Source organism: Streptomyces sp. NPDC058092 (assembly GCF_042884935.1).
GTDB lineage: Bacteria > Actinomycetota > Actinomycetes > Streptomycetales > Streptomycetaceae > Streptomyces.
The window spans coordinates 106961-337646 of record NZ_JBHVSY010000002.1 but is presented as its reverse complement, the minus strand read 5'-3'; the positions used below and the strand labels follow the sequence as shown (position 1 = coordinate 337646).

At 69.2% G+C, this 230686-nt stretch carries 199 protein-coding genes, 7 tRNA genes, 3 pseudogenes and 1 riboswitch; of the genes and pseudogenes, 99 read left to right on the top strand and 110 right to left on the bottom strand.

The features are described from left to right. The first annotated feature begins 382 nt into the window (after positions 1-382). The 4 genes from ACFVV1_RS05250 to ACFVV1_RS05235 all read left to right on the top strand — a co-directional run bounded on the left by ACFVV1_RS05250 (position 383) and on the right by ACFVV1_RS05235 (position 5957). Complete coding sequence (locus tag ACFVV1_RS05250; RefSeq protein WP_389984692.1) at positions 383-511, top strand: hypothetical protein; 129 nt, start codon at positions 383-385, stop codon at positions 509-511. Between the two features lie 101 nt (positions 512-612). Then, positions 613-1911 carry a M18 family aminopeptidase gene (locus ACFVV1_RS05245; protein WP_389984690.1) on the top strand — a complete coding sequence of 433 codons (1299 nt, stop codon included), beginning with the start codon at positions 613-615 and terminating at the stop codon, positions 1909-1911. Positions 1912-2030: 119 nt separating this feature from the next. Further along, a complete protein-coding gene (locus tag ACFVV1_RS05240) occupies positions 2031-5042 on the top strand; it encodes a BTAD domain-containing putative transcriptional regulator (RefSeq protein ID WP_389984687.1) in 3012 nt (1003 codons plus the stop codon). Between the two features lie 171 nt (positions 5043-5213). Beyond that, complete coding sequence (locus ACFVV1_RS05235) at positions 5214-5957, top strand: DUF4232 domain-containing protein (RefSeq protein WP_389984684.1); 744 nt, start codon at positions 5214-5216, stop codon at positions 5955-5957. Between the two features lie 108 nt (positions 5958-6065). Here the strand turns inward: ACFVV1_RS05235 and ACFVV1_RS05230 are convergent, their stop codons facing one another. After that, positions 6066-7892 (bottom strand): NHL domain-containing thioredoxin family protein, encoded by a 1827-nt coding sequence (locus ACFVV1_RS05230; protein ID WP_389984681.1) that lies wholly within the window; start codon positions 7890-7892, stop codon positions 6066-6068. Positions 7893-7974: 82 nt separating this feature from the next. Between ACFVV1_RS05230 and ACFVV1_RS05225 the strand changes: the two genes are divergently transcribed. Next, positions 7975-8466 carry an LURP-one-related/scramblase family protein gene (locus tag ACFVV1_RS05225; RefSeq protein WP_389984678.1) on the top strand — a complete coding sequence of 164 codons (492 nt, stop codon included), beginning with the start codon at positions 7975-7977 and terminating at the stop codon, positions 8464-8466. Positions 8467-8593: 127 nt separating this feature from the next. Here the strand turns inward: ACFVV1_RS05225 and ACFVV1_RS05220 are convergent, their stop codons facing one another. Continuing rightward, positions 8594-9394, bottom strand: coding sequence for a carbon-nitrogen family hydrolase (locus tag ACFVV1_RS05220; protein WP_389984674.1), 801 nt, complete (start codon positions 9392-9394; stop codon positions 8594-8596). 170 nt (positions 9395-9564) lie between these two features. Between ACFVV1_RS05220 and ACFVV1_RS05215 the strand changes: the two genes are divergently transcribed. Beyond that, entirely contained in the window at positions 9565-10389 is an 825-nt protein-coding gene (locus ACFVV1_RS05215) for a maleylpyruvate isomerase family mycothiol-dependent enzyme (RefSeq protein ID WP_389984671.1), read from the top strand. Positions 10390-10471: 82 nt separating this feature from the next. On the opposite strand, the gene ACFVV1_RS05210 is transcribed toward ACFVV1_RS05215, so the two are convergent. Both ACFVV1_RS05210 and ACFVV1_RS05205 read right to left on the bottom strand, forming a co-directional pair. Next, positions 10472-11782, bottom strand: coding sequence for a nitrate/nitrite transporter (locus ACFVV1_RS05210; protein ID WP_389984668.1), 1311 nt, complete (start codon positions 11780-11782; stop codon positions 10472-10474). Continuing rightward, on the bottom strand, positions 11779-12474 hold the full coding sequence (locus tag ACFVV1_RS05205; protein ID WP_389984665.1) for a GntR family transcriptional regulator: 696 nt from the start codon (positions 12472-12474) through the stop codon (positions 11779-11781). The genes ACFVV1_RS05210 and ACFVV1_RS05205 overlap by 4 nt, the downstream gene beginning before the upstream one ends. Positions 12475-12803: 329 nt before the next feature. Between ACFVV1_RS05205 and ACFVV1_RS05200 the strand changes: the two genes are divergently transcribed. Beyond that, the gene (locus tag ACFVV1_RS05200) at positions 12804-13703 is read left to right on the top strand and encodes a D-alanyl-D-alanine carboxypeptidase family protein (protein ID WP_389984662.1); all 900 of its coding nucleotides are present in this window, start codon (positions 12804-12806) and stop codon (positions 13701-13703) included. Positions 13704-13770: 67 nt separating this feature from the next. On the opposite strand, the gene ACFVV1_RS05195 is transcribed toward ACFVV1_RS05200, so the two are convergent. The 3 genes from ACFVV1_RS05195 to ACFVV1_RS05185 all read right to left on the bottom strand — a co-directional run bounded on the left by ACFVV1_RS05195 (position 13771) and on the right by ACFVV1_RS05185 (position 15439). Next, the gene (locus ACFVV1_RS05195) at positions 13771-14205 is read right to left on the bottom strand and encodes a VOC family protein (RefSeq protein WP_389984659.1); all 435 of its coding nucleotides are present in this window, start codon (positions 14203-14205) and stop codon (positions 13771-13773) included. Positions 14206-14363: 158 nt separating this feature from the next. Continuing rightward, on the bottom strand, positions 14364-14552 hold the full coding sequence (locus ACFVV1_RS05190; protein WP_389984656.1) for a DUF397 domain-containing protein: 189 nt from the start codon (positions 14550-14552) through the stop codon (positions 14364-14366). A 5-nt stretch (positions 14553-14557) separates the two neighbouring features. Then, positions 14558-15439: a helix-turn-helix domain-containing protein gene (locus ACFVV1_RS05185; RefSeq protein ID WP_389984653.1), complete on the bottom strand. Its 882-nt coding sequence runs from the start codon at positions 15437-15439 to the stop codon at positions 14558-14560. A 240-nt stretch (positions 15440-15679) separates the two neighbouring features. On the opposite strand from ACFVV1_RS05185, the gene ACFVV1_RS05180 reads away from it, so the two are divergent. After that, positions 15680-16171, top strand: coding sequence for an ATP-binding protein (locus tag ACFVV1_RS05180; protein ID WP_389984651.1), 492 nt, complete (start codon positions 15680-15682; stop codon positions 16169-16171). On the opposite strand, the gene ACFVV1_RS05175 is transcribed toward ACFVV1_RS05180, so the two are convergent. Genes ACFVV1_RS05175 through pdhA (ACFVV1_RS05165) form a run of 3 tightly spaced genes read right to left on the bottom strand, consistent with a single transcriptional unit; the run spans position 16158 to position 19733 of the window. Next, positions 16158-17555 (bottom strand): dihydrolipoamide acetyltransferase family protein, encoded by a 1398-nt coding sequence (locus ACFVV1_RS05175; protein ID WP_389984648.1) that lies wholly within the window; start codon positions 17553-17555, stop codon positions 16158-16160. The two genes, ACFVV1_RS05180 and ACFVV1_RS05175, sit on opposite strands and share 14 nt — an antisense overlap. 10 nt (positions 17556-17565) lie before the next feature. Further along, entirely contained in the window at positions 17566-18546 is a 981-nt protein-coding gene (locus tag ACFVV1_RS05170; RefSeq protein ID WP_389984645.1) for an alpha-ketoacid dehydrogenase subunit beta, read from the bottom strand. A gap of 2 nt (positions 18547-18548) precedes the next feature. Further along, entirely contained in the window at positions 18549-19733 is a 1185-nt protein-coding gene (pdhA, locus tag ACFVV1_RS05165; protein ID WP_389984642.1) for a pyruvate dehydrogenase (acetyl-transferring) E1 component subunit alpha, read from the bottom strand. 340 nt (positions 19734-20073) lie between these two features. Here pdhA (ACFVV1_RS05165) and ACFVV1_RS05160 point away from each other — a divergent pair, with 340 nt between their 5' ends. The 3 genes from ACFVV1_RS05160 (at position 20074) to ACFVV1_RS05150 (ending at position 22543) form a co-directional block, all read left to right on the top strand. Continuing rightward, positions 20074-20733, top strand: a complete 660-nt coding sequence (locus ACFVV1_RS05160; protein ID WP_389985153.1) for a response regulator — start codon at positions 20074-20076, stop codon at positions 20731-20733. A gap of 261 nt (positions 20734-20994) precedes the next feature. Then, positions 20995-21429 carry a pyridoxamine 5'-phosphate oxidase family protein gene (locus ACFVV1_RS05155; RefSeq protein ID WP_389984639.1) on the top strand — a complete coding sequence of 145 codons (435 nt, stop codon included), beginning with the start codon at positions 20995-20997 and terminating at the stop codon, positions 21427-21429. Between the two features lie 121 nt (positions 21430-21550). After that, positions 21551-22543 (top strand): phosphotransferase, encoded by a 993-nt coding sequence (locus ACFVV1_RS05150; RefSeq protein WP_389985150.1) that lies wholly within the window; start codon positions 21551-21553, stop codon positions 22541-22543. Positions 22544-22588: 45 nt separating this feature from the next. Here the strand turns inward: ACFVV1_RS05150 and ACFVV1_RS05145 are convergent, their stop codons facing one another. Then, entirely contained in the window at positions 22589-24235 is a 1647-nt protein-coding gene (locus ACFVV1_RS05145; protein WP_389984636.1) for a protein kinase, read from the bottom strand. Between the two features lie 295 nt (positions 24236-24530). On the opposite strand from ACFVV1_RS05145, the gene ACFVV1_RS05140 reads away from it, so the two are divergent. The 6 genes from ACFVV1_RS05140 (at position 24531) to ACFVV1_RS05115 (ending at position 32267) form a co-directional block, all read left to right on the top strand. Beyond that, positions 24531-26195 (top strand): protein kinase, encoded by a 1665-nt coding sequence (locus tag ACFVV1_RS05140; RefSeq protein WP_389984633.1) that lies wholly within the window; start codon positions 24531-24533, stop codon positions 26193-26195. A 145-nt stretch (positions 26196-26340) separates the two neighbouring features. After that, positions 26341-27102 (top strand): hypothetical protein, encoded by a 762-nt coding sequence (locus tag ACFVV1_RS05135; RefSeq protein WP_389984630.1) that lies wholly within the window; start codon positions 26341-26343, stop codon positions 27100-27102. Positions 27103-27186: 84 nt separating this feature from the next. Next, complete coding sequence (locus ACFVV1_RS05130; protein ID WP_389984627.1) at positions 27187-27801, top strand: PadR family transcriptional regulator; 615 nt, start codon at positions 27187-27189, stop codon at positions 27799-27801. A gap of 172 nt (positions 27802-27973) precedes the next feature. Continuing rightward, complete coding sequence (locus ACFVV1_RS05125) at positions 27974-28753, top strand: ABC transporter ATP-binding protein (RefSeq protein WP_389984624.1); 780 nt, start codon at positions 27974-27976, stop codon at positions 28751-28753. Continuing rightward, entirely contained in the window at positions 28750-31596 is a 2847-nt protein-coding gene (locus ACFVV1_RS05120) for an FtsX-like permease family protein (RefSeq protein WP_389984621.1), read from the top strand. The genes ACFVV1_RS05125 and ACFVV1_RS05120 overlap by 4 nt, the downstream gene beginning before the upstream one ends. A gap of 119 nt (positions 31597-31715) precedes the next feature. After that, on the top strand, positions 31716-32267 hold the full coding sequence (locus ACFVV1_RS05115) for a bacterial proteasome activator family protein (RefSeq protein WP_389984618.1): 552 nt from the start codon (positions 31716-31718) through the stop codon (positions 32265-32267). Between the two features lie 217 nt (positions 32268-32484). Here ACFVV1_RS05115 and ACFVV1_RS05110 read toward each other — a convergent pair whose 3' ends face one another. From ACFVV1_RS05110 to pdhA (ACFVV1_RS05080), 7 genes are all read right to left on the bottom strand, one after another. Beyond that, positions 32485-33471, bottom strand: a complete 987-nt coding sequence (locus tag ACFVV1_RS05110; RefSeq protein ID WP_389984615.1) for an NAD(P)H-quinone oxidoreductase — start codon at positions 33469-33471, stop codon at positions 32485-32487. 280 nt (positions 33472-33751) lie between these two features. Next, positions 33752-34888, bottom strand: a complete 1137-nt coding sequence (locus tag ACFVV1_RS05105; RefSeq protein WP_389984612.1) for a potassium channel family protein — start codon at positions 34886-34888, stop codon at positions 33752-33754. Then, on the bottom strand, positions 34846-36606 hold the full coding sequence (locus tag ACFVV1_RS05100) for a molybdopterin molybdotransferase MoeA (protein WP_389985147.1): 1761 nt from the start codon (positions 36604-36606) through the stop codon (positions 34846-34848). Before ACFVV1_RS05100 ends, ACFVV1_RS05105 begins: the two co-directional genes overlap by 43 nt. 167 nt (positions 36607-36773) lie before the next feature. Beyond that, the gene (locus ACFVV1_RS05095) at positions 36774-37619 is read right to left on the bottom strand and encodes an NTP transferase domain-containing protein (protein ID WP_389984609.1); all 846 of its coding nucleotides are present in this window, start codon (positions 37617-37619) and stop codon (positions 36774-36776) included. A 97-nt stretch (positions 37620-37716) separates the two neighbouring features. Next, positions 37717-39288, bottom strand: coding sequence for a dihydrolipoamide acetyltransferase family protein (locus ACFVV1_RS05090; RefSeq protein WP_389984606.1), 1572 nt, complete (start codon positions 39286-39288; stop codon positions 37717-37719). Next, positions 39288-40319, bottom strand: coding sequence for an alpha-ketoacid dehydrogenase subunit beta (locus tag ACFVV1_RS05085; RefSeq protein WP_389984603.1), 1032 nt, complete (start codon positions 40317-40319; stop codon positions 39288-39290). The genes ACFVV1_RS05090 and ACFVV1_RS05085 overlap by 1 nt, the downstream gene beginning before the upstream one ends. Continuing rightward, on the bottom strand, positions 40316-41479 hold the full coding sequence (gene pdhA, locus ACFVV1_RS05080) for a pyruvate dehydrogenase (acetyl-transferring) E1 component subunit alpha (RefSeq protein ID WP_389984600.1): 1164 nt from the start codon (positions 41477-41479) through the stop codon (positions 40316-40318). Before pdhA (ACFVV1_RS05080) ends, ACFVV1_RS05085 begins: the two co-directional genes overlap by 4 nt. Before the next feature lie 263 nt (positions 41480-41742). On the opposite strand from pdhA (ACFVV1_RS05080), the gene ACFVV1_RS05075 reads away from it, so the two are divergent. Continuing rightward, positions 41743-42249, top strand: coding sequence for an Lrp/AsnC family transcriptional regulator (locus tag ACFVV1_RS05075; protein ID WP_389985144.1), 507 nt, complete (start codon positions 41743-41745; stop codon positions 42247-42249). A gap of 145 nt (positions 42250-42394) precedes the next feature. On the opposite strand, the gene ACFVV1_RS05070 is transcribed toward ACFVV1_RS05075, so the two are convergent. After that, positions 42395-42988, bottom strand: coding sequence for a TetR/AcrR family transcriptional regulator (locus ACFVV1_RS05070; protein ID WP_389984597.1), 594 nt, complete (start codon positions 42986-42988; stop codon positions 42395-42397). A gap of 123 nt (positions 42989-43111) precedes the next feature. On the opposite strand from ACFVV1_RS05070, the gene paaN reads away from it, so the two are divergent. After that, positions 43112-44812 (top strand): phenylacetic acid degradation protein PaaN, encoded by a 1701-nt coding sequence (gene paaN, locus ACFVV1_RS05065; protein ID WP_389984594.1) that lies wholly within the window; start codon positions 43112-43114, stop codon positions 44810-44812. 250 nt (positions 44813-45062) lie between these two features. Here the strand turns inward: paaN and ACFVV1_RS05060 are convergent, their stop codons facing one another. From ACFVV1_RS05060 to ACFVV1_RS05050, 3 genes are all read right to left on the bottom strand, one after another. Then, complete coding sequence (locus ACFVV1_RS05060; protein WP_389985141.1) at positions 45063-45692, bottom strand: TrmH family RNA methyltransferase; 630 nt, start codon at positions 45690-45692, stop codon at positions 45063-45065. A gap of 140 nt (positions 45693-45832) precedes the next feature. Continuing rightward, a complete protein-coding gene (locus ACFVV1_RS05055; RefSeq protein WP_389984591.1) occupies positions 45833-47122 on the bottom strand; it encodes an HTTM domain-containing protein in 1290 nt (429 codons plus the stop codon). Further along, entirely contained in the window at positions 47119-47880 is a 762-nt protein-coding gene (locus ACFVV1_RS05050) for a DUF5819 family protein (RefSeq protein WP_389984588.1), read from the bottom strand. Before ACFVV1_RS05050 ends, ACFVV1_RS05055 begins: the two co-directional genes overlap by 4 nt. A 119-nt stretch (positions 47881-47999) precedes the next feature. Here ACFVV1_RS05050 and paaA point away from each other — a divergent pair, with 119 nt between their 5' ends. The 6 genes from paaA to ACFVV1_RS05020 all read left to right on the top strand — a co-directional run bounded on the left by paaA (position 48000) and on the right by ACFVV1_RS05020 (position 52992). Then, the gene (gene paaA, locus ACFVV1_RS05045; RefSeq protein ID WP_389984586.1) at positions 48000-49016 is read left to right on the top strand and encodes a 1,2-phenylacetyl-CoA epoxidase subunit PaaA; all 1017 of its coding nucleotides are present in this window, start codon (positions 48000-48002) and stop codon (positions 49014-49016) included. Further along, complete coding sequence (gene paaB / locus ACFVV1_RS05040) at positions 49013-49303, top strand: 1,2-phenylacetyl-CoA epoxidase subunit PaaB (RefSeq protein WP_093548044.1); 291 nt, start codon at positions 49013-49015, stop codon at positions 49301-49303. The genes paaA and paaB overlap by 4 nt, the downstream gene beginning before the upstream one ends. Next, positions 49300-50001 carry a 1,2-phenylacetyl-CoA epoxidase subunit PaaC gene (gene paaC, locus ACFVV1_RS05035; RefSeq protein WP_389984583.1) on the top strand — a complete coding sequence of 234 codons (702 nt, stop codon included), beginning with the start codon at positions 49300-49302 and terminating at the stop codon, positions 49999-50001. The genes paaB and paaC overlap by 4 nt, the downstream gene beginning before the upstream one ends. Then, positions 49995-50501: a 1,2-phenylacetyl-CoA epoxidase subunit PaaD gene (gene paaD, locus ACFVV1_RS05030; RefSeq protein WP_389984580.1), complete on the top strand. Its 507-nt coding sequence runs from the start codon at positions 49995-49997 to the stop codon at positions 50499-50501. The genes paaC and paaD overlap by 7 nt, the downstream gene beginning before the upstream one ends. Beyond that, positions 50502-51560, top strand: a complete 1059-nt coding sequence (locus ACFVV1_RS05025) for a 2Fe-2S iron-sulfur cluster-binding protein (protein ID WP_389984577.1) — start codon at positions 50502-50504, stop codon at positions 51558-51560. A 196-nt stretch (positions 51561-51756) separates the two neighbouring features. Next, positions 51757-52992, top strand: coding sequence for an acyl-CoA dehydrogenase family protein (locus ACFVV1_RS05020; RefSeq protein WP_389984574.1), 1236 nt, complete (start codon positions 51757-51759; stop codon positions 52990-52992). 92 nt (positions 52993-53084) lie between these two features. On the opposite strand, the gene ACFVV1_RS05015 is transcribed toward ACFVV1_RS05020, so the two are convergent. The 4 genes from ACFVV1_RS05015 to ACFVV1_RS05000 all read right to left on the bottom strand — a co-directional run bounded on the left by ACFVV1_RS05015 (position 53085) and on the right by ACFVV1_RS05000 (position 57295). Further along, on the bottom strand, positions 53085-53429 hold the full coding sequence (locus tag ACFVV1_RS05015; protein WP_389984571.1) for a rhodanese-like domain-containing protein: 345 nt from the start codon (positions 53427-53429) through the stop codon (positions 53085-53087). Between the two features lie 46 nt (positions 53430-53475). Further along, positions 53476-54471, bottom strand: coding sequence for a hypothetical protein (locus tag ACFVV1_RS05010; protein ID WP_389984568.1), 996 nt, complete (start codon positions 54469-54471; stop codon positions 53476-53478). Between the two features lie 58 nt (positions 54472-54529). Beyond that, entirely contained in the window at positions 54530-55990 is a 1461-nt protein-coding gene (locus ACFVV1_RS05005; RefSeq protein WP_389984566.1) for a DUF2252 domain-containing protein, read from the bottom strand. Between the two features lie 162 nt (positions 55991-56152). Further along, positions 56153-57295, bottom strand: coding sequence for a hypothetical protein (locus ACFVV1_RS05000; RefSeq protein ID WP_389984563.1), 1143 nt, complete (start codon positions 57293-57295; stop codon positions 56153-56155). A gap of 90 nt (positions 57296-57385) precedes the next feature. Here ACFVV1_RS05000 and ACFVV1_RS04995 point away from each other — a divergent pair, with 90 nt between their 5' ends. Beyond that, positions 57386-57850 (top strand): MarR family winged helix-turn-helix transcriptional regulator, encoded by a 465-nt coding sequence (locus ACFVV1_RS04995; RefSeq protein WP_389984560.1) that lies wholly within the window; start codon positions 57386-57388, stop codon positions 57848-57850. A gap of 200 nt (positions 57851-58050) precedes the next feature. Here ACFVV1_RS04995 and ACFVV1_RS04990 read toward each other — a convergent pair whose 3' ends face one another. The 3 genes from ACFVV1_RS04990 to ACFVV1_RS04980 form a co-directional block, all read right to left on the bottom strand. Next, on the bottom strand, positions 58051-58710 hold the full coding sequence (locus ACFVV1_RS04990; protein WP_389984557.1) for a response regulator: 660 nt from the start codon (positions 58708-58710) through the stop codon (positions 58051-58053). 27 nt (positions 58711-58737) lie between these two features. Continuing rightward, positions 58738-60459, bottom strand: coding sequence for a sensor histidine kinase (locus ACFVV1_RS04985; protein WP_389984554.1), 1722 nt, complete (start codon positions 60457-60459; stop codon positions 58738-58740). A gap of 276 nt (positions 60460-60735) precedes the next feature. Continuing rightward, a tRNA-Leu gene (locus ACFVV1_RS04980) sits at positions 60736-60818 on the bottom strand. A 317-nt stretch (positions 60819-61135) separates the two neighbouring features. On the opposite strand from ACFVV1_RS04980, the gene ACFVV1_RS04975 reads away from it, so the two are divergent. The 7 genes from ACFVV1_RS04975 to ACFVV1_RS04945 all read left to right on the top strand — a co-directional run bounded on the left by ACFVV1_RS04975 (position 61136) and on the right by ACFVV1_RS04945 (position 70462). After that, entirely contained in the window at positions 61136-62008 is an 873-nt protein-coding gene (locus ACFVV1_RS04975) for an FhaA domain-containing protein (protein WP_389984551.1), read from the top strand. Between the two features lie 10 nt (positions 62009-62018). Beyond that, complete coding sequence (locus ACFVV1_RS04970; RefSeq protein ID WP_093895021.1) at positions 62019-62534, top strand: FHA domain-containing protein; 516 nt, start codon at positions 62019-62021, stop codon at positions 62532-62534. A 129-nt stretch (positions 62535-62663) separates the two neighbouring features. Further along, positions 62664-64160, top strand: coding sequence for a Stp1/IreP family PP2C-type Ser/Thr phosphatase (locus ACFVV1_RS04965; protein ID WP_389984547.1), 1497 nt, complete (start codon positions 62664-62666; stop codon positions 64158-64160). Between the two features lie 23 nt (positions 64161-64183). After that, on the top strand, positions 64184-65593 hold the full coding sequence (locus tag ACFVV1_RS04960) for an FtsW/RodA/SpoVE family cell cycle protein (RefSeq protein WP_389984544.1): 1410 nt from the start codon (positions 64184-64186) through the stop codon (positions 65591-65593). Continuing rightward, complete coding sequence (locus tag ACFVV1_RS04955) at positions 65590-67047, top strand: peptidoglycan D,D-transpeptidase FtsI family protein (RefSeq protein WP_389984541.1); 1458 nt, start codon at positions 65590-65592, stop codon at positions 67045-67047. The genes ACFVV1_RS04960 and ACFVV1_RS04955 overlap by 4 nt, the downstream gene beginning before the upstream one ends. 167 nt (positions 67048-67214) lie before the next feature. After that, a complete protein-coding gene (gene pknB, locus ACFVV1_RS04950; protein WP_389984538.1) occupies positions 67215-69191 on the top strand; it encodes a Stk1 family PASTA domain-containing Ser/Thr kinase in 1977 nt (658 codons plus the stop codon). 311 nt (positions 69192-69502) lie between these two features. Continuing rightward, on the top strand, positions 69503-70462 hold the full coding sequence (locus ACFVV1_RS04945) for a restriction endonuclease (protein WP_389985138.1): 960 nt from the start codon (positions 69503-69505) through the stop codon (positions 70460-70462). 76 nt (positions 70463-70538) lie between these two features. Here the strand turns inward: ACFVV1_RS04945 and ACFVV1_RS04940 are convergent, their stop codons facing one another. The 6 genes from ACFVV1_RS04940 to ACFVV1_RS04915 are packed head-to-tail and all read right to left on the bottom strand — an operon-like array spanning position 70539 to position 75052. Continuing rightward, positions 70539-71267, bottom strand: a complete 729-nt coding sequence (locus ACFVV1_RS04940; protein ID WP_389984535.1) for a class E sortase — start codon at positions 71265-71267, stop codon at positions 70539-70541. Between the two features lie 27 nt (positions 71268-71294). After that, positions 71295-72671 carry a class E sortase gene (locus ACFVV1_RS04935; RefSeq protein WP_389984532.1) on the bottom strand — a complete coding sequence of 459 codons (1377 nt, stop codon included), beginning with the start codon at positions 72669-72671 and terminating at the stop codon, positions 71295-71297. Continuing rightward, a complete protein-coding gene (locus ACFVV1_RS04930) occupies positions 72668-73306 on the bottom strand; it encodes an aminodeoxychorismate/anthranilate synthase component II (RefSeq protein ID WP_389984529.1) in 639 nt (212 codons plus the stop codon). The genes ACFVV1_RS04935 and ACFVV1_RS04930 overlap by 4 nt, the downstream gene beginning before the upstream one ends. Beyond that, positions 73303-73485, bottom strand: a complete 183-nt coding sequence (locus ACFVV1_RS04925) for a hypothetical protein (RefSeq protein WP_266747294.1) — start codon at positions 73483-73485, stop codon at positions 73303-73305. Before ACFVV1_RS04925 ends, ACFVV1_RS04930 begins: the two co-directional genes overlap by 4 nt. A 56-nt stretch (positions 73486-73541) precedes the next feature. Beyond that, positions 73542-74258, bottom strand: a complete 717-nt coding sequence (locus ACFVV1_RS04920; RefSeq protein ID WP_389984526.1) for a class E sortase — start codon at positions 74256-74258, stop codon at positions 73542-73544. Positions 74259-74284: 26 nt separating this feature from the next. After that, entirely contained in the window at positions 74285-75052 is a 768-nt protein-coding gene (locus tag ACFVV1_RS04915) for a DUF881 domain-containing protein (protein ID WP_389984523.1), read from the bottom strand. A gap of 141 nt (positions 75053-75193) precedes the next feature. On the opposite strand from ACFVV1_RS04915, the gene crgA reads away from it, so the two are divergent. After that, on the top strand, positions 75194-75448 hold the full coding sequence (crgA, locus tag ACFVV1_RS04910; protein ID WP_265543105.1) for a cell division protein CrgA: 255 nt from the start codon (positions 75194-75196) through the stop codon (positions 75446-75448). A gap of 321 nt (positions 75449-75769) precedes the next feature. Here crgA and ACFVV1_RS04905 read toward each other — a convergent pair whose 3' ends face one another. Beyond that, positions 75770-76669, bottom strand: coding sequence for a rhomboid family intramembrane serine protease (locus tag ACFVV1_RS04905; protein WP_389984520.1), 900 nt, complete (start codon positions 76667-76669; stop codon positions 75770-75772). A 154-nt stretch (positions 76670-76823) separates the two neighbouring features. Continuing rightward, complete coding sequence (locus tag ACFVV1_RS04900) at positions 76824-77351, bottom strand: peptidylprolyl isomerase (protein ID WP_389984517.1); 528 nt, start codon at positions 77349-77351, stop codon at positions 76824-76826. Between the two features lie 480 nt (positions 77352-77831). Here ACFVV1_RS04900 and ACFVV1_RS04895 point away from each other — a divergent pair, with 480 nt between their 5' ends. Next, positions 77832-78575, top strand: a complete 744-nt coding sequence (locus ACFVV1_RS04895; protein ID WP_389985135.1) for a DUF5324 family protein — start codon at positions 77832-77834, stop codon at positions 78573-78575. Between the two features lie 173 nt (positions 78576-78748). On the opposite strand, the gene ACFVV1_RS04890 is transcribed toward ACFVV1_RS04895, so the two are convergent. Further along, positions 78749-79519: an IclR family transcriptional regulator gene (locus ACFVV1_RS04890; RefSeq protein ID WP_389984514.1), complete on the bottom strand. Its 771-nt coding sequence runs from the start codon at positions 79517-79519 to the stop codon at positions 78749-78751. A 138-nt stretch (positions 79520-79657) separates the two neighbouring features. Here ACFVV1_RS04890 and hutH point away from each other — a divergent pair, with 138 nt between their 5' ends. After that, the gene (gene hutH / locus ACFVV1_RS04885; RefSeq protein WP_389984511.1) at positions 79658-81193 is read left to right on the top strand and encodes a histidine ammonia-lyase; all 1536 of its coding nucleotides are present in this window, start codon (positions 79658-79660) and stop codon (positions 81191-81193) included. A 123-nt stretch (positions 81194-81316) separates the two neighbouring features. Here the strand turns inward: hutH and ACFVV1_RS04880 are convergent, their stop codons facing one another. Continuing rightward, the gene (locus ACFVV1_RS04880) at positions 81317-81799 is read right to left on the bottom strand and encodes an arginase family protein (RefSeq protein ID WP_389985132.1); all 483 of its coding nucleotides are present in this window, start codon (positions 81797-81799) and stop codon (positions 81317-81319) included. On the opposite strand from ACFVV1_RS04880, the gene ACFVV1_RS04875 reads away from it, so the two are divergent. Both ACFVV1_RS04875 and ACFVV1_RS04870 read left to right on the top strand, forming a co-directional pair. Then, a complete protein-coding gene (locus ACFVV1_RS04875) occupies positions 81707-81910 on the top strand; it encodes a hypothetical protein (protein ID WP_389985182.1) in 204 nt (67 codons plus the stop codon). The genes ACFVV1_RS04880 and ACFVV1_RS04875 overlap by 93 nt on opposite strands. Then, positions 81907-82275, top strand: a complete 369-nt coding sequence (locus ACFVV1_RS04870) for a hypothetical protein (RefSeq protein ID WP_389984508.1) — start codon at positions 81907-81909, stop codon at positions 82273-82275. Before ACFVV1_RS04875 ends, ACFVV1_RS04870 begins: the two co-directional genes overlap by 4 nt. Here the strand turns inward: ACFVV1_RS04870 and ACFVV1_RS04865 are convergent. The 3 genes from ACFVV1_RS04865 to ACFVV1_RS04855 all read right to left on the bottom strand — a co-directional run bounded on the left by ACFVV1_RS04865 (position 82226) and on the right by ACFVV1_RS04855 (position 85044). Further along, complete coding sequence (locus ACFVV1_RS04865) at positions 82226-83167, bottom strand: tellurite resistance/C4-dicarboxylate transporter family protein (protein ID WP_389984505.1); 942 nt, start codon at positions 83165-83167, stop codon at positions 82226-82228. The genes ACFVV1_RS04870 and ACFVV1_RS04865 overlap by 50 nt on opposite strands. Before the next feature lie 117 nt (positions 83168-83284). Continuing rightward, the gene (locus ACFVV1_RS04860; protein ID WP_389984502.1) at positions 83285-83968 is read right to left on the bottom strand and encodes an ABC transporter ATP-binding protein; all 684 of its coding nucleotides are present in this window, start codon (positions 83966-83968) and stop codon (positions 83285-83287) included. Beyond that, positions 83965-85044, bottom strand: coding sequence for an ABC transporter permease (locus tag ACFVV1_RS04855; protein WP_389984500.1), 1080 nt, complete (start codon positions 85042-85044; stop codon positions 83965-83967). The genes ACFVV1_RS04860 and ACFVV1_RS04855 overlap by 4 nt, the downstream gene beginning before the upstream one ends. Before the next feature lie 194 nt (positions 85045-85238). On the opposite strand from ACFVV1_RS04855, the gene ACFVV1_RS04850 reads away from it, so the two are divergent. Together ACFVV1_RS04850 and ACFVV1_RS04845 are read left to right on the top strand one after the other, a co-directional pair. Next, positions 85239-86447 (top strand): sensor histidine kinase, encoded by a 1209-nt coding sequence (locus ACFVV1_RS04850; RefSeq protein ID WP_389984497.1) that lies wholly within the window; start codon positions 85239-85241, stop codon positions 86445-86447. Continuing rightward, on the top strand, positions 86444-87079 hold the full coding sequence (locus tag ACFVV1_RS04845; RefSeq protein ID WP_389984494.1) for a response regulator: 636 nt from the start codon (positions 86444-86446) through the stop codon (positions 87077-87079). The genes ACFVV1_RS04850 and ACFVV1_RS04845 overlap by 4 nt, the downstream gene beginning before the upstream one ends. Positions 87080-87311: 232 nt before the next feature. Here the strand turns inward: ACFVV1_RS04845 and ACFVV1_RS04840 are convergent. Beyond that, a tRNA-Ala gene (locus ACFVV1_RS04840) sits at positions 87312-87384 on the bottom strand. Positions 87385-87556: 172 nt separating this feature from the next. On the opposite strand from ACFVV1_RS04840, the gene ACFVV1_RS04835 reads away from it, so the two are divergent. Both ACFVV1_RS04835 and ACFVV1_RS04830 read left to right on the top strand, forming a co-directional pair. Next, positions 87557-88105: a helix-turn-helix domain-containing protein gene (locus ACFVV1_RS04835; RefSeq protein ID WP_389984492.1), complete on the top strand. Its 549-nt coding sequence runs from the start codon at positions 87557-87559 to the stop codon at positions 88103-88105. Between the two features lie 79 nt (positions 88106-88184). Then, entirely contained in the window at positions 88185-89513 is a 1329-nt protein-coding gene (locus ACFVV1_RS04830) for a serine/threonine-protein kinase (RefSeq protein ID WP_389984489.1), read from the top strand. Positions 89514-89566: 53 nt separating this feature from the next. Here the strand turns inward: ACFVV1_RS04830 and ACFVV1_RS04825 are convergent, their stop codons facing one another. From ACFVV1_RS04825 to ACFVV1_RS04815, 3 genes are all read right to left on the bottom strand, one after another. Beyond that, positions 89567-90991: a hypothetical protein gene (locus ACFVV1_RS04825; RefSeq protein WP_389984486.1), complete on the bottom strand. Its 1425-nt coding sequence runs from the start codon at positions 90989-90991 to the stop codon at positions 89567-89569. After that, positions 90991-92910: a VWA domain-containing protein gene (locus ACFVV1_RS04820; protein WP_389984483.1), complete on the bottom strand. Its 1920-nt coding sequence runs from the start codon at positions 92908-92910 to the stop codon at positions 90991-90993. The genes ACFVV1_RS04825 and ACFVV1_RS04820 overlap by 1 nt, the downstream gene beginning before the upstream one ends. A gap of 150 nt (positions 92911-93060) precedes the next feature. After that, positions 93061-93195 carry a DLW-39 family protein gene (locus ACFVV1_RS04815; protein ID WP_003958712.1) on the bottom strand — a complete coding sequence of 45 codons (135 nt, stop codon included), beginning with the start codon at positions 93193-93195 and terminating at the stop codon, positions 93061-93063. A 307-nt stretch (positions 93196-93502) separates the two neighbouring features. On the opposite strand from ACFVV1_RS04815, the gene ACFVV1_RS04810 reads away from it, so the two are divergent. Continuing rightward, positions 93503-93874 carry a DUF6344 domain-containing protein gene (locus tag ACFVV1_RS04810; protein WP_389984480.1) on the top strand — a complete coding sequence of 124 codons (372 nt, stop codon included), beginning with the start codon at positions 93503-93505 and terminating at the stop codon, positions 93872-93874. A 276-nt stretch (positions 93875-94150) separates the two neighbouring features. Here the strand turns inward: ACFVV1_RS04810 and ACFVV1_RS04805 are convergent. From ACFVV1_RS04805 to dnaA, 9 genes are all read right to left on the bottom strand, one after another. Further along, positions 94151-94224, bottom strand: a tRNA-Ile gene (locus ACFVV1_RS04805). A 70-nt stretch (positions 94225-94294) separates the two neighbouring features. Next, complete coding sequence (locus tag ACFVV1_RS04800; protein ID WP_389984477.1) at positions 94295-94903, bottom strand: DUF3566 domain-containing protein; 609 nt, start codon at positions 94901-94903, stop codon at positions 94295-94297. Between the two features lie 93 nt (positions 94904-94996). Continuing rightward, positions 94997-97621: a DNA gyrase subunit A gene (gene gyrA, locus ACFVV1_RS04795; protein ID WP_389984474.1), complete on the bottom strand. Its 2625-nt coding sequence runs from the start codon at positions 97619-97621 to the stop codon at positions 94997-94999. A 46-nt stretch (positions 97622-97667) separates the two neighbouring features. Then, positions 97668-99773 (bottom strand): DNA topoisomerase (ATP-hydrolyzing) subunit B, encoded by a 2106-nt coding sequence (gyrB, locus tag ACFVV1_RS04790; protein WP_389984471.1) that lies wholly within the window; start codon positions 99771-99773, stop codon positions 97668-97670. Between the two features lie 403 nt (positions 99774-100176). After that, on the bottom strand, positions 100177-100767 hold the full coding sequence (locus tag ACFVV1_RS04785; protein WP_389984468.1) for a DUF721 domain-containing protein: 591 nt from the start codon (positions 100765-100767) through the stop codon (positions 100177-100179). Beyond that, entirely contained in the window at positions 100764-101894 is a 1131-nt protein-coding gene (recF, locus tag ACFVV1_RS04780) for a DNA replication/repair protein RecF (RefSeq protein WP_389984465.1), read from the bottom strand. Before recF ends, ACFVV1_RS04785 begins: the two co-directional genes overlap by 4 nt. Positions 101895-102013: 119 nt before the next feature. Beyond that, entirely contained in the window at positions 102014-102892 is an 879-nt protein-coding gene (gene gnd, locus ACFVV1_RS04775) for a phosphogluconate dehydrogenase (NAD(+)-dependent, decarboxylating) (protein WP_093895043.1), read from the bottom strand. A gap of 131 nt (positions 102893-103023) precedes the next feature. Then, a complete protein-coding gene (gene dnaN, locus ACFVV1_RS04770) occupies positions 103024-104154 on the bottom strand; it encodes a DNA polymerase III subunit beta (RefSeq protein ID WP_389984462.1) in 1131 nt (376 codons plus the stop codon). Positions 104155-105159: 1005 nt separating this feature from the next. Next, on the bottom strand, positions 105160-106968 hold the full coding sequence (gene dnaA / locus ACFVV1_RS04765; RefSeq protein ID WP_389984459.1) for a chromosomal replication initiator protein DnaA: 1809 nt from the start codon (positions 106966-106968) through the stop codon (positions 105160-105162). 381 nt (positions 106969-107349) lie between these two features. On the opposite strand from dnaA, the gene rpmH reads away from it, so the two are divergent. From rpmH to ACFVV1_RS04720, 9 genes are all read left to right on the top strand, one after another. After that, entirely contained in the window at positions 107350-107487 is a 138-nt protein-coding gene (gene rpmH, locus ACFVV1_RS04760) for a 50S ribosomal protein L34 (protein ID WP_030930485.1), read from the top strand. A gap of 18 nt (positions 107488-107505) precedes the next feature. After that, positions 107506-107877, top strand: coding sequence for a ribonuclease P protein component (gene rnpA / locus ACFVV1_RS04755; protein WP_266747316.1), 372 nt, complete (start codon positions 107506-107508; stop codon positions 107875-107877). Continuing rightward, the gene (yidD, locus tag ACFVV1_RS04750; RefSeq protein WP_389984455.1) at positions 107874-108233 is read left to right on the top strand and encodes a membrane protein insertion efficiency factor YidD; all 360 of its coding nucleotides are present in this window, start codon (positions 107874-107876) and stop codon (positions 108231-108233) included. Before rnpA ends, yidD begins: the two co-directional genes overlap by 4 nt. A gap of 3 nt (positions 108234-108236) precedes the next feature. Continuing rightward, positions 108237-109499, top strand: coding sequence for a membrane protein insertase YidC (gene yidC, locus ACFVV1_RS04745; protein WP_389984452.1), 1263 nt, complete (start codon positions 108237-108239; stop codon positions 109497-109499). Between the two features lie 14 nt (positions 109500-109513). Then, on the top strand, positions 109514-110023 hold the full coding sequence (locus ACFVV1_RS04740; RefSeq protein WP_114245516.1) for a R3H domain-containing nucleic acid-binding protein: 510 nt from the start codon (positions 109514-109516) through the stop codon (positions 110021-110023). Positions 110024-110132: 109 nt separating this feature from the next. Continuing rightward, positions 110133-110849 carry a 16S rRNA (guanine(527)-N(7))-methyltransferase RsmG gene (gene rsmG / locus ACFVV1_RS04735; RefSeq protein ID WP_389984448.1) on the top strand — a complete coding sequence of 239 codons (717 nt, stop codon included), beginning with the start codon at positions 110133-110135 and terminating at the stop codon, positions 110847-110849. Between the two features lie 293 nt (positions 110850-111142). Further along, positions 111143-112219: a ParA family protein gene (locus ACFVV1_RS04730; protein ID WP_383752465.1), complete on the top strand. Its 1077-nt coding sequence runs from the start codon at positions 111143-111145 to the stop codon at positions 112217-112219. Further along, entirely contained in the window at positions 112216-113316 is a 1101-nt protein-coding gene (locus ACFVV1_RS04725; protein ID WP_389984446.1) for a ParB/RepB/Spo0J family partition protein, read from the top strand. Before ACFVV1_RS04730 ends, ACFVV1_RS04725 begins: the two co-directional genes overlap by 4 nt. A gap of 305 nt (positions 113317-113621) precedes the next feature. After that, entirely contained in the window at positions 113622-114239 is a 618-nt protein-coding gene (locus tag ACFVV1_RS04720) for a GNAT family N-acetyltransferase (RefSeq protein ID WP_389984443.1), read from the top strand. A gap of 78 nt (positions 114240-114317) precedes the next feature. Here ACFVV1_RS04720 and trxA read toward each other — a convergent pair whose 3' ends face one another. The 7 genes from trxA to ACFVV1_RS04685 form a co-directional block, all read right to left on the bottom strand. Next, on the bottom strand, positions 114318-114650 hold the full coding sequence (trxA, locus tag ACFVV1_RS04715; RefSeq protein WP_389984440.1) for a thioredoxin: 333 nt from the start codon (positions 114648-114650) through the stop codon (positions 114318-114320). 47 nt (positions 114651-114697) lie between these two features. Continuing rightward, positions 114698-115660 (bottom strand): thioredoxin-disulfide reductase, encoded by a 963-nt coding sequence (gene trxB / locus ACFVV1_RS04710; protein ID WP_389984437.1) that lies wholly within the window; start codon positions 115658-115660, stop codon positions 114698-114700. 134 nt (positions 115661-115794) lie between these two features. Beyond that, on the bottom strand, positions 115795-116751 hold the full coding sequence (locus tag ACFVV1_RS04705) for a hypothetical protein (protein ID WP_389984434.1): 957 nt from the start codon (positions 116749-116751) through the stop codon (positions 115795-115797). Beyond that, positions 116748-117452 (bottom strand): RNA polymerase sigma factor SigM, encoded by a 705-nt coding sequence (gene sigM / locus ACFVV1_RS04700; RefSeq protein WP_389984431.1) that lies wholly within the window; start codon positions 117450-117452, stop codon positions 116748-116750. Before sigM ends, ACFVV1_RS04705 begins: the two co-directional genes overlap by 4 nt. 154 nt (positions 117453-117606) lie before the next feature. Beyond that, positions 117607-119325: a serine/threonine protein kinase gene (locus ACFVV1_RS04695; RefSeq protein ID WP_389984429.1), complete on the bottom strand. Its 1719-nt coding sequence runs from the start codon at positions 119323-119325 to the stop codon at positions 117607-117609. 126 nt (positions 119326-119451) lie between these two features. Beyond that, positions 119452-121617 carry a murein biosynthesis integral membrane protein MurJ gene (gene murJ / locus ACFVV1_RS04690; RefSeq protein WP_389984425.1) on the bottom strand — a complete coding sequence of 722 codons (2166 nt, stop codon included), beginning with the start codon at positions 121615-121617 and terminating at the stop codon, positions 119452-119454. A gap of 49 nt (positions 121618-121666) precedes the next feature. After that, positions 121667-123964: a DUF6049 family protein gene (locus tag ACFVV1_RS04685; protein ID WP_389984422.1), complete on the bottom strand. Its 2298-nt coding sequence runs from the start codon at positions 123962-123964 to the stop codon at positions 121667-121669. A gap of 183 nt (positions 123965-124147) precedes the next feature. Between ACFVV1_RS04685 and ACFVV1_RS04680 the strand changes: the two genes are divergently transcribed. Next, a complete protein-coding gene (locus ACFVV1_RS04680) occupies positions 124148-125590 on the top strand; it encodes a CCA tRNA nucleotidyltransferase (RefSeq protein WP_389984419.1) in 1443 nt (480 codons plus the stop codon). 127 nt (positions 125591-125717) lie between these two features. Here the strand turns inward: ACFVV1_RS04680 and ACFVV1_RS04675 are convergent, their stop codons facing one another. The 3 genes from ACFVV1_RS04675 to ACFVV1_RS04665 form a co-directional block, all read right to left on the bottom strand. Continuing rightward, positions 125718-126995 carry an MFS transporter gene (locus ACFVV1_RS04675; protein ID WP_389984416.1) on the bottom strand — a complete coding sequence of 426 codons (1278 nt, stop codon included), beginning with the start codon at positions 126993-126995 and terminating at the stop codon, positions 125718-125720. A 124-nt stretch (positions 126996-127119) separates the two neighbouring features. Then, positions 127120-128202 (bottom strand): inositol-3-phosphate synthase, encoded by a 1083-nt coding sequence (locus ACFVV1_RS04670; RefSeq protein WP_389984413.1) that lies wholly within the window; start codon positions 128200-128202, stop codon positions 127120-127122. A gap of 61 nt (positions 128203-128263) precedes the next feature. Further along, on the bottom strand, positions 128264-128971 hold the full coding sequence (locus ACFVV1_RS04665; RefSeq protein WP_389984410.1) for a helix-turn-helix transcriptional regulator: 708 nt from the start codon (positions 128969-128971) through the stop codon (positions 128264-128266). 389 nt (positions 128972-129360) lie between these two features. Between ACFVV1_RS04665 and ACFVV1_RS04660 the strand changes: the two genes are divergently transcribed. Continuing rightward, a complete protein-coding gene (locus tag ACFVV1_RS04660; RefSeq protein ID WP_389984407.1) occupies positions 129361-132072 on the top strand; it encodes a transglycosylase domain-containing protein in 2712 nt (903 codons plus the stop codon). A gap of 111 nt (positions 132073-132183) precedes the next feature. After that, positions 132184-133677 (top strand): glycosyltransferase family 87 protein, encoded by a 1494-nt coding sequence (locus ACFVV1_RS04655; protein WP_389984404.1) that lies wholly within the window; start codon positions 132184-132186, stop codon positions 133675-133677. A gap of 51 nt (positions 133678-133728) precedes the next feature. On the opposite strand, the gene ACFVV1_RS04650 is transcribed toward ACFVV1_RS04655, so the two are convergent. From ACFVV1_RS04650 to ACFVV1_RS04640, 3 genes are all read right to left on the bottom strand, one after another. Further along, positions 133729-134760: an alanine racemase gene (locus tag ACFVV1_RS04650; protein ID WP_389984401.1), complete on the bottom strand. Its 1032-nt coding sequence runs from the start codon at positions 134758-134760 to the stop codon at positions 133729-133731. A gap of 105 nt (positions 134761-134865) precedes the next feature. Beyond that, positions 134866-135984: a lipid II:glycine glycyltransferase FemX gene (locus tag ACFVV1_RS04645; protein WP_384446684.1), complete on the bottom strand. Its 1119-nt coding sequence runs from the start codon at positions 135982-135984 to the stop codon at positions 134866-134868. Positions 135985-136191: 207 nt separating this feature from the next. Continuing rightward, positions 136192-136512, bottom strand: a complete 321-nt coding sequence (locus ACFVV1_RS04640; protein ID WP_389984398.1) for a hypothetical protein — start codon at positions 136510-136512, stop codon at positions 136192-136194. Positions 136513-136788: 276 nt separating this feature from the next. Here ACFVV1_RS04640 and rpsF point away from each other — a divergent pair, with 276 nt between their 5' ends. The 4 genes from rpsF (at position 136789) to rplI (ending at position 138510) form a co-directional block, all read left to right on the top strand. Then, on the top strand, positions 136789-137079 hold the full coding sequence (rpsF, locus tag ACFVV1_RS04635; protein ID WP_015609864.1) for a 30S ribosomal protein S6: 291 nt from the start codon (positions 136789-136791) through the stop codon (positions 137077-137079). Positions 137080-137153: 74 nt separating this feature from the next. Continuing rightward, the gene (locus tag ACFVV1_RS04630; protein ID WP_389984395.1) at positions 137154-137765 is read left to right on the top strand and encodes a single-stranded DNA-binding protein; all 612 of its coding nucleotides are present in this window, start codon (positions 137154-137156) and stop codon (positions 137763-137765) included. Between the two features lie 43 nt (positions 137766-137808). Continuing rightward, positions 137809-138045 carry a 30S ribosomal protein S18 gene (gene rpsR, locus ACFVV1_RS04625; RefSeq protein WP_003967857.1) on the top strand — a complete coding sequence of 79 codons (237 nt, stop codon included), beginning with the start codon at positions 137809-137811 and terminating at the stop codon, positions 138043-138045. An 18-nt stretch (positions 138046-138063) separates the two neighbouring features. Continuing rightward, positions 138064-138510, top strand: coding sequence for a 50S ribosomal protein L9 (rplI, locus tag ACFVV1_RS04620; RefSeq protein ID WP_389984393.1), 447 nt, complete (start codon positions 138064-138066; stop codon positions 138508-138510). Between the two features lie 90 nt (positions 138511-138600). Here rplI and ACFVV1_RS04615 read toward each other — a convergent pair whose 3' ends face one another. Continuing rightward, positions 138601-139938, bottom strand: a complete 1338-nt coding sequence (locus ACFVV1_RS04615; RefSeq protein WP_389984390.1) for an MATE family efflux transporter — start codon at positions 139936-139938, stop codon at positions 138601-138603. A gap of 477 nt (positions 139939-140415) precedes the next feature. Here ACFVV1_RS04615 and dnaB point away from each other — a divergent pair, with 477 nt between their 5' ends. The 3 genes from dnaB (at position 140416) to ACFVV1_RS04600 (ending at position 143825) form a co-directional block, all read left to right on the top strand. After that, on the top strand, positions 140416-141876 hold the full coding sequence (dnaB, locus tag ACFVV1_RS04610; RefSeq protein ID WP_389985128.1) for a replicative DNA helicase: 1461 nt from the start codon (positions 140416-140418) through the stop codon (positions 141874-141876). 323 nt (positions 141877-142199) lie between these two features. Further along, a complete protein-coding gene (locus ACFVV1_RS04605; RefSeq protein ID WP_389984387.1) occupies positions 142200-143033 on the top strand; it encodes a PIG-L family deacetylase in 834 nt (277 codons plus the stop codon). A gap of 471 nt (positions 143034-143504) precedes the next feature. Beyond that, the gene (locus ACFVV1_RS04600; RefSeq protein WP_389984384.1) at positions 143505-143825 is read left to right on the top strand and encodes a LysR family transcriptional regulator; all 321 of its coding nucleotides are present in this window, start codon (positions 143505-143507) and stop codon (positions 143823-143825) included. A gap of 73 nt (positions 143826-143898) precedes the next feature. Here ACFVV1_RS04600 and ACFVV1_RS04595 read toward each other — a convergent pair whose 3' ends face one another. Together ACFVV1_RS04595 and ACFVV1_RS04590 are read right to left on the bottom strand one after the other, a co-directional pair. Further along, on the bottom strand, positions 143899-144861 hold the full coding sequence (locus ACFVV1_RS04595; RefSeq protein WP_389984381.1) for a threonine/serine dehydratase: 963 nt from the start codon (positions 144859-144861) through the stop codon (positions 143899-143901). Positions 144862-145567: 706 nt separating this feature from the next. After that, positions 145568-146167: a TetR/AcrR family transcriptional regulator gene (locus tag ACFVV1_RS04590; protein WP_389984378.1), complete on the bottom strand. Its 600-nt coding sequence runs from the start codon at positions 146165-146167 to the stop codon at positions 145568-145570. Positions 146168-146290: 123 nt separating this feature from the next. Here ACFVV1_RS04590 and ACFVV1_RS04585 point away from each other — a divergent pair, with 123 nt between their 5' ends. Both ACFVV1_RS04585 and ACFVV1_RS04580 read left to right on the top strand, forming a co-directional pair. Beyond that, positions 146291-146875 carry a dihydrofolate reductase family protein gene (locus ACFVV1_RS04585; RefSeq protein ID WP_389984376.1) on the top strand — a complete coding sequence of 195 codons (585 nt, stop codon included), beginning with the start codon at positions 146291-146293 and terminating at the stop codon, positions 146873-146875. A gap of 98 nt (positions 146876-146973) precedes the next feature. Then, complete coding sequence (locus ACFVV1_RS04580; RefSeq protein WP_389984373.1) at positions 146974-148356, top strand: serine hydrolase domain-containing protein; 1383 nt, start codon at positions 146974-146976, stop codon at positions 148354-148356. A gap of 88 nt (positions 148357-148444) precedes the next feature. Here ACFVV1_RS04580 and ACFVV1_RS04575 read toward each other — a convergent pair whose 3' ends face one another. The 3 genes from ACFVV1_RS04575 to ACFVV1_RS04565 form a co-directional block, all read right to left on the bottom strand. Next, the gene (locus ACFVV1_RS04575) at positions 148445-149608 is read right to left on the bottom strand and encodes a winged helix DNA-binding domain-containing protein (RefSeq protein ID WP_389984370.1); all 1164 of its coding nucleotides are present in this window, start codon (positions 149606-149608) and stop codon (positions 148445-148447) included. A gap of 27 nt (positions 149609-149635) precedes the next feature. Then, a complete protein-coding gene (locus ACFVV1_RS04570; RefSeq protein WP_389984367.1) occupies positions 149636-150088 on the bottom strand; it encodes a GNAT family N-acetyltransferase in 453 nt (150 codons plus the stop codon). Positions 150089-150175: 87 nt separating this feature from the next. Continuing rightward, positions 150176-150643 carry a MarR family winged helix-turn-helix transcriptional regulator gene (locus ACFVV1_RS04565; protein WP_389984364.1) on the bottom strand — a complete coding sequence of 156 codons (468 nt, stop codon included), beginning with the start codon at positions 150641-150643 and terminating at the stop codon, positions 150176-150178. A 140-nt stretch (positions 150644-150783) separates the two neighbouring features. Between ACFVV1_RS04565 and ACFVV1_RS04560 the strand changes: the two genes are divergently transcribed. Then, a complete protein-coding gene (locus tag ACFVV1_RS04560; RefSeq protein ID WP_389984361.1) occupies positions 150784-151995 on the top strand; it encodes an MFS transporter in 1212 nt (403 codons plus the stop codon). 149 nt (positions 151996-152144) lie between these two features. On the opposite strand, the gene ACFVV1_RS04555 is transcribed toward ACFVV1_RS04560, so the two are convergent. From ACFVV1_RS04555 to ACFVV1_RS04535, 5 genes are all read right to left on the bottom strand, one after another. After that, complete coding sequence (locus ACFVV1_RS04555) at positions 152145-153014, bottom strand: GNAT family N-acetyltransferase (RefSeq protein WP_389984358.1); 870 nt, start codon at positions 153012-153014, stop codon at positions 152145-152147. A gap of 459 nt (positions 153015-153473) precedes the next feature. Continuing rightward, positions 153474-153953 (bottom strand): NUDIX domain-containing protein, encoded by a 480-nt coding sequence (locus tag ACFVV1_RS04550; protein ID WP_266747346.1) that lies wholly within the window; start codon positions 153951-153953, stop codon positions 153474-153476. A gap of 63 nt (positions 153954-154016) precedes the next feature. Next, the gene (locus tag ACFVV1_RS04545) at positions 154017-154913 is read right to left on the bottom strand and encodes a LysR family transcriptional regulator (RefSeq protein ID WP_389984354.1); all 897 of its coding nucleotides are present in this window, start codon (positions 154911-154913) and stop codon (positions 154017-154019) included. A gap of 195 nt (positions 154914-155108) precedes the next feature. After that, on the bottom strand, positions 155109-156239 hold the full coding sequence (locus tag ACFVV1_RS04540) for a cystathionine gamma-lyase (protein WP_389984351.1): 1131 nt from the start codon (positions 156237-156239) through the stop codon (positions 155109-155111). Positions 156240-156305: 66 nt separating this feature from the next. After that, complete coding sequence (locus tag ACFVV1_RS04535; protein WP_266747349.1) at positions 156306-156683, bottom strand: phage holin family protein; 378 nt, start codon at positions 156681-156683, stop codon at positions 156306-156308. A 68-nt stretch (positions 156684-156751) separates the two neighbouring features. On the opposite strand from ACFVV1_RS04535, the gene ACFVV1_RS04530 reads away from it, so the two are divergent. The 4 genes from ACFVV1_RS04530 (at position 156752) to ACFVV1_RS04515 (ending at position 158999) form a co-directional block, all read left to right on the top strand. After that, positions 156752-157069 (top strand): cupin domain-containing protein, encoded by a 318-nt coding sequence (locus ACFVV1_RS04530; protein WP_114245560.1) that lies wholly within the window; start codon positions 156752-156754, stop codon positions 157067-157069. Positions 157070-157233: 164 nt separating this feature from the next. Continuing rightward, positions 157234-157446: a DUF5326 family protein gene (locus ACFVV1_RS04525; RefSeq protein WP_389984348.1), complete on the top strand. Its 213-nt coding sequence runs from the start codon at positions 157234-157236 to the stop codon at positions 157444-157446. A gap of 243 nt (positions 157447-157689) precedes the next feature. Then, on the top strand, positions 157690-158460 hold the full coding sequence (locus tag ACFVV1_RS04520) for an IclR family transcriptional regulator (protein WP_389984345.1): 771 nt from the start codon (positions 157690-157692) through the stop codon (positions 158458-158460). 101 nt (positions 158461-158561) lie between these two features. Beyond that, positions 158562-158999: an SsgA family sporulation/cell division regulator gene (locus ACFVV1_RS04515; protein ID WP_266747352.1), complete on the top strand. Its 438-nt coding sequence runs from the start codon at positions 158562-158564 to the stop codon at positions 158997-158999. Positions 159000-159080: 81 nt separating this feature from the next. Here the strand turns inward: ACFVV1_RS04515 and ACFVV1_RS04510 are convergent, their stop codons facing one another. Beyond that, positions 159081-160403 carry a YibE/F family protein gene (locus tag ACFVV1_RS04510; protein ID WP_389984342.1) on the bottom strand — a complete coding sequence of 441 codons (1323 nt, stop codon included), beginning with the start codon at positions 160401-160403 and terminating at the stop codon, positions 159081-159083. Positions 160404-160473: 70 nt separating this feature from the next. Beyond that, positions 160474-160607: riboswitch (TPP riboswitch) on the top strand. On the opposite strand from ACFVV1_RS04510, the gene thiC reads away from it, so the two are divergent. Together thiC and ACFVV1_RS04500 are read left to right on the top strand one after the other, a co-directional pair. Continuing rightward, positions 160600-162414 (top strand): phosphomethylpyrimidine synthase ThiC, encoded by a 1815-nt coding sequence (thiC, locus tag ACFVV1_RS04505; protein ID WP_389984339.1) that lies wholly within the window; start codon positions 160600-160602, stop codon positions 162412-162414. Its footprint overlaps the riboswitch before it by 8 nt. A gap of 144 nt (positions 162415-162558) precedes the next feature. Continuing rightward, the gene (locus ACFVV1_RS04500; RefSeq protein ID WP_389984336.1) at positions 162559-163146 is read left to right on the top strand and encodes a GNAT family N-acetyltransferase; all 588 of its coding nucleotides are present in this window, start codon (positions 162559-162561) and stop codon (positions 163144-163146) included. 74 nt (positions 163147-163220) lie between these two features. On the opposite strand, the gene ACFVV1_RS04495 is transcribed toward ACFVV1_RS04500, so the two are convergent. The 3 genes from ACFVV1_RS04495 to ACFVV1_RS04485 form a co-directional block, all read right to left on the bottom strand. After that, positions 163221-164045, bottom strand: coding sequence for a hypothetical protein (locus ACFVV1_RS04495; protein ID WP_389984333.1), 825 nt, complete (start codon positions 164043-164045; stop codon positions 163221-163223). Positions 164046-164226: 181 nt separating this feature from the next. Continuing rightward, complete coding sequence (locus tag ACFVV1_RS04490; RefSeq protein WP_389985125.1) at positions 164227-165300, bottom strand: metallophosphoesterase; 1074 nt, start codon at positions 165298-165300, stop codon at positions 164227-164229. Positions 165301-165458: 158 nt separating this feature from the next. Continuing rightward, positions 165459-166571 carry a LacI family DNA-binding transcriptional regulator gene (locus ACFVV1_RS04485; RefSeq protein WP_389984330.1) on the bottom strand — a complete coding sequence of 371 codons (1113 nt, stop codon included), beginning with the start codon at positions 166569-166571 and terminating at the stop codon, positions 165459-165461. A 405-nt stretch (positions 166572-166976) separates the two neighbouring features. Between ACFVV1_RS04485 and hisC the strand changes: the two genes are divergently transcribed. The 5 genes from hisC to ACFVV1_RS04460 all read left to right on the top strand — a co-directional run bounded on the left by hisC (position 166977) and on the right by ACFVV1_RS04460 (position 176336). Next, entirely contained in the window at positions 166977-168056 is a 1080-nt protein-coding gene (hisC, locus tag ACFVV1_RS04480; protein ID WP_389984327.1) for a histidinol-phosphate transaminase, read from the top strand. A gap of 305 nt (positions 168057-168361) precedes the next feature. Next, complete coding sequence (locus tag ACFVV1_RS04475) at positions 168362-169873, top strand: cytochrome ubiquinol oxidase subunit I (protein WP_389984324.1); 1512 nt, start codon at positions 168362-168364, stop codon at positions 169871-169873. Positions 169874-169891: 18 nt separating this feature from the next. Then, complete coding sequence (gene cydB / locus ACFVV1_RS04470) at positions 169892-170893, top strand: cytochrome d ubiquinol oxidase subunit II (protein WP_389984321.1); 1002 nt, start codon at positions 169892-169894, stop codon at positions 170891-170893. Positions 170894-171008: 115 nt separating this feature from the next. Continuing rightward, entirely contained in the window at positions 171009-174524 is a 3516-nt protein-coding gene (gene cydD, locus ACFVV1_RS04465; RefSeq protein WP_389984318.1) for a thiol reductant ABC exporter subunit CydD, read from the top strand. 105 nt (positions 174525-174629) lie between these two features. Next, positions 174630-176336 carry a GAF domain-containing sensor histidine kinase gene (locus ACFVV1_RS04460; RefSeq protein ID WP_389984315.1) on the top strand — a complete coding sequence of 569 codons (1707 nt, stop codon included), beginning with the start codon at positions 174630-174632 and terminating at the stop codon, positions 176334-176336. Positions 176337-176430: 94 nt separating this feature from the next. On the opposite strand, the gene ACFVV1_RS04455 is transcribed toward ACFVV1_RS04460, so the two are convergent. Both ACFVV1_RS04455 and ACFVV1_RS04450 read right to left on the bottom strand, forming a co-directional pair. Continuing rightward, positions 176431-177297: a Cof-type HAD-IIB family hydrolase gene (locus tag ACFVV1_RS04455; protein ID WP_389984312.1), complete on the bottom strand. Its 867-nt coding sequence runs from the start codon at positions 177295-177297 to the stop codon at positions 176431-176433. Between the two features lie 166 nt (positions 177298-177463). Beyond that, complete coding sequence (locus tag ACFVV1_RS04450; RefSeq protein WP_389984309.1) at positions 177464-178363, bottom strand: LLM class flavin-dependent oxidoreductase; 900 nt, start codon at positions 178361-178363, stop codon at positions 177464-177466. Positions 178364-178466: 103 nt separating this feature from the next. Between ACFVV1_RS04450 and ACFVV1_RS04445 the strand changes: the two genes are divergently transcribed. Both ACFVV1_RS04445 and ACFVV1_RS04440 read left to right on the top strand, forming a co-directional pair. Beyond that, the gene (locus ACFVV1_RS04445) at positions 178467-178778 is read left to right on the top strand and encodes a hypothetical protein (RefSeq protein ID WP_389984306.1); all 312 of its coding nucleotides are present in this window, start codon (positions 178467-178469) and stop codon (positions 178776-178778) included. Positions 178779-178830: 52 nt separating this feature from the next. Next, complete coding sequence (locus ACFVV1_RS04440) at positions 178831-180033, top strand: hypothetical protein (RefSeq protein ID WP_389984303.1); 1203 nt, start codon at positions 178831-178833, stop codon at positions 180031-180033. A 37-nt stretch (positions 180034-180070) separates the two neighbouring features. Here the strand turns inward: ACFVV1_RS04440 and ACFVV1_RS04435 are convergent. The 5 genes and pseudogenes from ACFVV1_RS04435 to ACFVV1_RS04415 all read right to left on the bottom strand — a co-directional run. Continuing rightward, a pseudogene (locus ACFVV1_RS04435) lies at positions 180071-180307 on the bottom strand (LLM class flavin-dependent oxidoreductase); the annotation flags it as partial. A gap of 94 nt (positions 180308-180401) precedes the next feature. Next, positions 180402-180944 (bottom strand): RNA 2'-phosphotransferase, encoded by a 543-nt coding sequence (locus tag ACFVV1_RS04430; protein WP_389984300.1) that lies wholly within the window; start codon positions 180942-180944, stop codon positions 180402-180404. A 165-nt stretch (positions 180945-181109) separates the two neighbouring features. After that, positions 181110-182084 carry a MerR family transcriptional regulator gene (locus ACFVV1_RS04425; protein WP_389984297.1) on the bottom strand — a complete coding sequence of 325 codons (975 nt, stop codon included), beginning with the start codon at positions 182082-182084 and terminating at the stop codon, positions 181110-181112. Beyond that, positions 182081-183853 (bottom strand): SDR family oxidoreductase, encoded by a 1773-nt coding sequence (locus ACFVV1_RS04420; protein ID WP_389984294.1) that lies wholly within the window; start codon positions 183851-183853, stop codon positions 182081-182083. Before ACFVV1_RS04420 ends, ACFVV1_RS04425 begins: the two co-directional genes overlap by 4 nt. After that, the gene (locus ACFVV1_RS04415) at positions 183850-184701 is read right to left on the bottom strand and encodes a M24 family metallopeptidase (protein ID WP_389984291.1); all 852 of its coding nucleotides are present in this window, start codon (positions 184699-184701) and stop codon (positions 183850-183852) included. Before ACFVV1_RS04415 ends, ACFVV1_RS04420 begins: the two co-directional genes overlap by 4 nt. A gap of 229 nt (positions 184702-184930) precedes the next feature. On the opposite strand from ACFVV1_RS04415, the gene ACFVV1_RS04410 reads away from it, so the two are divergent. The 6 genes from ACFVV1_RS04410 (at position 184931) to ACFVV1_RS04385 (ending at position 190030) form a co-directional block, all read left to right on the top strand. Next, positions 184931-186016 carry an ABC transporter ATP-binding protein gene (locus tag ACFVV1_RS04410; RefSeq protein ID WP_389984288.1) on the top strand — a complete coding sequence of 362 codons (1086 nt, stop codon included), beginning with the start codon at positions 184931-184933 and terminating at the stop codon, positions 186014-186016. Further along, positions 186016-186924, top strand: coding sequence for an ABC transporter permease (locus ACFVV1_RS04405; protein ID WP_389984285.1), 909 nt, complete (start codon positions 186016-186018; stop codon positions 186922-186924). The genes ACFVV1_RS04410 and ACFVV1_RS04405 overlap by 1 nt, the downstream gene beginning before the upstream one ends. Next, complete coding sequence (locus tag ACFVV1_RS04400; RefSeq protein WP_389984282.1) at positions 186921-187832, top strand: ABC transporter ATP-binding protein; 912 nt, start codon at positions 186921-186923, stop codon at positions 187830-187832. Before ACFVV1_RS04405 ends, ACFVV1_RS04400 begins: the two co-directional genes overlap by 4 nt. Before the next feature lie 30 nt (positions 187833-187862). After that, a complete protein-coding gene (locus ACFVV1_RS04395; protein ID WP_389984279.1) occupies positions 187863-188582 on the top strand; it encodes an ABC transporter permease in 720 nt (239 codons plus the stop codon). 351 nt (positions 188583-188933) lie between these two features. After that, entirely contained in the window at positions 188934-189632 is a 699-nt protein-coding gene (locus ACFVV1_RS04390) for a hypothetical protein (RefSeq protein WP_389985122.1), read from the top strand. A 310-nt stretch (positions 189633-189942) separates the two neighbouring features. Beyond that, positions 189943-190030 (top strand) — tRNA-Ser (locus tag ACFVV1_RS04385). A 123-nt stretch (positions 190031-190153) separates the two neighbouring features. Here the strand turns inward: ACFVV1_RS04385 and ACFVV1_RS04380 are convergent. The 9 genes from ACFVV1_RS04380 to ACFVV1_RS04340 all read right to left on the bottom strand — a co-directional run bounded on the left by ACFVV1_RS04380 (position 190154) and on the right by ACFVV1_RS04340 (position 200192). Next, positions 190154-190951 (bottom strand): HAD family hydrolase, encoded by a 798-nt coding sequence (locus tag ACFVV1_RS04380; RefSeq protein ID WP_389984276.1) that lies wholly within the window; start codon positions 190949-190951, stop codon positions 190154-190156. Continuing rightward, a complete protein-coding gene (gene serS, locus ACFVV1_RS04375; RefSeq protein ID WP_389984274.1) occupies positions 190948-192237 on the bottom strand; it encodes a serine--tRNA ligase in 1290 nt (429 codons plus the stop codon). The genes ACFVV1_RS04380 and serS overlap by 4 nt, the downstream gene beginning before the upstream one ends. Before the next feature lie 690 nt (positions 192238-192927). Further along, entirely contained in the window at positions 192928-193863 is a 936-nt protein-coding gene (gene pheA / locus ACFVV1_RS04370) for a prephenate dehydratase (RefSeq protein ID WP_389984272.1), read from the bottom strand. A gap of 27 nt (positions 193864-193890) precedes the next feature. Then, positions 193891-195135, bottom strand: a complete 1245-nt coding sequence (gene efeB / locus ACFVV1_RS04365) for an iron uptake transporter deferrochelatase/peroxidase subunit (protein ID WP_389985119.1) — start codon at positions 195133-195135, stop codon at positions 193891-193893. A gap of 191 nt (positions 195136-195326) precedes the next feature. After that, positions 195327-197270, bottom strand: coding sequence for a copper resistance CopC/CopD family protein (locus ACFVV1_RS04360; protein ID WP_389984270.1), 1944 nt, complete (start codon positions 197268-197270; stop codon positions 195327-195329). Positions 197271-197284: 14 nt separating this feature from the next. Further along, on the bottom strand, positions 197285-197734 hold the full coding sequence (locus ACFVV1_RS04355; protein ID WP_389984267.1) for a copper chaperone PCu(A)C: 450 nt from the start codon (positions 197732-197734) through the stop codon (positions 197285-197287). Then, complete coding sequence (locus tag ACFVV1_RS04350) at positions 197731-198387, bottom strand: SCO family protein (protein WP_389984264.1); 657 nt, start codon at positions 198385-198387, stop codon at positions 197731-197733. The genes ACFVV1_RS04355 and ACFVV1_RS04350 overlap by 4 nt, the downstream gene beginning before the upstream one ends. A gap of 63 nt (positions 198388-198450) precedes the next feature. Next, positions 198451-199179: a YcnI family protein gene (locus ACFVV1_RS04345; protein ID WP_389984261.1), complete on the bottom strand. Its 729-nt coding sequence runs from the start codon at positions 199177-199179 to the stop codon at positions 198451-198453. A gap of 209 nt (positions 199180-199388) precedes the next feature. Further along, complete coding sequence (locus tag ACFVV1_RS04340) at positions 199389-200192, bottom strand: hypothetical protein (protein ID WP_389984258.1); 804 nt, start codon at positions 200190-200192, stop codon at positions 199389-199391. A 259-nt stretch (positions 200193-200451) separates the two neighbouring features. Between ACFVV1_RS04340 and ACFVV1_RS04335 the strand changes: the two genes are divergently transcribed. After that, the gene (locus tag ACFVV1_RS04335) at positions 200452-200979 is read left to right on the top strand and encodes an ATP-binding protein (RefSeq protein ID WP_389984255.1); all 528 of its coding nucleotides are present in this window, start codon (positions 200452-200454) and stop codon (positions 200977-200979) included. A 66-nt stretch (positions 200980-201045) separates the two neighbouring features. Here ACFVV1_RS04335 and ACFVV1_RS04330 read toward each other — a convergent pair whose 3' ends face one another. Together ACFVV1_RS04330 and ACFVV1_RS04325 are read right to left on the bottom strand one after the other, a co-directional pair. Beyond that, a complete protein-coding gene (locus ACFVV1_RS04330) occupies positions 201046-202509 on the bottom strand; it encodes an aminopeptidase P family protein (RefSeq protein ID WP_389984252.1) in 1464 nt (487 codons plus the stop codon). Between the two features lie 140 nt (positions 202510-202649). Then, entirely contained in the window at positions 202650-203978 is a 1329-nt protein-coding gene (locus ACFVV1_RS04325) for a PP2C family protein-serine/threonine phosphatase (RefSeq protein ID WP_389984249.1), read from the bottom strand. A gap of 663 nt (positions 203979-204641) precedes the next feature. Between ACFVV1_RS04325 and ACFVV1_RS04320 the strand changes: the two genes are divergently transcribed. Beyond that, positions 204642-205370 carry a bifunctional DNA primase/polymerase gene (locus ACFVV1_RS04320; RefSeq protein WP_389984246.1) on the top strand — a complete coding sequence of 243 codons (729 nt, stop codon included), beginning with the start codon at positions 204642-204644 and terminating at the stop codon, positions 205368-205370. 758 nt (positions 205371-206128) lie between these two features. Here ACFVV1_RS04320 and ACFVV1_RS04315 read toward each other — a convergent pair. The 3 genes from ACFVV1_RS04315 to ACFVV1_RS04305 all read right to left on the bottom strand — a co-directional run bounded on the left by ACFVV1_RS04315 (position 206129) and on the right by ACFVV1_RS04305 (position 208865). After that, a complete protein-coding gene (locus ACFVV1_RS04315) occupies positions 206129-207094 on the bottom strand; it encodes a DUF5926 family protein (RefSeq protein WP_389984243.1) in 966 nt (321 codons plus the stop codon). A gap of 278 nt (positions 207095-207372) precedes the next feature. Then, positions 207373-207978, bottom strand: coding sequence for an ATP-binding protein (locus ACFVV1_RS04310; RefSeq protein ID WP_389984240.1), 606 nt, complete (start codon positions 207976-207978; stop codon positions 207373-207375). Between the two features lie 53 nt (positions 207979-208031). Then, positions 208032-208865, bottom strand: a complete 834-nt coding sequence (locus ACFVV1_RS04305; protein ID WP_389984237.1) for a glycerophosphodiester phosphodiesterase — start codon at positions 208863-208865, stop codon at positions 208032-208034. A 219-nt stretch (positions 208866-209084) separates the two neighbouring features. Between ACFVV1_RS04305 and ACFVV1_RS04300 the strand changes: the two genes are divergently transcribed. Continuing rightward, positions 209085-210617 (top strand): trypsin-like peptidase domain-containing protein, encoded by a 1533-nt coding sequence (locus ACFVV1_RS04300; RefSeq protein WP_389984234.1) that lies wholly within the window; start codon positions 209085-209087, stop codon positions 210615-210617. 50 nt (positions 210618-210667) lie between these two features. Next, positions 210668-210754 (top strand) — tRNA-Ser (locus tag ACFVV1_RS04295). 66 nt (positions 210755-210820) lie between these two features. Here the strand turns inward: ACFVV1_RS04295 and ACFVV1_RS04290 are convergent. Next, positions 210821-211741: a bifunctional DNA primase/polymerase gene (locus ACFVV1_RS04290; RefSeq protein ID WP_389984231.1), complete on the bottom strand. Its 921-nt coding sequence runs from the start codon at positions 211739-211741 to the stop codon at positions 210821-210823. A 327-nt stretch (positions 211742-212068) separates the two neighbouring features. Between ACFVV1_RS04290 and ACFVV1_RS04285 the strand changes: the two genes are divergently transcribed. The 8 genes from ACFVV1_RS04285 (at position 212069) to ACFVV1_RS04250 (ending at position 220090) form a co-directional block, all read left to right on the top strand. Continuing rightward, a complete protein-coding gene (locus ACFVV1_RS04285; protein WP_389984228.1) occupies positions 212069-212380 on the top strand; it encodes a hypothetical protein in 312 nt (103 codons plus the stop codon). A 235-nt stretch (positions 212381-212615) separates the two neighbouring features. Beyond that, entirely contained in the window at positions 212616-213791 is a 1176-nt protein-coding gene (locus ACFVV1_RS04280) for an acyl-CoA dehydrogenase family protein (protein ID WP_389984225.1), read from the top strand. Then, positions 213788-214747, top strand: a complete 960-nt coding sequence (locus ACFVV1_RS04275) for a bifunctional MaoC family dehydratase N-terminal/OB-fold nucleic acid binding domain-containing protein (protein ID WP_389984222.1) — start codon at positions 213788-213790, stop codon at positions 214745-214747. The genes ACFVV1_RS04280 and ACFVV1_RS04275 overlap by 4 nt, the downstream gene beginning before the upstream one ends. Before the next feature lies 1 nt (position 214748). Further along, the gene (locus ACFVV1_RS04270) at positions 214749-215876 is read left to right on the top strand and encodes an acyl-CoA dehydrogenase family protein (protein WP_389984219.1); all 1128 of its coding nucleotides are present in this window, start codon (positions 214749-214751) and stop codon (positions 215874-215876) included. Beyond that, positions 215873-216292: a MaoC family dehydratase gene (locus ACFVV1_RS04265; protein ID WP_389984216.1), complete on the top strand. Its 420-nt coding sequence runs from the start codon at positions 215873-215875 to the stop codon at positions 216290-216292. Before ACFVV1_RS04270 ends, ACFVV1_RS04265 begins: the two co-directional genes overlap by 4 nt. Beyond that, positions 216289-217455, top strand: a complete 1167-nt coding sequence (locus ACFVV1_RS04260) for a lipid-transfer protein (protein WP_389984213.1) — start codon at positions 216289-216291, stop codon at positions 217453-217455. The genes ACFVV1_RS04265 and ACFVV1_RS04260 overlap by 4 nt, the downstream gene beginning before the upstream one ends. A 196-nt stretch (positions 217456-217651) precedes the next feature. Next, positions 217652-218296, top strand: coding sequence for a SigE family RNA polymerase sigma factor (locus ACFVV1_RS04255; RefSeq protein WP_389985116.1), 645 nt, complete (start codon positions 217652-217654; stop codon positions 218294-218296). A gap of 144 nt (positions 218297-218440) precedes the next feature. Continuing rightward, complete coding sequence (locus ACFVV1_RS04250) at positions 218441-220090, top strand: long-chain fatty acid--CoA ligase (RefSeq protein ID WP_389984210.1); 1650 nt, start codon at positions 218441-218443, stop codon at positions 220088-220090. Positions 220091-220175: 85 nt separating this feature from the next. On the opposite strand, the gene ACFVV1_RS04245 is transcribed toward ACFVV1_RS04250, so the two are convergent. Together ACFVV1_RS04245 and ACFVV1_RS04240 are read right to left on the bottom strand one after the other, a co-directional pair. Continuing rightward, complete coding sequence (locus ACFVV1_RS04245; RefSeq protein ID WP_389984208.1) at positions 220176-224213, bottom strand: PAS domain-containing protein; 4038 nt, start codon at positions 224211-224213, stop codon at positions 220176-220178. Between the two features lie 181 nt (positions 224214-224394). Then, positions 224395-224853: an SSI family serine proteinase inhibitor gene (locus ACFVV1_RS04240; RefSeq protein ID WP_389984205.1), complete on the bottom strand. Its 459-nt coding sequence runs from the start codon at positions 224851-224853 to the stop codon at positions 224395-224397. Between the two features lie 198 nt (positions 224854-225051). Between ACFVV1_RS04240 and ACFVV1_RS04235 the strand changes: the two genes are divergently transcribed. Together ACFVV1_RS04235 and ACFVV1_RS04230 are read left to right on the top strand one after the other, a co-directional pair. Beyond that, a tRNA-Ser gene (locus ACFVV1_RS04235) sits at positions 225052-225142 on the top strand. Positions 225143-225348: 206 nt separating this feature from the next. Beyond that, a tRNA-Arg gene (locus tag ACFVV1_RS04230) sits at positions 225349-225421 on the top strand. 80 nt (positions 225422-225501) lie between these two features. Here ACFVV1_RS04230 and ACFVV1_RS04225 read toward each other — a convergent pair. The 3 genes and pseudogenes from ACFVV1_RS04225 to ACFVV1_RS04215 form a co-directional block, all read right to left on the bottom strand. After that, positions 225502-226782, bottom strand: coding sequence for a tyrosine-type recombinase/integrase (locus ACFVV1_RS04225; RefSeq protein ID WP_389984202.1), 1281 nt, complete (start codon positions 226780-226782; stop codon positions 225502-225504). Beyond that, positions 226782-226979 carry a helix-turn-helix domain-containing protein gene (locus ACFVV1_RS04220; RefSeq protein ID WP_389984200.1) on the bottom strand — a complete coding sequence of 66 codons (198 nt, stop codon included), beginning with the start codon at positions 226977-226979 and terminating at the stop codon, positions 226782-226784. The genes ACFVV1_RS04225 and ACFVV1_RS04220 overlap by 1 nt, the downstream gene beginning before the upstream one ends. Before the next feature lie 428 nt (positions 226980-227407). Further along, positions 227408-227980, bottom strand: a pseudogene (locus tag ACFVV1_RS04215) (ATP-binding protein); the annotation flags it as partial. Between the two features lie 2132 nt (positions 227981-230112). On the opposite strand from ACFVV1_RS04215, the pseudogene ACFVV1_RS04210 reads away from it, so the two are divergent. Further along, positions 230113-230686 (top strand): annotated as a pseudogene (locus ACFVV1_RS04210) (hypothetical protein); the annotation flags it as partial.

Sequence of the window (230686 nt, the reverse complement as noted above, 5' to 3'; positions counted from 1 at the left end):
GCCATCGTCGTAGCCATTACCTCCTTGTCCGACGTACTCGTGGATGACCGGAACCGCTACCACAGCCTGCGCTGGGATCGGGGCAGCCTTTGCCAGCGCTGGGCTGACACCGCCGAAGAGGGCGCCGGTCGCCAGCGCGGCGACTATGGTGGCGCAGGCCGCTCGCCTGCGTTGCTTGGCGCATTTGCTAGACATTTCAACTTCCGCTCCCTTCAACATTCCTGCTCCCTTTCAATGCTACGGCGGAGGGGTGTCGGTATCGCGAGGGGCTGGCCATGGCGTGTGAGCCCATCGGCGCCACGTCCATGGCGACAACTAACTAGGCTCCGCCCCGCAGGGAACCGTCAACACGCACCGCCGCCCGAAATGCTTTCGGGCGGCGGTGCTGTCGTATCAGCCGGGTACGCCGAGTGCACGGCCGGGCCCGTCCACCGGTGTCCACCACGACCGGCTGAAGCTCTCCGCCCCGTACGACATCGACATCGACCTGACCGCCATCGACCAGCTGTAGGCCCGGCCTCCCCGCACGCGCCCCGGCCTCGCGGACACCCCGCGGTACCGCCCGCGGACGACGGTGAAACCTGCCCGTCCGGCCTCGTTACAGTGAAGAACATGAGTTCCTCCCTCCGCTTCGACCGCGGTCACACCGACGACCTGATGGCCTTCCTGATGGCCTCCCCCTCCCCGTACCACGCCGTGGCCACCGCGGCCGAGCGGCTGGAGAAGGCCGGATTCCGCCAGGTCGAGGAGACCGCCGTCTGGGACGGCACCTGCGGCGGGAAGTACGTCCTGCGCGGCGGTGCGATCGTCGCCTGGTACGTGCCGGAGGGCGCCGCGGCGCACACCCCGTACCGGATCGTCGGAGCGCACACCGACTCGCCGAATCTTCGGGTCAAGCCGCTGCCCGACACCGGGGCGTACGGCTGGCGGCAGGTCGCCGTGGAGATCTACGGCGGGACGCTCCTCAACACCTGGCTCGACCGTGACCTCGGCCTCGCCGGCCGCATCTCGCTGCGCGACGGCACGCACCGGCTGGTGAACATCGACCGGCCGCTCCTGCGCGTACCGCAGCTGGCCGTGCATCTGGACCGGTCGGCCAACCCCGACGGGCTGAAGCTCGACCGGCAGAAGCACATGCAGCCGATCTGGGGGCTCGGGGACGTCGAGGAGGGCGACCTGATCCGGTTCGTCGCCGAGGAGGCGGGCGTCGACGCCGCGGACGTGACCGGCTGGGACCTGATGCCGCACCCCGTCGAGCCGCCCGCCTACCTGGGCCGGGACCGCGAGCTGCTGGCCGGGCCCCGGATGGACAACCTGCTCTCCGTGCACGCGGCGACCGTCGCGCTCGCCGCCGTCGCCGGGCAGCCGGACTCCGAGCTTCCGTACATCCCGGTCATGGCCGCCTTCGACCACGAGGAGAACGGCTCCCAGTCCGACACCGGCGCCGACGGACCGCTGCTCGGCACGGTCCTGGAGCGTTCCGTCTTCGCCCGCGGCGGTACGTACGAGGACCGCGCCCGGGCCTTCGCCGGGACCGTCTGTCTCTCCTCCGACACCGGCCACGCGATCCACCCCAACTACGCCGAGCGCCACGACCCGACCCACCACCCGGTGGTCAACGGCGGACCGATCCTCAAGGTCAACGTCAACATGCGGTACGCGACCGACGGCAGCGGCCGGGCCGTGTTCGCGGCGGCGTGCCGGAAGGCGGACGTGCCGTGGCAGACGTTCGTCTCCAACAACTCGATGCCGTGCGGCACCACGATCGGCCCGATCACCGCCGCCCGGCACGGCATTCAGACCGTGGACATCGGCGTCGCGATCCTGTCGATGCACAGCGCCCGTGAACTGTGCGGCGCGGACGACCCGTACCTGCTGGCCAACGCGGTGGCGGCGTTCCTGACGGGCTGAGCGCTCCGGCAGCACCGGCCGGGCGGCAACCCTTCGCCGGCTCCACGGCACCCCCGATATCCTGGGTCATTGCCCGTGCCCCCACCACGGGTGCACCTCGCCCGGAAGGGAACCCGTACGTGGAGTTCCGGCTGCTCGGCACCGTCTCCGTCGACACCCGGACCGGGCCGCTGCCGCTCGGCCCGGCCAAACGCCGCAGCCTGCTGGCCGCGTTGCTGCTGTCCGCCAACACACCCGTATCCGTCGGCCGGTTGACGGACTCCCTGTGGGACGACGAGCCGCCGCTGCATGCCCGCAGCGTCATCCAGGGGCATGTGTCGCGGCTGCGCGCCCTCCTGGTGGGCGCGGACGCGGAGGCGTACGGGGTGGAGCTGATCACACTCGGCGACGCGTATGTGCTGCGGATGCCGGAGACCCTGCTGGACTCGCAACGGTTCGAGGAGCTGCTGGTCCTGGCGCGGGAGCAGCGCAGCCCCGCCGACGCCGTGCTGATGCTCAAGGAGGCCCTGTCCCTGTGGCAGGGCCCGGCGCTCACCGGCGCGTTCGCCGGCCCGCCGCTCCAGGCCGCCGCGCACTCCCTGGAGGAGTCACGGCTGGCCGCGGTCGAGCAACTGGCGTGCGCCTATGCGGCGCTGGGGGAGCACAGCCGGGCGGCGTCGGTGCTGCGGGCGGAAGCGGTCGCCCATCCGATGCGGGAGTCGCTGGCGGCGGCGCTGATGACGGCGCTGTACCGGGCGGGGCGTCAGTCGGAGGCACTGGACTGGTTCCACCGCACGCGGCGGCTGCTCGCCGATGAGCTGGGGATCGACCCGGGACACGAACTCGCCGACGCGTACGCGCTGATCCTGCGCGGCGAGCCCGGCCCGGACGAGCACGCCGAACCAGCCGACCGCTCGGGGGACTTGAGCAGCGGTACGGGGGGAAGAGGGGCCGGGGCAGGATCCGGCGCCCGGCCGGAAGCCGGGGCGGGAGCCGGTACGGAAGCCGGGGCCGGGGCCGGAGCCGGTGCCGGTACGAAAGCCGGGGCCGGAGCCGGTGCCGGTACGAAAGCCGGGGCCGGGGCCGGAGCCGGTGCCGGTACGAAAGCCGGGGCCGGGGCCGGAGCCGGGGCCGGAGCCCGTACGAAAGCCGGAGCCGGAGCCCGTACGGACAGCACGCCCGGCCCGCCGCCTTCACCCCGTCCCCTGGCTCCGCCGCCGCTCTTCGGTGAGCCGCACCCCACCGATCTGCTGCCCCGCGCACCCCGCGGCTTCCACGGCCGGGGCCCCGAACTGGCCGCGCTCACCCGGGCCGCGGCGGGCGAGGCACCCGTCTGTCTGGTCACCGGACCGGCCGGCGTGGGAAAGACCGCGCTGGCCCTGCAGTGGGCTCACCGCAACCCCGCCGCCTTCCCGGACGGACGGCTCTTCGCCGATCTGCGCGGGTTCAGCGACACCGGAGAGCCCGCGCTCATCGAGGTCCTGCGCGAGTTCCTGCTGGCGCTCGGCGTCGCACCGCGCCGCGTCCCGGAGTCCGTGCCCGCCGCGGCCGCGCTCTTCCGGTCCCTGACCGACCGGCGCCGGCTGCTCGTCGTCCTCGACAACGCCCGCGACTCCGCCACCGTCAGGCCCCTGCTGCCGGGCGGCACCGACTGCATCACGCTGGTCACCAGCCGGCACCGGCTGGAGGGTCTCATCGCCTCGGACGCGGCCCGCCCCGTCCCGCTCGACGTACTCGAACCGCAGGACGGCACGGCCCTGCTGGCCGGTGTGCTCGGCGAGGAACGGGTCCTCGCCGAACCCGTGGCCGCCCGCCGGCTCGCCGGGCTCTGCGGAGGACTGCCGCTCGCCCTGCGCGTCACCGCGGCCCGGCTGGCGGGACGTCCGCAGCGGACGCTGGCCGGACTGGCCGACGAACTGGCCGACGAACGCAGCCGGCTGACGTACCTCGACGTGGACGACACCGGTGTCTCGGCCGCGCTGCGGCTGACCGTGCAGCAGCTTCCGCCGGACGCCGTCCACCAGTTCACCCGGCTCGGCCACCACCCCGGCAGCCACTTCGACCCGCACACCGCCGCCGCACTCGCCGACACGGACCCGGTCACCGCCGCCACGGCGCTGGAACGGCTCGCCACCGCCCACCTCGTCACCGAGACGGCACCCGGTCGCTGGGTGCTGCACGATCTGGTCCGCCTCTACGCCCGCGGCCTGGACCCCGCGTCCGGACCCGAGGCCCTCGTCGGCGTCCTCGACCACTACATAGCCACCGCGCTCGCCGCCGCCGACACGGCCGAACCCGGCGGTGAGCCCTGCTTCGTCCTGCCGGACGGCTACCACCGCCGCGCCGCCGTCAGGGACTTCACCGACCGGGCGGCGGCGATGAGCTGGCTGGCCGCCGAACGCGACGATCTGGCCCTGGCCGCCATCGCGGCCCGGACCGCCGGACTCGACGACCGGGCCTGGCGGATCATCCTGCTGCAGTGGCCGCAGGTGGTGTGGCGGGTCCGGGACGGCTGGGCCCCGCTGCTGGAACTGGCACTGGACTCCGCCCGCACCGAGAACGATCCGTACGCCGAGTCGCGGGTGCTCAATCTGCTGGGCTGGGTGCTGACCGAGGAGGGCAGGAACGCCGAGGCCATCGCCCTGCTGGAGCGCTCGCCCGCCCTCGCCCGGCAGGCCGGAGACCGGCTCGGCGAGGCGACCGCGCTGATCAACCTGGCCATCGTCCAGGCCGAACAGGGCGGGCTCGACATGGCGCTGGAGGGCTGCGAACGGGCCGTCGGCCTGGCCCGCGAGGAATCCGACGCGCACACCGAGATGCTCGCCCTGCAGCACCTCGCCCGGATGCAGCTCACCGACAACCGCCCGCAGGACGCCCTCCACTCCGCCCGGACGGCGCTCGGCCTCGGGCCCGAGCACGAGGAGGCAGCACGCCGGGTGCTGCTGCTGACCGTCAGCGGCGAGGCCCGGCTGGCACTCGGCGAGGAGGACGACGGCATCCGGCTGCTGGACCTGGCGGCCGGGGAGGCGGAAGCCGCCGGTTACGACGAGGGCGCGGTCCGGGCCCTCGATGCGCTGCTGCGCGTCACGGCACGGATGGAGTACCGCAAACGGCACGAAGAGGCGGTCCGACGGCTCACCGACGACGGCTGAGCCGCACGCCCGAGCAGTGACGTGAAAGCGCCGGTCCCGGACGTCAGCGGGACGTCAGCGGGACGCCAGCAGAACATGAGCGGCGCACCCCAGACTCATACATGTCAGCAGGTCAGGGGCGCTCGCCAATGACCAGGCGTCCGCCGCACCGTCACACTCGGGGGAAATTCCATGAGTACGCTCCGCAACCGCACCACCGTCCTCGCCGCCGCGACCACCGCAGTGCTCGCCCTGGCCCTCACCGCCTGCGGTGGGGACGACTCCGGTACGAAGTCCGCCGGCCCGGCGAGCGACGCCGCAGCGGCTGCCGCCTCGACGGACGCCACCGACGCGACGACCACGGGCACCGCGAAGACCGGCGGTGCCGGGCAGAACACCGGAGCCACGAAGACGGGCACCTCGAAGACCGGCACGTCCAACGGCAGTGCCAGGACGGGCGGCGACACCAGCGACAGCTACGCCTACAAGCACCCGTGCAAGAGCGGGGACCTGTCGGTGCGCGTGTACCCCCGCGAGGGCTCGGCCACCCAGCAGGTGATCGAGGTCAACAACGTCGGCGCGAACTCCTGCGGCCTGAGCTACTTCCCGCGGGTCAGCCTGGGCGCCGCGAAGGCCTCGGACCACAGCTCCGACATCCGGCCGACCGTTCCCGGCGGCCTGGGCGGCGCACCCGCGTACCCGGTCAAGCCCAAGACGGCCGCCATCGCCGTGATCGACCTCAACCCGAGCGGTGCGAACGGCCTGACCTGGATCGACGAGATGAACGTGCTCGCCGACGGCGACCACATGCCCAACGCGGAGACGCAGAACTTCGAGCTCGGCCCCGATGTGAAGGTGCGCGACCCGAAGCTCGGCCTGTACCGGAGCACGGTCGCCGAAGCGGTGAGCTCCATGAAGCAGGCGGGCACCTCCTGACCCGCTGAGCCGGGCCGTACGACGAGCCCCGCGGGACGCGGCCCCTACCCCGCCGCACACACCACACCCGGCACAGAAGGCCCTCCGTGTCCGGGGCTCCGCGCGCCGTCAGGCCTGCTCGTCCATCCCTGCCAGCACCAGCGGCAGCCGGGGCGTTCCCTCCGTGGTCACACGGACGGGGACGCCCCAGTCCTGTTGGTGGACATGGCAGGCCGGGTACTCGTTCGCCGGGTCGTCGTCACAGGACGCCGCCATCGCGGACACATGCAGGACGCCCTCGGTGACGCCGTCGGCCAGCACCAGGTCGCGGAAGAGATCGGTGCCCGGACCTGAGCCCTCCGCCAGCAGCTCGGGCGGGGTCGCCGAGACCAGCAGCCGGGTCGAGGGACCGTACCGGGTGTCCAGCTTCTGCCCGGCGGGGGCCTGGAAGACCACATCGAGCCGGAGCGTGCCCGGGGTGATCTCGGTGGCCGCGCGCTGCGTGTGGTGTGCCTGGCCGGCGACGCGTACGGCCTCCTCCGGGAGCCGCAGCCGGGTCAGCCGGTGCCGGGCGGACTCGACGACGACGAGATCGCCTTCCACCAGCACGGCGTCGCTGGGCTCGCGCAGATCCGTGGCCAGAGTGGTGACCTCACCGCTCGCGGGGTCGTAGCGCCGCAGCGCGTGGTTGTACGTGTCGCACACGGCGACGGACCCATCGGGCAGCGCGGTCACGCCCAGCGGATGCTGGAACAGGGCCTGATCCGCGGCACCGTCGCGATGTCCGAAGTCGAAGAGGCCGGTGCCGACGGCCGTACGGACGACGAAGCCGATGCCGTCCCGCTCGACGTACCGCAGGGCGGACGTCTCCGAGTCGGCGACCCACAGCCGCTCCCCGTCGGCCGACGAGGCGAGGCCGGACGGCTGGGCGAACCAGGCCTCGTCGGCCGGCCCGTCGACCAGGCCCTCATTGGTCGTGCCCGCGGCGACCCGCACGGTCCCCGTCGCGGGGTCGTACGTCCACAGCTGGTGCACGCCCGCCATGGCGATCCACAGCCGGTCCGCGAACCACGCGACGTCCCACGGGGAGGACAGGTCGACCTCGCGGGCCGGGCCCGTCGTCGGTGAGCCCTGCCACCACTGACGGCCGGTGCCGGCGAGGGTCGTCGTCACCCCGCTGGTGAGGTCGAGGGCGCGAAGGGCGTGGTTGACGGTGTCGGCGACCGCGATCCGGCCGTCGGGCAGCACGGCGAGCCCCTGGGGCTCGGAGAACCGGACCTCGTCGGGCCCGCCGTCGGTGAACCCCCTGTCCCCTGTTCCGACGTGACGGCGAACCGTTTCACCGTCACGTTCGATCTCGACCAGGCGGTGCCGGGTGGTGTCGGAGACGAGGAAGCCGCCGTCCGGCAGGAGCAGGGCCTTGCCGGGGAACCGCAGATGCGTGGCGACCGGCTCGGGCGCGACGTACGGGCCGTCGCCGCGGCGCAGCGTGCCCTTAGCCCCGTGCTCGGCCTCCAGCTCCTCGACCAGCTTCTCGATGGCGTGCGCATGGCCCTCGCCCGCGTGCTGGGCGACGATGTAGCCCTCCGGGTCGATGACGACGAGCGTGGGCCAGGCGCGTACGGCGTACTGCTTCCAGGTCGCCAGCTCCGGGTCGTCGAGGACCGGGTGGTGGACCTCGTACCGCTCGACGGCGTCGACGACTGCCTGGTGCTCGGCCTCGTGGACGAACTTCGGCGAGTGCACACCGATGATCACGACGGTGTCGCGGTGCTTCTCCTCCAGTTCACGCAGCTCATCGAGAACATGGAGACAGTTCACACAGCAGAAGGTCCAAAAATCCAGGATAACAACGCGTCCTCGCAGGTCAGCGAGGGTGTACTGCTGGTCGCCTGTGTTGAGCCAGCCGCCCTTGCCGATCAGCTCGGGGGCCCGGACGCGCGCACGTGTTGCCATGTGAACAGTCAACAGCACCATGGCCCGCACACATTCCGGAGGGTCCACGTATTCCGGGCGGTCCTGGGGGAACCTGGGAGCCATGAGATTCCTGGTGCGTGAACGGCTCTTCGCTGTCGGCGACGACTACTGGATCGAGGACGCGGACGGTCGCAAGGTCTTCCTCGTCGACGGCAAGGCCATGCGGGTGCGTGACACCTTCGAGCTGAAGGACGCGCAGGGCCGGATTCTGGTCGAGATCCGGCAGAAGCTGCTCAGCCTGCGCGACACGATGCTCATCGAGCGGGACGGCGAGCAGCTCGCCGAGGTCAAGCGCAAGCGGCTGTCGCTGCTGCGCAACCACTACCGGGTCACGCTGGTGGACGGTACCGAGCTCGATGTCAGCGGCAAGATCCTGGACCGCGAGTTCGCCATCGACTACGACGGGGAGCTGCTGGCCCAGATCTCGCGGCGGTGGCTGACCGTCCGGGACACGTACGGCATCGACGTCGTACGGGAGGACGCCGACGTGGCACTGCTCATCGCCGTATCGGTGTGCGTCATCGTGCTCGCCGACAAGGAGCACGAGGACTGACGAGCTCGAAAATCAAGCCCGTCGAGGGGGTCCCCCATGCTCTTGAGGCTACGGGGGAGATTGAGAACAAAACGACCAGCGGGTGGGTCCGGCGGTGACATCGAACCCGGTTTCACGTGAAACGTGACTACTCGCCCGTCTCGGGCGGGGCCAGTCCCAGCCGCCGGTCCTTGAGCGCCGGGAACTGCTCGCGCGTGGCGGCGACCTTCGCCGGGTCGAACTCCACGCCCAGCACCTCCTCGTCGGCGCCCGCCTCCGCGAGCACCTCGCCCCACGGGTCGACGACGATGCTGTGTCCGGCCTGCTGGATTCCGGCGTGGGTGCCCGCGGTGCCGACGGCCAGGACGTACGACTGGTTCTCGACGGCGCGGGCGCGGGCCAGCAGCGTCCAGTGGGCGCGGCGGCGCTCGGGCCAGCCCGCCGCGACGATCAGCGTCTCGGCACCCGCGTCGACCAGGCCGCGGAACATTTCCGGGAAGCGCAGGTCGTAACAGGTGGCGAGGCCCAGGGTGGTCTGCGGCAGGGCGACCGTGACGAGGTCCTCGCCGGCGCCCATCATGACCGCCTCGCCCGTGTCGAAGCCGAAGCGGTGGACCTTGCGGTACGCGGCGGCCCGCTCGCCCTCGGGCGTGAAGACGAGCGCGGTGTTGTAGAGGGTGCCGTCGGCCGCGCGCTCGACGAAGGAGCCCGCGTGCAGCCAGACCCCGGCGTCGGCCGCGGCCTTGGCCATGATGTCGTGGGTGGGCCCCTGGAGCGGTTCGGCCTCGTCGGCGAAGGAGGTGTACGCGAAGGCGCCGACCGGCCAGAGCTCCGGTAGAACCACCAGATCCGCACCGCGCTGGTCCGCGATCAGCGAAGCCGCCCGCCGCCTACGGGAATTGACCGATTCGTCCGGGTCTACTGCGATCTGGATGAGGGAGGCGCGCACACTACCACCGTCCTGGCATTCGAGCCGTCAACACGGGCCTACGATCGTCACACGAAAGCACTGCCGGGGTGCCTGCTCGCAGCGTAACTTAGCGATCGAACCTCCCACGCAGTCCGCCGCCCGCACCCAGCACTCCAGCCCATGCACCGCAGAACCGCACGAGGGGTCCCGTGACCGTCCATTCCAGCCTTCAGACCTACGCCGATGCCTGGACCCACTCCATCGAGTCGATAGCCGAGCTGGTGAAGCCGCTCGCCGAGGGAGAGTGGAACAGCCGTACACCGTGCCCCAACTGGTCGGTGCGTGACATCGTCTCGCACATCATCGGCATGGAGAGCGAGCAGCTCGGCGACCCGCGTCCGATCCACACGCTGCCGCGCGATCTCTTCCACGTGCAGAGCGACTTCGCTCGCTACATGGAGATGCAGGTCGATGTGCGGCGTCACCACACCGCGCCGGAGATGACCTCCGAGCTGGAGTACACGATCATTCGCCGCGCACGTCAGCTGCGCAACGAGACCCGTGCCCCCGAGACCATGGTCCGGGCGCCGCTGGGCGCCGAGCAGACCCTCGAACTCGCGCTGCGGATGCGGGCCTTCGACGTCTGGGTGCATGAGCAGGACCTGCGGACGACGCTGCGGCAGCCCGGCAATCTGGACTCCCCCGGCGCCTCCGTCGTCCGGGACACCCTGCTCGCCGCGCTGCCGAAGGTGGTCGCCAAGGACGCGGGCGCGCCGGCCAATTCGGCGGTCGTGCTCGATGTGCACGGGCCGATGGAGTTCCTGCGCACGGTCAGGGTCGACGCGGAGGGCCGCGGTTCGGTGGACGGTTCGCCGTCGCTCGGTCCCGCGGTGACGCTGGCGATGGACTGGGAGACGTACTTCCGCCTCGCCTGCGGGCGGGTGCGCGCGAGCGCGGTCGCGGACCGGATCAAGACCGAGGGCGACCAGGATCTGGCGGCGGCGATCCTGCAGAACTTCGCCGTGACGCCGTAGCGCCCCGGCGCCGTGCCACCGTGGGTCGGCGGCGCCCGTCGTGCGAGGACGGGCGCGCCGCCGATCCGGCGCGACAGGCGCGTCACGCGGGTACGTGCACGGCCTCCACGCGGCTGATCACATGGTGGTCCCGCTCGCGGTGCGTGGCCCGGGAGTGCAGCCGCAGAATCTGTACGACGCCGAGTGCCTCCAGTACGAAGACCGAGGCGAAAGCGATCCGGTAGTTGTCCCCGGTCGCGTCCAGCAGCACGCCGACGGCGAACAGCGTGGTCATCGAGGCGATGAAGCCGCCCATGTTGACGATGCCCGACGCGGTGCCCTGGCGCTCCGGCGGGTTGGCGGGCCGTGCGAAGTCGAAGCCGATCATCGAGGCGGGACCGCAGGCGCCGAGCACCACGCACAGGACGATCAGCAGCCACATCGGCGCGTGGTCGCCCGGGTAGAAGATGGTCGACGCCCAGAGCAGTGCCGTCACCGTGGCCGTCCCGAGGGCCAGCGGCGCGCGGGCTGCGTGGTGGCGGGCGATGATCTGCCCGTAGACCAGCCCGAACGCCATGTTGGAGAGCACCACCAGGGTGAGCAGCTCGCCGGCGGTGGACCGGCTCAGCCCCTGCGCCTCCACCAGGAACGGCAGCCCCCACAGCAGCAGGAACACCATGGCCGGGAACTGCGTGGTGAAGTGCACCCACATACCGAGCCGGGTGCCGGGCTCCCGCCAGGCGGCGGCGATCTGCTTGCGCACGTAGGCGGCACCCGCGTGCTCGGCGGGCAGCGGTTCGTGGCCCTCGGGGTGGTCCTTCAGGAACAGCAGGAGAAGCACGAGGACGATCACCCCGGCGACGGAGCTGCCGACGAAGGTGGTGGTCCAGCCGAATCCGTGCAGGGCCCGCGCGATGAAGAGCGTCGAGACGAGGTTGCCCGCCATCCCGAAGAGCGCGGCGACCTGCCCGATCAGCGGACCGCGCCGCGCCGGGAACCAGCGGGCGCCGAGCCGCAGCACACTGATGAACGTCATCGCGTCGCCGCAGCCGAGCAGCGCCCTGGACGCCAGCGCCATGCCGTACGAGGGGGAGAGCGCGAAGCCCAGCTGCCCCAGGGTGAACAGGACGGCCCCGAGGGTGAGGACCTTCTTGGTGCCGATCCGGTCGACCATCAGGCCGACGGGTATCTGCATGCCCGCGTAGACGAGCAGCTGGAGGATGGAGAACGTGGAGAGCGCGGAGGCGCCGACGTGGAACCGGTCGGCGGCGTCGAGTCCGGCGACACCCAGGCTGGTGCGGAAGATGATGGCGACGAAGTAGACGGCGACGCCGATGCCCCAGACCCACGCGGCACGCCGGCCGCCGGGCGGATCGCCGGGCAGGGACAGGGTGGGTGCGGCGGCGGAACTCACCGGTCCTCACCCCTGACGAGCACCTTGACCCGGCTGACATGGCGCCGCACGACCTGCGCGGCACCGTCCGCGTCACCGGACCTGATGGCCTCCAGCAGCTCACCGTGCTCGGTGATGTTCGCGGCGATCCTCCCCGGGTGCGCCTCCATCACGGCGACGCCCATCCTCAACTGCCGGTCGCGCAGCTGGTCGTAGAGGCGCGAGAGGATGTCGTTGCCCGCGTTGCGCACGATCTCGGCGTGGAAGCAGCGGTCCTTCACGGACACGGCGGCCAGATCCCCTGCCTCCGCCAACTTCCGCTGTTCATCGAGAAGTTCTTCGAGCCGCCCGATCAACTGCGCGGAGGCGGGCACGGCCTTGCGGGCCGCGAACTCCTCGACCAGCAGCCGGGTCTCCACCACGTCCGCGATCTCCTGGGCGGAGACGGCGAGCACGAGAGCCCCCTTCTTCGGATACAGCTTGATCAGCCCCTCGACCTCCAGCCGCAGCAGCGCCTCGCGCACGGGCGTGCGGGAGACTCCGACGGCCTCCGCGAGATCACCTTCGGTGAGGAGAGTGCCGCCCTCGTAGCGACGGTCCAGGACGGCTTCCTTGATATGGGCGTAGACGCGCTCGGCAGCGGGGGGCTGCTTGACGGAAGACTTCTCGGCGGACTTCACACGGGGCTTCACGGCTGGGGGTGCGGCAGGCATGTACACAGCATAGATACAAGATGCGTACATGATGACACTCGTCCAAAATCCGGACAGGTGAAACCTCGGCCGAACGCGACGGCAGCGACCGGCGGAGCGGGACGGACACCCGACGCACAGCGTGACGCAATCGACATCAACGATGCGCAAGCACGCCTGCCTCCGCTCCGGTGGCGCCGCACCGGACGGCGCGCCGCTCTATGCCCTGAACCACCCGTAGCCCCGGAATTGCCCGAGGAATCAGCACATCCTTCCCCGGGTCTCATGAGTCTCATCACCGAGCGGCACCCTCATGTGGCCGCATTCCAGGGGCATTTGGAGCGTTCAAGTTGAAAATCGGCATCAAGGGCATAAACCGCGTTTCGGCCGCTGCCACCGTGGCCCTCACCGCGGGTGCTGTCATAGCTGGCAGCGCGTTCGCCTCCACGGCGCAGGCCGCCACGCTGCCCACTCCCACGATCACCGCCAAGGGCGGTTACGTGATGAACAACGGCACCGCGAAGACCCTGTACTCCAAGGCCGCGGACACCCGTCGCTCCACCGGTTCCACCACCAAGATCATGACTGCCAAGGTCGTCCTGGCACAGACGAATCTCAACCTGGATTCCAAGGTCACGATCCAGAAGGCGTACAGCGACTACATCGTCTCCAAGGGCGCCTCGTCGGCCCACCTGATCGTGGGCGACAAGGTCACGGTCCGCCAGCTGCTGTACGGCCTGATGCTGCCGTCCGGCTGTGACGCCGCGTACGCGCTGGCCGACAAGTTCGGCTCCGGCACCACCCGGGCGGCCCGCGTGAAGTCGTTCATCGGCAAGATGAACGCCCAGGCCAAGTCGCTCGGAATGACGAACACCCACTTCGACTCGTTCGACGGCATAGGGAACGGCTCGAACTACTCGACGCCGCGCGATCTGACGAAGCTCGCGAGCAACGCGATGAAGAGTTCCACGTTCCGCACGGTCGTGAAGACCAAGTCGACCAAGCAGACGGTCACCACGAAGAGTGGCGGCTACCGCTACATGTCGTGGTCCAACACCAACACGATGCTCAGCAGCTACAGCGGCGCGATCGGCGTGAAGACCGGTTCCGGCCCGACGGCCAAGTACTGCCTGGTCTTCGCCGCGACCCGCAACGGCAAGACGGTCATCGGCACGGTGCTCACCTCCACCAGCGCGACCACCCGCACCGCGGACATGAAGAAGATCATGGACTACTCCTTCAAGAAGTAGCCCGTCCGGCAACGCACGCAAAGAGGGGGCCCGCACGCGGGCCCCCTCTCGCTGTACCGGAGGATGCTCAGTCGAGACAGAACTCGTTGCCCTCGACGTCCTGCATATTGATGCACGACTCGTTGTTCTCGTCGGCATACAGCACCTTCACGCACACCGCGCCGAGCGCCACCAGCCGATCGCGTTCGGCCTCAAGCACGGCCAGCCGCTCCGCACCCACGAGCCCGGTGCCGGCCCTCACATCGACGTGCACCCTGTTCTTGGCGACCTTGCCTTCGGGAACGCGCTGGAAGTACATGCGCGGGCCCTCACCCGTGGGATCGGAGCACGCGAACCACGCACCCCGCTCCTCGGGCGGCAGCGAGTCGTTGTAGGCGTCCCAGGAGTCAAACCCCTCCGGCGGCAGCGGTGCGACGTACCCCAGCACCTCGCACCAGAAACGGGCGACACGCTCGGGGTCCGCACAGTCGAAAGTGATCTGGATCTTCTTGACCGATGCCATCGGGTCACCCTAGCAGCGGACCTCCGCAGCTCAATTCCCGGCGAATATCCGGACATTGACCAGCGGAATTCCTTTGCGAACCGCTGCCGTGCCGTGCGGTCCCAGGGGGCGAGCCGATGTCGATTCCTCCGCTCCGAGGAGTTGCTCGCCGATCCGGGTCAGTCCGACCCGACCAGCCCCACCCGGAAGGCGTCCCAGGCGGCGGGGCCGAGGACGATGACGGGGCCGTCGGGCCGCTTGGAGTCGCGGACGGCTACGGTGCGGGGGATGTTGCGGGCAACCTCGACGCACTCCTGGCCCGCGTTGCCGCCGCTGTAGCTGGACTTGACGAACTTGTACCCGGGCACGCGGTTTACAGCTCCCTGAGGATGGCGTTGATGAGTCTGACCGAGGTGTGTTGCGCAAGCCCCAGACGTGAGATGCGGTCGAAAAGGCTGCCGTGGCGCTCGGCATCAGTATCGCTCTCCAGCCAGAGAGTGGTCGAGGTCGTATCCATGTGAACCACGTCGAGCGCTCCCGGTTCAGCGAAGGACACGATGGTGAAGGCGCTTGTCATGCCGGGGTGAGCACCTGCGATGTACGGCATCACCTGAAGCTTCACGTTCGGCTGCCGCGCCACATCCAGCAGCCTGCCGAGCTGTTCCCTCATCACCTCGCGTCCGCCAACCAACTGACGCAGGGCGCCTTCGTGCACCACCACCCGCAGCTCAAGCGGTCGGTCGCCGCTCAACCGCGCCTGCCGCGCCATCCGGGACTCGACGAAGGGTTCAATCTCGTCGGGGTCCTCCCAGGACCCGTTTCCCACAGCGAGCGCTCTGGCGTAGTCCGGGGTCTGCAACAGTCCGGGCACGATGGCGACTTGCCAGGTGCGAAGACTGGTGGCGATGTCCTCCAGAGCCACGTACTCGGCCATGGACTGAAGTCCCGGGTACTGATTCCACCAACCACTTGCCTTGCGACGTTCGCGGTCAGTCTTGGCGAGTGCCAGCAACCTGTCGATGAAATCGGCGTCAACCTCGCCGTACAGGTGGCACAAGGCCCTGATGTCGGGGTCCCGTATCGGTACGAGGCCCCGCTCGATCTTCGCAACCTTGGCAACCGACGCCGTCAGCGCCTGCGCAGCGTGCGATTGCCGTAGGGAGCGCCCCTCGCGCATGCGCAACAACTCCCCGCCGAGACGGCGCCCGAGCACAGTCGAAACCGTCCGGCCCCGATCAGGGCTGTTACCTGCCACGTCGCATCCCTCCGCCGAGTCGCCCAAGTCTCGGACTCATTCTCCTCGAACACCAACTAGGGCAGAGAAATTTCTGCCCGAACTTATTGCTGCGTACGCAATCACACCGCTACCGTCGGTGTTCCACCGCTCGCACAGCGGAGCCGACACCGGCGGAAGTGCACCGCCCTGCCCCGCGCCGAAACCGGCGCCCCGCAGGCGCGGCATCGCCACCGCCCCCTCACCGAGAGGTACGCGCCCATGACCGCAGCCGAACAGATCTCCGTCCCCGAGCCCGTCCTCCGCGAGGACCGGCTCGACTTCACCCCGACCGCCCGCAGCGTCTCGCTCTCCCGGCGCCGTACCGCGCGGCTCGTTCGGGAGTGGGGCCATCCGGGCCTGGCCGGCGACGCGGCGTTGCTGGTCAGCGAGTTGGCGACCAACGCGCTGCTGCACGGAGCCGTGCGGGGGCGACTCTTCCGGGTGCAGCTCACCCTCACCGCGACCGCGCTCCGGATCTCGGTCAGCGACCCGCGCGGCGAACGGCTACCGGACCCGCGCGAGGCGACCGCCGAGGAGTGCTACGGCCGGGGCCTCCTGATCGTCGCGCGGATCGCGGACCACTGGGGCGTCGAGCCGCGCACCGTCGGCAAGACCGTGTTCGCCGAACTCGCCCTGCGGCAGAGGCCGGGCATGCCGATGGGCCCGCGCGAACTTCGCGCGGGCCCATCTCGTACAGCTACGCCCAGGTGATCAGCCGCTTCGGCTGTTCCAGGATCGCGGCAACGTCCGCCAGGACCTTGGAGCCGAGTTCGCCGTCGATCAGGCGGTGATCGAACGACAGGGCCAGGGTGGTGACCTGACGGGGCTTCACCTTCCCCTTGTGGACCCAGGGCTGGAGCTTGATCGCGCCGACCGCGAGAATCGCGGACTCGCCCGGGTTCAGGATCGGCGTACCCGTGTCGACGCCGAAGACGCCGACGTTGGTGATCGTCACCGTGCCGCCCGCCATGGCCGCCGGGGACGTCCTGCCCTCACGCGCCGTGGAGACCAGCTCGCCCAGCGCCGCGGCGAGCTCCGGCAGGGTCATGTCGTGCGCGTCCTTGATGTTCGGCACGATCAGACCGCGCGGGGTGGCGGCGGCGATGCCCAGGTTCACATAGTGCTTCTGGACGATCTCCTGGTTCGCCTCGTCCCAGGCGGCGTTGACGCCCGGGTTCCGTTTGATCGCGACCAGGAGCGCCTTGGCGATGATCAGGAGCGGGTTGACCCGCACCCCCGCCATCTCCTTGTCCTCCTTGAGCTCCGCCACCAGCTTCATCGTGCGCGTCACGTCGACGGTCACGAACTCGGTGACATGCGGGGCCGTGAAGGCGCTGCCGACCATCGCCTGGGCGATGGCCTTCCGTACGCCCTTGACCGGGATACGGGTCTCCCGCGCGCCCGCGACCGGTGCCTCGGGGGCCGGGGCGCCCTGCACCGGTGCGGGGATGACGGGGGCCTGCGCCTGGGCCGGTACGGGCGTGGCCGCCGCGTGCACGTCGTCGCGGGTGATGATCCCGCCCTCGCCGGTCGGGACGACCGTCGCCAGGTCGATGCCCAGGTCCTTGGCCAGCTTGCGCACCGGCGGCTTGGCGAGCGGCCTGCTCTCCCGGACAGCCACGGCGCCGTGGCCGTTCAACTCGCCCTGGATCGCGGCCGCCGCGGCGGGCGCCGGCGCCGCGGCGCCCTTGCGGGCGCGCCGCTTCGTGGAGGTCTCGGCGACGCCGTACCCCACGAGGACGGGCTGACGGCCCTTGGGAGCCTCGGGCTCCGGTTCCGGCTGCGCGGCCGGCTCGGGCGCCGGGGCCGCGTCACCGGTGCCCGGGGCCACGTCCACCGCGATGATCACCTGGCCGACGTCGACGGTCGTGCCCTCGGGGAAGCGCAGCTCGTGCACCACCCCGTCGTACGGAATCGGCAGCTCCACGGCCGCCTTCGCCGTCTCGACCTCGCACACGACCTGACCGTCGGTGACGGTGTCGCCGGGCTGGACGTACCACTTGAGGATCTCGGCCTCGGTCAGTCCCTCGCCCACGTCGGGCATCTTGAACTCACGGAAGCGAGCAGCGTTGGAAGTGTCGGTCATCGTTGTCACGCCCCAGTCCTCAGTACGCCAGCGAGCGGTCGACGGCGTCGAGCACACGGTCGAGACCCGGCAGGTACTCGTCCTCCAGCCGCGCCGGCGGGTACGGGGCGTGGTAGCCGCCGACCCTCAGCACCGGTGCCTCCAGGTGGTAGAAGCAGCGCTCGGTGATCCGGGCGGCGATCTCGGCGCCGGAGCCGTAGAACACCGGCGCCTCGTGGACCACGACGAGCCGGCCGGTCTTCTCGACCGAGTTCTGGATGGCGTCGAAGTCGATCGGGGACATCGAGCGCAGGTCCAGGACCTCGATCGACTTGCCCTCCTCCTGGGCGGCCGCGGCCGCTTCCAGACAGACCTTCACCATCGGGCCGTACGCGACGAGCGTCAGGTCGGAGCCCGTACGCGCCACCGAGGCCCGGTGCAGCGGACCGGGGATGGAGTCGGTCTCGACCTCGCCCTTGTCCCAGTAGCGGCGCTTCGGCTCGAAGAAGATGATCGGGTCGTCGCTCTGGACGGCCTGCTGCATCATCCAGTAGGCGTCGCTCGCGTTCGAGGGCGAGACCACCTTCAGGCCCGCGACGTGCGCGAACAGGGCCTCGGGGGACTCGCTGTGGTGCTCGACGGCGCCGATGCCGCCACCGTACGGAATCCGCACGACGACCGGCAGCTTGATCTTGCCGAGCGCGCGGGCGTGCATCTTGGCGAGCTGCGTGACGATCTGGTCGTACGCGGGGAAGACGAAGCCGTCGAACTGGATCTCCACGATGGGCCGGTAGCCGCGCAGGGCCAGGCCGATCGCCGTACCGACGATGCCGGACTCGGCGAGCGGGGTGTCGATGACCCGGTCCTCGCCGAAGTCCTTCTGGAGTCCGTCGGTGATCCGGAAGACCCCGCCCAGCTTGCCGACGTCCTCACCCATGATGAGGACCTTGGGGTCGGTGTCGAGGGCCTTGCGCAGCGACTCGTTGAGAGCCTTCGCAATGGACATCTTTTCCATGGCCATGGCTAGTTGCCCTCCTCGGCGAACGATGCCTGGTAGGCGGCGAACTGGGCGCGCTCCTCGTCGACGAGCGGGTTCCCGTCGGCGTAGGCGTGGTCGAAGATCGCGATCGGGTCGGGATCGGGCATCGCCCGTACCGCCTCGCGCACCCGCTTGCCGAGCGCTTCGCTCTCCTCGTCCAGCGCGGTGAAGAACGCCTCGTCGGCGGCGCCCTCCTTCTCCAGGTACGCGCGCAGCCGCAGGATCGGGTCCTTGGCCTCCCAGGAGGCGCGCTCCTCGTCCGCCCGGTACTTCGTCGGGTCGTCGGAGGTGGTGTGCGCGCCCATCCGGTAGGTGAACGCCTCGACGAGCGTGGGCCCCTCCCCCCGGCGGGCCCGCTCCAGCGCCGACCTGGTGACGGCCAGGCAGGCGAGTACGTCGTTGCCGTCGACCCGGACTCCGGGGAAGCCGAAGCCCTGTGCGCGCTGGTAGAGCGGGACGCGGGTCTGCTTCTCGGTCGGCTCGGAGATCGCCCACTGGTTGTTCTGGCAGAAGAAGACGACCGGGGCGTTGTAGACCGCGGAGAAGGTGAACGCCTCGGCGACGTCGCCCTGACTGGAGGCGCCGTCCCCGAAGTACGCGATCACGGCCGAGTCCGCGCCGTCCTTGGCGACGCCCATGGCGTAGCCGGTGGCGTGCAGGGTCTGCGAGCCGATGACGATCGTGTACAGGTGGAAGTTGTTGCTGTTCGGGTCCCAGCCGCCGTGGTTCACACCGCGGAACATCCCGAGCAGATTGGTCGGGTCGACGCCCCGGCACCAGGCGACACCGTGCTCGCGGTACGTCGGGAAGACGTAGTCGTCGTCGCGCAGGGCCCGGCCGGAGCCGATCTGGGCGGCCTCCTGTCCGAGCAGCGAGGCCCACAGGCCCAGCTCGCCCTGGCGCTGCAGGGCGGTGGCCTCGGCGTCGAAGCGGCGGGTCAGGACCATGTCCCGGTACAGACCGCGCAGTTCTTCGGCGGTCAGGTCGATCCCGTAGTCCGGATGCTCCACCCGCTCGCCCTCGGGCGTCAGCAGCTGTACGAGCTCGGGCTCGGAACTCTGTGGCGTCTTGGCGGACGTCCTGGCGGACGTCCTAGCGGGCGTTTTCACGGCGCTGGTCCGCTTACTGCTGCGTCGCGGTTTGCTCGCGGCAGTGCTCTCCACGGTCACGTGCGTGCTCCTCCGTCGGTCCGGCCCCCGGGGTCTGCCGGGAAGCCAGTGCGGCTCGCCTGTGTCCGTACCCGTGCACGGGGTGGGTGCCGCTCGGTCCGGGAACAGGCGTGACAGGTGCCCCGGCGAGCGCCCTGCCAAAAGCACGTTACCCAGTACGCCGCATAACTGCGAAACCCTATCTGACCTGCGATTTTGCTTGGATTTCCAAGTAAATCGAAAAAGTCGGGAACTCTCGCTGGTCACAGCACTGGGAACAGCCTTGCAGGCCGCCGGAACAACGGCACGTTATCCCGCCGTTCGGCGGCAGGGAAGAGGTGAGTGTGTGAGACTGCGTTTTGTGCGCGAACAAGGAAAAATCACTGTTTTTCTGCTGGACGACCACGAAGTCGTCCGGCGTGGAGTCCATGAATTGCTCTCGGTCGAGGACGACATCGAGGTCGTCGGCGAGGCCGGCACGGCGGCGGACGCGCTGGTCCGCATCCCCGCGACCCGGCCCGATGTGGCGGTGCTCGACGTACGGCTGCCGGACGGGAGCGGGGTGGAGGTCTGCCGGGAGATCCGTTCCCAGGACGAGAGCATCAAATGCCTGATGCTGACCTCGTACGCCGATGACGAGGCGCTGTTCGACGCGATCATGGCGGGCGCCTCGGGGTATGTGCTGAAGGCGATCCGCGGCAACGAACTGCTGAGCGCGGTACGGGATGTGGCGGCCGGGAAGTCGCTGCTGGACCCGGTCGCGACCGCCCGGGTGCTGGAGCGGCTGCGCGAGGGAAAGAAGAGCCGGGGCGACGACAAGCTCGACAGTCTCACCGATCAGGAGCGCAAGATCCTCGATCTGATCGGGGAGGGGCTGACGAACCGGGCGATCGGCGAGCGGCTGCACCTCGCCGAGAAGACGATCAAGAATTATGTCTCCAGCCTGCTCTCCAAGCTGGGCATGGAACGGCGCTCGCAGGCCGCCGCGTACGTGGCCAGGCTGCAGGCCGAGAAGGGCTGAACGGCGGGACGGCGGGAGGCGGCGGGATACTGCCCGACGCGGCCGGTCGGGGGCTGAACGGCGGGACGGCCTGATCCGGCCGGCACGGACTGTCCGGCGCGCGCCAAAACGGCCCGGACGCGGGCCGGCACCGTACGCCGGAAGAACCGGGACGCGCACGGAGCGGCCGTGGTCCTCGGTGATCTCCGGGACTTTGGTCCCGGACCACCTGGGGCTGCGGCCTCTTTTTTACGGTCTCCCCGGTGGCGGAGAGTGGAGGGCATGTCCTCCGAGGAACTCCACGCGATCGATCTGCTCGGCCGCGTCCCGTACGGCCGACTGGCGACGAGCATGCGAGCCCTCCCCATACTGGCGATCGCCCGCCACATCGTGGTCGACGGCCGCGTCGTCCTGCGGATGCACAGCGGCCTCGGCTACCACGAGGCCTGCGACGGCACGGTCGTGGCGTACGGGGCGGACAACTTCAACACCACACCCTCGGGTGACGCCGGTGAGCTGTGGTCCGTGCAGTTCACCGGCCCCGCCGAGATCGTGCACCCGACCCCCGAGCAGCGGGAGCGCTTCGGCGCCGCCCCCGCCCGGATGAACGGGGAGCCCTTCTCCCCGGCCTACCTCGGGGTCGACCCGCACTTCGTCTCCGTGCACACTCTGGGCCTCCCACGCAAGTCAGCCGAGCCGCAACGCAGCGTGATCTAACATCTGGTGAGTGCCGCGCTCATCTGTAACCCTTCCGTCTGCTCCGCCGGTCGGCGAGGTGCTGTGCTCCTCCGCGCCCCGTTCAGCAGTGCCCCGTCCGCCCGTTCCTCCGGTGGACGAGGTGCTGCGCCGCTACCCGGATGCCGGTGAGCCCCTCACCTGCAAGCCCGTCACCCAGGGCCTCCTCAACCACGGCTACCGCGTCTCCACCACCCGCGGCCACTACTTCCTCAAGCACCACCTCGACGACTCCACCGGCGACCGCGCCACGATCGTCCGCCAGCACCGCGCCACCCAGCGGCTCCAGTCACTCGGCGTGCCCGTCGCCCCGCCCGTGGAGGACACCGAGGGCGACACGGTGGCGGAGATCGGCGGCCGGTGCTACGCCCTGCACCCCTGGGTCGACGGGCTGCACCGGGCCGGCGCCCAGCTCACCGCCGCCCAGTCGCAGCGGCTCGGGGCGCTGCTCGGAGCCGTGCACACCGGACTCGAACAGGTCATGGGGGCGGGCACGGGGCTCGCGGGGCGGTCCGGCGGGTACCGGAGCCCCGACCCCGCCGACACGTTCGCGCTGATCGACGACCTGCTGGCGGCCGCGCGCGGGCGCCGCCCCCGGGACTCCTTCGACGAGCTGGCCGAACACCGTCTCCTGGAGCGGCGGACCCTGCTGGAACAGCACGCCGACCGCAGGCCGCCCACCCCCGACATCCCGGCCACCGGGTGGGTGCACGGCGATTTCCACCCGCTGAACGTCCTCTACCGGGGCACGGACCCGGTCGCGATCCTCGACTGGGACCGGCTGGGGGTCCAGCCCCGCGCGGAGGAGGCGGTGCGGGCCGCGGCGATCTTCTTCGTGCAGCCGGCCGGGAAACTGGAACTGGAGAAGGTACGGGCGTACGCGGGGGCCTACCGGCGGGCGGCCGGGGCGGGTGCGGCGGAACTGGCCGCGGCGGTGCACCGCGTGTGGTGGGAGCGGCTCAACGACTTCTGGATACTGCGCTGGCGGTACTGCCTGCACGACCGAAGGGCCGACCCGCAGTTCCCTGCGGTGTCGGCCCTGGCGGTCTGGTGGACTCGCGAGTACGAGGCGGTGTGCGAGGCGTTCACGGGGTGAGACCTCGCGCGTTCACGGGGGGATCTCGCCGTGAACGCCGCGGGGTCACCCGGTGGTGCCCTTCACCGTGCCGGTGTTGCCGGCCGTGCCCGCGGTGGTCCCGGTGGTGTCGCCGGTGCCCCCGCCGGGCGTCCCGGCGCCGCCGTCCGCCGTACCCGTACCGCCGTCCGCCGTACCCGTGCCACCGTCGGCCGTGCCCGTGCCGCCGTCGGCCGTACCCGTACCGCCGTCGGCTGTCCCGGTGCCGCCGTCGGCCGTGCCCGTGCCGCCGTCGCCCGTGCCACCCGTATTCGGCGCGGACGGTTCCGTCGACGGAGGCTCGGACGACTGGCTCGGGGTGACCGGCGGGGAGTAGGACTTCTTCGGCGGCGGCGAGTCCTGCTGGTTGCTGGTGGAGTTCTCCGGCAGTTGGCTCTGCTCGCTCTGCTGGTCGCTCGGCTCGGGCGAACTCTCCGGCGAGGACGGTGAACTGGAGGTCTTCGGGGGCGTCTTCTCGGGCTTCGTGCCGCTGCCGTTCGCGCTGACGGCGATGGCGACACCGGCCCCGATCGCGATCAGCGCGAGCACGACGAACAGCCACAGCTTGCCGCGGCCGCCCCCGCCCCTGTTTCCGCCTTCGTAGCCCCCGTCGTCGGGGTTCATCGGCGGCAGGATCGGGCCCTGCGAGGTTTCCCCGTGCTGCGGGTGACCCATCGCCATCGTGCCGCCGGTGATACCCATCGCCGGGGTGTGTCCGCCCTCGTGCATCGCGACCGGGCCGGTGTTCCACGTACCCGTGTGGCTACCCTGCACCTGGAGCATCTGCAGGCCGTACTGGATGAGGCCGCGCATCTCCTCGGCGCTCTGGAACCGGTCGTCCGGGTCCTTCGCGAGCGAGCGCATGACCAGCCCGTCCAGCTCCGGCGGCACCGCGTGCAACACCTCGGACGGCGGGACCGGAATGTCCTGCACATGCTGATATACGACAGAGAGCGGCGTCTCGCCCGTGAACGGGGGCCGCAGCGCCAGGAGTTCGTACAGCAGGCAGCCGGTGGCGTAGAGGTCGGAGCGGTGGTCGACGGCCTTGCCCAGCGCCTGCTCGGGTGAGAGGTACTGCGGCGTGCCCATGACCATGCCGGTCTGCGTCATCGTCGACTGCGCGCCGTGCAGCGCACGGGCGATGCCGAAGTCCATCACCTTGACCGCGCCCGAGTTCGTGATGATCACGTTGGCGGGCTTGATGTCACGGTGCACGATGCCGTGCTGGTGCGAGTAAGCGAGGGCTTCCAGCACGCCCGAGACGATGATCAGGGCCTGCTCGGGTGGCGGGGCCTCGGCTTGGAGGAGCAGATCGCGGATGGTGCGGCCCTCGACGAGCTCCATCACGATGTAGGGGACGGTCTGGCCGCCCACCACGTCCTCGCCGGAGTCGTACACGGCGACGATGGCATGGTGGTTGAGGCCCGCGACCGACTGCGCCTCGCGCGTGAACCGGGCCTTGGAGACCGGGTCCTCCGCGAGATCGGAACGCAGGAGCTTCACCGCGACCGTACGTCCCAGTCTGACGTCCTCGGCCGCGAAGACCTCCGCCATGCCGCCCCGGCCGAGCCGGTGGGTCATCCGGTAACGGCCGTCACCGACGACGCCGCCGATGCCCCAGGAGTCGGTGCCATCCGAAACTCCGCCGCCGTTTGCTTCGGAATCGGGTGCCATCAGTCCTCGCCGTCGTATCTGTCCGCGCGTCCGCGGGTTCTCACGGTGTCTAGCTGCATTGCCACGTCACGCTACAGCCTTTGCCGGACACACCGTTTCCGAGAGGGACCGGTCATCCAACCGCCCGGCGCGCCGCCCGCGCAAATTCGATGCGGATCCTGTAACGCTTCCGAGACGCTTCTTGTGCGTAGGGTCACGGAACGGGCACCCGGCTTGACGTGTCGTACCCCTCGGGCAGACTTGGCGCGTAAATAGGGATCATCGCGTCAGTCGCGCGCCGAGGGGGAAGCAAGTCATGAGCCAGGACGGCGCACACGGCGCTCAGGGGCGCTACGCGGGCGGTTCGGTCGCCGGCGGCCGATACCAGCTTCGCGACCTGCTCGGCGAAGGCGGGATGGCGTCCGTATACCTGGCGTACGACTCCGCTCTGGACCGCCAGGTCGCGATCAAGACGCTCCACACGGAGCTGGGCCGCGAGCAGTCGTTCCGCGAGCGGTTCCGGCGCGAGGCACAGGCCGTTGCCAAACTGCAGCACACCAACATCGTCTCGGTCTTCGACACCGGTGAGGACGAGCTCGGCGGCGCGCTGATGCCGTACATCGTCATGGAGTACGTGGAGGGGCAGCCGCTCGGCTCCGTACTCCAGGCGGACATCCAGAACTACGGGGCGATGCCGGCCGACAAGGCGCTCAAGGTGACGGCCGATGTGCTGGCCGCGCTGGACACCAGCCACGAGATGGGCCTGGTCCACCGTGACATCAAGCCCGGCAATGTGATGGTGACCAAGCGCGGTGTCGTGAAGGTCATGGACTTCGGTATCGCCCGCGCCATGCAGTCGGGCGTCACCTCGATGACGCAGACCGGCATGGTCGTCGGCACCCCGCAGTACCTCTCCCCCGAGCAGGCCCTGGGCCGCGGGGTGGACGCGCGCTCCGACCTGTACTCGGTCGGCATCATGCTGTTCCAGCTACTGACCGGGCGCATCCCGTTCGACGCGGACTCGCCGCTCGCCATCGCGTACGCGCACGTCCAGGAGGAGCCGGTCGCGCCCTCCACCATCAACCGGTCGATCACCCCGGCGATGGACGCGCTCGTCGCCCGCGCGCTGAAGAAGAACCCGAACGAGCGCTTCCCCAGCGCCGCGGCGATGCAGGACGAGATCGCGCGCGTGCTGAGCGCGAGCGGGCAGACGGGTGCTCCGGTGATCGTCGCGGGCGGTGGCGCCCCGGCGAACAGCGGTTCGGGCGTCGGCTCGGCGGTCTTCCCGCCGGTCGACCAGTCCACTCCGGCGCCGCAGAACGTCCAGACGCCGTACCAGCCGGGCCCGTACCCGTCGGGGCCGTACGGTGCACCGACCCCGGCGCCCACCCCGGCCCCGTCGTACGGCTATCCGCAGTCTGCTCCGGCGTACCAGAGCCAGGCGCCGATGGCCCCCGTGTCCCCGATGGCCCCCGTGTCCCCGATGCAGCAGCAGACCCCGCCGCCGTACACGATCGCGCCGCAGACGCAGGGCGGCTCCGGCGGGGGCGACGCCAGGCGGAACATGCCGGTGATTGTCGGCTCGATCGTCGTCGCGCTGGTCGCGATAGGCGGGCTGATCACGGTGCTCGCGCTGAAGAACGACCCGGGTACGGAGGGGGCCTCCCCGAACGAGTCGTCGGCATCGAGCGAGCACAAGGATCCGGAACGGAACCGGACGATGAAGACCGATGCCTGCACGGACGCCATGGAGGACGACGACGACCCGAACAAGGTCGACGCACCGAGCTTCCTCTACAAGGACATCCTGTCCGCGAAGGCGTGCGCGGACGCGGCGGGCTGGACGATCAAGGAGATCAAGGTGCCGGGGAACGCCTACGCGGAGGACCAGGTCATCGACCAGTTCCCGACCTCCGGAACCGCCGTGCCCAAGAGGGGCGCCCACTTCGAACTCCGCATCGCGACGGGCGACCCGGCCTGAGCGGACGCGGTACGCGCTCACGCGGCAGTGGCGGGGCGCGGGCGACGTCCTGAGGACGCCACATATCCGAGATGCCGGACATATCGTCACATGTGACGCTGACCCCATGGCTCAAGGACTTCTCCCATCACGGTCCACGAGGTGCGTGGTCTGCCTCATATTCTCGGCGGGCGCGGCATTGGGGGCCGCGACAGGCCAGGCGCACGCGGACCGGCGCACCCCCGGTGGGGCGCCGGGGGCGGTCAGCGGCTCGGCGACACCTCCCGCGCAGGCCTCCGCCGCATCTTCCGCCCACCCCTCCACCGGCCCCGGTGACCCGGGTGCCCAACCGTCGGGCAAGGGGTCGACCACCCCTTCGGCCGAACCCTCGGCCATACCGACGACCACCCCCTCGGGCGGCGGCTCGGCCGCCCCCGCGCCCCCGGCGCCTCCGCTGCCCTCTTCCCCGGCATCCGGCTCCCCTTCGGTCTCCCCCTCCGGCCCGCCGTCCTCCACCGCTGCGGACCCGAAGTCGCCGCCCCGCGAAGCGCAGACCCCGCTCGCCGGGCGCGAGGCCGGTGAGGGGCGGCTGCGGCCCGGGCGGCCGCTCGCACCCGCGGACAGCTCTTCCGGCGAGCCCGACGGGCCCGACGACCCCGTCCAGCCCGACGCGCCCGACGCGCCCGACGCGCCCGACGCGCCCGACACGTCCGACGCGCCCGACACGTGGCCCACGGCGACCGATCCGGGGCTTGTCCCCGCCGCGATACCCGCGGCGAGCACGTCCCCCGAGCCCGGCCGACTCGCGCCGCAGGCCCTCGACAGGCCGGCCGTACAGCGCGTGAAGCAGGTGTCCCTGGGCGCGGGAATCACGCTGATAGGACTGGGGCTGGGCTTCCTCGCGTTCCGTATGCGCCGCTCGGCCTGAGACGGCCCCACGGGCCCGCAATCAGCGCGCAGGCACGCCGGGCGTGACTTGCACCGAGCAACATACTGGGTATACATACTCAGTATGTCGATTCGTCACGGGCTACTGGCCCTGCTCGAACGGGGGCCCCGATACGGCTCCCGGCTCCGCACCGAATTCGAGTCGCGCACCGGCTCCACCTGGCCGCTCAATGTCGGCCAGGTGTACACGACGCTGAGCCGACTGGAGCGCGACGGCCTGGTCGTCCAGGACGACGAGGACGACCAGGGGCACGCCCTCTACGCCATCACCGACGACGGCCGCACCGAGCTGCGCAACTGGTTCGAGACGCCCGTCGACCGCAGCAATCCGCCCCGTGACGAGCTGGCCATCAAGCTCGCCATGGCGGTCGGCGCGCCCGGTGTGGACATCCGGGCCGTCTTCCAGTCCCAGCGCCGCCACACCCTGAAGGCGATGCAGGACTACACCCGCCTCAAGGCGCAGGCCCTCGCCGATGTCCCGGCCAACCGCGACGAAGTCGCCTGGCTGCTCGTACTGGAACAGCTGATCTTCCAGTCGGAGGCGGAGGCCCGCTGGCTGGACCACTGCGAGTCCCGGCTGGTCCGCCTCGCCGAGGCCGCCGCCACGGAGCCGGAACCCGAGGTACGTACGACCGGCCGCGCCCCTGCCCATATCGCCCGTCCACGCAGCCGACGCTGACCACCAACCACTCCCGTACACCCGGCACATACCCGGCGCATACCCGGACCATCCGGCACCCGGCACCCGGCACAAGCTCCGGACCGCCCGCGTACGCACCCGGTGCCGGCCACGGACCGCTTCCGGGTCCGCCACCGGCCCACAGACCTGTTCCAAGGGGGAACCACCCACCATGTCCTCGCGCGCCCCGTCCCGATCCGCGTCCTCGTCCGATTCGCCGCTGTCGGTCGACGCACCGGTGCTCGAACTCCGAGCGCTCACCCGCACCCACGGCACCGGCATCGCCGAGGTGCACGCCCTGCGTGGCATCGACCTCTCCGTGCACACCGGTGAACTCGTCGCCGTGATGGGCCCCTCCGGCTCCGGCAAGTCCACCCTGCTGACCATCGCGGGCGGCCTCGACACCGCGACCAGCGGCCAGGTCATCATCGAGGGCCAGGACATCGCCGGCCTCGGCCGCAAGGGCGTCGCCGCCCTGCGCCGTCGCAGCGTCGGCTATGTCTTCCAGGACTACAACCTGATCCCGGCGCTCACCGCCGCCGAGAACATCGCCCTGCCGCGCGAGCTCGACGGGGTCTCCGTGCGCAAGGCCCGCAAGGAGGCGCGGGCGGCGCTGGAGGAGTTGAAGCTCCTGGAGATCGCCGACCGTTTCCCGGACGAGATGTCCGGCGGCCAGCAGCAGCGCGTCGCGATCGCCCGTGCGCTGGTGGGGGACCGGCGCCTCGTGCTCGCCGACGAACCGACCGGGGCACTCGACTCCGAGACCGGTGAGGCCGTGCTCGCGCTGCTGCGCAGCCGCTGTGACCGGGGCGCGGCCGGTGTGATGGTGACGCACGAGCCGCGGTACGCCGCCTGGGCGGACCGGGTCGTGTTCCTCCGGGACGGTTCGATCATCGACCAGGCGCTCACCGCCGACGCCGACTCGCTGCTGGCCGCCGAGGGCGCCAAGTGAGCGTCTTCACGGGCTGGCGCGCCTCCCTCCGCATAGCCAGGCGCGACGCGATGCGCGCCAAGGGCCGCAGCGCACTGGTGGTCGCGATGATCGCGATACCGGTACTCGGCGTCACGGCCCTCGATGTGACGTACCGCAGCATGACGCCGACCGTCGCCGAGCAGCTGACCAGCAAAATGGGCTCCGCCGACGCGTTGTTCAGCGACGAGATGATGGGGCCCATCGAGCAGCTCCCCGATGGGGCGGTGAGCAACATCTACATGGGCGTCGACGACGCACCGCCCGTGGAGAACCGCGACCCGGTCGACATCAGGACGACGTTCCCCAAGGGTTCGCGGGCGATCAGCATCCAGTCCGTCCCGGCGAGTGTCACCACCCGGTACGGCGTCACGAACACCGACATCGTCGAGATCCGGACGTCGGACACGATGGCCCGCGGCAAGATCGACCTCGTGCGCGGCGCCTACCCGCACGGCAAGGGCGAGATGGCCGCCACCGAGCCGTTCCTGAAGGCGACCGGACTGCACGTCGGCTCGACCACCACCGTGCGCAACTCCGGCCGGACGTACACCATCACCGGCGCGGTCGAGCTGCCCAGCGAGCTGAAGACCGAGGCGCTCTACGCCGACCCCGGTGCGGTCATCGCTCCGTGGAAGGCCGAGGCCGACCACGACAAGAAGGTGCTTCCGCCGAACGCCGGGTCCATGGACTGGCTGGTCAAAGGCCCCGCAGGGGTCGGCGTGACCTGGCCGCACATCATGGAGGCCAATAAGTCGGGCGTGCTCGTCACGTCCCGGCAGGTCGCCCTCGACCCGCCGCCGGACTCCGAGGTCCCGCTGACTGCCAGAAACCCCGGCAGCTTCGACATCGGCTCCGAGAGATTCAGCGCGGCACTCGTCACCGTGATCGCCATGGCGGTCCTGGAGATCGTGCTGCTCGCCGGGCCGGCCTTCGCGGTCGGTGCGCGCCGTTCCCGCCGCCAGCTCGGCCTTCTCGGCACCTGCGGCGGAGACAGGCGCCACATCAGGGCCGTGGTGCTCGGGGGCGGTCTGGTGCTCGGTGGCATCGGAGCGGTGGCGGGTGTCGCGGTCGGCCTCGGGCTCACCGCGGCCCTCCAGCCCGTGATCGAGAACTGGGCCGGACACCGGTTCGGCTCTCTCTCGATGCCGCCGCTGGAGTTGCTGCTCATCGCCGCGATCGGCCTGATCACCGGCCTGCTGGCGGCGTTCGCCCCGGCGATCGTGGCGAGCCGGCAGTCCGTACTGGAGTCGCTGACCGGCCGGCGCGGCGCCCGCCGCTCCTCCCGGGTGCTGCCCGTCCTGGGCGCCTGCGTGCTGGCGCTCGGTGGCGCGATCGCCCTCTACGGCGGCACCAGCGGGAATTCGACACTGGTCGCCGGCGGATCGATTGTCGCCGAGCTCGGTCTGCTCGGGTGCATCCCGGTGATCGTCGGCTTCCTCGGGCGGCTCGGCAGGAGGCTGCCTCTCTCGCCCCGGATGGCGCTGCGCGACGCGGCCCGCAACCGTGGTCGTACCGCTCCCGCCGTCGCCGCGGTGATGGCGGCCGTCGCAGGTTCGGTGGCCATCGCCACGTACATGTCCAGCCATTCGGCCGAGTACGAGTACAACTACATCCCCTCGCTCACCCAGGGGACCATCGTCGTCTCGTCCTCCGGCGAGGAGTCGGCCGAGCGGCTCCCGCTGGCACGGACGGCCGTGGAGCGGAACATGGCCGTCACCAGCGGACACGCGGACTTCCGACGGGTCTGGGCAGGCAGCGACTGCAACAACTACGAGGAGAACCAATGCGGCTCGCTGGAACTGGTCAAGCCCACCGGCAAGGCCCACAGCTGCCCGCTCACCCGCAAGGGAGCCAAGGAGCTTGCCGCACGGCTCTCCGCCGACGAGCACAGGAAGCTGATGCGGTCCCCCGCCTGCCTCACCGACCTGATGGCGTCGGGTCTTTTCGACACCGGTGAGAGCAACATCGTCGTCGCGGACGCGGGCCTGCTCGACACGTATGTGAAGCTCGACGACCCCGCGGCGGCGAAGGCGCTGGCCGCGGGCACTCCGGTGCTGCTCAACCCGGTGTACGCGGAGAACGGCGAGGTCACTGTCAAGGCGGTCCACCAGTACAGCGAGAAGGACAAGAAGTACGGGCAGCCGCACCCGGGCAAGGCACGGACCACCGTGGACAAGCTGAAGGTGTACGTGGCCCCCGAGAAGTACGCCGCCACGCCCGGAATCCGCATGATCCTTCCGGAGAAGACCGCGGAACGGCTGGGCCTGCACACCAGGGCGTCCGGGAGCGTGTATGCCGTCGCCCATGCGCCGACAGCCGCCGAGGACCAGCGGGTTTCCGGTGCCATCGAGCAGGCCGGCGGCGGCATCTGGGTGCAGGCCGATTACGGCCCCGGCCTGGGGGAGGACACCATCCTGCTGATCCTGACCCTGTTCGCCGGCCTGGTGACCCTGGGCGCGGCCGCGATCACTACGGGCCTGGCCAAGGCGGACGCGGAAGCCGACCTCAACACCCTCAGCGCGGTAGGTGCGCCTCCGAGCGTGCGGCGGAAGCTGTCCGGCTTCCAGTGCGTGGTGGTGGCCCTCACGGGTGTGGTGCTCGGCACGCTGGCAGGCCTGGTGCCCGCGGTGGCGCTGCGCCTCATCGACCTGCGGGAAGCACTGAAGTTGATGCGGCTCGATCCCACACAGTCGGCGTACACGCCGATCGTGCTGCCCTGGGCGACCATCGGTCTGCTCGTCGTGGGCATTCCGCTGCTGGCCGGGGTGCTCGCTGCGGCGTTCACGCGGTCGCGCCTGACGCTGGCACGGCGAGCCGGATGATCACGCGTCCGGCGCGGTCAGTGGCCTGACCGGCTGATTTGGTGCCCCCGTAAACGGTGGATCAACCGTTTACGGGGGCACCACCGTGTTGTACAGCAGGTGTGCGAGACAATGGCGCCATGGAGATGCCGAGGAATGAACGGTCGCAGGAGCACCCCCAAGTCCTCGTGGTGGGGCAGGACGGCATGGCGATCGGCGGCGGCGGTGGCACTGACGACGAGTCGCGTGAGGTCCCGGTGACGGAGATGGTCGAGCAGCCCGCGAAAGTCATGCGCATCGGCAGCATGATCAAGCAGCTCCTGGAGGAGGTCAGGGCTGCTCCACTCGACGAGGCGAGCCGGGTCAGGCTCAAGGAGATCCACGCGAGCTCCGTGAAAGAGCTGGAGGACGGCCTCGCGCCGGAGTTGGTGGAGGAGCTGGAGCGGCTCTCCCTGCCGTTCACCGAGGAGTCGGTGCCCTCCGAGGCGGAACTCCGGATCGCGCAGGCCCAGTTGGTGGGCTGGCTGGAGGGCCTCTTCCACGGCATCCAGACGGCGCTGTTCGCCCAGCAGATGGCGGCGCGGGCCCAGTTGGAGCAGATGCGCCGCGCCCTTCCGTCGGGAAGCGGACACGAGGACGAGGACGGCAGCGGGGATCAGCACGGGGCCATCCGGTCCGGGCCGTATCTGTAGTCGGTACGCCGCTCTGGTCCGCACGCCACTCTCGCCCGTACGCCACTCTGGTCCGTACGCCACTCTGGTCCGTACGCCACTCTGGTCCGCACGCCACTCTGGTCCGCACGTTTCGATGACGTAGCAACGCCAAGGCCCGGCACGCATGGTCGACGACCTGTGTGCCGGGCCCCGTTGTGTGCGGTGCGTGCCCGGTGGCGAGGGCAGGGGCGGAGGGTCAGCCCGCGGGTGTCCGCAGAAGCACCTTTCCGATGTGAGCGCTGGACTCCAGCACCCGGTGGGCCTCGGCGGCGTCGGGCATCGGCAGCGTGCGGTCCACGACCGGCCGTACGACACCGTCGGCGATCAGCGGCCAGACGTGCTCGCGCACGGCGGCGACGATGGCGGCCTTCTCGGCGAGCGGACGGCCGCGCAGTGAGGTCGCGGTGATGGCGGCCCGCTTGTGCAGGAGGGCGTTCAGATTCAGCTCGCCCTTGACGCCGCCCTGGAGGCCGATGATGGCAAGCCGGCCGTTGACGGCGAGTGCCTTCACGTTCCGGTCCAGGTACTTCGCACCGACGATGTCGAGAATGACATCCGCACCGGCCCCGTCCGTCGCCTTGCGCAACTCCTCGACGAAGTCCTGCTCCCGGTAGTCGATCAGGATGTCGGCCCCGAGCTCCGCACAGCGCGCGAGCTTCTCCGGTCCGCCCGCGGTCACCGCGACCGTTGCGCCCACGGCCTTGGCGAGCTGGATAGCCATCGTGCCGATGCCACTGGATCCGCCGTGCACCAACAGCGTCTCGCCGGGGCGCAGATGGGCCACCATGAACACGTTCGACCAGACCGTGGCCGTCACCTCGGGCAGTGCCGCCGACAGCGTCAGGTCGACTCCGTCCGGTACGGGCAGCAGTTGTCCGGCGGGTACGGCGACCTTCTCCGCGTAACCGCCACCAGCGAGCAGCGCACACACCTCGTCGCCGACCGACCAGCCGCTGACGCCGGGCCCGATCGCCGAGATGCGGCCCGCGCACTCCAGGCCCGGGTACGGGGAAGCACCGGGCGGCGGGTTGTAGAACCCCTGCCGCTGCAGCACATCGGCGCGATTGACCGCGCTGGACACGACATCGACGAGGACCTCGCCCTCGCCGGCTACCGGATCGGGCACCTCGGCCCATACGAGCGCCTCGGGGCCACCGGGTTCGGGGATCGTGATCGCATACATGGCGGCGAGGCTACTCCGTGGCGCGGGACGCACGGAGCCGTGGCGCGGGACGGGCAACCACGCGGCGCCGGGAGGCGGCGTCGCAACGCCGGCAGACGACTCCGCAACGCCGGCAGACGACTCCATGACGCGACGGGCCGTACGGGCGGGCCTACGCGGTGGGAGCGGGCCGGGGCGGTGCGGCGGGCCTACGCAGTGGGAGCGGGCCGGGCGGTGCGGTGCCCACCACCGGCCCGAGGGTGACGCCCGATAGCGAGTACGGCGTCCGCGCGATGCCCGGCTACGAGCGCGGCACGCCTGGTGCCGGGTGGCTCAGCGGCGGTTCGTTCGAGGCCCGCACGATGGTGATCAAACGGTCCGTCAGCTGCAGGGGACTGGCCGCCGGATCGTCGTATCCGAGCAGCCGATGCCCCCGCAACACGCTGACGACGAGATCCTCGGTCTCCCGGACGCTCTTGCCCACCTCGGCCTTTATCACCGGCCGTTCGACGAGGTCGAGACCGCTGCCCTGCTGGATCAGGTCCTCCATCACCGTACCCGCGCTGGGACTGAGGACGGAGAGGCCGAGCAGCCGGCCCGCCGCGCTGGCGCTGGTGATCACCGCGTCGGCGCCGGACTGCCTGAGCAGCGGGGCGTTCTCCTCCTCACGCACCGCGGCGACGATCTTCGCGCCGCGGTTGAGCTGCCGCGCCGTCAACGCCACCAGCACCGCCGTGTCGTCGCGCTGGGTGGCGATGATGATCTGACGCGCCTTCTGAAGCTCGGCACGCAGCAGAACCTCGCTGCGCGTCGCATCGCCGACCACACCCACGAACCCTTCGGCGTTGGCGATCTCGATCACCTTGCTCGCCGGATCGACGATGACGATCTGTTCTTTGCTCAGGCCGGTGGCGCGCAGGGTCTGGATGGCCGAACGGCCCTTCGTGCCGAAGCCGACGACGACGGTGTGGTCACGCAAGTTGGCTCTCCAACGCTTCAGCCGAAAGTCCTCCCGGGTCCGTTCCGTAAGGACCTCAAGAGTGGTACCGACCAGGATGATCAGGAACAGCACCCGCAACGGTGTCACGAGCATCACATTGGTGAGCCGGGCGGCGTCCCCGTACGGGGTGATGTCTCCGTATCCGGTGGTGGAGAGGGTGACCGTCGCGTAGTACACCGCGTCCAGCAGGTCGACCTTGCCATCGGCGGCATCGTGATATCCCCCGCGGTCGAGCCAGACGATCAGCACAGTTGCGGCAAGCACCAGCAACGCCATCATCAGCCGCTTGGCGACCTGCCGCGCCGGCCCCTCGGTGACCCTGCGCGGGAGCTCCACCCGCGTGGGCGCGACATGCTCGTCGGCACGCCTGGCCATCGCATCGTGGCCGGGAAGTTTCACGTGAAACACCCTTCCGTCCACGGCGTCGCCGAGGCCCACGGTAGGTCGAGGATCTCCACCTCGGTGCCGGACCGTACCCCGCCCGGAGGTACGACGGCCAGTCCGTCGGCCGCGGCAATTCCCCGGAGCATCGCCGGACCGTTGTAATGCAGCGGTACGACGTACTCGGCACCGCTGCCGGTTCCCGCGTTGCCGAGACTACGGGCACGGTCGTCGGTGCCGCCCGCGCGATGGACGACGGGTACCAGACGGGTGTCGTGCGGGTGCCCGTGCACCTCGTCGCGCACCACGACCCGGTACGGCGCCTCCGGCGCATGGCCGGCCAGCCCGCGGAGCAACGGCTCGGCAAGTGTGAGAAGCCCGGAGACGGCGGCCAGCGGATTACCCGGCAGCCCGACGAGATACGGGCCCGCATCCGGTCCCTCCGCCCTGAGCCTGGCCAGCAGCATCGGGTGGCCGGGGCGGACGGCGACGCCGTCGACCAGCAGCTCGGCCCCGATCTCGGCAAGGACCGGGTGGACGTGGTCGACAGGGCCCGAGGCCGTACCGCCGGTGGTGATGATCAGATCTGCGTCGGAGGCGGTGAGGGCGCTCCGGAGGGCCGCGGCGTCGTCGCCGAGGCGCTGCGGGGCGGAGACCTCGACGCCCAGGGCGCGCAGCCAGGGACCGATCATCGGGCCGAGCGCGTCACGGATCAGCCCGTCGTGCGGCAGCCCACTGGTCAGGAGTTCGTCACCGAGGACGAGGACATCGACGCGGGGGCGGGGGACGGTGCCCAGCTCGTCGTACCCTGCGGCGGCAGCCAGGCCGAGAACTGCGGGCGTCACCAGGGCCCCGGCGGGCAGGAGCTGATCGCCGGAACGGCATTCCTGGCCTCGGGGCCTGATGTCCTGTCCTGGATGTACCTGGTGCGTCGCGTGGAGCAGCCCCGTGGACTCGTCCACGCGAGCGTGCTCGCTGCGGATCACCGCGTTGGCGTCCGCCGGAATGCGTGCGCCGGTGGCGATCCGTACGGCATCGCCGTCGGGGAGCGCGGCGGGGGCGCGGTGCCCGGCGAGGATGCCCAGATGTTGGCTCGGCCGTGGGCTGGGGCGTGGGCTGGTGTCGCCTTCCTCGCTTTCGCTTCCTTCGACCTCGCGGATGGTCCATGGACCCGGTCCGGTGACGACCCAGCCGTCCATGGCAGAGGTGTCGAAGGACGGCAGATCGGTGAGTGCGACGAGCGGTTCGGCAAGTACGTGTCCGAGGGCCTGGTCGAAGGGAAGCCGCCGGGAACGGACGGGAACGTCACGGCCCGACCGCGCGGCGAGCGCGCGCGCCTCCCGCCAGGAGTACGCCCGGCTGTGCCGGTCACGCCCGTGCGGCCGGACGGCGCCCTGGTCCGGCTGCGGGGGCGGAAACGGAGCCAGGGACTGGGAGGGGAATACGGACGCGCGCTCTTCCGTGGAGCGGGGCCGGCCCGCGGAGTTCGACGACTCCGAGGAACAGGAATCCGTGGAGTGGGGTCGATCCGCAGAGTGAGGCCGATCCGCAGAACCGAGCCGGTCCACGGACTGAGACAGGTCCACAGAACCGAGCCGGTCCACGGACTGAGGAAGGTTCACGAAGCCGAGCCGGTCCGCAGGCCGCGGCTGATCCACAGAGTGAGGCCGACGTGACGGTTGGGGCTCACCTGACGACCGGCGCCCAACCAGCGCGAGGGCCTGTTCAACGGCCCGGTCCTCCTCGGCGGCTCGCAGTTCCTCCTGGGTCGGCACCCGCTCGCCCGACGCCGGACTGTCACGCGCCGAGTCCCCGCCGGCCTCCGAGGGCCCCGCGCCCACCGAGGGCTCCACGGCCGCCGAGGACCCTGCGTCCACCGGCGCAACGCCCATCGACGCGGCATCGGCCGCCGGGGGCGGGTCGGACCTGTCGTTGCGGGCCGTCATCGGGTCTCGTTCTCGTCCGCCCACCGGAGGGCCAGCGCGGCGGCCTTGCGGGCTGCCTCGGCCACCGCCTGGCCGTCGCCGTCGCTGCTCGCCTTCGCCGCCGCGTACCCGACAAGGAACGTCGTCAGGGGCGCGGCGGGACGGGCGACGCCGTGGGCGGCGTCACGGGCGAGATCGAGCAGGACGTCGGTGTCGACGTCGAGTTCGATGCCCAGTTCGTTCTTGACTGCGGTGATCCATTCGTCCAGCACGGTCCCATGCTCTCTGATACGGGCCCGGGCCGACGCAATGTCCTCCCAGGTGTCGCAGTCGAAGGAGGCGAGGGGGCCGGCCTCCACCCGGGCAAGGTCGAGCTCGTTCGTCAGCAACCGCAGGGGAAGCCCGGACAGACCGCCGTGCTCGGTGGCGATCAGGGCGAGTTCGCGGCGCAGCGGTTCGCCACGGTAGACGGCGACGAGAGGCTGATCGCGACCGTCCGGGTCTGCGCACAGGGCCCCGTCCCGCTGACCGTCACGGGCGGCGGCCAACAGCCCTCCGACGGTGCTCTCCCCGAGGAACGGCAGATCGGCGGAGAGTACGAGAACCCATTCCGCGCCGGTACACCTGACGCCGGCGTCGAGCGCGGCCAACGGGCCGCCGCCCTGCGGTTCTTCCCGCGTCCAGGTCACGGCGCGCGCGGTGGGCCGCCGCCCGCCCACCACCACGGTGGTCGAGGCGTCGGCGCAGGCCGCGAGCACCCGGTCGAGCAGCGCACGGCCACCGACCCGGATCCCGGGCTTGTCGGCACCGCCGAGCCGCTTGGCGGCCCCTCCGGCAAGGACGATGGCGTCATACGCGGTCATGCTCCGAGTATGCGGGGCACGGCCCCCGTTGATCCTCCCAGGTCCGCGATCCAGCAGATCTGCCAGGGAAGAAACGGGAGCCCGCAGCCGAATCCGCCTACAACGTGCGCAGGAGCACCGCCGGTTGTTCCACGCAGTCGGCCACGTAGCGCAGGAATCCGCCCGCCGTACCGCCGTCGCAGACCCGGTGGTCGAAGGTCAGCGAGAGCTGGACGACCTGGCGCACAGCCAGCTCACCTTCGTGCACCCACGGTTTGGGCACGATCCGGCCGACGCCCAGCATCGCCGCCTCCGGGTGGTTGATGATCGGGGTCGAACCGTCGACCCCGAACACCCCGTAGTTGTTCAGCGTGAACGTGCCGCCGGTCAGCTCTGCCGGGGTCAGCCTCCCCGTCCGGGCCGCCTCGGTCAGCCGGGCGATCTCGGCCGCGATCGACTCCGCGTTCCGGGCCTGTGCATCCCGCACGACGGGGACGACGAGGCCCCGCTCGGTCTGCGCCGCGAACCCGAGATGGACCTCCGGCAGCCGCACTATCTCCCGCGCTTCCGGATCCACCGTGGCGTTGAGCTCGGGGAACCGGGCCAGCGCGGCAGTGCAGATACGCGCCAGCAGGGCGAGCACCGACACCTTGGGACCGGCGACCGTACCACCGGCGCTGTTCATCGCGGATCTGGCTGCCATCAGCTCGGTGGCATCGGCGTCGACCCAGCACGTCGCATCGGGGATCTCTCGCCGACTGCGCGCCAGCTTGTCGGCGACCGCGCCCCGTACACCGCGCAACGGAATGCGCTCCACGGCCGGACCCGTGGCCCTCCGCGCCGTCGACGGCCGCACCGGCGGCAGCGACGTCGATACCGAAAGCGGCCCCTGTCCGTGCTCGGGCACCGAACCCGACTCCGACACCGGCACCGGCACCGGCGCCGACACGGACACCGAGACCGCGTCCGGCGAAGGAGCCGCCGCCCCCTCTGCCAGCGCCCTGATCGCGGACTCGACATCGGCACGCATGATCAACCCGTCCGGCCCGGAGCCCGCCAGCTGCCGCAGATCGAGGTCGTGCTGCCGCGCCAGCTTCCGTACCAGCGGGGAGACAACGGCCACCGGCCCCTTCGCCGCGTCCGGAACAGAAGCAGCTGCCGCAGCCGCAGCCGTAGCGGTCACGTGTGCGGCAGCATGCGCCGCCACCGCCTCGGGCCGGACCCGTCGACGGCGTGCCGCCGGCGCACCCGTCCCGTACCCGACCAACACATTGCCGGACGACTCCACCTCACCGGCCCCGTCTCTGGCCTGAGCCCCGGAGCCGGAACCCGCCCCGCCCGAACCGGCCCCGGACCCCACGGCCGACACCACCGCCCCAGTCCCCGCACCCGCGCCTTCCCCTGCCCCCGAGCCCACCAATCCCGCAGACCCCAAGCCCCCCTCGGACCCCACAGCCACCGTCAACAACGGTGACCCGACCGGAAGTTCCATGCCCTCCTCGCCGAACCGCGCGGTCACCACGCCCCCGTAAGGGCACGGCACCTCCACCATCGCCTTGGCCGTCTCGACCTCGACGACCGGCTGGTCGATGGCGACGACATCGCCGACCTCCACCAGCCAGCGCACGATCTCCGCCTCGGTGAGCCCCTCACCGAGGTCCGGCAGCTTGAATTCGAGTACCTGTGGCATCAGCTCTCCGCCTCCCACTGCAAGCGGGCGACCGCGTCGAGCACCCGGTCCACGCCCGGCAGATGGTGCCGCTCCTGCATCGGCGGCGGATACGGAATGTCGAACCCGGTGACCCGCAGCACCGGCGCCTCCAGATGGTGAAAGCAGCGCTCGGTGACCCGGGCCGCTATCTCGCCGCCCGGACCGCCGAAACCGGAGGACTCATGGACGACGACCGCGCGCCCCGTACGCCGCACGGAAGCGGCGACGGTCTCGTCGTCGAACGGGACCAATGAGCGCAGATCGACGACTTCGAGATCCCAGCCCTCTGCCACAGCCGCCTCCGCGGCGTCCATACAGACCGGCAATGACGGCCCGTACGTGATCAGCGTCGCGCTGCGCCCGGTCCGGCGGACGACGGCCCGTCCAATCGGTTCCACGGCCACCGGCGCCTCGGGCGACCAGTCCGCCTTCGACCAGTAGAGCCGCTTCGGCTCCAGGAAGACCACCGGATCGTCGGAGGCGATCGAGGCCCTCAGCAGCCCGTACGCGTCCTCGACCGTGGCGGGCGTGACGACGTGGAGGCCGGGCGTCGCCATGTAGTACGCCTCCGAGGAGTCGCTGTGGTGCTCCACCCCGCCGATCCCGCCGCCGTACGGCACCCGGACCGTGATCGGCAACGGCATGGCGCCGGCCGTCCGGTTCCGCATCTTGGCGACATGGCTGATGAGCTGCTCGAACGCCGGATAGGCGAAGGCGTCGAACTGCATCTCCACCACGGGCCGCAGCCCGTACATCGCCATACCGACGGCCGTGCCGAGGATGCCCGCCTCGGCCAGCGGGGTGTCCGTGCAACGGTCCTCGCCGAACTCCTTCGCCAGACCGTCGGTGATCCGGAAAACCCCACCGAGCGTGCCGACATCCTCACCAAGGACGTGCACCGTCGGATCCTCGGCCATCGAGTCGCGCAGCGCTCGCCCGAGCGCCTGCGCCATGGTGGCCGGCTTGGCCTTCGCCGTCCGCTCTCCGGCCGGCGCCGCTGCGGTGGTCATCGCCCTCCCTCCAAGTCGTTGTGGCCGTGCTGGTCCTGCTCGGCCTCCAGCTCGACACGCAAGCGGGCGGCCTGCTCCCGCAGTTGGGTGGTCTGTTCCGCGTAGACATGGGCGAAGAGATCCATCGGTTCGAGCACCGGATCGGCGTTCATCCGTTCGCGCAGAGCGGTCGCCATCCGCTCCGCTTCCGCGCGCGCCTCCTCGATCCCGTCGTCACCGAGCAGCCCTCGCCCGGTCAGCTCCCGCTCCAGGAGCTGGATCGGATCGTGCGCACGCCACGCCTCCACTTCGCTGTCGACGCGGTAGCGCGTGGCGTCGTCGGCGTTCGTATGGGCGTCCATGCGGTACGTCACCGCTTCGACGAGCGTCGGCCCGCCACCGCTCCGGGCCCGTGCCACCGCCTCGCCGAGAACCTGGTGCACGGCGGCCGCGTCATTGCCGTCCACCAGCCGGCCCGGCATCCCGTACCCCACAGCCTTGTGCGCCAGGGACGGAGCCGCGGTCTGCTTCGCCAGCGGCACGGAGATCGCGAAACCGTTGTTCTGCACGAGGAAGACGACCGGGGCCCGCCAGACGGCCGCGAAATTCAGCGCCTCGTGGAAATCGCCCTCGCTGGTCCCGCCGTCACCGACCATGGCCAGTGCCACCACGTCGTCACCCTTGAGCCGCGCCGCGTGTGCCAGGCCCACGGCGTGCGGCAGCTGAGTGGCGAGGGGGGTGCAGAGCGGGGCGATGCGGTGTTCGCGCGGGTCGTAACCGGTGTGCCGGTCGCCGCGCAGCAGCGTCAGTGCCTCGACCGGGTCCAGGCCGCGCGCCACGGCAGCCAGAGTGTCGCGGTAGCTGGGAAAGAGCCAGTCCCGCTCCTCCAGCACCAGTGCGGCCGCTATCTCGCAGGCCTCCTGCCCCGTGCTCGACGGGTAGACAGCGAGCCGGCCCTGCTTGGTGAGAGCGGTGGCCTGTGCGTTGTACCGCCGGCCGCGCACCAGCTCCGCGTAGAGCCGCAGCAGCAACGCGGGGTCGGCATCGGCCACGGCGTCCGTACCGAGCACGCGATACGGCTCGGGGTCCGGGAGCAGCGGCGCGGGATCGGTGAGCGGCTTCCAGGCCGGGGGCGGCGTGGGCCGGTAAGCGGCCGCGCCGGGCAGCTCTTGGACCGTCATGACAAGCACCTCCTGGCATCGAGGGGTTTCGAGCGGCGTCTGTCGGCATCGAGGATCGTCCGATGCCGAGGGGTGTCGAAATACATCGAAATGTCGAGCGCTGTCCGAGGCACGGATGTGCCGTGCCTCACCTACCGATTGTTCGGTCGCGAGCGCATTTTGGCTACAGGCGCCTTCAGCCTGTGGACAAACGGTTCTCCACAGCCTGGGATAGGGGCAGGTCGTCCAGGACAGGGAGGCGCGGGCACATGTCAGCTGAACAAATGGCCGACGGGGGCGAGGAACCCGGCCAGGTTCCGCCCGCGCGCCCGCTGGACGCCGTCGACCGCGACATCCTGAGGTTGCTCCAGACGGACGGCCGCGCCTCGATACGGTCGGTGGCCGATCGCGTCCATGTCTCCCGGGCCAACGCGTACGCCCGGATCAACCGGCTCATCGACGACGGTGTGATCCGCGGTTTCAGCGCGCGCGTGAACCATGAGCGGGCGGGGCAGGGCGCCTCCGCGTACATCACGCTCAAGATCGTCCAAAATTCCTGGCGCACCGTGCGCGAGCAGCTCCAGGCGCTGCCCGGGGCCACTCACATCGCGCTCGTCAGCGGCGACTTCGATGTCCTGCTGCTGGTGCACACCCCGGACAACCGGTCGCTGCGCGAACTGGTCCTGACCAGGATCCAGGCCATCCCGGAGGTGCTCTCCACCCGCACACTTCTGGTGTTCGAGGAGACGGACCTGGCCCCGGGCCCGGCCAGACCCACCGAGCTCACGTAACGGGACCAAGTGGACGAATACCGAATCCGAGCCGGAGACGGAGCTCCCTGCCCCCGTTCACACCGTCCAAGGCAGCGGTCACACCGAAGGCGCAGTGGCCCGGGCCTGTCCGCTCGTCAACGTTTCAACTCAGCGAGTGATCCGCTCAACGACTGGACCGCATCCCCTCGAAGGCCACCAGAACGAGCGTGTCCGCCAGCCGCTCCCCGTCGACGCCACCGTCCGACTGGGGCCGGTACCACTCCACCAGCGAGTTGACCATCCCGAAGAGCAGCCGCGTCACCAGCCGTATGTCCACGTCGGAGCGGAGATCACCGTCCGCGACCGCCGCCCTGAGGAGATCGGTCACCCGGTGGTCGAACTCGCGCCGCCGCTCCATGGCCCAGCGTTCGGTCTTCGTGTTGCCCCGCACGCGCAGCAGCAGCGTGACGTAGGGCAGTTCGGCTATCAGCACATCGACGGTGCGACGGGTGACGTACTCGACCCGCTCGATCGCACGCCCCTGCGTCGCCCCCGGCTCGTCGAGAATGCCGAAGAGCCCGTCCAGCGCCCGGCTCACCGCACGACGGAGCAGCTCCTCCTTGCCCGCGACATGGTGATAGATGGACGACTTGGAGATGCCCGCAGCCCGGGAGAGATGCTCCATGGACGTGCCGTCGTAGCCGCGCTCGTTGAAGACACGGACAGCAACGGTGAGCAGAGTCTCCGGGGTGTACGTGTCCCGCTTGGCCGTGGTCATGTCCGCGATCCTCCCCTACGAGTTGTCCACAGGTTTGGCGGGCCCCCTTGTCCCGACCGATCGTTCGGTTACTCTAACTCTGTCCGCCCGTCCCTGCCCAGCTCGATGAGGAGTTGGTCCGTCATGGCCGCCGAGCTCTCCCCGCACCTGTTGTCCGAGAAGCACCGCCCCACGCTCGACCAAGCCCTCGACGCGATCCGCACGCGCGCCTACTGGTCTCCGCATCCCGAGCATCCGAAGGCATACGGCGAGGGCGGCGCCCCCGGCAGCCTGAGCGCCGCCGAGGGCAAGGCCGCGTTCGACGCCGTGCTGCACACCCGGCTCGACCTCGGCCAGCCGGGCACAGACGGCTGGACGGGCGGAGAGATCTCTCCGTACGGGCCGGAGCTGGGCGTCGAATATCCGCACGCCGACCTGGATGTCCTGCTGCCGGCGATGCGTTCGGGCATGGCCGCCTGGCGTGCGGCGGGCCCCGAGACCAGGGCCCTGGTCTGTCTGGAGATCCTCGCGCGGATCAGCGCCAGGACCCATGAGTTCGGCCACGCAGTGATGCACACCAGCGGCCAGGCCTTCATGATGGCGTTCCAGGCGGGCGGCCCGCACGCCCAGGACCGCGGCCTGGAAGCCGTGGCGTACGCATACGCGGAGCAGATCCGCACCCCGCAGAGCGCCGACTGGTCCAAGCCGCAGGGCAAGCGCGACCCGCTCCAGCTGCACAAGTCGTTCACCGCGGCGCCCCGCGGTATCTCGCTCCTGATCGGCTGCAACACGTTCCCCACGTGGAACGGCTATCCGGGCCTCTTCGCCTCCCTGGCCACCGGCAATCCCGTCCTGGTCAAGCCGCACCCGCGCGCCGTGCTTCCGCTCGCGCTCACGGTGCAGCTGGCCCGCGAGGTGCTCGTCGAGGCGGGCTTCGACGCCAACCTGATCGCCCTGGCCGCCGAACGGCCGGGCGAGGGCATCGCGAAGTCTCTCGCGGTGCGCCCGGAGATCAAGATCATCGACTACACCGGATCCACCGCCTTCGGCGACTGGCTGGAGACCAACGCCCGCCAGGCCCAGGTGTACACGGAGAAGGCCGGCGTCAACACCATCGTCCTCGACTCCACGGACGACTACCGAGGGATGCTCGCCAACCTGGCGTTCTCCCTCTCGCTGTACAGCGGCCAGATGTGCACCACTCCGCAGAACCTGCTGATCCCCCGCGACGGCATCACGACCGACGACGGCAACAAGTCGTACGACGAAGTCGTCGACGACATCGCCGCCGCGGTGAACGGGCTGCTGGGCGACGACGCCCGGGCGAACGCACTGCTCGGCGCCCTGGTCAACCCCGATGTGAAGGCCCGCCTGGAGGCGGCAGCGGAGCTGGGTGAGGTCGCCCTGCCCTCGCGCGAGGTTGCCAACCCGGAATTCCCCGATGCCGTGGTCCGCACCCCCGTCGTCGTCAAACTGGACGGCACCAAGCCGGACGACGAGGACCACTTCCTGTCGGAGTGCTTCGGACCGGTCTCCTTCGCCGTAGCGGTCGACTCGACAGCCGACGCCGTGGAGCTGCTCCGCCGCACGATCCGCGACAAGGGCGCGATGACGGTCGGCGCGTACACCACCTCACCAGAGGTGGAGCGCGCGGTGGAGGACGTCTGCCTGGACGAGTCGGCCCAGCTCTCGCTGAACCTGACCGGCGGGGTGTACGTCAACCAGACCGCGGCGTTCTCCGACTTCCACGGCTCGGGCGGCAACCCGGCAGCGAACGCGGCCCTGTGCGACGGCGCGTTCGTAGCAAACCGCTTCCGCACAGTGGAAGTCCGCCGCCAGGCATAACCCCCGCCTGCCTCTCCCGTTCTCCCGCCCCTCGCGGACCCGTTCGCTCCCGCCCCTTTCGGCCCGTCCTCTGCTCCTCCAAGCCCCCCAGCTCTTCCGGGCTTCTTTCCAGCCTCCGGCGTTTGAGGAGCGGGGGCACGGGGGCGGGGCCCCGGTCACGGGAAGGGGCTGGGGCCAAAGGCAGGTAGGGCAAGCCCACCGCAGGCGTCCAACCCCACAGGCACCGACACCCGGCCCGCACCCGCCGCACCTACCCCGGAATATCCGCATACCGCTGCACCCACGCATGCATGGCAATCGCAGCCGCGGCCCCGGCGTTGATCGACCGCGTCGACCCGAACTGCGCGATGGAGCACACCATCGCCGCGTGCTTGCGGGCCCCTTCCGTCAGCCCGGGCCCCTCCTGTCCGAAGAGCAGCACACACCGCCGCGGCAGCTCGGTCCGCTCCAGCGGCACCGCCCCCGGCAGATTGTCGATCCCGATGATCGGCAGGCCCTCCGCCGCCGCCCACGCGGTCAGCGACTCGGTGTCGGGGTGGTGCCGCACGTGCTGGTACCGGTCGGTGACCATCGCACCGCGCCGGTTCCAGCGCCGCCGCCCCACGATGTGGATCTCCTTGGCGAGGAAGGCGTTCGCGGTGCGCACCACGGAGCCGATATTGAAGTCGTGGCCCCAGTTCTCAACCGCCACGTGGAAGTCGTGCCGCCGGAGATCAAGATCGGCGACGATCGCTTCCCGCGTCCAGTACCGGTAGGCGTCACCCACGTTGCGCCGGTCGCCGTGAGCGAGCAGCTCGGGGTCGTACCGCTCGTCCACGGGCCAGGGCAGCGGGTGCGGCCCGACGCCGATCTCCGTTCTGAACCCGTCGTCGTACTGCATCGGTTCCGCGGACGGACCGGGTTCTGCCGCCGGTGCGGACGCGACGGACGGTTCAAGTCCCCGGGACTCCTCGATCACCGATTTGCCGCCGGTACTGCCGGTGCCACCAATGCCGCCCATGCTGCTGCCACTCTCACTACTCACCCGACGAGCGTATGGCCCCCGTCGTCGCTGTGCTGCGGGGCCTCCTCGTCATCTGCGGCACGCCGCTGCCCCGGCACCTTGCCCCTGCGCGAGAACAGCAGCTCCCGTCCGAGGGTCACCCGGCCACCGAGCCACACCAGGAAGACGGTCGGCAGGAAGACGGAGTCGGCGGCGATCATCGCCATCGAGAAGAACGGCAGCCCGAGCAGCAGAGCGATGCCGGTGTGCTCGCACATCATGGCGACGAGCAGGACGTTCTTGACCCGCCGGTTGAACAGGGTGAAGGGGAAGGCGACCTGAACGATGACCGTGCCGTACGTCAGCAGCATCACCATCACACCGCTGGACGCGAGGATGTCCGACAGCCCGGGCCAGGGCGTGAAGTAATCGAGCTTGAGCGGGTAGTACAGCGCCGTGCCGTCCTGCCACCGCGAACCCTGGATCTTGTACCACCCTGCCGTCGCGTAGATCAGACAGACCTCGGCCGCGATCACGACGAGGGTCGCGTTGTGGGCGAGGTTGGCGATGACATCGAGCAGGGTGCGCGCTTCACTGTCCGGCGCGCGACGATTCACCACCCACCAGGCACCGTGGCCGACCCAGAGGAGCCAGAAGAGGACCGGCAGCCACGAGGTGCCGCCGAGACCGTCTGTCACGGTGGCCACCATCAGAACCAGGCCGAGCACCACCCAGAGAACCGGACCGGCCGCATCCCCCCGCACCGGACGCCGAGGACCATCGACGTCCGCATCAGCCGGCAGGCCCGGGGTGGGGCCCACACGGCCCGCCCGCCCCAGACGGCCCGCACGAGCGGCACGCCGGGCATCCAACGACCAGACCTGCCCGCAACGCGTCAGCACGAGATAGATCGCCATCAGGTGGATGACGTTGTCGCCGCCATCTCCCATGAAGATGCTGCGGTTCTGCAGGGAGAGCACACCGGCCATGAAGAGAACCGACGTGGCGCGGGTGTGCCAGCCGACCATGAGCAGCGCGGCGGAGAGCAGAGCCACCGCGTACACGACCTCGAACCAGACCGTACTGTCCGACCACATGAGCGTGGTGAAGGCTCGATTGCCGGATATGAGCTGCTGCGCCATGTCCCAGCGCCATGGGGCGTCGGGGCCGTACATCTCGTGGCGGTGTGGCAGTTCGCGCAGCAGGAACAGCAGGTAGGTGGTGGAGAAACCGATCCGGATGACGGCGCTCTGGTACGGGCCGAGGGCCGAGGAGGTGATGCGCTGGATGCCGCGGGCGAGCTTGCGATCGAAAGTGGACGTACTCACTTGTCCGCCCCCTTGGCGCTCTCGGGGAGGTCGGCAGGGGTTACGGTCCACCACGGCAGCACCCGGTAGGACGGCTTCGTACTGATCCTTTCCTCGCTCCAGCCGGGCGCCGCGATGGACCGCACCTCGGAACGGATCTGGATGCGCTCGACGGTGCCGCCGTAGTCGTGCCCACCGAGGCGCAGCATCGCGATGCGGCGGATGTAGCGCTCGGAGAGCTCACCGCGCAGGCCGTTCGCCCGGTTCTCGTTATCGTGGGAACCGACGTAGAAGTCCCAGCTGCGGCGCAGCTCGTTCTGATGGATGTGGCTGGGGAGAAGACTGCCGCGTATCGCCTTGCCGTCCTCACCGGAAAGGCTCATCCAGGGGGTGGTGCGGCGGCCCTCGGCGCCGGCTATCTCGGCGCGTACGTGAACGGCCACGTTCTGCTGGAGCGGGTTCGGAGCGAATAGCTTCCAGTTCTGTTCGAACTCGGGATAGATCCAGTCGTCGACCGCTTGGCCGTGCTGCTTGGTCAGCGTGTTGGAGGGCGCGACATGCAGAAACACCATGCCCAGCTGGCCGCAGGCGAACAGCCCGATGACGGACAGCGCGATCGCGGCAACGATCTGGTACGGAAGGGACAGGGCAGCTATGCCGCCACGGGGACCTGAACCCGGCTCCTGACCGGCGCCGGACGGGGCGTCCTCGCCCTGCCCGGGCCCTGGTCCGGCGCTCCCGTTCCCGCCTCCGACACCCCTGTCGCTGTACGAATCCATCCCGCCCCGATCCCCGTCGATCCCCGGTCAGTTATCCACAGGGTTGACACCCTACGGGCCACCGACTCACCATTGAAGGCAATGAACCGAACGATCGGTCGGTCGGTAGGGAGTCCGGGATGACGGCAGTGACTGCGGACCAAGCGGCGCAGGCAGGAACAGGCAGGCCCGCAGGGGCCGACGAGGCCCTGGAGGCGGCCTTCGACGCCGCGGTGGCGGCGGACGAGCGCATCGAGCCGCGCGACTGGATGCCGGATGCGTACCGCGCCTCGCTGGTCAGGCAAATGGCTCAGCACGCCCACTCCGAAATCATCGGCATGCAGCCGGAGGCCAACTGGATCTCGCGAGCGCCCTCGCTGCGCCGCAAGGCGATCCTGATGGCCAAGGTGCAGGACGAGGCCGGGCACGGGCTCTATCTGTACAGCGCCGCGGAAACCCTCGGCACCGGCCGTGAGGAGTTGCTCGACAAGCTCCACGCGGGCCGCCAGAGGTATTCATCGATCTTTAATTACCCGACGCTGACCTGGGCGGACGTCGGCGCGATCGGCTGGCTCGTGGACGGCGCCGCGATCACCAACCAGGTGCCGCTCTGCCGCTGCTCCTACGGCCCGTACGCCCGGGCGATGGTCCGCATCTGCAAGGAGGAGTCCTTCCACCAGCGTCAGGGGTACGAGCTGCTGCTCACCCTCAGCCGCGGCACCCCGGCGCAGCACGAGATGGCTCAGGACTCGGTGAACCGCTGGTGGTGGCCGTCCCTGATGATGTTCGGCCCGCCGGACGACGCATCGGCCCACTCGGCGCAGTCGATGACCTGGAAGATCAAGCGGCACTCCAACGACGAGCTGCGACAGCGCTTCGTGGACATCTGCGTCCCCCAGGCAGAAGCGTTGGGACTCACCCTTCCGGACCCTGACCTCCGGTGGAACGAGGAGCGCGGACAACACGACTTCGGGGAGATCGACTGGAAGGAGTTCCAGGAAGTCCTCAAGGGCAACGGCCCGTGCAACGAGCAGCGCCTCAGCCAGCGCCGACGGGCGCACGAGGAGGGCTCCTGGGTCCGGGACGCGGCAGTCGTGTACGCGGAGAAGCACACAGGAGCACGGAACGCGGTACGGAACGAGGAGGCGACAGCATGAGCAGCTCGACCGAATGGCCGCTGTGGGAGGTGTTCGTGCGTTCGCGCCGAGGGCTGTCCCACACCCACGCGGGCAGCCTGCACGCCCCGGACGCGGAAATGGCCCTGCGCAACGCGCGCGATCTGTACACACGCCGCTCCGAGGGCGTCTCCATCTGGGTGGTCCCGTCCGCACAGGTCACGGCCTCCTCGCCGGACGAGAAGGACTCCTTCTTCGAGCCGGCCGGTGACAAGCCGTACCGGCACCCGACGTTCTACGAGATCCCGGAGGGGGTGAAGCACCTGTGACCGCGGCCCTCGCCCTGGGCGACGACGCGCTGGTGCTCTCGCACCGGCTGGGGGAGTGGGCCGGCCACGCCCCCGTACTGGAAGAGGAAGTGGCCCTGGCCAACATCGCCCTGGACCTGCTGGGACAGGCCCGGGTGCTGCTCTCCCTCGCCGGGGACGAGGACGAGCTGGCGTATCTGCGCGAGGAACGCGCATTCCGCAACGTCCAGCTGGTCGAGCAGCCGAATGGCGACTTCGCCCACACCATCGCCCGCCAGCTCTACTTCTCCGCCTACCAGCGCCCCCTGTACGAACAGCTGGCGGCCGGTGAGAGCCGGTTCGCCGGGCTGGCGGCGAAGGCGGTCAAGGAGGTCGCGTACCACCAGGACCACGCGGAGCACTGGACGCTGCGGCTCGGCGACGGCACGGACGAGAGCCATGAGCGGATGCAGCGCGCGGTGGACGCCCTGTGGCGGTTCACCGGAGAGCTGTTCCAGCCCGTCGAGGGTGTGGAGATCGACTGGCAGTCGCTGCACAACGGCTGGCTCGAAACCGTCACCACGGTGCTGAAGAAGTCCACGCTGACCGTGCCGACCGGTCCGCAGTCCGGAGCGTGGACGGCGGGCGCGGGCCGCCAGGGCATCCACACCGAACCCTTCGGCCGGATGATCGCCGAGATGCAGCATCTGCATCGCAGCCACCCGGGGGCGTCATGGTGACCGAGACCCTCTTGGAGGAGGAGCTGTACCGGCTCGCAGGCTCTGTGCCCGATCCCGAACTGCCCGTGCTGACCCTGGACGAGCTGGGAGTGCTCCGGGGTGTGGACGTACTCGCGCCCGGCAAGGTCACCGTGCGTCTCACCCCGACCTACACCGGCTGCCCGGCGATCGAGGCCATGTGCTCCGACATCGAGCGGGTGCTGCATGACCACGGCATACCGGAGGTTTCCGTGGTCACCGTGCTCTCGCCGGCCTGGTCGACGGACGACATCAGTGCGGAAGGGCGACGCAAGCTGGCCGAGTTCGGCATCGCACCCCCGCGCTCGCACGATGCCACGGCCCCCGCAGGCGGCCCGGTGCCGCTCACGCTCTCGGTGCGCTGTCCGCACTGCGGCTCGACCGATACGGAGCTGCTGAGCAGGTTCTCCTCCACCGCCTGCAAGGCGCTGCGCCGGTGTGTGACATGTCGCGAACCGTTCGACCACTTCAAGGAGTTGTAGATGTTCCATCCGCTCCGGGTCCGCGCGATCGAACGGCTCACGGACGATTCGGTGTCCGTCACCCTCGCCGTGCCGCCCGAGTTGCGCGAGACCTTCCGCCACCAACCCGGTCAGCACCTCAATGTGCGCTACACCGTCGATGGCGAAGAGATCCGCCGCTCGTACTCGATCTGCTCCCCGGCCACCGCGGAACCGGCCGACCCGGTGCTGCGCGTGGGCATTCGGCTCGTCGACGGCGGCGCGTTCTCCACGTACGCGCTGAAGGAACTCACCGTCGGTGACCTGGTCGAGGCGATGCCCCCGATGGGCCGCTTCGTACTCACGCCCCGCGCCGGACACTTCGCGGCGATCGTCGGGGGCAGCGGGATCACCCCGGTGCTGTCGATCGCGGCGACACTGCTGGCACGCGAGCCCGACGCCCGTTTCTGTCTGATCCGCAGCGACCGGACGGCGGTCTCGACGATGTTCCTGGACGAGGTCGCCGACCTCAAGGATCGCTACCCGGACCGGTTTCAGCTGGTCACGGCGCTCTCCCGGGAGGAGCAGCAGGCAGGCCTTCCGTCCGGCCGGCTGGACCGTGATCGGCTCACCGACCTGCTCCCCGCGCTGCTTCCGGTGGCGGAGGTGGACGGCTGGTATCTGTGCGGGCCGTTCGGACTGGTACTGGCGGCCGAAGGCGCGCTGCATGGCCTGGGCGTCGACCGGACCCGTATCCACCAGGAGATCTTCCACGTGGACGACGGCCCGAACGCGCCTGCCCGACCCCGGGCCGAAACGCCTGCTCACAGCAGACTCACCGCGACCCTGGACGGCCGCTCCGGCACCTGGCCGGTAGAGGATGGCGAATCGCTGCTGGAGACCGTGCTGCGCAGCCGCTCCGACGCGCCGTACGCCTGCAAGGGCGGTGTGTGCGGGACCTGCCGGGCATTCCTGGTCTCCGGCGAAGTGCGAATGGATCGCAACTTTGCGCTGGAACCCGAAGAGACGGGCGCGGGCTACGTGCTGGCGTGCCAGTCGCATCCGGTCACTCCGGAAGTGGAACTCGACTTCGACCGTTGACCGCCGGCCGGCCACCACCGGCCACACCCCATTTCGCCCACCCCGCCTTACCTCCCGTTCATCCATCCCATTCATCCGTCCACCCCATATCCCACGCATCCACACCTCCTCCTGTTCCCTTCTCATAGAACCTGTTCTATCTTGACGCCCCGTCAGGTCCGGTTACGGGAGCAGCGGTTCGCGGGAGGCCAGGGCAGTGGACTTCACCTTCACCGAGGAACAGCAGGCAGCCACCGAGGCGGCGAGAGCAGTCTTCTCGGGCGTAGCGCCCGACGGGGTTCCCAGCCCCGCTCTCGTGCCGGGCGCGGTGGCCGAGGACATCGACCGGCCCCTGTGGGCCGGGCTCGCCGCAGGCGACCTGCTGGGCCTGACGCTGTCGCCGGAGCACGGCGGGGCGGGGCTCGATCTCGTCACGCTCTGCCTGGTGCTGCGCGAGTCCGCCAAGGTGCTTGCGCGGGTGCCACTGCTGGAGACGTGCGCGGTCGCGATGGCGCTCCAGCGCTACGGCGACCCGGGGCTGGCGGCCGAGTTGCTTCCCCTCGTCGGCCGCGGCGAGCTGGTCCTCACCGTCGGGGCCAACGGCCGCTCCGGCCACGACCCGGCCGAGCTCGCCGTCACTGTGCACCGCGAAGCCCCCGCGGGGAGCGACCGGCCCTGTGAGGTATCCGGCAAAGGGCCTGACAAGCTTCCCGACGAAGTTCTTGGCGATGCGACCGACAGTGCCCATAGTGGCGCTGCGGGCTGGGTGCTCGACGGAGTGCAGTCAGGGGTGCCCTGGGCGCAGGCTGCGGACTGGATCGCGATTCCCGCCCACACAGGGGAGGGCCGGGCCGTTCTCGCCCTGATCCGGCCCGCCCACGAAGGCGTCACCCTGGCCGAGCAGGTCTCCACCAGCGGTGAGCTGTTCGCCGAGGTCCGGCTGGATGCGGTAAGGATCGACAGCCGTGCGTTGATCGACACCGCCGAGGCCTGGGAGTGGCTGCGCGCCCTGCTCACCACCGGGACGTGCGCGCTCGCGCTCGGCCTGGGCGAGGCCGTGCTCGCCATGACGAGCGAATACACCGGCAAACGCGAGCAGTTCGGCTTTCCGGTCGCGACCTTTCAGTCCGTCGCCGTGCAGGCCGCGGACCGTTACATCGACCTGCGGGCCATGGAAGTGACGCTCTGGCAAGCGGCCTGGCGGATCTCCACCGGGGCCGACAGTGCGCTGCCCCTCGAGGGCGACATCGCCGTGGCGAAGATCTGGGCGTCGGACGGTGTCCGCCGGGTCGTGCAGACCGCACAGCATCTGCACGGCGGCTTCGGCGCGGACACCGACTACCCGCTGCACCGCTTCCACGCCTGGGCGAAGCAGATCGAGCTCTCCCTCGGCCCGGCTGCGGCGCACGAGGAGGCACTGGGTGACCTCCTGGCCGCACACCTCCTCGGCTGACCCCCGACCCGACCCTCAACCGACGCCGCCGAGCCGCCGAGCAGCGCGCGGCCCGGCGGCCCCAGCGACCGGGCAACCGAGCTGCCCCCGGCTCAGAGCACGAAAGCCGGGGTGCCGTTGTCGGTGACCATCGGACGCCCGGCACCGTCCCAGGCAAGCATCCCGCCGTCGATGTTCACCGCGTCGATGCCCTGCTGCACCAGGTACTGCGTGACCTGGGCGGACCGGCCACCGACCCGGCACATCACATGCACGCGCCGCCCACCCTCAGCCGCCTCGGTCAGCTCACCGAAGCGACCCACGAAGTCACTCATCGGAATGTGCACGGCGCCTTCGACATGCCCGGCCGCCCATTCGTCGTCCTCGCGGACATCCAGCACAAAGCCGTCCGACGGAACCGCCGCGACATCCACCGAGGGCAGCGGGGCGAAATTCATGGGTCATGCCTTCTCTCGTACGTACGCTCCAGAGTCACCAGGAACGCTACTGCACCAGCCCCGTCAGCTCCGCCTCACGCTGAGCGACCTCGCCCAGCAGCTGATCGGCGATCTCGTCGAGCAGCCGGTCCGGATCGTCGGGCGCCATCCGCAGCATGGCCCCGATCGCGCTCTCCTCAAGCTCCTGAGCGAGCACCGTCAGGAGTTCCTTGCGCTGGGTCAGCCAGTTCAGCCGGGCGTAGAGCTCCTCGCTCTCGCTGAGCTCCGTCTCCGGCGCCACCGGCCCCGCGGCCCACTCCTGCGCCAGCTCGATCAGCAGTGCCTCGTCACCACGCCCGTAAGCGGCGTTGACGCGGGTGATGAACTCGTCCCGGCGTGCCCGCTCCGTCTCGTCCTGCGCCAGGTCCGGGTGGGCCTTGCGCGCCAGCTCGCGGTAGAGCTTGCGCGCCTCTTCGGTCGGCCGGACCCGCTTGGGCGGCCGAACCGGCTGTTCCGTCAGCATCGCTGCCGCCTCGGGGGACAGCCCGTCGGAGTCGATCCAGTCGTGGAACAGCTCGTCGACACCCGGCATCGGCATCACGAGCGCCCGGGCCTCCTGAGCCTTGCGGAGGTCTTCGGGATCACCGGTCCTGGCAGCCCGGGCCTCCGCGATCTGCGCATCGAGCTCATCGAGGCGGGCGTACATCGGCCCGAGTTTCTGGTGGTGCAGCCGGGAGAAGTTCTCGACCTCGACCCGGAAGGTCTCCACCGCGATCTCGAACTCGATCAACGCCTGCTCCGCCGCCCGTACGGCCTTGGCGAGCCGAGCCTCGGGCCGAGCCCCCTCCGCATGCCCGCCGACGGCCCCGCCGGTCCCATCAGCAGCACCGGCACCCTCACCGGCACCGGCTGACCGGCCGTCCGGCGCATCCGGCGCATCCGGCGCATCCGGCGCATCCGGCGCATCCGGCGCATCCGGCGCATGCTGATCGTGCTGCCGGTCGTTGTCCTGCCGGTCATCGTCGTTCCGGGTGGTCGGCACCCCGGCGGCTTCGTGGGTCACCCGTCCAGCGTATGGCCACCTCCCACGCCCCGATGACGCGCGGTCGGCCCAATGCCCCTCACACACCCAGTTCGGCGGCTATTCGCCCCGACCCGATGGCCCGTACCAGCTCCGCGTGGTCCGCCTCCGTACGGTCCGCGTACGTCACCGCGAACGCCGTCACCGCCTCGTCCAGCTCTTCGTTCTTGCCGCAGTAACCCGCGATCAGCCGCGGATCGGCGCTGTGCGCATGGGCCCGCGCCAGCAGCGCCCCGGTCATCCGGCCGTAGTCGTCGACCTGGTCGGCTGCCAGGGCCGCCGGGTCCACGCTGCCCTTGCGGTTGCGGAACTGCCGCACCTGGAAGGGACGCCCCTCCACGGTGGCCCACCCCAGCAGGATGTCGCTGACGACCTGCATCCGCTTCTGCCCGAGCACCACCCGGCGCCCCTCGTGCGCCACCTCCGGCACATCGAACCCGGCAGCCGGCAGATACGGCGCCAGTACGGAGGGCCGCGCCTCCTTCACCTGCAGCACCAAGGGCTCGCCGCGGTGATCGAGCAGGAGCACCACGTACGACCGGGTGCCGACGCTCCCCGTGCCGACCACCCGGAACGCCACGTCGTGGATCGCGTACCTGGCGAGGAGCGGCACCCGGTCCTCCGAGATCGTGCCCAGATAGTCGCCGAGTCCCGCCGCCACCGCCGCGGCCGCCTCGTCCGGCACCCGCCGCAGCACCGGCGGCGCGTCGATGAAGCGGCGTCCGCCCTCCCCGGAATCCTTGGTGGATTTGGCCGCGAAACGGGCGCTGGTGTTGTTACGGGCCTTTTCCGAGACCCGCTCCAGGGTGCCGAGCAGATCCCGCGCATCGGCGTGCGAGACCAATTCCTCGTCCGCGATGGCATTCCAGGCATCCAGTGCGGGCATCTTGGCCAGCAGCCGCATCGTCCGCCGGTAGGCGCCCACCGTGTCGTAGGCACCCTGGCGGCAGGTGTCCTCGTCCGCCCCGGCCTCCCGACCGGCGAGCACCAGCGAGGTGGCGAGGCGCTTGAGGTCCCATTCCCAGGGGCCGAACACGGTCTCGTCGAAATCGTTCAGATCGATGACCAGGCTGCCGCGCGCATCGCCGTACAGCCCGAAATTGGCCGCGTGCGCATCGCCGCAGAGCTGAGCGCCCGTCCCGCTGACGGGCGTGCCCACCAGGTCATGGGCCATCAGCCCGGCCGAGCCCCGCAGAAAGGCGAACGGCGTGGCCGCCATCCGACCCACCCGGATCGGGGTGAGCCCGGGCACCCGGCCGCGGCTCGACTCCTCGACCGCCTGCACGGCATCGGGCCGCCCGGCCGGAAGGTCCAGAGAGGAGTGAGAGGCCCTGGACACCCTCTCCCGCAAGGCCTTGCCCACATTCCTGGGCGACTGTGGCGCGCTCCTGCCCGCCACGGCCGCCCCATCCGCCCTGCGAGCGAATCCGGGCACGACCGGAATGCGCGAATTCCCTTGCACAGCCCGCTGAACCGGCACTGTCGCTTCGATTTCGCCCATGGCGCGCGGCCTCCCCCACCCTCGCCCTGCGCTCCTGGCCCGACGCCCTGTCGCAGATCAATTGCGACGAAGGTACCGCCGTCCGCCGAAAGCCGTCTGCGCCTGTGGAAAACTCACGTTCCGGCCTGTGGACAACACCCCGTGGGCAACGCTCTGTCCTGATCAGACGCCGACGGCCTCTTCCAGCTCCTCTTCCAGCTCTTCCTCGTGGTCCACCTCGGTCCGGGCTTCGGCCCTGACGTGCCGCCCCCGTCCCTGTACAGCCCCGGCCTCGACCGTTCCCTCGGCCGCCCCTGCCGGAGCGGTCTCCACCGCGGTCCTCCGCCGCCTCGCCTCGGCCAGCCCTGCCGCACCCATCACTGCCAGACCCACCACGAACCAGAGCGCGAGCACCAGCACATTCCGGCCGAGCGCATGTCCGCCGAAGTACACATGACTGCGTACACCCTCGACGAACCCCGCACCGTTCCAGAAGGAGTGCAGCGCACCGAAGAAGCCGGGCTGCAGCTCCGGCCGGAAGATGCCGCCGGAGCTGGTGAAGTTGAGCATCACGAAGAGCACCATCACGCCGAGCGTCGTCCATCGCTTGAGGAAGGTGTGCAGCCCGACGCCGATCAGCAGAATGCCCGCCGAGTAGAGCCAGGCCATCGCCCAGAGACCGCCGAGCCCGTGGTCCACGAGACCGAACAGCGGACCGGCGAAGACCGCTCCGATCAGGCTCACCACCAGAGACGCGGCAACCGTCAGTGCGGCCCTGATCCGCAGCGAAAGCACCGCGCCCGCGCCGCCGATCACCGCGACCGAGGCGTAGGAACCGATGCTCACCGCGACCAGCAGGAAGAAGATGCCCTGGCCGGTCGGATCGCCGTCCGCGGTCGGTGCCGTGTCCGTCACCTTCAGCGGGTGACCGTGCTCGGCGGCGACCTTGGTGAAGACCTTCTCGACCACCGTGGCGCTGGTGTCGGACGCCGCGCCGGCCACCAGCAGCTCGGGGTGCTTCCCCGGCAGGTAGGCACCGTAACTCGCCTGTGTCTTCAGGTGATTCACCGCCGCTGCGCGATCGGGGACCGTGTGCACACTCAGCGCCCCGTCGCCCTTGTCCTGCAGTGTCTGCGCAAGCACCTGCGCGCTCGGCCCCGACCCGACCACGTCCACCCTCAGGTCGTGCGGCTCAGGGGCGTGAAACGCCCCGAGGTAGGCGAGCCCCATGCCGATGCACATCAGCAGCGGCGTGACGAGATGACTCAGCACATGACGCAGAGCGGCTGCGGTGGAGCCGGCAGCGGCACTCGGGCCTGAGGACATTCGGGACACTCCAATAGTTGGCTTTTACAACTCACAACCCGTTGTACTATACAACTGAATCCCGAGGAAGACGAGACGGAAGGCGAACCAGTGCCAGGCGACCCCGGAGAACGCGAAGAATCGCTGAATGTCATCCAGCGCGAACTGACCGCCTTCGCGCGTCGCGCGCGGGCCGCGGCAGCCCGCCTCCATCCGGAGCTGCCCCTGGTCTCATACACGCTGCTGGCGCACATCGACGACCAGCACGGCTGCCGCGCAACGGATCTTGCCGCGCACTACATGCTGGACAAATCGACGGTCAGCCGGCAGATCGGCACTCTGGAAAAGCTGGGCCTGGTCGAGCGCCACCCGGACCCGGACGACCATCGCATCCAGGTGCTGCACCCCACCGAGGCCGGAACCCGGGCGCTCGCCTCGACGCAGGCCAGCCGCCACGCCGCATACCAGCAGCGTCTCGCCGACTGGACAGCGGACGACCTCGCCAAATTCGCGGAGTACCTACTGCGCTACAACTCGGCAGGCGACACGGTCGCGACCACCCCGAAGATCCCCTGACCTGCACCCCACGGTCCCCTCCGACCTGCAAAAACAGCCGCCGGACCGCCACAACCAGACAACGCCCCCCGGGGATCGAGCATCCCGCCGGCCCCGACCCTCCCTTCTCGTCCACCCGAGAACATCCACAATCGGGTGTTTCACGTGAAACACAGCCCAACCATCCCGACCTCCCTCGCACCCCGCACGCCGTGGTTGTTCTACTGGCCCGCATCCCTCGCCAACAACGCAGCCTGTACCCGGTTCTCGCATCCCAGCTTCGCCAGGATCCGGCTCACATACGTCTTCACCGTCGCTTCGCTCATGTGCAACCGCCTGCCCGCGTCCGCATTGGAGAGCCCCTCCCCTAGCAGCGCCAGCACCTCACGTTCCCGCCCGCTGAGCGCCGCCACCCGCTGTCGCGCCTCCTCGCCCCGCACCGCCGTCCGGCCCAGGGTCAGCTGATCCACCACATGCCGGGTGGCACCGGGTGAGAGATAGGCATCGCCGGCCGCCGCTGCCCGCACCGCCTGGATCAGTTCGGCCGGAGCCGTGTCCTTGAGCAGGAAACCGGCACCCCCCTGCTCCAGTGTCCGCAGCACGTTCTCCCGCTCGCCGAACGTCGTGAGCACAATCACACGTACCGCCGGAGCCGCCGTGCGCAGCTCCGCCAACGCCGTGAGCCCGTCCATCACCGGCATCTGAATGTCGAGCAGCACCACATCGGCGGCATGGGCACGGACCAGCTCTACGGCCTCCCGCCCGTTCGCAGCCTCCGCGACGACCTCGATGGAAGGGTCCGAGGTGAGGATCATCCGTATCCCGGCCCGGATGAGAGGCTCGTCGTCAGCGATGACAACCCTGATCAGCTGACCCGTCACTCGTACCCCCGCGCTCGTCCTGGGCGCTCATCTGCTGGCGACCTCGTAGGACTTCTTCTCGATCAGCTTGCCGTCCCGGAAGCAGAACCGGAAGACCGGCTCGGTGTCGAAGCTGTCGCCCACCTCGGAGGACATCAGGACCAGACACGTCGCCCCGGCCGGCTTCTCGGGTCCCTCACCGTCCAGTCCGGTCGTCATGAATGTATCCCCGGCAGGCAGTTCCTCCCGTACCTTGTCCTCCGCCGTGCCGATCTTGATCGACCGGTAATGACTCGGATCGATCATCGCCTTGTCCGCCTCCGCTGCCAAGAAGTACAGGCCGAAGCCGCAGGCCAGCACCAACAGCACCAGGGCTCCGGCTCCTATCCCGCAGCCCAGCGCGACCCCGCTGCCCGTATTTCTTCTGCTGCCGCTCATCGCCAACTCCCGTTCGGAAACCGTCCCGTCCATGACCGGACCACCGTTCCCCCGCGGGGCCATCCGGGACTGCTGCCGGAAGTCGTCCTCCGCATCAACCATCGGCGCGCCCGCCGCACCGCCGGGCATGCCCTCGGCTCCGTAGGGAAGCACCCCGGCCACCCGGAAGCCGCCGTCCTGGGTCCGGCCGGCGTGCACCATGCCACCGACCAGCCGGGCCCGCTCATGCAGACCGGGCAGCCCCTGCCCGCCGCTGACCACCTCACCCGCAGACTGCGCATGCCGCTGTGGACCATTGACGATCTCGACGACGAAGGAATCCGGCTCGTAGCGCAGCTCGACCGTGATCGCCGCACCCGGCGCATGCTTGTACGCGTTGGTCAGGGCTTCCTGGGCGACGCGGTACGCCGCATGGTCCGAGGCCGCGGCGAGCGCCCGGATCCTTCCTGTACGGCGAAGCTCCACGGCGCTTCCGGCAGCCCGCGCCGCCACCGTCAGCTCCTCGATGCCTGCGGTCCCCCGCGCCGCCGGCTGTCCGCCCTCGCCGCCCTGCGCCGGTCCCTCGACACCGTCCCGGAGGATGCCGACGACCTCGCGCAGCTCATGCATCGCGTGGACCGAGGCGTCTCGCAGCACCCCGACCACTTCCCGCTGCCGTGCTGTCAGGTCCCGGTCGACCTCCAGCGCTCCCGTATGGACAGCGATGAGCGCCAGTCGGTGACCGAGGCTGTCGTGCATGTCCTGGGCGATCCGCTGGCGTTCCACGAGCCGCGCCTGTCCCACGATCATGGCCCGCTCCCTGATGAGCTGCGCATTGCGCTCCTGCAGGGCGTGCAACAGGGTCCGGCGCTGCGTCCAGTACCGGCTGGCGAGGCCGGGCACGAGTGTCGTCGCCAGGAAGTAGAGGGTGGTGAACAGCACCTGGGTCAGCGGCCGCATGACCGACCAGTTCACCGCGACGGTCAGCCCCACATAGAACGCGTACGAGGCGGTGAAGGCCCCCAGAGTCCGCGCCGCCCCGGCGATCCGGCGCCCGGAACTCCACGCCACCACCATCAGCAGCAGCGCGAATCCGCCGGACAGCCCGGCCAGGGCGGCCGTCACCACCAACACGGTCACCGGTATCCGGCGCCTCATCAAGGACAGCACCACGACGGCTGCCGACACCGTCCACAGCCGCAGTTCTCCGCTGCGCAGCAGTTCTTCCGTCCCGGCTGCGAGCAGCCCGAGCACCACGGCCAGCACGGCCTCTCCGGCCGTCCTGCGCCGGGACCACAGCTCCGGCGCCGCACACCACTGCCATCCGGCCCGGAGGTTCGATATCACGTACACGCCCCGCACCCTAGGCAGCCCCGCACACCCGCGACGCCTCACTTTCGTCGCGCCCGCTCACGACGAAAGTCGCCACACTCCGGTCGCCGCCCATCGGCCACAGAGATAGCGAGCACGCGGCACGCGACAGACATAACAGGCACGCCGAGCACCGGTGGGCACCGGTGGGCACCGGTGGGCACCGGTGGGCACCGGTGGGCACCGGTGGGCACCGGTGGGCACCGGTGGGAACGAAGAAGCCCCACAGACCGTTTGGCCTGTGGGGCTTCTCTCTTGTGCGCGAGGGGGGATTTGAACCCCCACGTCCCTAAGGACACTGGCACCTGAAGCCAGCGCGTCTGCCGTTCCGCCACTCGCGCAAGAGTGGTGTTTCCAGACTCTCTCTCACCGTTTGGTGCGAGCGCCTGGCGACATCCGGAAGATTAGCACGCTGGACAGGGTGGATTCACATCCGTTGTTTCACCGAAAGCCTGGCGGGAAGCGGGAACGCCCAGCGGCTGCCCCCACTCCTCCTCAGTGCGCCACACGTGCGGGACACTGTGAGGGGGCCGCCTCTACGATCCGTGTGAGAGGTGACACTCATCCACAGGGCAGACAAGGGGAACCAGCCGATTTCCCGACGCGTGGATACGATCAGTAAGCAGTACAGGGACGACTACAACGGAGGAGGTGCCCCATGGGAGTCATGAAGCGTTTCGAGCAGCGTCTCGAAGGTCTGGTCAATGGCACCTTCGCCAAGGTCTTCAAGTCCGAGGTCCAGCCGGTCGAGATCGCAGGAGCCCTCCAGCGCGAGTGCGACAACAACGCAACGATCTGGAACCGTGAGCGGACCGTCGTCCCCAACGACTTCATCGTCGAGCTCAGCACCCCCGACTACGAGCGACTCAGCCCGTACTCCGGACAGTTGGGCGACGAACTCTCCGGCCTGGTCCGCGACTACGCCAAGCAGCAGCGGTACACCTTCATGGGCCCCATCAAGGTCCATCTGGAGAAGGCCGACGACCTCGACACCGGGCTCTACCGGGTGCGCAGCCGCACCCTGGCGTCGAGTTCGTCACAGCAGCAGGATCCCCAGGGCCGGCCAGAACAGCACGGCCAGCCCCCCCACCCGGGCCCGGGACGTCCCGCGCAGCCCACCGGCGGCTACGGCTATCCGCCCAGCTCCGCCCCGCCCATGCCCGCGGCGCCGCCGCCGGGCGCAGGCAGGCCCGGAGCGCCCAGTACCGACCGGCAGCCGCCGGCCGGACCCAGCCCCCTGCCGAACGCGCAGGTGCGGCGCTGGATCGAGATCAACGGCACCCGCCATCAGATCTCCCGCCCGACGCTGGTGCTGGGACGCAGCACCGACGCCGACGTGCGGATCGACGACCCCGGCGTATCGCGTCGGCACTGTGAGATCCGGACCGGAACGCCCTCGACGATCCAGGATCTCGGGTCCACCAACGGCATCGTGGTGGACGGGCAGCACACAACCCGCGCTACGCTCCGCGACGGCTCGCGGATCGTCGTGGGCAGCACCACCATCGTTTACCGGCAAGCCGAAGGGTGAAGCGGGGGCAATGTCAGAGCTGACCCTGACGGTCATGCGGCTAGGATTCCTGGCTGTTCTGTGGCTGTTCGTAATCGTGGCCGTCCAGGTCATCCGCAGCGACCTGTTCGGAACGCGCGTCACGCAGCGCGGCTCACGCCGCACCGCGACCGACGCACGACCGCCGCAGGCACGCCAGAATGCCGCGGCACCGCCGCAGCAACGCCAGCAGCCCGGCCGGCAGCGCCGGGGGGCACCCACAAAGCTGGTCGTCTCCGAGGGCACCCTCACCGGCACCACGGTGGCGCTCCAGGGGCAGACCATCACGCTGGGCCGGGCCCACGACTCAACGATCGTGCTGGACGACGACTACGCGTCCAGCAGGCATGCCAGGATCTACCCCGACCGTGACGGCCAGTGGATCGTCGAGGATCTCGGGTCCACCAACGGCACGTATCTCGACCGGACCCGACTCACCACCCCGACGCCTGTTCCGCTGGGCGCGCCGATCCGGATCGGCAAGACCGTCATCGAGCTGCGGAAGTAGTACGACAATGAGCGAGCGGAGCGAGCGAGCCGCGACGGCCCGGGCAACGGACCCGGCCCGGCTCCCGACCGGAGGGTGGGCAGTGTGGCTCGAGACCGGCTGTACCCCGAGCCGACGGGCGAGGTGCGCATGAGTCTTTCCCTGCGCTTCGCCGCCGGATCGCACAAGGGCATGATCCGGGAGGGCAACGAGGACTCCGGCTACGCCGGTCCGCGCCTTCTCGCCATCGCCGACGGCATGGGCGGCCAGGCAGCCGGCGAGGTCGCCAGCTCCGAGGTGATCTCCACGCTCGTCCAGCTCGACGACGACGTCCCGGGCTCGGACATCCTCACTTCGCTCGGTACGGCGGTCCAGCGGGCCAACGACCAGCTGCGCATGATGGTCGAGGAGGACCCCCAGCTGGAGGGCATGGGCACCACGCTCACCGCCCTGCTCTGGACCGGCCAGCGCCTCGGCCTCGTCCACGTCGGCGACTCCCGCGCGTACCTGCTGCGCGACGGCGTACTCACCCAGATCACCCAGGACCACACCTGGGTGCAGCGGCTGGTCGACGAGGGCCGGATCACCGAGGAAGAGGCCACCACCCACCCGCAGCGCGCTCTTTTGATGCGTGCGCTGGGCAGTGGAGACCAAGTCGAACCCGATCTCTCCATCCGTGAGGTCCGGGCCGGCGACCGCTATCTGATCTGTTCCGACGGGCTCTCCGGAGTCGTCTCCCACCAGACGATGGAAGAGACCCTCGCCAGTTACCAGGGCCCTCAGGAGACGATCCAGGAGCTGATCCAGCTCGCCCTGCGCGGCGGCGGCCCGGACAACATCACCTGCATCGTCGCCGACGTCCTCGACGTCGACAGCAACGACACCCTGGCCGGACAGCTCAACGACACCCCGGTCATCGTCGGCGCGGTCGCCGAGAACCAGGCCGCCCAGCAGAACGACGGCGGCGCCATGCAGACCCCCGCCGGACGAGCGGCCGGTCTCGGCCGCCCCGTCCCGCCGCCCGCGGGCGGCTTCGGCCCGCCCGGCAGCGGCGACGACATCGGCTACGACGGAATGCCGGACGGCTCCTTCGACGCGTACACCGACGACGACTTCGTCAAGCCCCGCGGCGGCCGCAGGTGGCTCAAGCGGTCCTTCTACATCGTGCTCGCGCTCGCCGTCATCGGCGGCGGTCTCTACGGCGGCTACCGCTGGACCCAGAACCAGTTCTATGTCGGCGCGAAGAACGAACACGTCGCACTGTTCCGCGGCATCAGCCAGGACCTGGCGTGGATCTCGCTCTCGAAGGTCGAGAAGGACCACCCCGAGATCGAACTCAAGTACCTCCCGCCCTACCAGCGCAAGCAGGTCGAGGCGACCATCGCCGAGGGCAACCTCACCGCCGCACGCAAGAAGATCGGCGAACTCTCCGTCCAGGCATCCGCCTGCAAGAAGGACGCCCAGCGACGCGCGGCCGCGAAGGCCAGCTCCGACGAGGGCCAAGCCAGTGGCACGGACTCCGGCGCCGCCAAGACGTCCGGCACCTCCGACGCCACCAAGACCAAGCCGACCGCAGCGACTCCCACTCCTGGTCCCAGCCTCTCGGAGGAAGAGAAAAAGCTGGTCCCGCAGTGCGGTAAGCAGTAAAGCCGTAGGGGGCCTTCAGCACCATGAGCGTTGTCACCAACACGACCACGATCGGCGCGATCGACGCACCGAGCCGTCGCAACACCGAACTGATGATGATGGTCTTCGCCGTCGCCATCTCGGTGTTCGCCTACGCCAACGTCGGACTCGCCATGGACGGCAGTCTCCCGTCCGGCATGTTCGGATACGGAGGGGGACTCATCCTGCTCGGTGGCGTCGCCCACCTCGTGGTGCGCAAGTTCGCGCCGTACGCGGACCCGCTGCTGCTCCCGCTCGCCACCCTGCTCAACGGCCTGGGGCTGGTGCTGATCTGGCGGCTGGACCAGTCGGAACGGCTGATCCGGCGTGCGGAGACCTACTACGGGGCATACAGCCCCGATGCCCCCAAGCAGCTGCTGTACTCGGCGATCGGCGTCGCATTCTTCGTAGCCGTGCTGATGATCCTCAAGGACCACCGCATCCTCCAGCGCTACACCTACATCTCGATGGCCGCGGCACTGATCCTGCTGATCCTGCCGATGTTCTTCCCCGCGGTGAACGGCGCGAAGATCTGGATCAGCCTCGGTCCGTTCTCCATCCAGCCGGGAGAGTTCGCCAAGATCCTCATCGCGGTGTTCTTCTCGGGCTACCTCATGGTGAAGCGAGATGCGCTGGCGCTGGCCAGTCGCCGTTTCATGGGGATGTACCTGCCACGCGGACGTGACCTCGGACCGATCATCACCATCTGGGCCCTGTCGATCCTGATTCTGGTCTTCGAGACCGACCTCGGCACCTCGCTTCTGTTCTTCGGTCTTTTCGTCGTGATGCTGTACGTCGCCACTGAGCGGACCAGCTGGATCGTCTTCGGTCTGCTGATGTCGGCGGCCGGCGCGGTGGGTGTCGCGTCCTTCGAACATCACGTCCAGGAGCGGGTGAACGCCTGGCTCGACCCGTTCTCCAAGGCGACGATCGCGCAGAGCGACCAGATCGCGCAGTCCCTCATGTCCTTCGGTTCCGGCGGCACGCTCGGCACCGGACTGGGCCAGGGCCACTCGGACCTGATCCTGTTCGCTGCCAACGCCGACTTCATCCTCTCCACCGTCGGCGAGGAGCTGGGTCTGGCCGGAATGATGGCCGTCCTGCTGGTCTACGGCCTGATCATCGAGCGAGGCGTCCGCACGGCGCTGGCCGCCCGTGACCCCTTCGGCAAGCTGCTCGCCATCGGGCTGTCGGGAGCCTTCGCAATCCAGGTCTTCGTGGTCGCCGGCGGCGTCATGGGGCTCATCCCGCTCAGCGGTATGACCATGCCGTTCCTTGCGTACGGTGGTTCGTCCGTGCTGGCCAACTGGGCACTGATCGCCATTCTTATCCGGATCAGCGACACCGCACGCCGCCCCGCCCCGGCCCCTGCCCCGTCCTCCGACGCCGAGATGACCCAGGTGGTCCGACCGTGAACAAGCCTCTTCGCCGGATCGCGATCTTCTGCGGCGTCCTCATCCTCGCCCTGCTCGTACGGACCAACTACCTCCAGTACGTCCGTGCCGACGAGCTGAACAGCCGCGAAGAGAACCGCCGCGTCCGCATCGAGCGTTACGCACACGAGCGCGGCAACATCATCGTCGACGGCAACCCGATCACAGGTTCCGTGGCGACCAAGGACGTCGACTTCAAGTACAAGCGGGTCTGGAAGAACGGCCCCATGTGGGCCCCCGTCACCGGTTACTCCTCACAGGCCTTCGGCGCGACACAGCTCGAAAACCTTGAGGACGGCATCCTCACCGGCAACGACGACCGGCTCTTCTTCGACCGGACACTGTCCATGTTCACCGGTGAGAAGAAGCAGGGCGGCAACGTCGTCACCACCCTCAATGCCGCCGCCCAGAAGGCTGCCTTCAAGGGGCTCGGCGACAAGAAGGGCGCCGTAGCCGCGATCGACCCGCAGACCGGTGCCATCCTGGCCCTCGTCAGCACCCCTTCGTACGACCCCTCTGTCTTCGCCGGCAATTTCGACAAGGACACAAAGGCACGGAAGAAGCTGCTGGACGACAAGGAAAAGCCGATGCTCAACCGGGCATTGCGCGAGACCTACCCCCCGGGCTCGACCTTCAAGGTCGTCACCGCCGCGGCCGCGCTGGAGAACGGGCTGTACACCAGCATCGACGAGCCCACCAAGTCGCCGCTGCCCTGGCGACTCCCGCTGACCACCGGCAACCTGGACAACGAGGGCAACATCCCGTGTAAGAACGCCTCGCTCCGGGAAGCGCTGCGGATGTCCTGCAACACCGTCTTCGGCAAGATCAGCGATGACCTCGGCAACCAGAAGATGATCGACGAGGCCAACAAGTTCGGCTTCAACAAGGACATCTTCACCCCGGTCCGCGCCGACGCCAGCGTCTACCCCAAGGACAACCGCCCGCAGAACGCCATGGCCGGCATCGGCCAGGCGTCCAACCGCGCCACGCCGCTGCAGATGGCGATGGTCGCCGCCGCGGTCGCCAACGACGGCAAGCTGATGCAGCCGTACATGGTCGCCGAGCGCCAGGCCTCCAGTCTGGATCCGATCTACACCCACGAGAAGGAGCAGCTCAGCCAGCCCCTTTCGGGTGAGAACGCCCAGAAGCTCCAGCAGATGATGCAGACCGTCGTCGAGAGCGGCACGGGGCAGCGGGCCAAGATCCCCAATGTCACCGTCGGCGGCAAGACCGGTACGGCCCAGCACGGTCTCAACAACAGCGAGAAGCCGTACGCCTGGTTCATCTCGTACGCCAAGACCGACAGCGGCTCCCCGGTTGCCGTCGCCGTGGTCGTCGAGGACGGCCAGGCCAACCGTGACGACATCTCCGGTGGTGGTCTGGCCGCCCCGATCGCGCAGGCTGTAATGAAGGCGGTCATCGACAGCAGGAGGTGATGCCCATCACATCGGGTGCCATATCTGCACATTGGGATACCGGTCAGATATCAGGTCCGGATTCCGGGCCGATCAGGTAGTACACGGCCGGTAGCGTATGCGCGAGCAGCACACCGCCGGACCACACACCGGTGCGGTCGGGACTGACGGAGAGGGCTGGAACAGTTATGGAAGAGCCGCGTCGCCTCGGCGGCCGGTACGAGCTGGGCTCGGTGCTCGGCCGTGGTGGCATGGCCGAGGTCTACCTCGCACACGACACCCGGCTCGGCCGCACCGTAGCTGTGAAGACGCTGCGGGCCGATCTGGCCCGCGACCCGTCCTTCCAGGCCCGGTTCCGCCGTGAGGCCCAGTCCGCCGCCTCGCTCAACCACCCGGCGATCGTCGCGGTCTACGACACCGGTGAGGATTACGTCGACGGGGTCTCCATCCCGTACATCGTCATGGAGTACGTCGACGGGTCGACGCTCAGGGAACTTCTGCACTCCGGCCGCAAGCTGCTGCCCGAGCGCACCCTTGAGATGACCGTCGGCATCCTCCAGGCACTGGAGTACTCGCACCGCGCGGGCATCGTCCACCGCGACATCAAGCCGGCGAACGTCATGCTGACGCGCACCGGCCAGGTCAAGGTCATGGACTTCGGCATCGCCCGCGCCATGGGCGACTCCGGCATGACGATGACCCAGACCTCGGCCGTCATCGGCACCGCCCAGTACCTCTCCCCGGAGCAGGCCAAGGGCGAGCAGGTCGACGCGCGCTCCGACCTGTACTCGACCGGCTGCCTGCTCTACGAGCTGCTGACGGTCCGGCCGCCGTTCATCGGGGACTCGCCCGTCGCGGTCGCCTACCAGCACGTACGGGAAGAGCCGCAGCCGCCGAGCAACTTCGACCCCGAGATCACGCCCGAGATGGACGCGATCGTGTTGAAGGCCCTGACCAAGGACCCCGACTACCGTTACCAGTCGGCCGACGAGATGCGCGCCGACATCGAGGCCTGCCTCGACGGCCGGCCGGTCGCCGCCACCGCGGCGATGGGCACGCCCGGTTACGGCGGCTACGACGGATACGGCAACGACCAGCCGACCACCGCACTGCGTGCCGCGGACCAGAACGGCGCGCCCACGTCCATGCTGCCCCCGGTCAACCCGGACGACGGCGGGTACGGCTACGACGACCGACCGGACCGCAGACGCCAGAAGAAGAAGAACACATCGACGATCCTGCTGATCGTCGCGGGCGTCGTGGTGCTGATCGGCGCGATCCTGCTCGGCCAGGAGGTGTTCCGCAACAAGGCCGCCAGCGACCAGGTCAATGCGCCGAACATGGTCGGCTTGACCGTGAACGAAGCACAGGACCTTGCGAGAAACGCCCACGTCGTCCTCAAGGTCGGCTCGCGCGAACCCTGCGAGGACCAGCCCAAGGGCAAGATCTGCAGCCAGACCCCGGCCGTCGACGTCAAGATGACGGAGAAGGAGACCGTCACGGTCGTCGTCTCCACCGGCGCGCCGAAGGTCGAGGTTCCGAGCGTCGTGGAGAAGACAAAGGAGACCGCCCGCAAGGAACTTGAGGAGAAGGGCTTTACGGTGAACGTCACCACCGTCGAGTCCGGCATGACGCCGGATACGGTCGTCACCCAGGCCCCCGAGGGCGGCACGAAGGCCGAGAAGAACTCCGAGGTCACGATCACGGTTGCCAAGCAGGCCGCCCTGGAGCTCCCTTCCGTGACCGGTAGGACGTACACGGATGCGGAGGACCAGCTCAAGCGCATCGGGTTCACCAACATCGTGCGTACCGACATCGACTCGCCCGAGGCGGCGGGCGTAGTGGTCGAGCAGGCCCCAGGTCCCGGCAAGCAGGCCAAGGATGTCCAAATCGTCCTGAAGGTCTCCAAGGGTCCGCCGCAGCCGGAGCAGACCACGGTTCCCGACCTGCAGGGCAAGACCCTGGCGGAAGCGAAGAACCTGCTTGCCGAGGCGAGTCTGCAGCTCGGACAGGTGCAGGGCCCGAAGGACGACAACGCGAGGGTTGTCACCTTCCAGCCCAACGCCAACCAGCCGGTTGACAAGAACAGCGCGGTCAACGTCTGGACCATGCAGGGCGGCGGAGACGGCAACATCTTCGGCGGCCCGTCCGGCTCACGCCGCTGACCCCGAACCGCACCGCCCATCGGGCCCCGGCACCGCAACGGTGACCGGGGCCCTTTGCTGTGCCCGTGCCACGATGCCTCCGGCCCGGCATACCGCACATGCAGCCGTAAACCGATCGTGTCTTCATATGTGCTGATTCGTTGATCGGGTGGGGCGGGGCATCGGACTCCGGCCGCACAGACGGCTAGATGAAGGGTCAAGACGTGATCAATGAGGTCGCTCTGGTGGAATCACAGGCGCTGCGTCGGAGCTTCACCGAACGTACGGAGGCACTCGACCGAGTCAAAACGCTGTCCTTGCTACCGAACGGTATGCACGTGACCACCGCCATGGTCGCTGCCTACTTCGAGGTGGCGGAAACAGTCATCAACAACCTCCTCAGCCGTCATCGAGAAGAACTCGAATCGAATGGTCTGAGGGTGATCCGGGGCGCTGAGCTGCAGAAATTTAAGGAACTCATCCTGAGTTCCTATCCGGAAAGTTATCCACAGCCCCGTTCGAGCATGGCCCTCTGGACCCGGCGGACCGTCCTGAACGTGGCCATGCTGCTCCGGGACAGCGAGGTCGCGCGTCGCGTACGTACGTATCTGCTCGATATCGAACACTCCTCGCGGGCGCACCCCCTGATCGTGGACACCCCGCAGCGTGTCAACGACGTCGAATCACTCGACGCCCGCATCACGCGGCTCGGCGAGGAGAGCTTCACCCGCCTTCTCGGCACCACTGTCGTGCCCGTACTGAACGCGCTCATCGAGACCTCCGGCGAGCAGCGGCGGGAACTCATCGGCCTTCGCGAGAACGTCCAGCAGATCGAGCGGAGGCTCGTCCGGCACGACACCCAGTTGCGTCGGCTCCAGCACGCGCAGGAGCAGCGTCCGCTCACCGGAGTCATGGCCTCGATCGACGCCATGAACTGGCGGGAGTTCGAGCAGCACATCGCCGGGCTGCTGCGCCGGGACGACTGCATCGGTATCGAGGTACACGGCGGGAGCGGCGACCGCGGGGCCGACATCACCGGGTACACCGCCGACGGGCGCCGGCTGGTCGTCCAGTGCAAGAACTTCGCCCCGTACCGCTCGGTGTGGAGCGGCGAGATGCAGAAGTTCGTCGGCACCAAGACGCTGCACCGGGCGGACGTGGCCGTGTACGTGGCGACCTGCCCGTTCTCCCGCGAGGCGCTCGACATCGCGACGCAGGTCGGCGTCACAGCCGTCCACCGCGGCCTGCTGGAGGCCTGGAGCGCGGGCGCGAGGCTGCAGGTACTCAGGTAGGCCCGTAGGCCAGGACAGCAGAGGGCCCGAAGTCGCAAGGATTGGTTGCGACTTCGGGCCCTGTTCAGCATATCGGCTAACGCAGCTCCGCCGGCTTCGTGCGGTCCTCGTCCACCTTCTCCGTACGCACCAGCTCGCCCCACACGATGTAGCGGTACTTCGACGTGTAGACCGGTGTGCAGGTCGTCAGCGTGATGTAGCGGCCGGGCTTCTTCGCTCCCGATCCCTTCGGTACCGCCTGCAGTACATCGACGTTGTACTTGGACGTCTCGGGAAGCTCCTTGAAGACCTTGTAGACGTACCAGGTGTCCCTGGTCTCGAAGACGACCGCGTCACCCGTCTTCACCTTGTCGATGTTGTGGAACTTGGCACCGTGCCCGTCGCGGTGTGCCGCCAGGGTGAAGTTGCCCTGCTTGTCCCAGGGGAGAGCCGACTTCACCGGGTCGGTGTAGTAGCCCGCGATGCCGTTGTTGAGGTTCTCGGTGTCGGTGCCCTTCTTGACGAGCACCTCGCCGTTCTTCATCGACGGAACGTGCAGGAAGCCGATGCCGTCCTTGGTGTCCAGCGCGCCCGGTCCGCCCGCCCAGCGGTCGCGGACGGTGTGGCCCTGCTTGGTGGCCTCGCGGTCGGCGAGCACGTTCGTCCACCAGAGGGAGTAGACGACGAAGAGTCCGAGCACCAGGCCTGCGGTGATCAGCAGTTCGCCGAAGAAACTGACCGCCGTCGCGACGGGATGGCGGCCTCTGCGGCGCGGCGGGGGCGCGGACTCGCCGATTCGCTCTTCGTGCTCGGTCCTCGCTGTCACCGCACCCGTTCCTGTCGTGATGATGTTTCAGCCGACGAGCGCGTCGGGCTTGCCCTTGCTGCGCGGTCGTTCGTCGACCATCTTGCCCCAGACGATCAAACGGTACGTACTCGTGAATTCCGGCGTACAGGTCGTCAGAGTGATGTACCGGCCCGGCCCGGTGAACCCCGAACCGGGCGGAACCGGGCCGATCACCGAGACGTTGGACGGCGAAGTCTGGGGAAGGGTCCTCGTCGCCTCGTACGTGTAGTACGCATCCTGCGTCTCGACCACGATCAGGTCACCGGGACGCAGCCTGTTGATGTAGCGGAACGGTTCGCCGTGCGTGTTGCGGTGGCCCGCCAGCGCGAAGTTGCCCTTTTTCGCGGACGGCATCGCGGTGCGCAGCGTGCCCTCGCTGTAGTGGCCGACCATGCCCCGGTCGAGGACCTTCTCCTTGCTGATGCCCTCGGCGATCGGAGCGACCACATCCAGTTCGGGGATGTGGATGATGGCGAATCCCTGCCCCGCCTCGAACGCACCCGGGTTGCGGTCGCCCTTCGCCCAGTCGTCCTGGATCTTGTGCGTCTCCTTGCCGGCGTACTGGTCGGCGCGCACATTCGTCCACCACAGCTGGTACGTGACGAACAGCAGCATCAGCACACCGAGCGAGATGAACAGCTCTCCGACGACCCGGCTGGCGACAACGGCCGGGCTGTCCTTGGCCGCGCGCTCCGCGCGCCGCGCCTCGACGCGGGACATCGGCTTGTCGGCCGGCGCCGATGCCGCGGCCGGCGCCGTGGATTCCGGCCGCGGTTCGGCACGTCGGCGGCCGCGGCCCTTCGCGGCGCGTCGGCGCTCGGCACGGCCTCCGGTACGCGGTTCCGGATCGGCCTTCTCGGGCCCCGGGCCCGGCTCCGACAACGGCTCCGACAACGGCTCCGGCCCGGGAACCGGCTGCCGGTCCGTCGGCGCCTGATCGGCCAGGTGGCGGGGGTCCGCAGTCCGCACGCCGACCGTCTCGCCGTCCGGCGGGAGGGGAACGGGGGTGGGGACGGGCTGCGCCCGGGGCACCGGCGCGGGTGTCTGCTGCCCGTACCAGTCCCGCTCGAACCCCTCGGGGTCGTACCACTCACGCGGGGTCTGCTCGGGCGTCTGCGCCCCTTGTGGCGCCTGTGGCTGTGCCTGTCCTTGCGCCTGCGCCCGGGATGGCCGATCCGGCGCCCGGTGCAGTCCCCGCCCCTGCTCCTCCGGCGGGATGCCGCCGGACCGGGACCACGGCGAGGCATGCCGCCCGGGCAGCGGATCGTTCAGCGGATCCGCCAGTTGGTCGACCGCCGCCTCGAACGCGCCTGCGGCCTCGTACGTTCCTTGCTCGTACGGGCCGTCCTGTCCGGCGTCGTGTTCGGGACGGAGTGCGGTCACGCGGCGGCCTTGCCCACCACCGGCGCGAGCCCCGTCGACCTCGCGACGGCTCCTGTGTCGCCGCACTGTGCCAGCCAGTTGGCCAGCATCAGATGGCCGTGCTCGGTCAGCACCGACTCCGGGTGGAACTGCACGCCCTCCACCGCCAGTTCCCGGTGGCGCAGCCCCATGATGATGCCGTCGGCGGTGCGCGCCGTCACCTCCAGCTCCGCCGGGACCGTGTCGGGTTCGGCGGCGAGCGAGTGGTAGCGGGTCGCGGTGAAGGGGGACGGCAGGCCGGTGAAGACCCCGGTGCCCTCATGGGTCACCAGCGAGGTCTTGCCGTGCAGCAGCTCCGGGGCGCGGTCCACCACACCGCCGTACGCCACGGCCATCGACTGCATCCCGAGGCAGACCCCGAAGACCGGGACGCCCGTGGCCGCGCAGTGGCGGACCATCTCGACGCAGACACCCGCCTGCTCCGGGGTGCCGGGGCCGGGCGACAGCAGGACCCCGTCGAAGCCGTCCTGGGCGTGTGCCGTGGTCACCTCGTCATTGCGCAGCACTTCGCACTCGGCGCCGAGCTGGTAGAGGTACTGGACGAGGTTGAAGACGAAGCTGTCGTAGTTGTCCACGACGAGGATGCGGGCGCTCACTGGCCGCCCCCCGTTCCGGTCGAGCCGTCGACCGTCACATCGCCGAACGGAAGCAGCGGCTCCGCCCACGGGAAGACGTACTGGAAAAGCGCGTAGACGACAGCCAGCGCCAGCACGAGCGAGATGAGCGCACGCACCCATGCGTTGCCCGGCAGATGCCGCCAGATCCAGCCGTACATGCTGTCCCCTCCATTCGGTACGGGACCAGACTAAAGGGCCGGGGCACGAGCGTGGGTCAGCTGTGGAAAGCTGCCGGCCTGCCGTCGCTCACGGGCTGGGTCGCGTCGAGGTGCGCCCAGGCGATCAGCCGATGGCTGCTGCCCCATTCGGGGTCGCAGGTGGTCAGCGTCAGATAGCGGCCGGGCCCGTCGAAACCGGACCTGCGGGGTACGGGGTCGATGACCCCGATGTCGCTCGGCACCGTCCGGTAGGGCTTCTTGTCGATGCGGTACGTGAACCACGTCGTCCCGTCCGTCAGCAGCACCGCGTCGCCCGGGCGCAGCTTCGGGAAGTCCTTGAACGGGTCCCCGTACGTGCGGCGGTGTCCGGCCACCGCGAAATTGCCCGTCGCTCCGAGGCGGGCGGTCCCGCTGTAGTGGCCGAGCCCCTTCTGCAAGGTCCTGACCTCGGTGTTCTCCAGGACGGGCCACTCCCAGCCCTTGCCGAAGCGGGGGATGTACAGCATCGCGAACGGCTTGCCGTCCCGGTACGCCGCGGAGGCGGGCGGCGCCGACGGTGTCGGGGAGGTGCCCGGCGCCGGGGACGTGCCCGGCGCGGGAACGGACACCGTGCCCCGCGCCCACTGGTTCTGCAGGGTGTCGATCTGTCCCTCGGTCGCTTCGGCGGCCTTCACTCCGGTCCAGAACAGCACGTACACCACAAAGAGCACGATCAGGGCGCCGACGGTGATGCAGAGTTCGCTGAACGTCCTCACGATCAGTCGCACCGACACCGTGTCGGCCTCCCCACAGCTGCTCGCTACTTCGCCGGCTCCGCATAGTGGAGATCCACTGTGCCCGAGTAGCCGGGAAGAGTCACCGCCTTCTGCTCGTCGACTTTCCAGCCGAGCCCGTACGCCTTCACGTACAGCAGGTAGTTGTTGATCGCCGGGGAGTCGTCGAGTGCCTGCTTGAGCGCGGCCGGGTCACCCACTGCGGTGATCTTGTACGGCGGGGAGTAGACGCGGCCCTGGAGGATCAGGGTGTTGCCGACGCAGCGGACCGCGCTGGTGGAGATGAGCCGCTGGTCCATGACCTGGATGCCCTGGGCGCCGCCCTGCCAGAGGGCGTTGACGACCGCCTGCAGGTCCTGCTGGTGAATGACCAGGTCATTGGGTTGCGGGTCGGGGTAGCCGGGGTTCGCGGTGGCGCCCAGCGGTGCATCATTGAGCGTGACGGACACGGACCGGCCGGAGAGCTTTGTGGTGCCCGCGGCCCGCGCCAGTTCCTTGAGCCGGGCGTCCTGCGCCTCGGTGCCGCCGTGATCGCGCCGCACGAGGGCGTCGATGTCCTCGCGCGCGGTGGCATTGGTCTCGTCCAGGTGGGCGTTCTTGCCGCTGCGCTGCTGGATGAGGTCGGAGAGCTTCAGCAGCGAGGAGTCGGTGCGGATGTTGGTGCCCTTGGCCGTGTTGGCGCTGGTGACGAAGATCAGTCCGGCGAGGGCGAAGACGGCGGCGGTGAGCACCCGGACCGGGTGCCGGAAGGTGCGCCGGACCGGTCCTCGGGGAGAGTCGGCAGAATTGCTCAACGTACCCTTATCTCCTTCGGCGCCGCGGAAGCACTACGCTAACGGACGCCCGGGGGAGGCAGCATTCCCCCTCGAGCCCCGCCCCGGCGTCAGCCACAGTTCCCTGCGCGGTCACGCAGCGCATCGACAGGAGAGTTCCTCGTGCCGAAGTCACGTATCCGCAAGAAGGCCGACTTCACGCCCCCTCCGGCGAAGCAGGCAACCAACATAAAGCTGACCAGCCGCAGCTGGGTGGCGCCGGTGATGCTGGCGCTCTTCCTGATCGGTCTGGCCTGGATCGTCGTTTTCTATGTGACCGACGGCGATCTGCCGATCAAGTCGCTGGGGAACTGGAACATCGTCGTCGGCTTCGGCTTCATCGCCGGCGGCTTCGGTGTCTCCACGCAGTGGAAGTAGCGCCGCAGGGCGCCTGATCCCACAGCGGGTCCAGGTTCCACAACCCTTGCCCCGAGTTACCCACAGCGTTATCCACAGGCGGGGGAAAAGGTCAGACGATCTGTGGATAACTCCCTGGCTGTTGACGCCGATGTGACTGCAGCCTTCCTCACCGAGGGATGGCACGCCCCTTGTCCCTGCTGGAAAAACCCAGCTCAGCGACAAGGGGCACAGTTGTTCCCACAGAATGCACAAGATCCGGCACGCGCTGTGGACAAGTGACGCTGTGGACAGCCGGCCGAGCGTAGATCCCCGGGCAACCGGGTCCGTGGCGGCGTGCGCTCAGGTGAGCGCGGCTGTTCTGGCGACGACGATGGCGACCACGGCCACCAGGACCAGGGCGCAGGTGCCGTACTGCACCAGTGCGCGCCGCTCACGGGGGGCGTGCACCATGGCGATCGCGATCAGCGTGCCCGCGATCAGACCGCCGACATGTGCCTGCCAGGCGATCCCGCCCCAGGGGTTGAAGGTGATGACCAGGTTCACCGCGAGAAGCGCGAAGACCGGGCGCATGTCGTAGTTGAGCCGGCGCATGAGCACGGCGGTGGCGCCCAGCAGGCCGAAGATCGCTCCGGAGGCGCCGAGCGAGCCCTGCACGGGTGCGGAGAGCCAGTAGGTGAGGGCGCTGCCCGCCAGGCCGGACAGCATGTAGAGCGTGAGGTAGCGGGCGCGGCCGAGCGCCGCCTCCAGCGGCCCGCCGAGCCACCACAGCCCCAGCATGTTGAAGACGATGTGCCACATCTCCTGGTGCAGGAACATCGACGTCACCAGCCGGTACCACTGGCCCTCGGCGACGCCTTCGAGCGGGCCGCCGAAGTGGGTCGTGGCACGGCCGAGCAGCAGCAGGTCGTTGACCAGCTCGCCCTTCGCCAGGACGGCGATGTACACGGCGACGTTGATGCCGAGGAGGATCTTGGTGACGAGCCGGGGGTCGGCCGCGATGCTGCCACCCGCGACGGTCCGCGGCTGGTTGGCGGCCGGGCCGTGCCCCGTACCGGATCCCTGGCGGACGCAGTCCGGGCACTGGAAGCCGACCGAGGCGTTGACCATGCACTCGGGGCAGATCGGGCGGTCGCAGCGGGTGCAGCGGATGTGCGTACCGCGACCGGGGTGGCGGTAGCAGTTCAGCGAGCCGTCCATGGCGGCGGACCGGTCCTGGTCTCCCGGCGGCTGCTGGTCCATCGGTCCCATGGTTTCCCGGTCCCCTCGGTCCTCGTCGTGGCGGCAGCACGCACGACGCCGCCCTGCTCATCCGCTATGTAACAAGTACGGACGACCAGGGCGGTTGGTTCCCGAAAGGAGAATCAGAAAGTGATCACGAGATGACCACTGGTGATCACCGGTTCTCGATGACGACCGATTCGATGACGACGTCCTGCAGCGGGCGGTCGGTGCGGGCGTTGGTCGGGGTGGACGCGATGGCGTCCACGACCTTCTGGCTGGCGGGGTCGACGACCTCGCCGAAGATGGTGTGCTTGCCGGTCAGCCAGGCGGTCGGCGAGACGGTGACGAAGAACTGCGAGCCGTTGGTGCCCGGGCCGGCGTTGGCCATGGCCAGCAGGTACGGCTTGTTGAAGCCGAGTTCGGGGTGGAACTCGTCACCGAACTCGTATCCCGGGCCTCCGGTGCCGTTGCCCAGCGGGTCGCCGCCCTGGATCATGAAGCCGCTGATGACGCGGTGGAAGACGGTGCCGTCGTACAGCCGGTCCGTGGACCTCTTGCCGGTCTCGGGATGCGTCCACTCACGCTCGCCCTGGGCGAGCTCGACGAAGTTCTTGACCGTCTTGGGCGCGTGGTTCGGCAGAAGCCGGATCTCGATGTCGCCCTGATTGGTCTTCAAGGTGGCGTAAAGCTGCTCAGCCACGATCTGCCTTCCGTGAGTCTTCGGTGAGTCTTCGGTGACGTCAGGTCCACGATGGGTGACGTCAGGTCCGTGGTGACGTTCCACCGATCCTCGCACGGACCTTCCGCTCCGGCGCCCGGCCGCCACCCCGAACGCACTCCGCTCACCTTCTTGCCCGATAGCGCGCCCGTCGCGCCGAGGCCGTGTCCGCCCCCCTTCGCCTGCGGCTTCCCCGAAGCCCCTTGCGTGCCGCTCCCCGCAGGAACAAATGCGGCCAAGTGCGTGACCAACCGGCGCGGGCTGAACCGAACCGTGGCATTGTCGTCGGCAAGCTCCCCTTGCACCGCATTGCCCGAAGGCGTCAGCCATGACCCGGATGACCCGGACATGAACCGGATGACCCGGATGCCTGCCCCGCATGCCGTACAGGCCTTCGGCAGGCATGATCTCGAAATGGGTGGAAAGGCGGAGTACCTACCCGCCACCAAGGAGGAGGATCCCGTGACCCGCATCGACAGCGTGCGCGCCGCAACCGACTCGGCCAAGGACAGCGTGCAGCACGCCGCGGAAGTGGTGGCGCCCTACGCCGACTCGGCCAAGGACCAGGCCGCACATCTCGCGCACGAGGCCCGCACACGGCTCGCGCCAAAGGTGTCGAAAGCAGCCCAGCAGGCCCGCGTCCAATACGGCGCGCATCTTGCGCCACGCATCGAACTGGCCCGTGCCCATGTGCCCCCCAAGGTCGACGAGGTGGCCCAGCGCGCCGCGCTACGCACCAGGCAGGTCGCGCGCAGCGCCGCGGACTACACCGTTCCGCGCGTCGAGCACGCGATGGCCGTCGCCCAGCCCGTGGCGGAGGAGGCCTCGGTCCGCAGCGCCGCCGCGCTGGCGGCGCTCCGCGGACAGGTCACCGCGAAGGAGATCAGGCAGCTCGCCAGGAAGCACGAGCGGCGGGCGAAGGCCGGCCGGCTCCTCAAGGGGTTCGCCGTGGCAGGCATCGTGGCGGGTGCCGCCTACGCCGCCTGGAGGTGGTGGGACAAGCAGGCCAACCCGGACTGGCTGGTCGAGCCGCCCGCTCCCACGGAGGTCTCCGACCGCGCGCCGCTGACCTCGGTCGACGGCAGCGGTCCGTCCTCGGCCGACCCGGAGGGCCAGGCCGAGCAGACCGACGCGGAGAACAAGGAGAGCAAGGGGACGGACGGTCCGGAGGGTGTGGACGGCACCGATCGCGACGACCGCCGCTGAGTAGTCCCCGCGCGGCAAAGCGGGCGCCGGAAGGCCTTGAGGTCTTCCGACGCCCGCTTTCGCCGTCCGCGGAGTCCGCGGGATGCGGAGTTCGCCGGATGCGGAGTTCGCCGGATGCGGAGTTCGCGGGATGCGGCAGCGGACAGCTCGCGAGGCCGGGCCGCGTGGCGTTATCAGGGTGTTTTCGGAACGCCGCCCACGCGGCGGGTCAGTTCGCGGGCGGTCTGCGCGACGTGCCCCGCGATCTCCTGGCGTTCGGCGGCACTCCCCGGCCGGCTCGGGAACGTGACGCACACGCCGGCGATCGGATGGGCGTGGTGATCGAACACGGGGGCGGCGATGGAGGACAGGCCGACGGTGATTTCGCCCTCCTCGGTGGCGTACTGCCGACGGCGCACCTCGGCCAGCAGGGCACGCAGCGCGGTCAACGAGGTGGGCCCCGCGTCGTTGCGCTGGACGAAGGACGACCGGTCCGGGAAGAGCGCCCGTACCTGCGCAGCCGGCAGATGGGCCAGTACCGCCCGGCCGCTGGCGGTCAGCTGGGCCGGCAGCCGCACACCCACCTCACTGACCAGGGGGGCGCGGCCGGGGGCCCGTTCCTCGATGACGTAGATGACCTCGCGGCCGTGCAGCACCGCGAGGTTGGCGTTGTACCCGGTGCGGTCCACGAGCTTGGCCAGCGGCACCCGGGCCAGCCGCTGGAAGGGCTCCTGCCGCGCGTACCCGGAGGCGAGCTCGAAGGCGCTGACGCCGAGACCGTAGCGCCGCTCCTCGGGCAGGTGGGAGACGAAGCCGTCGGCGGCCAGGGTGTCCAGCAGGTGGTAGGTCGTCGAGCGGGGCAGTCCGACGTCGCGGCTGATAGCCGCCGCGGGCACCGGGGCGGCCTGGGTCGCCAGATAGCGCAGCACGGCCAGGACCTGCGCGGCAGCCGGGACGATGCTCATGCTCCGACGATAGACCCGGCGTCGCGTGAACCATTTGTCTGGGATCCCAGACAAGGAGACCTCGGGTGTCTGGGATTCCAGACACAACCTTCGGGCAGCCCGTCGCGGTGCGGCCCCCGCAACCGGCTTCATGGAGACATGACTGTTGATGTTGGTGTCGGCCCGCTCTCTGCCGACGATGTCGTGTCCGTTGCCCGGCTGGGAACTCCGGTGGCGCTGTCGCCGGAGGCATTGAAGGAGATCGCCCGCAGCCGTGAGGTGATCCGGGGCCTGGCCGGCGAGGTGGTGCCGCACTACGGCGTCTCCACCGGATTCGGGGCGCTGGCCACCCGCCACATCCCCGGCGAACTGCGCGCGCAGCTGCAGCGCAGCCTGGTGCGCTCGCATGCCGCGGGTTCCGGCCCCGAGGTCGAGCGCGAGGTCGTCCGTGCGCTCATGCTGCTGCGTCTGTCGACGCTGGCGACCGGCCGTACCGGTGTGCGCACGGAGACCGCCGAGGCCTATGCCGCGCTGCTCAACGCCGGTATCACCCCCGTTGTCCACGAGTACGGCTCGCTCGGCTGCTCCGGCGACCTGGCCCCGCTCGCCCACTGTGCCCTCGCCGTCATGGGCGAGGGCACGGTCCGCGACGCCGACGGCATGCTCAAGCCGGCCGCCGAGGCGCTCGCCGCCGCCGGGGTCACCCCGGTCGTGCTGGAGGAGAAGGAGGGTCTCGCGCTGATCAACGGCACCGACGGCATGCTCGGCATGCTGGTGCTGGCCGCCCACGATCTGCGCCGGCTGCTGCGCACCGCCGACATCGCCGCCGCCATGAGTGTCGAGGGCCAGCTCGGTACGGACGCCGTGTTCGCGGCCGATCTCCAGGCGCTCCGCCCGCACCCGGGCCAGGCCGACAGCGCCGCGAACCTGCGGGCCCTGCTCGCCGACTCGGGCATCGTCGCCAGCCACCGCACGCCGGAGTGCACGCGGGTGCAGGACGCGTACTCGCTGCGCTGCTCGCCGCAGGTGCACGGCGCGGTCCGCGACACCCTCGCGCACGCCGAGCTGGTGGCCGCCCGGGAGCTGGCGAGCGCCGTCGACAACCCGGTGGTCACGCTGGACGGCCGGGTGGAGAGCAACGGCAACTTCCACGGTGCGCCGGTCGCCTGTGTGCTGGACTTCCTCGCCATTTCCGTCGCCGACCTGGCCTCGGTCGCCGAGCGTCGTACGGACCGGTTCCTGGACCCGGCCCGTAACCACGGGCTGAACGCCTTCCTGGCGGACGACCCGGGCGTCGACTCCGGCCACATGATCGCCCAGTACACGCAGGCTGCGATCGTCTCCGAGCTGAAGCGGCTGGCCACCCCCGCCTCCGTCGACTCCATCCCCTCCAGCGCCATGCAGGAGGACCACGTCTCCATGGGCTGGTCCGCGGCCCGCAAGCTGCGCCGCGCGCTGGACGGCCTCGGCCGCGTCCTCGCGGTGGAGGTCTACACCGCGGCCCGCGCGCTGGACATGCGCGCTCCGCTGACGCCGTCGCCCGCCACCGCAGCGGTACGCGACGGTTTGCGCGAGACGGTCGAGGGCCCCGGCCCCGACCGCTGGCTCGCTCCCGAGATCGAGGCCACCGTGCAGTACGTCGCCTCCGGCGGTGCGATCGCGGCCGCGGAGTCCGTCACCGGCCCCCTGGCCTGAACCACCTGTGCGCGCTGCCCGGCGAGTGACTCTCCGGGCAGCGCGCACAGGGCACCACGGGGCGTGCACCGGCGCGCCGCTCTCGCGGGCCGGCGCGCCGGTTCGCGCCGTCCCCGCCCGCGGTCACACCGTGCGGGGCGCCGCGCTCCGCGAGGTCACCATGCGGTTAATCAGGCGCGCGCCGGCGCGCGCCGTGCGCTGGTCGACATCGAGGTCCGGGTTCAGCTCGGCGATGTCGCACACGGCAAGCTTGCCGCTCGCGGCCACCTTGGCGCAGACGCGCTCGATGACGTCCATCTGCACGCCGTAGGCGGCTGGGGCGCTGACGCCCGGTGCGACGGCTGCGGGGAGCACGTCGAGGTCGATGCTCAGATGCACGACGTCACAGCTCGCGAGGAAGTCGTCGACGAACTTCTCGGTACGCGGCAGGTCGAGCAGCCCGCACCCGGTGTCCGGAAGGCAGCGCACCCCGAGCCTGTCCGCAGTGCGGAACAGCCGGGCACGCCGTTGCGGGTGAGCCGTCGCATGACCGCGGGCGCCTGCCCGCGCTGGGCCGAACCGGGGGACGTGGCGTTCGCCGCCTTCCGCAGCGACGAGGGCGTACACCGCAACAAGGGACGCCGGGGCGCGGCGGCCGGTCCGGGCGCCCTGCGTCGGGCCCTCGCGTCGATGGCGCTGCCGGGACCGCTGCGCGCCCTGGACGCCGGCGGCGGATGACACCGCAGGAGGCGGCGGCCCTGAAGTTCCCGGCCCCCTTCTGGCCGTACGGCCGGCTGGTCACCATCGCCTTCATGATCGGCATCGTGATCGTTCTCGGCTTCTACGACAGCACCCGGATCGCCCTGGTCGTCGGCGTCGTATGGCTCGCGCTCCTCACGGGCGTCCACTACCTGTGGATACGGCCGGGGCGCCCTCGGCCGGAGCCGCCCGCCTCCGCGGAAGCGGAAAGGGAGGCCGTCCCCACGGCGCCACCGCGACGGGGACAGCCACAGCCACCCGTCGGCGGCCCGCTCGCGACCCGGAACACGCCGCTCATCCGTCTGCTCCCCGCCGGATCTGCCGCAGCAGTCCGGCGGCGGTGAGCAGCCATACGAGGGCGGCGATCCACAGCAGAGCGCGGCCGGCGGTCGCGAGCTGGTGGATGCCGGTGGCCGAGGCGGAGGAGAGGGAGGCGACGGCGACCATGCCCAGGGGGAAGACCGTGGACCAGCGGCGGATGTCGTAGTGCGGACGAGGACGGGCGAGTTCGGCGGCGGCCAGGACGAGGTACCAGGCGAAGGCGAGAGCGAGCAGGACGAGCGTCGCCGCGCGAAGAGCGGTGTGGGCACCGCCGGTCCAGACGGGGGACGTCAGAAGTTTTGACCCGGCCAGGGCGAAAATCGCCGGCGCGCCCCCGGCGACCCACTGGTCGCCGCCTCCGGTGACGACCTGCCGGAGAGCGAAGTGGTGGAGCGCCACGGGATAGAGGAGCACGCCGAGGCAGAACAGCGCGAACCCCGCCCTGACGAGCCAGGTGCCGTACGCCGGGGCGAGCGTGCCCGCCAGTACGGCGAGCCCTTCGGTGGCGACGCAGACGAGGAAGACCGCACCCGGCATCCGCCGGCGCCAGTGGCGGACGTCCGCGAGCAGCAGCCCCGGCCACGCGAGCGCCGCGACGACGAGCAGGGAGGCGGCGAGGACGTACCGGTCGAGCAGGGCCAGGCGGGTGCCGAGTACGCAGGTCGCGGCGACGGCGGTGATGGCGGGCGGAGTGCCGGCCTCGGCGATCCAGCGGGCCCGGTCGCGCAGCAGCCGTCGGCTGAAGTCCACGGCGAGCAGCAGCCACAGCCCGGCGGCCGGCGCGAGCAGGACCGCGGAGAGAACGGGGTGGCCGGTCAGCGACAGGCCTACGGAGATGATGCCGGTGGCCATCACTGCGGTCCCGGCGGCGGGGGGCAGTTCGGCCCACCGGTGCGAAAGACGGTGCTTCGTCACCCGTCCATCGCATCGCGCCCGGAGCGGCGCCACCATCGGGGAGGTCCGCACGGGTCCGGTCGCGGCCGGCCGGCCGTCGCGCCCGGCCGTGCGGGGCCGCCGTCGGCGTCGGCGTGGTCAGCAGGCGGGTGCGGGCAGGGTGAGGCGTCCGTCGTGGACTTCGGCGATCTGGTCGACGGCGGTGAGGTGGGCGCGGTCGTGGGTGACGAGGACGGTGGCGGTGGCCTGTTGGTGGGTGAGCCGGGTGATCAGGTCGATGACGGCGGCGCCGCGTTCGTGGTCCAGGGCGCTGGTGGGTTCGTCGACCAGGAGGACGGTGGGGTCGTTCATCAGGGCGCGGGCGATGTTGATGCGCTGGCGCTGGCCGCCGGAGAGCTGGTGGGGGCGTCGGCCCGCCTGGTCGGCCAGGCCTACGGCGTCCAGCAGTTCCATCGCGCGCGGGCGGGCCGAGGACGGGGAACGGCCGTCTATCCGGGCCATGACCTGAAGCTGTTCGGCCGCGGTGAGGGAGGGCAGCAGGTTGGGCTGCTGAAAGACGATGCCGATCTTGTGACGGCGCAGGTCGGTCAGTTCGCCGCGGGTCATGCCGGTGGTGCTGACGCCGTCGATGGTGACGGTGCCGGCCTCGGGGGTGATGAGGGTGGCGGCGACGGCGAGGAGGCTGGACTTGCCGGAGCCGGAGGGGCCGACGACGGCGGTGAGGCTGCCCTTGGGGACGTCGAGGCCGACCCGGTCAAGGGCGGTGAGGCGGCTCTCGCCGTCGGGGTAGGTCAGGGTGATGTCGGTCAGGTTCAGGCTCATCGTGCGCTCCCCAGGGCGGTCAGCGGGTCGACGGAAGTGATGCGGCGGATGGACAGGGCGGCCCCGAGCGCGCCGAGAAGGATCATCACGGCGGCCGGGACGAGGACGGTTGCCGGGGTGAGGAGGAAGGGCACGGCCGAGCCGGACACGGCGGAGCCGACAGCGACGGCGATACCGGTGCCGAGCAGGGTGCCGCCCACCAGCAGGACGACGGCCTGGCCGAGGGCGTCCTTCAGGAGGTCGGCGGTGGAGGCGCCCAGGGCCTTGAGGACGGCGACATCACCGCTGCGCTGGATGGTCCACACCGTGAAGAACGCGCCGATGACCAGCGCGGAGATGGCGAACAGGAAGCCGCGCATCAGCTGCAGGGAGCCGTTCTCGGAGGTGTAGGAGCCGATCGCGGACAGCGAGTCGTCCTTGGACACCGTCTTGGTGCCCAAGGCCTTGTCGGTCGCGTTCACCTCGGCGCCCGACGTGGTCGTGAGTGCGATGACGGTCGCGGCGGGGCCGCCGGTCGGCGGAGCGGTCTTCTGCCAGGTGGTGAGGCTGGTCCAGATGACGGGGGTGTGGCTGAAGGAGGCGTCCCCGCTCGTGGCGGCGACGGTCAGCCGCCGGCCGGCGACGGTGACCGTGTCACCCGGCTTCGCACCGAGGCCGTCGGCGGCGGCAGTGGACAGCACCACCGAACGGTCGTCGATCTTCCCGCCGTCCGGGGCCAGGCCGGAGCCGGGCCGGACGCCGAAGACGGACACACCCTCGCTCCGGCCGCCCGCGGTGGCCTTGGTGGTGGAGATGCCCAGCGGCTCGGCGCTGCTCACCCCGGGTGCCTCGGCCCACCGCTTCCACTGCTCACGGGTGACCGTGGAATTGGAGTACGACACGTCCTGCCCGCTGCTCGGAGCGGCGAAAGCGATCCTGTCGGCGGACAGGCCCGTGATCGCGGAGATGTTCTGCCGGCCGAGCCCGGCGGTCAGCCCGGACAGCAGCCCGACCAGCAGCGTGATCAGCACGATGACGGTTCCCATCAAGGCGAAGCGCCCCTTGGCGAACCGGAGGTCTCTCCAGGCGACGAACATGTTCCGGCCTGCCCTTTCACGTGGTGGAATCGGTACGTCTTCACGTGGTGGAATCGGTACGTCCCCACCCTCGCCGCCGCCCCCGTGCCGAGGCATCGCGCCCAGGATCGGACTTTTGGAATCAAAGGGCGGCGCCGGCCCTCCACCTTTTGATTGATGCCCGGTATGGACCGTTTCCGTAGACTGGGTGCCTCATGAGCACCCTCACTCCCACCACCAGGGCACTGGCCTGGTGCCTGCACCTGCTGGTCATCGGTCTGCTCGCCCTGACCGTGGTCCGGGCCCTGGGCACGGGGGAATCCCGGGCGGGCCTCGTCGTCGCCGTCTGTACGGCGCTGGGGGTGGCGTACGCGGTGGGCCCGCTGCTGCCCCGTATCAGCCGCTCCCGCCGGGCCGCCGCGCTGTGGCTGGCCGTGGTGGGCGCCGTCTGGCTGGTTCTGCTGGCCCTGACCGCCGACGCGGTGTGGCTGGCGTTCCCGCTGTATTTCCTCCAGCTCCATCTGCTGACTCGCCGCGGCGGCCTGATTTCGGTCGTCGTCACCGCCGTCGCGGCGATCACGGCCTTCTCCGCCCACCAGGGCGCCTTCGCGGCTGCCACCGCGATCGGCCCGGCACTGGGTGCGGCCGTCGCCGTGGCCGTGGTGTGGGGCTATCAGGCCCTGTACCGGGAGAGCGAACAGCGCCGACGGCTGATCGAGGAGCTCACCACCACCCGCGCCGACCTGGCCGCCGCCCAGCACACCGCCGGCGTCCTGGCCGAACGTGAACGCCTCGCCCGCGAGATCCATGACACCCTCGCCCAGGGCCTGTCCAGCATCCAGTTGCTCCTGCGTGCCGCCGAACGCGCCCTGCCCGCCCGGCCCGAGGCCGCCGAGCGCTACATCGACCAGGCCCGCCAGACGTCCGTGGACAACCTCGCCGAAGCCCGCCGGTTCGTCGCGGCCCTCACCCCGCCCGCCCTGGAAGGCACCACCCTGGCCGGAGCCCTGGAACGGCTGTGCGCCACGACCAGCACCCAGCACCCCCTCACCGCCCGCTTCCACCTCACCGGCGAGCCCGTGCCCCTGCCCACCGCCCACGAAGTCGCCCTGCTGCGCATCGCGCAGTCCGCGCTGTCCAACACCGTCCGCCACGCACACGCCACCACCGCCGAGGTGACTCTCAGCTACCTCGACGACGAGGTGGCCCTCGACGTCGTCGACGACGGCACCGGCTTCGATCCCACCCGCCTGCCCGCTCCCGATCCGGCCACCGGCGGTTTCGGACTGGCCGCCATGCGCGCCCGCACCCGCGCCCTCGGCGGCACCCTCAGCATCGAATCCGCCCCCGGCCGCGGCAGCGCCCTCGCAGCGCAACTCCCCGCCCACCCGGCACCCCGACCCGACGACGAGGCCCAGCCGTGACCGACACCCCCATCCGTCTGCTGCTCGCCGACGACCACCCCGTCGTACGGGCGGGACTGCGTGCCGTACTGGAGACCGAACCGGACTTCACCATCGTGGCCGAGGCCGCCACGGCCGAGGAAGCCGTCACCCTGGCCGGCGAACTCGACATCGACGTCGTTCTGATGGACCTGCAGTTCGGTCCGGGCATGAACGGCTCCCAGGCCACCGCCGCCATCACCGCCCGCCCCGGCGCACCCCGGGTCCTGGTCGTCACCACCTACGACACCGACGCCGACACGCTGCCCGCCATCGAAGCGGGCGCCACCGGTTACCTCCTCAAGGACGCCCCGCCCGAGGAACTGGCCGCCGCCGTACGGACCGCCGCCGCCGGACGCACCACCCTCGCCCCCACCGTCGCCGACCGGCTCATGAACCGCCTGCGCACCCCCCGGACCGCCCTGACCCGCCGCGAGACGGAAATCCTCGGTCTGGTCGCCGACGGCCTGTCCAACCAACGCATCAGCGACCGGCTCAGCCTCACCCAGGCCACCGTCAAGTCCCACCTGGCCCACATCTACGCCAAGCTCGGCGTCGACTCCCGCACCGCCGCCGTCGCCACCGCCACCGACCTCGGCCTCATCCGCCGCTGACGGCCGGCACGCGGCAGCCGATGGACCACGGCCGCCACATCGCGCCACGCGCCCTGTTCAGCTGGGCAGAACGAGGCAGGGCGCGAGGGCGAACGGAGTGGTGATCAGCGCCGAGTCTCGGGCTCGCGGAGCCGGCCGGACCGGGTGCATGAACACAAAGAGGTCCCCCGATCCACGCAAAAGGGTCCCCTGGCCCGCGTTTCCGCGGCCCAGGGGACCCTTTCTACCGATGTGGAGCCTAGGAGATTCGAACTCCTGACATCTGCCTTGCAAAGGCAGCGCTCTACCAACTGAGCTAAGGCCCCGAAAAACGGACAGCACCGGACGCTTCAGCGCCTCGGCGACCGCCGCAGACCAGAGTACCGGGTACCCCCCGGAATCTTGCAAAAAGACAGGGACTCCCGGTCGGCGACCACGCTCCGTAAGATGCTCGACGAGGTTCGCAGCAGCGAAGCCGCAGCGAAGGGGAGACGCGCCATGGATGCAGCTCAGCAAGAGGCAACGGCAAGAGCCAGGGAACTTCAGCGCAGTTGGTACGGAGAGCCTCTCGGGGCGCTCTTCCGCCGGCTGATCGATGATCTCGGCCTGAACCAGGCCCGGCTCGCCGCGGTCCTCGGGCTGTCCGCTCCCATGCTCTCCCAGCTGATGAGCGGCCAGCGGGCGAAGATCGGCAACCCCGCGGTCGTCCAGCGCGTCCAGGCGCTCCAGGAACTGGCCGGTCAGGTCGCCGACGGCAGCACCAGCGCGGGAGAGGCCACCGACCGCATGGAAGAGATCAAGAAGTCCCAGGGCGGCTCCGTCCTCACCGCCACCAGCCAGACCTCCAACACCGGCGGCGCCCCGACCGTCCGGCGCGTGGTGCGCGAGATCCAGTCGCTGCTGCGGTCCGTCGCAGCCGCCGGTGACATCATCGATGCCGCCGACTCCCTCGCCCCGACCCACCCGGAGCTGGCAGAGTTCCTCAAGGTGTACGGCGCGGGGCGCACCGCGGACGCGGTGGCGCACTACGAGGGACACCAGGGCTAGGGCCTGTCCGAGGTCCTAGGGCACTACCCCCGAGAGCCGGGCACGAGCCGGAACAGGAACTGGGAGCGGGCGCAGCGCAATGGGTGAGGTCTTCGCCGGTCGGTACGAACTGATCGATCCGATCGGACGTGGTGGGGTCGGCGCCGTCTGGCGCGCCTGGGACCACCGACGCCGCCGTTATGTGGCGGCCAAGGTCCTCCAGCAGAGCGACGCGCACACGCTGCTGCGCTTCGTCCGCGAGCAGGCGCTGCGGATCGAGCATCCGCATGTCCTCGCCCCGGCCAGCTGGGCCGCGGACGACGACAAGGTCCTGTTCACCATGGATCTGGTGAGCGGCGGTTCACTGGCCCATGTCATCGGCGACTACGGACCGCTGCCCCCTCGTTTCGTCTGCACGCTGCTCGACCAGCTGCTGTCCGGGCTGTCGACGGTGCATGCGGAGGGCGTCGTGCACCGGGACATCAAACCCGCCAACATCCTGATGGAGGCCACCGGCACCGGGCGGCCGCATCTACGGCTGTCCGACTTCGGTATCTCCATGCGCAAGGGCGAGCCGCGCCTCACCGAGACCAACTACGTGGTGGGAACGCCGGGTTACTTCGCGCCGGAGCAGATGATGGGCGCGGAACCCGACTTCCCCGCGGACCTGTTCGCGGTCGGCCTGGTGGCGCTGTATCTGCTGCAGGGGAAGAAGCCGGACGCGCAGGCCATCATCGAGCACTTCGCCGCGTACGGAACTCCCAGCGCCCCGGAGGGGATTCCCGAGCCGCTGTGGCAGGTCCTCGCGGGGCTGCTGCAGCCGGATCCCCAGGCCAGGTTCCGTACGGCCACGGGCGCGCGCAAGGCGCTGACGGCCGCGGTCGACATGCTGCCCGAACCCGGCACCGACGACGAGCCGGTGGAGGTGTTCGACCAAATCGGGCCGCTGCCGGCCGGCTTCGGGCCCGACGGACCGGTCACGGCCCCCAGAACGGCCGTGCAGGACGCGCACCCCGTACAGCCCGTACCTCCCGGCCCCGCGGCTCAGCACCCCGTACAGCAGCCCTACACCCCGCCTCCGGTCCCGATGTCCGAGACGGGCAGCTTTCACCTTCCGCCGCCTCCGCAGCAGCCCACACCGCTGCCCCAGCAGGCACAGGCGGCCCCGCCTCCCACTCCGCACACGGCTGCCCCGTTCGCCGCGCCCGCACCGGATCCTTCGCGGGCCCCCACGGCCGCGGTGCACCATGAGCCGGCTCTCACCCGGGCGTACACCGCCGGACAGCCGCAGGTTCCCGCCGCGGGATCGGGATCTGCCGCGCGCGTGCCGCAGAAGCGTCCGGGACCGCCCCCGAAGGTGGCGGTCCCGGTCCTGCTGGTGGCGCTGATCTTTTTCGCCGTGGGTGTCTGGGCGCTGACCCAGAGCTGAGTACGTCGTCGGCCGGAGCCCCGCCGCCGTGGGCGGCCGCGGTTCCGGCCCCGCTACCAGGCCTGCGGCGGGCCTCCGTAGGGCGGTTGTCCGCCCCCGCCCGGTCCGCCCGCGGCCGGACCGTTCGAGCCGGGCGGAACTGCCGGTCCCACCGAAGCCGCGAAGGCCTCCGGACCCGCCGTAGCCGCCGGACCCATCGGGGCGGCCACCGCGCGGCGCCGTGCCAGCAGCGTCCACACGCCGAGCCCGAGCATCAGCACGGCACCCGCGCTGATCCCGGCCACGCCGACCGCTCTCATGGTGTTGCTCCTGGCCGCCTCGGAATCGCTCCGGCCGCTCTTGGCCATGTCCCTGTCGTCCTGCGTGACCGAGAAGATCCCCGCGCCCCCCGCGTACGGCGACTTCTCCGCCTTCCCCTCCACCTTGATCCTGAGGATCAGCGGAATCGCCTTGTCACCGTACGACTTCGCGATCTTCGGGCTGAGCGTCACCGACAGGTAGTACCAGCCGGCGAACCGCATGGCGCTGACGCTGCCGGTGGAGTTGTAACGGTTCTCGTACGCCACCGGAGGCAGCGGGTCCAGCGATACGGACGCGGGCTTGCCGGAGTACGACAGCGGGCTCACGTCGTCGACATGGCCATGGGCCGGATTGTCCAGGGACATCGCGAGCGCGCTGCCGATGTACTCGTTCGAGGCGTTGTTGTTGCTCAGGACGGCGGTGGCGAAGATCTGCTGTCCCCAGTCCACCGGCACCCGGTAGAAGCGGGTCCGCCCCGGCGCGATGTCGTCGTGCCACTCGCCCGTGTCCAGACTGGTCGCGTTGGAGTAGCTGGTGCCGCCCGACCGCTTCTGCGGGGCGGCGGTGGGTGGCTCGGGGGAGGCCGACGGCCAGTTCTCCGGTGCCTCGGTCGGCATCGAACCGGCCGATTTCAGCTGCGGTTCCGACTCGTAGCGCAGCTCCAGATCCCACTCGCCGGGTGACGAGGTCGCCTTGCTCTCCCGCTCGATCAGGACGTTGTACGTGCCCGCTTCCTGACAGGTACTGCTGTCCTTCTGCGTGATCCGGTAGGCGTACGCCGCGATCGGACGCGGGAATTCCGCCGACTCGAACCGGGCGTCCTCCGAGCTGCACTGCAGGTCCGTGCTGTCCCTGATGCTGACCGTGATGCCGTCCCCGTAGGCGACCTGGCCGCCGTCCCTGGGCACGGCCACCGCCGAGACGTACGCGTCCGTCTTCGCGTCGAGGTTCAGGCGGTAGTAGAGCTTCTCGCCGCGCTTGATCGAGCTCTTGTAGACCGATCCGGGCGTGAGCGCCGACGCCTCGGTGCTGACCTCCGCGCCGCTGACCTTCTTCGCCCCGGGATCGAAGGTGTACGCGGCGTCCTCCCCGGCCGCGTACGCCTGCCCCGGCACCGCCGCCGCGCACATCGCCGCGACGGCGGCCAGCGCCACCCGGCCCCTGTTGCGCTGCCTCATCACGCGCTTCCCCTCGTCGTCTGTGCGGCGCGCCCGCGACGCCCGCGCACGAACACGAGCCCCGCGATCAACGCCACCACGGCGCCCGCCCCGGCAGCGGCCGCAATGCCGGTCCATCCTGCCCCGCCCGTACCGCTGCTGTCTCCGACGCTGCTCGAATTGCCCTTCTTGTCCCCCTTCTTGGCCACGACAGCAGCATGGTGCTCGGGGCCGGCCAGCTCGTCGCCGAGCACCGACACCCGCAGCACCACCCCGATCCGCGCGTTCTCCGCGATCTCGGCGGCCCCCGCCCCCAGCGTCACCGAGATGTAGAAGTCGCCCCCGGCGTGCACGGGCTGGACGGCGGAGCGGTACTCGTACCGATTGGTCCAGGCGACCGGCACCCCGCCCATCCTGACCACCGACGGACGGCCGTTGTACATGGTCCTCGGGGTGAACTCGCTGCCTCCGGTGAGCGGGAAACGAGCGGGAGTGAACAGCTGCGTCGCGCCGTACGAGTACGTGGAGGCGCCGCTCCCCACCGTGGGCTCGTTCGCGAACTCCACGTCGTAGCGCACCTGCTGGCCCCAGCCGGCCGGGACCTTGTACCAGAGGGTCTGCGACGGAAGGATCCGGTCGCGCCATATGCCCGGGCCGAGTTCCTCGGCGTCGTTGAAGCCGGTACCGCCCCGCACATCGCGTGGGTCGCCGGCGGGCAGCACGGCGTCCTTGCCGCCCTTGCCGTACTCCGGCTGCGACTGGGCGGGCGTGACCCCCTTCTCCAGCGGCGCCTCCACCCCGTGGACGAGTTCGAGCGGCCAACGCGCTGCGTCGGAGCCCTTCTTGCTCTCCCGCTCCACCACCAGCCAGTACCGCCCCGCCCGGTCGCAGGCCCGGGTGCCCTGCTCCGCCGGGATACGGGCGACGGCCGAGGTCAGCGGGGTCGTACCCTCCTTCTGGTTGAAGTGCGCGGTGTCCGTGACGCACGAACTGTCGGTGCCGTACGCGATGCTGGTGCGCAGCGCGTCGAACGTGTCGACGGCCGCCCCGGGCTGCGGCACCGCCGTCACCGAGAAGTCCGCCGTCGAAACGGCATCCAGACCGACGGCGTAGTACCGCTTCTCAGCGGGCCCGATGGTGTCCAGATACTGCCCGGGTACGAGCACGGGCGCCCCCGCACGCGTCGCCGCGCCCTCGACCCGCTCGCCCCGGAACCGGTAGCCGTCCGCGGAGAGCTGGGACGCCCGTTGCAGCTGCCGGGCCAGTGCCGCGGCGTCCGGCGCGTCGTAGTAGCGGCCGTTGCCCGCCGCCGCAACGCATTCGAGCTGCTCACGGGCCGCGCCCTCCACCTGGAAGCCGACCGCGTCGATCCGCAGCCCGATCCCCTCCCTGGCCAGCTGCTCGGCAACCTCGCAGGGCCGCGGCGCACCGCAGTTGTCCTCGCCGTCGGAGATCAGCAGGATCGTGCGCGTACCGACGGCTCCGCCCGCGGGCCGCGGAAGGTCCTCTGCGGCCCTGCGCAAAGACAGCCCGATGGGAGTGTCGCCCCTGGGCTCCACGGCCGCCACGGCCCGCTTCACGGCCGTCCGGTCGAGCCTCCGGACCGGCTGTACGAGCCTGGTGTCCGCGCAGCCCCGGGGGCGGTCGGCGCCGTACACCCGCAGCCCGGTCGGATATCCGTCGGGAAGGCTGTCGACGACGGTGCCGACGGCCGTACGGGCACTCTCCATCCGGGTACGCCCCGTACCGTCGTCGTCCGCCATGGAGCCGGACGAGTCGAGCACCATGACCAGGCTGCCGCCCGGGCCGGCGCCCGTCTCCTGCGAAGCGCCGGGTGCGGCCGCCGAGGCCGGCACGGCCCCCGCCACCAGGGCGAGCAGCGCCCCGCCGATCCATGCCCCCGCAACCGCAGTGCGGCGGCAGTGATCCTGTGTCCTCACGCGTGCCCCCCGACCGAAAAAGCCGAACCTTTTGCTCCCGCAACCTATTGATTTGCTTAGGTGAACTCAAGAGCACAGGCGTCACGGTCCCGCAACAGCACGAAGCCCCGGCCGCTCAGCGACCGGGGCCCGCAATCAGGCTGTTCTGTCTCACACACCCGAACCTGCGGGCACGGAGTCAGTCGCCTCCGTCCACAGATCCTGCTCGGCGCGATCCGCCTGGATCTGGCGGTACACGAGGAGCCCGCCGATGGCGGCCAGTGCGACCAGGAGAAGCTTCTTCACCGCGCGACCTCGTCTTTCCTTGACGTAGGGGACTTCTGCCGCCCGACTATACACACCGGCCGATATCGATCGGTGACCTACCTGCGACCCAATTGGCGCCCGGGGAAAAGCGATCACCCGAGAACCGATCCGGCCGGAGATCACGCCCGCGCCGGCCGCCCCTCGCAAGCCCGTCGAGGCCGGTTGCACCAGACGAGTGGTGTTCATCTGAAGATCGGCGGATCCGCGGCGTCGGTCCACGAAATCAAGGACCGCATCCACATCATCAGAAAGGTAAGCAAACCGGACCACCCGAAAGCGAGGGGCCATGAGCACCTTCAAGGCCAAGAGCATCTGGACCGCCTTCATCACCGCCTGCTTCGCCCTCCTCGCCGCACTGGGGCTCATGAGCACCCCGGCGGCGGCCACGGAGCCGAACGCCCCGGAGCCGACCACCACGAACCAGGAGCACACGGGTGCGACCGCGGCAACCGCGACCACTCCGTCGGTCCGCTGGACCCTTCCGCGTGACAGGGCGCTGCCACCCACGACGAAGCAGCGCATCCGCGCCGAGGCACACGGCTCCTCACCCGCCGCCCGGCATCTGTCCGCGGACACGACGGACGCCACGGAATCCAGGAACACCGCCCACGCCATCCACGGAGCCCCGGCGGGGGACGCATCCCTCCTCCCCCCGTGAGAGCCGCACAACTGACGTACAGAGCCCCCGGGCCGGTTCGCACCGGACGGGGGCTCCTTCGTACGCTCCAAGCCCGTCCTGCCCCTCCCGGCGCGAGGACAGCAGACGACGGCAGACGATTCAGCAGAGGACAGCAGAACCTCCTCGGCCCGACGCACCCCCCGCACCCCATGCACGAGTCCGCACCCCACGCACCCGCACCGAGCGCGCACCGCACCGATCACACGCAGAAGGCCCGGTGTCTCCGAGGAGATACCGGGCCTTCTGTTGTCACTGTGGGGCTAACAGGATTTGAACCTGTGGCCTCATCCTTATCAGGGATGCGCTCTAACCAACTGAGCTATAGCCCCGCCGCGCTGCGCGCTGACTTCTGAAGATTAGCGCACGTCGGGGCCAGTCCCAAAATCGATACTCCGCGCTCTACTCGTCCTCGGCCAGCGTGAGCTCGACGCCGCCCACGAAGCCCGCCGACAGGTTGTAGATGAAGGAGCCCAGCGTCGCCAGCGCGGTCGCCAGCACGACGTCGATCACCGCGATGACCGAGGTGAAGACGAGGACCCGCGGAAGCGACAGGAACGACTGGAGATCGAAGCCGCCGCTGTCGTTCGAACCGGTGGCCTCGCTGATCGTGCCGCCCACGGTCTCGAAGACGCCCATCGCGTCCATCACCATCCACAGGACCGCCGACGCCACCACCGTGCAGATACCGAGCGCGATGGAGAGCAGGAAGCTCACCTTCATCACCGACCACGGGTCGGCCTTGGCCACCCGCAGACGCGCCTTGCGGGTACGCGGAGTCGTCCGCGCCCCCGTCCGCGGCCGCCGGGCCGCCTGCGCGGCGCCGGCGCCCTGCGTACCACCCTGCGTGCCGTGCGGCCGGCCGCCCTGGGTCCCGCCCGCGGGCGAGGGGTATGCCTGCGGCGGGTGGTACGGCCCGCTCGCCTGCCCCGCTGCGGGCTCGCGCTCACCGGGCAACGGCCCGGTCGCGTAACCCTCGTACTGGGGCTGAGGCCCCCGGGTGTCCGTCACAGTGCCCCCTTGGGAGTCCGTGGCAGGGCCACGGGCACCGCTCGCTCCAGCTCCGGAAGCGGCCGAACCGGCGCCCGTGGCTCCACTCACGCTCTACTCCTCGTGCTCCCCGGCCGAAGGCGAAGTGCCTTCGACGTTGCCCTCGACCGTGCTCTCGGCAGCGCCCGTCACCGCAGCCTCGGCGTCCTCGGACCCCTCGACCTCTTCGGCCTCACGACCGGCTTCGGCGTTGCGGGCGATACCTACGACGGCATCGCGCTTGCCCAGATTGATCAGTTGGACGCCCATGGTGTCACGGCCCGTCTCCCTGACTTCATTGACTCGCGTACGAATCACACCACCGCCGAGCGTGATGGCGAGGATCTCATCCGTCTCCTCGACCACCAGCGCGCCCACCAGCGAGCCCCGGTCCTCCACGATCTTGGCGGCCTTGATGCCCAGGCCACCACGACCCTGAACCCGGTACTCGTCGACGGGAGTCCGCTTCGCGTACCCACCGTCGGTGGCAGTGAACACGAACGTACCCGGCCGGACAACATTCATCGAGAGCAGTTCGTCGCCTTCGCGGAAACTCATGCCCTTGACGCCCGACGTGGCACGGCCCATCGGGCGCAGCGCATCGTCCGTCGCAGTGAACCTGATCGACTGGGCCTTCTTGCTGATGAGCAGCAGATCGTCCTCGGCCGACACCAGCTCCGCACCGATCAGCTCGTCATCGGAGCCGTCCGCCGTCTCCCGCAGGTTGATCGCGATGACGCCACCGGAACGCGGTGAGTCGTAGTCCTTCAGCGCGGTCTTCTTCACGAGGCCGCCCTGCGTGGCCAGGATCAGATACGGCGCGGCCTCGTAGTCACGGATCGCCAGGATCTGGGCGATCCGCTCGTCCGGCTGGAAGGCCAGCAGGTTGGCGACGTGCTGGCCACGGGCGTCACGGCCGGCGTCCGGGAGCTCGTACGCCTTCGCCCGGTACACCCGGCCCTTGTTCGTGAAGAACAGCAGCCAGTGGTGCGTCGTCGACACGAAGAAGTGGTCGACGATGTCGTCTTCCTTGAGCTTCGTACCGCGCACGCCCTTGCCGCCGCGCTTCTGCGAGCGGTAGTCGTCCGTCTTCGTACGCTTCACATAGCCGCCACGCGAGATCGTGACGACGATGTCCTCCTCGGCGATCAGGTCCTCGATGGACATGTCACCGTCGAAGGGCACCAGCTTGGAACGCCGGTCGTCGCCGAACTTCTCGACGATCGCCGCCAGTTCCTCGCTGACGATCTGCCGCTGCCGTTCCGGCGACACCAGGATCGCGTTGTACTGGTTGATCTTCGCCTGGAGCTCGTCGTGCTCGGCCGTGATCTTCTGGTGCTCCAGCGCGGCCAGCCGGCGCAGCTGCATCTCCAGGATCGCGTTCGCCTGGATCTCGTCGATCTCCAGCAGGCCCATCAGGCCCTCGCGCGCCACCTCGACCGTCTGGCTGCGCCGGATGAGGGCGATGACCTCGTCGATCGCGTCCAGCGCCTTGAGCAGACCACGCAGAATGTGCGCCCGCTCCTCCGCCTTGCGCAGGCGGAACTTCGTACGCCGGACGATGACCTCGATCTGGTGCGTCACCCAGTGCCGGATGAACGCGTCGATCGACAGGGTCCGCGGCACACCGTCGACCAGGGCCAGCATGTTGGCGCCGAAATTGGTCTGCAGATCGGTGTGCTTGTACAGGTTGTTCAGAACGACCTTGGCGACCGCGTCCCGCTTCAGCACGACCACCAGACGCTGACCCGTCCGCGACGAGGTCTCGTCACGGACGTCCGCGATCCCGCCGATCTTGCCGTCCTTCACCAGGTCGGCGATCTTCTGGGCCAGGTTGTCCGGGTTGGTCTGGTACGGAAGCTCCGTCACGACCAGGCACTGCCGGTTCTGGATCTCCTCGACCGCGACGACCGCACGCATCGTGATCGAGCCACGGCCGGTGCGGTACGCCTCCTCGATGCCCTTGCGGCCCACGACGAGCGCACCCGTCGGGAAGTCCGGACCCTTGATCCGCTCGATCAGCGCTTCCAGGAGCTCCTCGTGCGAGGCCTCCGGGTGCTCCAGATACCACTGCGCACCCTCCGCGACCTCACGCAGGTTGTGCGGCGGAATATTGGTCGCCATACCGACCGCGATACCGGCGGAACCGTTGACCAGCAGGTTCGGGAAACGCGCCGGGAGGACCGTCGGCTCCTGGTTGCGGCCGTCGTAGTTGTCCTGGAAATCGACGGTCTCCTCGTCGATGTCCCGGACCATCTCCATGGACAGCGGCATCATCTTGCACTCGGTGTACCGCATGGCGGCGGCCGGGTCGTTGCCCGGAGAACCGAAGTTGCCGTTGGAGTCCACCAGCGGCATCCGCATCGACCACGGCTGCGCCAGTCGCACCAGTGCGTCGTAGATCGACGAGTCACCGTGCGGGTGGTAGGTACCCATGACGTCACCGACGACACGGGCACACTTGTAGAAGCCCTTCTCGGGCCGGTAGCCGCCGTCGTACATCGCGTACAGCACCCGGCGGTGGACGGGCTTGAGGCCGTCCCGCACGTCCGGCAGCGCACGCGAGACGATCACGGACATCGCGTAATCGAGGTAGGAGCGCTGCATCTCCGTCTCGAGCCCCACGGGCTCGACACGCATGCTCACGCCGGCGGCGGCCGGCTCCTCTTCAGGTGTCACAGGGGTGTTCTCGTCGGCCATTGCTGGTCAAAGTCCTTTCGAGCGGCGGCTTGCTGGTACGGCCGACTCAGATGTCGAGGAAGCGGACGTCCTTGGCGTTGCGCTGGATGAACGAGCGCCGCGCCTCGACGTCCTCGCCCATCAGCACCGAGAAGAGGTCGTCGGCCTGCGCCGCGTCGTCCAGCGTGACCTGGCCGAGGACCCGGTGGTCGACGTCCATCGTGGTGACGCGCAGCTCCTCGGCGTTCATCTCGCCGAGACCCTTGAAGCGCTGGATCGAGTCTTCCCTGATCCGCTTGCCGTTCTGCTTGCCCAGCTCCACCAGGGCGTCGCGCTCCCGGTCCGAGTACGCGTACTCGAAGTCGTCCCGGCCCCACTTGATCTTGTACAGCGGGGGGCGGGAGAGGTACACGTGCCCGGCCTCGACCAGCGGACGCATGAAACGGAAGAGGAACGTCAGCAGCAGGGTGTTGATGTGCTGACCGTCGACATCGGCGTCCGCCATCAGAATGATCTTGTGATAGCGGAGCTTCTCGATGTCGAAGTCCTCGTGGACACCGGTGCCGAAGGCCGAAATAAGCGCCTGGACCTCGGTGTTCTGCAGGATCTTGTCGATCCGGGCCTTCTCGACGTTCAGGATCTTGCCCCGGATCGGCAGGATCGCCTGGTACATCGGATTACGGCCCGACTTCGCCGAACCACCGGCGGAGTCACCCTCGACGATGAAGATCTCGCACTTCGTCGGATCGTTGGACTGGCAGTCGCTCAGCTTGCCCGGCAGCGAGGCGCTCTCCAGGAGCCCCTTACGACGGGTCAGATCACGCGCCTTACGGGCCGCGACACGGGCCGTGGCCGCCGCGATGCCCTTGCGGATGATGTCCGCGGCCTCGTTCGGATTCCGGTCGAACCAGTCCGTCAGCTGCTCGTGGACCACCTTCTGGACGAAGGTCTTCGCCTCGGTGTTGCCCAGCTTGGTCTTCGTCTGCCCCTCGAACTGGGGCTCGCCCAGCTTCACCGAGATGATCGCCGTCAGACCCTCGCGGACATCCTCACCGGTGAGGTTGTCGTCCTTCTCGCGCAGCAGCTTCTTGTCCCGCGCGTACCGGTTGACCAGGGAGGTCATCGCCGCGCGGAAACCCTCCTCGTGGGTGCCGCCCTCATGCGTGTGGATCGTGTTCGCGAAGGAGTAGACACCCTCGCTGTACTGCGTGTTCCACTGCATCGCGATCTCGGCCGAGAGGAGACGCTCCTTGTCCTCGGCCTCGATGTCGATCACCGACTGGTGAATGACGTCGCCCTTGCGGGAGTTGAGGTACTTCACGAAGTCGACGATGCCGCCCTCGTAGTGGTACGTGACCGTACGGACCTGCTCCTCCTCGGCGCTCTCGGCCACCTCGGCGACTTCCGCACCCGCCGTCGCCTTCGCCGACTCACGCTCGTCCGTGAGCTTGATCGTCAGACCCTTGTTGAGGAACGCCATCTCCTGGAAGCGGCGCGACAGGGTCTCGAAGGAGTACTCGGTGGTCTCGAAGATGTCCCCGTCGGCCCAGAACGTGACCGTCGTACCCGACTCGTCGGTGGCCTCGTTGCGGGCCAGCGGAGCGGTGGGCACACCCAGCTTGTAGTCCTGGGTCCAGCGGTAACCGTCCGTCCGGACCTCGACGGAGAGACGCGACGACAGCGCGTTCACCACGGAGACACCGACACCGTGCAGACCACCGGAGACGGCATAACCGCCGCCGCCGAACTTACCGCCGGCGTGCAGGACGGTCAGCACGACCTCGACCGCCGGCTTCTTCTCCGACGGCACGATGCCGACCGGGATACCCCGGCCGTTGTCGATCACACGGACCCCGCCGTCGGCGAGGATCGTGACGTCGATCGTGTCCGCGTGCCCGGCCATCGCCTCGTCGACCGAGTTGTCGACAACCTCTTGCACGAGGTGGTGGAGGCCTCGCTCACCGGTCGAGCCGATGTACATGCCAGGTCGCTTGCGGACCGCGTCCAGGCCCTCGAGGACGGTGATCGCGCTGGCGTCGTACGAGGGTGTGACCTCGCCGGAAGCGGATGCCTCGGCCGAGGCGATCACCTCGCCGCTCTCACCGGGTGTGGACGGAATGTTCTCGTTGGGGTTGCCGGAATCGGCCACGAAGCGCCCTTTCTGGCACAGCACAGGCCGTTCTCCGGACAGTCGGGAGCGGCTGCGTCGTTCGGCTTGTATCGACGACTCCCGCGACAGTGCGGGATTGTTCACCAGTCTACCGGTAGCGCCGACACGAATGGGGGTTTGCCGGTACCTGAGTACGCATGTGCCGCCCTGGATGAGCGCCTGACGACTCCCCATATTCAGGAAGGGCTCCCAAGAGCCCCACGCAGGCATTGAGCGCTTCGGCCTGTCAACCTTTCGCTACCGTGAGGGACGCCCCACTCCCCCCGTACGCCCTCAACCACCACATACCCGTACAACATGGACGCGACGGACAGCACCACCGAGAAGACGGCACAGCAATCCGACCGCCTTCCGAACACACCCCCACGCCTCTCAGGGACGCGAAAAACCCCAGCTCAGACGGCCCTCAGCCATACGTATCGCCAGGACCGGTGCTCCCCGGCGCCCGCAGTGGACCGAACCTGCGCTGTGGGCCCCCCGGCCCCAACACCTTGATCATCCGCACCGTGCCGTGCCCCAGATCCGCATTCAGCCGGGCCACCAGCTGCGGCGCCAGCAACCGCAGCTGCGTCGCCCACGCCGTCGAATCGCACTGCACCGTCAGCACCCGCTCGTCCGGATCCTCGTCGTACCGCAACGGCACACAGTGATTCGCCAGATCCTCACCCACGATCTGCGGCCAACGCCCCATCACCCCACCCACCGCCGCAGGCGTCTCCCAGCCACGCTCAGTGATCAGACGATTGATCGCGGCACCCAACGGCAACGGATCCCGCCCATCCGCCCGCGCCCCCGAACGCAGCCCACCGCCGCGCCTGGCCTGCTTCTTCTGCTGCGCCGCGGCACCACGCGCCCGCGCCTGCTCCTTCGCCGCACGCAACGCCACCCGCGCCAGATCCACCCCCGACGGCTCCGGCTGCTTCCCCTCCACCGGCCGCCCCTGCGACGGCTCCCCATGAGCCCCGGCGGCCCCGGACACCTCACCACGGCCGCTCACAGCCGCTCCACCTCACCCGCGGACACCGCGTACCGCGCGCCCGCCAGAACCCCCGGAACGTCGGCGTCCACCGCAGCCGTCACCAGCACCTGCTCACCCGGAGCCACCAACTCCGCCAACCGCTCACGACGACGCGCATCCAGCTCCGCGAAAACATCGTCCAGCACCAGCACCGGCTCATTGCCCTCGCTGCGCAGCAGATCGTACGAAGCCAGCCGCAGCGCCAACGCATACGACCAGCACTCACCATGGCTCGCGTACCCCTTGGCCGGCATACCCCGCAGCCCCAGCAGCAGATCGTCACGGTGCGGACCGACCAACGTCACACCCCGCTCGATCTCCTGCTTACGGACCTCCACCAGGGCCGCGATCAGCTGCTCGTACAACTCCTCACGCGTACGCGCCGAGTCCACACCCGCACCGACCGAACTCCGGTACTCCAACGCCACCGGACCACCGCCCGGCGCCACATCCCCGTACGCCTTGTCGGCCAACGGCTGCAACGCGGCAATCAGATCCAGCCGCTGCGCCAGCAGCTCCGCACCCACCCGGCCCAGATGCTGGTCCCACACATCGAGCGTGGACAGATCCATCGACCGGCCACCGTGCCTGCGCGCCATCGCCGCCGACTTCAGCAAGGTGTTGCGCTGCTTCAGCACCCGCTCGTAGTCCGAACGCACCCCCGCCATCCGCGGCGAACGCGCCGTGATCAGCTCGTCGAGAAAACGCCGACGCTCCCCCGGGTCCCCCTTGACCAGCGCCAGATCCTCCGGCGCGAACAGCACCGTCCGTACGATCCCCAGCACATCACGCGGCCTGACCTGGGACGATCTATTGATCCTGGCCCGATTGGCCTTGCCCGGATTGAGCTCCAGCTCGATCAGCTGCGAACGCTCGCCCTGCGTGACAGCGGCCCTGACGACAGCCCGGTCCGCCCCCATCCGCACCAGCGGCGCATCGGAGGAGACCCGATGGCTGCCGAGCGTCGCGAGGTAGCCGACGGCCTCCACCAGATTCGTCTTGCCCTGCCCGTTGGCCCCCACGAAAGCGGTGACGCCCGGATCGAGAGGTACCTCGACCCGGGCGTACGAGCGGAAGTCGGCCAGCGAGAGATGCGTGACATGCATGGTGTACGCCGACCTTCCCGGCTTCCTGCTCCGTGGTGCAGGTCGGACATGACAGCCCGGCCCGCTCCTCGTTGCGGTTACTTCGTGTTCTGCTTCGCTTTGATCAACTTTTTGTTGATCTACTTCTTGTTCTCGACCGCGTGGCCACCGAACTGGTTGCGCAGCGCGGCGATCATCTTCATCTGCGGGGAGTCGTCCTGCCGCGAGGCGAAACGCGCGAAGAGCGACGCCGTGATCGCGGGCAGCGGCACCGCGTTGTCGATCGCGGCCTCCACCGTCCAGCGGCCCTCACCGGAGTCGGCGGCGAAACCACGGAGCTTGTCGAGGTGCTCGTCGTCGTCCAGCGCGTTGACCGCCAGGTCGAGCAGCCAGGAACGGATGACCGTGCCCTCCTGCCACGAGCGGAAGACCTCGCGCACATCGGTGACGGAGTCGACCTTCTCCAGCAGCTCCCAGCCCTCGGCGTAGGCCTGCATCATGGCGTACTCGATGCCGTTGTGGACCATCTTCGCGAAGTGGCCGGCGCCGACCTTGCCCGCGTGGACGGAACCGAAGTCGCCCTCGGGCTTCAGCGCGTCGAAGACCGGCTGGACCTTCGCCACATTTTCGGCGTCGCCGCCGTACATCAGCGCGTAGCCGTTCTCCAGGCCCCAGACACCGCCGGAGACGCCGCAGTCCACGAAGCCGATGCCCTTGATGCCCAGCTCGACCGCGTGCTTCTCGTCGTCCGTCCAGCGGGAATTCCCGCCGTCCACGACGATGTCACCGGGCGAGAGGAGACCGGCCAGCTCGTCGATGGTGGCCTGGGTCGGGGCGCCGGCCGGCACCATCACCCAGACGACCCGGGGGCCCTTCAGCTTGCCCACGAGCTCTTCGAGACTGTGGACATCGGAGACGTCCGGGTTGCGGTCGTAACCGATGACGGTGTGGCCTGCGCGGCGGATGCGCTCGCGCATGTTGCCGCCCATCTTGCCGAGGCCGACGAGACCGAGCTCCATCAGAGATTCCTTAAGCGTTGTGCCGATTCGTACCCAAGCCCGAGCCTACGCCCGGCCGGGAACAGATCGACGGGCATGCTCGGCGCCGAGCATGCCCGTCGGAAGCTGTCCATGCGGGACCGGTGGCCGGATCAGCCGGAAAGGCGGACCGGCATGATCAGGTACTTGTACGCCTCATCCGCCTCGGCGTCCACGGCCGGGCGGCCGCTGAGCAGCGCGGGCTTGGTGGACGTCGTGAAGGAGAGCTGGGCGACCGGGGAGTCGATCGCACTCAGCCCGTCCAGCAGGAAGGTCGGGTTGAAGGCGATCGAGATGTCGTCGCCCTCCAGCACCGCGTCGACCCGCTCCACAGCCTGTGCGTCGTCACTGGAACCCGCCTCCAGGATCAGCACACCCTGCTCGAAGCTGAGCCGCACCGGAGTGTTCCGCTCGGCGACGAGGGCCACACGCTTGACGGCCTCGACGAACGGCGCGGTCTCGATGACCGCGACCGAGTTGAACTCGGTGGGGAACAGCGTGCGGTACTTCGGCAGATCGCCTTCGAGCAGCCGCGTGGTCGTACGCCGGCCCGCTCCCTCGAAACCGATCAGACCCTCACCGGCACCCGAGCCGGACAGCGCCAGCGTCACCGTGTCACCGCTGGTCAGGGCCTTGGCGGTGTCCAGCAGGGTCTTGGCGGGCACCAGGGCGACAGCCGACGCATCCGGGTTCTCCGGCTTCCAGGGGAACTCGCGGACCGCGAAGCGGTAGCGGTCGGTGGAGGCCAGGGTGACGGTCTCGCCCTCGATCTCGATCCGCACACCGGTCAGGACCGGCAGCGTGTCGTCACGGCCTGCGGCGATGGCGACCTGGGCGGCGGCCGAGGCGAAGACCTCGCCGGGGACCGTGCCGGTCGCGGTCGGCATCTCGGGCAGCGCCGGGTACTCCTCCACAGGAAGGGTGTGGAGTGTGAATCGCGAGGAGCCGCAGACCACGGTCGCCCGTACACCGTCTGTGGAAATCTCCACCGGGCGGTTGGGGAGGGCGCGGCAGATGTCGGCGAGCAGCCGGCCGGAGACCAGCACCGTGCCGTCCTCCTCGACCTCCGCGTCCACCGAGACCCGGGCCGAGACCTCGTAGTCGAAGCTGGAGAAGCTGAGGGCGCCGTCCTGGGCCTTCAGCAGAAGGCCCGCAAGAACGGGCGCCGGCGGACGGGCCGGGAGGCTACGGGCCACCCAGGCCACAGCCTCCGCGAGTACATCGCGCTCCACCCGGATCTTCACCGGAACCGCCTCCTGCTGTTGCTCGCTCGCCCTGCTGGCCTTCGTCGTCCGATCACGTCTCCCGCCGATGACAGCGGGAGGACGCCGGGGACCAGTCTGACGTACGGCACCGACACTCGGTGCTGCTCGGGGTCAAGTCGCGACGAGAGGCTCGGAGCGCCCCGGCCCCGAGTTGTGCACAGGCCCCACTTCGAAGCGGATTCCGGGCTAACTATAGGTGGCAGTAGTAGTAGGGCCTGTGGAAACGGTGGATAACGTCGTTTTCGCAGGTCAGGCCCAGTTTTTTGTCCACCGACCCTGTGGGTGGCACCGGTGGACAACCCGGTGATTCTGTGGACGGACGAAAGTTCTGCACACCCGGTACACAGGACAGGGGGGTTTCTCCCCAGGGCTGTCCCCAGCTTTACCCAGGTTCCCCACAGCCCAACCGACCCTCTCGGTGTGACGCCTTTCACTCGGCGCAGTGAAAGGCGTCGTTGCGTTGCCGAACAGTGGACAGGGATGTGGAGAAGCCCGATCAAGCTGGGGACAACACGGCCCGTGCTGTGGGCCACCGGTGGACAACATCATCGGCTCCCTGTGGACGAAGATTTTGTCCACAGGCTGTGGATCACTGTTGACCACAAATCCCCAGGCCCTTGACCTGGCCTGATGGAGTATCGGCAGTCGCCCCTGTGGAAGCAATATGGAACAACTTCTGGGTCCCCAGGCTGTGGAGGGGAAAATCTCCCCAGATCTGTGGAGAACAGACGCCCGGCGGCATGTATTCGAACACCGCGACCACCCCGGAGCCGCGGAGTCCGGCTTCGGAGGGGCTTCGGAGCGGGTTTCGCGAGGGTCTCGGAGGGGTTGGAGGGACTCCGGAGCGGGCTTCGGCGGCTTTGGGCGGACCTTCGGAGGGGCTCCGGCGCGAGGCTCCGGACAACGAAGAAGGGCGCCTGCGGAACCAGAAGGTTCCGCAGGCGCCCTTCCGACGCGTGCGGGGCGTATACGTGTCGGCGGCCCTCAGCCGTTCTTGATGCGGTTGGTGAGCTCGGTGACCTGGTTGTAGATGGAGCGTCGCTCCGCCATCAGCGCGCGGATCTTCCGGTCCGCGTGCATCACCGTCGTATGGTCGCGGCCGCCGAACTGCGCCCCGATCTTGGGCAGCGAAAGATCGGTCAGTTCCCGGCAGAGGTACATCGCGATCTGGCGGGCCGTCACCAGCACGCGGCTGCGCGAGGTTCCGCAGAGATCGTCCACCGTCAGACCGAAGTAGTCCGCGGTCGCCGCCATGATGGCCGTCGCCGTGATCTCAGGAGCCGAGTCCTCGCCACCCGGGATCAGATCCTTCAGCACATGCTCGGTCAGCCCGAGATCGACCGGCTGGCGATTGAGGCTGGCGAAGGCCGTGACCCGGATCAGCGCCCCCTCCAGCTCCCTGATGTTCCGGGAGATACGGGAGGCGATGAACTCCAGTACCTCCGGCGGGGCGTTGAGCTGCTCCTGTACCGCCTTCTTACGGAGGATCGCGATCCGCGTCTCCAGCTCCGGCGGCTGGACGTCGGTGGTCAGACCCCACTCGAAACGGTTCCGCAGCCGGTCCTCCAGGGTCACCAGCTGCTTGGGCGGCCGGTCCGAGGACAGCACGATCTGCTTGTTGGCGTTGTGGAGCGTATTGAAGGTGTGGAAGAACTCCTCCTGCGTCGACTCCTTGCTCGCCAGGAACTGGATGTCGTCGACCAGCAGGATGTCCACATCGCGGTAGCGCTTGCGGAAGGTGTCGCCCTTGCCGTCGCGGATCGAGTTGATGAACTCGTTGGTGAACTCCTCGGAGCTCACGTACCGCACCCGGGTGCCCGGGTAGAGGCTGCGCGCATAGTGCCCGATGGCGTGCAGCAGGTGGGTCTTGCCGAGTCCGGACTCCCCATAGATGAAGAGCGGGTTGTACGCCTTGGCGGGTGCTTCGGCGACCGCGACCGCCGCGGCGTGCGCGAATCGGTTGGACGCACCGATGACGAACGTGTCGAAGAGGTACTTCGGATTCAGCCGGGCCGCCGGCTCACCGGCGCCGGGCGTGGGGGCGGGCTGTGCGCCCATCGGCCCGGTGGCGCCGCCGGGCCGTCCGGTGCCGGCGCCGCCCTGCCGGTGCTGGGCCTGGGGGGCCTGCATGTCGTGGCGCTCGGCGCGCTGCTGCTCGTAACTCTGACGCTCGGGCGGCTGCGGCCGGTAGTCGTGCTGCGGCTGCTGGGGACGGCCGCCGGCGTACGGCTCCCGCCACTGCTCCGCCGAGGTGTCGCGGTCCTGGAATCCGCCGAGCCGGGGCTGCTGCCAGGAGAGGTCCTCCTGGGTGCGCGGCCACGCACCGGGGTCGCGGCGCTGCTGCTGGTAGTCGGGATAGGCGGGCCGGGCGGTCGGCATGCCGTCGTCCGAGGGCCGGTGCCCGTAGCCGTCGTACGCGTCATTGTGCTGACGCTCATCGTGCTGCGGTCCCTGGTAGCGGTGCTGCTGCGGCTGCGGGGGCTGGTGCATCGGGGGCGCGGGCGGGTTCGGAGGTTCGCCCGCGGAGTCGTCGACGGTGATCGCGATACGGATCGGGCGGCCGCATTCGCGGCTCAGCGTCTCGCTGATGAGCGGCGCGAGCCGGCCTTCCAGTACGCGCTTGCCCCATTCATTGGGGACGGCGAGCAGCGCCGTGTCGGCGACCAGTGCGAGCGGCTGGCAGCGCTCGATCCACTGCTTGTCCTTCGGCTCGATGCCCTGCTGGCCCTCCCCGAGGAGTTGCTCCAGCACTCGTGGCCACACTGCGGCAAGATCGGCAGGTACGTCAGCCACAAGGCACGCTCTCTCGCTGGTCCCACGAATGTGTGGTTCTCGGGACGGGATGGTTCGGGACGGGTGAGGACCGGCAGGCAGGAAGAAAACGAACCGGGGTTCAGCCAAGGTAGTCAGGCCGACCCGCGTGGTTCAAGTTGTTGTCCACAGCCTGTGCATAGAGCGGGGTGCGGTAGAGCCGGTTTGACCGGGTGGTGTGGCCGCGCGTACCGTGGCCAGGTCGAGTTGTCGATGGCTGCTGCCGCCTGCCTCCGATGGGCAAAGATCACGATCTGTGATCGTGAAGCGGTGCACTAGAGCGTTTACGCGAGTCTCTCGTGGGCGCACGGTGACAGCCAGGCGATGTCCCGCCAACACACGAGTCATTTCTGGAGCCCCCGAGTGAGCAAGCGCACCTTCCAGCCGAACAACCGTCGTCGCGCGAAGACCCACGGCTTCCGGCTGCGGATGCGCACCCGTGCCGGCCGCGCGATTCTCGCGTCCCGCCGTGGCAAGGGTCGCGCCAACCTGTCCGCCTGATCGCTTACAGGTCATGACGTGCTGCCTACCGAGAATCGGCTGAGGCGGCGCGAGGACTTCGCGACCGCAGTACGTCGAGGACGCCGGGCCGGCCGCCCGCTACTCGTCGTTCATCTACGCAGCGGTGCAACGGACCCGCACGTGACTGGGGAGAGTGCTCCCCCGCCGCGTGCGGGTTTCGTTGTCAGCAAAGCTGTGGGTGGAGCGGTTGTGCGCACAGCGGTGAAGCGCAGGCTTCGCCACCTGGTCCGCGAACGGCTGGCCCTGCTGCCCCCCGGTAGCCTGGTTGTCGTACGAGCGTTGCCCGGAGCGGGTGACGCCGACCATGAACAGCTGGCCCGAGACCTGGATGCCGCTCTTCAGCGGCTGCTGGGAGGGGGCGCGCGATGAAGTACCCGCTGCTGGCTCTCATCAAGTTGTACCAGTGGACGATCAGCCCACTCCTCGGGCCTGTCTGCCGTTACTACCCGTCGTGTTCCCACTATGGATATACGGCGATCGACCGGCACGGAGCGATCAAGGGAACTGCGCTGACGGCTTGGCGCATCCTGCGGTGCAATCCGTGGTCACCCGGTGGCGTGGACCATGTTCCACCACGCAAACGTCCGCGTTGGCACGAACTGCTGCGTAATGCCATACGCGGTGGCAAGGGCGGGGACTCCGCCGCCGATGTGCCTCCCGGGGGGTCGGTTTCCGAATCCCCGAGCCCGGCCGCAGAGACTTCGCCCAATGCTCAAGGAGCTTGATTAGTGGACACGATTGCCAGTCTGTTCAGCTTTATCACCTGGCCTGTTTCATGGGTCATCGTTCAGTTCCATACGTTGTACGGAGCGATCTTCGGCGATGACACGGGCTGGGCCTGGGGCCTGTCCATCGTGTCCCTGGTGGTGCTGATCCGGATCTGTCTGATCCCGCTTTTCGTCAAGCAGATCAAGTCGACCCGGAACATGCAGGTGCTCCAGCCGAAGATGAAGGCGATCCAGGAGCGCTACAAGAGCGACAAGCAGCGTCAGTCCGAAGAGATGATGAAGCTGTACAAGGAGACGGGTACCAACCCGCTCTCCTCGTGCCTTCCCATCCTGGCGCAGTCGCCGTTCTTCTTCGCCCTGTATCACGTGCTCTCGGCCATCGCCTCGGGCAAGACGATCGGTGTCATCGACCAGCCGCTGCTCGACAGCGCCCGTAAGGCACACATCTTCGGTGCTCCGCTCGCTGCCAAGTTCATGGACAGCACGTCGGATGTCACCGCTCTCGGTGCCTCTCTGGCCGACGTCCGGGTCGTCACCGCGGTCATGATCGTGATGATGTCGGCGTCGCAGTTCTTCACCCAGCGCCAGCTGATGACGAAGAACGTCGACCTGACGGTCAAGACGCCGTACATGCAGCAGCAGAAGATGCTGATGTACATCTTCCCGCTGATCTTCGCCGTCATGGGCATCAACTTCCCCGTCGGTGTCCTCGTCTACTGGCTGACCACCAACGTCTGGACCATGGGTCAGCAGATGTACGTGATCAACCAGAACCCGACCCCGGGCAGCAAGGCACAGGACCAGTACCTGGGACGTCTGCTGAAGAGCGTCACCGCTCACGGTGAGGTGCGTGGCAGGACCAAGCGCAATACGGTCAAGCGGATCGTGTCCAAGGGGCCGGACCGCAATGACATCGAGCGGAAGTTCATCACGGGACTGGCCAAGCTGGGCCTCGCCGCCCAGGAGGACGGCACGGTGATCAAGAGCGACACTGCTGTTACCGAGGCCGAGGGCGGAGCCGCGCAGCGGCGTCAGCAGCCCAAGCGCCAGACCAAGGCCCAGCGCCAGACCGCCGCCCAGCAGGCGGGGGCCAAGGAGACCGGTTCTGCCGAGCCGGAGTCCAAGACCTCCCTGGAGAAGCCGGACGCATCGCAGGACGACAAGCCCAAGCCGGCGGGCAAGCCCGCGTCCGGCTCCTCACGCCAAGCCAAGTCCGGACAGCGCAAGGGTCCGCAGCGGCCCAAGCACCCGTCCAAGAAGTAAGAAGGAGTCCATCCGTGACGGAAGGCACCACCTCCACGGCCGCTGAGGGCAGCGACACCTTGACCCGCCTCGAGCAGGAGGGCGAGATCGCGGCGGACTACCTCGAGGGTCTGCTCGACATCGCCGATCTCGACGGCGACATCGACATGGACGTCGAGGCGGACCGGGCCGCGGTCTCGATCATCAGTGACTCGGCACGTGATCTGCAGAAGCTCGTGGGCCGCGACGGTGAGGTGCTGGAGGCGCTCCAGGAGCTGACGCGGCTTGCTGTGCACCGGGAGACCGGTGACCGCAGTCGTCTGATGCTGGACATCGCGGGGTTCCGGGCCAAGAAGCGGGCCGAGCTCGCCGAGCTGGGTGCCAAGGCCGCGGACGAGGTCAAGAGCACCGGTGAGCCGGTGAAGCTGGACCCGATGACGCCGTTCGAACGCAAGGTTGTGCACGATGCGGTTGCGGCCGCCGGTCTGCGCAGCGAGTCCGAGGGCGAGGAGCCGCAGCGCTTCGTCGTCGTTCTCCCGGCCTGACCGGACCCTTGTTCTGTCGGCCCCGTCTGTTCGCAGGCGGGGCCGATCTTTGTCAGCCTGATAGTCAGGCACCCACAGTCCGGTAGTGCGGTATGGAAGGACGGTTCCCGTGACGGCGGAAGTAGAGCTTCCCCAGGCGCCTGAAGGCGCGCGGGCGGTTTTCGGCGAGTTTTTCCCGGAGGCTGTCCGGTACGCGGAACTGCTGGCGGATGCCGGGGTGAAACGGGGGCTGATCGGTCCGCGTGAGGTGCCGCGGCTGTGGGAGCGGCATCTGCTGAACTGTGCCGTGCTCTCCGAGGTCGTGCCCGAAGGTGTCACGGTCTGCGATGTGGGCTCCGGTGCGGGCCTTCCGGGTATCCCGCTCGCGCTGGTGCGTCCGGATCTCAAGATCACTTTGTTGGAGCCCTTGCTTCGGCGGACGAATTTCCTTCAGGAAGTCGTCGAACTGTTGGGGCTGAGCCATGTGACGGTTGTGCGCGGTCGGGCCGAAGAGGTTCTGGGGACCCTTCAACCGGTTCATGTCGTTACGGCTCGGGCTGTGGCGCCGCTCGACCGGCTGGCCGGCTGGGGCGTTCCGCTGCTGCGTCCGTACGGAGAGATGCTGGCGCTCAAGGGGGACACCGCCGAGGAGGAGATCGTCGGTGCGCGGGCGGCCCTGAGCAAGCTCGGTGTGGTGGAGACCGAGGTGCTGCATGTCGGCGAGGGAATCGTCGATCCGATGTCCACCGTGGTGCGTGTGGTGGTCGGGGAGAGTCCGGGCGGTGTGAGGTTCGCCGCAAAGAGGGCCAAGGCCGCGAGGACGAGCCGTACGAGGCGCCGTCGCTGACACGGTCTGGTCACGTTGTGGAATCGGCCCTTACACGCGGTTTGTGCCGTCCGTTGGTGATGCTCCCGGTAAGCAGTCGTACGCGCCCCATGCGGAGTGTCGTGCCCCTGTAGCTACGCTGCGGGGGCATCGTGTTTCACGTGAAACGTCGCTCTTTGCTGCATGGGATCATCAGCCGCGGTCGTGCGGCTGCCGCGCCGCGGCATCGCAAGCCCGTTAGGGCTATGGAGTTGTCCACAGAAGTGGATTCATCCACAGAAGAGCGGGCCTCGCTGGTTCACGACCCCGAAAGCATGGCAGGCTCTGTGCATTGTGAGCCTGAAGTCGAGGAGAGTGAATCCTTGCGGTCCGACGCCAACATTGCGGGACCGATGACCGATCCGGTCCCCGGTCCCCGAACCGAATCGGCGGGGGAGGGTGTTTCACGTGAAACACCGCCGCCGATGGACGACACACCCATCGGTCGCGCGGCCCAGCTGGCGGTCGAGGCCCTAGGCCGCGCCGGCGAGGGCCTGCCCCGTCCTGACCGGACGCGCGTCATGGTGGTGGCCAATCAGAAGGGTGGGGTGGGCAAGACGACCACGACGGTCAACCTTGCCGCCTCGCTCGCGCTTCACGGCGCACGTGTCCTGGTGGTGGACCTCGACCCGCAGGGGAATGCCTCTACGGCTCTGGGTATCGATCACCATGCCGAAGTTCCCTCCATCTATGACGTCCTGGTGGAGAGCAGGCCGCTCTCCGAGGTGGTTCAGCCTGTTCCGGACGTCGAAGGCCTCTTCTGCGCCCCCGCCACGATCGATCTCGCCGGTGCGGAGATCGAGCTGGTGTCGCTGGTGGCGCGGGAGAGCCGACTGCAGCGGGCGATCCAGGCGTATGAGCAGCCGTTGGACTACATTCTGATCGACTGCCCGCCTTCGCTCGGTCTGCTGACGGTCAATGCCCTGGTCGCCGGTGCCGAGGTGCTGATCCCTATTCAGTGCGAGTACTACGCGCTGGAGGGGCTGGGGCAGCTGCTGCGGAATGTGGACCTGGTGCGGGGGCATCTCAACCCCGACCTTCATGTGTCGACGATTCTGCTCACCATGTATGACGGCAGAACCAGGCTCGCTTCGCAGGTTGCGGAGGAGGTGCGCAGTCACTTCGGTAAGGAGGTGCTGCGGACGAACATTCCGCGGTCGGTGCGGATTTCGGAGGCACCGAGCTACGGGCAGACCGTGCTGACCTACGACCCGGGTTCGAGTGGGTCGCTTTCGTACCTCGAAGCGGCGCGTGAGATCGCGTTGCGGGGTGTCGGGGTGCAGTACGAGGCCCAGCATGCCCACACGGGCAGTGGGAACAGCCAGCAGAGCATTTCGGAGGGTATCCAGTGAGTGAGCGTCGAAGAGGGTTGGGGCGTGGGCTAGGTGCCCTGATCCCCGCCGCTCCGCAGGAGAAGCAGGTGCCGTCCACGAGGGTGGGATCGGCCTCTCCCGGGGCGGGTCCGGTGATGACGGCGGAGCGGGGGGTGGCCGCTGCGAAGGTGGCCACTCTTGCGTCCGTTCCGGTTGTGCCGGAGCCGAGTGCGCCGGTTTCGGAGCCCGAGGCGGCCGCAGCATCGGTGGGAGCCACCGGGGCGTACTTTGCCGAGGTTCCTCTCGGCTCCATCACCCCTAATCCGCGTCAGCCCCGTGAGGTGTTCGACGAGGATGCCCTTGCCGAATTGGTCACCTCCATCAAGGAGGTGGGCCTTCTCCAGCCCGTTGTCGTGCGGAAGACGGGTCCGGAGCGCTATGAGCTCATCATGGGTGAGCGGCGCTGGAGGGCGTGCCGTGAGGCGGGTCTGGAGCGGATCCCGGCCATCGTCCGGGCCACGGACGACGAGAAGCTGCTCCTGGACGCACTTCTGGAGAACCTTCACCGGGCTCAGCTGAATCCGTTGGAGGAGGCGGCCGCCTATGACCAGTTGCTCAAGGACTTCAAGTGCACGCATGACCAGTTGGCGGACCGGATCGGGCGTTCCCGTCCGCAGGTGTCCAACACACTGCGTCTGCTGAGGCTTTCGCCTCCGGTGCAGCGCAGGGTCGCGGCCGGGGTGTTGTCGGCCGGTCATGCGCGGGCGCTGTTGTCCGTGGATGACTCGGAGGAGCAGGACAGGCTGGCGCATCGCATCGTGGCCGAGGGGCTGTCGGTGCGGGCGGTCGAAGAGATCGTGACCCTCATGGGGTCCAGGCCGACCAGTCCTGCCAAGACCAAGGGGCCACGGGCCGGTGGGCGGGTGTCGCCGGCGCTGTCCGATCTTGCTTCCCGGCTCTCGGACCGTTTCGAGACCAGGGTGAAGGTCGACCTCGGGCAGAAGAAGGGAAAGATCGTCGTCGAGTTCGCGTCGATGGAGGATCTGGACCGCATTCTCGGCAGTCTGGCACCGGGCGAGGGGCGGGTGCTGGACCGGGAACCGTCTGAGGACTCTGCCGAGGACGACGAAGGCTGACCCCTGCCGGATGAGCGGCAGGGCGGGCTGTGTTCCGGTGGATACCGGAACACAGCCCGCCCTTTGCATTCTCTCGGTGTCGGCTTCAGCCCTGGGTGGATACGATGCGTTCTGGTATGGCACATCCGTTCTGAGCCACCTCGGTGGAGGGAGAGCCATGCGATCAGTGAGCCACAGCCGACTGGTGGCAGTAGGGCTGGGCCTGGGGGCCGCTGTCGGGGGTTCGTCGGAAGCCTGCTCCTGGAACGGAGTGCACGGACTGCCGCACGCGATGCGGCGGGCGAAGGAAGCGAGGAACAGCCTTCATGGGGCGTCGGCTCGTACCGCTCACGCTGGACAATCTTTCCGATCTCCCGAGGCGCTGCCGCTCGTGTGTCTTCTGGGAGCTTGATCCGGTCAGCGGCGAAGCTGCAGTAAAGGCGGGAACGCCCGAGCTGGAGAAAGAGGCATGGATCTCGGCCGTTCTGCTGGAGTGGGGTTCGTGCGGCCGCATTGTCCACGTCGACGATGTGCCGGTGGGCTTCGTTCTCTACGCACCACCGGCCTATGTACCGCGTTCGACGGCCTTTCCTACGAGCCCCGTCTCCCCCGATGCCGTGCAGTTGATGACTGCCTGGATCATGCCGGGCTACCAGGGGCAGGGGCTGGGCCGAGTCATGGTGCAGACCGTCGCCAAGGACCTGCTGCGGCGGGGATTCAAGGCGATCGAGGCTTTCGGCGATGCCCGGTGGAAGGAGCCTGCCTGCGTGCTTCCCGCGGATCATCTCCTCGCGGTCGGCTTCAAGACCGTACGGCCGCATCCTGTCCATCCGCGGCTGCGACTGGAACTGCGGACGACGCTCTCCTGGAAGGAAGACGTCGAGCTGGCACTGGACCGATTGCTGGGTGCCGTCCAGAAGGAACCGGCGCTGCGGCCGCTGTGATCCGAACGAACATGACCATGAGAAACGGGTCCATCCCCTCAGGGGATGGACCCGTTTCACGTGAAACATCGAACGGCTCTACTCGCTGATGAAGCCTTCGAGGTCGCGGAGGAGCGCGGCCTTCGGCTTGGCTCCGACGATGGTCTTGGCGACCTCGCCGTCCTTGTAGACGTTCAGGGTCGGGATGGACATGACGCCGTACTTGGCGGCCGTGGCCGGGTTCTCGTCGATGTTGAGCTTGACGATCTCGATCTCGTCGCCGTGCTCGGCAGCGATGGCTTCCAGGGAGGGCGCGATCTGGCGGCACGGACCGCACCAGGCGGCCCAGAAGTCCACCAGTACCGGCTTCTCGCTCTTCAGGACGACCTCGTCGAAGGAGTCGTCGGTCACGTTCTTCAGGTCGCCGGCCACGGCGGCCTCCTTAACTTCTTAGGGGTGTGTGGGGTGAGAGGCGTGGGTCAGACGGTGGCCGCGGCGGCCTTCTCGTCGTCGGCGAGCGCAGCGAGGAAGCGCTCGGCGTCGAGAGCGGCCGAGCAGCCGGTACCGGCAGCGGTGATGGCCTGTCGGTAGGTGTGGTCGACGACATCACCGGCGCCGAAGACACCGGTCACGTTGGTGCGCGTCGAGGGGGCGTCGACCTTGAGGTAGCCCTCGTCGTCGAGTTCGAGCTGCCCCTTGAAGAGCTCGGTGCGCGGGTCGTGGCCCACTGCGATGAACAGACCGGTCACCGCGAGCTCGGACGGTGCACCGGTCTTGGTGTTCCGAAGGGTCAGGCCGGACAGCTTCTGCTCGCCGTGGACTCCTGCGACCTCGCTGTCCCAGGCGAACTTGATCTTCGGGTCGGCGAAGGCACGGTCCTGCATGGCCTTGGAAGCACGCAGCGAGTCACGGCGGTGGACGATGGTGACGGACTTGGCGAAACGGGAGAGGAAGGTTGCCTCCTCCATCGCGGTGTCGCCGCCGCCGACCACTGCGATGTCCTGGTCCTTGAAGAAGAACCCGTCACAGGTCGCGCACCAGGAGACGCCGCGGCCGGAGAGGGCGTCCTCGTTGGGCAGGCCCAGCTTGCGGTGCTGGGAGCCGGTCGTCACGATGACGGCCTTGGCGCGGTGCACCGTGCCGGCGGTGTCGGTGACCGTCTTGATGTCGCCGGTGAGGTCCACGGAGACGACATCGTCGGGGACGAGCTCGGCGCCGAAGCGCTCGGCCTGGGCGCGCATGTTGTCCATGAGCTCGGGGCCCATGATCCCGTCCTGGAAGCCCGGGAAGTTCTCCACGTCGGTGGTGTTCATCAGAGCACCGCCGGCGGTGACGGCGCCCTCGAACACCAGCGGCTTCAGCGAGGCGCGTGCGGTGTAAAGGGCGGCCGTGTAGCCCGCGGGGCCGGAGCCGATGATGATCACATTACGGACGTCGCTCACGGGTTTCTTCCTCGTCTCTGCAGACTGCCTACTGTCCACGCCTGATGGGGTCGGTTCAACGACTCTCACCCCACCCAACGGATCCTACGGGGGATGCATTCCCGACGTGCCGGGGCGGCGTTCCGGCACGATTCTCAGGGGCGCGCGTAGGCGTGGGTCAGCAGTAGTTTCGCTTTGGCGGCGGGCTTTTCCCGGGCGCAGGCCGCGTCGACGACATACGCCTGGACGCGGGTCGCGTCGGAGGGGTGCGGCAGGACGACGAGGAAGGCATCCGTGCCCTCGTAGGTGCCTTCTTCCAAGGCGAGGGCCGCGGTCTTCCGCCCGATGCCCTGCTCCACACAGAGTGGGACGGAAACAGCGGGTGCACGCAACGGCGTTCGGGGCGACTCGGACCCGGGAGAGTCACTCTTGGGCGTCGATTGAATGTCGACGGACGGCGGTGCCTGCTTCTCGGCGTCGGCACCGTCCGGACTCGATGATTTTGTGCCGGCGCTCAGAAGGAGCGTTTGGACCCGGCCTTCGAGGGTGGACGCTGTGAAGACTCCTGTGCCCTTTGCCGCGGAGCTGGAGCCGTGGTCTGCCGCCTTGAGGCTGGCATCCTCCTGGGACGACTGGACGTTCTGCAGCATGAAGACGCTCACGCCGACCACGGCTGCGCCGAGGGCGGTGCCGAGCACGGCGGTGCGGCGGCGGCGCCGGGCCGATCGGCGGCCGGGGCCAGTGGTCGCCCGGGGATGCCCGGCAGGACGGTCCAAGAGACTGGGCTCCGCGTCCGGCCTCTGCGCGACGGAAGGTTCTGTTTCACGTGAAACATGCGGTGCTGCGCCGACGGGCGCCATGGTGCTGAGAGCCTCGGCGGCGAGCGCGGCGTCGAGGCGGTCCACGACATCGTCGGGCATGTGTTGGGGCGCGGGCACGGTGCCGAGCAGCTCGCAGATCTCCACGAGTGAGGAATGGACATCGCCGCAGAGCTCGCAGCCGTCCACGTGACCGCGTACCTCTGCCGCACGTGACGGCGGGAGCAGCCCCTCCGTGAGATCGGAGATCTCCGAGACATCCGGGTGCTGGGTCGTTTCGGTCGTTGATGTCATGCGCGCCCACCTCCGCCCTTCACTGCAGCAGGATCGCTTGTCCCCGCGTCCCTCGGCCCCGATGCGGGTGGGACGGATGCGCGCGGCGTCCGGTTCCTTCCCGCGGCGGGTTCCTCGGCTTCTGTGCCCTCACTGCGTAGGTGGGTGAGCAGAGGAGCCAGCCGGGCTCTGCCCCGCGCGCAGCGGCTCTTCACGGTGCCTGTCGGTACGTCGAGGATGCGTGCCGCCTCGGCCACGGGGTAGCCCTGCATGTCCACGAGGACCAGGGCGGCGCGCTGCTCTGCGGGGAGAGTGGCGAGTGCGGCCAGGAGTTCGCGGTGCAGGTCCCGGCGCTCCGCCGGGGCCTCCGCGGACTCGTGCGGTTCGAGGAGCTGGTCGAACCGTTCGGTGTCATCGACCGGCGAGGTCTTGCGGGTGGCCGCCTTGCGGACCCGGTCGAGGCAGGCATTGACCGTGATGCGGTGCAGCCAGGTGGTGACGGCGGACTGGCCGCGGAAGGTGTGGGCGGCCCGGAAAGCGGAGACCAGCGCGTCCTGGACGGCGTCGGCGGCTTCCTCGCGGTCGCCCAGGGTCCGCAGTGCCACGGCCCACAGCCGGTCGCGGTGGCGTCGTACGAGCTCGCCGAAGGCGTCGGGTTCACCGGCCACATGGCGAGCGAGGAGGTCTGAGTCGCTGAGTGGTTCCGACGGCTCGGCGGCCACCTCCCCTCCCTCCCTCTTTGTGTCAAGGTGCGTCTGTCTATCACGATTCGAGTGAGCAGGGGCAGAGGGCGGAAGACGAACGGTATGAGATCGGCCGGCCGGCCCGGACGGTGCGCGAAAGGCCGGTGGGGCCCGCTCCCACCGGCCTTTCGCGTCAGCCGAGTACCGAGATCTCCGAGATTCCGCCACGGAAGCCGTCAGACGTCCCGTCCGACGGCAGCTCCGTGATGTGGATCAGTACGTAGCGGGTCCGTACGGGCTTGGCGAGGGACTCCTGCAGATCGCTCCCCACCGTTGCGAGCTTGGTGAGGCGCTGAGGGAAGTCCGAGAGGGACGACGGGGCTGAGGCGTTCGCATCGGCCGCGAGCACTTCGGCCTTCTGCCCGCTGCGGAACATCTCGACCTTGATGCCGTTGACGTCCTGGACACTGCCCAGATCGACGACTATGCCGCTGCCATCCTTACGGGGCGCGAGATTGCCGAAATTCGGGTAGCCCTCGTAGCGGTGGGTGACCCAGGCGGTACTCGCACTGCCGTCGATGGCGTTCGGTACATCCTCCTGCTTTATCGCTGAGCCGCTGGGCATGAACTCCGTCGCACCGGCTATCCGCAGCGGCTTGAGCGGGGCCGGGGGCTTGTTGCCCTCGTTCTCCGGGGTCGTCTGTGTGGTGTCGTCGTTCCCCGAGTCGTTGCTGTGGTTGAGGAGCGTCTCGGCGAGCTGCCAGCTGCCGAGGCCCAGTGCGGCGATGAGCAGCGCGGACACCGCCCACTTGAGGATCCTGCCGGTGCGGCTCTGGAGCGGGGCCGGGGGCACGGCGATCACGGGCTGCGTGGTGACGCCGGGGCCGGTGGGCGGGCGCCCGTAGGTGCCTTGCTGGTAGGTCGTGCGCTGGTACTCCGGGGGTGCCGCGAAGGTGGGCTCCGGAGGGCGGATGCGGGGCATCGCGGCGACGGCCTTGGCCAGTTCGTCCGGGGTGGTGCACGGCTGCTCCTGCCGGGAGGCAGTGGCGCCGTCATTGGCGAGTGCGCGCATGGCGATCTCGGACAGGCCACGGTGGACACCGGCCCGTACCTGGTCCGGGGCGATCAGCCCCACTCCCTTGGGCAGACCGGACAGACCGTAGGCATCGGTCTCGTACGGCCAGCGCTGGGTCAGTGCGGCGTAGAGCAGGGCGCCGATCGCCTCGGTGTCCGCGCGCTGCGGGCCGTCGGCGGTGATACCCCGCAGTGCGGCGTTCACCGCGAGGCCGCGGATCCGGTACTGCCCGGTCGAGCTGCGCAGTACCGCACCCGGGGTCAGCCTCAGATGCGCGAGACCCTCTCGGTGCGCGGCTGCCATGGCCTGGGAGATCTGACTGACGAGCTGGTACGCGTCATGCGCGTCCATCGGTCCCGCGGCCAGTAGCGAGGTGAGCTCGGTGGCGTCGGGGAGCCATTCGTGGACGACGTAGACGAGGTCGTTCTCCTCGACCGCGTCGAGCACCTGCACGAAGCGCGGGTCGCCGAGCAGCGCGGAGGAGCGGGCTGCGGCCAGCACCGAGCGGGCCCGGGGGTGGTCGGCGGGCAGCAGATGGACGCCGACCGCGCGGCGCAGCTTCTCATCGACAGCGCGCCAGCTGCTGAACCCGTCCAGACGGGTGACGCACTCTTCGAGCCGGTAACGTCTGGCCAGTTTGTGCCCGCTGTGCAGGTCAGGGGTCGGCAGAGTGGCCTCGGAGCTGATGCGCTCACCATCCGTGTCCTGAGGCTCTGTGCCCGTTGTGTCCTGAGCTTTCGCCGTCCCGTCGGTCGTGGCCTCGTCCGCCTTGGCGGCCAGCGGTTCATCACCGCTGTTGTCGGCCACGTCGACGGCAGCCGTGCTACGTTCCGCCACCGTCGTTCCTGCCTCCCCATCCGTTGCGCGATGCCAGCCAGCCCTGCACAGTCACGCCAATTGTGCCCACACTCCGGCGCTATGCACGACACGCAAGGAGCGGTGATGGTTGTGCGACCACTGTCCTCAGCGCCCGAGCCGTCCTCGGACCATGCCGACCATGCCGTTGATCTCTTCGATCCGCATCCGCTTGGCGGCGACGAAGAAGACGCCCAGCAGAACGACCCCACCGCCGATCAGCGCGACGAGTGAACCGAAGGCGCTTTCGCCGAGGCCCATGAGAACAGCGAAGCCGACGCCGCCGCCGAGCGCCGCTGCCGGGATGGCGGCCAGGCACAGGCGGGCGTAGGTGCGGACGACGTGGGCGCCGTCCAGATCGCCGCCCAGCCGGTTGCGCAGCCGTCGCCAGGCGATGCCCACGCCGACGGCGTAGGCGAGTCCGTACGCGGCCGCCATGCCGACCACGGCCCACTGGGCCGGCAGGATCACGTAGCAGAGGGCCGAGGCGGCCGCGTTGACGGCGGCGACGATGACCGTGTTGTAGAAGGGCGTCCGGGTGTCCTCGTAGGCGTAGAAGCCCCGCAGCACCACGTACTGCACGGAGTACGGGATCAGGCCGAGACCGAACGCCATGAGGATGAAGCCCATGGACCGGGCCGCTTCGGTACCCGCGGAGGCATACAGCAGGGTGCACATCGGCAGGCCGAGGGCGAGGAACATGAAGGCCACCGGCACGATCGCCACGGCCGAGTTCCGCAGTCCCTGGGAGATGTCGTCGCGGACGGCGCCCGGGTCGTCGTCGTGAGCGGCGCGGGAGATGCGGGGCAGCAGGGCCGCCATGACCGAGACGGTGATGATGGCCTGCGGCATGCCCCAGATGAGCTGGGCGTTGGAGTACGCGAGGAAGCCCGTGCCGTCCTTGCCGGACAGCTTGCCCGCCGAGGTCGCGAGCTGGGTGACGACGATCACACCTGCCTGGTTGGCCAGCACGAACAGGACGGTCCACTTGGCCAGCTTGACCGTCTTGCCGAGCCCGTGACCCTTCCAGTCGAAGCGCGGCCGGAAGCGGAAGCCGGCCTCGCGCAGGTACGGGATCATGGCCAGGGCCTGGACGACCAGGCCGAGCAGCGTGCCGATGCCGAGCAGCCGGACGCCCTCCGGCGGGATCGTCTGAACCCCCATCTGGGATTCGGCGGAGGTGCCGTAGACCCAGATGAACATGCCGAACGTGAAGATCATGACGATGTTGTTGAGGACCGGGGTCCACATCATCGCGCCGAACCGGCCGCGGGCGTTGAGGATCTGGCCCATCACGACATGCACGCCCATGAAGAAGATGGTCGGCAGGCAGTACCGGGCGAACGTCACGGCGACGCTGTTGGCGGCCGTGTCCCTGGCGATCGTGGGCGACATCATGTGGATCAGCCACGGAGCGGCGAAGACCGCGAGCGCGACGATCACACCGAGCGCGACCATCACGAGAGTCAGCAGACGGTTGGCGTAGGCCTCGCCGCCGTCCTCGTCGTCCTTCATGGATCGCACGAGCTGGGGAACGAAGACCGAGTTCAGTCCGCCACCGACGGTGAGGATGTAGATCATCGTCGGCAGGGTGTACGCGATGGTGAAACTGTCGCCGAGCAGTGCCGCACCGAGCGCGGCGGTGATCACGAGGCTGCGGACGAACCCGGTGAGCCGGGACACGAGGGTGCCGGCCGCCATGACCGCGCTGGATTTCAGCAGGCCGGAGGCGCGGCCACCGGACTTGGGCGGTGCGGGCGCCGGGGCCGGGGCAGGCTCGGGCTCGGCCGGGACGGGGGAGGGTCCTGCCGGGCCCTCCTGGTCCCGGAACAGGTGGGCGAAGGCGTCCGGCTGTTCACGGTCGTGGGACGCCTGGCTGACGAGATCGTCGACCCCGACGAACTGGGTGGTCGCCGGGTTGTCGCCGTACGGCAGGTGCCGCGACGGTCCGTCGGGCTCGGGAGGTGGGGTCTGTGCCCAGATGCGCGGATCGGGTGGGTACTGCGCCGCGGGCGGCTGCTGGTAGAGCGGCTGGGGCTGCTGGTAGGTGCCAGGGGGTGGCGGCGGGTGCGCGGCGCGGTCGTACAGCGCCTCGGTCACCGGGTCCTGGACAGACAGATCCTGGGCGCGGTAGGGGTCGTAGTCGTACGCGGACTGCAGGTACGGATCAGGCGTCGGCGGAACCTGGTCCGGTGCGGGAGGGACCGGGGGCCCACCGGAAGACCCGGCTCCGCCCGCACCCCGACCGCGGTCACCGTCGTACGGCGCGTTCATCGAAACCCCACCTCATCGTCCCCGGCCGACCGGCCACGACAGACATCGCTCAACGTTCCACTTTCTCACCCGGGCCCGATGGTGCCCCGCTTTCCGGACCGGTGTCCGGCGTCGGGTCACTCGGCTGCTCGGGATCGCTGCCGCCGCCGCCGGCCGCACCGCCGGCGTTGGCCCGCTTGCGCTGGGTGTACATCCTGATGCCTGCAAGGACCAGAAGCAGCAGCCCGCCGGCGATCACCAGCAGCACGGTCGGGGTGAGCTCGGAGACCTTCACGGTGAAGGTCATCTCTCCGCCGTACGGCGTGCCGTCCTCGGTATAGAGCTGTGCGGTCATCTGCACCTGGCCGTTGATGTTGGCCGCGGCGTCGAACTTCACGGACTGGCTGTGGCCGCCGGCGATCCGGATCGGCTGTTCCGCCACGGCTCCGCCGTCGTTCAGCTTGAGCCGGGTCGCGTTCTCCGACTTCAGCCGGAGGACCAGGTGGTCCACGCCCTGCAACAGCCTGTTCTGCACGGTCACCGGGATCGTGGCGCTGCGGCCGGACAGGGTGACGTCCGACTTCGAGATGAGCTGGACCTCGTTGATCAGGCCCTGCAGATAGGTGCGTACCGAGTCCCGGTACTGCTGGGCCTCCAGCGCGCTGCCGCGCCACGACGTCGACATGGACCGGTTGACCGCGTTGCCGAAGGGGGTCACCACCCGCTCCGGCCGGGCGAGGATGACCTGGAAGTTGTTGAGCGAGGCCTGGGTGGACTTGATGTCCTGGAAGGCCTGGGTGGGCAGCTCCTGGCTGCGGAGCCGCTTCGGGTACTGGGAGGAGCCGGGGACGCTGGTCGTCGCGTCCGCGTCGGGCTTCGCCTCGGCCGCGTCGACGAGCCCGAGGGGCTGGGTCCAGCGTTCGTCGTCGAGGGAGTGCAGAGCGGCGGCCATCGACTGGGCCTGGGCGACCGTCGGCATCCGCTGCGGCGCGACGACGATGCTCCGTTCCTCGTCCGTCTCCTGCTCGGTCAGGGCGAGGGTCTGCGCGAGGAACTTCTGTACGGCGAGGGTGGATTTCCCCGCGTTCGACATATCGCCCTGGAAAGCCGTGGAGAGGCGGGCGTCGGCGACCACGGCGGTGGTGCCGCCGCCGATGGGACGGGCCGAGGTCGGCGTGTACGGCAGACTGCCGGTCTCCTGGAGGCTGTCGCTGCGGGCGATCACGTTGTGCGCGCCGGCTGAGGTGGCGACGTCGACGATCGACGGGTCGACCGCCCCGTCGACGGGCCAGGCGAAGTCGGTCGACGGCTTCATATGCAGGATGGTCTGCACCGTTGTCCCGGCCACATCCGTGGCGGTCTGCAGGTGGCTGAGGGTGCCCGACACGTTCTTGCCGCGGTGTGCAAGGGATGCCAGATCCGGGTCGGCGAACGGCAGCGCGATGACCTTGCCGTCAGACACCGCGGCTTCCAGCGAGGTGAGCCACTTCTTGGCGACGGCCTGGTTCTTCCCGGCGACGGTGGTGTCGCCGGACTTCACACGGTAGTTCCGTGCCATCGCGTCGACGCTGGCCAGCAGATCCGGGTCGATGACCCACGTCACAGGCAGCTGGCTGCCCAGCGAGACCAGCTGTTCGAGGCGCCCGCCCGGCTCGAGTTCGGCGGCCAGGTCGTCATCCGCGAACACGGGTGTCTGCTGATCGTCGGAGCCGGTTTCGGCGGTGACGTGGGGCGACGCGATGAGCGGCCAGAGATAGGTGACCTTCGTCCTGGAGTCACGTTCTTCCTCCTGCCACGGCAGGAAGGTGCGCTGGATCCCCAGCACGTGGTCGTACCGGGCCCGGGAGGTCTGCCCCGACAGCGAGACACCGAGCTGGTAGACGCCGTCGTCGCCGAGCCCCAGCTTGTCGACCGGGACGGACAGCGTGAAGTCCTGGCTGATTCCGGAAGAGAGCTTCGCGAGCTTCACCGTGTATTTGCCGCCGAGCGGGGCGGGGTCGCTGCCGGGGACGTAGCCGGTGCGCTTGGCCGCGGTGTCGATCGACGTCCTGCCGTAGAGCCTCGGACCCACTCGCAGGTCGACCTCCGCCTGCGTGATCGTCTCCTTGCCCCTGTTGGTCACGGTGCCGGAGACGGACAGCGTGTCCCCCTTCACCGGTGCGCTCGGAGCGAGGGTGTTCAGGGACACATCGACCGTCTCGGAGCCGGTGGGGGCCTTGGCGGTCCCGCCGGCCTGTGCGACGGACGCGGTCGGTCCGGCCAGCAGCACGGCGACGAGTGGCGCCCCGATGATCGTGGCGGCTGTGCGCCGCAGCCACCGGCGGGCAGGAGAGGGACCGATTCCCTGAATGTCTGCCGCCTCGGCCACGCGCCTACCCGTCCCTCGTCGTCGTCAGCTGGTGTCGATGGTTGTCGGTTGCTGCGTCCCCGCATGGTAACGATGTGCGTGGGTGCCAAGTGCTGGGGAGTCCGTTACATGATCGGAAGAGTCTCGCAGGGCGGGACGAAACCAGGACGACCGGGCCGGTCCGGGCACGTACCCTTTTCTGTTGTGTCGAACGCCAATGAAGACAGCTCCCGTGCCCTGACCCAGGTGCAGCACCGCGCAGTCAGCGAACTGCTGCGGGTGTCACCGGTCGCCGACGATCTCGCCCGCCGTTTCCAGGATGCCGGATTCAGTCTCGCTCTGGTCGGCGGCTCGGTCCGGGACGCGCTTCTCGGCAGGCTCGGGAACGACCTGGACTTCACGACGGATGCCCGCCCCGAGGCCGTACTGAAGATCGTCCGGCCGTGGGCCGACTCGGTGTGGGAGGTCGGGATCGCCTTCGGCACAGTGGGTGCCCAGAAGGACGGCTACCAGATCGAAGTCACCACATACAGGTCGGAGGCGTACGACAGGACCTCACGCAAGCCCGAGGTGTCCTACGGCGACTCCATCGAGGAAGACCTCGTCCGTCGTGACTTCACGGTCAATGCCATGGCCGTCGCGCTCCCGCAGAAGAACTTCGTCGACCCTCATGGCGGTCTTGAGGACCTGGCCCGCCGCGTGCTGCGCACCCCCGGAACGCCCGAGGAATCCTTCTCCGACGATCCCCTGCGCATGCTGCGTGCTGCTCGCTTCGCCGCGCAGCTGGACTTCGACGTCGCCCCCGACGTGGTCAGGGCGATGACGGAAATGGCCGGGCGTCTCGAGATCGTCTCCGCCGAGCGGGTCAGGGAGGAGCTCAACAAACTGCTGCTCTCCGCCAACCCTCGCAAAGGTCTGGCGCTGCTCGTCGACACGGGTCTGGCGCAGCAGGTGCTGCCGGAGCTCCCCGCTCTGCGTCTGGAAAGTGATGAGCATCACCGGCACAAGGATGTCTACGAGCACTCGCTGACCGTCCTGGAGCAGGCGATCGACCTGGAGGAGGACGGGCCTGATCTGGTTCTGCGCCTTGCCGCTCTCCTCCATGACATCGGCAAGCCGAGGACGCGGCGCTTCGAGAAGGACGGGCGCGTCTCGTTCCATCACCACGAGGTGGTGGGCGCCAAGATGACCAAGAAGCGGCTGACCGCGCTCAAGTACTCCAACGACACGGTCAAGGACGTCTCGAAGCTCGTAGAGCTTCACTTGCGTTTCCATGGTTACGGTGAAGGCGAGTGGACCGACTCCGCGGTGCGCCGCTACGTGCGTGATGCGGGCCCGCTGCTGGAGCGGCTGCACAAGCTGACCCGCTCGGACTGCACCACGCGGAACAAGCGCAAGGCCGCCGCCCTCTCGCGGACCTATGACGGGCTCGAGGAGCGCATTGCGCAGCTGCGGGAGCAGGAGGAGCTGGATGCCGTCCGGCCCGACCTGGACGGCAACGAGATCATGAAGACGCTGGGTGTCGGTCCTGGTCCGGTGATCGGCAAGGCCTACGCGTTCCTGCTGGAGCTGCGGCTGGAGCACGGGCCGATGGGGCATGACGTGGCGGTCGAGAAGCTCAAGAAGTGGTGGGCTGCGCAGAGCTGAGGCCACTGAAGGCCTGATTGGCAGGAATCGGAAACGGGTGCGGTCATGTTTCACGTGAAACATGACCGCACCCGTTGTGCGAGGGGCACTGTTTCACGTGAAACAGTGCCCCTCGCCACTGCGCCCCTCACGCTCGCCGGAGCGCCCTCTCGGCACGGCTCCACCGGAACAGCAGCACGGCGACGACCGCATAGAGCACCGCCACTCCGGTCACCACGACGAACGACTGCCCGTCAGGAGGCAGCATGAGGGCGGAGACCGCGGCAGCGCCCACGAACGCCACGTTGAACAGCACGTCGTAGAGGGAGAAGACCCGGCCACGGAAGGCGTCGTCCACCGAGGTCTGCACCACGGTGTCCGTCGCGATCTTCGCCCCCTGAGTGACAAGTCCGAGGATGAATGCCGCGACGAGTATCGGCGCGGGGACGAACCACAGCCCCAGTGCGGGTTCGAGGACGGCGGCCGCCGCCGCGCACACCGCCATCCAGCGGAGCCGGCCGAGCCGCCCCACAGCCCACGGTGTCACCACGGCCGCCGCGAAGAACCCCGCGCCGGATATCCCCACAGCCAGCCCGAGGAGGGCCAGGCCTTCGGATTCGCTGTCGGACCAGGCGTACCGGCACAGCATCAGCACCATCACGGTCAGCGCCCCGTAGCAGAAGCGGATCGCGGTCATGGCGGCCAGCGCGCGGGTCGCCTGCTTCCGCTCCGCCAGATGGCGCAGCCCGTCGGTGAGCCCCCGAGCCGTGATGGCCAGAGCCTTCCGCAGTCGGATGCGCCGCCCGTCCTGATCCGGTCCGAGGAGTCCGGTGGCCAGGCTCAGGGAGGCGAGTGCCGAGGCGAGGTAGAGCGCCGCGCCCAGCAGCACCACCGCCGCGTCGGAGTCGGCGAGCAGCAGCCGCACGATGAAGGCGAGACCGCCGCCGGCCGTGGCGGCGAGCGTGCCCGCGGTCGGAGAGATCGAGTTGGCCAGCACCAGCCGGTCGCTGTCGACGACACGCGGCAGCGCGGCCGAGAGCCCGGCCAGCACAAAGCGGTTGACCGCGGTGACGCACAGCGCCGAGACGTAGAAGAGCCAGTCGGGTGCGGCGCCGAGGATCAGGAATGCGGTGCAGCAGGCGAGTGTGGCGCGCAGCAGGTTGCCGTACAGAAAGACCTGACGGCGTGGCCAGCGGTCCAGCAGGACGCCGGCGAAGGGGCCGATGAGTGAGTAAGGCAGGAGCAGCACGGCCATGGCGGAGGCGATGGCTCCCGCCGATGCCTGTTTCTCCGGGGAGAAGACGACGTGCGCCGCCAGTGCGACCTGATAGACGCCGTCCGCCGACTGGGAGAGAAGCCGTACGGCGAGCAGACGACGGAAGTTCCGAAGGCGCAGGAGTACGCGCAGATCACCTACGACGGGCATGTGATCAAGGGTCACATACGTTGAAGGTCCCCGGGTGGATGACCCGGGGACCCTCAACGGTGCGGAAAGGAAGGAGCGTTGCCGCTCATCACCGAGCCGCTTCGACGCGCCGTGTCCGGTCGCGTCAGTTGGCGACCTCGCCGTTGATGAACTTCTCGACGTTCACGCGGGCCTCGTCGTCGAAGTACTGGACCGGCGGGGACTTCATGAAGTACGAGGACGCGGAGAGGATCGGGCCACCGATCCCGCGGTCCTTGGCGATCTTCGCGGCGCGGACGGCGTCGATGATGACACCGGCGGAGTTCGGGGAGTCCCACACCTCGAGCTTGTACTCCAGGTTCAGCGGAACGTCACCGAAGGCACGGCCCTCGAGGCGCACGTAGGCCCACTTGCGGTCGTCCAGCCAGGCCACGTAGTCCGACGGACCGATGTGGACGTTGTCCGCACCGAGCTCGCGGTCACGGATCTGGGAGGTGACGGCCTGCGTCTTGGAGATCTTCTTGGACTCCAGGCGCTCACGCTCGAGCATGTTCTTGAAGTCCATGTTGCCGCCGACGTTCAGCTGCATCGTGCGGTCCAGGATGACGCCCCGGTCCTCGAAGAGCTTCGCCATCACGCGGTGCGTGATGGTGGCGCCGACCTGCGACTTGATGTCGTCGCCGACGATCGGGACACCGGCCTCGGTGAACTTGTCCGCCCACTCCTTGGTGCCGGCGATGAAGACCGGGAGAGCGTTGACGAACGCGACCTTGGCGTCGATGGCGCACTGCGCGTAGAACTTCGCGGCGACCTCGGACCCGACGGGCAGGTAGCAGACGAGGACGTCGACCTTGCGGTCCTTCAGGACCTGGACGATGTCGACCGGGGCCTCGGCCGACTCCTCGATGGTCTCGCGGTAGTACTTGCCCAGGCCGTCGTGGGTGTGGCCGCGCTGGACGGTCACGCCGGTGCTGGGAACGTCGGCGATCTTGATGGTGTTGTTCTCGCTCGCACCGATGGCGTCCGCGAGGTCGAGGCCGACCTTCTTCGCGTCGACGTCGAAGGCGGCGACGAACTCGACGTCCCGCACGTGGTAGTCGCCGAACTGGACGTGCATCAGGCCGGGCACCTTGCCGGCCGGATCGGCGTCCTTGTAGTACTCGACGCCCTGGACCAGCGAGGCGGCGCAGTTGCCCACGCCGACGATGGCTACGCGAACCGAACCCATTCCGGTTGCTCCCTGTGTGTAATGGATGTTCCCGATGAAGTCCCGCGGATCTGCGGGGACCTCACTTTGAGGTGTCGTCGGACGGATCCGGCAGGGTGTCACCCCGGTGCCGGGGCAGGCCGTCCGTCTCTCCTGCTGTGTTCTGCTGAGCTTCGCCCCCGGGCGAGGACCGTCGCTGATCCCGTCCCGACCGCTCGCTCTCGATGAGCTCGTTCAGCCAGCGCACTTCGCGCTCCACGGACTCCATGCCGTGTCTCTGCAGCTCAAGTGTGTAGTCGTCGAGGCGCTCGCGGGTGCGGGCCAGAGAGGCCCGCATCTTCTCCAGGCGCTCCTCCAGCCGGCTGCGCCGGCCTTCCAGCACCCGCATCCGCACCTCGTGCTCCGTCTGCCCGAAGAAGGCGAAACGGGCTGCGAAGTGCTCGTCCTCCCAGGAGTCGGGGCCGGTGTGCGAAAGCAGCTCCTCGAAGTGCTCCTTACCTTCCGCCGTCAGCCGGTAGACGATCTTGGCGCGGCGCCCGGCCAGTGAGGAGGCGGGGGCGACCGCACGGCCGGTGGTGGGCGGAAGGACGGCCGGGGCTGTTCCCGGCTCCTCGATCAACCAGCCGTTGGCGACCAGCGTCTTGAGGCAGGGGTAGAGGGTGCCGTAGCTGAAGGCGCGGAAGATCCCCAGCGACGTGTTGAGACGTTTGCGCAACTCGTACCCGTGCATCGGGGATTCGCGAAGCAGACCGAGAACGGCGAATTCGAGGATGCCGGAGCGTCTGCTCAACTTCGCCTCCTCCTTCTCCGAGTGCTCTCGCGGAGCCCTGTGCCGAGCTGATGTACCGAGCTGATGTATCGACTCGATACATCATGACGATAGATCGGTCGTCGCCCTGCGACAAGAGGGGTCATCGTGAACGGCGTCACATCGTGAATTCGTAGGCACCGACTTGCGTTGTTTGGGGTGAAGTTCGGCCCTAGGAGGGTTTTGACCGTGCGTAGTCTGTGCGGCATGCAGACCACCGGGAACCGCGAGACGGCCGCGCGCGTCAGTCTTCGCGGACCAGCCGGAGGCACTGCGGATGAGCCTGTCGCAGGGCTGGTCCGTCATTCGGGGGGACCGGATCTCAGCCGCCGCTTCCAGGCGTTCTTGCCTGCCCGAGGAGTAGTCGTTCCATGAGCGAGCACCGTCGCAAAACGCCCCAACCGCAAGGTGGCGGGCGGGCCGCGGCCAGACGAGCCGCCCAGCAGTCCTCAGGACGCCGAGCCGCTCCGTCACGCGGAGTAACGTCAGAGTCACCTTCCGAGTCGCCTTCCGGTTCGCAGGGCGGGGACAGCCCGTACGGCGGGCGCGCGGCGGCCAGACGGGCCGCCCAGCGCGGCGGCCGTGGCGGCGGCGGCGGTGGTGGTGGTCGTCGTCGCGGTGGTGGCGGCGACGGCGGACACGAGGGCCCGGGACGGGGGCGTGGCCGCGGTGGCCAGCGTCCCGTCAAGAAGCGCTTCATCGACTACCCGCGTGCCGGGAAGTACGGCGTGCAGCGCTGGGTGCCGTCCTGGAAGCTCGTCTCCAGCCTCTGTATCGGCTTCTTCGGCCTGCTCATGGGCCTGGCCGGCATCGCGTACGCGTGGGTCTCCACGCCCGAGGTGAAGAACACCGCGAAGGCGCAGAACAACGTTTATTTCTGGGACGACGACACGCAGATGGTCGCCACGGGCGGTGATTACAACCGTCAGATCATCGGTTACGCGCAGATCCCCGAAGCCATGCGGAACGCGGTCATCTCGGCTGAGAACAAGTCCTTCGACCACGACAGCGGCATCGACCCCATGGGCATCGCCCGCGCTCTGTACAACATGGCGACCGGCGGCCAGACCCAGGGTGGATCGACGATCACCCAGCAGTACGTGAAGAACTCCTACTTGTCCCAGGATCAGACCCTGAGCCGGAAGTTCCGGGAAATCTTCATCACGCTCAAGGTCACCAACGAGAAGGACAAGAAGGAGATCATCACCGACTACCTCAACATCTCGTACTACGGGCGAGGTGCGTCGGGGATCCAGGCGGCGGCCCGTACGTACTACGACAAGGACGCCACGGAGCTGAACCCGAGCGAGTGTGCGTTCCTGGCCACGCTGCTCAAGGGCGCCACCTACTTCGATCCGGCGGGCGCCACCGAGTTCGATGCAGCGGAGGCCACGCAGGCGAAGAACACCGTACGGGCCAAGAAGCGGTGGAAGTGGATCCTCGACGAAGAAGTCAAGGACAAGCGCCTCTCGCAGGCGGAGCGCGACAAGTACACCGAGTTCCCGATGCCCAAGCCACCGAGGAAGAACGCCCAGCTGGGCGGCCAGACCGGATACCTGGTCGACCTCGCCAAGAAGTACTTCCTCAACAACAACCCCAAGCACGTGACGGCGGAGCAGCTCGCCCAGGGCGGCTACGAGATCCACACCACCTTCAACAAGAAGAAGGTCGAGGAGCTCAACGCCGCGGTCAAGAAGGTCTACGACAACAAGATCAATCCGAAGAAGCGCCCCAAGACGGACACCCACGTCCAGTTCGGCGGCGGGTCGGTGGATCCCAAGACCGGTGCCATCGTGGCGATCTACGGTGGTGAGGACGCGACGAAGCACTACACCAACAACGCCGACCCCACGGGTGCACAGGTCGGTTCGACCTTCAAGCCGTTCGTGCTGGCGGCGGCGATGAAGTACGGGAAGCGCAACCCCTTGGGCGAGGCGGACCAGGGTTTGTCGGAGCGCAAGCCGGTCTCGCCGCTGAGCATCTACAACGCCGACGACAAGCTGAAGATCAAGAAGTACAACGGCGAGGTCTGGACCAACGAGGAAGGCAAGGAGTGGCTGCAGACCAACGACGGCCATGAGTCGAAGGGCAACATCACCCTTCGTGAGGCGATGCAGTGGTCCGCCAACTCCCCGTACGTCCAGCTGGGCATGGACGTCGGCACCGACAAGGTGAAGGACATGGCCATCGCCGCAGGGCTCAAGGACGACAACAACATGGCCGATTCGAATGTGCCGTCGTTCTCCATCGGTACGTCCTCGCCCAGCGTGATCCGTATGGCCGGTGCGTATGCCACCTTCGCCGCCAGCGGCATGCAGCGCGAGCCCTACTCGGTCAAGGAAGTGAAGTACGAGGGCAATGTCATCTACCAGCACAAGGACGTCCAAAAGCGCGTCTTCGGCCCCGACATCGCCGACAACGTCACCGATGTCCTGAAGAACGTCGTCGAGAAGGGGACCGGAACTCCCGCGCAGCTCCCCGGCCGCGACGTGGCGGGCAAGACGGGTACGACGGACGGCAACAAGTCGGCCTGGTTCGTCGGCTACACCCCGCAGCTGTCGACGGCCATCAGCATGTACCGGCTCGACGACAACGAGAAGAACGCGGACCGCAAGTTCGAGGAGATGTACGGCACGGGTGGTGAGAAGACGATCCACGGTGCTTCGTTCCCGGCCCAGATCTGGCATGACTACATGGCGGATGCGCTGAAGGGCCAGAAGGCCCTGAGCTTCCCGACGCCGACGCCGATCGGTGAGAAGGTCTACGGCGGCGGTGCCCCCAGCCCCAAGCCGTCGCCCACCGCCGTGGAGTCGCCCTCGCCGTCCGCCTCGCCGTCCGAGTCGCCCTCGAAGACCCCGTCCCCGCCCGCTCCCGACCCCAGCGACACCTGTAGCGCATGGGACCGGAACTGCCAGAACAACAACGGCGGGACCAATAACGGCGGTGCGAACGGCGGGGACGCCGGCGGTCCCAGCACCAGCCCGTCGCCATCCTTCTCTCCACCGGACGGCGGCAACGGCAACGGCAACGGAAATGGCAACGGCAACGGGAACGGCGGGATCTTCGGAGGTCCGAGCGGCTGACGCCCGTCCGCCCGCAGAGACCGGCGACCCGGCCCGGCCATGAGGGCCGCCGCACCACACGGTGCGGCGGCCCTCGTCGTTCCCACAGTCCCGTACGGCAGGATGAGCGGCATGCCAAGCGCAGAAGGGACGAGTGTGCACGAGGAACGGCCCGTCGTACGGCCCACGCACCAGGACGAGATGGCCGAGGCCGGCAGCGAGCTGATCGGCGGGCGGTCAGGGCGCTGGACACGGCTCGGCAGCACGGCACTCACTCCCGTGGGCGTCATCGCGCTGGTGGCTCTCGGGATGTTCGCGCTGGGCATGGTGCAGAAGCTGCCCTGTTACAACTGGGCGTGGTTCAGGGGCGCCGGCTCGCAGTACACGCACGCCTGTTACTCGGACATTCCGCATCTCTATGTGGCACGTGGCTTCTCCGAGGGGCTCGTACCGTACTTCGACCGCCTGCCCGGCGACATGCAGTACCTGGAGTATCCCGTTCTGACGGGCGTGTTCATGCAGATCGCGTCCTGGCTGACACCGGGCGGATCCATTCAGCACCGTGAGCAGATGTACTGGATGGTCAACGCGGGCATGCTGATGATCTGCGCCGTGATCATCGCCGTCTGTGTTGCGCGTACGCACCGGCGCCGCCCCTGGGACGGGCTGCTCGTAGCCCTCGCGCCGGCCTTCGCGCTCACCGCGACGATCAACTGGGACCTGCTGGCCGTCGCGCTGACGGCCGCGGCGATGCTCATGTGGGCCCGGGGACGGGCAGTGGCGTTCGGCATCCTCATCGGGCTCGCCACGGCTGCCAAGCTCTATCCCGTGCTGCTGCTGGGGCCGGTCCTCGTGCTGTGCTGGCGGGCGGGCAAATGGCGGGAGCTCTGCTTGGCGGCGCTCGGGACGGCGGCGTCCTGGCTGATGGTGAACCTGCCCGTGATGGCCTTCGCGCCGGAGGGGTGGAACAAGTTCTACACATTCAGTGAGAAACGGGGCATCGACTTCGGCTCCTTCTGGCTGATCATCACCCAGCGCACCGGCATCACGATCGAGGTCTCGACCGTCAATGACCTGTCGATCCTGCTGATGCTCGTGCTGTGCGCGGCCATCGGCGCACTGACGCTGATGGCGCCGCGCAGGCCGCGTTTCGCGCAGCTCGCTTTTCTCGTCGTCGCCGCGTTCATCCTCGTCAACAAGGTCTACTCGCCGCAGTACGTGCTGTGGCTGATCCCCCTGGCCGCCCTCGCCAGGCCGCGCTGGCGCGACTTCCTGATCTGGCAGGCGTGCGAGGTCATGTACTTCCTGGGCATCTGGATGTACCTCGCGTACACGACGAGCGGGGACAAGCACCAGGGGCTCCCCACGGAGGGGTACCAGCTGGCGATCATCCTGCATCTGCTGGGCACGCTGTACCTCTGCGCCGTCGTCGTACGCGACATCCTCGTGCCGGCGCGGGACGTCGTACGACGCGACGGGTCGGACGATCCGTCCGGCGGGGTGCTCGACGGCGCCCGGGACGTGTTCGTACTGCGGCGGGCGGTACATCCGCCGCGCCATGCCGTGCCCGCCGTGGAGGGGCCGCGGGTGGAATGGGGCGCGGCGCACGGTCCGGTCGCGGACTGAGACGGGGCGCTGTCCAGATTTCCGGACAGCGCCCCGGCGTCCTCCCGCCTCCTAGCGGTCGACGAGGCGGTCGAACTGGGTGGTCGTGTGGCGCAGATGGGCCACCAGCTCGTCGCCCACCTTCGGCTCCTGCGCGTCCGAGGGGACGAACAGGATCGACACCTGCATGTGCGGCGGTTCGGCGAACCAGCGCTGCTTGCCCGCCCAGACGAACGGGGACAGGTTGCGGTTGACGGTGGCCAGGCCCGCGCGGGCGACGCCCTTGGCGCGCGGCATCACGCCGTGCAGGGCCTTCGGGGCCTCCAGGCCCACGCCGTGCGACGTCCCGCCCGCGACGACCACCAGCCAGCCGTCCGAGGCGGTCTTCTGCTGGCGGTAGCCGAAACGGTCGCCCTTGACGACGCGTGTGACGTCCAGAACGGCGCCCCGGTACTCCGTCGCCTCGTGGTCGCCGAGCCACAGCCGGGTGCCGATGCGGGCGCGGAAACGGGTCTGCGGGAACTGCTGCTGGAGCCGGCCCAGCTCCTCGGCGCGCAGGTGGCTGACGAACATGGTGTGCAGCGGCAGCCGGGCCGCGCGCAGCCGGTCCATCCAGCCGATGACCTCCTCGACGGCGTCCGAGCCGTCCGTACGGTCCAGCGGCAGATGCAGGGCGAAGCCTTCGAGGCGTACGTCCTCGGTGGCGGCGTGCAGCTGCCCCAGCTCCTCCTCCTTGACCCCGTGGCGCTTCATCGAGCTCATGCACTCGATGACGACCCGCGCGCCCACCAGGGCGTGCACGCCGTCCACGGAGGAGACGGACCGGATGACCCGGTCGGGCAGCGGCACCGGCTCCTCGCCCCGGCGGAACGGGGTGAGGACCAGCAGATCGCCGCTGAACCAGTCCTTGATGCGGGCCGCCTCATAGGTGGTGCCGACGGCGAGCATGTCGGAGCCGAAGCGGATGGCCTCGTCGGCGAGGCGCTCGTGACCGAAGCCGTATCCGTTGCCCTTGCAGACCGGGACGAGGCCGGGGAACTGGTCGAGGATGGATTTCTGGTGCGCCCGCCAGCGCGCGGTGTCGACGTAGAGGGAGAGCGCCATGGCCGGTCCGGAACCCTTCTGGTGGCTGCAGTGTGTGGGAGGTGTACGGGGTCGAAGTCCCCATTGAAACCAATGAAGCCGGTTTCGTCAGTGGGACGACGCGTATCAGCGGCGCGACATGTAGATGTCGAGCGCCTTGTGCAGCAGCTTGTTGAGCGGGAAGTCCCACTCGCCGAGATACTCGGCAGCCTGCCCGCCGGTGCCGACCTTGAACTGGATCAGGCCGAAAAGGTGGTCGGTCTCGTCGAGTGAGTCGGAGATGCCGCGCAGGTCGTAGACAGTGGCCCCCATGGCGTACGCGTCGCGCAGCATCCGCCACTGCATCGCGTTCGAGGGCCGGACCTCGCGCTTGTGGTTGGCGGACGCGCCGTACGAGTACCAGACGTGCCCACCGACGATCAGCATGGTCGCGGCCGCGACGTTCTCGCCCTCGTGCCGGGCGAAGTACAGCCGCATCCGGTTGGGGTCCTCGTTGTTGAGGGCCGTCCACATGCGCTGGAAGTAGCCCAGCGGACGCGGCCGGAAGTGGTCGCGTTCCGCCGTGATCTCGTAAAGCCGCTGCCACTCGGCGAGCTCCGCATAGCTGCCCTGGACGACCTCGACGCCGGCCTTCTCGGCCTTCTTGATATTGCGTCGCCACAGCTGGTTGAAGCCCTTGTGGACGTCTTCGAGCGACCGGTTCGCCAGCGGCACCTGGAAGACGTAGCGGGGCTGTACGTCACCGAAACCGGCGCCGCCGTCCTCGCCCTGCTGCCAGCCCATCTTCCGCAGCCGGTCCGCGACTTCGAAGGCACGCGGTTCGATGTGGGTGGCCTCGACGTCGCGCAGCCGCTTCACGTCCGGGTCCTGGATGCCCGACTTGATGGCGGCCGCGTCCCAGCGACGGATGACGACCGGCGGGCCCATCTTCACGGAGAAGGCGCCCTGCTGCTTGAGATGCGCCAGCATCGGCTGCAGCCAGTCGCTCAGGTTCGGGGCGTACCAGTTGATGACCGGACCCTCGGGCAGGTACGCCAGATAGCGCTTGATCTTGGGCAACTGCCGGTAGAGCACCAGGCCGGCGCCGACGAGCTGTCCGTTCTTGTCGAACCAGCCCAGGCTCTCCGAGCGCCACTCGGCCTTCACGTCTGCCCATGCCGGGACCTGCATGTGACTCGCCGCAGGCAGATTCTGGATGTATGCCAGATGCTGCTCTCGGCTGATGGTCCTCAGGGTCAGGCTCATGCGGGGCGCTCCTCGGCAGGTGTGTCCCCATCGGTCAGGGGCTCCGGCTCTCGCGCCGAAGCCTACTGTGACCGGGGAGCGCGCTGTCTGGCCCTATGGGGCCTTGCCGGTCCGTCCTGGACTGGAAGGGACGGACCGGCAAGGCCCCGTCCCTTCCAGGCACCGGGCCTTGCGTTACCGGCTGTATCCGGTTGTGTCTGTCTCGGATCAGCCCACCACGCCGCCGAAGAGGCCGCCGTGGGCCATGCCCAGGAAGAACCCGATGGCGGACGCGCCCATGCCGACGATCAGGGGGAACCGCTCGCGCGTGGTCACCGAGATGTACTGCCCGTACGCAGCCGTCAGGATTCCGATGAGTCCGGCCCATGAACTGACCAGATGCAGGTTGTGGAACATTGCCGTCACGAAGGCGAGCGCCCCGAGGACGAGCGTCACCGTCACCAGGGTTGTCTGGAGCGGATGGGGCCTGCCGTCCGTGGCGAGAAGAGAAACCCGGGGACGGGGACGGGGTCGTATTACCTGTGCCATGGAGACCTCCTGGCCGGAAGGTGGTGCGATGTGGCGCCACTCACACCCGATGTGTCCAGATTGCGTCTCCTGAGCACCGGATTTCAACCGGAAGCCGGTGTGTGGGTACTCTGTATGGTCTGCGCCGGTGTCTGCCCAGGCCACCATGTCAGCCCCTCTCGATGGAGGGCGTTGTCAGTGGCGGCTGTTTTACTCGGAGACATCGATGCTTACGCATCACGACCCTCCTGCCACGGAACGACCGTGGCCGCTGAGTCCAAAGGAGGTGGGTTCCACATGCGTCACTACGAGGTGATGGTCATCCTCGACCCCGATCTCGAGGAGCGCGCTGTCTCCCCGCTGATCGAGAACTTCCTCTCCGTCGTCCGTGAGGGCAACGGAAAGGTTGAGAAGGTCGACACCTGGGGCCGTCGTCGTCTCGCTTACGAGATCAAGAAGAAGCCCGAGGGCATCTACTCGGTCATCGACCTGCAGGCCGAGCCTGCGGTCGTCAAGGAGCTCGACCGCCAGATGAACCTGAACGAGTCGGTCCTCCGGACCAAGGTCCTCCGTCCCGAGATCCACTGAGCATCTAGCTCAGCGGTCATCGGGTTCGAGTAGCAGCAAGCAGCCAGAAGCAATCCCCGCCGAGAGGTTCACCCATGGCAGGCGAGACCGTCATCACGGTCGTCGGCAATCTCGTCGACGACCCCGAGCTGCGCTTCACCCCGTCCGGTGCGGCGGTCGCGAAGTTCCGTGTCGCGTCCACTCCCCGCATCTTCGACCGGCAGACCAATGAGTGGAAGGACGGCGAAGGCCTGTTCCTCACCTGCTCGGTCTGGCGGCAGGCGGCGGAGAACGTCGCCGAGTCGCTCCAGCGAGGCATGCGCGTTGTCGTGCAGGGCCGGCTGAAGCAGCGGTCGTACGAGGACCGCGAGGGCGTCAAGCGCACGGTCTACGAGCTGGATGTCGAGGAAGTCGGCCCCAGCCTCAAGAACGCCACGGCCAAGGTCACCAAGACCACCGGTCGCGGTGGTCAGGGCGGCCAGGGTGGATACGGCGGTGGCCAGCAGGGCGGCGCCAACTGGGGCGGCGGTCCCGGTGGCGGTGGCCAGCAGGGTGGCGGCGGCGCTCCCGCCGACGACCCGTGGGCCACGAGCGCGCCGTCCGGCGGTCAGCAGGGCGGGGGCCAGCAAGGTGGAGGCGGTTGGGGCGGAAGCTCCGGCGGCTCCGGCGGCTCCGGCGGCGGCTACTCGGACGAGCCTCCCTTCTAGGGCGGCTCGTACCCCCACTTCTTGATCACACAGGAGAAACACCATGGCGAAGCCGCCTGTGCGCAAGCCTAAGAAGAAGGTCTGCGCGTTCTGCAAGGACAAGACCCAGTACGTGGACTACAAGGACACGAACATGCTGCGGAAGTTCATTTCCGACCGCGGCAAGATCCGTGCCCGCCGCGTGACCGGCAACTGCACGCAGCACCAGCGTGACGTCGCCACGGCAGTCAAGAACAGCCGTGAGATGGCGCTGCTGCCCTACACGTCCACCGCGCGATAAGGGAAGGGTGACCGAATCATGAAGATCATCCTCACCCACGAGGTCTCCGGCCTCGGTGCTGCGGGCGACGTCGTCGACGTCAAGGACGGGTACGCCCGTAACTACCTGGTTCCGCGGGGCTTTGCCATCCGCTGGACCAAGGGTGGCGAGAAGGACGTGGCGCAGATCCGCCGCGCCCGCAAGATCCACGAGATCGCCACGATCGAGCAGGCCAACGAGATCAAGACCAAGCTCGAGGCCGTGAAGGTCCGTCTGGCCGTTCGCTCCGGCGACGCCGGCCGTCTCTTCGGCTCCGTGACCCCGGCCGACATCGCCTCGGCGATCAAGGCTGCCGGTGGGCCCGACGTCGACAAGCGTCGCGTCGAGCTCGCCTCGCCGATCAAGACGCTCGGCGGACACCAGGTGTCCGTGCGTCTGCACCCCGAGGTCGCTGCTCAGCTCGGCATCGAGGTCGTTGCTGCCTAAGGGCACAGCTCACCAGAGCAGGTGAAGGGCCGTACCCCACGGGGTACGGCCCTTCACTGTTTCACGTGAAACGGGGCGTCGTCCGGTGGCTCAGCGGGTGGCGCCGGTGACGATCCACCGGCCTGACCGGGTGCGAAGTCGGAGCGTGGCCATGCGGACGGTCATCATCAGGGCCATCGCCCACCACAGCGCGGTCAGGCCGCCGCCGAAGGTCGGCACCAGTAGAGCGACCGGGGCGAAGACCGCCAGTGTGACGAGCATGGCCCAGGCCAGATACCGCCCGTCTCCGGCACCCATCAGCACTCCGTCCAGGACGAAGACCACGCCCGCGATCGGCTGGGACAGCGCCACCACCAGCAACGCCGGGAGCAGCGTGTCCTGCACGGACCGGTCGCTGGTGAACAGGGGGACGAACAATGGCCGGGCAAGGACGATCAGTGCCCCGAACACCACCCCGGAAGCGATGCCCCACTGCACCATGCGGCGGCATGCCTCGCGTGCACCCTTGGCGTCATCGGCTCCCAGATAGCGGCCGATGATGGCCTGCCCCGCGATGGCGATGGCGTCGAGCGCGAAGGCCATCAGGCTCCAGAGCGAGAGGATGATCTGGTGCGCGGCTATCTCGGTGTCGCCGAGCCGGGCGGCGACGGCTGTGGCGATCATCAGTACGGCGCGGAGCGACAGCGTACGGACCAGCAGCGGAACGCCCGCCTGGGCGCTGGCCCTGATGCCTGCGGCGTCGGGACGCAGCGAGGCGCCGTGCCGGCGCGCCCCCCGTACCACCACGAACAGGTAGGCGGCGGCCATGGAGACCTGTGCGATCACGGTGCCCCAGGCCGACCCGGCTATGCCGAGGCCGGCGCCGTAGACGAGTCCCGCGTTGAGGGCCCCGTTGGCCGCGAAGCCTCCGACGGCGACATAGAGCGGGGTTCTGGTGTCCTGCAGGCCGCGGAGTACGCCGGTCGCGGCCATCACGATGAGCATGGCCGGTATGCCGAGGCTGGAGATCCTGAGGTACGTGGTGGCGTAGGGGGCCGCGGTGTCGGAGGCGCCGAAGATGTCCACGAGCCAGGGTGCTGCGGGGAGCGCGAGGGCGATGACGACGATGCCCAGCAGGAGGGCAAGCCAGATGCCGTCCATGCCCTGGCGGATCGCGGAGGTCAGATCGCCCGCACCGACCCGTCGAGCCACTGCCGCAGTGGTGGCGTACGCGAGAAAGACAAAGACGCTGACGGCGGTGGTCAGCAGGGCGGCGGCGACGGCCAGACCGGCCAGCTGCGGTGTGCCGAGATGGCCGACGATGGCACTGTCGACCATGACGAAGAGCGGCTCGGCGACGAGTGCGCCGAAGGCAGGGACGGCAAGCGAGATGATCTCGCGGTCGTGCCGTCGACGGCTGGGCGGAGAGGTTGCCGGGGCCTGGATCATGGGGGTCAATCTAATCTTCCACAGGTAATAGATGCAATGCCTGTGCAGCCCTTACATTTACTCACGGTCGGCGTTCTCTCGTGCGTTGTTTTTCGTGATCTTGTGCCGACTCGGAAAGTTTTTCTCCCCCACAGCCCGTGGATGGAGAAAGTCCAGGTCAGAGCCCTGGTGGTGAGGGTGCTATGAGTTTGTCCACAGTGCTGTCCCCCGTTCCGTGCACAGGTTCTGCGGAGTTCTCCACAGCATCTGGTCAGTCGTCCACATGCCCTGTGGATAACCAGATTGGCTGACGGTGCTGAGCGGCCTACCGTGGTCCGGCGCCCGCACTCCGTTCCGGCCTTGGAACCCCGCAGAACTCGACGCATCGGAACCGGAGTCGGGCGTCTTGTTTGTCGGTGCTGTGCCGTAAGAAAGAGTGGCACGGCGAGGTCCGCGGAGCGGACGGGAGGAGGCGGCCCGGTGAGCATTCCCGAGCCTTTGGACGACCCCTGGGCCGACACCGGTCCCAGCGACCGTCTGCCCGTCACCCGCCAGCGCCGCGGCGAACGCAGGGACCGCGCAGAACAGCACGAACGCGGCAGAGAGAGCGGCGGATGGGAGGGCGGCTCCCCTGGTTTCGAGCGGGTCCCGCCCCAGGACCTCGATGCCGAACAGTCGGTCCTCGGCGGCATGCTCCTGTCCAAGGACGCCATCGCCGATGTCGTGGAGATCATCAAGGGGCACGACTTCTACCGCCCCGCCCACGAGACCGTCTACCAGGCGATCCTCGACCTCTACGCCAAGGGTGAGCCGGCCGACCCGATCACGGTGGCCGCGGAGCTGGTCAAGCGCGGTGAGATCACCAAGGTGGGCGGGGCTCCGTATCTGCACACCCTCGTCCAGTCGGTGCCGACCGCGGCCAACGCCTCGTACTACGCGGAGATCGTCCACGAACGCGCTGTCCTGAGACGGCTCGTCGAAGCCGGGACGAAGATCACGCAGATGGGATACGCGGCCGACGGCGATGTCGACGACATCGTGAACTCCGCGCAGGCCGAGATCTACGCCGTCACCGAGCAGCGCACCAGTGAGGACTACCTGCCGCTCGGCGACATCATGGAGGGCGCTCTCGACGAGATCGAGGCGATCGGTTCGCGCAGCGGCGAGATGACCGGGGTACCGACCGGCTTCACCGACCTCGACGCCCTGACGAACGGCCTGCACCCGGGCCAGATGGTCGTCATCGCGGCCCGCCCGGCCATGGGTAAGTCCACGCTGGCGCTGGACTTCGCGCGGGCCTGTTCGATCAAGAGCAACCTGCCCAGCGTGATCTTCTCCCTCGAAATGGGGCGCAACGAGATCGCGATGCGACTGCTGTCGGCCGAGGCAAGGGTGGCGCTGCACCACATGCGTTCCGGCACCATGACCGACGAGGACTGGACGCGGCTGGCCCGCCGGATGCCGGATGTCTCGGCCGCCCCCCTCTACATCGACGACTCCCCGAACCTCTCCATGATGGAGATCCGGGCGAAGTGCCGTCGCCTCAAGCAGCGCAACGATCTCAAGCTCGTGGTCATCGACTATCTGCAGCTGATGCAGTCCGGCGGCTCGAAGCGCGCCGAGAGCCGCCAGCAGGAGGTCTCGGACATGTCCCGAAACCTCAAGCTGCTCGCGAAGGAGCTGCAGCTTCCGGTCATCGCGCTCTCCCAGCTGAACCGTGGCCCCGAGCAGCGCACGGACAAGAAGCCCATGGTCTCCGACCTGCGTGAATCCGGATCCATCGAGCAGGACGCCGACATGGTGATCCTGCTGCATCGCGAGGACGCCTACGAGAAGGAGTCCCCCCGCGCCGGCGAGGCCGACCTGATCGTGGCCAAGCACCGCAACGGCCCGACGGCGACGATCACCGTGGCCTTCCAGGGCCACTACTCGCGCTTCGTGGACATGGCACAGACCTGAGCGTGGCCTTTGTAGGGTCTCAAATTTCGTGTCGGAATCTCACGGCTGGTGCCGGATGGAAGTCGGATCCGACGTGGCGCTGAGACATGCAGGTCGCGCCTGTACCTCGTTCGCGTTGAACGCCGACGCTTGGAAGGCCAAGCGGCCGCGCCGGGAACAGCCAGTCCGGCCGGCACGGTTGCATCGACCGAGGGACCGGCGCCGCACGGGCGGGGAACACGGAGACCACAAGGTCGTCCACCCCACCAGGATCCGGGCCCCAAGATCGCGGTACGCCCGCCGCACACTCGGACCAAGACCTATTTCTGCAGGAGGACTGTTTCATGACTGACCGGCCCTTGACGCTCATGGCAGTACACGCCCACCCCGACGACGAGGCCACCGGAACCGGAGGGGTCCTCGCGCGGTACGCGGCGGAAGGTATCCGCACGGTTCTCGTGACGTGTACCGACGGCGGTTGCGGTGACGGACCGGGGGGTGTCAAGCCGGGCGATCCCGGGCACGATCCGGCGGCGGTCGCCTTGATGCGCCGTCAAGAACTTGAGGCGAGCTGTGACGTCCTGAAGGTCAGCGATCTGAAGATGCTGGACTATGCCGACTCCGGGATGACGGGCTGGCCGAGCAACGACGCCCCCGGATCCTTCTGGCAGACCCCCGTGCAGGAAGGCGCGGCCCGACTCGCGGAACTCATGCGGCACTACCGACCTGATGTGGTCGTCACCTACGACGAGAACGGCTTCTACGGCCACCCCGACCACATCCAGGCCCACCGCATCACGATGGCGGCGCTGGAGATGACCGCGCTGGCACCGAAGGTGTACTGGACCACGATGCCCCGTTCGATGATGCAGCGGTTCGGCGAGATCATGCGCGAGTTTCATGAGGGCACGCCGGAGCCGGATCCTGCCGAGGCCGCCGCGATGGCCGAGATCGGCCTCCCCGACGATGAGATCACCACGTGGGTGGACACCACCGCGTTCAGCGGTCAGAAGTTCGACGCGTTGGCCGCGCACGCCAGTCAGGGCGAGAACATCTTCTTCCTCAAGATGGGCAAGGAGAGGTTCGGCGAGTTGATGGGCATGGAGACCTTCGTACGTGTCCAGGACGCCACCGGCGCGGCCATACCCGAGAACGATCTCTTCGCCGGACTGCGCTGATCCGCCCGTCCGACCGGCCGGGAAAGCGCATCGACCGCATGGCGCGATCGAGCGGGTCACACACCCAGGTCACAAGCCCGGCCGTCTGCTCCGATCAAGACAGACCGCCGAGGAAGCGACACGAAGCTGAGGCTCCGATGTCCGACACGCCGTGAGGCAACGGAAGAAGCAGCAGGTCACGAGGGCGGTCTCCGACACCAACCGCGAGACCCTACACCTCTGTAGGGTCTCGCATGTCGTGGCGGAATCTCGTGGATCTTGGCGGAGTGCTGGCGGAAACGCCATCCATCTGAGATTCGGAAGGGGAACGCGATGAAGTTCCCTCGTTCGAGGGCGTTGTCCCCGACGAGAGGGCGCCCTGCCCCGACCGTGTTGCCATCAGGTCGTCAGATCTCTGGCGTTGGGGTGGGCACATGGTGGATCGGCTGCAGCTCGATCTCGCGGCTGTGACGGTCAGCTTTCGGGGCGGCGGTGGGGTCGAGGAAGACGTACGGTGGGCCGCCGTCTCGGGAATCTCGCTCGGGGCAGCTCGCCCATGGCGTACGTTCCGCTGGTACAAGGGCCGGCAGCACTATTCGGGGACCTACTGGGGCCTACCTCAGCCTCGGCGAGGCGGCGAGCGGCCTCGGTCTCAACACGTTCACCCTCGTCGCGCAGATCAACCGGATCGAACGAGAGCTTGGCGGGCCACTGCTGGTCAGAGCCGAACGCGGCCGGCCCATGACGTTGACCCCCTTGGGGAGGAGAGTGCTCAGAGCTATTCGCACGTCCCAAGACGGTGCAAAGTCGTGAAATCCAAAGTTCGTGCCGGGTCGGAAAGACGGTGAAAGGCTCCTCGCGGTGGCTCGCCTGCCATTTCGCCGGCTCACGTGCGGACCCAGCGGTGGTAGGCGTCCAGGTCGACGTTGCTGCCGCAGACGATGGTGGCCACGTGGCGGCCGGCGAAGCGGTCACGGTCTTCCAGGATGGCTGCGACGCCGAGGGCCGCTGAGGGTTCGACGACCAGGCCCGCGCGCTCCAGGAGCATCCGCATGCCCGTGACGATGGACGCCTCGTGGACCAGGACGGCGTCGTCGGCCACCGTGAGGAGGTCGTCCAGGACTGCGGGGATGGGGTACCGGCCGGCGACGCCGTCGGCGATGGTGTCGGTCGAGTCGGTGGTGATGACCCGGCGCTGGTGCCAGGAGCGGGTCATCGCGGGTGCGCCGAGGGGCTGCACGCAGATCACCTCGACGTCCGGCGAAAGGGTCTTCAGGACGTAGCCCACGCCGGTGGCCATCGCACCGCCGCCCAGGGCGATCAGGACAGCGTCGAAGGAGGACGCCCCGCTCGCCAGTTCCAGGCCGATGGTCGCCGCGCCCTCGCAGGTCTCGATGTCGAGGCTGTCTTCGACCAGCCGGACGCCGCGCCGTTGCGCGATACTCACGGCCCGTTCGCGGGCCATCTCGAAGTCGCCCTCGACCAGCTCCAACTCCGCACCCAGCGCGTGGATCCGATCGAGCTTGGCAGCGGGCGCCCTGCGTGATGCCACGACCGTCACGTCAAGGCCACGGCGGCGACCGGACCAACCGAGTGCCTGGCCGAGGTTGCCGGCGCTGGCGCACACCGCGGCTGTGTGGCCCTGGTCGGTCAGCAGGCCCGCGACAAGTTCGGTGCCGCGGGCCTTGAAACTGCGCACCGGGTTCGCCGTTTCCAGCTTGATACTCACCGTGCAGCCAAGCTCGCGTCCCAACGCGTCGCACTGGTACAGCGGAGTATCCAGAAAGACCGGGTCGATATCCCGGCGGGCCGCGCGGATCCGGGCAAGATCGAGGCGCGTCGTGAGCATGACCAGCAACGTACCGCACTGCGGCGTCGCTAACGGCAACGTCATGAGGTGTTCCGTGCCGCGTCTCGGCGGCCAAGATATGCCACCCGGCCTGAGACAAAAGCATCTGGCCCCGGCGTGAGACAGCCCGAGAACCCGCTGGTCAGTGCGATGCCCTATGACACGAGCCGCGAGATCCTACAGCCTCCCCGCCGAGGAGCACCTCGAACAGGGTCCGATGAGCCCACACCCACAAGATTTACCTTCGCCCTCGCAGCGCAGGAAGTCACTGCACCGAGCAGGCAAGGCCGCTTCCTGCTGTCCTGCGGAGGGCCCTCACCAGCCCCTGTTCCCGCAGGCGGCTGCATCGCCTGGTCGCAATGCGGGCCTGCGCACGGCGCGATCTCAGGTGCGATGACACATCAGCGGCATGTAGGCCTCTATGAGTTCGCACCCTCTTCCCGCGTCCGCCCGTTGGTGGCCTGGAAGTTGTCGAGGTGACTCCTGGCCCACTGGCGGAAGGTACGACCAGTCACATATGACCGCGGAGTTCCGTGAGGTCATGCACGTGACGCCTGGGGCGTTCAGGGAAGGCCGGCTGCCGGCCGTTCCCTGCCTGCCATCGCTTGAGGCCGGTGGCTGACTGTCTCACCGCGACTTCCAGCGGCGGCCGGATGCGTCGTCCTGCGGAGCCTCTCCGGTTTCGGACGACTGGGCCTGGGCGCGCTCAGGACGGCGGGATGACGCGCGTGACCACCAGCTCCACCAGCCGGTTCACGGTGGCTTCGGTCCGGGAACCGCTCTCGGGGCCGGTGAGAACGGCGGGCAGCGTGAAGTGCTCCAGCAGCAGGCCTGTCATGGCCAGGTACAGGACCAGGAAGGCGTCCGCGTCGCCCGGCAGGCCCGCCGCCCGGTGGAACCGGGCACTCTCGTCGACGTTGGTGCGGACGGTCTGCGTCAGACGGTCGCGGAGCGCCGGCCGACGGGTCGCCTCCAGGCGGAGTTCCAGCATGGCGAGGTAGCCGGTCCGGTCGTCGTCCATGCGCTGCACCAGCCACCGCATCAGGTCGGCGACCAGTGCACGCGAGGGCGCCGGGCGCATGGCCTGCTGGACCTTGGCCGGATCGGGTGTCATCCGGACGGTGATACGGGCGGCCGCCTGCATGAACAGGTCGTCGCGGTTGGCGAAGTAGTTGGACGAGGTGCCCACGGGTACACCGGCGCGTGCATCGACGGCGCGGAACGTGAGTCCCCGCGCACCCTCGTCCGCCAGCACTTCGATGGCTGCATCGACGAGCGCTGTTCTGCGCTCGGGGTTCCTGGCCATGCGTAGGCCTCCCTCATCTTCTCTTCGGTTCTTCAGCGGAAAGGGATTGCGCAACCACTACATATGAAGCACTCTAGTTGAAGTGGTTGCGGCTCGGACACGCCGCGACGGAACGGGGATCCTGTGCGCAAGCTGACCTACTTCATCGCCTGTTCCATCGACGGTTTCATCGGAGACCCGAGCGGCGACGGGTCGTCCCTCTACCAGTTCGTGGACGAGGAGTTCCTCGAGTTCCTGAAAACGCAGTACCCGGAGACGGTATCCACCGAGGGCCGCAAGGCTCTCGGATTCCACGACGCCGCGAACCAGCGGTTCGACACGGTGATCCAGGGGCGGGCCAGCTACCAACTGGCACTGGACGTCAATATCACCAGCCCGTACGCCCAACTGCGCGAACTCGTGGCTTCGCGGACCATCGAGGAGTCACCCGACCCGAACGTCGAGCTCGTCTCCGACGACGTGGTCGCAAGGGTCCGGGAACTCAAGGCGGAGGACAGCGAGCTCGGGATCTGGCTCTGTGGCGGCTCCCAACTCGCCGGAGAGCTGATCGACGAGATCGATGAGCTGGTGATCAAGACATATCCGATCGTCTACGGTTCGGGCATGCCGATGTTCGGCTCGGATTTCGCGCCCACCGTGTTCGCGCTGGACTTGGTTCGTGTCTTCGACAACGGCACCCTGGTCAGGGCCTACAGCCGGACGCGCTGACCAGGCGGTCGGGCTGCGACGGCGGCGGTGGCGGGGCGTGGCTCAGGTGCTGTGAAATGCGTTCGCCACAGCTCGGGTTCTGCGGGTAGTTGTTGAACATGACCTCCCCATCTGAACAGTTGCTCCCCGGTACGCAGCGCGCTCTGCTGCACCGCATCGCCACCGCGCAGTCGGAAGGCCGCGCGCCCTCGCTCGTCGCCGCGGTACAGCGGCAGGGGCAGACCGTCTGGCGGGGCTCCCGCAGCTGCGTGGACGGCCACGCCCCCGACGCCGACACACAGTTCAGGATCGGCTCGATCACCAAGACGTTCACCGCGGTGCTGGTCCTGCGGCTGCGCGACGAGGGACTTCTGGACCTGGACGACCTGCTGGAGAAGCATCTGCCCGGCACGGGCGTCGGTGGAGTCACTGTTCACCAACTCCTGGGCCACAGCGCGGGACTGGGCGCCGAGTCGCCCGCCCCCTGGTGGGAGAGGACCCCGGGTGCGCTGCGGCCCGAGCTCGCCGACGTACTCGGTGAGCAGACGAGGATGCACGCCCCGGGCCGCCGTCACCACTACTCGAACCCTGGCTACACCCTGCTGGGCGCGCTGGTCGAGAAGGTGCGCGGGGCGAGCTGGGCGGATGTGCTGCGACGCGAGATCCTGGAACCGCTCGGCATGCACCGTACGAGCCCCCAGGCGCAGGCGCCGCACGCAGGTGGCTGGGCCGTGCATCCCTGGGCCGATGTCATGCTGCCCGAACCGGCCGAGGATCTCGGGCTGATGGCCCCGGCCGGTCAGCTCTGGTCCACCACCGGCGACCTTCTCCGCTTCGCGGCCTTTCTTGCCGAAGGAGACGACCGGGTGCTCCGTGCCGCCTCCGTGGAGCAGCTGCGGGAACCGTCCGGGCCGACCGAGTCCGGCGACTGGGAGTCGCTTTACGGCCTGGGTCTTCAGCTCGTACGGTGGGACGGCCGCACGCTCTTCGGGCACACGGGCTCGCTGCCCGGCTTCCTGGCCGCGTTGTGGTTCAGCGTCGAGGACGATGTGACGGCCGTCGTCCTCACCAACACCACGTCCGGGCCGATGATCGGGGATGTGGCCGCAGACCTCGTGAAGATCGTCGCCGAGGCCGAGCCCCGCATTCCGGAGCCCTGGCGCCCCCTGCCCGGGGCGGACGCGGAGCTTCTCGCGCTGACCGGTCCCTGGTATTGGGGCACGCGCGCGAACGTCCTGCGGCTGACCTCGGACGGTGGGCTGGAGATTCAGCCCCTGCGAGGCAATGGCCGAGGTGCCCGTTTCACCGCACAGCCCGACGGCACTTGGGTCGGTCTCAACGGCTATTACGCGGGGGAGACGCTGCGTGTCGTCCGGAACGGCGACGGCAGCGTGAACCATCTCGATCTGGGGTCGTTCGTCTTCACGCGGGAGCCGTACGACCCCGCGGCGGCCATTCCTGGCGGTGTGGACGAAGGCGGCTGGCGAGGCCTCGGAACCTGAGCACCACGCCACTTGAGAACGCCGCGTTGCCCGAGTAGCACGCCGCCGGCCCCTGCCGTTTCACGTGAAACGGCAGGGGCCGGGCGGTTCACGCCGTCAACTCCCGTTCCAATGGGGTGCGGAAGCGTGGAGTGATCCGTGCTCGGCCCACCCACTGCGCCAGCCTGGATGCTTCCGCCTCGATCGCGGCAGCGGCATCCCGGCCGATGCCGGACAGCGGCCGCCAGACCGGCTCGCCATCGGCTCGCTGTGCCCAGCCGCCCACGATCTCGCCGTCCCACCACACGGTCGGGCCGATATTGCCCGACCGGTCGAACAGCGCCTTCCGGTGCCCGGGAGGGAGGTGGAATCCTCGATCCGCCCAGCCCATCGCGCTGGGGTCGAGCGCCGGAAGCAGCGCGGCCCAGGGTTCCATGGCCGGTTCCGGTTCCAGATCGTCCGGCAGGACCCATCCCGGGGCGCCGTCGTCGAGCCGGACTTCCTCGGCTCCGACGGCGGCCAGTGCCTTGCGGACCGGGCCCAGCCCCCACCCCGTCCACCACTTGAGATCGGCTTCGGTGGCCGGGCCGTAGGAGCGGAGCCAGCGCCGGGCCAGTTCCGCCTGCGCCTGTGCGGGGTCCTCGAAAGGCCAGGGTTCGGAGATCGTCCAGCGGAACTGGCTGGAGGTCCAGGAACCACGCGGCCGGTCCCGGCGGATGTGGCCTTCGGCTGCCAGGATCCGGATGACACGGGAGGCGACACCCTGCACTCCCTCGTACTTCTTGCCGGGAAAAACGGTGATCCTGGTACGCAGGGCAGCCACACTGGCGGAGAGTTCGCTGCCGGTGACGGGACCGCCGGCGGCAAGGGCGGCAAGGGTCTGCTGTTCGGCGTCGGCGAGCCAGTGCTCATCCAGCCCATGGCCGTCGTCCGCCAGGTGCTTGAGGAAGGTGCGGCGTTCCTTGGCGGCCACTGCCCGGGCGTTCGACGCGTAGACGTAGGGGGCGAGTTCCTGCGACACGACGAAGAGGGTGTTGCGCATGGAGAGCTGCCGGACCAGCGAGACGTCCTCGTAGAGAGCCCGCTCCACCGCGGTGACGCCGGCCTCGGACATCCGGGCGCAGGTGGAAAGGAAGACGGTGGCGGCGTCGGTGGCGTGCAGAGCGACGACCGCGTCCGCTGCGGACACCGGGGACGCGGTCCGTGCGGACGGGGCCAGGCGATGCCGTCGTCCCAGCCTGATCCTGCGCTGTTCGTCACTGATGCAGTGCACGGACACCCTCCCGGATTCGGGCCGCGGTCAGAGCGTGAGCTTGAAGCCCACGTGGCTGGCGGTGAAACCGAGCCGCTCGTAGAAGCGATGAGCATCGGTCCGGGTCGCATCGGATGTCAACTGGACCAACTGGCAGTGCCGGCGCCGGGATTCGTCCACGGCCCATTCGATCAGCCGGGTGCCGAGACCGCTGCCGCGTTCGTCGGCGTGGACGCGGACGCCCTCGATGACCGAGCGGGTCGAGCCGCGCCGGGAGAGTCCGGGGATCACGGTCAGCTGCAGGGTTCCGACGACGCGGTCCCCGCGCACGGCGACGACCAGATGCTGGTTCGGGTCGTCCGCCAGCTGCCGGAACGCGGCGCGGTACGGGGCGAGGTCGTCCGGTGACTCACGCTGTGCTCCCAGTGGATCGTCGGCGAGCATGGCCACGATCGCGGGGATGTCGGTGAGGGCCGTGGGGCGTATTTCCAGATCGCTCATGATCGGCACACTACGCAGCCCATGAGCATGGCGCGGCGATTTCCCCGGCCTGTGCGGGGACAGGACCGGTCACGGTTGCGCGGCGACTCATGCGACCGGTACGGGGGCCTTGAGCTCTTCGACCGCCCGGACGAGCGGGGCCAGCTCGGGGTTCCTGGCGGCTTCGTCGAGTGCGGCGCGCAGCGCGGTGTCATTGGTCGACCGGGCCTCCGTGAGCAGGGCGAGGCCGGCCTCGGTGACGTCGGTGTAGATGCCGCGGCGATCGGTGTCGCAGAGATACCGGGTCAGCAGTCCGCGGTCCTCGAGCCGGGTGACCAGGCGGGTGGTGGCGCTCTGGCTGAGGACGACGGCGTCCGCGACCTGCTTCATCTGGAGATGGCCACCGGGGCCGCTGTGCTGCCGGCTCAGGACGTCGAGCAGGGAGTACTCACGCACGCTGAGCCCGTGCCCGGTCTGCAGAGCCCGCTCGACACGGGCCTCGATCTTCCCGTGGAGCAGGGAGAGCGCGCACCAGCCCTGGGACAGGGCGGTCAGTGCGGGGTCTGTCGCTGTCATGGGGTCTCTCCTGCGTCTCGGAGCTGCTTGTGTCCAGGATAGGCGACCCTCGCAATAGACCACGCGTGCAATTAATGAGTTTTGCAATTATTGTCAACGCTTGTAACGCGCAGACGCAAGTCTGGGGGAAGGTGACACCCATGCCGCTCGCGCTCCTCGCCCTCGCCATTGGGGCTTTCGGTATCGGAACCACCGAGTTCGTGATCACGGGGCTGCTCCCCGAGGTTGCCGCGGACTTCCAGGTCTCGATCCCGACCGCAGGATTCCTCGTCACGGGATACGCCCTCGGGGTCGTCCTCGGTGCCCCGCTGATGACGGTTCTCGGCACCCGCGTCACCCGCAAGCGCATGCTCATGCTGTTGATGGGGCTGTTCATCGCGGGCAATGTCGTCTCCGCCGTCGCCCCGGTCTTCGGCGTGATGCTCGCCGGCCGCGTGATCGCCTCACTCGCCCACGGTGCCTTCTTCGGCATCGGATCGGTCGTGGCCGCCGATCTGGTCGCCCCGCAGAAGAAGGCCGGCGCGATCGCCGTGATGTTCACCGGCCTCACTGTCGCCAATGTCGCCGGCGTACCGCTGGGCACCTACATCGGACAGGACGTCGGCTGGCGGACCACGTTCTTCGTTGTGGCCGCGCTCGGAGTTGTCGGTCTTCTCGGTGTGGCCGGGCTCGTCCCCGATCAGCCCCGGCCCGCAGGCGTACGGCTCCGCCACGAGCTGGCCGCGTTCCGCAATGTGCAGGTCCTGCTCGCCATGGCGATGACCGCGCTGGGCTTCGGCGGAGTCTTCGCCGCGATCACCTACATCACCCCGATGATGACCGGGATCGCCGGATACTCGGCGTCCTCCGTCACCTGGCTGCTGGTCCTCTTCGGGCTGGGCATGGTGGGCGGCAACCTGCTCGGCGGCAAGTACGCCGACCGCCATCCGATGCCGATCCTGTACGTGTCGCTGGGCGCCCTCGCCGTGGTCCTGGCCCTGTTCACCCTCACCGCCCACAACAAGATCGCGGCGGCCGTCACCATCGTGCTGATCGGGGGCCTGGGCTTCGCAACCGTGCCGCCGCTGCAGAAGCGGGTGCTCGACCAGGCCTCCGGTGCTCCGACCCTCGCATCCGCCGTCAACATCGGTGCCTTCAATCTGGGCAACGCGCTGTCGGCCTGGCTCGGCGGCCTCGTCATCGCAGCCGGCCTCGGCTACACCGCGCCCAACTGGGTCGGTGCCGCGCTGGCCACTTCCGCCCTGATCCTCGCGGTCGCCTCCGGCGTTCTGGAACGTCGCACGGTCACCCGGAGCCGACTCGTCGCCCAGTACAGCCCGGAACCGCTCGCGGCACCCGCGGCCCACCACTGACCGCTCTCGCACCCGCAAGGCATCGCATCGCGCCGCACCACGGAGTCACCCCATGCACACCACCACTGCCGCCGACTGCTGACCTTCCCTGACGCGGAAGCGCTCATCGCAGCGGCCCTCGGCGCCGCCGATTCGCCGAGCCGGGTGCGTCAGCCCGTCGCCACGGTCAGCGGAGCGTAGCGACGGGTCCAGTCGCCCGGCAGGTCCGAAGTCCCATACGTCATCATCGTGGTTCCGGAGCCCGCCCGCAGACCGCATTCCTTGAACCAGGCGAGCAGATCCGCATGGCGCGTGTCGATGTCCGCGCGCAACGGTAGATCTGTCGCCTCGGCGAGCGAGGTGACGAGGGCCTGAGCCGTGGCGGTGTCGGGCGCGACCAGCGGGCCGACCACATGCTTACGGTCGCTCGGCCAGGTCGCCGCGTAACCGATGAGCTGTCCGCCGTCCTCGGCGATCCGGATGTGGTCGGCATACGCGGGCAGCCGGGCGAGGACATGTGTCCGGTCCGTGCCGAAGACGTCCGAGTCCAGCCGGACGATGGCTTGCAGGTCCCTTGCCGTGGCCGGGCGTACGGCCGCGGCGGACGCTCCGTCGCCGGCCGGCCGGAAGAGCCCGGTGACCCGCTCGACGCGGCCCACGACCGAGAACCCGAGCTGTTCGTAGAGAGGTTGCCCCGCAGGTGTCGCGTACAGGCTGAGGGGCGTGTCCGCAGCCTGGTCGATCACATGGCGCATCAGCTGCCGGGCCACTCCCTGCCGCGCGTACCGTTCGGCGACGAGCAGCATGCCGATGGCAGCCAGTCGCGGGCCGTAGGAGGTCACCACACAAGCGGCCATCAGTCCCTCGCCGCCGGGATCGTCCAGGCCGTAGCCGGTTCCTGCGGAGAGGAGCAGGCCCCATCGGTGTTCATCACGTGGCCAGCCCCGGTTCTCGCAGAGGTCGGCGCAGGCGGCCAGGTCGCCCAGGCTGAGACGCCGGACAGGCAATGCGGCGAGTGGACGGGACTGCGGGACGGTCATGAAGGTCAGGTTGTCCGATCCGGTGATCGCTCGTCCACTCCTTTACCTGCTCCGGCTTCATGGTGTCGACACCAATACGGTGGTCCCTCCGTGCAGCGGCACACCTCCACGGCGTACCGGGCGCCAGGACGAGACCGCTGAGCAGGGAGGGCAGGGTGCCCGGGACGCCGAGTCAGTCCCCGAGGATCTCCGGGGTGTGGGTGGTGGCCGGTGCGGTTGAGTGGTTTCACGTGAAACACGGTGCCCAGGCCAACGCTGATGAGGCCCTGGACCGGGCCGGCTCGGTGGATTCCACGATCGTGCGTGCCCACCGGCGCGCGGCCGGGAACGCCGGTCACGGCTACGCCGCACCGGGCCGAGCGTATCCGGCACGACTCCGTCGAGGAACTGGCAGCCACCGGCCCCGCCTGACCCGAGGAGCAGCAGCCCAACGGCCTCACCCCCACGAGCGGCAGCCGGTCAGCCCAGGTCAGGGGCGTGCATCGCTCGTACGCCCTCGATATTGCCGTCCAGGTAGTGCCGCAGCGACAGCGGTACGAGATGAACCGCGGCGATTCCCATCCGGCTGAACGGCACCCGTACGACGTCGTACTCCCCGCAGGGATCGTCGATCTCCGGGCCGTGGCGCCGGGACAGGTCCATGGACTCCAGCCGGCAGACGAAGAAGTGCTGGACCTTCACGCCCTTCACCCCGCCGCCCTCGATGTGTTCCACGGTGTCGACGAAGCAGGGAACCACATCGGTGATCTTGGCGCCGAGCTCCTCGTCCAGTTCGCGGTGCAGGGCGTCGACGACGGTCGCGTCCTCGGGTTCGACCCCGCCGCCCGGCGTGAGCCAGTACGGATCCACCCCGGGCTTGGTGCGCTTGATGAGGATGAGGTCGTTGCCGTCGAGCAGGATGGCGCGTGCGGTGCGCTTGACCACGGGACGTTCGGTCATGGCAAGAGAGTGGCCCACGGAACCGGTTCTGAAACACCTGAGCCGCGCCGGACCGCCCTGCGCTCACCAGCCGGCGGCAGCGCGCAGCAGCCACTCGTGCGCCCGCGCGATGTGCGGCAGTGCGAGCGTGCCGGTCCGCACGGCCAGGAAGTAGGTGCGCAGCGGAGGTACGGGAGGATCGAGGAGCGCCACCACCTCGCCCCGTTCCAGCGCCCCCTCGCAGAGATAGCGCGGCAGTACGGCGAGTCCGGCACCCGCCGCCGTGCATTCGAGGACCGCCCGCAGATCCGGAGCGATGACGGTTCCCGCGACGGCGGGCCGGCTGTCGAACACGGCGGCCCAGTAACGGGAGACCAGCGGCAGACTCTCGTGCACCTCCACGACCGGCAGCTGGTCCAGCACCACGGGCCCTTTGTGCCGCAGGGCCCCGGGTCCCAGGCGCCCGGCCCAGCGCGGCGCGGCGACCAGTACATGCTCCTCGTCGCAGAGCGGCGTCGCGGTGAGCAGCTCACCGCGCGGACGGGCCGTGGCAATGGCCAGGTCATGGTGCCCGGCGGCCAGCCCCTCCAGCGTCTCCTCGGCGTCGGTGAAGAACGAACTGCGCAACGCCAGACCCTGGGCGATGAGCGGGGTGAGTGCCGGCAGTGCGCGCGCCGATGTGAACTCGGGCGGTCCGGCCAGATGCAGGGTCCGCAGGCCCGATTCCTCGTCGAGCTCGGTCTCGGCGATCTCGATCAGCGCGTCCAGATGCGGTGCTGCCCGGTGTGCGAGTTCGTCGCCGATGGTCGTCGGGGTCACGCCGCGGGCCCGGCGCAGGAAGAGCGGGCGGCCCAGCTGCCGCTCCAGGGTGCGGATCTGCGAGGTGACCGCGGGCTGGGAGAGGCCGAGCAGGGCGGCGGCCCTGGTGAAGGAGCCCGCTCGGTGCACCGTGACGAATGTGCGCAGCAGGGCCAGGTCCATGTCCTGTCCCCTCCCGCCCTCGCGACGCTTCGGTCCCGTACAACTATAAATATGTCGATAGGTCGCTGTCGCTACCGTGATTGGACACTGACGGAGAGTCAATTAGCCTTGTCCGGGAGGTTCTTCATATGGGGAGCCGGGGCGGTCCGAGCCACGAGGGGGGAGGCTCGGACCGTCCGTACCGCCGGTGCCGGCTCAGCTCTCGTCGAGCGCCGCGTCCAGTGCCCGTTCCACGTCGGCCACCAGGTCGTCCGGGCTCTCGGCGCCGACCGAGAAGCGGATGAAGCCCTCCGGTACGGCGTCACCGCCCCAGCGCGCCCGCCGTTCCGCGGTGGAGCGCACGCCGCCGAAACTCGTCGCGTCGTCGACCAGGCGCAGCTCGGTCAGGAAGCGCTCGGCCCGCTCGCGGTCGGGCAGCACGAACGACACCACGGAGCCGAAGCGCCGCATCTGCCGTACGGCGTTCGGATACGAAAGGTCGGTGGGCAGCCCGGGATACCGCAGACCGGTCACCCCCTGGCGCTTGCCCAGTGCCTCGGCCAGGGTCAGGGCGGTGGCGCACTGCCGGTCGATCCGCAGCTCCAGCGTGGCCAGCGAACGGTGCGCGAGCCAGGCCTCCATCGGTCCCGGGATCGCGCCGACGACCTTGCGCCAGCGCCGTACCCCCGCTGCCAGCTCGGGATCTCGGCAGGTCACATGGCCGAGCAGGATGTCTCCGTGTCCGGTCATGCCCTTGGTGTCACTGGCCACGGAGAAGTCGGCCCCCAGTTCCAGCGGGCGCTGGCCGAGCGGTGTGGCGAGGGTGTTGTCGACGGCCACCAGCGTGCCGGCCGCGTGCGCGGCCCCGACGAGCCGTCGTACGTCGCAGACATCGAGCCCCGGATTGGACGGGGTCTCGATCCACAGCAGCTTGGCGCCGTCGAGGACCGCCAGCTGGGCATCGCCGCTGGTAGGTGCGGTCCGCACCTGGACGCCGTACGCCTCCAGCTGCTCACGCACCAGCGGCAGCGCCTGATATCCGTCATCGGGCAGCACGACCACGTCGCCGGTGCGCGCCTGGGACAGCAGCACGGCCGAGACCGCCGCCATTCCGGAGGCGAAGACGGTCGTTTCGACCGGCTCGCCCGGCGCCTCCAGCTCGCCGATGGCGCGCTCCAGGTGGGTCCACGTCGGATTGGTGTCCCGGCCGTAGGTGTACGGGCCGACCGGTTCACCGGAGAGATGGAAGTGGGCGGCGAAGGCCGGCCCGGGCAGCGTCGGCTCGAACTGCTCCGGTTCGGGCAGCCCGGCCCGTACCGCCCGGGTTCCGTCACCCATGGTGCTCATACCGTTCCTCACTTCTCTCCCCGGTGCGCCACCGGTCCGGACTGCGCTGTCTCCATAGGTGTCGGGTCAGTCCTCGTCGGGCAGGACCACGTTCAGCGCCCACGACACGATCGAGATGATCAGGCCGCCGAGTACGGCGGTCCAGAAACCGTGGACGTGGAAGCTCAGGTTGAACTGCCCGGCCAGCCAGGAGGTCAGCAGCAGCATGAGCGCGTTGACCACCAGGGTGATCAGACCCAGCGTGAGGATGAAGAGCGGCAGGGTGAGCAGTTTCACGATCGGCTTGACCACGAAGTTCACCAGGCCGAAGAGCAGGGCGACCACGATCAGCGTGAGTGCCTTGCGCCCGGTGCTGCCGCCGCTCAGCGTGATGTCCTGGAGCAGCCAGATGGCCACGGCCAGCGCACCCGCGTTGGCGATCGTCTTGACTACGAAATTCTTCATGTGTCTGATCGTGGCAGACAGGATCGGTGGCGGACACCGGCGGGACAGAGGCAAGGGGCGGACGGGCCATGAAGGCATTCAGACTGGACGAGCTGGAGGCCGAACGGGCCGCGAACGACGGCGCGTATCTGCAGTTCGTGAAGGAACGGAACATGTCCGTCGGCCTGTACGCGCTGGACGCCGGCGAGCTCGACCCGCAGCAGCCGCACAAGGAGGACGAGGTCTACTTCATCGTCAGTGGCCGCGCCTCGATCACGGTCGGCATGGAAACCACACAGGTGGGAAGAGGGAGCGTGGTGTACGTCCCCGCCGGAGTGGCCCACAAGTTCCACCACATCACCGAGGACCTGCGGGTCATGGTGGTCTTCTCGCCACCGGAGAGCTGAGCCGCGCTCCCGGAGGGCCGGGCTCCGGTATCAGGGATCCCTAGGGGGTCGATCAGGGGACTTCAAGGGCTGCGGGCCCGCCGCCGCCCCCCTCCGCGCGTCTAGCATCGAAGTATCGGAGCAGCGGAACAGGAACTCACAGAGACGAGGCAAGGACGATGGCCGTGCGGGAGATATTCGCGGGGATGCCCTGGTGGGTGAAGTGGATCGCGGTGCCGGTCATCGCGATCGTTGTGTTCGGCGGCCTGATCGCCAGTGTGGTCTGGTTCGTGATCGGTCTGCTCTTCAAGGTTCTCGTGTTCGTGATCCTGGTCGGTGGACTCGTCTTCGTCGTACGCAAGTTCATGTCGTCGTCCTCCTCGCGCGGCGACTGGTAGGACGATCGGAAGGCGGCCGGGGCGATTAGCCCAGCTGAGCTAAGCAGAAGACGAAACGACCTCCCTCGCGGATGCGGCCGATATGGTGGCAGTCCGCCGCCACCACCTGGGAATTAACTGTCCGTCACCACCCTGACCAGTGGTTTGTACGGCGTTCGGTCTCCGAACCCAGTCATGCGGCGGTCTGTGGGGGCGGCCCCCACAGGCGGGCTGACTGCCCGTCACCATGCCTGGGGGTGACCGTTGACCACGGCATCGAGCACTGCTGTCCCGACGTTGATCGGTTCGGTTCAGCGAGCGCTGAGGCTGCTGGAGGCTGTGGGTGCCCATCGAGACGGGGCGCCCGCGAAGCAGTTGGCCAGGGAAGCGGGCCTTCCCCTTCCCACTGCCTACCATCTGCTGCGCACCCTGGCCCACGAGGGCTATCTGCGCCGGGAGAACGGTGTGTTCCTCTTCGGAACCGCCGCTGAGCGCCTGGTCGATGAAGGTTCCCTGCGGAATCGTCGCAGCAGAATGACGGAGTCGCTGAGCCGCTGGCGCGACACCATCGGCGCACCGGTGTACTGCGCCGTCTACCGCGAGGGCGAGATCGAACTCGTCGCCGTCGCCGACACCCCAGCCATCCCCGCGGTGGACGAGTCGGCGTCCTTCCGGGAGACCGGGCACGCCCATGCGATCGGCCAGTGTCTGCTGAGCCAACTCGACGAGAAGGCCCGCGAGGACCATCTGGACCGGCATCCGGTACGGCCGCTGACCCGCTACTCGGTGAGGGACCGCGTGACGCTCCTTGAGCGGTTGCGGTCGCTGGAACGAATGGAACCTGTCATCGAACGACAGGAGTACGCCTTGGGGACGGTCTGCGCGGCCATCCCGATCACTGCCGGATTCACCGCCGCCGCGATGGCCATTTCGGTACCCCTGGAGCAGGAAGACCGGTTGCTCCCCGCAGTCGAACAACTACGTGGCGAAGTGGCCAACCTCTTGCGTTCGTTCGTGTTCTCTATCAGTATCTGAAAAATCACTCCTTGTGATCTGCTATCGCGTGCACCACGATGGCGTCAATAGGGCCATGGGGGATCATTCCTGGCCAGATTCATCTACTGCGGGGTTGAACGATGCGCGAGTCGGTTCAAGCTGAGGTCATGATGAGCTTCCTCGTTTCCGAGGAGCTCTCTTTCCGGATCCCGGTGGAGCTCCGGTACGAAGTGTGTGATCCGTATGCGATCCGGATGACCTTCCATCTGCCCGGCGACGCCCCCGTCACCTGGGCATTCGGCCGCGAGCTGCTGCTCGACGGCCTCAACAGCCCCAGTGGCGACGGCGATGTGCACATCGGACCCACGGAGCCCGAGGGGCTTTCCGACGTACATATCCGGCTTCAGGTGGGCGAGGATCGCGCCCTCTTCCGGGCCGGTACCGCGCCACTTGTGGCTTTTCTCGATCGGACGGACAAACTCGTGCCGCTCGGGCAGGAGTGCACGCTGGGTGACTTCGAGGGCAATCTGGAAGAGGCTCTGGGCCGGATCCTCGCCGAGGAGCAGAACGCCGGCTGAAGAGCACGGGGTCGCAGACCGGCCCGCAGGTCGAACGCGACACCCGCCGAATGGGTGAATCGCTCTCCGTGGTGGGGGCGTTCAAGGCTTCGCCCTGCGACGGCGGCCTCTCCCGGTCCGTACGGGTGCTGAAGCTCCGGCTTCCGCGCCGAGCCCTGTGCGGTCCGCGGAGACGACCAGCGCGGCGAGCACCGTCGTCACCGGCACCGAGGCGACCAGCCCGATCGAGCCGACCAGTGTTCGTACGATCTCCTCCGCCACCAGCTCGCTGTTGGCCACCGCCCCCACGCTGCTCCGGGCGATCGAGAACAGCAGCAGCAGCGGCAGCGCCGCGCCCGCGTAGGCGAGCACCAGCGTATTGACGACCGAGGCGATGTGGTCGCGCCCGATCCTGATCCCTGCCCTGTAGAGCCCCCGCGCACCCATCGTCGGGTTCGCCTGGTGCAACTCCCAGACCGCCGAGGTCTGGGTGACCGTCACATCGTCGAGGACCCCGAGCGAACCGATGATGACACCGGCCAGCAGCAGGCCGCTCATGTCGATGTGCGGGTACAGGCCGTGGATGAGGCCGGTGCTGTCGTCGGTGTTGCCGGTCAGGCTCGCCCAGCCGATGAAGAGCGATCCGAGCAGCCCGATCAGCAGGAGCGAGATCAGTGTGCCGATCACCGCGACCGAGGTGCGGGCGGTCGGACCGTGGCACATGTAGAGCGCGATCAGCATGATCGCACTGGCCCCGATCACCGCGACGAGCAGGGGATTCGAGCCCTGGAGGATGGCCGGGAGGATGAACAGGGTCAGTACCGCGAACGACACGGCGAGCGCGACCAGAGCCATCACCCCACGCATCCTGCCCACCGCGACCACGACCAGGGCGAAGATCCCGGCCAGCAGCGCCATCGGGAACTTCCGGTTCACATCCGTCACCGAGTACTGCAGATCGTGGGGTGCGTCGGGGGCGTACGCCACGACCACGCCCTGACCCTGGCGCAACTGACGCGGTGCGTCGGGCTGGACGATCTCGACGAAGGTCCGGCCCTTGTCGTGACCGGTCGTCACCTCGACGGTGGCCTTCTCGCACAGCCCCGGCGCGCTCCCCGACGGCGGGGTGGTCTCACCGCTGATGGGCATCTGGGCGGCGTTCACGTCCTTGCAGTCCACCTTGTCGACCTTCACCACCTTCGCCTGCTGGGTCTGCCGGTCGAAACCGACACCGGTCCGCTCGTGCGGAGGAGCACCGCCCGGCCAGAGCACCACCAGGCCGACGACGACCGCGGTGGCGAACGGGATGAGCACGGCCGCGATGACCTTGCGCAGATGCTTCGAGACGGGCGCGGCAGGACCATGGCTGTGCGAGTGGCCGTGCTGATGGCCTCGCGGTTCGGAGTCGATTTGGGGGGACGTCACCGGCCGATCATCGCAAGAAGAGAGGGGCCCTCTGTTCATTAGGCCGGACAGGGGGCTAGCGTGGAGGAACCTTTGCACACGCGGGAGCTCGGAGCACCGGGCTGAGAGGGCGCTGATATCCGTACATCCGTACGGGACAGGCTGCGCCGACCGCCGAACCTGTTACCGGGTAATGCCGGCGTAGGGAGTAGGTCTCATGACCACATCGGACGCACGCACGCCTGCCTCGAACCAGAGTGACGAGGCCGGGAAGTCCATCGGCTGGCACAAGGGATACGTCCAGGGCTCACGCCCGGACCTCCGGGTGCCGGTCCGTCAGGTGCACCTCACCAACGGCAAGGACGTGACGCTGTACGACACGTCGGGTCCGTACACCGATCCCAGCACCGAGACCGATGTCCGTCGCGGGCTCGCACCGCTGCGGGAGAACTGGATCATCGCGCGCGGCGACACCGAGGAGTACCCGGGCCGCCCCGCGCGCCCCGAGGACGACGGGCTCAAGCACACCTCGCCGCAAATGGGGTCTCCCCTGCTCGAGCGAAGCCGAGATCATGGGGAAGGGCTGCGCAACCTCGACGCGGTCTTCCCCGGCCGGCCCCGGCTGCCCCGCCGCAGCCGGAACGGGCAGCCGGTGACCCAGCTCGCGTATGCCCGCCGGGGTGAGATCACCCCGGAGATGGAATACGTGGCGATCCGGGAGAACACCGAGCCCGAGGTGGTGCGCGAGGAGATCGCCGCGGGCCGGGCCGTACTGCCGGCCAACGTCAACCACCCCGAGATCGAACCGATGATCATCGGGAAGCGGTTCCTGGTGAAGGTCAATGCCAACATCGGCAACTCCGCGGTGACGTCCTCCATCGAGGAGGAGGTGGAGAAGATGACGTGGGCGACGCGCTGGGGCGCCGACACGGTCATGGACCTTTCCACCGGCCGCAACATTCACACCACCCGTGAGTGGGTCCTGCGCAACTCCCCCGTGCCGATCGGCACCGTTCCCCTCTACCAGGCGCTCGAAAAGGTCGACGGCCGGGCCGAGGAGCTGACCTGGGAGATCTACAAGGACACCGTCATCGAGCAGGCCGAGCAGGGCGTCGACTACATGACGGTCCACGCCGGCGTGCGCCTGCCGTACGTCCCGCTGACCGCCCGACGCAAGACCGGCATCGTCTCCCGCGGCGGTTCGATCATGGCGGCGTGGTGCCTCGCGCACCACAAGGAGTCCTTCCTGTACGAGCACTTCGAGGAGCTCTGCGAGATCCTCGCCACATACGACGTGACGTACTCGCTGGGCGACGGTCTGCGCCCCGGCTCGATCGCCGACGCCAACGACGAGGCCCAGTTCGCCGAACTGCGCACGCTCGGCGAACTGAACACGATCGCCAAGCGGCACGGCGTCCAGACCATGATCGAGGGCCCGGGCCATGTCCCGATGCACAAGATCAAGGAGAACATTGACCTCCAACAGGAGATCTGCGAGGAGGCGCCGTTCTACACGCTCGGCCCGCTGACCACCGATGTCGCTCCGGCGTACGACCACATCACCTCGGGCATCGGCGCGGCGATGATCGCGTGGTGGGGCACGGCGATGCTCTGTTACGTCACGCCCAAGGAGCACCTCGGCCTGCCCAACCGCGACGATGTGAAGACCGGCGTCATCACGTACAAGATCGCAGCCCATGCGGCGGACCTCGCCAAGGGGCACCCGGGGGCGCAGGACTGGGACGACGCGCTCTCCGACGCCCGTTTCGAATTCCGCTGGGAGGACCAGTTCAATCTGGCTCTCGACCCGGTCACGGCGCGGGAGTTCCACGACGAGACGCTGCCCGCCGAACCGGCGAAGACCGCGCACTTCTGCTCGATGTGCGGGCCGAAATTCTGTTCGATGAAGATCTCCCAGGACATCCGCCGTGAACACGGCGGTTCGCAGGCGGAGATCGAGGCGGGCATGGCGGAGAAGTCCAAGGAGTTCGCGGCAGCCGGCAACCGGGTCTATCTGCCGATCGCGGACTGATCGGTCCGACGCGTGGCCGAGGGGCGAAGACCGCAGCAGGTCTTCGCCACTCGGCCGCGGCTCTCCGCGTCCGCACGGCAGGCTCCGGACGCTCGGTGCCAAAAGCAGGTGATCAGGGCGGTTGCGTGTCCGTAGGCTCCGCGCATGAGCGATAGCGCGGCGGAGGCGAACGAGGCGGACCGGAAGCCGTGTTGGCGAGGGCGGAACGTCGCCTTCGTTCCCGTGGAAGTCGATGACGCCGAACTGCTGCAGGAGTGGCGGTCCGATCCGGCAACCGCTCATGCGATGGGTATCTGGCCACGTTCGCTCACGTCGCTGCGGGAACGCATCGAGCGCGGCCACGACGACCAGGACCGTGACGACTTCGTCGTCGTGCTTCCCGACGGCACGCCTGTCGGCCACGTGGCCCTGACCGAACAGGATGTCGCCGACGGTACGGCCGAGGTCGAGCTGCTGCTGGCTCCGCAGCACCGCGGTCGCGGATACGGCACGGACGCAGTCGACGCGCTGACGGACCTGGCGTTCGGCGAGTTGCCCATGTACCGCCTTCAGGCGGTCACCCACACGGACAACGCGGCCGCGCTCGCCGTTCTCCTCAGGTCGGGGTTCGTCCAGGAGGGGATACGGCGATCTGCGTGTCTGCACCGGGGGCGCCGCCATGACGTCGCGGTGCTCTCACTGCTCCGTCCCGAGTGGGAGGCGCTGGCGCGCCCGAAGGCATGGGACCGCTGACCCACGCCGGCCCGGCGCGCGGCCCGTTGGCCGACGCGGTGTCCCTGGTGGGGGTACGTGTTCCCCGGATCCGGTCAGTCCGGTTCATGCTCCGGGCCGCCGAAGTCGGGGCTGGTGAAGTCCGGGCTGGTGAAGGTCGGGCGGGGGCCCGCCGCCGGGCCGTCGTCGGGGCTGGTGAAGTCCGGCCGGCTGTAGCCGATCTTCGGGATGCGGTTCTCCGAGCGGTGCGGGGTGCGTGCCGCGGGGCCGGCTTCGGGGTCGGCGAGCGCGTCCCTGAGGAACGGCAGGATGCCGCGCTCCAGCAGGGCGTGGCGCCATGCCTCCCTGGCGCGCGCCACATCCTCCGGAAGCTCGCCCCCGGAATCCTCGGCGGGCTGCGACGTCGACCCGTTGCGCAGTGCGGTGACGAGCAGTCCGACGGCGGCGGCCAGGATGGCGGCGGCCATGACCGCCGCGAAGAACCAGCCTGCGGCGACCATGGTGGAGGCGAAGGACGGCGGCGGGCTGAGCAGTTTCAGCAGATAGCCGGCCAGCAGGAATATGAACGCGGCGGTGCCGGCGAGCACGGGTGCCAGAACCGTGACGACCGCTCCTATGCCGGCGCCCGACTGGCTCTGACGGTTTATGCCGGACCCGGGACCGGTGTCCTCGTCCGTTCCTTCGTCCGGTCCGCGCAGTTCTTCGCGGGCCTTCACATAGTGCTCGTACTCGGTGGCGGCCGTCGCGCTGATCAGCGCCGTGGCGTCCAGCGCCATGGTGCGCAGCTGCACGGCGTTGAGCCGCTTGCCGACCGCGGCCAGATCCGGTCGTTCATGGGCGTGGCGCAGTGCGTCGTCGAGGATCCGCTCGTACTCGGGGCGGTCCTCGGCCAGCAGGTGCGGAGCGCTGTTCATGTGCATCCCCCGATGCTCCGTTGGGCCTGAATGCCCGCTCGGACCGGGCAGTTGGGCGGAAACGGAGGAGAGCCTGCTACTGATACGCCGATGGTAGAGCGCCCACGGCACGGGGTGACAGGGGGTTTCCGTAAATAGGCCCGGTGGTCGGCGTGGTCAGGTCGTGGAGCGTCTTCCCTGATGGACGTCAGTCATGCAGGGGCAGTTGGACGACCAGTAGCTTTCCGGCCATGGTCACTCCGCCGTCCATGGCGATGGCGAGTCCGTCCGCGTACACGTGCGGGCCGTCGACCACGGGACCGGAACCGTCCTCTCCGTCCTCCGAGCCGACCTCGCCGAGGAGGTACGGAATGGGGCTGTGACCATGGACGATGCGCTGTCCGCCGTAGGCCGACAGCAGCTCCCGTACGGCCTGCGGCCCCGCCTCGTCGCGGAAGGCGAACCGCTTCGTGAGCTTCCGGAAGAGGTCCCAGCACTCGTCGGCGTCGTTACGCGTGAGAATGGCGTGCACGGTGTCGTTGACGTCCTCGATGGTGCTGCCGTAGTCGAGGTATGCCGTCGTGTCGGAGTGTGTCAGCAGATGCCCGTCCTCCTCGACGATCGCGTCGAGCCGGGACATCCACTGGAGGTGGACGTCTTGGAGCCGCTCCATGTCGTTCTTCTGGCCGCCGTTGAGCAGCCAGGCGGCCTGGAAGGTGGCGGTGCCGGCGCCGGAGTTGACCGGGGTGTCGCCGAACCGCTTGGCGCCGATGAGCAGCAGTTCGTGATTGCCCATCAGGGCCTTGCAGTAGCCGCCCGCGGCCGCGGCCTCGGCGGAGAGGCGCATCACCAGGTCGATGACGCCGATGCCGTCGGGTCCCCGGTCGGTGAAATCGCCCAGGAACCAGAGCCGGGCATTGCCCGCGGACCAGTTGCCCGCGGCGTCGATGAGGCCCTGCTCGGCGAGGGCGGCGTGGAGCTCGTCCAGATAGCCGTGGACGTCGCCGACGACGTACAGCGGTCCGAGCCCCGGCTCCGGGGCGGGCCGCGGGTCGAGGACGGCCCGCACCTGGGCGGTGTCACCGCGGTTGATCACCGGAAGGTCGCGTGCGGTGGGGGTGTACCCCTCCGGCAGCCCGTCTCCCGGAACGGCGTTGCCCGGGTGCGGCGGTGAAGGCGGCATCGGAGTCTGCGCATAGGGCGGTACGCGGAAGTCACGCAACGTCGCAGTCCGCACCACGGGTTCCTGACCGGCCCCCTGTGTCATCGACCCCTCCACCACCGTCGCGCCGCCGTACACCTGACGGGCCCTGCTGGTCGGGGCGGTCCGCGGTGTCGTGCGCCCATCATAGGAATGCGAATCGTGCTCTGTGACGCACCAGGGGTGGTGAATCCGGGCGCACGTCAGGTTCACCGGCCGATTGGTCCGAAATCGCCTGATCAATCCCCGGCGGGGGAGCGGGGCGCACTGACCGTGGTGCGGGGTGGACGGCGTTGCGAGGACGTCCGGACGATGAGCTCCGTCGGTATGACCTGCTCCACCGGCCCGTCGTGTTCCACGCCTTCGATGGCGTCGATCAGAAGCTGGACGACCGCCGTGCCGATTCTGCGCGGCTTCAGCGAGAGGGTGGTGATGGGGGGCTCGGTCGTCGCGTACACGGTGGACTCGCTGCAGCAGACCAGCAGCAGGTCCTCGGGGACGCGCAGGCCGTATCGACGGGCGGCTGCCAGCAGATCGGTGCCGTTGGGGTCGAAGAGCCCGTAGACGGCGTCGGGCCGGTCCGGGCGGGCGAGCAGCCGGTCGGCGGCGACCGCGCCCGCGCACGGGTCGTGGGCGGGGTAGGACTCGTACACCGGGTCCTGGCCCACACGCTCGCACCAGTGGAGGTACGCGGTGGTGGAGAGACGGGTGTATGTGTCGGTGGTGGTGCCGGTGAGCAGGCCGATGCGGCGGGCTCCGGCGGCGGCGAGATGGTCGAGGAGGTCGAGCACGGCGGCCCGGTGGTCGTTGTCGACCCAGGCGGTGACGGGGAGGGTGCCGGCCGGCCGGCCGTCCGAGACGACGGGCAGCCCCTGGCGTACGAGTTCCGTGACGACCGGGTCCTGGTCGGAGGGGTCGATCACGACGGTGCCGTCGAGAGCGACGTTCGACCAGACGTCGTGGCGTGAGGTGGCGGGCAGGATGACGAGGGCGTAGCCGCGGGCGAGCGCGGCGGAGGTGGCCGCTCTGGCCATCTCGGCGAAATAGGCGAACTCGGTGAAGGTGAAGGGTTCGTCCCCGTAGGTCGTCACGGTCAGGCCGATGAGGCCGGACTTGCCGGTACGGAGGGTTCGGGCCGCGGCGGAAGGGCGGTAGCCCAGGCGCTCTGCGACCTCACGGACATGGCGGCGGGTGGCGTCCGGGAGCCTGCCCTTGCCGTTGAGCGCGTCGGAGACGGTCGTGATGGAGACCCCGGCGGCGGCGGCCACATCCCGGATTCCCGCTCGTCCTTGCCGGCCGCCGCGCCGGGGTGTCTCCGTCCGGCTCACCTGGTGCTTCCCTGCTGCTGTCATGGCGAGCCGATAGTAGGGCTCGGAAGGCAGGTTGGCCCGGCCGCATATTCACTCGTTGACAGGCACGTTTCTGCATGATCATTGAACATCAAATGCCTTGAAAACCAAGGTCGTTGGCGATGTTGACCGTAGTGTGTCATGCGTCGAAGCCGAGGGGCCTACTAAATGGTCGATGTCTCGAAGAGGTCTCATCTCACCTCTTCGGGGGACGCGCGCCACGGAGTGAGCCACCGGCGCGCGTCAGGGAGGGAAGCGCTCCCCCCCCGTCCCCGGCCGCACGGGACGAGGGGAAGCTCTGGTCCCGGCCGCGCGGGGCGTTCGGGACGCTCCGGCCATTCGCAGCGGAGCCCAATCCTCATAAGGTGAGCAGTATTGATGTGTACAGACGGTCTAGGAGGACCTGCGGTGAGCGAGACGAGCCCCAAGCTGCGCGCCGAGCTGGACGGCGTCCCCGCCTATGTGCCGGGCAAGCCGGCTGCTGCCGGTGGACCGGTTGCTTTCAAGCTGTCCTCCAACGAGAACCCCTATCCCCCGCTGCCCGGGGTGATGGAGAGCACCCTGGCCGCGGCCGCGAACTTCAACCGCTACCCGGACATGGCCTGCACCGGTCTGATGAACGAGCTGGCCGACCGTTTCGGTGTGCCCGTCTCGCACCTCGCCACCGGAACCGGCTCGGTCGGTGTGGCGCAGCAGCTGCTCCAGGCCACCTCGGGTCCGGGGGACGAGGTCATCTACGCCTGGCGTTCCTTCGAGGCGTACCCGATCATCACGCAGGTCAGTGGTGCGACCTCGGTGAAGGTCCCGCTGACCGAGGGTGAGGTGCACGACCTCGACGCGATGGCGGACGCGGTCACGGACCGCACCCGGATGATCTTCGTCTGCAATCCCAACAACCCGACCGGCACCGTGGTGCGCCGGGCCGAGCTGGAGCGGTTCCTGGACCGGGTGCCGGGCGATGTCCTGGTGGTGCTCGACGAGGCGTACCGGGAGTTCATCCGCGATGCCGAGGTGCCGGACGGCATCGAGATCTACCGGGACCGGCCCAATGTGGCGGTGCTGCGGACGTTCTCCAAGGCGTACGGCCTGGCGGGTCTGCGGGTCGGTTTCGCCGTGGCCCACGAGCCGGTGGCGGCCGCGCTGCGCAAGACGGCGGTGCCCTTCGGGGTCAGCCAGCTCGCACAGGACGCGGCGGTCGCCTCGCTGCGTGCCGAGGACGAACTCCTGGGGCGGGTCGGCTCCTTGGTGTGCGAGCGGAACCGGGTGCAGCGGGCGCTGGCGGACCAGGGGTGGACCGTTCCCGAGTCTCAGGCGAACTTCGTCTGGCTGCGGCTCGGGGACCGTACCGCCGACTTCGCCGCGGTGTGCGAGCGGGCCGGTGTGATGGTCAGGCCGTTCGCGGGCGAGGGGGTGCGGGTCTCGATCGGGGAGGACGAGGCGAACGACCTGTTCCTGAAGGTCACGGAGTCGTACCGCAGGGAGCTGTAGAGCGCGCAGACCGCCTGCGCGCACTGGAAGGCCCAGGGCCCCGTACCTCGTTCGGCGAGGTGCGGGGCCTTCGCGTTCGGGGGCTGGGAGGTGCCCGGACCGAGGTGTTCCGGGGTGTCTGCTTCGGGGGGATTGATCGGAACATCCCAAGAGGGGTACCCCGCCCGAACGTCCCGAAAGTCCGTGCGTCATAATTGCTTGTGAATGTGAACGCGTTCACAAGCGTGTCCTGTTTCCTCCCCTGATTAGTCGGATTTAACGGGCAAACTGTCGGTGCGACTACGGCGACGTAAGGAGAAGACGACGTGGAGCTAGCTCTGGCGCCGGAAACCCTGGCGCGATGGCAGTTCGGTATCACCACCGTCTACCACTTCCTGTTCGTCCCCCTGACGATCTCTCTCGCCGCGCTCACCGCCGGCCTGCAGACCGCCTGGGTGCGGACGAACAAGGACAAGTACCTCAGAGCGACGAAATTCTGGGGCAAGCTCTTCCTGATCAACATCGCCATGGGCGTCGTCACCGGCATCGTTCAGGAGTTCCAGTTCGGTATGAACTGGTCCGACTACTCCCGGTTCGTCGGCGACATCTTCGGTGCCCCGCTCGCGTTCGAGGCACTGATCGCGTTCTTCTTCGAGTCCACCTTCATCGGCCTGTGGATCTTCGGCTGGGACAAGCTCCCGAAGAAGATCCATCTCGCCTGCATCTGGATGGTCTCCATCGGGACCATCCTGTCCGCGTACTTCATCCTGGCGGCCAACTCCTGGATGCAGCACCCGGTCGGCTACCGGATCAACAAGGAGCGCGGCCGGGCCGAGCTCACCGACTTCTGGCATGTGCTCACCCAGAACACCGCGCTCGCCCAGTTCTTCCACACCGTCACCGCCGCCTTCCTGGTCGGAGGCGCGTTCATGGTCGGCATCGCCGCCTTCCATCTGGCGCGCAAGAAGCACATCCCGGTGATGCGGACCTCGCTGCGGCTCGGACTGGTCACCGTGGTGATCGCCGGACTTCTCACTGCCGTCAGCGGTGACCAGCTCGGCAAGGTCATGTTCAAGCAGCAGCCGATGAAGATGGCCGCCGCGGAGGCGCTCTGGGAGGGGCAGAACTCGGCACCCTTCTCGATCTTCGCGGTCGGCGACGTGGCCAAGGGCCACAACACCGTGGAGATCTCCATCCCCGGGATACTGTCCTTCCTCGCGGACGACAGCTTCACCTCGTACGTCCCCGGCATCAACGACATCAACAAGGCCGAGCAGGAGAAGTTCGGCCCCGGCGACTACCGGCCCAACATCCCGGTCGCCTTCTGGAGCTTCCGCTGGATGATCGGCTTCGGGATGGCGTCCTTCGCCCTCGGCATCCTCGGACTGTGGCTGACGCGACGGAAGTTCATGCTGCCGCCGGCGATGCGGACCGGTGAGGACGAGGTTCCCCATCTGGTCCTCTTCAAGAACAAGGCCCTCAGCCCGAAGCTCGCCAAGTGCTACTGGATCGTCGCGCTCTGGACGCTGCTCTTCCCGCTGATCGCCAACTCCTGGGGCTGGATCTTCACCGAGATGGGCCGCCAGCCCTGGGTCGTCTACGGCGTGCTCCAGACCCGCGACGCGGTTTCCCCCGGCGCCTCCCAGGGCGAGGTCCTCACCTCGATGATCGGCTTCACCCTGCTCTACGCCGCGCTCGCGGTGGTCGAGGTCAAGCTGCTCGTGAAGTACATCAAGGCCGGGCCGCCGGAGCTCACGGAGGCCGACCTCAACCCGCCCACCAGGATCGGCGGCGACGACCATGACGACGCCGACCGGCCGATGGCCTTCTCCTACTGAGAGCAGAGGAGCTGAGAGATGGAACTCCACGACGTCTGGTTCGTACTCATCGCCGTCCTCTGGACCGGCTACTTCTTCCTGGAGGGATTCGACTTCGGGATCGGTGTCCTCACCAAGCTGCTGGCCCGGGACCGCAAGGAGCGGCGGGTTCTGATCAATACGATCGGGCCCGTCTGGGACGGCAACGAAGTGTGGCTGCTCGCCGCGGGCGGTGCGACCTTCGCCGCCTTCCCCGAGTGGTACGCCACCCTGTTCTCCGGCTTCTACCTGCCGCTGCTGATTATCCTGGTCTGCCTGATCGTGCGGGGTGTCGCCTTCGAGTACCGGTCGAAGCGGCCCGAGGAGAAGTGGCAGACCAACTGGGAACACGCGATCTTCTGGACCTCGCTGATCCCGGCCCTGCTCTGGGGCGTGGCCTTCGGGAACATCGTGCGCGGCGTGAAGATCGACGCCGACATGGAGTACGTGGGCACCTTCTGGGACCTGCTCAACCCGTACGCCATCCTCGGCGGACTGGTCACGCTCACCCTCTTCACCTTCCACGGTGCCGTGTTCGCGGGGCTCAAGACGGTCGGGGACATCCGGGAGCGGGCGCGCAAGCTGGCGCTGAAGCTCGGGCCGGTCACCGCGGTGCTCGCCCTCGGTTTCCTGATCTGGACCCAGATCGACAACGGCGACGGCTGGAGCCTGCTGGCGATGATCACCGCCGTGTTGGCGGTGGTCGGTGCGATCGGTGCGGTCGCGGCGGGACGTGAGGGCTGGGCGTTCGCGCTCTCCGGCGTGACCATCGTGGCCGCGGTCGCCATGCTCTTCCTGGCGCTCTTCCCGAACGTCATGCCGTCCTCGCTGAACGACGCCTGGAACCTCACGGTCACCAACGCCTCGTCCACCCCGTACACGCTGAAGATCATGACCTGGTGTGCGGGGATCGCGACCCCCGTCGTCCTGCTCTACCAGGGCTGGACGTACTGGGTGTTCCGCAAGCGCATCGGCACGCAGCACATCGCCGAAGCGCACTGACGCACCCGGGGCCTGTCCGGTTCTGATCCGCCGGGCACGTATCCGGGGCCTGTCCGGACCCGAACCGCCGGACAGGCCCCGGCCCACCGACCGAGTTCGCTAGGGGCTGTTTCACGTGAAACCGATCGACCCGCGCCTGCTCCGCTACGCGCGCGCCACCCGCCTCTTCCTGGCAGCCGTGGTGGCGCTCGGAGTCGTCGGGGCAGCGCTGGTCATCGCCCAGGCCATGCTCGTCGCCGAAGTGGTGGTGGGCGGGTTCGAGGACGGGCTGACCGTCTCCGGGCTGCGGACCCCGCTGATCCTGCTCGCGGCGGTAGCGCTCGGCCGGGCGCTGGTCTCCTGGCTGACCGAACTGGCCGCGTACCGGGCCAGCGCGGCGGTCAAGTCCGAACTCCGCGGCCGGCTGCTGGAGCGGGCCGCGGAGCTCGGGCCCGGCTGGCTGAGCGGGCAGCGCACCGGCTCCCTGGTGGCGCTCGCCACCCGGGGCGTCGACGCGCTCGACGACTACTTCGCGCGCTATCTGCCACAGCTCGGACTCGCGGTGGTCGTGCCGGTGGCCGTCCTTGCCAGGATCGTCACCGAGGACTGGGTCTCGGCAGCGATCATCGTGGTCACGCTGCCGCTCATCCCGCTCTTCATGATCCTGATCGGCTGGGCCACCCAATCGCGGATGGACCGCCAGTGGCGGCTGCTTTCCCGCCTCTCCGGGCACTTCCTCGACGTGGTCGCCGGACTGCCGACGCTGAAGGTGTTCGGCCGTGCCAAGGCACAGGCCGAATCCATCCGCGCCATCACCTCGCAGTACCGGCGGGCCACGTTGCGGACCCTGCGGATCGCGTTCCTGTCGTCCTTCGCCCTGGAGCTGTTGGCGACCCTGTCGGTGGCCCTCGTCGCCGTCACCATCGGCATGAGGCTCGTACACGGCGAACTCGACCTCTACACCGGTCTGGTGGTGCTGATCCTGGCCCCCGAGGCCTATCTGCCGATCCGCCAGGTCGGCGCGCAGTACCACGCGGCCGCCGAGGGGCTCTCGGCCGCGGAGGAGATCTTCTCGGTCCTGGAGACCGAGCCCCGGCCGGGCGGTACGGAGGACATTCCGGAGTCGCTGCGACTGGAGCTGGAGGGGGTGACCGTACGGCACGAAGGCCGTACCGAAGCTTCCCTGGACGGGGCCTCGTTGGTGGTGGACGAGGGGGAGACCGTTGCTCTGGTCGGCCCGAGCGGCGTCGGGAAGTCCACCCTTCTCGATGTGGTGCTGGGCTTCACGGCACCCGACGAGGGGCGGGTGCGGGTCGGCGGCGTCGATCTGGCGACCCTGGCCCCGGAACGCTGGCGGGAACGGATCGCCTGGGTCCCGCAGCGCCCGTATCTTTTCGCGGGCACGATCGCGGAGAACGTACGGCTGGCCCGGCCGGACGCGGACGACGGCGCGGTGACGGCGGCGTTGCGGGACGCCGGGGCGTACGACTTCGTGGCGGAACTGCCGGACGGTGCGCAGACGCTCCTCGGCGAGGACGGTGCGGGCCTCTCCGCCGGTCAGCGCCAGCGGCTCGCACTCGCACGCGCCTTCCTCGCCGACCGCCCGCTGCTGCTGCTCGACGAGCCGACCGCGAGCCTGGACGGCGAGACGGAAGCGGGGATCGTCGAGGCGGTACGGAGACTGGCGCAGGGGCGGACCGTGCTGCTGGTCGTGCACCGCCCGGCGCTGCTTCCGCTGGCCGACCGGGTGGTGAGACTGGAACCTGTGACGCTCCGGCCGGAGAAGCCCGAGGAGTCCGTCGCGGTGCCAGGTCCTACGGACGCACCCGCCGCAGGAAGTGCCGCGGCGCCGGAGCCCGAGGCGCTGCGGGACACCGCGGCCCGCCCCGGACAGATCCTCGCCCGGGTCCGGGAGGCCGCCGGGGCGCAGCGCGGACAGCTGGCACTCGCGCTGCTGCTGGGAAGCCTCGCCCTGGGCTCGGCCGTCGGACTCATGGCCGTCTCCGGCTGGCTGATCTCCCGTGCCTCCGAGCAGCCTCCGGTGCTCTATCTGATGGTCGCCGTGACCGCGACCCGCGCCTTCGGCCTCGGACGGGCCGTCTTCCGCTACGCCGAGCGCCTGGTGTCCCACGACGCGGTGCTCAAGATGCTCGCCGAGCTGCGCGTCGCGGTCTACCGCGGGCTGGAGCGCATCGCGCCGGCCGGTCTGCGCCGGACCCGGCGCGGGGACCTGCTCTCCCGGCTCGTCGCCGATGTCGACGCCCTGCAGGACTACTGGCTGCGCTGGCTGCTGCCCGCCGGGACCGCCGTCGTCGTGGGAGCGGCGACCGCCGGGTTCATCGGCTGGCTGCTGCCGGCGGCGGGCGTCGTGCTGGCCGCCGGACTGCTGCTGGCCGGAGCGGGGGTGCCGTTGGTCAGCGGCGCCTGCTCCCGCCACGCGGAACGCCAACTGGCCCCGGCACGTGCCGATCTGGCCACCCGGATCACCGACCTGCTCGGCGGGACTGCCGAACTGACCGTCGCGGGCGCCCTGCCCGCCCGCAAGGCGCGGTCCCGGGAGGCCGACGGCGTCCTCACCCGCATCGCCGCCCGCGCGGCGACCGCCACCGCGCTCGGCGGCGGCCTCATCGCCCTGATCGGCGGCCTCACCGTCGTCGCCACCGCACTCGTCGCCCTCCCCGCCGTGTACGACGGGCGGCTCGCGGGTGTGGAGCTCGCGGTGGTGGTGCTCACGCCGCTGGCCGCCTTCGAGGCCGTGACCGGTCTGCCGCTCGCCGTGCAGTACCGGCAGCGGGTCAAGCGCAGCGCGGAGCGGGTGTACGAGGTGCTGGACGCCCCGCTGCCGGTGCGCGAACCAGCCAGCCCGGCCGGGACGCCCGGATCGCCCTTCCCGCTGGAGGTACGGGGGCTGTCCGCCCGGTACGCGGGAGCGGAACGGGACGCCCTGGACTCCGTCGACCTGCGTCTGACGGCCGGTCGGCGGATCGCGGTGGTCGGGACTTCCGGCTCCGGCAAGACGACCCTCGCGCAGGTCCTGCTCCGCTTCCTGGACGCACGGAAGGGGACGTACCGGATCGGCGGTGTCGAGGCCTGCGCGCTGGAGGGGGACACGGTGCGGGGGTTCGTCGGGCTGTGCGCCCAGGACGCCCACATCTTCGACAGTTCCATCCGGGAGAACCTGCGGCTGGCCCGTACCGGCGCGACGGACGAGGAACTGCGGGCCGCCCTCGACAGGGCACGGCTGCTCGACTGGGCCGAGGCACTGCCCGACGGGCTCGACACCCTCGTCGGTGAACACGGCGCGCGCCTCTCCGGCGGCCAGCGCCAGCGCCTCGCCCTGGCCCGGGCGATCCTCGCCGACTTCCCCGTACTCGTCCTGGACGAGCCCGCGGAACACCTCGACCTGGCGACCGCGGACGCCCTGACCGCGGACCTGCTGGCCGCCACCCGGGGGCGTACGACGGTGCTGATCACCCACCGCCTGCAAGGGCTCGAAGCCGTCGACGAGGTGGTGGTGCTGGAGGCCGGCCGGGTCGTGCAGCGGGGCCCGTACGCCGATCTCGCCGCCGAGGAAGGCCCATTGCGCCGGATGCTGGAGCGCGAGCGGGAGACCGAAGGGGTGGCTGAGGAGGCGATGGGAGTGCGGGTGTGAGCGGGAGAGCGCAGAGGTTCCGAAGGAGCCGTCGGCGTGCGGGTGTGAGCGGGGCGGCACGATAGCCGACTTTCCTCACTAATAGGGACTAACTAGTCTCGGGGTATGCCAGAGCAGGACCCGAAGGACTCACTCGAAGCCGCGACCCGGGCGACCCGCAGCCTGCAGGGCCTGTCCACCGAACTCACCGCCCGGGTACCGCAGCTGCTGGAAGCCATGCGTTCCGTCGGCACGGGCCTCGAACTGCACTCCACCCTCGACCGGATCTGCGAGACGGCGGCCGAACTCGCCCACTCCCGCTACGCCGCCATCGGCGTGGTCGACCAGGAGGGCGAGGGGCTCTCCGATTTCGTCACCTACGGAGTGCCGGACGAGGTGGCGCACGAGATCGGCCGCCGCCCCGACGGGCACCGCGGACTGCTCGGCGCGCTGATCCGCGACCCTGTCCCGGTGCGGCTCGCCGATCTGACGGCCGATCCCCGGTTCGCCGGATTCCCGCCCGGCCATCCCCCGATGCGCACCTTCCTCGGCGTCCCGATCAGGGTCCAGGGGGAGATCTTCGGAAATCTTTATCTGGCGGAGAAGGACGACGGGGGCGAGTTCAACGACTACGACCTGCACATGCTGCGGGTGCTCGCCACGGAGGCCGGGATCGCCATCGGCAACGCCCGGCTGTACGAGGCGGCACGCCAGCGTGAGCGGTGGATCGACGGGTCGGTGGCGGTCACCACTGCCCTGCTCTCCGGCGGTGACGCCGATGACGCGCTCTCCGTCGTCGCCGAACAGGCCCGCCATCTCGCCGCGTCCGCCGCCGGGATCGTGCTGCTGCCGGCCGAGGAGGGCGGTTTGGAGATCGTCGCCGTCTCCGCGGATGACGCCTGCGCCCCGCTGGGGGTGATCATCGGGCCGGAGAGCCCGGTGGTGGCGAGGCTGCTGAGCGGCGAGGCGGTCTTCATCGACGATTCGGCCACCGATCCCCGCATGATCACCGGGCTGGCACACCACTTCGGCCCGAGCATGCTGCTGCCCCTGCACAGCGGCGGACGGGTGCTTGGCGCGCTTGCCACCCCTCGCGCCCGGGGCGACCGGCCGTTCACGGAGACGGAACGGACCCTCGCCACCCAGTTCGCCTCGCAGGCCGCGCTCGCGTTGATGATGGCCGAGGCGCAGCGGGACCGGGAGCGGCTGGCGGTGTACGAGGACCGTGACCGGATCGCTCGCGATCTGCACGACCTGGTCATCCAGCGGCTGTTCGCCACCGGAATGATGCTGGAGAGTGCCCAGCGCCGGTCGGTCGTGCCCGAGGTGCAGACGGGTGTCGGCCGGGCGGTCGACGAACTGGACGTGACCATTCAGGAGATCCGCACCGCGATCTTCGCGCTGCAGCAGGAACCGGCCGAGGCGCCGTCCGGGCTGCGCACCCGCGTGCTGCGCGAGATCAACATGGCGGCGGTCCCGCTGGGGTTCAAACCCTCGCACCGCTTCCTCGGCCCGGTGGACTCGCTGGTCGGCGAGCTGACCGGTAAGAACCTGATCGCGGCGCTGCGGGAGGCGCTCTCCAATGCCTTCCGGCACGCGGAGGCCTCGTCGATCGATGTGGTCGTCGACGCGACCGTCGCACTGCCCGACGGGAGGGACGCGGTGCGGCTGTCAGTCGCCGACGACGGGGTGGGCCTCCCGGAGGGCGGTCGGCGCAGCGGGTTGCGGAACCTGGCGCGCCGGGCGGAATCGCTCGGTGGCGCGAGCTGGTTCGGGCCCGGCATCGGGGAGGACGGGGGCGGCACGACGGTGGTGTGGGAGGCGCCGATCTGAGGCCGCCGGGAGCTCAGGGGGCCGGCCCCGCAGGGGCGTCGGGGCGTGGGCCTCAGCGGTGCGCGTCAGCGTGGGGCGTCGGGAGCAGCGCGTCTCAGCGTGGGGCGTCGGGCGTCCGGCGCTCGGCGAGGATGCGTTCGATGACGACCGCGACGCCGTCGTCGCCGTTGGTGGTGGTCCGGCCGGACGCGGCGGCGAGCGCGGCCGGGTGGGCGTTGCCCATCGCGTACGACGTGCCCGCCCAGCTGAGCATCTCCACGTCGTTGGGCATGTCGCCGAAGGCGACGACCTCGGCGGGCGAGATGCCGCGCTCGGCGCAGCAGAGCGCCAGGGTGCTGGCCTTGGAGACCCCGGGTCCGCTGACCTCCAGCAGGGCTGTGGGACTGGACCGGGTGAAGGAAGCCCGGTCGCCGGCTGCCGTACGGGCCAGGGCGAGGAAGTCGTCCGGGGCCAGTTCGGCGTGATGGGCGAGGAGCTTCAGCACCGGGGCGCCGGCGCCCGGCTTCTCCTCGTGGAGCAGCTTCTCGGCGACGGCGACGGTGGCACCCGGGTCCAGGTGGAAGGGCGGGTAGGCCGGCTCGTAGTGGATGCCCGTGGTCAGCTCGACGGCGAAGGAGGTGCCGGGGGCTGCGGCGCGCAGGGTGTGCACGACGTCGAGGGCGATGTCGCGTGCCAGCGGGCGGACCTTGACCAGCTTGCCGTCCGCGTGCAGATCGGCGACCGCGGCGCCGTTCGCGCAGATCGCCAGGCCGTGGCCGTGGACATGGTCGCTGACGACATCCATCCAGCGCGCCGGGCGTCCGGTGACGAAGAAGACCTCGATCCCGGCCTCCTCGGCGGCGGCGAGCGCGGCGACCGTACGGTCCGAGACGGTCTTGTCGTCGCGCAGCAGGGTGCCGTCCAGGTCGGTGGCGATCAGCCGGGGAGCGGCAGGCGAGGGCGAGTCGGTAGCTGAGGTCACACGCTCATTCTCGCGTACGACGGTGCACGGGCGTGCAGAGGGGCGCGCATATGAAGATGCGCGCCCCTGACCGGGGAACATGCCTGACGCATATGCCAGCAGGTCGGGTTCGGGCCGGTCCGCTGGCCGGTCCGCCCGGTCCGCTCGTGCTGGTCCGGGTGTCCGGTCAGCGGCCGAGCTGGGACAGGCCCTCGGTGGCGATGCGTTCGAAGATCTTCTCGTCCGCGGCGAAGTCGGAGTCGGGGACCGGCCAGTGAATGACGATCTCCGTGAAGCCCAGCGCGAAGTGGGTGCCCGCGAAATCCACGAAGGCGTCGAAGGACTTCAGCGGACGGTCCGGTGTGAAACCGGTGAGAAGGATCTTGTCCAGCTCGGCGACATCCCGGCCGCTGGACTCGCAGGTCGCGCCCAGCTTGGTGAGCTGCCCTCGCATGGCCTCCACGGACTGCTCCGGGGTGCCCGCTTCGTACAGCTTCGGGTCGCCCGTGGTGACCCATGCCTGGCCGTACCGCGCGGCGAGCTTCATCCCGCGCGGCCCGGTGGCGGCCACCGCGAAGGGCAGCCGCGGCCGCTGCACACAGCCGGGGATGTTCCGGGCCTCGTTCGCCGCGTAGAACCGGCCTTCGTACGTCACCGAGGGCTCGCGCAGCAGCTGGTCGAGCAGCGGTACGAACTCGTCGAAGTGATCGGCCCGTTCGCGCGGCGTCCATGCCTCCTCGTCGCTCCGGCGCAGCGTCGTGGCGTCGAATCCGTTGCCGCCGGCGCCGATGCCGAGGGTGACGCGTCCGCGGGAGACGTCGTCCAGCGTGATGAGGTCCTTGGCCAGCGTGACGGGGTGCCGGAAGTTGGGTGAGGTGACGAGGGTGCCCAGGCGCATCCGCTGGGTGGCGGCTGCCGCGGCGGTGAGGGTCGGTACCGCGCCGAACCAGGGTCCGTCGCGGAAGGTCCGCCAGGCCAGGTGGTCGTAGGTGTAGGCGGCGTGGAACCCCATGTCCTCGGCGCGCTGCCAGAACTTCTGGCCCTCGTTCCAGCGGTGGATCGGAAGAATCACAGTGCTCAGACGCATGCCTCAGACGATACGCGGGGCTTTCCGCTGCCACGGATGTGCCGCCGGAGCCAGAACCAGGAAGCCGCGCCGGCGTCGCAGTGGAGGCCGCTACGGTGGCTTCATGGACATGCTGGGCAAAGCCGAACTCGAAGCCATGATCGACGAGGCGACTATCGATGCCTATGGCGAGGACGAGCAGTTGACCGGTCTGTTCACCAAGATTGAGGAACACCTCGGTCTGCCCTTCACCACCGCGGTCCTCGGCGTCGAGGTGACCGTGCGCGGCATCGACCTCACACCGGACGGCCGGATCGTCACCCTGTGCTCTCGTGGCGGCATGCGGCAGTCGATCGGAATCCTGGAGCTGCCGCTGCCCGTCCCGGCGCCTGATGGCTCGGAGTGGATCGAGGCATACCGTCACTGGGCGGGTTGAGGTCGGACATCTCACACTTCAAGCGGAGCCGGCTTGCACGGAAGGGCTGGACATGGATGACCCCGTAGAGGGCACGAATCAGGGCGCCGGTGGACCGTCGCTGACGGATCTCATCGAGCGCAGTGCCACGTTGAAGGGGCGACTGGTCGCCTTCGCGCAGAGCGCCCGCTTCGACCGGTGGTTGACGCCTCTCCTGCTGGAGGCCGCAGGGCCTGAACGGCAGTTGGACGAAGGCGAGGCGATCCGGATCACCGACCACTTCATCCTGCGATACCGCCTGCCGGGCGGCTCGACGGTGGTGGACCGGTTCGTCGCCGCACGGAAGGACTTGACCGCCTCCGACCGGGAGATGCTGCTCGGCTGGCGTGACCCGGTCGAGGGCGTCTTCGAGATCCGGCGCAAGGAAAGGGACGCCGTCGTCCTGCTCAACCTGGTCAACGACCTGGAGTTTCGCACGTACTCGAACGTCGGACTGGCCGCGTTCCGTGGAGTGTCCAAGGGAGGGTTTCTCCACACCTGCCTGGTACCCGTGCACTCGACAGGCGGGGCGTGGCTGGTGTCCGGGGCGATGTCGTACTACCCCGAGTCCAGCGCCGTCGAGATCGCCCAAGCCGCCCTCCGCCTTGCCACCAGCCAGCACGAGCTGGTCTTCCGCAACCCCGCGAAGATCGAGCAGGGATGGCAGCGGATGCGGGAGGACCGAGCCGCATTCATCGAGTTCTGCGGCAGCGACGAACTGGTCCTTCCGCCTGCCGAAGCCGAGGAACGACTCAACGCCTACTACCGCCGACGCCAGAAGGCAACAGTCGACGGACAGCCCGGCCGTGCTCGGGGCAGGCGGCTCCCCGGCCTGCCCTTCTTCGAACTGCCGTGGGAACTCGCGGATTCGGACACCATCGGTGTCATCTACGATCGCGTCGACGGGCTCAACTTCTACGCGGACTACGGGATGCTGCGGGACCTCTTCGAGGACCCCGCCCTCGCAGGCCGCAGAGAGCACCAGGACCTGCTGCGCACGTACCTGCGCGAGGAGTCGATCACGCCACTGCCGATCCGCCGACTGGCCACCGCCCACCCGGAGGCAGCCGACGTGGTGTTCCGGAAGCTTCTGCGGAAACCCGGATTCACTTGGAGCGAGCACGGTGATGCGCTGCTGCGCCGGCGCAAGCCCTGGTACTACGAGAGCGAGCCGCGCCCTGGGGTGTCCGTCATCGGCGACCGCCTGAGTGAGCTGCTCGGTGCGGGACGGCGCTGAGCGCCTGTGCGGAGAAGCCACCCGCTGGTCGGGCTGCGATGGGCGAACGAGGCTTGACTGAGGTGACGAGGGTGCCCAGGCGCATCCGCTGGGTGGCGGCGGCCGCGGCGGTGAGGGTCGGTACCGCGCCGAACCAGGGACCGTCGCGGAAGGTCCGCCAGGCCAGGTGGTCGTAGGTGTAGGCGGAGTGGAACCCCAGATCCTCGGCGCGCTGCCAGAGCCTTTGGCCCTCGTTCCAGCGGTGGATCGGCAGAATGACAGTGCTCAGACGCATGTCTACGACCACATGTCTACGACCATACGGGTCCAAAAACGGGTGGGCCCGCCTCCGCGGAAGAGCACAGGCCCTCGGCCCGGCGGTCGCCGGATCAGTCGCGGGAGCTCAGGAACGCGGGTGGCACGGCAGCGGTGAGCCAGACTCCGTTGGCGCTGACGTAGAAGGTGTGGCCCGCGCGGTGCAGGGCGCCCGCGTCCACGGACAGAACCACGGCACGACCGCGCCGGGCCCCGACCCTGGTCGCGGTCTCACGGTCGGGCGAGAGGTGGACGTGCGTGCGGTTCATGGGCCGCAGGCCCTCCCTGCGGATCGCGTCCAGCGCGCTGCCCACCGTGCCGTGGTAGAGGTACGCGGGCGGCTCGGCCGGCGGGAGAGCGAGGTCCACCGGGACGGTGTGGCCCTGGCTGGCGCGAATACGGCCGTTCTCGACGGCGAAGCGCTGTTTGTCGTTGACGGCGACCACATGGTCGAGCTCGCTCCGGGTGATCGGGAAGTTGTTGCGGGCCGTGGCGCGCAGCAGTTCGCCGATCGGCACCCAGCCGTTCGCGTCGAGCGTGATGCCGATCCGCTCCGGCTGGTGCCGCAGGTGTTTCGAGAGGTACTTGGACACCTTGATGATGCGTCTTTCGTCCATTCCGTCAGAGTGCCCACGGCGGTCGCTCACGCGCATCCGGATTTCACCTCGATTCACTACAGTAATTTTATTCGCTGTAGCAATTTCCGTCTACAGGTTTGATCCACAGCCAACTCAAGTTATCCACAGGCTAATTGGCAATTCTGTGGACAAGCCAGTGAAGAATCAACCGTTGTGGGTAATGTGCCTTACTTCGCGAGTGGGTGAGGCAAGTGCGTCCAATGTCCTTGATTGCACCTCGCGTTCCGCCGCTGCCGCGACGAAGGCGGACACGTTCTCCGACCCAACCAGGCGTTGTACGGACCGAATTGTTTCCGAAGGCAGATCCACCTGGTACGTCGCGGATGGCGAGGACTCCGAGGTGAGCGGCCTGTCCGCGCCGAGGTGGTGTTGCAGATGCCGGGTGGCGAACATCCGCATCGCACGCGCCAGTTCGGCGTCCACCGTCTGCTGGGCGAGCGGGCGCAGCTTGCGCACCATCGTGGCCGCTTCCGCCGCGTCCGAGTCCGTCGGCGGGCGATGGCCGAGATACCGCGCGAAGACGTGCTCGGTGGTGAACTCCAGGAACCGCGAGGCGATGTGCTCGACCTGGTCGCGAAGTTCCCTCAGATGACCGGAGATTGCGCTGAGAGGTACGCCGGCGGCGTGCAACTCGACCGCTACAGCCAGCTCTTGCGGGCTCGGGACCAGGAACTCGTCATTCCGCCCCGGGATGCGTTCGAGCACGCCGAGGTCCACCGCCTCGGCGACCGCCTCGTCGTCCGGACTGCCGCCGAACCTGCTGTTCAGCTCGGCCCGGCTGATCCGGTCGGCCTGCTCGTCCGTCCAGGGGCCGTGCACCTCGGCGACGAGCCCGAGCACCCCGCCCAGGCCGCGGCCGGTGTCCCAGGCCTCCAGGAGTTCCTTGATGCTGGCCAGGGTGTAGCCGCGATCCAGCAGATCGGCGATCTGCCGGAGCCGCGAGAGGTGGGTGTCGCGGTAGACGTTGGCCCGGCCGCTTCGTTCCGGCGTCGGCAGCAGGCCGCGGTCCTGGTAGGCGCGGATCGTTCGGACCGTGGCGCCGCTCGCATGCGCCAGGTCCTCGATCCGGTACCCGGCGGCGGTCCGGCCGGCCGCCGCCGACTGCCCGCGGCCGTTCACAGCGGCGGCTTCAGCCGGGCGATCCCGCGCAGCGCACCGGGGCTGAACCGGGACAGGAACCTGGCGCCGCGAGCCTCCGGCGTCACCGGCACGACGGCCTGGTTGTGCACCACCGCCTTGAGGATCGCTTCGGCCACCTTCTCCGGCGGGTAGTTGCGGAGCCCGTACAAGCGGCTGGTCCGCTTCCGCAGCCGCTTCTCCTCCTCGGCGTCGGCACCGGCGAAGTGCGTCGTCGCGGTGATGTTCGTGTTGACGATGCCGGGGCAGATCGCGCTGACCCCGATCGACCGGTCGGCGAGCTCGGCCCGCAGGCACTCGCTGAGCATCAGCACGGCTGCCTTGGAGGTGCTGTACGCGGGCAGCGCCCGGGAGGGCTGATAGGCGGCGGCGGAAGCCGTGTTGACGATATGGCCGCCCTGTCCGCGCTCGGCCATCTGCCTGCCGAAGATCCGGCAGCCGTGGATGACACCCCACAGATTGACGTCGAGGACGTTCTTCCAGTCCTCGCTCGTCGTCTCCAGGAAGGAGCCGGACAGGCCGATCCCGGCGTTGTTGACCAGGACGTCGACGATGCCGTACTCGCAGGCGACCTTCTCGGCGAGCTTCTCCATCGCCTGTTCGTCGCTGACGTCGACCGCTTCGCCCCAGGCGGCCGGGGAGCCGATCAGCCGGGCCATCTCCGCCGTCCTGGCCGCCCCCTCCGCGTCCCGGTCCACGGCCACCACTCGGGCACCCGCCTCGGCGAAGGCGAAAGCGGTGGCCCGGCCGATGCCCCCGGCCGCGCCCGTCACGAGGACCAGTTGTCCGCCGAACCGGTCCGCGTACGCCCCGGTCGGCGCGGTGTTCTGCACCGGTCGGCCGTCCGCCCGCGCCGACTCGTTGGCGGCGACGAACTCGCTGATCCAGGAGGCGAGCTGGTCCGGTCTGGTGCGCGGAACCCAGTGCTTTGCCGGCAGGGAGCGGCGTACCAACTGTGGGGCCCACAGCTCCAGTTGGTCGTACAGCTTCTCCGACAGGAAGATGTCGCCGGTCGGTGTGATCAGCTGGACCGGTACATGCGCATAGGCGTCGGTACGCGGTCGGCGCAGCCGGGTTCGGACGTTGTCGCGGTAGAGCCAGGCGCCGTGCGCCGCATCGCTGGGCAGCGAGGACGTCGGATAGTCGCCCGCGGGCACCTTCTCCAGCCGCTGGAGGATCCGCGGCCACTGCCTGCCGAGGGGGCCGCGCCAGGCGAGCTCGGGCAGGACCGGCGTATGCAGCATGTAGACGTACCAGGACTTGGCGCCCTGTCCCAGCAGCTGGCCGACGCGGCGCGGGGTGGGCCGGGTCATCCGCTGCTTGATCCAGTGGCCGAAGTGGTCCAGGGAGGGCCCGGACATCGAGGTGAACGAGGCGATCCGGCCCTCGGTCCGCTTGACCGTGGCGAACTCCCAGGACTGGACCGACCCCCAGTCGTGCCCTACCAGATGCACCGGCCGGTCCGGACTCACCGCATCTACGACGGCCAGGAAGTCATCGGTGAGCTTCTCCAGGGTGAAGCCGCCGCGCAGCGGCGTCGGTGCTGTGGACCGGCCGTGCCCGCGTACGTCGTACAGCACGACGTGCCACTGATCGGCCAGCTGCCTCGCCACGTCCGTCCAGACTTCCTTACTGTCCGGGTAGCCGTGGACGAGGACGATCGTCGGCCGTGACTCGTCACCCAACTCGGCGACGCACAGCTCGATTCCGCCCGTACGAACCCGGCGCTCGCGCGCCCCCGGCAGACTCATGCCGCCACCCTCTCCTCGGCCCAGCGCCGCACATGCGGCAGATCGTCGTCCAGCCAGAAGGCGCTCTGTTCGGGGTCCTTGGAGTCGGTGACCACCAGGATCTCCTCGAACTTGGCGCCCGTACCCCGGAATCCGAGGTGGGGTTCGACCGCCCACAGCCCGGGCTGCGGCGGATGGTCGGAGAAGCGGTACGGACTCCACAGCGGCGACCAGCCGTCCCGGTGTCCGTGCAGTGCGTCGCTCACCAGTCCCTTGAGTGACTGGGTGCCGAAGCCGAACACATGCGGGGACCAGCGGCGCTCGGTGACGCTGCCGACCTTGTGCGCGATGACGCCGAAGGGGTACGCGCGATGTCTGTTGGCGTACCCCTGCTTGATCATCAGACGTTCGACGTCCTCGTAGATCTCGCGCAGCGGACGCCGCTCCCGCACCTCGCGCAGAATCAGCTCGCGGTGGACTTCCAGATCGGCCAGGAGCTTGTCGTGCAGCGGGCTGAGCCCGAGGCAGCCGGAGTAGCCGATGTCCGCCGTGAAGCCCTTGGACACCGGGGCCATGTCGAGGATGAACGGCATCCCCGGCTCCAGCTTCCGATGGGTCGGGAAGAACTGCAGGGGCACCTTGAAGCCGGCGAAGGCCGTGCGGTCCCCGAACCAGGCGAAGGGTAGGTGGAACCAGTCCCGCACCCCGCGCTCGCGCAGCCAGTCGTGCTGCATCCGGGCCGCCTCGCGCTCGGTCACCCCCGGCCGGAGCCGGGCGGCGACCTCCTCTGCGCAGTCGTACGCGAGACGCTGCACCTCTCTGAACCCCCGCAGCTCCGGGGCCTGTTCGTCCTTCACTGCCGAGGTCATGCCACCGCCCGTTCCCTGCCGTGTGCGGTACGTGTCCGTAACGTGACACTGATGAATGTGACAATGTCCGGCGACTACGTCAAGGGGTGTGCGGAGACCTGTGGACAACTCCCGGCCCCGCCCCGACTCCGGCCCCGCCCCCGCCCCGCCCCCGACTCCGGCCTCTGCCCCCGACTCCGGAACTCCTCCCTTGTGGTGGCCCCCTACGGGTCCGTACGCCTGGAGTCTGATGCGGATCCAGCCGCCTGGGCTGACGTCCGCTGTGGCCCACGCCACTATCTTCGAAGACGTGACTGTGATCGCGACCGAAAGCCTGAGCAAGCGGTTCCCCCGGGTAACCGCGCTTGACCGGCTCTCCTTGGACATCGGGCCCGGTGTAACCGGCCTGGTGGGTTCCAACGGGGCCGGCAAGTCCACATTGATCAAGATCCTGCTGGGTCTGTCCCCCGCGACCGAAGGCCGGGCCGCGGTGCTTGGGCTCGACGTCGCCACCAGTGGCGCCGCCATCCGGGAACGGGTCGGCTACATGCCCGAGCACGACTGCCTGCCACCGGACGTCTCGGCCACCGAGTTCGTCGTCCACATGGCGCGGATGTCCGGACTGCCACCGACGGCGGCGCGCGAGCGCACCGCCGACACACTGCGCCACGTCGGTCTGTACGAAGAGCGCTACCGCCCCATCGGCGGCTACTCGACCGGCATGAAGCAGCGCGTGAAACTGGCCCAGGCGCTGGTCCACGACCCGCAGCTGGTTCTGCTCGACGAGCCGACCAACGGCCTGGACCCGGTCGGCCGCGACGAGATGCTGGGGCTGATCCGCCGCGTATACACGGACTTCGGCATCTCGGTCCTGGTCACCTCGCACCTCCTGGGCGAGCTGGAACGCACCTGTGACCATGTCGTCGTCATCGACGGCGGCACACTGCTGCGCTCCAGTTCCACCAGCGACTTCACCCAGACCACCACGACCCTCGCGGTCGAGGTCACCGACAGCGACACCCACCCGGACGGCACCGACGCGCTGCGCCAGGCCCTCACCGGGGCCGGCGTCAAGCTCGTGGGCCACGACGGTCTCGACGGGCAGGGGCTGCCTGGTGCGGGCCACATCCTGCTGATCGAGGCAACCGGCGAGGAGACGTACGACATCGTGCGTGACAGCGTCGCCGGGCTCGGACTCGGTCTCGTACGGATGGAGCAGCGGCGTCACCACATTGCCGAGGTCTTCCGTACCGAAGGGGAACCGCAGGCCGCAGCCGTGGCACAGACCGCGCCCGCGGTCGTCGGGGCCGTACAGCAGAAGGGGAGCGGTCGGTGATGAGCACTGAGACCGGGGCCGTGAGCGGGAGCGAGACCTCCCGGATCCACAACATCGGGTACCGCTCCTACGACGGCGCGCGGCTGGGCCGCGGCTATGCGCGGCGCTCGCTCTACTCGCAGTCCCTGCGAGGTTCCTTCGGACTGGGGCGGTCCGCCAAGTCCAAGGTGCTGCCGATGCTGCTCTTCGGTGTGATGTGCATGATTGCGGCGATCATCGTCGCCGTCGCCATCGCCACCCCGGGGAGCACGGCCCTGCCGATCAAGTACACGGCGTACGCGATCTATCTGCAGGCCGTCATCGGCCTCTTCCTCGCCGCGCAAGCACCTCAGTCGGTCTCCCGGGACCTGCGTTTCAAGAGCGTGCCGCTGTATTTCTCACGGCCGATCGAGCGGGTCGACTATGTCGTCGCGAAGCTGGCGGCCATGGCGTCCGCGCTCTTCATCCTCACCGGGGCGCCGCTCGTCATCCTCTATGCGGGCGCGCTGCTCGGGAAGTTCGACTTCGTCGACCAGACCAAGGGGTTCGGACAGGGGATGGTGTCGGTGGCGCTGCTCTCCGTGCTCTTCGCCGGCCTGGGGCTGGTGATGGCCGCGCTGACACCGCGCCGCGGTTTCGGTGTCGCCGCGGTGATCGCCGTGCTGACCATCTCCTACGGCGCAGTCTCCACGGTCCAGGCCATCGCCTGGCAGACGGATTCCGCCGGGGCCATCGAGTGGCTGGGGCTCTTCTCCCCCATCACGCTGATCGACGGTGTGCAGACCGCGTTCCTCGGAGCCAATTCGGCCTTCCCCGGCGGGGAAGGCCCGGGGGCCGGAGCCGGCGTGGTCTATCTGATCGTTGTTCTCGCGCTCGTCGCCGGCTCGTACGCCGTACTGATGCGCCGCTACCGGAGGGTCGGGCTGTGACCACCATCGAGATCGACCACACCTCGCGCTGGTTCGGCAATGTGGTCGCCGTCAACGACGTGAGCATGACGGTGGGCCCGGGCGTCACCGGGCTGCTCGGCCCCAACGGCGCGGGGAAGTCCACGCTGATCAACATGATGGCCGGCTTCCTCGCCCCTTCGACGGGCACCGTCACGCTCGACGGCCAGACGATCTGGCGCAACGAAGCGGTGTACAAGGAGATCGGGATCGTGCCCGAGCGGGAAGGGATGTACGACTTCCTGACCGGCCGCGAATTCGTCGTCGCCAATGCCGAGTTGCAGGGGCTGGGTGACGCGGAGGCGCAGAAGGCGCTGGCCACGGTCGAGATGGAGTACGCGCAGGACCGCAAGATCTCGACGTACAGCAAGGGCATGCGCCAGCGCGTCAAGATGGCGTCCGCCCTGGTCCACGAACCGTCGGTACTTCTGCTCGACGAGCCGTTCAACGGGATGGACCCGCGCCAGCGGATGCAGCTGATGGAGCTGCTGCGACGCATGGGGGCCGAGGGCCGTACGGTGCTCTTCTCCTCCCACATCCTCGAAGAGGTCGAACAACTCGCCTCGCACATCGAGGTGATCGTGGCGGGACGGCATGCGGCGTCCGGTGACTTCCGGAAGATCCGCCGGCTGATGACGGACCGCCCGCATCGCTATCTCGTACGTTCCAGCGACGACCGCGCGCTCGCCGCCGCGCTCATCGCCGACCCGTCGACGGCCGGTATCGAGGTGGACCTGGGCGAACAGGCCCTGCGTATCCAGGCGGTCGACTTCGGACGCTTCACCGAGCTGCTGCCGAAGGTCGCACGGGAACACGGAATTCGCCTTCTGACCGTTTCGCCGTCCGACGAGTCCCTCGAATCGGTCTTTTCCTATCTCGTAGCGGCCTGAGTAGTGGCCTGAAAGGAGCTGTGAAGCGTCATGTACGACCCCACAGTCGCCCGGCTCACCTACCGGGCCCTGCTCGGCCGGCGCCGGGCCGCCATCCTCTTCGTCCTGCCGGCCCTGCTGGTGATCATCGCCGTCGCGGTACGGACGTTCGCCGGAGCCGATGACCAGGTCGCCTCGGATGTGCTGGGCGGCTTCGCCATCGCCACGATGGTGCCGCTGATCGGCGTGATCGCCGGAACCGGAGCCATCGGTCCCGAGATCGACGACGGATCGATCGTCTATCTGCTGGCCAAGCCGGTGAAGCGGCCGACGATCATCTTCACCAAGCTGATCGTGGCCATCGCCGTCACGATGGTCTTCTCCGCGCTGCCCACGCTGATCGCGGGACTGATCCTCAACGGCAACGGCCAGCAGATCGCGGTGGCGTACACCATCGCCGCACTGGTCGCCTCGATCGCGTACAGCTCGCTGTTCCTGCTGCTGGGCACCGTCAGCAGGCACGCGGTCGTCTTCGGCCTCGTCTACGCCCTGGTGTGGGAGGCGCTGTTCGGCTCCCTGGTGCCGGGGGCGCGCACGCTCAGCGTGCAGCAGTGGTCCCTCGCGGTCGCCGAGAAGGTCGGCGGGGCAGGCACGATCACCTCCGACGTCGGGCTGCCGGTCGCGACCGTCCTGCTGGCGGCGGTCACGGTCGTGGCGACCTGGTACGCGGGGCAGAAGCTGCGTGCGCTGAAGCTGGCCGGGGAAGAGTGACCGGGGAGAAGTGACCGGGGGTTCCCCTCCGGACACTTCCTTCCGGACACCTCCCCCTGTGTTCTGTTCCGGTCACTGCCGCCCTCGTCAACCCTCGCCTTCAGGGCGGGGGTTGACGCATTTCGGACAGTAGTACGCGTAACTGTACGGTTATCGGTTCGTTGAGCAGGGTGCGTGGAGGCAACTGGAATCCGTGGCGTCGTAGCTTTCGTGAAACAGGGATTGCCGATGCCGGCGAGAGGGTGCCCCGCCGGGTCGGTCATCGAGTGAGTGGCAACCGTGAGCGTCCTCCGCCCCTCAGGCCCGGGACAGGGCTGTGCAACGTCGGTTTCACGATCGGAAGGCATGCCCATGCCCACGGAAGTAGCCCTGCTCGAATCGCGTGCGCTGCGCGTCGAGCAGATGGGGCGCGTCGATGTCCTCGACAAGGTCAAGAGCCTTGTCATGCTCCCGGACGGAATTCACCTTCGCACAGAGGACGTGGCTCGTTACTTCGAAGTATCCACAACTGCTGTCAGGAGGCTCACCGACCGCCATCAGGACGAGCTCGTGGAAAACGGGATGCGCGTGCTCCGAGGCGCTGAGCTGCGCTCCTTCCATAGCGACATGGTGTCGCTATGGGCGGGCCAGGCGCCGGAAAGTTATCCACAGGCGGCGACCCAGCTTCGGCTCTACACCCGCAGGACCGTGCTCAACGTTGCGATGCTTCTTCGCGACAGCGACATCGCCCGATGCGTCCGCACGTATCTGCTCGACGCCGAGCAGGACCTGCGCGCGGGCTACGCCTCGCTCGAACACCGCGTCACCCGGGTCGAGAGCTGCCTCGCCGGGGTGGGCAGCGCACTTCAGGAGCTCGGGCCCGTCCTCAACCGGATGTCGCTCCGGCTCGACAGCCTCGACCGGAGGCTGGACGTCACACATCAGGTCGTCGGCGCCATGAGCGTGCGGCTGGGGCACGTGTCCGAGGACCTCGTCCGTATCGACGGCAGGATGGATGATCTCGCCCGCCACCTGAAGGATCTGAGCCGCCGCAGCAACAAGCAGCGGTGACCCGACGGGTGTTCGCGGTCCTTCGGTGCTGCCCGGAAAATGGGTGGCACCGAAGGACCGCGCCGGGCACAGTAGTTGGTGCAGCACAGGCCGAAGTCGGTGCAGAACGCCCCGACAGGATCGTCCACGAGCCGACATGCACTCCACAGACCGGGAGAGGAGCGCGACGATGACCGAGAGTCCGAGTCCGTCGAGTTCCCAGCAGGGCGGGCCCGAGCCGGCACCGGAGTAGTCACCGACGACTCCGCCGTGCCGATCGGAGCAGGACGCCCGGGGCGGCTTTCTCTGCGCATCGCGCGGCCGCCCTCCCGGAGGATTGGCCGAGTGGTAAGGCAGCGGCTTGCTAAGCCGTCGTCGGGGCGGTGAACCCCGCGCGCGTTCGATCCGCGCATCCTCCGCAGCAGCGCCGTCGAGTACGGGTACCGGTACGGGTACGGCCACTGGTGTGGGCAGCGGTGGGATCGGAGCAGCTGGTCCTGCCGCCCAGGCCGTACTCGAAACCCGTACGCGTACCCGTACGGCTACAGCAACTGCTCCAGCACCACAGCGATGCCGTCGTCCTCGTTGGAAGCGGTGATCTCCTGGGCAACGGCCTTCAGGTCCTCATGCGCGTTGGCCATCGCGACGCCCCGCTGCGCCCAGGCGAACATCGGGATGTCGTTCGGCATGTCTCCGAAAGCCAGGGTGTCCGCGGCCGTCACGCCCAGCCGACGCGCGGCCAGCGAGAGTCCGGTCGCCTTGCTCAGCCCCAGCGGCAGGATCTCCACCACGCCCGGACCGGCCATGACCACATCCACCAGGTTCCCGACAGCCGCTCGCGCGGCCTTCGCCAGTGCGTCGTCGTCGAGATCGGGATGCTGGATGTACACCTTGTTCAGGGGGGCCGACCACAACTCGGCCGGGTCCTCGGCGAAGACGGCCGGAAGGTGGCCTTCCTGTACGCGGTAGCCGGGGCCGACCAGCACATCGCCGTCGAGCCCGTCGCGGCTCGCCGCCAGTGCCAACGGGCCGACCTCGGCCTCGACCTTGGACAGCGCGAGACCGGCGAGCTGCCGGTCCAGCGTCAGCGAGGTCAGCAGCTTGCGTTCGCCCGCGTGGTAGACCTGCGCGCCCTGGCCGCAGACCGCGAGCCCCTCGTAGTGCAGGTCGTCCAGGATGTGCCGGGTCCACGGGACCGCGCGGCCGGTGACGATGATGTGTGCGGCACCGGCCGCGGTGACCGCGGCCAGCGCCGCACGGGTGCGCTCCGAGACCGTGTCGTCGTTACGCAGCAGCGTGCCGTCGAGATCGGTCGCGATGAGCTTGTACGGAAAGGTCACTTGGCGACCGGTTCCAGAACCTCGCGCCCGCCCAGGTACGGCCGGAGGACCTCCGGCACCCGCACCGATCCGTCGGCCAGCTGGTGGTTCTCCAGGATCGCCACGATCGTGCGCGGTACGGCGCAGAGCGTGCCGTTCAGCGTGGCCAGCGGCTGGAGAACCTTCTTGCCGTCGCGGGTTTCGCGCATCCGGACGGACAGGCGGCGTGCCTGGAAGCTGTCGCAGTTCGATGCTGACGTCAGCTCGCGGTACTTGCCCTGCGTCGGGATCCACGCCTCGCAGTCGAACTTCCGGGAGGCCGAGGCCCCCAGATCGCCGGTGGCGACGTCGATCACCTGGAAGGGCAGCTCAAGAGCGGTGAGCCACTGCTTCTCCCAGTCCAGGAGCCTGCGGTGCTCGGCCTCGGCGTCCGCCGGGTCGACGTACGAGAACATCTCGACCTTGTCGAACTGGTGGACGCGGAAGATGCCTCGGGTGTCCTTGCCGTACGTACCGGCCTCGCGGCGGAAGCACGGCGAGAAGCCCGCGTACCGCAGCGGCAGCTTGTCGGCCTCGATGATCTCGTCCATGTGGTAAGCGGCGAGCGGGACCTCGGAGGTGCCGACCAGGTAGTAGTCGTCCTTCTCCAGGTGGTACACGTTCTCCGCGGCCTGGCCGAGGAAGCCGGTGCCTTCCATGGCGCGCGGGCGGACCAGCGCCGGCGTCAGCATCGGGACGAATCCGGCCTCGGTGGCCTGCGCGATCGCCGCGTTGACGAGGGCGAGCTCCAGCAGCGCGCCGACACCCGTCAGGTAGTAGAAGCGCGAACCGGAGACCTTGGCGCCACGTTCCATGTCGATGGCGCCGAGCATCTCGCCGAGCTCCAGGTGGTCCTTGGGCTCGAAGCCCTCGGCACCGAAGTCACGGATCGTGCCATGCGTCTCCAGGACGACGAAGTCCTCCTCGCCGCCGATCGGCACGTCCTCGTGGACGATGTTGCCGAGCTGGAGCATCAGGCGCCTGGCCTCTGCGTCGGCCTCGTCCTGTGCCGAGTCGGCCGCCTTGACGTCGGCCTTCAGCTGTTCGGCCTTCTTCAGGAGCTCGGCGCGCTCCTCGGGCGAAGCCTTGGGGATGAGCTTGCCGAGCGCCTTCTGCTCGGAGCGGAGTTCGTCGAAGCGGACACCGGACGACCTGCGCCGCTCGTCGGCGGAGAGAAGGGCGTCGACGAGCGCGACGTCCTCTCCACGGGCGCGCTGGGAGGCGCGAACACGGTCGGGGTCCTCACGGAGCAGGCGAAGGTCAATCACCCCTCCAGGCTACCGGTGTGTGCTTCTCCAGCTCGAACCGATATTGCCAAGCGTGTCATTTTGCCCGAATTGCCTGAATTGGTAATGCTGGCGGGTATTGCGTTGGGCGGACTTGATCCTGATCGAGCGCGGCCGATCCCGACCGTTCTCGGCTGTCAATAAAAAAGAGTCTATTCCCCTAAAAGGGGCGGAAGGTGTCAGCTGCCTTGACGCATCTGCCGTGCCTGGAAGGGGAGTTGACGCTTACTTGTCCACAGGTATGGGCACTTCTTGAAGTTATCCACAGGCTGTGAAGAAGAGTTGTGGATGCCGGAGGAGATCGTTCCGAAAGTCGCTTCAGGACTCACGGATTACCCGTTCAAACCCACTTCAGACGCTCGTTCGGGTGGGAATTCTCCATCCTGAAGAGTTGATCAACGGAATTGGGGTGACACGGGGCGGCCTGCGTGGCCTGTCGGCCTGTGGATGCATCTGGGGCAACTGGGGTGATATGTCGACCATGCCGCATTGGTGCGCCGGCGAGTGTCGACTTGTCCCCAGGTCGAGAACCACCCCTGTGGATAACTCTGTGGATACCGAGAATCGGCAGAACGGATCGGCGGATTCGCAGATCGGCAGATAGTACTGGTGGCTGTGCGGACGCGCCGCGGTACTGGTGGTGCGTACGGGCGGTCCCGTACGGCCGGACCGTCAGCCCCGGCCGTCCAGATTGCGGGCCAGCCAGTCGGAGGCCTCGGTGAACTCCGCGTCCGACGTACCCGCCCGCAGCGGCCGTACGTCCTCGCGCGCCACCCCGGCCCGTGGGTACGACCCGAGGAACCGCACCTTCGGGCAGATCCGCTTCAGCCCCATCAACGCCTCGCCGACCCGGCGGTCCGCGATGTGCCCCTCGGCGTCCACCGCGAAGCAGTAGTTCCCGATTCCGGCCCCCGTCGGCCGCGACTGGATCAGCATCAGGTTCACCCCGCGCACCGCGAACTCCTGGAGCAGTTCGAGCAGCGCGCCGGGGTGGTCCTCGCCCAGCCAGATGACCACCGACGTCTTGTCCGCACCCGTCGGCGCCGCCGGCCGGGCCGGGCGACCCACCAGGACGAACCGGGTCTGCGCGTTCACCGCGTCATGGATCTCGGTCACCAGCGGTTCGAGACCGTAGGTCGCCGCAGCGAACTCACCGGCGAAGGCGGCGTCGTACCGCCCCTCCTGCACCAGCCGGGCGCCATCGGCGTTGGAGGCCGCGGACTCCCACACGGCGTCCGGGAGATGGGCGGCCATCCAGTTGCGCACCTGCGGCTGCGCGGCCGGGTGCGCGGTGACGGACTTGATGTCCGACAGCTTGGTACCGGGCCGCACCAGCAGCGCGAAGGTGATGGAGAGCAGCACCTCGCGGTAGATCATCAGCGGTTCGCCGGTGGTCAGCTCGTCGAGCGTCGCTGTGATGCCGCCTTCCACCGAGTTCTCGATCGGTACGAGCGCTGCCGCGGCCTCGCCGTTGCGCACCGCGTCCAGAGCCACCGGTACGGAGACCATAGGGACGAGTTCGCGGGTGGCGGCTTCCGGGAGCGTACGGAGGGCGACCTCGGTGAAGGTGCCTTCGGGGCCGAGATATGCGTAGCGCGTGGCGGACATACCGTCACCCTAATGCGCCCCGGCCGCTCAGGACTCCAGGAGCCGCTGCCCCACGTACTCGCCGTCCGCCGCACCGCCCGGCACCGCGAACAGGCCGCTGGCCTCGTGCCGGACGAACGGCGACAGGGCATCGCCCCGGTCCAGCTTGCGCTGCACCGGAACGAACCCCCGCAGCGGATCCGCCTGCCAGCAGATGAACAGCAGCCCCGCGTCCGGCGTGCCGTCCACCGCGATGCCGTCGTGGTACGAGAAGGGGCGCCGCAGCATGGCCGCGCCGCCGTTCTTCTCGGGGGAGGAGATCCGGGCGTGGGCGTTGTCCGGGATCAGGAGCTTGCCGTCGGGGCCGGCCTTGTCGAGGTCCATCGCGGTGGTCTCGGTGCCGCCGCTCAGCGGAGCGCCGTCCTTCTTGCGGCGTCCTATGACCTGTTCCTGCCGTTCCACCGGGAGCTTCTCCCAGTCGTCGAGCAGCATCCTGATCCGGCGTACGACGGCGTACGAGCCGCCGGCCAGCCAGTCGTACTTCTTGTCCGTCCCGTCCGGGACGAAGATGCGCCGGTCGAAGTCGCTCTCGGCGGGCTCGGGGTTGCCGGTGCCGTCGATCTGGCCCATCAGATTGCGGGCGGTCATCGGCCGCGCGGTGGCGCCGGGGCTGCGGTTGAAGCCGTTCATCTGCCAGCGGACCCTGGCGGCGGGGGCGGCCTCCTTCTGCACGGCACGCAGCGCGTGGAAGGCCACGAGGGCGTCGTCGGCGCCGATCTGTACCCAGAGGTCACCGTCGGAGCGCTTGGCGTCGACATGGTCGGAGGAGAACGGCGGCAGCGGGTCGAGCCCCGGTGGCCGGTGGCCGACCAGGCCCGTGCGTTCGAAGAAGGTGCGGCCGAATCCGAAGGTGACGGTCAGCGAGGACGGTCCGGCATCCAGCGCGATCCCGGTGTCATGGGCCGCGCCGTCCGCAGCGCCGCTGCCGGCGGGTTCGCCGGCCATCAGCCGCCCGGCCACGGCCGACCATCGGCGCATCAGGGCAGCCGCTTCCTTCCGTCCCGCGCCGGGCGCCAGATCGAAGGCGACGAGATGGCCGCGTGCCTGAAGCGGAGTGGTGATCCCCGGTTGATGTTTCCCGTGAAACATCACCTGGGTGGAGCCGACCGCGGTCAGCGCGGTCGGCTCGTCGGGCCTGGTCGCGGCATAGCCGGTCGCACCGCCCGCCACTCCCAGGACCAGCCCGGTCGCACCGGCCGCGCCGGCGCTGCCGAGCAGCCGCCGCCGGGAGATGACACCGCTGCCCGGGGCTCCGCCGTCCGTGCCGTCGGCGGAGGGCTTGCCGTTGCCGGTGGAGTCCCTGCTGTTCGCGGAGGACTTCGCTTTGCCTGCGGAGGTCTTCCTGCTGCCGTAGGAGGTTCTGCGGCTGTTTCCGCCTGCTCCGCTGATTCCGCTGATTCCGCTGTTTCCACTCACGATGCTGCTCAGCCGATCTTCACGTTCTTGTCGATGGTCGTCTGATCGATGTCCGACGTACGCACGGTCACCGCGACCCTCCAGTTGCCCGCCATCGGGATCTGGACGCCGCTCGCGGTCCAGTGGCCCTCGGCGAGCCGGACGGGGGTGACGGGAAGCGGGCCGATGTCCTTGGACTCCAGAGTGAAGGCGAGCTTCAGTTCGGGGACGTCCATGGCCTTGCCGTCGGTGCTGTCGACCCAGAGGTGGATCTCATTGGTGCCTGTACGGGCGGGGTCGATGTCCATCCGTACCGTTCCCTTGCCGTTCTTGCCGCCCGTATCGAAGGGCAGCGTCGAAGTGACCGGGCCTTCGGCTGCCGGGGCGGATGCCGCCGTCGAACTGCGGGCCGCTTCTTCCTCGGTACGTCCCGGCTCGGTCGAGGTCAGTACGGTCGTCACGGCCAACAGCGCCACGGCGACCCCGACTTCCGCCAGCACCGAGCGGCGCAGCCCGGACCGGTCGGGGTCGGCATCGCGGACCCGCTTCTTCTCGGCGGTGGCCACGGCGGCCCTCTGCCGGGCGAGTTGCGCCGCCCGCGCGGGGTCCTCGACGGCGGACGACGGCGTGGCCGGGGTCCGGGACTCCTCGACTGCGACTTCGGCCTCCGCTCCCACCGCGTCGGCTCCGTTCGTGACCATTCGTGCGGTCCAGCGGCGCGAAATCCAGGCGATCCCGATCAGGACGGCGACGAGCCCCACCTTCACGAGCAGCAGTTGCCCGTAGCCGGTGCCGGTCAGCGCGGACCAGGTGCCGACCTGGCGCCAGGACTGGTAGATCCCGGTGGCGGCGAGCACGAGCACGCTGCCGAACGCGACGCGGGAGAAGCGCCGTACGGCCGCCGCTCCGATGTCCGGCGTCCGGTACAGCGCGACGAGCAGGGCCGTCAGCCCGCCCAGCCAGGCGGCGACGGCCAGCAGGTGCAGCACGTCGACCGGCATGGCGATGCCGGGCTGGATCCCGGTCGAGGCGTGTTCGGCGAGCGCCCAGGTCCCGGCGATCCCGGCGGCGATCACGGTGCCGCCGATGGCCAGTCCGAAGGTGAGGTCCTTCTTCTCGCGCTCGTCCTCACGCTTCGCGTACGCCCCGAACAGCACGGCGATGAAGAGCGCGGAAGCGCCGAGCAGCAGCAGCCGGGATACGAGCGCCGCCCCGGGCTTGGTGTCGAGCACGGCCTTCAGGCCGTCGAGGTCGAAGGCGTCCGCCAGTTTCCCGGAACCGGTGTACGGGTTGCGCAGGAGCAGCATGGCCAGGGTGGCCACGGTGAGGGTCATCCAGCCGCGTACGACCAGGCGTTGCAGCGGGCGTGCGCCGGCCCCGCGCTGCCAGCAGGCCAGCACGAAGGCCGCGCCCCCGGCCAGCAGGATGAAACCGGCGTACGCGGCGTAGCGCGCGATGCCGTAGAGGGTGCCGACGAGGCCGCCCCCGGCCTCGTCCGTGGGGAGGGCGACGGTGGTCTTGGAGGGGGCTCCGATGGAGAAGGTGAAGGCGCCCGAGACGGGGTGGCTGTCCGCGGAGACGGCCTGCCAGGCGACGGTGTACGTGCCGTCGGGCAGTCCGCTGTGCAGCGAAACCCCGTACTTCACGGTGGAGCCGCTCTGCAGATCACGTGGTGCGGCGCCGGTGTCGGCGCGTTTGCCGTCGGGGTCCAGGACTCTGACGGAACTGTCGCTCATGGCGACCTGTTCGGAGAAGGTGAGCGTGACCTGCTTGGGCGCGGTGCCGACCACCGCCCCGTCCTGCGGATCGCTCCCGGTGAGTGCGGCATGCGCGGACGCGGGGCCCGCGCCCCCCAGCAGCAGGCCGAACACCATGCCGACAAGGGCGGCGAGGAGTGCGGCCGCGGCGAGCGGCCGGCGCAGTGCGGGAGCGGCCGGGGGCGGTCCGAAGTGCGGGGCGGTGGCGGCTGTCATGGCGAGTCAGTCCCTCACTGCTTCTTCGGGTTGTAGGTGGTCTCCTTCACGGGAAGGTCGACCTTTATCGGCTCGGCCTTCTCGAAGTGCAGCTCCACGGGCACGCTCTCGCCCCGCTTGGGCTGCTGCTTGAGCTTCATGAACATGATGTGGCTTCCACCGCGTTCCAGATCCAGCTCGCCGTCCGCGGGCACCTCGAAGGACGTCACCATGCGCATCGTCTGGTTCTTCGTCTCGTGGATCGTGATGTCGTCCGAGAGTGAGCTGGTGACCGAGGTGAGCCGGTCGGAGGTGCCGCCGCTGTTCCGTATGACGAGGAAACCGGCCGCCATGTCGCTGACGGGCTGCGGCATGAATGCGCCGGTCACCTTCAGTTCGGGCTTGCTGTCCGAGGACGAGCACCCCGCCAGCGTCAGCCCGGTGGCGAGGGCGACGGCGCCGGCGAGGGTGGTGCGGCGGTTCACGGGTTCTCCCCCTTGACGATCTTGGGGAGGTCCTTCGTGTAGTCGTCGGGCGAGGTGTCCTCGCTGTACACGAGGTAGCCCTTGTCGGTCTTCGGGGAGAACGCGATGACCTGGGACCCGTGCATCGAGACGATGGTGCCGTCCTTCTCCTTCTTCGGCGCGTCGATGCCGATGCCGATCTGGCGTGCGCCCGCCTGGATGGCCGGGAAGTCGCCGGTGAGGCCGATGAAGGAGGCGTCCTGGGACTTGAGCCAGCTGCTGAGCGAGGACGGGGTGTCCCGTTCGGGGTCGGTGGTCACGAAGACGACCTGGAGCTTTTCCTGGTCGGCCTTGGGAAGCGACTTCTTGGCGATGGCGATGTTGCTCATGATGAGCGGGCAGACGTCGGGGCAGTTGGTGTAGCCGAAGTAGATCAGCGTCGGCTTGCCCTTGGTCTGCTCGCGGAGGTCGTACTTCTTGCCGTGGGTGTCGGTGAGGACGAGGTCGGGCTTGGTGAACGGCTGGTCGAGTACCGTCGCGGCCTTGGTCTTGGGCTGGACGGACACATCGGCGATGGGCTTCTTCGCGCCGCTGTCGTCGCTGCTGCCGCAGGCGGACAGGGTGAGTGCGGCCGCGGCGACGAACGCCGCGGCCAGCACAGTTTTCTTACGCATGGAGCACTGATTCCTGATGGGTCGGTGGGGCTGTGGGGCTGCGTGGGACTGGTGGGGCTGTGATCAGGCGGCGCGGCGTCGTCCTGCGAGGACGCCGAAGGCGACACCCGCGACGCCGATGACGATGCCGACGATGCCGAGGACGCGGGCCGTGGTGTCGCTGGAGGACGCGGCCGCCGCGGCCGTCGTCTGCTTGTCCGCGGTCTGCGCGGTGGCGTCGGCGCTCGCGCCGTGCTCGCCGGTGGTCGCCGCGGTCAGCTTGAGGACCGGCGCCGGGCTCTCGGGCTCCTCGGCCCCGTCCTTCTGCTCCTCGATCCAGCGGACGACTTCCTTGTTGTCGTACGTCTGGATGGCCTTGAACACCAACTGGTCGGCGTCCTCGGGGAGCTGGCCGATGGAGAGCGGGAACTGCTGGAAGTCGCCCGGGCGGATGCCGCGGTCGTTCTTGTCGCCCGTGGCGGTCCAGATGACCTTGGAGACGGCCTCACTGATCTTCTGGCCGTGCATGTCCAGCGGCTTGGCCAGCTTGCTCTTGGTGACCTGGACGTCCCAGCCGGGCACGGCCTGCGGCATGACGGAGGCCAGCGGGTGGTCGGTCGGGAAGTTGACTTCGACCTTGGTCGTCGAGGCGTTGTCGCGCTCGTTGGGGACCTTGAAGTTGACGGTGGCGTAGCCGCCCTTGGCGGCCTCACCCTGCGGCTGCACGCTGACGTGCGCGGAGGCCGTACCGGCGAGGATCAGCACGGTGGACGCGGCGACGCCGCCGGCGAGGGCGATGCGGGAAACGTTCATGACAGGGATTACTCCACGGAAGCACGAAGAAAAGGTGGTCCGGCACGCGGGTGCGCGACGGCATCGCGACACCTCTTCCCCATATGCGGCGTGCGTGCACGGCGTGTACGGCACCGACTTGTGCACCACCGGCTCATACGCGCCGGGTGGTCCGTGCGTCGAGCGGTGCGTGCGCCGAGTGGTGCGTGCGTCGGGCGGAGGGTGTCGCGTCAGGCTGCGAGTGCGTATGCGGGTGGCGGCCCGCGCCTGATCACCATGTGCTGCAACGGGTCCCCGGTGGCGGGGGACGGGGCGTCGGCCGCGGTACGGAGGATGCGCGGCCCGGTCGCCGGGCCCCCGGGAAGCCCGGCGCGCAGGGCGTTCACGAGCGCGAGCGCGGCGCGCAGCGCACGCAGCCGGGCCCCGGCCGCGACCTGTTGCGCGCCGTGTGCGGACAGCCGGGCCAGCCGGAACAGGGCGATCTCGCCGCGTCGTAGCAGCCAGCCGCTGGCCACGGCGGCCAGCAGGTGGCCGAGCAGCATGGGCAGGCTGGGCAGCAGACCGGCGAGGCCGGCCGGGTCCGAGACGGCTGCGGAGGCCATGTGCTGGTGGCCCCGGGCCGCCACCGACGCCGGGTCGATGCCCGCGGTGGTGACGATGCGGTGCGCTTCGGCGGCGTTCAACTGCGCCGGTCCCATGCCGCACACGAGGCTTGCCGCGAACCGGATCAGTGGGTCGTCGCCCGCCGCGGTGTCCGTCGGGGCGGGATGCGTCCCCACGCCGAAGAGGGTGTGCAGGGCGAGCTGTCCGCCGGCCAGCGCGGCGACGATGGACGGCAGCGAGCGCTCGCGTCCGGCGAGCGGTGCCACCACCGCGAAGACCCCCAGGAAGCCGGCGAGCAGGGTCCACCAGGGGACGGCCGCGGAGGAAGCCAGGGAGTGACCTGCCGCGGACAGCGCGATGCAGACCGCGGTGAACACCGCGGCCCTCAGGAGCCGCAGACCGGCTCCGGCGCGTGCGACAGGCATAGACATGGCGGGGCCATCATCGCACCGCGCCCCGGGCCTCCGTACGGCAGGTCCGGAAGGTCACCTTCCAGCCGATTGGATGGGGCCGGGGCCGCTGTGGCCGGGTTCGGACACCGGGTGGGGGGATCGGCCGGGTTCGGCATACACGGGTGTACGGAGTGCTGGTATCCGCCGAATGAGCGGTCTCACATCCGGTCTGTGCTTACGAACGCCCCTGCGCGGCAATACGTATCGGTATGTCGAGCCGCAGCCAGGAGGCTGGAGCATGAGCATCTGGTGGTCCCTCCATTTGCGGCGCGAGGCTGCGAGCGTTCCGCTCGCCCGTCGTTTCCTGCTGGGCACGATGGAGACCGCAGGCGTGGATCCGGAGATCTCCTTCGACCTCTCGGTCGCGCTCACCGAGGCCTGTGCGAACGCCGTTGAGCACGGCGGCGACCACAGGGTCCAGGGCGAGCAGAGCGACGACCGGGATCCGTGGGACGTATGGGACGAGCTGCCCGGGACGGCCTCCGGGCAGTACCGGGTCACCGCCTATCTGGACGGCGAGAAGTGCCGTATCGAAGTCGTCGATTCGGGGCCGGGCTTCCCCGCCAGGCGCACGCTGCGCACGTCCGCGCAGCAGCGCGATCCCCTGCAGTACCCGTCGCTCGGCGCGGAGGACGGCCGGGGGCTCTGTCTGATCGAGCAGCTCGCCGACCATGTGCACTTCGGCAACCGTCCCGGCCGCGGAGCCGTGGTGAGCTTCGACAAGGTTCTGAAATGGCGGAAGGACGCCCTGCTCATGGTGTCCTGAGCGGGGCGTCCTTCGACGCGTGGAAGACCCGTGACCGGGCCTGCCGGGCAGGCCGGGCCTTTCGGATCAGCCCTTGAGCCGAGCCATCCACGCCTCGACCTCGTCGGCCCGGCGCGGCAGCTTGTCGGAGAGGTTCCGGTTGCCGTCCTCGGTGACGAGGATGTCGTCCTCGATCCGGGCGCCGATGCCCCGGTACTCCTCGGGCACGGTCAGGTCGTCGGCCTGGAAGTACAGACCGGGCTCGACCGTGAGACAGACGCCGGGCTCCAGCGTTCCGTTGACGTACGTCTCGGTGCGCGCGGCGGCGCAGTCGTGGACGTCCATGCCGAGCATGTGGCCGGTGCCGTGGAGCGTCCAGCGGCGCTGGAGGCCCAGCTCCAGGACCTTGTCCACGGACAGGTCGCCCAGCAGGCCCCACTCGACGAGCTTCTCGGCGAGTACGCGCTGCGCCGCGTCGTGGAAGTCGCGGTAGTCGGCACCGGGCTTGACGGCCGCGATGCCGGCTTCCTGGGCCTCGTACACGGCGTCGTAGATCTTCCGCTGCAGCGGCGTGAACGTGCCGTTGATCGGAAGGGTGCGCGTCACGTCGGCGGTGTAGAGGTCGTTGGTCTCCACACCGGCGTCGAGCAACAGCAGCTCGCCGGAGCGCACCGGGCCGTCGTTGCGCACCCAGTGCAGGGTGGTGGCGTGCGGGCCGGCCGCGCAGATCGAGCCGTAGCCGATGTCGTTGCCCTCGATGCGGGCGCGCAGGAAGAAGGTGCCCTCGATGTAGCGCTCGCTGGTGGCCTCGGCCTTGTCGAGGACCTTCACGACGTCCTCGAAGCCGCGTGCGGTGGCGTCGCAGGCCTTCTGCAGTTCGGCGATCTCGAAGGCGTCCTTGACCAGTCGGGCCTCGGAGAGGAAGACGCGCAGTTCCTTGTCGCGCTCGGCGGTGACCTTGTCGGTCAGCGCGGCCTCGATGCCGGCGTCGTGGCCGCGGACGTTACGGACCGGGCCGGTGGCCTCGGTCAGCGCGGACTGGAGCTCGCGCACGTCCTTCGCCGGGATGCCCAGCAGCTGCTCGGCCTCGGCGAGGGAGTGACGGCGGCCCACCCAGAGCTCGCCCTGGCCGTCGAGCCAGAACTCGCCGTTCTCGCGGTTGGAGCGCGGCAGCAGGTGGATGGTCGCCTCGTGCCCGTGCTCGGTCGGCTCCAGGACGAGGACGCCGTCCTGGGTCTGGTCGCCGGTGAGGTACGCGTACTCGGTGGAGGCACGGAAGGCGTACTCGGTGTCATTGGAGCGGGTCTTCAGGTGGCCCGCGGGGATGACCAGACGCTCACCGGGGAAACGCGCGGAGAGCGCGGCACGGCGGGCGGCGGTGTGCTCGGCCTGGGCGATCGGTTCGAGGCCGTGGAGTTCCGTATCGGCCCAACCGGACTTCATGTTCGCGGCGAGTTCATCGGAGACGACCGGGTACAGGCCGTTCTTCCGCTGCTTGACCGTCTCTTCTTCCTCGGTCTCCGGGGTTTCCGGGGTGAGCTCCTCAGCCACGACTTGTCTCTCCTTGATACGACACTGGACCCCGTCCATCGTACGGGCGTACGGAAGGGGGCACAGGGCCGGAAGACCTGTTACACGGAGTCCGGCCCGGGGCGGGCCGTACGAGTCGGCCGGGGCAGGCCGTAGAGCTCTCAGTCGAAGCGTGCGGCCAGAATGACCACGTCCTCCGCGCTGTCGTCCTGGTCGAGCACGTCGGGCAGGACGGTCCGCAGTACGTGGTCGGCGACGGATCCGGCGTCGTCCCGCAGCGCCTTCGGTACGCGCGCCGCCGCCGAGTGGAGCCGTGCGAACGCCCGGTCCATCGAGTCGCCGGTACGGCGCAGCAGCCCGTCGGTGTAGAGGAGTACGGTCTCGCCGGGCGCCGGGGTGATCTCCACACTGGGCGCCTCCCAGCAGGCAAGCATGCCCAGTGGCGCGGAGACCGAGGTCTCGATGAACTCGGTGCGCCGGTCGCCGATCACGAGGGGCGGGGTGTGGCCGGCGCCGGCCAGCAGGATCGTGCGACGGGCGGGTTCGCAGTAGGCGAACAGGGCGGTGGCGGAACGGGCGGGTTCGGTCAGCCGCAGCAGCAGCTCCAGATCAGAGAGCACGGCGACCGGATCCTCGCCCTCCATCACGGCGTACGCCCGCAGACCGGCGCGCAGCCGGCCCATGGCGGCCAGGGCGCTCGGCCCGGAGCCGTTCACCGAGCCCACGGCGAGACCGAGTGCGCCTTCCGGCAGTGCCAGCGCGTCGTACCAGTCGCCGCCGCCCTGCGGTGCCGTGCGATGGCGGGCGGCCAGCTGTACGCCGGGGACCCGGGGCAGCCGGGTGGGCAGCAGCTCCTCCGTGACGGTGGCGACATCGGCCCTGGCCCGCTCCAGCTCCAGCAGCCTGGCCAGATGCTCGCCCGCGTGTCCGGCGTAGAGGTCGAGGAGATGGCGTTGGCGTTCCAGCGGTTCGGCGGGTTCGTCGTACAACCAGACGGCGGCACCGAGCCTGCCGGTCGCTTCGGCGCTGAGCGGCAGGGCGTGGCTGGCGGCGTATCCGAGCCGGGCGGCGACCTCGCGGCGGCGGGGGTCGAGGCTGCTGTCGCCGAGCAGATCGGGGATGGTCAGGGCGCCTTCGGTGTCCGGGAGCCCTTCCAGGATCCGGCCGTAGGAGGTGGCGCTGCGCGGAACCGTCTCGATGTGTCCGAGCTCGGCGTGGGCGAGTCCGAGGCCGATGGTGCTGACGGGGCCGCGGCGGTCGGACGGTTCGAACACGACCAGTCCGCGACGGGCGCCGACCAGGGCGGCTCCGGCGTCCAGCAGCTCATGCAGGGCGTCGTCGAGTGTGCTGGTTCTGGCCAGTCGCTCGGTGAGTTCGTGGAGCGTGGTGAGATCGGAGATCCAGGCAGCGAGCCGGTCCTGGATGAAGGCTCCGGGGGCGGCCGGTACTCCGGACAGAGAACCGGCAGTGTGCGCTGAAACAGGAACCATGGGATCGATTCCAGCCACTTTCGGCAGGTGCGGGGCGCTCATGGCAGTCGGCTTTCCCGCCGGTGCGATTCGTCGAATAGCATCGCAAACCCCCATGTCATTCTGCGCCGCTATCAGTGCATCCACATGTACACGTAGCATCCACATGTACACGCACAAGTAAGGCGATGTCCAGCATTGTCCCTGCGGGATTTATGGTGTCCGGGCTACTGTCAAGTTGGCTGAAAAATGCACCCTGTGGCGGCTATTTGCGGTCGACTGGGTGTGCTCGACAAGGGGTGTTCTCGGGGTGAAGTCCCGGAGGGAGCGTCGTTTCGGGCATGCTGGGTACGTAATCGATGATGACCAGGGGCAGTTCTGATCGCCCCGGAACCCGGCAGCGGGCCCGGACGTCCTCTCTTGTGACGGCCGCGCCCCACCCCCGAGTGGCGGGGTCTGCACCGTGGGACGACAGGCGCGATACGTGCGCCGCTCCTCGCCATGATCGTGTCCGGACCCGTCTCGCCCCTGCTCGACCAGGCTCGGCCCATGCTCGGTACCGACGACCCACCCGTACCGCAGATTTGAAGAGCATGTACGCACAGTGAAGTGATGAACGCGTGTTGTGACGTACGCGTGGTGTGATGTGGACCCTCGGCGTTCAACGGAAAGGAACGAGCGCTCATGCGCGAGATCCTCGGTAGGCGACGCAGGCTCCGGCTCCGGCGCAGGGGAAGGCCCGCCCAGCTCGACGCGGTCCTGACCTGTGCCACCGCATGGCAGTGGCCCGTGCTCCCCGGAGTGGGACCGGAGGCGGCCGGTGGCCGCGGTGACCGCGGCCGTGGTTGCGCCTGTCCCGATCCCGAGTGCGTCGTACCCGGCGCACACCCCTTCGATCCCGGTCTCCTCGCGGCGACCACCGACGAGCGCATGGTGCGCTGGTGGTGGGCGAACCGCCCCACCGCTCCGATCGTGCTGGCCACCGGCGGCAGTGCCCCGTGCGCGCTGAGCCTGCCGGCCGTGGCCGCCGCCCGGGCGCTGGCCGAGCTGGACAGGATGGGCACGCGGCTCGGACCCGTGGTGGCGACGCCGACCCGGTGGTCGCTGCTGGTCGCCCCGTACACCCTCGAACGGCTCGGTGAGCTGCTGCACGCCCAGGACTGGGTGCCCAGCTCGCTGCGATTCCACGGCGAGGGCGGCTATCTCGTTCTTCCGCCGTCCGAGGTGGGGGCGGGGCAGGTGCGCTGGGAGCGGGCTCCCGCAGCGGGCCCCCGGCCGCGCTCGAACCGGGGAGCCTCCGTCCCCGTCCCCGGGCCCGCCGCGCCGTGGCTGCCGGATGTGGGTGCGGTGCTGGACGCGCTGGTCGAGGCGAGCAACGGAGCACCGGACGGCGGCAGCCGGCTCGCCTACTGACGGGCGGTCGGCTCACTCATTCGGGCGTGAGCCGACCCGAGTCGACGTAACAAAAGGGGCGTGCGGGGCCGGGGCGTTCATATTCCGTCGATATCCCCGTCAGGCCGTCAGGAATTCGGGCGGAACCGATACCTGTCGACAGTGGCGACAGGTATCCACGGGGTCTATGGGGGTCGACGGGTGTCTGCGGATGAGGCCGGGCGACTTTTCCGGATCCTCTCTCCGCCCCGGTTCTCTCCACCCTCGTTCTCTTGTCGGTCCATGCAAAGCCTGCCGCTGCAAAGTGGGTCGACGCAGGGTTTTCTGATGGATCTTCCGAATCTTCCTGGAAGGATTCTTCGAAAATTTATTCGACTAACTCTGCGGAAGGGTATTCGCTGAGCATTTCCGGGTGTCCGGCCGCCGTGGAGGCGGACGTGCCGTCAATCAGGGCCCTGGCGTGCCGAGTTGACGGCGGCACGCAGGTGCTGGGAAGCCGGGGCCGGTCGCGCAGGGAGGGGCTCGGTGGCCCGGGGCGTCCGTACCGGCGGGGGAGTCGTGCGCGGGCTCGTGTTCCGCGTCGTGCGCTGTGTGCGCCGTATCCGGAAATGAGGATGCCCGATCGCTGGCGACGGGGGATGCACCAGCGACCGGGCTTCTAGAACGGTAACAAGAGATCTGCCGTTCGCAAATTCGATCTCACGTATTCGGACAGCGATTTACCTGCGAGTACGGGGAGTTGTGACGCGCATCACTGTACGGCCCCGGAATCGTCACTGTCAGCTGAGCGTCACTTGGCGGTTGGTGAGCCCGCCGCGGGCCCGCCGCTCCTCGGCGGTGAGCGGAGCGTCCGAAGCGAGCGCCGCGGTCAGCCGCTCGGCGAGCTCGGCCGCGGGCTTCTCGCACTCCGTGGCCCCCATCGCACGCGGCAGATCCCAGACCGGGACCATCAGCCCGTGCGCCCGGAAGGAACCGACCAGCCGCGTCCCTTCGCCCAGCGACGAGGTGCCGGCGGCGTGCAGCCGGGCGAGCGCGTCGAGGAGCTGCTCCTCGGGGTGGGGCATGACCCAGCGCAGGTGGTTCTTCTCCGGGGTCTCGCACCAGTACGCGGCGTCCACGCCGGAGAGCCGCGACGTCGGGATCGCCGCCTCGTTCGCCCGCTCCAGGGACGCGGACACCTCGGGCGTGGCGTTCTCCGCGTCCGGAACCCAGAACTCGAAGCCGGAGCGGACCGCGGGCTCGAACGCCGCGCCGGGGTCGAGCAGGTCCTGCAGCCGCGGACCTTCCGCCGGTGCGCGCCGGGCGGCCACGGGCGAACCGGGCTCGGCGGCCAGCGCCCGCTGCAGCGTGTCCGCGAGGTCACGGCTGAGGTCACCGGACGGGGTGTCGTTCTGCAGGGCGAGCAGCACCGAACCGTCGTCGCGGCGGAGCGCCGGCCATGCCATCGGAAGGACGGTCGCGAGCGTTACCGAAGGCACGCCCTCGGGCAGCCCGCCCTTCAGCGTCAGCTCGACCGTGGCGGCGGGCACCAGCTCGCGCAGAGCGACCCAGTCGCACTCACCGGCCAGCCCCTCGAAGGGCCGGTGGACGAGTTCGGTCACGGCCTGGGCGGCGGCGCGGCCGTGGCACGCCTTGTAGCGGCGGCCCGAACCGCACGGGCAGGGCTCGCGAGCCCCCACCACCGGGATCTCGCCATCCTTGAGCTGCTGCTTCCCGGCCTTGGTCTGAGGGCGCTTCTTGGCCATGGTGGGCTTTCTCCCGATTGCGACAGTGCGGTCTGGGCCGCGAGCCTAGCGGCCCGCGTCGCGTCCGGGGCACATGCGCCCGCGTGCCCGGCGGTTGCAGAGGTGCCGAACGCCCGCGCGTACGCCCGCCGGCCTGGTCGCCCGTACGTCCGTCCACCGATCCGTGTGCCGGTGCGGGTGGTCGTACCGCAGTCGTCGCACACTCCCGTGCCCGTACCCGTAGCTGTGCGCGGCCCCGTAGTCGTGTCCGTACCTGTACCCGTGCCTGTGCGGGAACGTCAGCCCACGTCGTCGAAGGCGTCCGCGAAGCCCAGCCCGTCGAGCCCTGATGCATCCGGTACCCCGGACACCCGCCCGTGCCCCTCGCTGACGAGGACCCACACGGTGACTTCGCCGGAAACGCTGTCGCGCACGCCCCACTCCTCGGCGAGCGCGCTGATGATGTTGAGCCCGCGGCCGCCGCGCGCCGTCACCGACGGTGTGGCCGGAATCGGTCGGGTCGGACCGCCTCCGTCCGTCACTTCGACGGTCAGCCCGCCCGTTCTGTCCACGCGCCATGCGGCGCGGATGTCGCCGTCACCCACATCCGTGTGTCGCCCCAGTGGCCTGCCGTGCCGGCAGGCGTTGCTGAGTAGTTCGGAAAGGATCAATACAGCATCGTCGACGACCGAATCCGGCACCCCGTAGCTGCGCAACTGCTCACGCATCCGATGCCGCGCCCGACCCACGCCCGCAGGGCCATGGGGTACGGCCATGCTCGACGACGTGGGCACTTCCTGTGCCACCACCAACGCCACCCCCGAGACCTCCTTTGCCCCACGCCACGGAGTGGATGCCCCCCTGGACTGGGCCGGAAACCGGCCAATCGCCTGCTGGTGACGCACTCGTAACGATCGAATACGGTTCGAATGCGCCGGTGTACTCCGTGTAACTGGTGTTAAGGGCGTCCCAGTTGTGACAGAACCTGTTTCGGGCGGTTCGTGATGATTGCCTCGACTCCGAGATCGATGCAGAGCTCCACGTCCTCCGGTTCGTCGACCGTCCAGACGTGTGCACGATGCCCCGCATGGTGCAGGCGCTCGATGTAGCCGGGGTGGCTGCGTACGATCCGCATCCCCGGACCGGCGATCCGCGCCCCCGCCGGCAGCCGCCCGTCACGCAGACGTGGCGAGACGAACTGCATCAGATAGACGGTGGGCAGGGTGGGCGACGCGACCTGGATGCGGTGCAGGGAGCGTGCCGAGAAGCTCATGATCCGCACCGGGGACGGGCCGTCGGCCGGCGGCGCGTCGAGTTCGAAGCGCTTCAGCAGGTGCAGCAGCCGCTCCTCGACCTGACCCGCCCAGCGGGTGGGGTGCTTGGTCTCGATGGCCAGCTGGAGCGGGCGCCCGGCGGCCCGTGTCTCGGTGACCAGTTCGAGCAGCCGTTCCAGGGTGAGTACGGAGGTGAGTTCCCCCGGCACCGGATCCCAGTCCGGGGACTCCGACTCCTCGCGGTCCTTCCAGGAGCCGAAGTCGAGGGCGGCGAGCTCGGAGAGCTCCAGTGCGGAGACGGCGCCGCGGCCGTTGGAGGTGCGGTTCACCCGGCGGTCGTGTACGCAGACGAGGTGCCCGTCGGCGGTGAGCCGTACATCGCACTCCAGGGCATCGGCGCCGTCCTCGATCGCCTTCCGGTATGCGGCCAGGGTGTGCTCGGGGGCGTCGTCGGACGCGCCCCGGTGGGCGATGACCTGGATGGGAGGGTGTGCGGACTGCTGCCGTGCGTGGGTCACTGCGTCATGGTGTCACCGAGGAGGGAGTGCTGGGTACAGCTCGCGCCGCGACAGCACGCGCCTCGCACCGGGTGCCCGTTTTGCCGGATGTAAAGATGGGCGTGCGGATGCACAGGTCCTGCTTACAGTGGCCTGACGTGCCGTGGGAAAAGCTGTCCCGGGACACGTACACAGCGGATCTCTTGCCGAAAATGATGTGGAACCGAGGAGTAAAAAGCTGTGAGCACAGAGAACGAGGGCAACGAGGGCACTGCGGGCGAGGCCGTTCCGTCCGTTCCGTCCACACCTCCAGTGCCGGCCGACGCTTCTCAGGGGTCGCCCGGGAGCACGCCCGCGTCCCCACACGGACCCACGCCCGCGTCCCCACACGGACCCACGCCCGCCCCGGCGCACCCGGAGGCGCCGGACGCGGCAACCGCGCGGCAGCCGCTCCCCCCGACGGGCGAACCGGCCGACGCGACCGCGCACACAGCTCCCATTCCGGCCACGCCTGCCCCCGGGTTCCAGTCGGCCGCCGAAGCCAACTGGCCCCCGCCCCCTCCCGCCGTCCCCGCGTACGCGCACCACGGCGCGGACGGCGGAGGTCCGGTCTGGGGCGCCCCGGCTCAGCTCCACTCCCCCGAAGGCCCGCGCAAGCGGGGCATGGGCGGCGCCCTGGTGGCCGCGGTGGTGGTGGCGGCGCTGGTCGCCGGCGGTATCGGCGGCGCCCTCGGCTACTGGGCGGCCGACCGGAACGGCGGTTCCAACGGCTCGACCACGGTCTCGGCGTCGGCCGATCCGCAGGACCTCAAGCGTGACCCCGGCACGGTCGCGGGCGTGGCCGCCAAGGCGCTGCCCAGCGTGGTCACCATCGATGCGCAGGGCGGTGACGGCGAGGGCGGTACGGGCACCGGCTTCGTGTACGACAAGGAAGGCCACATCCTCACGAACAACCACGTGGTGGCCTCCGCGGCGGACAGCGGCCAGCTCACGGTGACGTTCTCCAACGGCAAGAAGTACGACGCCGAGGTGGTCGGCCGGGCGCAGGGCTACGACGTCGCCGTTCTGAAGCTGAAGAACCCGCCGTCGGGGCTCGCCCCGCTGTCCCTCGGCAATTCGGACCGGGTCGCGGTCGGCGATTCGACGATCGCGATCGGCGCCCCGTTCGGTCTGTCCAACACGGTGACCACGGGCATCATCAGCGCCAAGAACCGGCCGGTCGCCTCCGGTGACGGTTCCGGTGGCAGCAACTCGTACATGAGCGCCCTGCAGACCGACGCCTCGATCAATCCGGGCAACTCCGGCGGCCCGCTGCTCGATTCGCGCGGCGCGGTCATCGGCATCAACTCCGCCATCCAGTCGGCCGGGAGCAGTGTCGGTCAGACCCAGGCGGGCTCCATCGGCCTCGGCTTCGCGATCCCGATCAACCAGGCGACGAACGTCGCCCAGCAGCTGATCAAGACCGGCCGGCCGGTCTACCCGGTGATCGGTGCCACGGTCATGATGGACGACAAGACCGGCGGCGCGGTCATCTCCGACCAGGGCGCGGGCGGTACGGCAGCCGTGTCGAAGGACGGCCCCGCGGCCAGGGCCGGCCTCCGGGCGGGCGATGTCATCACGAAGTTCAACGACAGCGTGATCGACAGCGGTCCGACCCTGATCGGTGAGATCTGGACCCACAAGCCCGGCGACCGGGTGACCGTGACCTACAAGCGCGACGGCAGGACGGCAACGACCGAAGTCACCCTGGGGGAGCGCAAGGGCGACAGCTGACCGGCTAGGCTGTTCTCGCGTCAACCGCGGTCCATGGACCGATGACGCGGGGTGGGTTGCCCGAGCGGCCTAAGGGAACGGTCTTGAAAACCGTCGTGGCAGCGATGTCACCGTGGGTTCAAATCCCACACCCACCGCTTGCAGGTCAGCGTAGATGCTGGTCGGAAGGGGTGTCTCTCGGTGAGAGACACCCCTTTGTCGTTTCATCCTGGGCTCGATGGACCGGACGGGGCCGTCCCGGGCCCGGTCTCGTCCTCGTTCTCGTAGCTCGTGGTGAGGCGGGCTGCCGAGGCGATGGTGGCGCGGGCTTCGCGTTCGGTGAGGCCGGTGCGGACGGCGGCGTGGGTGAGGGCGTCCGCCAGGGCGTCGCCGAAGCCGTGTTCGTAGGCGCGGCAGGCTGCCCAGAAGAGCCGTGTGTTGCGCTGGCCCTCGTGTGCCGCGAGGACGAAACGGACCAGTCCCCGGCCCTGTTCGGGCCGGGCCGTGGGGTGGTGAGGGCGTGCGGGGGGCTTGAGCAGGTGGAGGAGTGCGCGGGGGCAGGGGGCAGGCGGGAGGTCGGCGGTGCCCGGGGCGAGCCGGTACGTGCCATGGGCGGTGACCGAGCCGGGGCCCACCAGGTAGCCGCCGGCGCCCCGGACGTCGATGCCGGGGGCGAGGCGGCTCGCGGAGTTCGGTACGGAGACGCCGGGCGGGCCGGTCAGCCAGATGTGGCGGCCGCCGCTGGGCGTGAGCACGGTGACGGTCGGCGGGATGGTGAACAGGTGGTGCAGGGCGATCTGCTGGAGCGATGCGGCGGAGTCGCTTCTGCCGGTGGTGTCGATGTCCAGGTCGATGCCGATGAGATGGTGCGGGGGCCGGCCGCACGCGATGCCGTAGCCGGTGGCCCAGGGGGCGGCGGCGAACAGGGCGCGGACGGCGGCGGGGTTCGTGGTGGCGTCGTGGACGCCGTGTCCGGGAAGGCCGCAGGCGCCCCGGCAGGTGACCGGCCGGTCCTCGTTCCGGTGCGGAGAGGGCAGGGCGGGGAGCTTTCCGGCGGAGAGCGGGATGACGGGGAGCCCGCGCTCGGCGGCGGAGAGTGCGTGAGCCAGGGCCAGGGTGGCGGTCTGCCGGTCGATGGTGGCCATGGCTCTATTTTCGTACAGACGTTCGAAGAAGGGAAGGGGATGGGATGCCGGCCGGCTGGGGTGCCGGAACGCTTCTTCTCTTGCGGGGTACGGGCTCGGGCGGGGCCGGAGGCTGCGGGAGGGGGCGCGGGAGGGGTGTGAGCTGGGGCTTTGGCGGCGTGAGTGGGTTTATCGGGTGTTCCTCACGCTTGCGGGGGAATCGGATCGTGTGGGTGGTTCGCCGGGGATCCGGTGGGCAACTCTGCTGTCGCGACGTCGTGACCAAGCCGGGGCGGTCGGCCAACTGCCCCGGAACAAGCCGTACTTTCGGTTCCTGGAGGAATTGACATGGCAAGCATCCGTACCGCTCGTGCCCTCGCCGCTGTCGCAGCCCTGCCTCTCGCCGCCGCACTCTTCAGCGGCGTGGCCCAGGCCGACAGCGGCTCGTTCGCGAACGACGGATCGAACGCGGCTGTTGCCACGGTCGTCGGCAGCGGCGTCGGCGGCAACAACTCCGGCAATTCGTCCACCTCGCAGCAGCAGGCCGTCGGCTCCGGCGCGTCGAACCGAAGCAACTCCGCGCAGGTGAACGGCTCGGCGTTCACCGTGGTCGACCAGCACAGCGAGTATCTCGCGGTGAACTTCACCAATCTCTGGTGAGCCGGGTCCCGGCCATGAGCCGGTCGGGGGGTCGGGTCACGGCTGGTTGAACGGCGGCCTGCGCGAGGGCACTTGGGTGCCCTCGCGCAGGCCGCTTCGCGTTGTGCCGGCGGTCGGGTCGGGGCGTCGTCGACCTTGACAGGGCAGGCAGATCTGACGGACAGTCAGAAACCTTGAGTGCGTACCCGAATCCGTACTTCCGTATCCGTACGCCTGTGTCCGGGAGGCAGCTGTCGTGCACCTCGCCCAGACGGAGCGTCAGCAACAGCTGCGCGCCGAACTCCGTACGTACTTCCGCAAGGTGATGCCCAGGAGGGACGCGAGGACGGCGCCCGGGGCCGAGGACCCGGCCGGGCAGCGCCGACTGCTGCGCCGGATCGGTGCGGACGGGATGCTCGGACTCGGCTGGCCCGTCGAGTACGGCGGCCAGGGCCGCGGACCCGACGAGCAGTTCGTCTTCTTCGACGAGGCCTACCGGGCGGGGGCGCCCGTCTCGATGGTCACCCTCAACACCGTCGGACCGACGCTGATGAAATACGGGACCGACGAGCAGAAGGCCTACTTCCTGCCCAGGATCCTCCGCGGCGACCTCGTCTTCGCCATCGGCTACAGCGAGCCGGAGGCCGGTACGGACCTCGCGGCGTTGCGCACCAGGGCCGTGCGGGACGGTGACTCCTGGGTGATCGACGGGCAGAAGATCTTCACCAGCAACGCGCAGAACGCGGACTGGATCTGGCTCGCCTGCCGTACGGACCCGGATGCGCCGAAGCACCGGGGCATCTCGATCCTGCTGGTTCCGACGGACGCCCCCGGGTTCTCCTGGACGCCGATCGAGACCGTGGGCGGGCTGACCACGACGTCCACCTACTACGACGGGATACGGGTGCCCGCCACCCGTATGGTCGGCGCGGAGAACGACGGCTGGGGGCTCATCACCAACCAGCTGAACCATGAACGGGTGGCTCTCGCCGCCATCGGAATGCAGGCCGAGGACTTCTACGAGGCAGCACTCGCCTTCGCCCGCACCCCCGACCCGGTCACGGGCCGGCGTCCGGTCGACGAGCCGTGGGTGCGGACCCGGCTGGCCGAGGCCTACGCCCGGCTGGCGGCGACGCGCCTGCTCAACTGGCGCCTGGTGGGGGATGTCGGCGCGGGTTCCCTGGCCCCCGGCGAGGCGAGCGGCGTGAAGTTCGTGGGAACCGAGAGCGCAGTCGAGGTGTACCGGATCTGCCAGGAGATCACGGGCGAGGCCGGGACGATCCGGGGCGGTTCGCCCGGCGCCTTCGGGGACGGGGAGCTGGAGCGGATGAACAGGGCGGCGCAGATCAACACCTTTGGGGGCGGAGTGAGCGAGGTGCAGCGGGAGATCGTCGCGACCATGCGGCTCGGCATGAAGAGGGGCAAGCGGTGACGGACGCGCGGGAACGGCGGGCGGAACGGGGCGGGCCGGACCGGTTGTACGAGCGGCTCAAGGAGTTCGAGGGGCGGGCCGCCGCGACCGCGGGCACCGGCAAGGACCCGGTCAACGAGCCGATGATCAGGCACTGGTGCGAGGCGATGGGGGACACCGGCCCCGCCTACGCGGGACCGGACGCGATCGCGCCGCCGACGATGCTGCAGGCGTGGACGATGGGCGGTCTGTCGGGGCACACCGACCGCTCCGAGGCGTACGAGGAGCTGTTCGGGCTGCTCGACGGCGCGGGCTGCACCTCGGTGGTCGCGACCGACTGCGAGCAGGAGTATCTGCGGCCGCTGCGGCCCGGCGACCGCATCACGTTCGACGCGTTGATCGAGTCCGTCTCGGAGCGCAAGACGACCAAGCTGGGGACGGGGTATTTCGTGACGACGCGGATGGACGTCCGCGCGGAGGGTGAGCTTGCCGGGACGCACCGCTTCCGGATCCTCAAGTACGCGCCGGCCGCGGCGATGCGGGCGGCGCGTTCCGGCGGCCGGAGCCCGCGCCCGAGGCCGGTGATCAACCGGGACAACGCCGGGTTCTGGCAGGGCGTCGCCGAGCGCAGGCTGCTGATCCAGCGGTGCGGCGAGTGCGCCACGCTGCGCTTTCCCTGGCTGCCCGGCTGCAACGCGTGCGGCTGCCAGGAATGGGACACGGTCGAGGCGAGTGGCGACGGCACCGTTTTCAGCCACGTCGTGATGCACCACCCGCCCTTCCCGGCCTTCAGCGCCTCGGACGGGGGCGGACCGTACGCGGTGGCGCTGATAGAGCTGGCAGAAGGGGTACGGATGGTCAGCAATGTGATCGGGGTGCCGTACGACAAGGTGCGGACGGGAATGCCGGTGCGGCTGGAATTCCTCCGCGCAGACCAGGAGTTGGAGCTTCCGGTCTTCCGGGGAGGCGAGGGCTGACATGGACTTCGTACCCACCGAGGAACAGACCGCGGCGCAGGGGCTGGCGGCGCGGATCTTCGGGGATCTGTCGACGCACGAACGCCTGGCCGGGGCCGGCACGGGGACGGACGCCGAGCTGTGGAAGGAGCTCTGCGGGGCCGGACTGACCGCGGCGGTCGAGGAGATCGGGCTGCTCGGCCTGGTGCTCCTGCTGGAGGAGCAGGGCCGGACGACGGCGCAGGTGCCGTTCGCGGCGAGCTGTGTGTACGGGCTGCTCGCCGTCGCCTCGCACGGCACCGACGAACAACGGGACCGGCTGTTGCCCCCGCTGCGGGACGGCACGGACGTCGCCACCGGGGCGTTCCCGGCACGCGGCGGGACGCGGGCGGACGGCGAGGGGCGGCTGAGCGGCAGCGTGCCGTACGTGCCGTGGCTGCGGGACGCGTCCCTCGTCCTCGTCGCGGACTCGGAGCGGGGGCTGTGGATCCTACGGACCGGTGATCCGGGTGTGGCGACGGAGCCGGTCGAGACCACGGCACCGTGGTCGGCCGCGCGGCTCGTCCTGGACCGGGCGCGCGGGGAGCGGCTCGGTGGTGAAGGGGCGCCTGACGCCCTCGACGCACCCGAGCGGCCCAGGGGGGCCAGGCCGTACGGAGAAGCACTCGGGTCCATCGAGGACGTCAGGCGCCCCGGGGCGTACGAGCAAGTGCTGGCTGCAAGCCGGATCGCGTTCGCCGGGCTGCAGGCCGGGGTGTGCGCCGGTTCGCTGGCCCGGGCCGTCGCCCACACCAACACCCGGGAGCAGTTCGGGCGTCCGCTCTCCACCAAGCAGGCGGTACTGCTGCGCGCCGCCGACGCCCATATGGACACCGAAGCGATCCGGGTCACCGCGTACGAGGCGGCATGGCGCCATGACACGGGGCTGCCGTACGGGCCGCAGGCGCTGACCGCCGCCTGGTGGGCGTCGGAGGCCGGGAAACGGGTCGTGCACGCCGGACAGCATCTGCACGGCGGAACGGGCGCGGACCTCGACCACCCCGTACACCGTCACTTCCTCTGGGGTCGTCAGCTCGACGCCTATCTGGGATGCGGCAGCGAAGTACTTCAGGAACTCGGCCAGTCACTGGTGAAGGAGGGGCCGGAGTGAAGGTCGGCAAGAAGCTGGCGCCGCTGGAGATCGCGGTGACCCGCACCCTGATCGTGGCGGGCGCCCTCGCCTCCCGCGACTACCAGGACGTGCACCACGACGCGGAACTCGCCCGGGAGAAGGGCTCCCCGGACATCTTCATGAACATCCTGACGACCAACGGCCTGGTCGGCCGGTACGTCACCGACCGCTTCGGCTCGTCGGCCGTGCTCCGCAAGGTCGCCATCAGACTGGGCGCGCCCAACTACCCGGGGGACACCATGGTCCTGAGCGGCACGGTCACCGCCATCGGGGACGACGGGACGGCCGAGGTGTCGATCGTCGGAACCAACGGTCTCGGCAGGCATGTCACGGGCACGGTGACGGTGACCGTGCCCATGAGTGTGACCGGCGGCGTTCCCCAGGGGGCGGCATGAGCCTGCGCAGAGCCGCCTCGCTCGGCGGCAGAGCGGCGGTCGTGGGGATCGGGGCGACCGAGTTCTCCAAGGACTCCGGTCGCAGCGAACTCAAACTGGCCGTCGAAGCGGTGCGGGCCGCCCTCGACGATGCCGGGCTGACCCCTGCCGATGTCGACGGTCTGGTCACCTTCACCATGGACACCAGCCCCGAAATCACCGTCGCGCAGGCGGCCGGCATCGGTGAGCTGTCGTTCTTCTCCCGTATCCACTACGGCGGCGGGGCGGCCTGCGCCACCGTCCAGCAGGCGGCGATGGCCGTGGCGAGCGGAGTGGCCGACGTCGTGGTCTGCTACCGCGCGTTCAACGAACGTTCCGGGCGCAGATTCGGCTCCGGCGTGCAGCAGCGCGAGCCCACCGCGGAGGGCACGGCGCTCGGCTGGAACCTCCCCTTCGGGCTGCTCACCCCGGCCTCCTGGGTCGCCATGGCCGCCCAGCGCTATCTGCACACGTACAACCTGACGCCGGAGGCCTTCGGCCATGTCGCGGTCACCGACCGGCGCCATGCCGCCCGCAACCCCGCGGCGTACTTCTACGGGAAGCCGATCACCCTGGCCGATCACGCCGCGTCGCGGTGGATCGTCGAACCTCTGCGGCTGCTCGACTGCTGTCAGGAGACCGACGGCGGGCAGGCGATCGTCGTCACCAGCGCGGAACGGGCCCGGGACCTGCCACGGCCGCCCGCCGTGATCGTCGCCGCCGCCCAGGGGGCCGGGCGGGCGCAGGAACAGATGACCAGCTTCTACCGCGACGATCTGACCGGCCTGCCGGAGACGGGAGTGGTCGCCCGGCAGCTGTGGCGGAGCTCCGGCCTCTCCCCCGCCGACATCGATGTGGGCATCCTCTACGACCACTTCACACCGTTCGTCCTGATGCAGCTGGAGGAGTTCGGCTTCTGCGCACGGGGCGAGGCGGCCGACTTCGTCGCGGCCGACGCGCTGCCCCTGAACACGCACGGCGGGCAGCTGGGGGAGGCGTATCTGCACGGGATGAACGGCATCGCGGAGGCGGTCCGGCAGATCCGGGGCTCGTCGGTGAACCAGCTGTCCGGGGCGGCCCGCACCTTGGTCACGGCAGGCACCGGCGTACCCACCTCGGCGCTGATACTGGGCGCGGACGACTGACTGGGGGGTCGACCCTGAGCCCTGAAGACGACGGATCCACCTACAGGAGGTGGGGCAGGCCCCACTCCTACACCCTGAGGCGGACGCCGTTTCGGGACCTGGGGCCGATCCACGGGGCGGCGCCCCCTCCTAGCGTGGAGCCATGACCACGCCAGTCTGCACGGGCACCTCCGGGGGAGCTGCCATCACCGGACACATCCCGCACGGCTCGTACGCGACGCACGCCGCGCACGCCGCGCACACCGCGCACACCGCGCACGCCGCGCACACCGCGCACGCGACGCATGGAGCGCACGCGCCGTTCGCCTCGCGCGCCTCGTCGTACGCCTCACGGGCTCCGCACGCCCCGTATCCGTCGTTCTCCTCGTTCGTACGGGCGCGGGGGCCCGTACTGCTGCGCGCCGCCCGCTCGCTCACCGCGAACCCGAGCGATGCCGAGGATCTGCTGCAGACCGCTCTCACCAAGACGTATGTCGCCTGGGAACGGATCGAGGACCACCGGGCGCTCGACGGCTATGTCCGCCGGGCACTGCTGAACACCCGGACCTCGCAGTGGCGCAAGCGCAAGGTCGACGAGTACGCCTGCGACGAACTGCCCGAGCAGGAGGCCCCCGGAGCCCCCGACCCGGCCGAGCACCAGACGCTGCACGACGCAATGTGGCGTGCCGTGCTGAAGCTCCCGGACCGGCAGCGCGCGATGGTGGTCCTGCGGTACTACGAGGATCTGAGCGAGGCCCAGACGGCCGAGGTGCTCGGGGTGTCCGTCGGCACGGTGAAGAGCGCGGTGTCGCGGGCGCTCGGCAAGCTCAGGGAGGACCCGGAGCTGGCCCCGGTCCGCTGACCCCGGGCGACGACGGCGCGCCGGGCGGACCCGGTTCTGCCGAACGACACCGATTCGTACTCCCGGGACTAGTGACATACCGACTGGTATGTGAGCAGAATCAGCGGAACCTTACTGCCGCGTAGCGCCCACCGGGAGGACGCCGTGCTGAGCACCATGCAGGACGTACCGCTGACTGTCACCCGCATCCTCCGACACGGGATGACCATTCATGGGAAGTCGCAGGTCACGACCTGGACCGGCGAGCCCGAGCCGCAGCGGCGCAGCTTCGCCGAGATCGGCCGACGGGCCACCCAGCTGGCGAACGCGCTGCGCGACGAGCTCGGTGTCGACGGCGACCAGCGCATAAGCACCCTCATGTGGAACAACGCCGAACATATCGAGGCGTACCTCGCGGTCCCCTCGATGGGCGCCGTCCTCCACACCCTCAACCTCCGTCTCCCCGCCGAGCAGCTGATCTGGATCGTCGAGCACGCCGACGACAAGGTCGTCATGGTCAACGGCTCCCTGCTGCCGCTGCTCGCGCCGCTCCTTCCCCGTCTGACCTCGATCGAGCACGTGATCGTCACGGGGCCGGGCGACCGTTCCGTCCTGGACGGCGCGGCGCCCCGGGTGCATGAGTACGAGGAGCTGATCGCCGGCCGGCCGACCAGCTACGACTGGCCCGAGCTCGACGAACGCCAGGCCGCCGCCATGTGCTACACCTCCGGCACCACCGGCGACCCCAAGGGCGTCGTCTACTCCCACCGCTCCCTCTACCTGCACTCCATGCAGGTCAACATGGCGGAGTCGATGGGGCTGACAGACAAGGACACCACGCTGGTGGTCGTCCCCCAGTTCCATGTGAACGCCTGGGGGCTGCCACACGCGACGTTCATGTCCGGCATCAACATGCTCATGCCGGACCGGTTCCTGCAGCCCGCCCCGCTCGCCGACATGATCGAGCGCGAGAGGCCGACCCACGCCGCAGCCGTCCCCACCATCTGGCAGGGGCTGCTCGCCGAGGTCACCGCCAACCCGCGCGACCTCAGCTCCATGGCCCGCGTCACCATCGGCGGCGCCGCCTGCCCGCCGTCCCTCATGGAGGCGTACGACAAGCTCGGCGTCCGCCTCTGCCACGCCTGGGGCATGACGGAGACGTCACCGCTCGGCACCATGGCCCACCCGCCCGCCGGGCTGACCGAGGAAGAGGAGTGGCCCTACCGCGTCACCCAGGGCCGCTTCCCGGCCGGCGTCGAGGCGCGCCTGGTCGGCCCCGGCGGCGAGCTGCTGCCGTGGGACAACGAGTCGGCCGGTGAGCTGGAGGTACGCGGCCCCTGGATCGCCCGGGCCTACTACGGAGGCGCGGACGGCGAGGACGCGTGCCCCGAGGACAAGTTCAGCGAGGACGGCTGGCTGAAGACCGGTGACGTCGGCGTGATCAGCGACGACGGCTTCCTCACCCTGACCGACCGGGCCAAGGACGTCATCAAGTCCGGCGGCGAATGGATCTCCAGTGTCGAGCTGGAGAACGCCCTCATGGCGCACCCGGACGTGGCCGAGGCGGCGGTCGTCGCCGTCCCGGACGAGAAGTGGGGCGAGCGCCCGCTCGCCACGGTCGTGCTCAAGGACGGCGCCGCCGCCGACTACGAGGCGCTGAAGACGTTCCTCGCCGAGTCCGGCATCGCCAAGTGGCAGCTGCCGGAGCGCTGGACGGTCATTCCGGCGGTGCCGAAGACGAGCGTCGGCAAGTTCGACAAGAAGGCGATCCGCAAGCAGTACGCGGAGGGCGAGCTGGACATCACCCGGCTCTGACCGGGCCGGCCCGGAGGGGCTGGATGACGAGGGCGGTACGGGAGAACCCGTACCGCCCTCGTCGTGACCCCCGGCTGTCCGCCGGTCAGTTCGTGCCGACTTTCGCGAGCAGGTCGACGATGCGCGACTGCACCTCGTCGCTCGTGGAACGCTCGGCCAGGAAGAGCACGGTCTCGCCCGAGCTGAGCTTCGGCAGCTCGGACCCGGTCATGTCGGCTGAGGTGTAGACGACCAGCGGGGTCCGGTTCAACTGGCCGTTGGCGCGCAGCCAGTCGATGATCCCGGCCCGGCGGCGGCGTACCTGCATCAGGTCCATCACCACCAGGTTGGGCCGCGTCCGGGTGGCGAGCGTCACCGCCTCGTTGTCGGTGGAGGCCCGCGCGACCTGCATGCCGCGCCGCTCCAACGTGTCCGTCAGCGCCAGCGCGATCTCCTCGTGCTCCTCGATCAACAGCACCCGCGGCGGATGCTGTTCGCTGTCGCGCGGGGCGAGCGCCTTGAGGAGTACGGCCGGGTCGGCACCGTACGCCGCCTCCCGCGACGCCTGCCCCAGACCGGCCGTCACCAGCACCGGGACCTCGGCCGCCACGGCGGCCTGACGCAGTGACTGCAGTGCCTTGCGGGTGATGGGACCGGTGAGCGGGTCGACGAAGAGCGCGGCGGGGAACGCCGCGATCTGGGCGTCGACCTCCTCGCGGGAATGCACGATCACCGGCCGGTAGCCGCGGTCGCTCAGCGCCTGCTGGGTGGAGGCATCGGGCGCGGGCCAGACGAGCAGCCGGCGCGGGTTGTCCAGCGGCTCCGGGGGCAGCTCGTCGTCGACCGGCTGCGGCGACGGACGGTTGGCGACCTCGACCGCGCCACCCGGACCGTCCAGCGGCTCCGGCCCCTCGGCGCCCTCGTCGGGTGCCCCTATGGCGTACGCGCGTCCCTCGGACTCAGGAGGAGCCGACAGCAGCTGCCCCGAACCCGGGTTCGGGCCCTGTGCGGCGCCGGACGGAGCGGCAGGGGACGGAGCGGGCTGCGACGGAGCGGCCGGGGAGGGCGCGGTCTGCGGCAGTGCGGCCTGTGGGGTGCGCTGGTCCTCCGGCGGGGCGGCGAGCTTACGGCGCCGTCCGGCACCGCCGAGCGTCTGGTTCTGCTGGTGCGCGATGTGCTGGGCGAAGGGCACGCCCTGTCCGAGCGTCCGCACGCTGAACGCGCGCCCCTGCGTCGAGTCCGACGAGCCGCCGGGCATCGGAGACTCTGCGGGCAGCGGCTGCCTGCGCGCGTCCGGTACGGGCGCGGTGTTCCGGGGGCGGCTCTCCGCGACGCCGGTGGAGTCGGCGGCGCCCGCGACGGGCGTGGTGCCGGTGGTGTGCGTGGTGTGCCCGGCCGCCGGCCACTCCGGATCGCCGCCGGGGTGGCCGGCGGGCCGGTCGTCGGCCTGCGGGGCCTGCGCGGCCTGCTGGGGCTGCTGGGGCGCGTCGGTGTGACGCGCCCGGCGCCGCCCGGTCGGTACGGGGTGCGCCTGGGGCGGGGTGTGCTCCTCGTCCGGTGCGATGCGTACGGCGTCGTGGCGCCCGGGCAGCGAGGCGTCCGCGTCGACGGCCGCGGACGGGGCACGGTCGGCATCCGCGGGCGGCAGAGCGAACGCGGTACGGGGCCCGGTCGGCTCGGCCTGGGCGGACCGCTCCTGCGTGGCCGCCAACGCCCGCCGCGCCCGCCGCCCGCTCGACTGAGGCGCCGGTGCGGGCACAGCCCCGTCCTCGACCTGCGAGAGGCCTTCGGAGGCGGAAACGGAGGCGGAAGCGGAAGTGGAGGAGGCAGCAGAAGCGGAAGCCGGCAGAGCCAGCTGGTTCTCGCCGCCCTGACGCGCCCGGTGTCCACCCGCCGGCACCGGCATCGGCCCCTCGGCCGGAACCGGAACACCCTGCGGCGGCACGGTCCGGCCACGCTGCGGACGGCCACCGCCACCCTGTGCGCCCTCGGCCGCCGTCACCACCGCCCCTTCGGACGGCGCGGAGGCGGCCGGAGGCAGCGCCAACGCCTGCCCCGTCCCTGCCCCCCGCTGCTCGACAGCAGGCTCCCCGGGCCGCCGGCCCTGCTCGGGCAGCCGAGCCGGAAGCGCGTGCTGAGTACCGGTCTCGGCCGGGCTCGGCCGCCCCCGCCTGCGCCCCGAGCCCTCGCCCTGCTGGACGGGAATCATGTCGTGCGCGCCCTGCGTCTCCTGCGCCGCGGGTTCACGACGCGCCCGGCGCCGCCCCGTCGGCTCGGCTGCCGCGGTATCCCCGGAACCGGAACCGGACTCGCCCCCCGCCCCGGAACCACCCACAGGGCTCTCCAGGAACGCGTCCGTGGACGCCCGCCGTGCCCGCCGCCGTCCACCGCCCGTCGACGACTGACCGGCCATCGACTCGGACCCCGGCTCAGCCCCCGCCCCGGAGCCCGGCTTCGCCCCCGGCTCGGGCACAGACCCCGCCTCCGGCGCGGCTGCCGGTGACATCACCGTTCCCGAGCCCTTGCCCAGCGGCACTTCGAGTACGTACGCGCTGCCGCTCATCCCCGGCACCTCGTGCGTCTGGAGCACGCCGCCGTGCGCCCGTACGATCCCGCGCACGATCGGCTCGTGCACCGGGTCTCCCCCGGCGAACGGTCCGCGCACCTCGATCCGTACGACCTCACCGCGCTGCGCCGCCGCGACGACGACCGTCGAGTCGACGTAGCCGCCGCCCGGCACCACGCGGGCCTTGCCGGTCGAGTCGACCCCGGCGACATCCGCGACCAGATGGGCGAGGGCGGTCACCAGCCGGGCCGCGTCCACCTCGGCCTCGATCGGCGGCGCGTGCACCGCGAACTGGGCCCGCCCGGGACCGATCAGCTCGACGGCCGCGTCGATACCGGCCGTCACGACCGAGTCGAGCAGCACGTTCGCCTTGACCAGGTCCTCCGAACCGGCGTCCAGGCGCTGGTAGCCGAGCACGTTGTCGACGAGCGTGGTCATCCGGGCATAGCCCGCGGCCAGGTGGTGCAGGATCTGGTTGGCCTCCGGCCACAGCTGGCCGGCCGGGTCGGCGGCGAGCGTGGAGAGTTCGCCGCGCAGCTCCTCCAGCGGCCCGCGCAGCGACTCGCCGAGCACGGCGGTGAGCTGGGTGTGCCGGGCGGTCAGCGCGGCCAGCTGTTCGGCCTGCGCTTCCAGTTCGGCGGTGTACCGCTCGGCCCGGTCGGCCTGTTCCGCGCTGTGCCGTTCCGTCAGGGCGGTGACCTCGGCGGTGTGGCTCGCGGTCAGTTCGTCGACCTCGGCCCTGTGCTGTTCGGCGAGCTCCTCGTACGGCCGGCGGTCGGTGAACGTCATGACCGCACCGACCAGCTGGTCCCCGTCCCGGACCGGCGCGGTGGTCAGGTCGACCGGCACCTGCGCACCGCTCTTGGACCACAGCACCTGCCCGCGCACCCGGTGCTTGCGGCCGGACCTGAGGGTGTCGGCGAGCGGCGACTCCTCGTACGGGAACGGCTCGCCCTCCGCCCGCGAGTGCAGGATCAGCGGATGCAGCTCCTGGCCGCCCAGGTCGCTGGCGCGGAAGCCGAGGATCTGCGCGGCGGCGGGGTTGACCAGGACGACCCGGCCGTCCGTGTCCGTACCGACGACCCCCTCGGCCGCGGCCCGCAGGATCATCTCGGTCTGCCGCTGCGAACGGGCCAGTTCGGCCTCGGTGTCGACGGTGCCCGACAGGTCCCGTACGACGAGCATCAGCAGCTCGTCACCCGTATAGCTGCCGCTGTACGTGCTCTGGAAGTCGTTGTACGCGGCCTGCCCGTCCTCCAGGCTGGCGCTGGTGACCTCGACCGGGTACTCGGTGCCGTCGGTCCGCCGTGCGGTCATCCGCGTCGGCTTCGTACGGCCCCGGTCGTCGGCGGACTCGGGGCGGCGCATCGACCCCGGGATCAGCGTGGAGTCGAACTCCGGCAGCAGATCGAGGAGCCCGCGCCCGACGAGTGCGGTGCCCGGCATCTCGAACATTTCCAGCGCGATGGTGTTGGCGTTGACGACCGTGCCGTTGCAGTTGACGAGCAGCAGCCCGTCGGGGAGTGCATCGAGTATGGCTGCGAGGCGAGCAGCGCCTCGGGATGGCCTGCTGCTCACGACGACGCTTCCTCCCTGGTTACCGCACCTTGCCGACAGCGGGCCCCATCTTGCCCCTCGGGCCGCAGGCTGTCACGGAAGGAGTCTAAAGGCAGAGAAGGGGCGCAGGTCGGCGGATGAGGGGGAGCTCTCACCAAGGTTGTGTGCACGGGGTGCTGCGGAAAGGCGTACAGACCCCCGCTCATCGGACGCTGGGGAGCACGGGCCGCAGATTGTTCCAGCGTGAGATCTCGCAGCCGTTGCCCCGCGCGAAGACGGTGTCGATGCTCCGCCCGCGCCAGGTCCCGGCGACCCGGGCGGTGGCCGGCCCCCCGAATTGCTGCGTGCACATCGCGTCCCGGGGCACCGGTGCGAACGGGGCCGCTCCCTCGTCCGTCAGCTCCTCCAGCCGGTCGCAGGCCCGCTGCGCCACCGGATGGCTGCCACCGGTCGGTCCGCACTCCAGCTCGAAGACGCCGTCGGCCGCGGGGTCCCCCGAACCCGAGACCGTCACCGTCAGCCGGGTACGGCCATCGTCCCCGTGCGGGAGCGGGAGCGGGAGCGGGAGTGGCAGGGGCCCGCTGGCCGCGGTCGCGGCCGGCCCGGCGGCGGACAGTGCGGCGAGGGACACGACGGCGGTGAGGGCGAGACGGCGCAACATGCGGACTCCTGTACTCGTGCACTTCGACGGGGCGAACGGCCTCCACCCTCACTAACGCTCCGCACGCCACGACGTTGCGCAACCGCAGGCGCTTTGCCCTCGTGCCCGACTGCCTAGTACCGTAGGCACCGGTTGGTGACGCGGCGCTCAGCTGTGTCATCATCTGCACGCACCACTCGCGCTCGCGCGAGGTGTGCTGGAGGCGTCGCCTAGTCCGGTCTATGGCGCCGCACTGCTAATGCGGTTTGGGTCTTAAAGCCCATCGAGGGTTCAAATCCCTCCGCCTCCGCTCCATCACCGAAGCCCCGTGCCACTGGCACGGGGCTTCGGTCGTACCCGGACCCGGGCGGCGCACAGCGTGCGCCGCCCGGCACCACTAAACAGGGTGTTTTCGCAGGTCAGAGGTGGTGTGGCTTAAGGATTTCGCGCTACGGCGCAGGTCATGTAATGTTGTTCCCGCAACGCCGACCAGGCAGAAAAGCCCGGAACGCACAAGCACTCGTAGCTTAACGGATAGAGCATCTGACTACGGATCAGAAGGTTGCAGGTTCGAATCCTGCCGAGTGCACACAGGTCAAAGGCCCCCCGGGATCATCCCGGGGGGCCTTTGACATCAACCGCTGACATCAACGCGGTCCGAAGTGCCGATCACTCCTCGGTGTCCGGCTCCTGCTCGTCGTCTGATTCCTCCTCCGAGTCGTCCAGTTTCAGGGCGTCGTCCATCCGGTCGGCGGCGGCCTTGAGCGTTGTGCTCATGACGTGCGCGTAGGTGTCGAGCGTCATTGTGATCGTGCTGTGACCGAGAGTTTCCATGATCGTGCGAGCGTCCACGCCTTGAGCGAGCAGGAGTGACGCGCAGGTGTGCCGAAGATCGTGAACGCGCACGCGTCGTACGCCGGCGTCCCGGCACAGGATGGTGAGCATCCGGTTCAGGTTGCGGGGGTCCGTGACGCGGCCGGTCGTCGTCGTGAAGATCAGCCCGTCCGGGTGCCCGTGGGCAGGCTGCCACTTCTTCCCCGCAACCGTGCGTTCCCGCTCCTGCTGGGCTCGGTGCTGTGTGAGTGCCCGCATGCAGTGCTTCGGGAGGGACACCGTGCGAATGGAACGCATGGTCTTGGGACTGCCGAAGATCAGCTCACGCCGGATGCGCTGTACGTTCCGACGGACGCGGAGCTGACCGTTCGCGAGGTCGACGTCCGACCAGGTAAGGGCGAGCGCCTCGCCCCGCCGCAGGCCCGTCGACACGAGCAGCAGCCACAGAGCGTAGAGGCGGTGAGACCGGGCGGTCTTGAGCATGAGGCGAGCCTCTGCGGCGTCCAGCGGACGCACCTCCTTGCGGGTGACGGTGGGGGTTTCCACGATCCGTGCGACGTTCCGCGCGATCAGTTCCTCCCGGATCGCCTGCTGAAGCGAGGACCGGAGCACAGCGTGGATGTACTGGACGGTCCGGGCGGACGGGCGGCGCTTGCAGCAGCGGCCCACGGCGCAGCACGAACGCTTGTCCTCGGGGCGCTCCTGGTCCGCGCCGCGGAGGCAGCACAGGCAGGAGACCTTGAACTCCGCCAGGAACCGGCGTACGTCCGCCGGCGACAACCGGTTCAGCCGCTTCTTGCCGAGGGCGGGGCGGATGTACAGGCGGGTCAGACCCTCGTAACTGTTCAGCGTGGACGGCTTGAGCCGCTGCGGCGCGATGGTGGCGAGCCAGTACGTCAGGTAGTCGCCGAACGCCATCGTGGACTCTGCGGCCGGGATGCCCTGGCGGGTCTTCTCCTGCAACTCCGTGAGCTTGTCAGCCACTTCCTTGCGGGTCTTGCCGTAGACGAACTTCCGGGTGCGGGTCCCGTCCGGGCGGTAGACGTAGGCCGCGGCGTGATACCGGCCGTCCGCACGCTTGCTGATCGTTCCTTCACCGTTGGCGCGCTTGGCCATCAGTCGCTCTCCTCAATGCGGTTGCGCATGTACTGGCGTACGGCGTCGACCGGGACGCGGCGAGTGCGGCCGGACGTGAAGCTTTCGAGCTGTTTCGAGCGAATGAGGTCGTAGACCTTGCTGCGGCTGAGACGCAGGGCGGACATGACTTCGGGGACCTTGAGCGCTTCGTGGCTCGGGGGCATGGCGGTGGTCATGCGGGGACTCCTCTGGGGGCCTTGCGGAGGTAGCAGATGCGCGCGTGTGTCCGAGGCGTGGATTTCTGCGTCATTGCGTCGGTAGCGTCATTCGGGGCTCTGACCTGCGGTTTTGCTTGACGCAGTAGTTAGGGCGTGCGTCATCGCCGCGTCATGGGGTGCGTCATCGGATGACGCAGATGACGCAGGGCAAGCCGTGTGCGTCATGCCTGTTGGCGCAGGTCAGGTGCCGTTTTCCGGCCCGCATGACGCACATGACGCAGCGTCTTCCTTCTTGGGACAAAGAAGGGCCTGCCTGTTGTAGTTCGGTGCCGCTCACAGAGCGAAGAAGGGGCCGCTGCGCGGCGCGACCTTGGGGCGGCGTTCCGCCGAACAGCAAGAGGAGCACGTGCTCTTCTTGCTGTTCGCTTGTGCGTGCGGATCGCGGGTCAGAACGCCCGTGCTTGCTCGTGCGGGGCCGGGGGGAGCGTGTGGGTCATTTCGAGGTAGCGGCCCGCGCTGGTGCGGCCCGAGTCGACAAGGACGCGCCGGGCGGCCAGCGTCGGTTGGAGGCGCTTGAGCCGGTCGGAGAGGACTTTGCCGGTGGTGGGCCACCCTTTGGGAAGGGGGCGGCAGTCGTCGCTGTAGAGGCTGCTGAGGCAGGACAGCCACTCCGTGGACGTCATTCGCTGCGCTGCGCCCGGCTCGATGGTCTCGGCGTGCCTGAGGACGGTCTGTGCGAGGAGGTCACCCTCGATCACGTCGTCGTTCAGGTCGTCCAGACTTGCCCGGTAGGCGGTGAGCGCCCCGAGGCCGGTTGCCGCGTCGAACTGCGCGCACAGGTGCGCGAAGTCCGCCATCCGCAGGTCCGTGGGGGTCTCCGCCTTTACGTCCCGGACCTTGACCGTGAGGTCCAGGAGCGAGCCGAGAACGACCGGCAGAACCTCCGCGTACTCCGCCCACAGTTCCGCCTCGGTGCGACGGACGCTGGGCCGCTCCAGCCGCAGCGGTAGGAGCCGGTCACCGCGAGCGACGAAATCGTGCGCCTGGTCGTGCAGGCGTCTGCGACCGGCGTGTACGTGTGGGCGGTCCACTGGATCGAGCGCCGCTGAACCCATGCCGCCTGGGAGTACACGAGTACTCCCAGGCGGCCCACCGTGTACCGGCATTGCGTCCTGGTCAGCCGACGGCGCCTTCCTGGCGATCGACGTCATCGCGAAGGACGTCGAGTCCATCGTCGGGATCCTCGACATCAACGGTGACTACGACGAGAACGACTTCGTGAAGCAGGAGCCGGGACAGACGTGGGCGTTGACGAGTTCGGCAGGCAAAGCAAGAAATCCTGTACGTCGACCGCCAGGACGAGAACGGACACCTCGCGCAAGCGCCCAAGCGCGCGACACGGATCGAGTCGCCAGAAAAGCGGAAGGTCGCCCGAACGGCAGGCCTGCCTAGCGTCCGGCCCATCCGGCAGGTCGCGGCTTCCACGAGCGAAGCCGCAGTTCCAAGGCATGTTGCGTGACATCAGTAGCTGACATCAACAGAGGCGTACAACCGCGCACGGTGGCACATCCGCGATCGATGGATGAGCCAACAGATCCCAGTAGACGAGTGGTCCGTGAGGGCGGTGCACGCGCCTATGGAACAAGGGGCGTGGCGCTTGCTGCAGGCGGTCGATGGATGCTCCTAGAATCGAACGTTTGAACGATTACTCGCCGTCCCGACTCGGGGCCGGTCCGAAACGCTTTCGCCCTCACCGGTGACTGATCGGCGAGACCGTCGGCGCAGGCCTTTGAGGGTTGTTGTCGCCAAAGCCCTGTCAGATTGTCAGACAGATGTAGATTGCAGCGTTTCGCCGCGTTTTGTGTTCTTTTATCAGGTTCCATTACCTGCGCGACAGCGGTGTTTGTGTGTCGTCGCTCTATCGCCCCCGGGCCGTTTTCTGACGTAGCGGGGAATTGCTTCAAGAGAGGATCGGCGTGTTGTGACCAATGACGTTCACAGATCTCAAAGTTGGGGCGAGCGGGGCCTCTGGCGTGTCACTGGTCGTCGGGCGGCGCAAGTGTCGGCTTCAGCGGCGTCGCCGGCCGGGCCCGGGCGGGGTTGGTGGCGTATGGGCGTCACCGTAGCGGTGTGTGCCGTGCTCACCGGTGCGGGGGTGCCGGCGGCCGTCGCCGACTCTCCGACGGCAGGTCATCGCAGCGGCAGTCGGGCAGCCGCGCCAGTCAGTCAGACCTTCACCTTCACCGGCGCTCCGCAGACCCTGACGGTTCCTGCGGGAATGTTCGTGACGATCACCGCGGACGGGGCCGGCGGTGCCGACAACACCGGCACCCCCTGTTCCGTCACGGGGACCGGTGGGACGGGGGCGCGGGTCGTCACCACGCTCCCGCAAACCGCCGCACCGACGGCCTTCACCATCAACGTCGGCGGCACCGGCGGCAAAGGCTGCAACGGCACCGGGACGCCGGGTGCCGGCGGGTTCAACGGCGGCGCCCCAGGTGGGGGTTATCCGCTCAGTGGTTTTCATTTTGAAGGGCCGGGTGGGGGCGGGGCCTCCAGCATCAGCACGGGTGGCTCCTTGCTGGTGGTCGCCGGGGGCGGCGCCGCCGCCGGCGGCACCGGACAGGGTTCTACGGGAGGGAACGGAGGCAACGGCGGGACAACGCCGGATGCCACCGGCGGTACCGCGGGAAGTGCCACCGGCCCTGGGGCTTCGCCGGGGCAGGGTGGGGGCGGCGGCAGCACCAGCACCAGCACCGGCGGTGCCGGCGGTGCCGGCGGGGCCGTTCCGTTGTGTGCGGTCATGAACGGCGGGCCAGGGAGCGGGTTTTCAGGTGCCACGGTCGGTACCGGTGGCACCGGGGGCAGCTTCGGCGGTGGCTGCGCCGCTACCAGAATCGGGGCCGGTGGGGGCGGTGGTGGTGGGTACTTCGCCGGCGGGGGCGGCGGCAGCGGCGCCGTCAACAGCATGGGCACCTCGGCGGGTGGGGGCGGTGGTGGTGGGGGCAGCAGCTTCGCCACCACGTCGAGCACCGGTACACACTATGCGCCGTCCACGATCGGGACGGCGAACAACAACGGCCAGGTGACCATCTCCTACAGCCCCCCTGGCCCGAGCTTGACCATCGGCAAGAGCCACAGTGGCAGTTTGGTGCGGGGTCAGTCCGGCTCCTACACGCTCACGGTCGGCAACGACGGGATCGACGCGACCGACGGCACCGTCGTCACCGTGACCGACACTCTCCCGGCTGGGCTTAGCGCGACGTCGTTGAGCGGTACCGGGTGGACGTGCACGCTGGCCACGCTGACCTGTACCCGCAGTGACGTCCTCGCGTCCGGTGGCAGCTATCCGGCGCTCACCCTCGCGGTCAACGTCGCCTGTACGGCCTCCAGCACCGTCACCAACACCGCCACCGTCACCGGAGGCGGCGACACCGCCACTCACACCGCGACCGATCCCACGGCCATCACCGGCGCCTGCCCGCCCACGCTGGCGATCGGCAAGAGCCACAGCGGCAGCTTTGCGCGGGGTCAGTCCGGCTCCTACACGCTCACGGTCGGCAACGACGGGACCGGCGCGACCGACGGCACCGTCGTCACCGTGACCGACACTCTCCCGGCTGGGCTTACCGCGACGTCGTTGAGCGGTACCGGGTGGACGTGCACGCTGGCCACGCTGACCTGTACCCGCAGTGACGTCCTCGCGTCCGGTGGCAGCTATCCGG

Excerpts from the sequence above, each read along its gene's own strand:
- ACFVV1_RS05245 (WP_389984690.1), top strand. The coding sequence starts at position 613 with ATGAGTTCCTCCCTCCGCTTCGACCGCGGTCACACCGACGACCTGATG.
- ACFVV1_RS05235 (WP_389984684.1), top strand. The coding sequence starts at position 5,214 with ATGAGTACGCTCCGCAACCGCACCACCGTCCTCGCCGCCGCGACCACC.
- ACFVV1_RS05230 (WP_389984681.1), bottom strand. The coding sequence starts at position 7,892 with ATGGCAACACGTGCGCGCGTCCGGGCCCCCGAGCTGATCGGCAAGGGC.
- ACFVV1_RS05225 (WP_389984678.1), top strand. The coding sequence starts at position 7,975 with ATGAGATTCCTGGTGCGTGAACGGCTCTTCGCTGTCGGCGACGACTAC.
- ACFVV1_RS05205 (WP_389984665.1), bottom strand. The coding sequence starts at position 12,474 with ATGCCTGCCGCACCCCCAGCCGTGAAGCCCCGTGTGAAGTCCGCCGAG.
- ACFVV1_RS05195 (WP_389984659.1), bottom strand. The coding sequence starts at position 14,205 with ATGGCATCGGTCAAGAAGATCCAGATCACTTTCGACTGTGCGGACCCC.
- ACFVV1_RS05180 (WP_389984651.1), top strand. The coding sequence starts at position 15,680 with ATGACCGCAGCCGAACAGATCTCCGTCCCCGAGCCCGTCCTCCGCGAG.
- ACFVV1_RS05170 (WP_389984645.1), bottom strand. The coding sequence starts at position 18,546 with ATGGCCATGGAAAAGATGTCCATTGCGAAGGCTCTCAACGAGTCGCTG.
- ACFVV1_RS05155 (WP_389984639.1), top strand. The coding sequence starts at position 20,995 with ATGTCCTCCGAGGAACTCCACGCGATCGATCTGCTCGGCCGCGTCCCG.
- ACFVV1_RS05145 (WP_389984636.1), bottom strand. The coding sequence starts at position 24,235 with ATGGCACCCGATTCCGAAGCAAACGGCGGCGGAGTTTCGGATGGCACC.
- ACFVV1_RS05140 (WP_389984633.1), top strand. The coding sequence starts at position 24,531 with ATGAGCCAGGACGGCGCACACGGCGCTCAGGGGCGCTACGCGGGCGGT.
- ACFVV1_RS05130 (WP_389984627.1), top strand. The coding sequence starts at position 27,187 with ATGTCGATTCGTCACGGGCTACTGGCCCTGCTCGAACGGGGGCCCCGA.
- ACFVV1_RS05125 (WP_389984624.1), top strand. The coding sequence starts at position 27,974 with ATGTCCTCGCGCGCCCCGTCCCGATCCGCGTCCTCGTCCGATTCGCCG.
- ACFVV1_RS05115 (WP_389984618.1), top strand. The coding sequence starts at position 31,716 with ATGGAGATGCCGAGGAATGAACGGTCGCAGGAGCACCCCCAAGTCCTC.
- ACFVV1_RS05110 (WP_389984615.1), bottom strand. The coding sequence starts at position 33,471 with ATGTATGCGATCACGATCCCCGAACCCGGTGGCCCCGAGGCGCTCGTA.
- ACFVV1_RS05095 (WP_389984609.1), bottom strand. The coding sequence starts at position 37,619 with ATGACCGCGTATGACGCCATCGTCCTTGCCGGAGGGGCCGCCAAGCGG.
- ACFVV1_RS05090 (WP_389984606.1), bottom strand. The coding sequence starts at position 39,288 with ATGCCACAGGTACTCGAATTCAAGCTGCCGGACCTCGGTGAGGGGCTC.
- ACFVV1_RS05085 (WP_389984603.1), bottom strand. The coding sequence starts at position 40,319 with ATGACCACCGCAGCGGCGCCGGCCGGAGAGCGGACGGCGAAGGCCAAG.
- pdhA (WP_389984600.1), bottom strand. The coding sequence starts at position 41,479 with ATGACGGTCCAAGAGCTGCCCGGCGCGGCCGCTTACCGGCCCACGCCG.
- ACFVV1_RS05075 (WP_389985144.1), top strand. The coding sequence starts at position 41,743 with ATGGCCGACGGGGGCGAGGAACCCGGCCAGGTTCCGCCCGCGCGCCCG.
- ACFVV1_RS05070 (WP_389984597.1), bottom strand. The coding sequence starts at position 42,988 with ATGACCACGGCCAAGCGGGACACGTACACCCCGGAGACTCTGCTCACC.
- paaN (WP_389984594.1), top strand. The coding sequence starts at position 43,112 with ATGGCCGCCGAGCTCTCCCCGCACCTGTTGTCCGAGAAGCACCGCCCC.
- ACFVV1_RS05060 (WP_389985141.1), bottom strand. The coding sequence starts at position 45,692 with ATGCAGTACGACGACGGGTTCAGAACGGAGATCGGCGTCGGGCCGCAC.
- ACFVV1_RS05050 (WP_389984588.1), bottom strand. The coding sequence starts at position 47,880 with ATGGATTCGTACAGCGACAGGGGTGTCGGAGGCGGGAACGGGAGCGCC.
- paaA (WP_389984586.1), top strand. The coding sequence starts at position 48,000 with ATGACGGCAGTGACTGCGGACCAAGCGGCGCAGGCAGGAACAGGCAGG.
- paaB (WP_093548044.1), top strand. The coding sequence starts at position 49,013 with ATGAGCAGCTCGACCGAATGGCCGCTGTGGGAGGTGTTCGTGCGTTCG.
- paaD (WP_389984580.1), top strand. The coding sequence starts at position 49,995 with ATGGTGACCGAGACCCTCTTGGAGGAGGAGCTGTACCGGCTCGCAGGC.
- ACFVV1_RS05025 (WP_389984577.1), top strand. The coding sequence starts at position 50,502 with ATGTTCCATCCGCTCCGGGTCCGCGCGATCGAACGGCTCACGGACGAT.
- ACFVV1_RS05015 (WP_389984571.1), bottom strand. The coding sequence starts at position 53,429 with ATGAATTTCGCCCCGCTGCCCTCGGTGGATGTCGCGGCGGTTCCGTCG.
- ACFVV1_RS05005 (WP_389984566.1), bottom strand. The coding sequence starts at position 55,990 with ATGGGCGAAATCGAAGCGACAGTGCCGGTTCAGCGGGCTGTGCAAGGG.
- ACFVV1_RS05000 (WP_389984563.1), bottom strand. The coding sequence starts at position 57,295 with ATGTCCTCAGGCCCGAGTGCCGCTGCCGGCTCCACCGCAGCCGCTCTG.
- ACFVV1_RS04975 (WP_389984551.1), top strand. The coding sequence starts at position 61,136 with ATGGGAGTCATGAAGCGTTTCGAGCAGCGTCTCGAAGGTCTGGTCAAT.
- ACFVV1_RS04970 (WP_093895021.1), top strand. The coding sequence starts at position 62,019 with ATGTCAGAGCTGACCCTGACGGTCATGCGGCTAGGATTCCTGGCTGTT.
- ACFVV1_RS04965 (WP_389984547.1), top strand. The coding sequence starts at position 62,664 with ATGAGTCTTTCCCTGCGCTTCGCCGCCGGATCGCACAAGGGCATGATC.
- ACFVV1_RS04960 (WP_389984544.1), top strand. The coding sequence starts at position 64,184 with ATGAGCGTTGTCACCAACACGACCACGATCGGCGCGATCGACGCACCG.
- pknB (WP_389984538.1), top strand. The coding sequence starts at position 67,215 with ATGGAAGAGCCGCGTCGCCTCGGCGGCCGGTACGAGCTGGGCTCGGTG.
- ACFVV1_RS04945 (WP_389985138.1), top strand. The coding sequence starts at position 69,503 with ATGCACGTGACCACCGCCATGGTCGCTGCCTACTTCGAGGTGGCGGAA.
- ACFVV1_RS04925 (WP_266747294.1), bottom strand. The coding sequence starts at position 73,485 with ATGTACGGCTGGATCTGGCGGCATCTGCCGGGCAACGCATGGGTGCGT.
- ACFVV1_RS04905 (WP_389984520.1), bottom strand. The coding sequence starts at position 76,669 with ATGGACCAGCAGCCGCCGGGAGACCAGGACCGGTCCGCCGCCATGGAC.
- ACFVV1_RS04890 (WP_389984514.1), bottom strand. The coding sequence starts at position 79,519 with ATGAGCATCGTCCCGGCTGCCGCGCAGGTCCTGGCCGTGCTGCGCTAT.
- hutH (WP_389984511.1), top strand. The coding sequence starts at position 79,658 with ATGACTGTTGATGTTGGTGTCGGCCCGCTCTCTGCCGACGATGTCGTG.
- ACFVV1_RS04870 (WP_389984508.1), top strand. The coding sequence starts at position 81,907 with ATGACACCGCAGGAGGCGGCGGCCCTGAAGTTCCCGGCCCCCTTCTGG.
- ACFVV1_RS04860 (WP_389984502.1), bottom strand. The coding sequence starts at position 83,968 with ATGAGCCTGAACCTGACCGACATCACCCTGACCTACCCCGACGGCGAG.
- ACFVV1_RS04855 (WP_389984500.1), bottom strand. The coding sequence starts at position 85,044 with ATGTTCGTCGCCTGGAGAGACCTCCGGTTCGCCAAGGGGCGCTTCGCC.
- ACFVV1_RS04850 (WP_389984497.1), top strand. The coding sequence starts at position 85,239 with ATGAGCACCCTCACTCCCACCACCAGGGCACTGGCCTGGTGCCTGCAC.
- ACFVV1_RS04835 (WP_389984492.1), top strand. The coding sequence starts at position 87,557 with ATGGATGCAGCTCAGCAAGAGGCAACGGCAAGAGCCAGGGAACTTCAG.
- ACFVV1_RS04830 (WP_389984489.1), top strand. The coding sequence starts at position 88,185 with ATGGGTGAGGTCTTCGCCGGTCGGTACGAACTGATCGATCCGATCGGA.
- ACFVV1_RS04825 (WP_389984486.1), bottom strand. The coding sequence starts at position 90,991 with ATGAGGCAGCGCAACAGGGGCCGGGTGGCGCTGGCCGCCGTCGCGGCG.
- ACFVV1_RS04810 (WP_389984480.1), top strand. The coding sequence starts at position 93,503 with ATGAGCACCTTCAAGGCCAAGAGCATCTGGACCGCCTTCATCACCGCC.
- gyrA (WP_389984474.1), bottom strand. The coding sequence starts at position 97,621 with ATGGCCGACGAGAACACCCCTGTGACACCTGAAGAGGAGCCGGCCGCC.
- recF (WP_389984465.1), bottom strand. The coding sequence starts at position 101,894 with ATGCATGTCACGCATCTCTCGCTGGCCGACTTCCGCTCGTACGCCCGG.
- gnd (WP_093895043.1), bottom strand. The coding sequence starts at position 102,892 with ATGGAGCTCGGTCTCGTCGGCCTCGGCAAGATGGGCGGCAACATGCGC.
- yidD (WP_389984455.1), top strand. The coding sequence starts at position 107,874 with ATGAAGTACCCGCTGCTGGCTCTCATCAAGTTGTACCAGTGGACGATC.
- ACFVV1_RS04730 (WP_383752465.1), top strand. The coding sequence starts at position 111,143 with ATGGCAGGCTCTGTGCATTGTGAGCCTGAAGTCGAGGAGAGTGAATCC.
- ACFVV1_RS04720 (WP_389984443.1), top strand. The coding sequence starts at position 113,622 with ATGGGGCGTCGGCTCGTACCGCTCACGCTGGACAATCTTTCCGATCTC.
- ACFVV1_RS04705 (WP_389984434.1), bottom strand. The coding sequence starts at position 116,751 with ATGACATCAACGACCGAAACGACCCAGCACCCGGATGTCTCGGAGATC.
- murJ (WP_389984425.1), bottom strand. The coding sequence starts at position 121,617 with ATGAACGCGCCGTACGACGGTGACCGCGGTCGGGGTGCGGGCGGAGCC.
- ACFVV1_RS04675 (WP_389984416.1), bottom strand. The coding sequence starts at position 126,995 with ATGCCCGTCGTAGGTGATCTGCGCGTACTCCTGCGCCTTCGGAACTTC.
- ACFVV1_RS04670 (WP_389984413.1), bottom strand. The coding sequence starts at position 128,202 with ATGGGTTCGGTTCGCGTAGCCATCGTCGGCGTGGGCAACTGCGCCGCC.
- ACFVV1_RS04660 (WP_389984407.1), top strand. The coding sequence starts at position 129,361 with ATGAGCGAGCACCGTCGCAAAACGCCCCAACCGCAAGGTGGCGGGCGG.
- ACFVV1_RS04655 (WP_389984404.1), top strand. The coding sequence starts at position 132,184 with ATGCCAAGCGCAGAAGGGACGAGTGTGCACGAGGAACGGCCCGTCGTA.
- ACFVV1_RS04650 (WP_389984401.1), bottom strand. The coding sequence starts at position 134,760 with ATGGCGCTCTCCCTCTACGTCGACACCGCGCGCTGGCGGGCGCACCAG.
- ACFVV1_RS04645 (WP_384446684.1), bottom strand. The coding sequence starts at position 135,984 with ATGAGCCTGACCCTGAGGACCATCAGCCGAGAGCAGCATCTGGCATAC.
- ACFVV1_RS04640 (WP_389984398.1), bottom strand. The coding sequence starts at position 136,512 with ATGGCACAGGTAATACGACCCCGTCCCCGTCCCCGGGTTTCTCTTCTC.
- rpsF (WP_015609864.1), top strand. The coding sequence starts at position 136,789 with ATGCGTCACTACGAGGTGATGGTCATCCTCGACCCCGATCTCGAGGAG.
- ACFVV1_RS04630 (WP_389984395.1), top strand. The coding sequence starts at position 137,154 with ATGGCAGGCGAGACCGTCATCACGGTCGTCGGCAATCTCGTCGACGAC.
- rpsR (WP_003967857.1), top strand. The coding sequence starts at position 137,809 with ATGGCGAAGCCGCCTGTGCGCAAGCCTAAGAAGAAGGTCTGCGCGTTC.
- rplI (WP_389984393.1), top strand. The coding sequence starts at position 138,064 with ATGAAGATCATCCTCACCCACGAGGTCTCCGGCCTCGGTGCTGCGGGC.
- ACFVV1_RS04615 (WP_389984390.1), bottom strand. The coding sequence starts at position 139,938 with ATGATCCAGGCCCCGGCAACCTCTCCGCCCAGCCGTCGACGGCACGAC.
- ACFVV1_RS04605 (WP_389984387.1), top strand. The coding sequence starts at position 142,200 with ATGACTGACCGGCCCTTGACGCTCATGGCAGTACACGCCCACCCCGAC.
- ACFVV1_RS04595 (WP_389984381.1), bottom strand. The coding sequence starts at position 144,861 with ATGCTCACGACGCGCCTCGATCTTGCCCGGATCCGCGCGGCCCGCCGG.
- ACFVV1_RS04590 (WP_389984378.1), bottom strand. The coding sequence starts at position 146,167 with ATGGCCAGGAACCCCGAGCGCAGAACAGCGCTCGTCGATGCAGCCATC.
- ACFVV1_RS04580 (WP_389984373.1), top strand. The coding sequence starts at position 146,974 with ATGACCTCCCCATCTGAACAGTTGCTCCCCGGTACGCAGCGCGCTCTG.
- ACFVV1_RS04570 (WP_389984367.1), bottom strand. The coding sequence starts at position 150,088 with ATGAGCGATCTGGAAATACGCCCCACGGCCCTCACCGACATCCCCGCG.
- ACFVV1_RS04565 (WP_389984364.1), bottom strand. The coding sequence starts at position 150,643 with ATGACAGCGACAGACCCCGCACTGACCGCCCTGTCCCAGGGCTGGTGC.
- ACFVV1_RS04560 (WP_389984361.1), top strand. The coding sequence starts at position 150,784 with ATGCCGCTCGCGCTCCTCGCCCTCGCCATTGGGGCTTTCGGTATCGGA.
- ACFVV1_RS04555 (WP_389984358.1), bottom strand. The coding sequence starts at position 153,014 with ATGACCGTCCCGCAGTCCCGTCCACTCGCCGCATTGCCTGTCCGGCGT.
- ACFVV1_RS04550 (WP_266747346.1), bottom strand. The coding sequence starts at position 153,953 with ATGACCGAACGTCCCGTGGTCAAGCGCACCGCACGCGCCATCCTGCTC.
- ACFVV1_RS04545 (WP_389984354.1), bottom strand. The coding sequence starts at position 154,913 with ATGGACCTGGCCCTGCTGCGCACATTCGTCACGGTGCACCGAGCGGGC.
- ACFVV1_RS04540 (WP_389984351.1), bottom strand. The coding sequence starts at position 156,239 with ATGAGCACCATGGGTGACGGAACCCGGGCGGTACGGGCCGGGCTGCCC.
- ACFVV1_RS04535 (WP_266747349.1), bottom strand. The coding sequence starts at position 156,683 with ATGAAGAATTTCGTAGTCAAGACGATCGCCAACGCGGGTGCGCTGGCC.
- ACFVV1_RS04530 (WP_114245560.1), top strand. The coding sequence starts at position 156,752 with ATGAAGGCATTCAGACTGGACGAGCTGGAGGCCGAACGGGCCGCGAAC.
- ACFVV1_RS04515 (WP_266747352.1), top strand. The coding sequence starts at position 158,562 with ATGCGCGAGTCGGTTCAAGCTGAGGTCATGATGAGCTTCCTCGTTTCC.
- thiC (WP_389984339.1), top strand. The coding sequence starts at position 160,600 with ATGACCACATCGGACGCACGCACGCCTGCCTCGAACCAGAGTGACGAG.
- ACFVV1_RS04500 (WP_389984336.1), top strand. The coding sequence starts at position 162,559 with ATGAGCGATAGCGCGGCGGAGGCGAACGAGGCGGACCGGAAGCCGTGT.
- ACFVV1_RS04495 (WP_389984333.1), bottom strand. The coding sequence starts at position 164,045 with ATGCACATGAACAGCGCTCCGCACCTGCTGGCCGAGGACCGCCCCGAG.
- ACFVV1_RS04485 (WP_389984330.1), bottom strand. The coding sequence starts at position 166,571 with ATGACAGCAGCAGGGAAGCACCAGGTGAGCCGGACGGAGACACCCCGG.
- cydB (WP_389984321.1), top strand. The coding sequence starts at position 169,892 with ATGGAACTCCACGACGTCTGGTTCGTACTCATCGCCGTCCTCTGGACC.
- ACFVV1_RS04460 (WP_389984315.1), top strand. The coding sequence starts at position 174,630 with ATGCCAGAGCAGGACCCGAAGGACTCACTCGAAGCCGCGACCCGGGCG.
- ACFVV1_RS04450 (WP_389984309.1), bottom strand. The coding sequence starts at position 178,363 with ATGCGTCTGAGCACTGTGATTCTTCCGATCCACCGCTGGAACGAGGGC.
- ACFVV1_RS04445 (WP_389984306.1), top strand. The coding sequence starts at position 178,467 with ATGGACATGCTGGGCAAAGCCGAACTCGAAGCCATGATCGACGAGGCG.
- ACFVV1_RS04440 (WP_389984303.1), top strand. The coding sequence starts at position 178,831 with ATGGATGACCCCGTAGAGGGCACGAATCAGGGCGCCGGTGGACCGTCG.
- ACFVV1_RS04430 (WP_389984300.1), bottom strand. The coding sequence starts at position 180,944 with ATGGACGAAAGACGCATCATCAAGGTGTCCAAGTACCTCTCGAAACAC.
- ACFVV1_RS04420 (WP_389984294.1), bottom strand. The coding sequence starts at position 183,853 with ATGAGTCTGCCGGGGGCGCGCGAGCGCCGGGTTCGTACGGGCGGAATC.
- ACFVV1_RS04415 (WP_389984291.1), bottom strand. The coding sequence starts at position 184,701 with ATGACCTCGGCAGTGAAGGACGAACAGGCCCCGGAGCTGCGGGGGTTC.
- ACFVV1_RS04410 (WP_389984288.1), top strand. The coding sequence starts at position 184,931 with ATGCGGATCCAGCCGCCTGGGCTGACGTCCGCTGTGGCCCACGCCACT.
- ACFVV1_RS04405 (WP_389984285.1), top strand. The coding sequence starts at position 186,016 with ATGAGCACTGAGACCGGGGCCGTGAGCGGGAGCGAGACCTCCCGGATC.
- ACFVV1_RS04395 (WP_389984279.1), top strand. The coding sequence starts at position 187,863 with ATGTACGACCCCACAGTCGCCCGGCTCACCTACCGGGCCCTGCTCGGC.
- ACFVV1_RS04390 (WP_389985122.1), top strand. The coding sequence starts at position 188,934 with ATGCCCACGGAAGTAGCCCTGCTCGAATCGCGTGCGCTGCGCGTCGAG.
- pheA (WP_389984272.1), bottom strand. The coding sequence starts at position 193,863 with ATGTCCGCCACGCGCTACGCATATCTCGGCCCCGAAGGCACCTTCACC.
- ACFVV1_RS04360 (WP_389984270.1), bottom strand. The coding sequence starts at position 197,270 with ATGACAGCCGCCACCGCCCCGCACTTCGGACCGCCCCCGGCCGCTCCC.
- ACFVV1_RS04350 (WP_389984264.1), bottom strand. The coding sequence starts at position 198,387 with ATGCGTAAGAAAACTGTGCTGGCCGCGGCGTTCGTCGCCGCGGCCGCA.
- ACFVV1_RS04345 (WP_389984261.1), bottom strand. The coding sequence starts at position 199,179 with ATGAACGTTTCCCGCATCGCCCTCGCCGGCGGCGTCGCCGCGTCCACC.
- ACFVV1_RS04340 (WP_389984258.1), bottom strand. The coding sequence starts at position 200,192 with ATGTCTATGCCTGTCGCACGCGCCGGAGCCGGTCTGCGGCTCCTGAGG.
- ACFVV1_RS04335 (WP_389984255.1), top strand. The coding sequence starts at position 200,452 with ATGAGCATCTGGTGGTCCCTCCATTTGCGGCGCGAGGCTGCGAGCGTT.
- ACFVV1_RS04325 (WP_389984249.1), bottom strand. The coding sequence starts at position 203,978 with ATGGTTCCTGTTTCAGCGCACACTGCCGGTTCTCTGTCCGGAGTACCG.
- ACFVV1_RS04320 (WP_389984246.1), top strand. The coding sequence starts at position 204,642 with ATGCGCGAGATCCTCGGTAGGCGACGCAGGCTCCGGCTCCGGCGCAGG.
- ACFVV1_RS04315 (WP_389984243.1), bottom strand. The coding sequence starts at position 207,094 with ATGGCCAAGAAGCGCCCTCAGACCAAGGCCGGGAAGCAGCAGCTCAAG.
- ACFVV1_RS04290 (WP_389984231.1), bottom strand. The coding sequence starts at position 211,741 with ATGGCCACCATCGACCGGCAGACCGCCACCCTGGCCCTGGCTCACGCA.
- ACFVV1_RS04285 (WP_389984228.1), top strand. The coding sequence starts at position 212,069 with ATGGCAAGCATCCGTACCGCTCGTGCCCTCGCCGCTGTCGCAGCCCTG.
- ACFVV1_RS04270 (WP_389984219.1), top strand. The coding sequence starts at position 214,749 with ATGGACTTCGTACCCACCGAGGAACAGACCGCGGCGCAGGGGCTGGCG.
- ACFVV1_RS04260 (WP_389984213.1), top strand. The coding sequence starts at position 216,289 with ATGAGCCTGCGCAGAGCCGCCTCGCTCGGCGGCAGAGCGGCGGTCGTG.
- ACFVV1_RS04240 (WP_389984205.1), bottom strand. The coding sequence starts at position 224,853 with ATGTTGCGCCGTCTCGCCCTCACCGCCGTCGTGTCCCTCGCCGCACTG.
- ACFVV1_RS04225 (WP_389984202.1), bottom strand. The coding sequence starts at position 226,782 with ATGGCCAAGCGCGCCAACGGTGAAGGAACGATCAGCAAGCGTGCGGAC.
- ACFVV1_RS04220 (WP_389984200.1), bottom strand. The coding sequence starts at position 226,979 with ATGACCACCGCCATGCCCCCGAGCCACGAAGCGCTCAAGGTCCCCGAA.